At 45.1% G+C, this 230686-nt stretch carries 206 protein-coding genes and 3 tRNA genes (1 of these 209 cut by a window edge); 116 read left to right on the top strand and 93 right to left on the bottom strand.

Translation table 11 applies throughout. The features are described 5' to 3' along the window. Positions 1–243 precede the first annotated feature (243 nt). From GFS24_RS29025 to GFS24_RS26240, 3 genes are all read left to right on the top strand, one after another. Positions 244–588, top strand: a complete 345-nt coding sequence (locus tag GFS24_RS29025; protein WP_173003203.1) for a hypothetical protein — start codon at positions 244–246, stop codon at positions 586–588. After that, entirely contained in the window at positions 585–1640 is a 1056-nt protein-coding gene (locus tag GFS24_RS26235) for a WG repeat-containing protein (protein ID WP_173003204.1), read from the top strand. The genes GFS24_RS29025 and GFS24_RS26235 overlap by 4 nt, the downstream gene beginning before the upstream one ends. A gap of 165 nt (positions 1641–1805) precedes the next feature. Then, on the top strand, positions 1806–3719 hold the full coding sequence (locus GFS24_RS26240) for a family 10 glycosylhydrolase (RefSeq protein WP_253906601.1): 1914 nt from the start codon (positions 1806–1808) through the stop codon (positions 3717–3719). Between the two features lie 11 nt (positions 3720–3730). On the opposite strand, the gene GFS24_RS26245 is transcribed toward GFS24_RS26240, so the two are convergent. Both GFS24_RS26245 and GFS24_RS26250 read right to left on the bottom strand, forming a co-directional pair. After that, a complete protein-coding gene (locus tag GFS24_RS26245) occupies positions 3731–4288 on the bottom strand; it encodes a GIY-YIG nuclease family protein (RefSeq protein ID WP_153664973.1) in 558 nt (185 codons plus the stop codon). A 49-nt stretch (positions 4289–4337) separates the two neighbouring features. Continuing rightward, entirely contained in the window at positions 4338–6050 is a 1713-nt protein-coding gene (locus GFS24_RS26250) for a hypothetical protein (RefSeq protein ID WP_153664975.1), read from the bottom strand. Between the two features lie 422 nt (positions 6051–6472). On the opposite strand from GFS24_RS26250, the gene GFS24_RS29360 reads away from it, so the two are divergent. Further along, positions 6473–6598, top strand: coding sequence for a hypothetical protein (locus GFS24_RS29360; protein WP_256379103.1), 126 nt, complete (start codon positions 6473–6475; stop codon positions 6596–6598). A 37-nt stretch (positions 6599–6635) separates the two neighbouring features. Here GFS24_RS29360 and GFS24_RS26255 read toward each other — a convergent pair whose 3' ends face one another. Both GFS24_RS26255 and GFS24_RS26260 read right to left on the bottom strand, forming a co-directional pair. Then, positions 6636–7742 (bottom strand): AAA family ATPase, encoded by a 1107-nt coding sequence (locus tag GFS24_RS26255; protein ID WP_153664977.1) that lies wholly within the window; start codon positions 7740–7742, stop codon positions 6636–6638. After that, on the bottom strand, positions 7726–8436 hold the full coding sequence (locus tag GFS24_RS26260) for an RNA ligase family protein (RefSeq protein WP_153664979.1): 711 nt from the start codon (positions 8434–8436) through the stop codon (positions 7726–7728). The genes GFS24_RS26255 and GFS24_RS26260 overlap by 17 nt, the downstream gene beginning before the upstream one ends. 290 nt (positions 8437–8726) lie before the next feature. Here GFS24_RS26260 and GFS24_RS26265 point away from each other — a divergent pair, with 290 nt between their 5' ends. The 7 genes from GFS24_RS26265 to GFS24_RS26295 all read left to right on the top strand — a co-directional run bounded on the left by GFS24_RS26265 (position 8727) and on the right by GFS24_RS26295 (position 16867). Beyond that, complete coding sequence (locus GFS24_RS26265; protein ID WP_153664981.1) at positions 8727–9509, top strand: glycoside hydrolase family 16 protein; 783 nt, start codon at positions 8727–8729, stop codon at positions 9507–9509. Between the two features lie 16 nt (positions 9510–9525). Beyond that, positions 9526–9921: a hypothetical protein gene (locus GFS24_RS26270; protein ID WP_153664983.1), complete on the top strand. Its 396-nt coding sequence runs from the start codon at positions 9526–9528 to the stop codon at positions 9919–9921. Between the two features lie 139 nt (positions 9922–10060). After that, complete coding sequence (locus tag GFS24_RS26275; RefSeq protein ID WP_153664985.1) at positions 10061–10402, top strand: hypothetical protein; 342 nt, start codon at positions 10061–10063, stop codon at positions 10400–10402. 55 nt (positions 10403–10457) lie between these two features. Beyond that, the gene (locus tag GFS24_RS26280) at positions 10458–11540 is read left to right on the top strand and encodes an efflux RND transporter periplasmic adaptor subunit (protein WP_153664987.1); all 1083 of its coding nucleotides are present in this window, start codon (positions 10458–10460) and stop codon (positions 11538–11540) included. Between the two features lie 28 nt (positions 11541–11568). After that, positions 11569–14736 (top strand): efflux RND transporter permease subunit, encoded by a 3168-nt coding sequence (locus GFS24_RS26285; RefSeq protein WP_153664990.1) that lies wholly within the window; start codon positions 11569–11571, stop codon positions 14734–14736. Next, positions 14729–16156 (top strand): TolC family protein, encoded by a 1428-nt coding sequence (locus GFS24_RS26290; protein WP_153664992.1) that lies wholly within the window; start codon positions 14729–14731, stop codon positions 16154–16156. Before GFS24_RS26285 ends, GFS24_RS26290 begins: the two co-directional genes overlap by 8 nt. A gap of 81 nt (positions 16157–16237) precedes the next feature. After that, positions 16238–16867 (top strand): hypothetical protein, encoded by a 630-nt coding sequence (locus tag GFS24_RS26295; RefSeq protein WP_153664994.1) that lies wholly within the window; start codon positions 16238–16240, stop codon positions 16865–16867. On the opposite strand, the gene GFS24_RS26300 is transcribed toward GFS24_RS26295, so the two are convergent. Genes GFS24_RS26300 through GFS24_RS26310 form a run of 3 tightly spaced genes read right to left on the bottom strand, consistent with a single transcriptional unit; the run spans position 16862 to position 18326 of the window. Continuing rightward, positions 16862–17500, bottom strand: a complete 639-nt coding sequence (locus GFS24_RS26300; protein WP_253906603.1) for an alpha/beta fold hydrolase — start codon at positions 17498–17500, stop codon at positions 16862–16864. The two genes, GFS24_RS26295 and GFS24_RS26300, sit on opposite strands and share 6 nt — an antisense overlap. A 22-nt stretch (positions 17501–17522) precedes the next feature. Continuing rightward, positions 17523–17888 (bottom strand): SnoaL-like domain-containing protein, encoded by a 366-nt coding sequence (locus GFS24_RS26305; protein WP_153664996.1) that lies wholly within the window; start codon positions 17886–17888, stop codon positions 17523–17525. 27 nt (positions 17889–17915) lie between these two features. Beyond that, complete coding sequence (locus GFS24_RS26310; protein ID WP_153664998.1) at positions 17916–18326, bottom strand: SRPBCC domain-containing protein; 411 nt, start codon at positions 18324–18326, stop codon at positions 17916–17918. Positions 18327–18482: 156 nt separating this feature from the next. On the opposite strand from GFS24_RS26310, the gene GFS24_RS26315 reads away from it, so the two are divergent. After that, complete coding sequence (locus GFS24_RS26315) at positions 18483–19898, top strand: SMI1/KNR4 family protein (RefSeq protein ID WP_153665000.1); 1416 nt, start codon at positions 18483–18485, stop codon at positions 19896–19898. Further along, the gene (locus GFS24_RS26320; RefSeq protein WP_153665002.1) at positions 19899–20927 is read left to right on the top strand and encodes an acyltransferase family protein; all 1029 of its coding nucleotides are present in this window, start codon (positions 19899–19901) and stop codon (positions 20925–20927) included. Positions 20928–21008: 81 nt separating this feature from the next. On the opposite strand, the gene GFS24_RS26325 is transcribed toward GFS24_RS26320, so the two are convergent. The 11 genes from GFS24_RS26325 to GFS24_RS26375 form a co-directional block, all read right to left on the bottom strand. Then, a complete protein-coding gene (locus GFS24_RS26325) occupies positions 21009–22175 on the bottom strand; it encodes a restriction endonuclease (protein WP_153665004.1) in 1167 nt (388 codons plus the stop codon). A gap of 224 nt (positions 22176–22399) precedes the next feature. Further along, positions 22400–22471, bottom strand: a tRNA-Arg gene (locus GFS24_RS26330). Between the two features lie 55 nt (positions 22472–22526). Beyond that, complete coding sequence (locus tag GFS24_RS26335) at positions 22527–24308, bottom strand: long-chain fatty acid--CoA ligase (RefSeq protein ID WP_153665006.1); 1782 nt, start codon at positions 24306–24308, stop codon at positions 22527–22529. Positions 24309–24325: 17 nt separating this feature from the next. After that, a complete protein-coding gene (locus tag GFS24_RS26340; RefSeq protein WP_153665008.1) occupies positions 24326–24604 on the bottom strand; it encodes a 2TM domain-containing protein in 279 nt (92 codons plus the stop codon). A gap of 66 nt (positions 24605–24670) precedes the next feature. Further along, entirely contained in the window at positions 24671–25345 is a 675-nt protein-coding gene (locus GFS24_RS26345; protein WP_153665010.1) for a YceI family protein, read from the bottom strand. Positions 25346–25360: 15 nt separating this feature from the next. Then, positions 25361–27016: a phenylacetic acid degradation protein PaaN gene (gene paaN / locus GFS24_RS26350; protein ID WP_153665012.1), complete on the bottom strand. Its 1656-nt coding sequence runs from the start codon at positions 27014–27016 to the stop codon at positions 25361–25363. A gap of 98 nt (positions 27017–27114) precedes the next feature. Beyond that, the gene (locus GFS24_RS26355) at positions 27115–28203 is read right to left on the bottom strand and encodes a lipopolysaccharide assembly protein LapB (protein ID WP_153665014.1); all 1089 of its coding nucleotides are present in this window, start codon (positions 28201–28203) and stop codon (positions 27115–27117) included. 75 nt (positions 28204–28278) lie between these two features. Further along, positions 28279–29514 carry a DUF1015 domain-containing protein gene (locus GFS24_RS26360; RefSeq protein ID WP_153665016.1) on the bottom strand — a complete coding sequence of 412 codons (1236 nt, stop codon included), beginning with the start codon at positions 29512–29514 and terminating at the stop codon, positions 28279–28281. Between the two features lie 122 nt (positions 29515–29636). Beyond that, positions 29637–30707 (bottom strand): 3-phosphoserine/phosphohydroxythreonine transaminase, encoded by a 1071-nt coding sequence (gene serC / locus GFS24_RS26365; RefSeq protein ID WP_153665018.1) that lies wholly within the window; start codon positions 30705–30707, stop codon positions 29637–29639. 152 nt (positions 30708–30859) lie between these two features. Continuing rightward, positions 30860–31819 carry a zinc dependent phospholipase C family protein gene (locus tag GFS24_RS26370; protein WP_153665020.1) on the bottom strand — a complete coding sequence of 320 codons (960 nt, stop codon included), beginning with the start codon at positions 31817–31819 and terminating at the stop codon, positions 30860–30862. Positions 31820–31876: 57 nt separating this feature from the next. Continuing rightward, a complete protein-coding gene (locus GFS24_RS26375) occupies positions 31877–32527 on the bottom strand; it encodes a DUF502 domain-containing protein (RefSeq protein WP_153665022.1) in 651 nt (216 codons plus the stop codon). A 164-nt stretch (positions 32528–32691) separates the two neighbouring features. Here GFS24_RS26375 and GFS24_RS26380 point away from each other — a divergent pair, with 164 nt between their 5' ends. The 7 genes from GFS24_RS26380 (at position 32692) to GFS24_RS29385 (ending at position 43629) form a co-directional block, all read left to right on the top strand. Further along, positions 32692–33306: a TetR/AcrR family transcriptional regulator gene (locus GFS24_RS26380; protein WP_153665024.1), complete on the top strand. Its 615-nt coding sequence runs from the start codon at positions 32692–32694 to the stop codon at positions 33304–33306. 12 nt (positions 33307–33318) lie between these two features. Beyond that, positions 33319–34683 (top strand): TolC family protein, encoded by a 1365-nt coding sequence (locus GFS24_RS26385; protein WP_153665026.1) that lies wholly within the window; start codon positions 33319–33321, stop codon positions 34681–34683. Positions 34684–34719: 36 nt separating this feature from the next. Further along, positions 34720–35829, top strand: coding sequence for an efflux RND transporter periplasmic adaptor subunit (locus GFS24_RS26390; RefSeq protein WP_153665028.1), 1110 nt, complete (start codon positions 34720–34722; stop codon positions 35827–35829). 35 nt (positions 35830–35864) lie between these two features. Further along, complete coding sequence (locus GFS24_RS26395; RefSeq protein ID WP_153665030.1) at positions 35865–39419, top strand: efflux RND transporter permease subunit; 3555 nt, start codon at positions 35865–35867, stop codon at positions 39417–39419. Positions 39420–39542: 123 nt separating this feature from the next. Beyond that, a complete protein-coding gene (locus GFS24_RS26400; protein ID WP_173003206.1) occupies positions 39543–40637 on the top strand; it encodes an SGNH/GDSL hydrolase family protein in 1095 nt (364 codons plus the stop codon). Positions 40638–40677: 40 nt separating this feature from the next. Beyond that, the gene (locus GFS24_RS26405; protein ID WP_153665034.1) at positions 40678–41469 is read left to right on the top strand and encodes a TIGR00266 family protein; all 792 of its coding nucleotides are present in this window, start codon (positions 40678–40680) and stop codon (positions 41467–41469) included. Positions 41470–42210: 741 nt separating this feature from the next. Further along, entirely contained in the window at positions 42211–43629 is a 1419-nt protein-coding gene (locus GFS24_RS29385; RefSeq protein ID WP_305764204.1) for a 2'-5' RNA ligase family protein, read from the top strand. 73 nt (positions 43630–43702) lie between these two features. Here GFS24_RS29385 and GFS24_RS26420 read toward each other — a convergent pair whose 3' ends face one another. From GFS24_RS26420 to GFS24_RS26435, 4 genes are all read right to left on the bottom strand, one after another. Further along, positions 43703–44686: a FecR domain-containing protein gene (locus tag GFS24_RS26420; RefSeq protein WP_153665036.1), complete on the bottom strand. Its 984-nt coding sequence runs from the start codon at positions 44684–44686 to the stop codon at positions 43703–43705. 64 nt (positions 44687–44750) lie between these two features. Continuing rightward, positions 44751–45371 (bottom strand): RNA polymerase sigma factor, encoded by a 621-nt coding sequence (locus GFS24_RS26425; RefSeq protein ID WP_153665038.1) that lies wholly within the window; start codon positions 45369–45371, stop codon positions 44751–44753. Positions 45372–45401: 30 nt separating this feature from the next. Further along, a complete protein-coding gene (locus GFS24_RS26430; protein ID WP_173003207.1) occupies positions 45402–46163 on the bottom strand; it encodes a head GIN domain-containing protein in 762 nt (253 codons plus the stop codon). 144 nt (positions 46164–46307) lie between these two features. Next, complete coding sequence (locus tag GFS24_RS26435; RefSeq protein ID WP_153665042.1) at positions 46308–46625, bottom strand: carboxypeptidase-like regulatory domain-containing protein; 318 nt, start codon at positions 46623–46625, stop codon at positions 46308–46310. Positions 46626–47127: 502 nt separating this feature from the next. On the opposite strand from GFS24_RS26435, the gene GFS24_RS26440 reads away from it, so the two are divergent. Next, positions 47128–48975 carry a 2-oxoacid:acceptor oxidoreductase subunit alpha gene (locus tag GFS24_RS26440; RefSeq protein ID WP_153665044.1) on the top strand — a complete coding sequence of 616 codons (1848 nt, stop codon included), beginning with the start codon at positions 47128–47130 and terminating at the stop codon, positions 48973–48975. Positions 48976–49072: 97 nt separating this feature from the next. Next, positions 49073–49699 carry a DUF6134 family protein gene (locus tag GFS24_RS26445; protein WP_173003208.1) on the top strand — a complete coding sequence of 209 codons (627 nt, stop codon included), beginning with the start codon at positions 49073–49075 and terminating at the stop codon, positions 49697–49699. Positions 49700–49773: 74 nt separating this feature from the next. Here GFS24_RS26445 and GFS24_RS26450 read toward each other — a convergent pair whose 3' ends face one another. From GFS24_RS26450 to gldA, 7 genes are all read right to left on the bottom strand, one after another. Further along, positions 49774–50964, bottom strand: coding sequence for a Gfo/Idh/MocA family protein (locus GFS24_RS26450; protein ID WP_153665048.1), 1191 nt, complete (start codon positions 50962–50964; stop codon positions 49774–49776). Positions 50965–50980: 16 nt separating this feature from the next. Beyond that, positions 50981–52165, bottom strand: a complete 1185-nt coding sequence (locus GFS24_RS26455) for a nucleoside permease (RefSeq protein WP_371731318.1) — start codon at positions 52163–52165, stop codon at positions 50981–50983. 120 nt (positions 52166–52285) lie between these two features. Beyond that, the gene (nth, locus tag GFS24_RS26460; RefSeq protein ID WP_153665050.1) at positions 52286–52930 is read right to left on the bottom strand and encodes an endonuclease III; all 645 of its coding nucleotides are present in this window, start codon (positions 52928–52930) and stop codon (positions 52286–52288) included. Between the two features lie 18 nt (positions 52931–52948). Continuing rightward, a complete protein-coding gene (locus GFS24_RS26465) occupies positions 52949–53161 on the bottom strand; it encodes a hypothetical protein (protein ID WP_153665052.1) in 213 nt (70 codons plus the stop codon). Between the two features lie 172 nt (positions 53162–53333). Continuing rightward, complete coding sequence (locus GFS24_RS26470) at positions 53334–53654, bottom strand: septum formation initiator family protein (RefSeq protein ID WP_153665054.1); 321 nt, start codon at positions 53652–53654, stop codon at positions 53334–53336. A gap of 95 nt (positions 53655–53749) precedes the next feature. After that, the gene (gene eno / locus GFS24_RS26475) at positions 53750–55042 is read right to left on the bottom strand and encodes a phosphopyruvate hydratase (RefSeq protein ID WP_153665056.1); all 1293 of its coding nucleotides are present in this window, start codon (positions 55040–55042) and stop codon (positions 53750–53752) included. A 75-nt stretch (positions 55043–55117) separates the two neighbouring features. Further along, positions 55118–56020 carry a gliding motility-associated ABC transporter ATP-binding subunit GldA gene (gene gldA, locus GFS24_RS26480; RefSeq protein ID WP_153665058.1) on the bottom strand — a complete coding sequence of 301 codons (903 nt, stop codon included), beginning with the start codon at positions 56018–56020 and terminating at the stop codon, positions 55118–55120. Positions 56021–56347: 327 nt separating this feature from the next. Between gldA and GFS24_RS26485 the strand changes: the two genes are divergently transcribed. The 6 genes from GFS24_RS26485 (at position 56348) to GFS24_RS26510 (ending at position 62138) form a co-directional block, all read left to right on the top strand. Further along, positions 56348–56998: a hypothetical protein gene (locus tag GFS24_RS26485; protein WP_153665060.1), complete on the top strand. Its 651-nt coding sequence runs from the start codon at positions 56348–56350 to the stop codon at positions 56996–56998. A 2-nt stretch (positions 56999–57000) separates the two neighbouring features. Beyond that, positions 57001–57987 carry a PspA/IM30 family protein gene (locus GFS24_RS26490; protein WP_153665062.1) on the top strand — a complete coding sequence of 329 codons (987 nt, stop codon included), beginning with the start codon at positions 57001–57003 and terminating at the stop codon, positions 57985–57987. Positions 57988–58088: 101 nt separating this feature from the next. Beyond that, entirely contained in the window at positions 58089–59855 is a 1767-nt protein-coding gene (locus tag GFS24_RS26495; RefSeq protein WP_153665064.1) for an OmpA family protein, read from the top strand. Between the two features lie 58 nt (positions 59856–59913). Beyond that, positions 59914–60696 carry an ABC transporter permease gene (locus tag GFS24_RS26500; RefSeq protein WP_153665066.1) on the top strand — a complete coding sequence of 261 codons (783 nt, stop codon included), beginning with the start codon at positions 59914–59916 and terminating at the stop codon, positions 60694–60696. Then, positions 60696–61499 carry an ABC transporter ATP-binding protein gene (locus GFS24_RS26505; RefSeq protein WP_153665068.1) on the top strand — a complete coding sequence of 268 codons (804 nt, stop codon included), beginning with the start codon at positions 60696–60698 and terminating at the stop codon, positions 61497–61499. Before GFS24_RS26500 ends, GFS24_RS26505 begins: the two co-directional genes overlap by 1 nt. Positions 61500–61601: 102 nt before the next feature. Next, positions 61602–62138, top strand: a complete 537-nt coding sequence (locus GFS24_RS26510) for a hypothetical protein (protein WP_153665070.1) — start codon at positions 61602–61604, stop codon at positions 62136–62138. Here GFS24_RS26510 and GFS24_RS26515 read toward each other — a convergent pair. Continuing rightward, entirely contained in the window at positions 62135–62542 is a 408-nt protein-coding gene (locus GFS24_RS26515; protein ID WP_153665072.1) for a DUF4332 domain-containing protein, read from the bottom strand. The two genes, GFS24_RS26510 and GFS24_RS26515, sit on opposite strands and share 4 nt — an antisense overlap. A gap of 126 nt (positions 62543–62668) precedes the next feature. On the opposite strand from GFS24_RS26515, the gene GFS24_RS26520 reads away from it, so the two are divergent. The 3 genes from GFS24_RS26520 to GFS24_RS26535 all read left to right on the top strand — a co-directional run bounded on the left by GFS24_RS26520 (position 62669) and on the right by GFS24_RS26535 (position 66380). Further along, positions 62669–64357 (top strand): peptidoglycan DD-metalloendopeptidase family protein, encoded by a 1689-nt coding sequence (locus GFS24_RS26520; protein WP_153665074.1) that lies wholly within the window; start codon positions 62669–62671, stop codon positions 64355–64357. 7 nt (positions 64358–64364) lie between these two features. Next, on the top strand, positions 64365–65714 hold the full coding sequence (bcp, locus tag GFS24_RS29125) for a thioredoxin-dependent thiol peroxidase (RefSeq protein WP_216647555.1): 1350 nt from the start codon (positions 64365–64367) through the stop codon (positions 65712–65714). Positions 65715–65864: 150 nt separating this feature from the next. Further along, the gene (locus tag GFS24_RS26535; RefSeq protein WP_153665076.1) at positions 65865–66380 is read left to right on the top strand and encodes a hypothetical protein; all 516 of its coding nucleotides are present in this window, start codon (positions 65865–65867) and stop codon (positions 66378–66380) included. On the opposite strand, the gene GFS24_RS26540 is transcribed toward GFS24_RS26535, so the two are convergent. Further along, positions 66335–66814 carry a hypothetical protein gene (locus GFS24_RS26540; RefSeq protein WP_153665078.1) on the bottom strand — a complete coding sequence of 160 codons (480 nt, stop codon included), beginning with the start codon at positions 66812–66814 and terminating at the stop codon, positions 66335–66337. The two genes, GFS24_RS26535 and GFS24_RS26540, sit on opposite strands and share 46 nt — an antisense overlap. 121 nt (positions 66815–66935) lie before the next feature. Further along, entirely contained in the window at positions 66936–68480 is a 1545-nt protein-coding gene (locus tag GFS24_RS26545; RefSeq protein WP_153665080.1) for an SUMF1/EgtB/PvdO family nonheme iron enzyme, read from the bottom strand. A gap of 205 nt (positions 68481–68685) precedes the next feature. Between GFS24_RS26545 and porU the strand changes: the two genes are divergently transcribed. The 7 genes from porU to GFS24_RS26580 all read left to right on the top strand — a co-directional run bounded on the left by porU (position 68686) and on the right by GFS24_RS26580 (position 78412). Next, positions 68686–72015, top strand: coding sequence for a type IX secretion system sortase PorU (porU, locus tag GFS24_RS26550; protein WP_153665083.1), 3330 nt, complete (start codon positions 68686–68688; stop codon positions 72013–72015). A gap of 118 nt (positions 72016–72133) precedes the next feature. Then, entirely contained in the window at positions 72134–73300 is a 1167-nt protein-coding gene (porV, locus tag GFS24_RS26555) for a type IX secretion system outer membrane channel protein PorV (RefSeq protein ID WP_153665085.1), read from the top strand. A 110-nt stretch (positions 73301–73410) separates the two neighbouring features. Further along, complete coding sequence (gene ispF, locus GFS24_RS26560) at positions 73411–73893, top strand: 2-C-methyl-D-erythritol 2,4-cyclodiphosphate synthase (RefSeq protein WP_153665087.1); 483 nt, start codon at positions 73411–73413, stop codon at positions 73891–73893. Positions 73894–73910: 17 nt separating this feature from the next. Beyond that, a complete protein-coding gene (dut, locus tag GFS24_RS26565) occupies positions 73911–74354 on the top strand; it encodes a dUTP diphosphatase (RefSeq protein ID WP_153665089.1) in 444 nt (147 codons plus the stop codon). A gap of 2 nt (positions 74355–74356) precedes the next feature. After that, positions 74357–76111 (top strand): tetratricopeptide repeat protein, encoded by a 1755-nt coding sequence (locus GFS24_RS26570; RefSeq protein ID WP_153665091.1) that lies wholly within the window; start codon positions 74357–74359, stop codon positions 76109–76111. 22 nt (positions 76112–76133) lie between these two features. Next, positions 76134–76949 carry a DUF4292 domain-containing protein gene (locus GFS24_RS26575; RefSeq protein ID WP_153665093.1) on the top strand — a complete coding sequence of 272 codons (816 nt, stop codon included), beginning with the start codon at positions 76134–76136 and terminating at the stop codon, positions 76947–76949. A gap of 47 nt (positions 76950–76996) precedes the next feature. Further along, positions 76997–78412: a murein hydrolase activator EnvC gene (locus GFS24_RS26580; protein ID WP_153665095.1), complete on the top strand. Its 1416-nt coding sequence runs from the start codon at positions 76997–76999 to the stop codon at positions 78410–78412. 38 nt (positions 78413–78450) lie between these two features. Here the strand turns inward: GFS24_RS26580 and GFS24_RS26585 are convergent, their stop codons facing one another. From GFS24_RS26585 to bshA, 3 genes are all read right to left on the bottom strand, one after another. Continuing rightward, the gene (locus tag GFS24_RS26585; RefSeq protein WP_153665097.1) at positions 78451–79302 is read right to left on the bottom strand and encodes a nucleotidyl transferase AbiEii/AbiGii toxin family protein; all 852 of its coding nucleotides are present in this window, start codon (positions 79300–79302) and stop codon (positions 78451–78453) included. After that, positions 79299–79883, bottom strand: coding sequence for a hypothetical protein (locus GFS24_RS26590; RefSeq protein WP_216647557.1), 585 nt, complete (start codon positions 79881–79883; stop codon positions 79299–79301). Before GFS24_RS26590 ends, GFS24_RS26585 begins: the two co-directional genes overlap by 4 nt. A 193-nt stretch (positions 79884–80076) precedes the next feature. After that, a complete protein-coding gene (gene bshA, locus GFS24_RS26595) occupies positions 80077–81216 on the bottom strand; it encodes an N-acetyl-alpha-D-glucosaminyl L-malate synthase BshA (RefSeq protein ID WP_153665101.1) in 1140 nt (379 codons plus the stop codon). A 130-nt stretch (positions 81217–81346) separates the two neighbouring features. On the opposite strand from bshA, the gene GFS24_RS26600 reads away from it, so the two are divergent. Both GFS24_RS26600 and GFS24_RS26605 read left to right on the top strand, forming a co-directional pair. Next, positions 81347–82720 (top strand): M20/M25/M40 family metallo-hydrolase, encoded by a 1374-nt coding sequence (locus GFS24_RS26600; protein WP_153665103.1) that lies wholly within the window; start codon positions 81347–81349, stop codon positions 82718–82720. An 8-nt stretch (positions 82721–82728) separates the two neighbouring features. After that, on the top strand, positions 82729–83124 hold the full coding sequence (locus GFS24_RS26605) for a hypothetical protein (protein WP_153665105.1): 396 nt from the start codon (positions 82729–82731) through the stop codon (positions 83122–83124). A 74-nt stretch (positions 83125–83198) separates the two neighbouring features. Here GFS24_RS26605 and GFS24_RS26610 read toward each other — a convergent pair whose 3' ends face one another. Next, positions 83199–83909: an SAM-dependent methyltransferase gene (locus GFS24_RS26610; RefSeq protein WP_153665107.1), complete on the bottom strand. Its 711-nt coding sequence runs from the start codon at positions 83907–83909 to the stop codon at positions 83199–83201. After that, positions 83893–84672 carry an EI24 domain-containing protein gene (locus GFS24_RS26615; RefSeq protein WP_153665109.1) on the bottom strand — a complete coding sequence of 260 codons (780 nt, stop codon included), beginning with the start codon at positions 84670–84672 and terminating at the stop codon, positions 83893–83895. Before GFS24_RS26615 ends, GFS24_RS26610 begins: the two co-directional genes overlap by 17 nt. 92 nt (positions 84673–84764) lie before the next feature. Here GFS24_RS26615 and GFS24_RS26620 point away from each other — a divergent pair, with 92 nt between their 5' ends. Continuing rightward, the gene (locus tag GFS24_RS26620; protein ID WP_153665111.1) at positions 84765–85376 is read left to right on the top strand and encodes a DNA-3-methyladenine glycosylase; all 612 of its coding nucleotides are present in this window, start codon (positions 84765–84767) and stop codon (positions 85374–85376) included. Positions 85377–85424: 48 nt separating this feature from the next. Here GFS24_RS26620 and GFS24_RS26625 read toward each other — a convergent pair whose 3' ends face one another. From GFS24_RS26625 to GFS24_RS26635, 3 genes are all read right to left on the bottom strand, one after another. Next, complete coding sequence (locus GFS24_RS26625; protein WP_153665113.1) at positions 85425–86441, bottom strand: PorP/SprF family type IX secretion system membrane protein; 1017 nt, start codon at positions 86439–86441, stop codon at positions 85425–85427. A gap of 230 nt (positions 86442–86671) precedes the next feature. Beyond that, positions 86672–87325, bottom strand: a complete 654-nt coding sequence (gene upp, locus GFS24_RS26630; protein WP_153665115.1) for a uracil phosphoribosyltransferase — start codon at positions 87323–87325, stop codon at positions 86672–86674. Between the two features lie 289 nt (positions 87326–87614). Next, positions 87615–89441, bottom strand: a complete 1827-nt coding sequence (locus tag GFS24_RS26635; protein ID WP_153665117.1) for a von Willebrand factor type A domain-containing protein — start codon at positions 89439–89441, stop codon at positions 87615–87617. A gap of 82 nt (positions 89442–89523) precedes the next feature. Between GFS24_RS26635 and GFS24_RS26640 the strand changes: the two genes are divergently transcribed. Continuing rightward, positions 89524–90615: an anhydro-N-acetylmuramic acid kinase gene (locus GFS24_RS26640; protein WP_153665120.1), complete on the top strand. Its 1092-nt coding sequence runs from the start codon at positions 89524–89526 to the stop codon at positions 90613–90615. Here the strand turns inward: GFS24_RS26640 and ade are convergent. Further along, positions 90612–92246, bottom strand: coding sequence for an adenine deaminase (gene ade / locus GFS24_RS26645; RefSeq protein WP_216647561.1), 1635 nt, complete (start codon positions 92244–92246; stop codon positions 90612–90614). The two genes, GFS24_RS26640 and ade, sit on opposite strands and share 4 nt — an antisense overlap. 102 nt (positions 92247–92348) lie before the next feature. Here ade and GFS24_RS26650 point away from each other — a divergent pair, with 102 nt between their 5' ends. Further along, positions 92349–93074 carry a hypothetical protein gene (locus GFS24_RS26650; RefSeq protein WP_153665121.1) on the top strand — a complete coding sequence of 242 codons (726 nt, stop codon included), beginning with the start codon at positions 92349–92351 and terminating at the stop codon, positions 93072–93074. A gap of 48 nt (positions 93075–93122) precedes the next feature. Here the strand turns inward: GFS24_RS26650 and GFS24_RS26655 are convergent, their stop codons facing one another. Further along, positions 93123–94127: a YafY family protein gene (locus GFS24_RS26655; RefSeq protein WP_153665125.1), complete on the bottom strand. Its 1005-nt coding sequence runs from the start codon at positions 94125–94127 to the stop codon at positions 93123–93125. Positions 94128–94237: 110 nt separating this feature from the next. On the opposite strand from GFS24_RS26655, the gene GFS24_RS26660 reads away from it, so the two are divergent. Then, the gene (locus tag GFS24_RS26660; protein ID WP_153665127.1) at positions 94238–94828 is read left to right on the top strand and encodes a hypothetical protein; all 591 of its coding nucleotides are present in this window, start codon (positions 94238–94240) and stop codon (positions 94826–94828) included. Positions 94829–94991: 163 nt separating this feature from the next. Next, entirely contained in the window at positions 94992–95627 is a 636-nt protein-coding gene (locus tag GFS24_RS26665; RefSeq protein WP_153665130.1) for a peroxiredoxin, read from the top strand. 218 nt (positions 95628–95845) lie between these two features. Here the strand turns inward: GFS24_RS26665 and GFS24_RS26670 are convergent, their stop codons facing one another. The 4 genes from GFS24_RS26670 to rlmN form a co-directional block, all read right to left on the bottom strand. Beyond that, positions 95846–97414: a S41 family peptidase gene (locus tag GFS24_RS26670; protein WP_153665132.1), complete on the bottom strand. Its 1569-nt coding sequence runs from the start codon at positions 97412–97414 to the stop codon at positions 95846–95848. Positions 97415–97790: 376 nt separating this feature from the next. Beyond that, positions 97791–98513: an RluA family pseudouridine synthase gene (locus GFS24_RS26675; protein ID WP_153665134.1), complete on the bottom strand. Its 723-nt coding sequence runs from the start codon at positions 98511–98513 to the stop codon at positions 97791–97793. Positions 98514–98561: 48 nt separating this feature from the next. Further along, positions 98562–100244, bottom strand: a complete 1683-nt coding sequence (locus GFS24_RS29285; protein WP_153665137.1) for a pseudouridine synthase — start codon at positions 100242–100244, stop codon at positions 98562–98564. A gap of 42 nt (positions 100245–100286) precedes the next feature. Beyond that, positions 100287–101327, bottom strand: coding sequence for a 23S rRNA (adenine(2503)-C(2))-methyltransferase RlmN (gene rlmN / locus GFS24_RS26685; RefSeq protein ID WP_153665140.1), 1041 nt, complete (start codon positions 101325–101327; stop codon positions 100287–100289). 98 nt (positions 101328–101425) lie between these two features. Between rlmN and GFS24_RS26690 the strand changes: the two genes are divergently transcribed. Further along, complete coding sequence (locus tag GFS24_RS26690) at positions 101426–102625, top strand: acetyl-CoA C-acyltransferase (RefSeq protein WP_153665142.1); 1200 nt, start codon at positions 101426–101428, stop codon at positions 102623–102625. A gap of 1 nt (position 102626) precedes the next feature. Further along, the gene (locus GFS24_RS26695; RefSeq protein WP_153665144.1) at positions 102627–103529 is read left to right on the top strand and encodes a DMT family transporter; all 903 of its coding nucleotides are present in this window, start codon (positions 102627–102629) and stop codon (positions 103527–103529) included. Between the two features lie 41 nt (positions 103530–103570). Here the strand turns inward: GFS24_RS26695 and GFS24_RS26700 are convergent, their stop codons facing one another. Beyond that, positions 103571–104152: an RNA polymerase sigma factor gene (locus GFS24_RS26700; protein ID WP_074243196.1), complete on the bottom strand. Its 582-nt coding sequence runs from the start codon at positions 104150–104152 to the stop codon at positions 103571–103573. Between the two features lie 271 nt (positions 104153–104423). Between GFS24_RS26700 and uvrA (GFS24_RS26705) the strand changes: the two genes are divergently transcribed. The 7 genes from uvrA (GFS24_RS26705) (at position 104424) to GFS24_RS26735 (ending at position 112692) form a co-directional block, all read left to right on the top strand. Next, positions 104424–107228, top strand: coding sequence for an excinuclease ABC subunit UvrA (gene uvrA, locus GFS24_RS26705; protein ID WP_153665147.1), 2805 nt, complete (start codon positions 104424–104426; stop codon positions 107226–107228). A 159-nt stretch (positions 107229–107387) separates the two neighbouring features. After that, the gene (locus GFS24_RS26710; protein WP_153665149.1) at positions 107388–108383 is read left to right on the top strand and encodes a hypothetical protein; all 996 of its coding nucleotides are present in this window, start codon (positions 107388–107390) and stop codon (positions 108381–108383) included. Positions 108384–108395: 12 nt separating this feature from the next. Continuing rightward, complete coding sequence (locus GFS24_RS26715) at positions 108396–109709, top strand: Dyp-type peroxidase (RefSeq protein WP_153665151.1); 1314 nt, start codon at positions 108396–108398, stop codon at positions 109707–109709. Between the two features lie 11 nt (positions 109710–109720). Further along, positions 109721–110197, top strand: coding sequence for a hypothetical protein (locus GFS24_RS26720; RefSeq protein ID WP_153665153.1), 477 nt, complete (start codon positions 109721–109723; stop codon positions 110195–110197). After that, positions 110194–111564, top strand: coding sequence for a hypothetical protein (locus GFS24_RS26725; RefSeq protein ID WP_153665155.1), 1371 nt, complete (start codon positions 110194–110196; stop codon positions 111562–111564). The genes GFS24_RS26720 and GFS24_RS26725 overlap by 4 nt, the downstream gene beginning before the upstream one ends. 35 nt (positions 111565–111599) lie before the next feature. Next, the gene (locus GFS24_RS26730) at positions 111600–112256 is read left to right on the top strand and encodes a response regulator transcription factor (protein WP_153665157.1); all 657 of its coding nucleotides are present in this window, start codon (positions 111600–111602) and stop codon (positions 112254–112256) included. A gap of 34 nt (positions 112257–112290) precedes the next feature. Beyond that, a complete protein-coding gene (locus tag GFS24_RS26735; protein WP_153665159.1) occupies positions 112291–112692 on the top strand; it encodes a hypothetical protein in 402 nt (133 codons plus the stop codon). 34 nt (positions 112693–112726) lie between these two features. Here the strand turns inward: GFS24_RS26735 and GFS24_RS26740 are convergent, their stop codons facing one another. Continuing rightward, positions 112727–113953, bottom strand: coding sequence for a clostripain-related cysteine peptidase (locus GFS24_RS26740; RefSeq protein ID WP_153665161.1), 1227 nt, complete (start codon positions 113951–113953; stop codon positions 112727–112729). 23 nt (positions 113954–113976) lie between these two features. Here GFS24_RS26740 and GFS24_RS26745 point away from each other — a divergent pair, with 23 nt between their 5' ends. The 5 genes from GFS24_RS26745 to GFS24_RS26765 are packed head-to-tail and all read left to right on the top strand — an operon-like array spanning position 113977 to position 120229. Further along, positions 113977–116970, top strand: coding sequence for a triple tyrosine motif-containing protein (locus tag GFS24_RS26745; protein ID WP_153665163.1), 2994 nt, complete (start codon positions 113977–113979; stop codon positions 116968–116970). A gap of 19 nt (positions 116971–116989) precedes the next feature. Further along, positions 116990–117868, top strand: a complete 879-nt coding sequence (locus tag GFS24_RS26750) for an aminoglycoside 6-adenylyltransferase (RefSeq protein WP_153665165.1) — start codon at positions 116990–116992, stop codon at positions 117866–117868. Continuing rightward, entirely contained in the window at positions 117865–118386 is a 522-nt protein-coding gene (locus GFS24_RS26755; RefSeq protein ID WP_153665167.1) for an adenylate kinase, read from the top strand. The genes GFS24_RS26750 and GFS24_RS26755 overlap by 4 nt, the downstream gene beginning before the upstream one ends. A gap of 52 nt (positions 118387–118438) precedes the next feature. Beyond that, on the top strand, positions 118439–119158 hold the full coding sequence (locus GFS24_RS26760) for a DUF6345 domain-containing protein (protein WP_153665169.1): 720 nt from the start codon (positions 118439–118441) through the stop codon (positions 119156–119158). A 24-nt stretch (positions 119159–119182) separates the two neighbouring features. Further along, positions 119183–120229, top strand: coding sequence for a hypothetical protein (locus tag GFS24_RS26765; protein WP_153665171.1), 1047 nt, complete (start codon positions 119183–119185; stop codon positions 120227–120229). Positions 120230–120280: 51 nt separating this feature from the next. On the opposite strand, the gene GFS24_RS26770 is transcribed toward GFS24_RS26765, so the two are convergent. Further along, positions 120281–120730 carry a DUF4293 domain-containing protein gene (locus GFS24_RS26770; RefSeq protein WP_153665173.1) on the bottom strand — a complete coding sequence of 150 codons (450 nt, stop codon included), beginning with the start codon at positions 120728–120730 and terminating at the stop codon, positions 120281–120283. Positions 120731–120845: 115 nt separating this feature from the next. Here GFS24_RS26770 and GFS24_RS26775 point away from each other — a divergent pair, with 115 nt between their 5' ends. From GFS24_RS26775 to GFS24_RS26865, 19 genes are all read left to right on the top strand, one after another. Beyond that, the gene (locus tag GFS24_RS26775) at positions 120846–123155 is read left to right on the top strand and encodes an NADP-dependent malic enzyme (RefSeq protein WP_153665175.1); all 2310 of its coding nucleotides are present in this window, start codon (positions 120846–120848) and stop codon (positions 123153–123155) included. Positions 123156–123232: 77 nt separating this feature from the next. Continuing rightward, a complete protein-coding gene (locus tag GFS24_RS26780) occupies positions 123233–123553 on the top strand; it encodes a hypothetical protein (RefSeq protein WP_153665177.1) in 321 nt (106 codons plus the stop codon). Continuing rightward, on the top strand, positions 123531–124166 hold the full coding sequence (locus GFS24_RS26785) for a toxin (RefSeq protein ID WP_153665179.1): 636 nt from the start codon (positions 123531–123533) through the stop codon (positions 124164–124166). Before GFS24_RS26780 ends, GFS24_RS26785 begins: the two co-directional genes overlap by 23 nt. A 116-nt stretch (positions 124167–124282) precedes the next feature. Continuing rightward, complete coding sequence (locus GFS24_RS26790) at positions 124283–125314, top strand: hypothetical protein (RefSeq protein WP_153665182.1); 1032 nt, start codon at positions 124283–124285, stop codon at positions 125312–125314. A 30-nt stretch (positions 125315–125344) separates the two neighbouring features. Beyond that, on the top strand, positions 125345–126088 hold the full coding sequence (locus GFS24_RS26795; protein WP_153665184.1) for an ABC transporter permease: 744 nt from the start codon (positions 125345–125347) through the stop codon (positions 126086–126088). A gap of 21 nt (positions 126089–126109) precedes the next feature. Next, entirely contained in the window at positions 126110–126928 is an 819-nt protein-coding gene (locus tag GFS24_RS26800; protein WP_153665186.1) for an ABC transporter ATP-binding protein, read from the top strand. A gap of 84 nt (positions 126929–127012) precedes the next feature. Beyond that, entirely contained in the window at positions 127013–127885 is an 873-nt protein-coding gene (gene sucD / locus GFS24_RS26805) for a succinate--CoA ligase subunit alpha (protein WP_153665188.1), read from the top strand. A 71-nt stretch (positions 127886–127956) separates the two neighbouring features. Next, positions 127957–128937, top strand: a complete 981-nt coding sequence (locus GFS24_RS26810; protein ID WP_153665190.1) for an FAD-binding oxidoreductase — start codon at positions 127957–127959, stop codon at positions 128935–128937. A gap of 54 nt (positions 128938–128991) precedes the next feature. Then, positions 128992–130740 (top strand): aspartate--tRNA ligase, encoded by a 1749-nt coding sequence (gene aspS, locus GFS24_RS26815; RefSeq protein ID WP_153665192.1) that lies wholly within the window; start codon positions 128992–128994, stop codon positions 130738–130740. Positions 130741–130922: 182 nt separating this feature from the next. Continuing rightward, entirely contained in the window at positions 130923–131426 is a 504-nt protein-coding gene (locus tag GFS24_RS26820) for a glucosaminidase domain-containing protein (RefSeq protein WP_153665194.1), read from the top strand. Positions 131427–131474: 48 nt separating this feature from the next. Then, the gene (locus tag GFS24_RS26825; protein ID WP_153665196.1) at positions 131475–132800 is read left to right on the top strand and encodes a hypothetical protein; all 1326 of its coding nucleotides are present in this window, start codon (positions 131475–131477) and stop codon (positions 132798–132800) included. After that, positions 132775–133902 (top strand): GDSL-type esterase/lipase family protein, encoded by a 1128-nt coding sequence (locus GFS24_RS26830; RefSeq protein ID WP_153665198.1) that lies wholly within the window; start codon positions 132775–132777, stop codon positions 133900–133902. The genes GFS24_RS26825 and GFS24_RS26830 overlap by 26 nt, the downstream gene beginning before the upstream one ends. A gap of 5 nt (positions 133903–133907) precedes the next feature. Beyond that, positions 133908–135395: an MBOAT family protein gene (locus GFS24_RS26835; protein WP_153665200.1), complete on the top strand. Its 1488-nt coding sequence runs from the start codon at positions 133908–133910 to the stop codon at positions 135393–135395. 93 nt (positions 135396–135488) lie between these two features. Then, positions 135489–136751, top strand: a complete 1263-nt coding sequence (gene fabF / locus GFS24_RS26840) for a beta-ketoacyl-ACP synthase II (protein WP_153665203.1) — start codon at positions 135489–135491, stop codon at positions 136749–136751. A 395-nt stretch (positions 136752–137146) separates the two neighbouring features. Beyond that, positions 137147–138277 (top strand): ATP-binding protein, encoded by a 1131-nt coding sequence (locus GFS24_RS26845; protein ID WP_153665205.1) that lies wholly within the window; start codon positions 137147–137149, stop codon positions 138275–138277. Positions 138278–138411: 134 nt separating this feature from the next. Continuing rightward, positions 138412–141285, top strand: a complete 2874-nt coding sequence (gene uvrA, locus GFS24_RS26850) for an excinuclease ABC subunit UvrA (RefSeq protein ID WP_153665207.1) — start codon at positions 138412–138414, stop codon at positions 141283–141285. Between the two features lie 427 nt (positions 141286–141712). Next, positions 141713–142210 (top strand): DUF6452 family protein, encoded by a 498-nt coding sequence (locus GFS24_RS26855; protein WP_153665209.1) that lies wholly within the window; start codon positions 141713–141715, stop codon positions 142208–142210. Beyond that, positions 142182–142898: a DUF6048 family protein gene (locus tag GFS24_RS26860; RefSeq protein ID WP_153665211.1), complete on the top strand. Its 717-nt coding sequence runs from the start codon at positions 142182–142184 to the stop codon at positions 142896–142898. The genes GFS24_RS26855 and GFS24_RS26860 overlap by 29 nt, the downstream gene beginning before the upstream one ends. Positions 142899–143090: 192 nt before the next feature. Beyond that, positions 143091–144863, top strand: coding sequence for a hybrid sensor histidine kinase/response regulator (locus GFS24_RS26865; RefSeq protein ID WP_153665213.1), 1773 nt, complete (start codon positions 143091–143093; stop codon positions 144861–144863). A 120-nt stretch (positions 144864–144983) separates the two neighbouring features. Here GFS24_RS26865 and GFS24_RS26870 read toward each other — a convergent pair whose 3' ends face one another. From GFS24_RS26870 to GFS24_RS26880, 3 genes are all read right to left on the bottom strand, one after another. Next, positions 144984–146111, bottom strand: a complete 1128-nt coding sequence (locus GFS24_RS26870; RefSeq protein ID WP_153665215.1) for a terpene synthase family protein — start codon at positions 146109–146111, stop codon at positions 144984–144986. A gap of 391 nt (positions 146112–146502) precedes the next feature. Next, the gene (locus GFS24_RS29040; RefSeq protein WP_173003209.1) at positions 146503–147573 is read right to left on the bottom strand and encodes an SMI1/KNR4 family protein; all 1071 of its coding nucleotides are present in this window, start codon (positions 147571–147573) and stop codon (positions 146503–146505) included. 13 nt (positions 147574–147586) lie between these two features. Beyond that, complete coding sequence (locus GFS24_RS26880) at positions 147587–148039, bottom strand: GNAT family N-acetyltransferase (protein ID WP_153665217.1); 453 nt, start codon at positions 148037–148039, stop codon at positions 147587–147589. Between the two features lie 102 nt (positions 148040–148141). Here GFS24_RS26880 and GFS24_RS26885 point away from each other — a divergent pair, with 102 nt between their 5' ends. The 3 genes from GFS24_RS26885 to pbpC are packed head-to-tail and all read left to right on the top strand — an operon-like array spanning position 148142 to position 157653. Further along, a complete protein-coding gene (locus GFS24_RS26885) occupies positions 148142–149614 on the top strand; it encodes an ATP-binding cassette domain-containing protein (RefSeq protein WP_153665219.1) in 1473 nt (490 codons plus the stop codon). Positions 149615–149649: 35 nt separating this feature from the next. Beyond that, entirely contained in the window at positions 149650–155223 is a 5574-nt protein-coding gene (locus GFS24_RS26890; protein WP_253906605.1) for an alpha-2-macroglobulin, read from the top strand. 45 nt (positions 155224–155268) lie between these two features. Beyond that, the gene (gene pbpC, locus GFS24_RS26895) at positions 155269–157653 is read left to right on the top strand and encodes a penicillin-binding protein 1C (protein ID WP_153665221.1); all 2385 of its coding nucleotides are present in this window, start codon (positions 155269–155271) and stop codon (positions 157651–157653) included. 54 nt (positions 157654–157707) lie between these two features. Here the strand turns inward: pbpC and GFS24_RS26900 are convergent, their stop codons facing one another. Together GFS24_RS26900 and GFS24_RS26905 are read right to left on the bottom strand one after the other, a co-directional pair. Continuing rightward, positions 157708–158967, bottom strand: coding sequence for a replication-associated recombination protein A (locus GFS24_RS26900; protein ID WP_153665223.1), 1260 nt, complete (start codon positions 158965–158967; stop codon positions 157708–157710). A gap of 2 nt (positions 158968–158969) precedes the next feature. Next, positions 158970–159491 carry a hypothetical protein gene (locus GFS24_RS26905; RefSeq protein ID WP_153665225.1) on the bottom strand — a complete coding sequence of 174 codons (522 nt, stop codon included), beginning with the start codon at positions 159489–159491 and terminating at the stop codon, positions 158970–158972. A gap of 100 nt (positions 159492–159591) precedes the next feature. Between GFS24_RS26905 and GFS24_RS26910 the strand changes: the two genes are divergently transcribed. Together GFS24_RS26910 and GFS24_RS26915 are read left to right on the top strand one after the other, a co-directional pair. Continuing rightward, positions 159592–161646, top strand: a complete 2055-nt coding sequence (locus GFS24_RS26910) for a M13 family metallopeptidase (protein WP_216647562.1) — start codon at positions 159592–159594, stop codon at positions 161644–161646. A 139-nt stretch (positions 161647–161785) separates the two neighbouring features. Continuing rightward, positions 161786–163597, top strand: coding sequence for an alpha-L-fucosidase (locus GFS24_RS26915; protein WP_153665227.1), 1812 nt, complete (start codon positions 161786–161788; stop codon positions 163595–163597). Here GFS24_RS26915 and GFS24_RS26920 read toward each other — a convergent pair. Then, complete coding sequence (locus GFS24_RS26920) at positions 163575–164225, bottom strand: LysE family translocator (protein ID WP_153665229.1); 651 nt, start codon at positions 164223–164225, stop codon at positions 163575–163577. The two genes, GFS24_RS26915 and GFS24_RS26920, sit on opposite strands and share 23 nt — an antisense overlap. A 141-nt stretch (positions 164226–164366) precedes the next feature. On the opposite strand from GFS24_RS26920, the gene GFS24_RS26925 reads away from it, so the two are divergent. Together GFS24_RS26925 and GFS24_RS26930 are read left to right on the top strand one after the other, a co-directional pair. Then, positions 164367–164455 (top strand) — tRNA-Ser (locus tag GFS24_RS26925). Positions 164456–164496: 41 nt separating this feature from the next. Next, positions 164497–164570, top strand: a tRNA-Pro gene (locus GFS24_RS26930). Positions 164571–164644: 74 nt separating this feature from the next. Here GFS24_RS26930 and GFS24_RS26935 read toward each other — a convergent pair. The 8 genes from GFS24_RS26935 to GFS24_RS26970 form a co-directional block, all read right to left on the bottom strand. Further along, positions 164645–164947, bottom strand: coding sequence for a hypothetical protein (locus tag GFS24_RS26935; RefSeq protein WP_153665231.1), 303 nt, complete (start codon positions 164945–164947; stop codon positions 164645–164647). 3 nt (positions 164948–164950) lie between these two features. Further along, positions 164951–165250: a hypothetical protein gene (locus GFS24_RS26940; protein ID WP_153665233.1), complete on the bottom strand. Its 300-nt coding sequence runs from the start codon at positions 165248–165250 to the stop codon at positions 164951–164953. Between the two features lies 1 nt (position 165251). Continuing rightward, positions 165252–166313 (bottom strand): cell division protein ZipA C-terminal FtsZ-binding domain-containing protein, encoded by a 1062-nt coding sequence (locus GFS24_RS26945; RefSeq protein WP_153665235.1) that lies wholly within the window; start codon positions 166311–166313, stop codon positions 165252–165254. A 74-nt stretch (positions 166314–166387) separates the two neighbouring features. After that, positions 166388–167032, bottom strand: coding sequence for a DUF6629 family protein (locus GFS24_RS26950; RefSeq protein ID WP_153665237.1), 645 nt, complete (start codon positions 167030–167032; stop codon positions 166388–166390). A gap of 58 nt (positions 167033–167090) precedes the next feature. After that, complete coding sequence (locus GFS24_RS26955; RefSeq protein WP_153665239.1) at positions 167091–167516, bottom strand: SRPBCC domain-containing protein; 426 nt, start codon at positions 167514–167516, stop codon at positions 167091–167093. Positions 167517–167571: 55 nt separating this feature from the next. Beyond that, a complete protein-coding gene (locus GFS24_RS26960) occupies positions 167572–168333 on the bottom strand; it encodes a LytTR family DNA-binding domain-containing protein (protein WP_153665241.1) in 762 nt (253 codons plus the stop codon). Next, positions 168314–169333: a sensor histidine kinase gene (locus tag GFS24_RS26965; protein ID WP_153665243.1), complete on the bottom strand. Its 1020-nt coding sequence runs from the start codon at positions 169331–169333 to the stop codon at positions 168314–168316. Before GFS24_RS26965 ends, GFS24_RS26960 begins: the two co-directional genes overlap by 20 nt. A gap of 72 nt (positions 169334–169405) precedes the next feature. Continuing rightward, entirely contained in the window at positions 169406–169837 is a 432-nt protein-coding gene (locus GFS24_RS26970) for an organic hydroperoxide resistance protein (protein WP_153665245.1), read from the bottom strand. A 239-nt stretch (positions 169838–170076) separates the two neighbouring features. Here GFS24_RS26970 and GFS24_RS26975 point away from each other — a divergent pair, with 239 nt between their 5' ends. Next, entirely contained in the window at positions 170077–170844 is a 768-nt protein-coding gene (locus tag GFS24_RS26975) for a thioredoxin family protein (RefSeq protein WP_153665247.1), read from the top strand. Positions 170845–170885: 41 nt separating this feature from the next. Here GFS24_RS26975 and GFS24_RS26980 read toward each other — a convergent pair whose 3' ends face one another. The 7 genes from GFS24_RS26980 to GFS24_RS27010 form a co-directional block, all read right to left on the bottom strand. Then, positions 170886–171638 (bottom strand): CHAP domain-containing protein, encoded by a 753-nt coding sequence (locus GFS24_RS26980; protein ID WP_153665249.1) that lies wholly within the window; start codon positions 171636–171638, stop codon positions 170886–170888. A 96-nt stretch (positions 171639–171734) separates the two neighbouring features. Continuing rightward, complete coding sequence (locus tag GFS24_RS26985) at positions 171735–172628, bottom strand: PD40 domain-containing protein (protein ID WP_153665251.1); 894 nt, start codon at positions 172626–172628, stop codon at positions 171735–171737. 29 nt (positions 172629–172657) lie between these two features. After that, on the bottom strand, positions 172658–173602 hold the full coding sequence (locus tag GFS24_RS26990; RefSeq protein ID WP_153665253.1) for a cytochrome-c peroxidase: 945 nt from the start codon (positions 173600–173602) through the stop codon (positions 172658–172660). Between the two features lie 5 nt (positions 173603–173607). Continuing rightward, positions 173608–173964 (bottom strand): hypothetical protein, encoded by a 357-nt coding sequence (locus GFS24_RS26995; RefSeq protein ID WP_153665255.1) that lies wholly within the window; start codon positions 173962–173964, stop codon positions 173608–173610. A gap of 27 nt (positions 173965–173991) precedes the next feature. After that, entirely contained in the window at positions 173992–175176 is a 1185-nt protein-coding gene (locus tag GFS24_RS27000; RefSeq protein ID WP_153665257.1) for a DUF1624 domain-containing protein, read from the bottom strand. A gap of 4 nt (positions 175177–175180) precedes the next feature. Further along, on the bottom strand, positions 175181–175660 hold the full coding sequence (locus GFS24_RS27005) for a DUF1772 domain-containing protein (protein ID WP_153665259.1): 480 nt from the start codon (positions 175658–175660) through the stop codon (positions 175181–175183). Positions 175661–175673: 13 nt separating this feature from the next. Next, on the bottom strand, positions 175674–176213 hold the full coding sequence (locus GFS24_RS27010; protein WP_153665262.1) for a cupin domain-containing protein: 540 nt from the start codon (positions 176211–176213) through the stop codon (positions 175674–175676). 270 nt (positions 176214–176483) lie between these two features. Here GFS24_RS27010 and GFS24_RS27015 point away from each other — a divergent pair, with 270 nt between their 5' ends. Continuing rightward, positions 176484–177299, top strand: a complete 816-nt coding sequence (locus GFS24_RS27015; protein WP_153665264.1) for a LuxR C-terminal-related transcriptional regulator — start codon at positions 176484–176486, stop codon at positions 177297–177299. A 67-nt stretch (positions 177300–177366) separates the two neighbouring features. On the opposite strand, the gene GFS24_RS27020 is transcribed toward GFS24_RS27015, so the two are convergent. Continuing rightward, the gene (locus tag GFS24_RS27020) at positions 177367–179163 is read right to left on the bottom strand and encodes an ABC transporter ATP-binding protein (RefSeq protein ID WP_253906606.1); all 1797 of its coding nucleotides are present in this window, start codon (positions 179161–179163) and stop codon (positions 177367–177369) included. Then, entirely contained in the window at positions 179105–180859 is a 1755-nt protein-coding gene (locus GFS24_RS27025) for an ABC transporter ATP-binding protein (RefSeq protein WP_153665266.1), read from the bottom strand. Before GFS24_RS27025 ends, GFS24_RS27020 begins: the two co-directional genes overlap by 59 nt. 147 nt (positions 180860–181006) lie before the next feature. On the opposite strand from GFS24_RS27025, the gene GFS24_RS27030 reads away from it, so the two are divergent. The 3 genes from GFS24_RS27030 (at position 181007) to GFS24_RS27040 (ending at position 183780) form a co-directional block, all read left to right on the top strand. After that, positions 181007–181858, top strand: a complete 852-nt coding sequence (locus GFS24_RS27030; protein WP_153665268.1) for a helix-turn-helix domain-containing protein — start codon at positions 181007–181009, stop codon at positions 181856–181858. Between the two features lie 97 nt (positions 181859–181955). Further along, positions 181956–182723, top strand: a complete 768-nt coding sequence (locus tag GFS24_RS27035) for an alpha/beta hydrolase (protein ID WP_153665270.1) — start codon at positions 181956–181958, stop codon at positions 182721–182723. An 88-nt stretch (positions 182724–182811) separates the two neighbouring features. Then, positions 182812–183780 carry a DUF1080 domain-containing protein gene (locus GFS24_RS27040; protein WP_153665272.1) on the top strand — a complete coding sequence of 323 codons (969 nt, stop codon included), beginning with the start codon at positions 182812–182814 and terminating at the stop codon, positions 183778–183780. A 54-nt stretch (positions 183781–183834) separates the two neighbouring features. On the opposite strand, the gene GFS24_RS27045 is transcribed toward GFS24_RS27040, so the two are convergent. Further along, the gene (locus tag GFS24_RS27045) at positions 183835–185355 is read right to left on the bottom strand and encodes a SulP family inorganic anion transporter (RefSeq protein WP_153665274.1); all 1521 of its coding nucleotides are present in this window, start codon (positions 185353–185355) and stop codon (positions 183835–183837) included. Positions 185356–185394: 39 nt separating this feature from the next. Further along, positions 185395–186378, bottom strand: coding sequence for an NAD(P)-dependent oxidoreductase (locus GFS24_RS27050; protein WP_153665276.1), 984 nt, complete (start codon positions 186376–186378; stop codon positions 185395–185397). Positions 186379–186434: 56 nt separating this feature from the next. Here GFS24_RS27050 and GFS24_RS27055 point away from each other — a divergent pair, with 56 nt between their 5' ends. Beyond that, positions 186435–186980 (top strand): Crp/Fnr family transcriptional regulator, encoded by a 546-nt coding sequence (locus tag GFS24_RS27055; protein WP_153665279.1) that lies wholly within the window; start codon positions 186435–186437, stop codon positions 186978–186980. Here the strand turns inward: GFS24_RS27055 and GFS24_RS27060 are convergent. Both GFS24_RS27060 and GFS24_RS27065 read right to left on the bottom strand, forming a co-directional pair. After that, positions 186963–187319 (bottom strand): DUF488 domain-containing protein, encoded by a 357-nt coding sequence (locus tag GFS24_RS27060; protein ID WP_153665281.1) that lies wholly within the window; start codon positions 187317–187319, stop codon positions 186963–186965. The genes GFS24_RS27055 and GFS24_RS27060 overlap by 18 nt on opposite strands. Positions 187320–187325: 6 nt before the next feature. Continuing rightward, on the bottom strand, positions 187326–187946 hold the full coding sequence (locus GFS24_RS27065; protein ID WP_153665283.1) for an RNA polymerase sigma factor: 621 nt from the start codon (positions 187944–187946) through the stop codon (positions 187326–187328). Between the two features lie 98 nt (positions 187947–188044). Here GFS24_RS27065 and GFS24_RS27070 point away from each other — a divergent pair, with 98 nt between their 5' ends. The 7 genes from GFS24_RS27070 to GFS24_RS27100 all read left to right on the top strand — a co-directional run bounded on the left by GFS24_RS27070 (position 188045) and on the right by GFS24_RS27100 (position 197185). Continuing rightward, positions 188045–188407, top strand: a complete 363-nt coding sequence (locus GFS24_RS27070; protein ID WP_153665285.1) for a hypothetical protein — start codon at positions 188045–188047, stop codon at positions 188405–188407. A gap of 86 nt (positions 188408–188493) precedes the next feature. Continuing rightward, entirely contained in the window at positions 188494–189087 is a 594-nt protein-coding gene (locus GFS24_RS27075; protein ID WP_153665287.1) for an RNA polymerase sigma factor, read from the top strand. 70 nt (positions 189088–189157) lie between these two features. Beyond that, on the top strand, positions 189158–190270 hold the full coding sequence (locus tag GFS24_RS27080; RefSeq protein WP_153665289.1) for a FecR family protein: 1113 nt from the start codon (positions 189158–189160) through the stop codon (positions 190268–190270). A 242-nt stretch (positions 190271–190512) separates the two neighbouring features. Then, positions 190513–193806: a SusC/RagA family TonB-linked outer membrane protein gene (locus tag GFS24_RS27085; protein WP_173003210.1), complete on the top strand. Its 3294-nt coding sequence runs from the start codon at positions 190513–190515 to the stop codon at positions 193804–193806. Positions 193807–193824: 18 nt separating this feature from the next. Then, positions 193825–195216, top strand: coding sequence for a RagB/SusD family nutrient uptake outer membrane protein (locus GFS24_RS27090; RefSeq protein ID WP_153665293.1), 1392 nt, complete (start codon positions 193825–193827; stop codon positions 195214–195216). 10 nt (positions 195217–195226) lie between these two features. Then, entirely contained in the window at positions 195227–196342 is a 1116-nt protein-coding gene (locus GFS24_RS27095; RefSeq protein ID WP_153665295.1) for a TlpA disulfide reductase family protein, read from the top strand. Between the two features lie 153 nt (positions 196343–196495). Next, positions 196496–197185, top strand: coding sequence for a hypothetical protein (locus GFS24_RS27100; protein ID WP_253906607.1), 690 nt, complete (start codon positions 196496–196498; stop codon positions 197183–197185). A gap of 85 nt (positions 197186–197270) precedes the next feature. Here the strand turns inward: GFS24_RS27100 and GFS24_RS27105 are convergent, their stop codons facing one another. From GFS24_RS27105 to GFS24_RS27125, 5 genes are all read right to left on the bottom strand, one after another. After that, the gene (locus GFS24_RS27105; protein WP_253906609.1) at positions 197271–197855 is read right to left on the bottom strand and encodes an alkylphosphonate utilization protein; all 585 of its coding nucleotides are present in this window, start codon (positions 197853–197855) and stop codon (positions 197271–197273) included. Between the two features lie 50 nt (positions 197856–197905). Then, on the bottom strand, positions 197906–199306 hold the full coding sequence (locus GFS24_RS27110) for a c-type cytochrome (protein WP_153665299.1): 1401 nt from the start codon (positions 199304–199306) through the stop codon (positions 197906–197908). A 256-nt stretch (positions 199307–199562) separates the two neighbouring features. Next, positions 199563–200420 carry a hypothetical protein gene (locus GFS24_RS27115; RefSeq protein WP_153665302.1) on the bottom strand — a complete coding sequence of 286 codons (858 nt, stop codon included), beginning with the start codon at positions 200418–200420 and terminating at the stop codon, positions 199563–199565. Positions 200421–200496: 76 nt separating this feature from the next. Beyond that, entirely contained in the window at positions 200497–201222 is a 726-nt protein-coding gene (locus tag GFS24_RS27120; protein ID WP_153665304.1) for a GNAT family N-acetyltransferase, read from the bottom strand. A gap of 33 nt (positions 201223–201255) precedes the next feature. Beyond that, a complete protein-coding gene (locus GFS24_RS27125; protein WP_153665306.1) occupies positions 201256–202077 on the bottom strand; it encodes an FRG domain-containing protein in 822 nt (273 codons plus the stop codon). Here GFS24_RS27125 and GFS24_RS27130 point away from each other — a divergent pair. Next, entirely contained in the window at positions 202060–202857 is a 798-nt protein-coding gene (locus tag GFS24_RS27130) for a HipA family kinase (protein WP_153665309.1), read from the top strand. The two genes, GFS24_RS27125 and GFS24_RS27130, sit on opposite strands and share 18 nt — an antisense overlap. Continuing rightward, positions 202835–203218 (top strand): DUF3037 domain-containing protein, encoded by a 384-nt coding sequence (locus tag GFS24_RS27135; protein ID WP_153665311.1) that lies wholly within the window; start codon positions 202835–202837, stop codon positions 203216–203218. The genes GFS24_RS27130 and GFS24_RS27135 overlap by 23 nt, the downstream gene beginning before the upstream one ends. Here the strand turns inward: GFS24_RS27135 and GFS24_RS27140 are convergent. Beyond that, on the bottom strand, positions 203203–205452 hold the full coding sequence (locus tag GFS24_RS27140) for an excinuclease ABC subunit UvrA (protein ID WP_153665313.1): 2250 nt from the start codon (positions 205450–205452) through the stop codon (positions 203203–203205). The two genes, GFS24_RS27135 and GFS24_RS27140, sit on opposite strands and share 16 nt — an antisense overlap. Before the next feature lie 76 nt (positions 205453–205528). After that, entirely contained in the window at positions 205529–206392 is an 864-nt protein-coding gene (locus GFS24_RS27145; protein ID WP_153665315.1) for an alpha/beta hydrolase, read from the bottom strand. Positions 206393–206457: 65 nt separating this feature from the next. On the opposite strand from GFS24_RS27145, the gene GFS24_RS27150 reads away from it, so the two are divergent. The 5 genes from GFS24_RS27150 to GFS24_RS27170 all read left to right on the top strand — a co-directional run bounded on the left by GFS24_RS27150 (position 206458) and on the right by GFS24_RS27170 (position 210474). Continuing rightward, positions 206458–207261, top strand: a complete 804-nt coding sequence (locus tag GFS24_RS27150; protein WP_153665317.1) for a dienelactone hydrolase family protein — start codon at positions 206458–206460, stop codon at positions 207259–207261. A gap of 188 nt (positions 207262–207449) precedes the next feature. Next, complete coding sequence (locus GFS24_RS27155) at positions 207450–208469, top strand: serine hydrolase (RefSeq protein WP_173003211.1); 1020 nt, start codon at positions 207450–207452, stop codon at positions 208467–208469. Positions 208470–208483: 14 nt separating this feature from the next. Beyond that, on the top strand, positions 208484–208828 hold the full coding sequence (locus GFS24_RS27160) for a TfoX/Sxy family protein (RefSeq protein ID WP_153665321.1): 345 nt from the start codon (positions 208484–208486) through the stop codon (positions 208826–208828). A 3-nt stretch (positions 208829–208831) separates the two neighbouring features. Continuing rightward, positions 208832–209542, top strand: a complete 711-nt coding sequence (locus GFS24_RS27165; protein ID WP_153665323.1) for a hypothetical protein — start codon at positions 208832–208834, stop codon at positions 209540–209542. Then, on the top strand, positions 209536–210474 hold the full coding sequence (locus GFS24_RS27170) for an alpha/beta hydrolase (RefSeq protein WP_153665325.1): 939 nt from the start codon (positions 209536–209538) through the stop codon (positions 210472–210474). Before GFS24_RS27165 ends, GFS24_RS27170 begins: the two co-directional genes overlap by 7 nt. Before the next feature lie 293 nt (positions 210475–210767). Here GFS24_RS27170 and GFS24_RS27175 read toward each other — a convergent pair whose 3' ends face one another. The 4 genes from GFS24_RS27175 to GFS24_RS27190 all read right to left on the bottom strand — a co-directional run bounded on the left by GFS24_RS27175 (position 210768) and on the right by GFS24_RS27190 (position 213684). Continuing rightward, positions 210768–211799, bottom strand: coding sequence for a helix-turn-helix transcriptional regulator (locus GFS24_RS27175; RefSeq protein WP_173003212.1), 1032 nt, complete (start codon positions 211797–211799; stop codon positions 210768–210770). Between the two features lie 102 nt (positions 211800–211901). Next, positions 211902–212537, bottom strand: a complete 636-nt coding sequence (locus GFS24_RS27180; protein WP_153665329.1) for a hypothetical protein — start codon at positions 212535–212537, stop codon at positions 211902–211904. Beyond that, positions 212534–213181 carry a hypothetical protein gene (locus GFS24_RS27185; protein WP_153665331.1) on the bottom strand — a complete coding sequence of 216 codons (648 nt, stop codon included), beginning with the start codon at positions 213179–213181 and terminating at the stop codon, positions 212534–212536. Before GFS24_RS27185 ends, GFS24_RS27180 begins: the two co-directional genes overlap by 4 nt. Positions 213182–213192: 11 nt before the next feature. After that, on the bottom strand, positions 213193–213684 hold the full coding sequence (locus tag GFS24_RS27190; RefSeq protein WP_153665333.1) for an RNA polymerase sigma factor: 492 nt from the start codon (positions 213682–213684) through the stop codon (positions 213193–213195). Positions 213685–213765: 81 nt separating this feature from the next. On the opposite strand from GFS24_RS27190, the gene GFS24_RS27195 reads away from it, so the two are divergent. From GFS24_RS27195 to GFS24_RS27205, 3 genes are all read left to right on the top strand, one after another. After that, positions 213766–214341 (top strand): Crp/Fnr family transcriptional regulator, encoded by a 576-nt coding sequence (locus tag GFS24_RS27195; RefSeq protein WP_153665335.1) that lies wholly within the window; start codon positions 213766–213768, stop codon positions 214339–214341. Positions 214342–214404: 63 nt separating this feature from the next. After that, positions 214405–214842: a carboxymuconolactone decarboxylase family protein gene (locus GFS24_RS27200; protein WP_153665337.1), complete on the top strand. Its 438-nt coding sequence runs from the start codon at positions 214405–214407 to the stop codon at positions 214840–214842. A gap of 15 nt (positions 214843–214857) precedes the next feature. Beyond that, positions 214858–215754 (top strand): LysR family transcriptional regulator, encoded by an 897-nt coding sequence (locus GFS24_RS27205; protein ID WP_153665339.1) that lies wholly within the window; start codon positions 214858–214860, stop codon positions 215752–215754. Here GFS24_RS27205 and GFS24_RS27210 read toward each other — a convergent pair whose 3' ends face one another. Continuing rightward, positions 215755–216237, bottom strand: a complete 483-nt coding sequence (locus GFS24_RS27210; RefSeq protein WP_153665341.1) for a hypothetical protein — start codon at positions 216235–216237, stop codon at positions 215755–215757. Positions 216238–216378: 141 nt separating this feature from the next. On the opposite strand from GFS24_RS27210, the gene GFS24_RS27215 reads away from it, so the two are divergent. Genes GFS24_RS27215 through GFS24_RS27225 form a run of 3 tightly spaced genes read left to right on the top strand, consistent with a single transcriptional unit; the run spans position 216379 to position 218179 of the window. Then, the gene (locus GFS24_RS27215; protein WP_153665343.1) at positions 216379–216978 is read left to right on the top strand and encodes a helix-turn-helix domain-containing protein; all 600 of its coding nucleotides are present in this window, start codon (positions 216379–216381) and stop codon (positions 216976–216978) included. Next, positions 216965–217738: an SRPBCC domain-containing protein gene (locus GFS24_RS27220; protein ID WP_153665344.1), complete on the top strand. Its 774-nt coding sequence runs from the start codon at positions 216965–216967 to the stop codon at positions 217736–217738. The genes GFS24_RS27215 and GFS24_RS27220 overlap by 14 nt, the downstream gene beginning before the upstream one ends. Positions 217739–217744: 6 nt before the next feature. Then, positions 217745–218179: an SRPBCC domain-containing protein gene (locus GFS24_RS27225; RefSeq protein ID WP_153665346.1), complete on the top strand. Its 435-nt coding sequence runs from the start codon at positions 217745–217747 to the stop codon at positions 218177–218179. On the opposite strand, the gene GFS24_RS27230 is transcribed toward GFS24_RS27225, so the two are convergent. Continuing rightward, a complete protein-coding gene (locus GFS24_RS27230; RefSeq protein ID WP_153665348.1) occupies positions 218166–219983 on the bottom strand; it encodes an alkaline phosphatase in 1818 nt (605 codons plus the stop codon). The genes GFS24_RS27225 and GFS24_RS27230 overlap by 14 nt on opposite strands. Before the next feature lie 172 nt (positions 219984–220155). Continuing rightward, positions 220156–221589 carry a chromosomal replication initiator protein DnaA gene (dnaA, locus tag GFS24_RS27235; RefSeq protein ID WP_074242301.1) on the bottom strand — a complete coding sequence of 478 codons (1434 nt, stop codon included), beginning with the start codon at positions 221587–221589 and terminating at the stop codon, positions 220156–220158. A 541-nt stretch (positions 221590–222130) separates the two neighbouring features. On the opposite strand from dnaA, the gene GFS24_RS27240 reads away from it, so the two are divergent. The 4 genes from GFS24_RS27240 (at position 222131) to GFS24_RS27255 (ending at position 226544) form a co-directional block, all read left to right on the top strand. Beyond that, on the top strand, positions 222131–222523 hold the full coding sequence (locus GFS24_RS27240) for a DUF3127 domain-containing protein (RefSeq protein WP_153665350.1): 393 nt from the start codon (positions 222131–222133) through the stop codon (positions 222521–222523). Positions 222524–222632: 109 nt separating this feature from the next. Further along, a complete protein-coding gene (locus GFS24_RS27245; RefSeq protein ID WP_153665352.1) occupies positions 222633–224189 on the top strand; it encodes an NAD(P)/FAD-dependent oxidoreductase in 1557 nt (518 codons plus the stop codon). Between the two features lie 117 nt (positions 224190–224306). Then, on the top strand, positions 224307–225221 hold the full coding sequence (locus GFS24_RS27250; RefSeq protein ID WP_153665354.1) for an ABC transporter ATP-binding protein: 915 nt from the start codon (positions 224307–224309) through the stop codon (positions 225219–225221). Positions 225222–225233: 12 nt separating this feature from the next. Continuing rightward, positions 225234–226544 (top strand): ABC transporter permease, encoded by a 1311-nt coding sequence (locus GFS24_RS27255; protein ID WP_153665356.1) that lies wholly within the window; start codon positions 225234–225236, stop codon positions 226542–226544. Positions 226545–226661: 117 nt separating this feature from the next. Here GFS24_RS27255 and GFS24_RS27260 read toward each other — a convergent pair whose 3' ends face one another. Then, the gene (locus GFS24_RS27260; RefSeq protein ID WP_153665358.1) at positions 226662–227609 is read right to left on the bottom strand and encodes a nitronate monooxygenase family protein; all 948 of its coding nucleotides are present in this window, start codon (positions 227607–227609) and stop codon (positions 226662–226664) included. A gap of 107 nt (positions 227610–227716) precedes the next feature. Then, entirely contained in the window at positions 227717–228709 is a 993-nt protein-coding gene (locus tag GFS24_RS27265; protein WP_153665360.1) for a sugar phosphate nucleotidyltransferase, read from the bottom strand. Positions 228710–228927: 218 nt separating this feature from the next. Here GFS24_RS27265 and glyA point away from each other — a divergent pair, with 218 nt between their 5' ends. Further along, a complete protein-coding gene (gene glyA, locus GFS24_RS27270; RefSeq protein ID WP_153665362.1) occupies positions 228928–230208 on the top strand; it encodes a serine hydroxymethyltransferase in 1281 nt (426 codons plus the stop codon). 362 nt (positions 230209–230570) lie between these two features. Here the strand turns inward: glyA and GFS24_RS27275 are convergent, their stop codons facing one another. Continuing rightward, positions 230571–230686 carry the final stretch of a PDZ domain-containing protein gene (locus GFS24_RS27275; RefSeq protein ID WP_153665364.1) on the bottom strand. Its footprint extends 2245 nt past the window's final position, so 116 of the gene's 2361 nt are visible here — the last part of the coding sequence; its start codon lies off the right edge, out of view; its stop codon occupies positions 230571–230573.

Consider the following 230686-nt stretch of genomic DNA (forward strand, 5'->3'; position numbering starts at 1 on the left):
CGCGGAATGGTCCCTACTAAAAAACACTCCCCTAAAAAAAGCTCATCCAAAAAAAAGAAAAACCCTCCGCCCTTTCCTGCGCGGTATGGTCCCTACTAAAAAACACTCCCCAAAAAAAAACTCATCCAAAAAAAAGAAAAACCCTCCGCCCTTTCCTGCGCGGCATGGTCCCTACTAAAAAACACTCCCCGAAAAAAAGCTCATCCAAAAAAAAGAAAAACCCTCCGCCCTTTCCTGCGCGGCATGGTCCCTACTAAAAAACACTCCCCAAAAAAAACTCATCCAAAAAAAAGAAAAACCCTCCGCCCTTTCCTGCGCGGCATGATCCCTGCCAAAAACATCATAATAATCCCTATATTTATCCCACAATATCCCTATATGAAAATTAAACCTCTACAGAACAACGACCCGTGGTATGATAAAACAGGACTAGTAGTTTTCTTATTGATCGGCATGCCGATAATAGGCATCTATGGATTAGCCCGCTCTTCCACCATTTCTAAAGGCGGAAAGATCGGCCTTGTCATTTTCACCTTAATTGTATGGTCACTAATAGGTGCCGGAGCACGCATAGCACAATATCCATGAAAAAGCTCTTCGTATTCCTCCTGTTATTACTCACATCAGCCGCCTACTCCCAGCTCATGCCCTACAGGTTATATACAAAATGGGGTTATGCAGATATGACCGGCAAACTGGTAATCCCCGCAAAGTTTGATCAGGCCAACACGTACGATGAAAAATGCGCGCTTGTCATGCTGAAAGACAAATACGGCCTGATAGACAGTACCGGCAAACTGTTACTCCCGCTGAATGATGAGATCGAAATATATAGATGGCAGGAAAGAAAGTGGTATATACTGAAAACAGGTGGAAAATACGGCTTAGTCAATCCGGAAGGAAAGCTCATCCTGCCTGTGAAATATGATGAGGTGATCGTTGGGGGACAAGGCCCTTATGCCGGAGCAGCTACAGGAGATACTTATGTCAAGGTCACAAAAGATGGAAAGGTGCAGGAAGCCACAGCATCCGATTGGAAAAACCTTAAAAAGGTAACTATTGGAACAGTGGAAGGAGAGCCGTTTAATGATTTTGTTGAACCCTTCACGCTGAATAATAAAAAGGGATACCTGATACGTGGTAAAGGGGCCGGGTATGATTCCATCCCAGCCATCTATGATGCCTTCGATTTTTTCGATGGCGATTACAATGTAAGGATGGCAAAAAAAGATGGCCTGTGGGGCGTGATAGGCCCAAAGAATAACATCATATTCCCTTTCCTGTATGGAGTGATGGGGCGCTCTGCCAGCCCCAAATTTAATTTATATACCGGCATGCGATATGGCAAATACGGTATCCTGAAACCCAATGGTGATATCCTGATACCCTTTGAGTGGGACCGCCTGTCTTTTGCCAATGATGATTTCTGGTGTATGGCCTATAAAAACGGGAAAGTTGGAATTATCATCTTCGATGCCAGCGCGCCCATATTCATCGCCCCCAAATACAAAAGAGTAACAAGTGCCCCAGTGAAGATTTTAGAACACCAGGGTAAAAAGATCAGGTTCTTCTACGTAGGAACAGAACAAGGATATGGATTTGTGCGGGAAGATGGTGTAGAGTATTTCAAGGATAAGTAAGAAATATAGCTGTTATCAATGCATAATGTTATTTTTAAGTAATGAAGTTTTCTCCAAAACCATTGCTTTATGCTTAATAAAATATCAGTTTTCTGTGTCATCGTTCTCTGCTCCTGTTCTTCAACAAAACCCATTGTCCAAAAACAGCCTCCCGCCCTCACAGCCATGAAAGAATTCAGAGCCGCCTGGGTAGCCACCGTAGCCAACATTAACTGGCCCAGCAAACCCGGCCTCAGCACCGCAGCCCAACAAGCAGAAGCCTTACGCCTTATAGATTCCCTGAAAGACCTTCACTTCAATGCGATCATCCTGCAGGTACGCCCCCAGGCAGATGCTTTATATAAAAGCGATCTCGAACCCTGGTCCTATTACTTAACCGGCACACAGGGAAAAGCCCCGGACCCATATTATGATCCCCTGGATTTCTGGATAACAGCAGCACATGACCGTGGGATAGAATTACATGTATGGCTGAACCCTTACCGTGCTCATCACATATCAGGAGGCCCCGTAACAGAAAGTTCGGTAGTTACAAAAATGCCTAACCTGGTGATGAAACTGAAAGAAGGATATTGGTGGTTTGATCCTGCGCAGAAAGGAACACAGGATCATGGTGTAGCAGTAGTAATGGATTTAGTGAAAAGATATGATATAGACGGTGTGCAATTTGATGACTACTTCTATCCATATCCCTCTTATAACGGCAATGCAGATTTCCCGGACACCACCAGCTGGAAAGCATATCAAAAAGGTGGGGGGAAACTCTCCCGTGGAGATTGGCGTCGTGAAGCTGTGAACATTTTCATTGAACGTTTATACAAAGATATTAAAGCCGCAAAGCCCTACGTGAAATTTGGTATTAGTCCATTTGGCATGTATCGTCCCGGTTATCCATCAACCGTTCCTATCGGTTTTGATCAGTATGGAGAGTTGTATGCAGATGCAAAGCTCTGGTTGAACAAAGGCTGGATAGATTATTTCTCTCCTCAATTATACTGGACCATCAGATCTAACTATAGCTTTCCGCTGTTATTGCGCTGGTGGGAAGATGAAAATACATTACACCGTCACCTATGGCCTGGCATCAGTTTGGGCACAGATACCAGCGCCAGGAATACAGACGAAACGATCAACAAGATCATGATCACCAGGGGCATGATCCAACAAAGCCCCGGTGTGATACATTGGCATATTTCTTCTGTTACCCGTAGCCCAAACATGGCCAAAGCATTGGTCACCGGGCCATACAAACAAGATGCATTGGTCCCCTCAAGCCCCTGGCTGGATCATACACCACCAGCTATACCCAATGCAAAAACCGCTATAGAAGCAGATACGATGATGAGGGTCAGCTGGTCTCACCCTGATGAAAAGGATGTATTCAGATGGGTGATATATTATCAGTATGGCAGCAAATGGAATTACCAGGTATTCAATCGCAATGATCGTTCCGTGTTGTTGAAAACGATGGAAAGTGGAAAGTACATCAGCAACATTGCTGTTACCGCAGTTGACCGCACCGGTAATGAAAGCACACGCAAAGAAATTACACCGGTACTTACCACAGTAGCTATCATCCCCCGTTCCGGCTGGAATGCTGTAATACCTAAGCCATACAAATCACATAAACCGGTAAAGATCACCATCCACCACGAAGGTTCCCGTTTCGGCATAAATGATGATGCGCCGAAACATATCCGCAACGTACAGATCTGGGGTATGGGAAAAGACAGGAATTGGAGCGATATCCCTTACCATTTCCTGATTGCACCGGATGGTGCTATTTATGAAGGCAGGGATGTATTCACTGCCGGCGAAACCGCCACCGAATATGATCCTTCAGGTCACCTGCTGATCACCTGCATGGGTAATCTGGAAACAGACGAAGTGCCGGCGGCACAACTGCAATCCCTGGTCCGCCTGATCGCTTATGTGAGTAAGAAGTACCAGATCCCTTATGAAACAATTGCGTCTCACAAAGATTATTCTAAACAAACCGTTTGCCCCGGGAAGAATCTCTATGCTTACCTGGAAAATGGATATATCAGGAAGAGCGTGAAGGAGTTAGCGCTTAAATAATGCTGAAATAATTACTGTCTTCCAATAATTGGATGATATATATTTCTAAGTGCACTTTCAATTGAAGGAACAATCATGTCATAATTCTTCACATCTATAGGAATCCAGCTCACCTTAAATATCTCACCAAACAGGTTGGGCCTGGCTTTTAATTTCATGGCAAAAGTATGCTTTGTGCATTCCATGTGTATATGCTCATTAATACGACTACCTATATTTTTGGACTTACCTATGTAAAGCGGAATCCAATCATCAAACTTCTTGTGTTCACGTACTCTCTTATCTTTAATGCCTGGTACCCAGTAATGTTCCCAATCCTCCCATTTTATCCTAAATGAGGATACCCATTTTTCAGCGTCAAACAATGAATGTGAATTTTTAATTTCAAAGAAATAGACACCTTTTAATTTATTACTGGTAGGACGAATCCCGTTTGTATCGCCATTAAGTTCAAATTCCACACTATCAGTGAAACGAAGTTTTTTAGCAATCTCATTTATTCTTATCGCTTCTGCTGTAATAGTTTTATCTATATCAGCCAGTTCCTGTATACAGTATATTTCATCCATAAAACCTATTTTGTTGATGCTGAGACCAGTGAATGGTGTTTTCTGTTTTTTATTTGGCAAATAGCATCAATGAATAACCCATCTGTATCTGAGTAAAATTATTTGAATTGTTTAGCCGTTCATGTGTCCATCTAAAACGGAAGAACAACCTGGAGTCTTCGCCGGTCTTCATATATGCATCAAAGAACGGCTGGATCAATCCTTCCTTACTTGATAGTTTATATTCTTTATTCCATATCTCTGGCCTGATGTAATTACATCCTAGCGTAACTGCCCACCTGCTATCCGGGTTAAAGCTGAAGCTGGAAGTAAATTGAAGATAAGAACTATTGAGCGGTACAGATGTCTCCTTAACGGAATCTGTAGAAGTGGCTATTCTGGTCCTAAACCAATAAGCTCCGACGTTTAGTACGTTCCAATTTAACTTCAGTTGCGGAAAGCTGAACTTTATTATGTCCAGCTTTAACCCCAATGAGGCTAGTTGATACTGGTAAAGTTGAATCGGGTCAATCTGTTTATCTATAACGCTTGCGCTGTCAACAAACCGATTATTTTCTTCCAGCTTTGAGAATAATAATCTTGGTTCAATTGAACCGAATAAGTTTAAATAGGGAGACCGGAATTTTGGATTCCGTATAATAAAGGTGCCGATTTTTTGCCTGCCAGCGCCGGAGTTGTCCATATCCTTGCTAACATCGTCTCTTTTCTCTTTTGTAGTATCTCTCATATATAGATCATAAACGCTTTCTTTGGTATTCTTCCTGTACCCATTATCGTTTCTAATTTTTGGATCCACCCTTTTCAGATCAACTTTGGAAAGAATGCCTTCATTGCGCCGCCCGAACAATAATCTGTACTTTGTATTGAGATTGATCTTCCTGATAGCCTCAATCTGAATTAAACCATTCGGCTGTTCCTGGTCAAGACCTGCAAAATCAGTAAAAGCAGCTATGTTGAGGATTTTTGACCGTTTTTCTTTTTTAAGTTCTATGATCGGGGTGGTAGGGATGATAATATACCTGCTGTTTGCCGGACTATAATCCTCTTTATCATTTTCAAGTACGATGTCGTATATCAATAATTCAGACAATTTTATATACCTGACAAGCCCTTTTTCACCATTGCAATTATAACAGTATAGGTTTACGTCTGCTAATTTTTCCGGGTCAAACTTTCCGGAAATGCTAATTGGATATTGATTCTTAAATTCCAGAAACTGGGTAGGACTTTCTGAAGAAGCTTGAGCATTGTAAGGCTTTATAAGATGGGCTTTAATGTTTTTTATGGCTCCGTCTGCAATTTCAATATCCACCTTGCTAATTTGGTGTCCGGCCGTAAGTCCGCTTAATCTACCCTGGTAATAAACAGAACCGTTAGATCGCAAATAACTTCTGATATTATCTCTCCTTAAGATCAAGTATGCTGTTACAGGCTCATCATCTTTAAAATCAATCTTTGCTTGTATGGAAAAGAATACCTCAAGGCTTTTGTCTTCTAATGTTCCACGATCTGTTTCCTTCATAACCTTTCCCATCTGTTCCACAAACATTGCCTTAAATATATCTTTCGAAAATTCGGAAAATTGGTATTCCGGAGGATCATCCTTTGGAGAAGTGGTATCAGATTCCTTCGTTTCATCTATATCACTTACACCTTTTGCAGTAGGATCAATAGTACTGATCTTAAAGGTATAGCTTGTTTCATTTATTTTTATGAACGCATAGTTATATGCTTTCTTTTCGTAAATGAAACTACCGAGCATACGGTAGGAAGTACTTTGAGAGAAACAGGGGAACACTAATAGTAACAGGCATAATGCCATCGGGTAAGGGAGGAGGGATTTTAGGGACATATTTCAGACTTAGTTGATGAGGTATTGGGGTAACTGATTATTCTTTTATTCGCGTATAAGTATTTACTAAATATAGTATTAACCAGACACTCTGGGATCATTTGTTTTGAAGCGGTTAAAAGATAGTATTTATCCTTTTAAGATACATCCGACGTTAGCACTTGAGAAATCTGCATTAGTTAGTTATTCATATATAAAACTGAAATAAATTATTAAAAACTTCATTTCCATAATCCCCGGAGTTACTGCTCTGATCTGCTCCATTTCGTTTTCTTACAATTTTACCGCAAGCTGCACCGGTATTTTTGTGATATAATTTAAAACGATAAAACATGGAACAGTCAACAACCCTCGCATTTTCACTTGACGCTTACAAAGTGATAAAGAAAGTGATCAAATACACGCTTTATGCAGCGATCATTTATTTCGCAATCGAAGGATTTATAGCGTGGGAATAATTAAGTATCCCCGTAGAATTACCTCCACGGGGACTTATTAGTTAATGTGATACACCACATCATGCGCTTCCCATAATGCCGGCACCTCCATTTTGCGTATCAGCCTCTCCTGAACAGCCCTTGGTACTACCGCCTCCCTGCTGCTATTCTGATGATGCAGTTTAGCATAAGGTACTTCTACATATACGATCTGTACTTCCGCTTTATAAGTAAGGAAGAGATCGATCAGCTGGCTGCGCATTTGACGGGTGATATTAGTGGCATTCCATACAAAGCTTTTTTTGCTGCGCAGGTATTCCCTGGCTTTTTCCTTTGCAGCCTGTATGGCTTGTCCATTGCCTGTTTTGTCTGTAGCCTCCGTTTTCCGTTCCCGCCTGATCTCATCCAGCGAGATCACAGGCAGAGCAGGAAAATTTTTCCGGATATAGGTGTCCTTACCCGCACCCGGTAGTCCACTCATCAAAACTACTTTTGTTTCAGGATGATCAAAAGGTACATAGTCCGGATAAGCATCATCCTTTTGCAAATAATACATACGTGCATGGCCAGATGTAAAAGAGCGGGTAGTACCCCAGCATCCGTGTTCCTTACAAAACTCCACAAAACAATCTACCCGGTAAAGCAGGTCTTCTTTATCGTGGCAGGTCCTGCCCAGCACATCAGCCCTTGCCAGTAATGCCAGCCATTCTGTATTCACTTCCAGGCTGGCCATGATAATCGTTTTTAATGGATCACGTTTTTCCAGTAGCCACAACGGTAAACTATGATGTTTAACGAGACCAAAGATTTGTTCCCTTATAGAAAAAGGTGTGGGAATATCATGATAAAGGATCACCCGCGCTGTCTGCGCTCCTTTACGCGCATGCCCTTTGGAAGTGATCCTTCCATCCGCTTCTGTAACTGTTGTGCTACGTTTTTCCACATCATGCAGTAAAGCCGCAGCCCAGAGGATTTCCTGATCCTCTGGGGAAAGAGATTGATAAACAATATCCTGTTCCAGTTCGGCCAGCACCATTTGTGTATGTATGGCTACATTACCTTCTGCATGATGGATACTGTCCTGCGGTATTTCCTTCATTACCTTCACCCAATCGAATTGATCCTCCAGTTGTTCCCACGATTTATTATTACTGATGGTCCACATAATTACCTCCTTCGTAGTTTAAGCCTGCCCGTTTCCAGTTACGCGTCCAGTGTTCGTCTGTTTGCACATGTCCTTTTCTCACGTACTTAAATACATTCCGGGAGAAATCTTCCTGCGCATAGCTATCTGTATTGCGCGTAACAATACCTTCCATGATTGTTGGCCGTTCATTTCCCGCATCATGAGGATCGAAGCCGCCACGGCCTGCAACGATTGTCTTCACCTCATTTTCAAATGCCGTTCTTTCCATTGCCGGTGTAAAGACACTGATCTCCGGTACTACCGGTAATGCAAGCATCGCCGCATAGAATTTCGTTTCTTCCCAGCTCAGCCATCTTCCGTTTTCCCGTACTGCGAACACAAAAAAGCGATGCGGCAGTTGACGATATGTTATGGAATGGATAGCATAAAGATTCTCGAGGAAAATTTCCAGTGGCCCAAGGTCGTTTTTGATACTTTGCCAGAAGCGCCGGAGGCTTTCCGTCCATGGAGAAACTGCCTGAGCAGCATGAGAGCGTGCAAACACACCATACCTGGATAAACAATTGTTTTCTCCGTCCAGCTTTTCCGTATGCACCAGTTGTGGGATCTTTTTAAGATGATCCCAATAATCATGCTGGATCCGGTCGTCACTGGAAGTGCCTGGCGAGAAGGGGTAATGATATGTACGGCCGTATTTTTGTGAAATAGCCATGTAATTAATTTTATATCAACAATAAACTTCCACACAGCGGCAGGGCTGCCGCTGCAATAACCTGGTTTAATATGTTGATCCAATTACATGGCCCAAAGGTTTGCAGTTTTTTTGCGAATGGATGCAAAGATAAGTGAATAGTTTGATGTTATTTTAACCAAATCAATCCCGTAGCACTTGTGTAAGATCACCGTATCATTACCGTATCCATCCTATAGCCTCCCCTAACGGCGAATATCCTATCAAATTTAACAGGAAAATAAGCATCCGTTTATTATCATTGCACTCGTATGAACAAGCACAGCTACCTTTTATTACTCCTGCCACTGTTATTCGGAAACTGCAAAACTCAGCAAAAAACAAGCGGCAACAAACGCTGGAAACTGATCTGGGAAGACCAGTTCAACGGCACGGAACTCGATACCACCAAATGGACAAGAATATCCAAAAACAACGCCGACTGGGGCCGCCACATGACCACAGACCCGCAATGTTATGACATGAAGAACGGAACCCTGTTCCTGAAAGGCATCAATAACCCCGATACCCTCAAAGACCCGCGGCCTTTCTTAACAGGAGGCATCTACAGCAAAGGCAAATTCAACTTTAAATACGGGAAGATTGAGATCCACGCAAAACTGGAATGTGCACAGGGCGCCTGGCCTGCCATGTGGATGCTTCCGGAAAAAGGAAAGTGGCCTGACGGCGGAGAGATAGATATCATGGAACATCTGAATTACGACAGTATTATCTATCAAACCACGCATTCCCGGTACACGCATGAACTCAAGCAAAAGAACAACCCGCCCAGTTCTGCTAAAGCAGGATTGAACATTGCAGACTTCAATACTTTTGGCCTGGAATGGTATCCGGATAAACTGGTATTCACGCTCAACGGAAAAGAAACATTCACTTACCCCCGCGTAGCAAACGTAGACCCTTCCCAATGGCCATTCGATCAACCTTTTTATATCCTGATAGATCAGCAGCTGGGAGGAAGTTGGGTAGGAAAAGTAAACCCTGCAAATTTACCCGTTCAAATGATCGTGGATTGGGTGAAGGTGTACCAATAGTGCGTATATTTAGCATATGCACACCCTCATCCTTATACTTTCAATTACAGTATATCTTGACGGACATATCAGGCCAATCCCTACAACCCGTCTCACCATCTTTGTAAAAGAAGAGAATAAGATCCTGGCAAAAACTACCACTAATAGTAAAGGTGATTTCTCTTTAACATTCAACTCCGGAAGTGGAAAATCTTCTGATTTTTATTACACCGGGGAAGGCATGGATACCTTGCTGTTGGCCTCCATAAAACAATTCGAAAATGAAACGCCCAATATAACTTTTAGCATCCCTGCCAGGCGCAAAAAGAATGCTGCCGGAAAAGTGATCTGCCCTAAATGCGAGAAAGCAGATCATGTGAAGCAACTCAATACCACAAGGTATTATTGTGAGAAGGATAAGGTGAAATTTTAAAACCACCTTAAAAAACCATATATCAATAATACCACTATATTAAAATCTCCTTAAAAAACAAAAATTTAACCTTTTCTTACCGCAAATCAGGCCCTCTGATTTTCTTTCGCCTCAAAGTTTTACTATTTTTGGCACCCAAATGCGAGTTGTTATATTTTTGATATGTCTGGGTTACCTTCTGTTGGGAGGGTACAACTATATTCATATAGGCAGCCATCAAAATGCCATCACGCAGCAAAAATTCACCCTCAGAACCGTCATTAAGAAAGCCACCACAGAAAAAGAAGCCGAATACCTCATCATGGATGAAGAAGAAGATGAGGAAACCAATAATTCATTTGTCAGAAAATACATCGTGCTGGCCAGGGGCTATTTAACCCTCTCTGACCAGTCCAATTTAAGTGATCACTACAGCTGCCCGGGTGCCCCACCCAATTATTGCAGCCCCAGGTATATTACACAAGGAGCTTTAAGGATCTGATCTCCTCAGGTCCCTTAGTTTATTCATTTCAATCGCTCAATATCCATTTAATATCATGAAAAGAATTCTCGTGTTCGCGAGCTTGTCTGCGTTATTATACCAAACAGGCTGTGTATCAAAAGCAGAAGAAAAAGAAGAAGCTGGTAAGTATGTTGCTACCAGTCCTTTGAAGATAGATACTTCTTTTACCAAGGAGTATGTTTCACAGATCCGGTCTGTCCGGAACATTGAAATCAGGGCACAGGAAAAAGGCTTCCTGCAAAACATCTATGTAGATGAAGGGCAGTTCGTAAAAGCCGGTCAGCTGCTGTTTAGGATCATGCCGAAAATGTATGAAGCAGAACTGTTAAAAGCAGAAGCAGAAACCAAAGCCGCAGAGATCGAATTACAAAACGCTACTACGCTGGTAGACAAAAATGTGATCTCAAAGAATGAACAAGCCATGGCCCAGGCCAAACTGGATCAGGCAAAAGCAGAAATGGCACTGGCCAAACTGCATCTCTCTTTCACAGAGATCAGGGCTCCATTCGACGGAACCATCGACCGCATCCCATTGAAACTGGGAAGCCTCGTGGACGAAGGGGAGTTAATGACCAGCCTGTCAGATAACACCCAGATGTTCGCCTACTTTAATGTATCCGAACCCGAATACCTGGAATACCAAACCAATGCAAAAGGCCGCGCAAACAGCAAAGTAGGTCTGCTGCTGGCTAATAACCACCCGCTTCAGTATAAAGGGGATGTAGAAACCATTGAAGGTGAATTCGATAGCGAAACAGGAAATATTGCTTTCAGGGCAAGGTTCCCGAACCCTGATAAATTGTTGAAACATGGCGAAACAGGAAAGGTACTGATGACCGTTCCGCTGAGGGATGCATTGGTGATCCCGCAAAAAGCCACTTACGAGATCCAGGATAAGATGTATGTTTTTGTACTCGACAAGAACAACGTCGTGAGATCGCAACACATTTCCGTATTGGGCCAGATGCCTGATCTGTACGTGATTGAAAGTGGTCTCAAAGAAAGCGACAAGATACTGCTGGAAGGTGTGCAAAAGGTAAAAGATGATGACAAGATCGAATTCGAATACCAGGCTCCGAAGGAAGTGATCTCTCACTTGCGGTTGAGAACGGAATAGTGATTCATTTCCTAAAAAAGTAATTTCAATGTTTAATAAGTTTATACGCAGGCCCGTCCTGTCGATCGTAATATCACTCATCATTGTATTCATAGGGGTGCTGGCGATGACCAAATTGCCGGTCACGCAGTTTCCTTCCATTTCACCACCCAAGGTAAATATCACCGCAGAATATCCCGGAGCAAATGGTGAGCTGATGATCAAATCCGTGATCATTCCGCTGGAAAGGGCCATCAATGGGGTGCCCGGCATGAAATACATGGCCTCCGATGCAGGTAACGATGGTGAGGCCACCATCCAGGTGATCTTTAACCTCGGAACAGATCCAAACCAGGCATCACTGAACGTACAGAACAGGGTAGCATCCGTAGTGAACAAACTGCCGCCGCTGGTGGTAAGGGAAGGTGTGAAGATCACCCGCGAGGAATCCAACATGCTCATGTATGTGAACCTTTATGCGAAGGACACTACCATGGATGAAAAATTCCTGTTCAACTTTGCAGACATCAACGTATTGTCTGAATTGAAACGGGTAGATGGTGTTGGGGTGGCAGACATTCTGGGTAATCGGGAATACGCCATGCGTATCTGGCTGAAACCAGACCGGATGCTGGCTTACAAGATATCTTCAGAAGAAGTGATGAAAGCCCTCGATGAACAGAGTCTCGAAGCTTCACCTGGTAAAACGGGTGAAAGCTCCGGGAAACGCTCACAGGCATTTGAATATGTATTGAAATATCCCGGAAGGTTCACCACCAGAGAAGGATATGAAAACATTGTACTAAGGGCCAGCCCGAATGGTGAACTGCTTCGCCTGAAAGATGTGGCAGAGATAGAGTTCGGCAGTTCCATGTACGATCTCTATTCCAACCTGAACGGCAAACCCTCTGCAGCGATCGTATTAAAACAATCGTATGGAAGTAACGCCAGCCAGGTAATTAAAGACGTAAAAGCGAAACTGAAAGAGATCAAAGAAACATCTTTCCCCAAAGGATTGGATTACGAGATCAGTTACGACGTGTCCAAATTCCTGGATGCCTCTATAGAAAAGGTAATTCACACCCTCGTAGAAGCCTTTATCCTCGTAGGTTTGGTGGTATTCCTCTTCCTGGGCGACTGGCGTTCCACTTTGATCCCCGCCATCGCAGTACCCGTATCACTGATAGGAACATTTATGTTCATGCAGTTCTTCGGCATTACACTCAACCTGATCACTTTATTCGCACTTGTATTGGCGATCGGTATCGTGGTGGATAATGCGATCGTGGTGATTGAGGCCGTCCATGTGAAAATGGAAACGAAGCATCTTTCACCGCTAAAGGCTACGGAGGAAGCCATGCATGAGATCAGCGGAGCCATCATTGCCATCACGTTCGTAATGGCCGCGGTATTTATACCCGTTGCCTTTATGTCCGGGCCCGTGGGGATCTTCTACCGGCAGTTCTCCATCACCATGGCAACATCCATTATCCTCTCCGGTGTGGTAGCGTTAACACTAACGCCAGCGCTTTGCGCCATCATGCTGAAGAATAACCATGGTAAACCAAGAAAGAGATCACCCATCGATAAAGTGCTCGATGGTTTCAATAACTGGTTCGGCAAACTCACCGGAAGATACCAGAAAATACTCGGCGTGATTGTGAACAAACGCGTGATCACCTTTGCGATGCTCGTTGGTTTCTGTGCCGGTATCTGGTTCCTGAATAACAGCCTCCCTTCAGGGTTCATCCCTAATGAAGACCAGGGGATGTTCTACGCAGTGATCCAAACCCCTCCCGGTTCTTCACTGGAAAGAACGAACCAGGTCTCTGAAAGATTACAAAAGATAGCAGAAGAGGTAGAAGGTGTACAATCCGTTTCCTCCCTCGCAGGGTATGAGATCCTGACAGAAGGAACCGGCGCCAACACCGGTACCTGTTTGATCAACCTGAAAAGCTGGGAAGACAGGAAACATTCCGTACAGGAGATCATGGCAGAACTGGAAGAGAAATCCAAAGACATTACAGGAGCTACCATTGAATTCTTCCAGCCACCAGCCGTACCCGGTTATGGAGCTGCCGGTGGTTTCGAGTTACGTTTGCTGGATAAAGCAGGCACAGGTGATTTCAAACAAATGGAAACCGCGAGTAAGGACTTTGTAAAAGAACTGAACAAACGTCCTGAACTGGCATCCGTGTTCACCTTCTACAGCGCCAGCTTCCCGCAATACATGTTGCGGATCGATAACGATATCGCACAGCAAAAGGGCGTGACCATCGAAAATGCGATGACCACACTCTCTACGCTGATAGGAAGTAACTACGAAACCAACTTCATCAAATTCGGCCGCCAGTACAAAGTAATGGTACAGGCCTTACCACAATACAGAGCGTTGCCGGAGGATATCCTGAAATTGTATGTGAAGAATGATCATGATGAAATGGTGCCCTTCTCCGCTTTCATGAAAATGGAAAAGGTGTATGGTCTGTCAGAGATCACACGCCACAATATGTACAATACATCAGAGATCAGTGGTACCTCTGCACCTGGCTACAGTAGTGGTTCCGCCATCGCTGCCATCACAGAAGTAGCGAAAACCAAACTGCCAAGAGGGTACGGTATCGACTGGGCGGGTATCTCAAAAGATGAGGTGAGCCGTGGTAATGAAGCCGTGTATATCTTCCTGATCTGTCTCGGTTTCGTATACCTGATCCTGGCAGCCCAGTATGAAAGTTTCCTCTTGCCGTTCCCGGTAATCCTTTCCTTACCAGCTGGTATTTTCGGTGCCTTCTTCTTGCTGAAAGTATGCGGATTGGAGAATAACATTTATGCCCAGGTGGCTATGGTAATGCTGATCGGTCTGTTAGGTAAAAATGCCGTACTGATCGTAGAGTTTGCCGTACAACGCCATCGTGCAGGAGATTCCGTATTCAAAGCGGCCGTAGAAGGTTCCGTGATAAGGTTCCGTCCCATCCTGATGACGTCCTTCGCATTTATTGCCGGATTGATCCCATTGGTTTTTGCGGAAGGCCCTGGTAAGATCGGTAACCGTACGATAGGTTCTGCCGCTGCCGGCGGGATGTTGCTGGGAACTATTTTCGGGGTATTGATCATACCCGGATTGTATTACATATTCGGCAAAATTGCAGAAAGGCATACGCTTGTGAAGGATGAAGAAGAGAATCCATTAACCGAAGAAATAGATCACAATGTATAAACCAAGGATCCATCATTATATAGGCCTGATCTGTTTGGCTGTTGCAAGTTGTAAAGTTCCGGTGATTGCGCCGGTAACGGAGAACAGGTCAGTGCCCGATGCTTACGAAAGCAGTAAGGATACCACCAATATGTCAGCCATTCAGTGGCGGAGTTTCTTTACAGATAAGAACCTGATCAACCTGATCGATACTGCGTTGCATAACAACCAGGAGTTGATGATCACGCTGCAGGAAATTGAGATCGCAAAGAACGATATCCGTTTCAGGCAAGGTGCGCTAATGCCAAAAGTAGGAGCTAAAATAGGCCTTGGCGTAGAAAAAGTAGGAAGATATACCAGCCAGGGTGCAGGTGATGCTTCCACAGAAATTGAGCCGGGCAAAGAAATGCCAGACCCGCTGGGAGATTTCGCCATAGCAGCCTACGCCAACTGGGAAGTAGACATCTGGAAAAAACTGCGCAACGCTAAGAAAGCAGCCATCACCAGGCATCTGTCAACAGTAGAAGGTAAAAACTTCGTGCTCACTAACCTGATCGCCGAAGTAGCTAATTCCTATTACGAATTACTGGCCCTCGATAATCAGCTGGCCATCGTAAAGCAAAACATCGAACTACAGGTAAATGCGCTAGACATCGTAAAGATCCAGAAAGAAGCAGCAAGGGCAACAGAACTCGCCGTGCAGAAATTTGAGGCAGAAGTATTGAAGTCCCAAAGCATGGAGTTTGAGATCCAGCAAAGGATAAAGGAAACAGAGAATAAGATCAACTTCTTATTAGGCCGCTATCCACAGGAAATAACCAGAGATAAAAGCAGCTTCTTAGGTTTACTACCTGCTGCCGTAAACTCCGGAATTCCTTCGCAGTTATTAGCCAATCGCCCCGATATCAAACGGGCTGAACTGGACTTAACCGCTGCGAAACTGGATGTAAAAGTGGCCCGTGCTGAATTCTATCCTTCTTTTGGGATTTCTGCTGGTGTAGGATTCCAGGCCTTCAAGCCATCCTACTTAGTAAAATTCCCTGAGTCGCTGTTGTATTCTCTGGCCGGAGATCTTGCCGCGCCAATTATTAACCGCAAGGCCATCAAAGCAGAGTTTTTCAATGCCAACGCAAGACAATTGCAGGCGATGTACAACTACGAGCGTACCATTTTAAATGCATACCTCGAGGTATCCACACAACTGTCTAAGATCAGCAACCTGGAAAAGAGTTATGATCGTAAATCAAAACAGGTGGATGCGCTCACACGGTCAATCGACATTTCCAATGATCTGTTCAAGAATGCAAGAGCAGATTATCTCGAAGTATTGATGACACAAAGGGATGCATTAGAATCTAAGCTGGAGTTGATAGAAACGAAGCAGCAGCAGTTTAACGCTGTGATCAATATTTACAGAGGATTAGGAGGAGGTTGGAAGTAAGCAACCCCAAATTAAAAAGAGCCGGCCCATTATGATGGCCGGCTTTTTTAATTGCCTGTAAACAGTTATTTTTAGTTACCTATGCGCACCATCCTGATCATCATCTTATCCTGTATCACTTTTTCCGTTCATGGAGAAGACTCCATATACGTCAAAGCCCATTTTATCTACGGCTCCGTACCAAAAAAAGAATATAGTCATGTTGAACGGGAATGGTTTGGCGGCCTGAAAGGAGGGCACGTAGGGCTTGAAGTAGCAAAGGACAGTATCCTCAACTTTGGCCCCAAAGGGAGTTTCCACTGGGTAGACAAAGGAGACAACCGCCACAGCACATTTATGATCACTTCCATAAGACACTTCTGGGGATTATTTGGCACTCCCGGCCCCGATGTACAAAAGTTAACCATCAACATTCCTATTTCCGCATCACAGAAACGGATGCTGGACAGTCTTACTAAATCTTATCTTGCCAATACACCGTATGATTATGCCTTCCTGGGTATGCGTTGTGCCTCAGCATCTTCAGAGATCCTCGCCAGGATCGGGGTACTCGATAAAGAATTGAAAGGGAAAGGATCAAAAGTAGAAGTCTTTTATCCTGAAATACTCCGCACAGAACTGATCATCCGCGCCAGGAGGAATAACTGGCAGATGAATTATGAGAAAGGAACAGACAGGCGCAAATGGGAAAAGGACACAGAAAACCTATAATTTTTTCTCAATCCATTTCTTCGTCTCATCCACCAATAACGACATCACATCTTTTTTACCCGCTTTAAAAGAGTGATCTGCACCATCAAACTTTACCAGCGTAGCTTTCTTCAAAGACCCCGTAACTGCTTCGATCAATTCCCATGTAGCCAATGTATCCTTAGCGCCCTGCAGAAAGAGCATGGGTATCTTCAATTCTTTCAAATGATCCGCACGTTCGATAGAAGGTTTACCAGAAGGATGAAGCGGAAATCCATAAAAGATAATACCGCTAACAGCGCTATCCGGATTCGCCGCCAGGTACTGCGAACTCATCCTTCCACCAAAAGATTTGCCTGAAACAAATAACGGCAGTTTGGGATTTAATTCACGTGCTTTCTTAATCGCAGCTGCTATTGTCGCATGAGCAACTGCCGGCGTATCAGGTCTTCCCTTTTTGTTTTCCGCAAAAGGAAAGTTGAACCGCAGGGTAGCGATGCCCACTTTCGCAAGAGCATCGGCAAGTGTTTCCATAAATGAATGGTCCATACCTGCCCCTGCTCCATGCGCCAGTGTCATTATACATACTGGTTTCGCAGGTGTGATATGTATAGCTGAGACTTTACCTATAGAAGGAGAAACATCTATTTTCATAGTAGCGAATATACACCACTTCTTAATAAAAGAACTGCTCCAATACGATCTGCCCGTCTTTCACTTCATACAACATGATCTCTTTGATAAATATCCTTCCATGCGGCTGCACCGTAATATCTTTCTCTCTTGCCACTGTAAAGTGATTCCCGGTAACAAGTGGCTCAGATGTATAAAGGCTGTGCACCTCCGTGATCCGGCCCACAAAATCTTCTCCTTTCTTACGGACAGCAGCCTTGCCTTCCGCATTTCCAAAATAGGGAGAACCGGTTGGATCAATGCTCTTCACGTTCTCCGCAAAGAATTCATCCTGAATTTCAAACCATTTTTCTTGTTGAGCGAGTTCATTAAACCGTGCTGCAACTTCTTGTGTGCTAAGTACCTTCATTGTTTTATTTTTTTAGGTTAATGGATTTTAAGATGGTTCTCCTGTTCCTGTTTCACAGAAGGATTTCAAACTTTTCATAAATCGGCCCCAGTCGTAATTACAACCTGCAAAGGTATCTGTAACCGCTCTCCAGCCTCCGTGTGTAAACCGCAGAAGGGTATTCCCGTTTTTTTCTTCCAGTTCAAAAGAGATGCTGGTACCGATCCATTCCTCGATGGAATTGATACATTCCCATGCGGCCCTTTTGTTGGGGGTAAGTTCCGTTACTTTCATCTCATTCCGGAATTGTCCAAAGATGAAGATGTTCATAAACCCGATCTCCGGTTGGGCAGTTGTGTTTTTGCACCACCAGGAGGAAAGCCCTTCCTGTGTGGTCACTGCCTGGTAAACTTTTTCGGGGGATGTTTTAATAACTACATTATGTCTGATTGCTTCCATGATCTTTATTTTATACATCAAAATTACTGGCGAATTAGGACTTGGAAAGGGTGGAATTTGGCCTTTATAATGGGGTGATTTGGCCAATACTTAACTTTAGGCGGAGAAAAAGAACGCACATTTTTATTATATTTCGGGATTCAAAGTCCATAACCCATGATCGGAAACACACTAGACACTATAAAAGACCTGCTTGCAAATGAATACCCGGAACTGAATGCATCTCTCAATCCTCCTGCTACAGAGGCAGACATCAGCCGCCTGGAAACCACAACCGGCCTCACTCTACCAGACGAGTTAAAACAGCTGTACCGCCTGCACAATGGAGAATCCGGTAATGCAGGACTGTTTTTCGGATTGCCATTTATCAGTATTGAGGAGGCATTGGCAGAATGGAAAGTCTGGGAAAGCCTCGCCAGTTCGACTGCTTCTATGGATAGCAATATCATCTCCGTTCCTGCTAATCATATTAAAGAGCAATATATCAACACCCGTTACATCCCCATCAGTAAAGATTACGGTGGTAACAACATCGGCATAGACCTGGATCCCGGCCCAGATGGCGTCAGCGGACAGGTCATCAATTTCGGAAGGGATGAAGACACACGGTTTGTGATTGCATCCAGCCTCGCCGGGTTCATGGATTTCATCCTGCATCATGTAAAAAATGGCAACTACAGATTCGAAATAAACGGAGATGAGGAAGATGAAGAGCCTCGTAGCTTTTTGATGAAAGAACCTGCCAATAGCCATTTCCTCGATGCTTTAAAAGGCCTTCAGTTACCTTTCGGTAGCAGTAAACCAGATGAAGCAAATTACGAAAATTACGATGCCTGGTTTGCCTCACTCGATACCACCTGGCAGGAGATTATCGGTCCCGGTCAAAGCTTTGCCAAACTGGCGGATATCAGGACTATTAACCTGATCAAAAAGAACATCACCCATGTACAACCCCTGGCACGTTTTACCGGCCTCCGGGAACTGTTGCTGACCGCCAACCCGATAGTGGATATTTCACCGCTCTCCACGTTGTCGTCACTGAATAAACTCTTTCTCGCGAAAACCAATATCACTGATATTTCACCGCTCGCGCAGCTCAAAGAACTGAAACAGCTATCGATATACGACACGCCCATAGCTTCATTGGAGGTGCTGCAGCAACTGCCTAAACTCAAAGTACTGAACATAGAAAAAACGGCGGTGACAGATATAGGACAGGTGATTGCCCTAACTCAGCTTACCGAACTGGATCTCACAGGAAAACAATTCCCCTCCTACACAGAACTGCGCAACCTGAAACAACTGGTGAAACTGAACCTCAGTAACACGAATGTACCAGACATTGCTTTTCTATCTAATCTTACAAAACTATCCGACCTGCAACTATGCGGAACGCCAGTCACAGATCTTTCCCCTCTGCTGCAAATGAATAAGCTGGCTTACCTCACACTGAGCATACAGGATTTTAAACAGATCGTAGACAAGTTGCGTCCCGGCATAGGAATTACCATCTGCGGAGAGGTGACTGAAGAAGAACAGGCATTGTTACTGAGCTATGCAAAAAAATCATAAATGAAAGAACCAAAGAAACGCGATCTGTTTCCAGATATTATAAAAGGCATCGCCATTATCCTTGTAGTGATCGGACACTCCATTCAATATGGAAGCGGAGAACATTACTTCCAGAGCGAATCGTTCTTTCAGAACCCCCTTTTTAAGATCATCTACAGTTTCCACATGCCGCTTTTCATGCTCATCAGCGGTTATTTCTTTTACTTCTCCTGCAACAAATACTCTTTTCGCGAAGGAGTGATCAGTAGATTTACCAAAGTGTTACTACCTGTAATAGTATGGGCTGCCTTGTATTTTATTATCAAGATGTTGTTGAATGGAGAGTATTTAGGCATCAAGGCAACTGTGATCCAATATATAAAGATCTGCATCACCTCTATCTGGTTCTTATGGGCTGTATTCTTTTGCTCCCTGGCGGTTTTGGTAGTAAAGCACTTTTTTAAAGATAATATCTACGTATATCTATTGCTGTTCCTGCTCACGTTTGTTGTGCCAGACTTCTTCATTATATTCCTGTACAAGTTCATGTATCCCTTCTTTGTGCTCGGCTATCTGTATAACAAGTACAAAACAAAAATAACATGGGGGAAACAGGGTTATTGGCTGGTAGGCTTCTTACTATTGTATATCGTGCTGATGAGGTTCTATGTCTATGATAGTTTCATATACAATGGTCAGTATATGCATTACAACAAGGATATTCCTTATCAACTCTACACAGATATTTACAGGCTGGTAGTGGGGCTCGTTGGTAGTGTGCTGGTCATCCTTATTTTACAGTACATCTTTAAGAACAGGCAGAACAGTAAGGTGGCTGTCCTGCTGGGGACACTTGGTGTTTATTCATTAGGCATTTATATTATCACGGGCTATATACAACCTCTCTTACTAAAAGTTCCTTTCCTGGAGGGGTTTAGTTATCTGAATGTCTTCCTGGTTTCATTGGTAGTGCTGGTGGTTTCGTATGGGCTTACTTATTTACTGAGGAAGGTGCCGGTAACGAATAAGTTGTTGTTGGGAGGGAGGTAATAAGGAGCGTCTTTTAATTGAATGTAGCCCCCGCAGGGTAGTTGTCGAACTTAGGAAGATGTACTGGCAGTGAGATGTTTTTTAACCTTCTCCTGGAAAGAGGTTGAATTTTTCCTGAATAGGATCGCCATTACTATTGTCTTCAAACAAAATAGCTTTATTTGCTATTGCCCAATTTCTTGCAATGGGAAACATAATATTCTTGTTGAGGTTTCTTGTGTTTCTGAAGAAAGCAGCTCCATTGATTCTGGAACAATTTTCCTTGACATCACTGCTGTTGCCGACTTCAATTGTGGCGTTGTTCAATTTATAAAAGCCATAGCTATCTGAAGGAATATAATAGTATTTATTTCCATCAAGTCCAATTATCTCAACGAAATCAAATGTGGCAGCAGCGGTCTTTGTATAACTGGGACTAAAGATTTTTTGAGTTTTGTCTTTGTCAAAATAATCCCATCCGGAGAGTTTGTTGGTTTTGTTAACGGAAGTAATTATTTCCAGCAATCTATTCATATCAACCAGGTCGATTGAAATATTCGCTCTCTTTACATCATTTTTTTCCAGCCATCCCATTGCCGTTTTGGAGAATTTCTGCGCTGTTGATACAAGTATACCTTTGCTGGCGTTTGTTCCATACATAGAAGCGAAGAAATGTTTAACGACGTTAACTCCTTCAGTAGTTAGAGGAGAAGCCCTTCTTTTTACCTGAACCAAAGTAGGTTCCTCAGACATGAGGAGAATTAGATCAATCCCATCGTCGTTTGTCTGTCCTATATAATTTACTTCACAATCATAGAAGTCCCCGAGGATCGATCCGATGAATTGTTCGAACTTGTAGGGAGACATGCTGTATAAACTTTCTTTCTTCGATTCAATTTCCTTTGCGAGGTGCGACAATGAAACTGATTTTGCGCTGGGGAGAGCTTGTGTGAATGGTAATACATAGTCCTGGCTACCTGCATGATCTTGCATATGACGTTTCCAGAAACCACATTCCTTACATTCATACAGCTGCTGTACCCACAATACCATACAATCTTCCGTCATATCTGAGCCGATCTGTTTGGATCTGAAAGACCCTCCGCAACAGGGGCATTTGGCGGACAAGCAGCGGCGATGCAGTTCCAAATGCCGGTCTCCCTCCATGATAATATGATAACGACGGAAATCCTGGAAGATAGAATTCTCCTTAACCCGGATGGCATCATTATAGAAACTTTTTTTAAGGAGGTTCGTAATCTTGCTCATATTGAAGGATAGTTTAGATGGGGATTCCTTTTCTAAATTACCAATATTGAATGGGAATTAAAAGGTCACACGAAATTAATTCTATGCAATTATGTCGCAGTTGAAGGCAAGGCTTTAGCTTAAATACATTGGGAAATACAGAGAGTCTTTGAGTCCGGATGGTGAAATTGGAAAAATAAAAAAAGGCTTCAAGTTCAATACCTGAAGCCTTTTTCTCAATCTCGTAGCCCGGACAAGAATCGAACTTGTATCTAAAGTTTAGGAAACTTCTATTCTATCCATTGAACTACCGGGCCATAATCCCTCATCGGGAGCGCAAAAATAAGCGTTTTTACCAAATTTCCTTAAATATTATGCATAGATCCTTTCAATCTCATCCCTATACTTCTCCAGGATCACTTTCCGCTTCAACTTCAATGTAGGCGTCATTTCCCCTCCATCCACCGTCCACTCATGCGGCATCAGCTCAAATTTCTTCACCTGCTCAATATGGTTAAAGAACTGGTTATATTTCTCCACCGCCTGCTTAAATAGCTCCCGGACCTGCGGATTCTTCAACCCCTCCTCATGACTCTTAAACGGCACTTTCTGCTTCCTTGCCCAGTCCTCCAGGTTATGAAAATTAGGCACGATAAGCGCCCCCGTAAATTTCCTGTCAGCCCCCACCACCATGATCTGCTCAATAAAAGGGCTCTCCTTGAACTTATTCTCAATAGGCTGGGGGGCTACAAATTTGCCACCTGAGGTCTTGAACAGCTCTTTTTTCCGGTCAGTGATCTTCAAAAACTTATTCTGCACAAGGACTCCGATATCTCCTGTATGGAACCATCCATTCTGGATAGCATCCGCAGTCAGATCCGGCCGTTTGTAATAACCGATGGTGACGTTGGGTCCTTTGCAAAGGATCTCCCCGTCATCCGCCATTTTCACTTCCACATTGCTGATAACGGGTCCAACGGTCCCGAACATGCGGTCTTCTACATTAGCGCGGTTCACACTGATAACAGGAGAAGTCTCCGTAAGGCCATAACCCTCCAGAATGGAGATCTGCGCAGCCGTAAATATTTTAAGTAAACGTACCTGGCAAGCCGCGGCACCCGTAACGATACATTCTATATTACCCCCCAACGCCTCACGCCACTTGCTGAAAATGAGCTTGTTGGCAATAGAAAGTTTGAAGTTATACCAGGCCCCCAGGTTTTTATTGATCTCATATTGTTTCCCAAGCTCCACGGCCCAGAAGAACAGGGCGCGTTTCACACCTTTCAGCTCAAGCCCTTTGGCCATGATCTTCTCATACACCTTTTCCAATAAACGCGGCACCGTGGTAAAGATGCTTGGCTTCACTTCTCGCAGATTATCAGAGATCGCCTCCATGCTTTCTGCGTAGTATACGGATACCCCAGCCTGCAGATAGAGGTAAGTAACCATCCTTTCGAAGATGTGATTTAATGGCAGGAAACTCAATGCCCGGGCTTGTTCATTCACTGGGAGATAAGGCATGCAGGCACTCACATTGCTCATGATGTTCTCATGGCTAAGCATCACCCCTTTCGGTGTGCCGGTAGTCCCTGAAGTATAAATAATGGTGGCTAAATTAGAAGGGCTGATGCTCTCCATGATAGAAGAAATACGAGCATCATCTGAAGGCGTAGCCAGCGCTACAATGTCCGTCCAGTGCTTAACACCGTGGATGCGTTCAAAAGAAAATATCTCCCGGAGAGCAGGAAGTTTATCACGGATGGCTTGTATTTTCTCATACATATCCGCATCCTGCACAAAGAGGAAACGGGCTTCCGCATCGTTCAGTACATATTCCAGTTCGGGAATGCTGATGGTGGGATAGATGGGAACCAGCACAGCGCCTATCTGCTGACAGGCCAGATCAGTGAGTATCCATTCCGGCCGGTTGGCACTGATAATGGAAACTTTATCCTGCTTTTCTACAACAAATTCTTTATCGCCGATACCCAGTTGCAAAAGACCCGAACTAAAACGACGGGCCAGATCTGCTACTTCAGCCGTACTATATTGTTTCCATTCACCGTTTACTTTCGCGGCAAGCATGTCCTGCTTGGAATAGTGCTCCATCTGATATGGGATCACATCAAATAATCGGGTGGGTTGGTGCATGATGATGAGTTGAGGTACTAGCCTTTCTGTTGTTTCTGCTGTAATTTTTCGTATTCACTGGTGGCGTCGCCGAAAGTATCTCTGTGATAGGCGTTATAATAAGCGAAAGCGAGCCCTAATCCCCAGCCGATCATTGGCCATACCGGCCATGGCAGGCCATTATGATCATCAGTGATCAGCCAGATGATCCAGAGGAAACCATTGATGATCAGGTAGGTCATCAGGTGGGTGCGGAACCCCGCCCTGGCTTTTGCGATGCGCCAGAGGCGTTGATCTTTTTGTTCGTTCGTTTCCATAAGAAGAAATGTTGTTAATTAAATATAACCAAAAATCAGGGCAGATACAAATCTGCCCTGACCTTCTTATTTAGTAACAATCTCAAAATGGATATTGACAATTGAATTGATAAGTTTATCCTGCAGGGATTTGTCAGCCCGGTAGGTCATTCCCCATTGCGTACGGTCGATATTGAAATTAGCTTCCGCTTTCACTTCCCCTTTTTGTATAATTATCTTGGCCGGGAAAGTGATGTTTTTGGTCACGTCTTTCATCGTCAGGTTACCCTTGATCATATGCGTGGCATCTTTCAGCAGCACCCCTTTATCATCTTTGGCGGGATGATAAGGACTCACCTCCGTGATCTCAAATTTTGCCGTGGGGAATTTTGCCGCATCAAAGAAGTTCTCTCCTCTCAGTTCATCTTCCAGTTTCCGTTTATTGTCCGGCGTGGCGGCCAGGTCCATATTCGTAAGACTGTTAATATTGATCGTAAACTGACCACCGGTTAAGGTACTGTCTTTGGCAAATAACTGCCCTTCCGTAAAACGGAAAGAACCTTTATGTTCGCCGGTAGGTTTGGTGCCTACCCAGTACAATATGCTGGCAGTGGTGTCCAGGTGATGAGCATGGCCATCCTCCTGTTGTTTCACAGACTGCGCTTCCGTAACCTCCGCTTTATCTGCTTTCGGCGCCTGCTGACAGGCAACCGTACTCAACGAAAGAAATGAAAGAATAAGAAGACGAGCATTGATGTGCATATTATTGCGATTTGTTTAGTCCACATAAGTTCTGTTCCCTACCCACACAAATCTCTTCACAATGAATTCCGGATTCGTGAAACTGGCGTTCCCTGCTGGGTTTCCGCCTGTTACATGGAAATCAGAAAAGGCAGCATGCTGATTCACCCAGATGAATCCCGTAAAGTTGAAAGACACCGGCGTGAACGCACTGTTCATAGCATCCGAGATCTTTTCTTTCACCGTTTCATCCGTTGTATAAGCACCACAGGTAATGGCACCATGCGAAACAGCCATCTGGCGGGCCAGTTCAATAGAATGATCAGTATCCTTCGTTTTCACCAGTAATACCACCGGGCCAAATAATTCCTGCTCAAAAATGCCCGTGTCAGCAGAGCTTACTTCCAGTACAGTAGGAGAGAAAGTTCTGGCAGAAGAGAATTCCTCATTGGCAACAGGAGCGCCACCGAGTATTACTTTACCGCCAATGTGTTGCGCATCTTTCACACGTTGCACAGTGGCATCATTCTGAACAGCACCAAGCGTACCCGCTCCCATTTTAGGATTGTTCACCAGTGCCGTGATAGCATCTTTGAATTTAGTAGCCACTTCATTAAAGCTCAACTTTCCGTTAGGCGTATTCACACCGGATTCAGGAATGAAGAAGTTTTGCGGAGCAGTACACATCTGGCCGGAATAAAGACTAACAGAGAAAGCCAGGTTATTCAGTACCGCGTCTATATCTTTTACAGAATCCAGTATTACAGAATTCACGCCAGCTTTTTCAGTAAATACAGTTTTGTTCCTGAGTGATTCCACATAATTGCCAAAGCTGCTGCCGCCGGTATAATCGATAAGGGACACATCCGGATGTTCACACAATTCTTTGGTGATCAGGTGTTCGCTGCTATCTGCTGCAAGCTGGCAGGTATAAGGATCTTGTCCATTTTCTTCCAGCACTTGTTGAATGGCCGCTACTACAATAGCAATCGGTAACACTGCTTTAGGATGTGGTTTTACGATAACAGCATTACCAGTGATCAGGTCAGCATACATGCCGGGAAGGGAATTCCAAACCGGGAAAGTACTGCAACCGATCACCAGGCCAAGGCCTCTGGGAATAGCTTTAAAGGTCTTCTCCAGTTTGATGCTGATCTTGCCCATGGGTTTTTCCCAGGTCTGATGTTCAGGGAAATGCTGCAATTGCTGATATCCCATCGCAATCGCTTCCAATGCACGATCGTTTGCATGCGGGCCACTGGCCTGGAAGCTCATCATAAAGCTCTGGCCGGTAGTATGCATCGTAGCATGTGCAATCGTAAAGAAATGGTCCTTGATCTTTTCCAGTGTTTCCGTGAGGATGCTGGCCCTGTCTGCAACCGACAATTGTGCCCAGCGTTTGCCGGCACGTTTACCTGCTTTTACCAGTTCATCAACAGCAATAACAGGATAAGTAATGCCAAGTGATTCTCTCGTATAAGGAGATACTTCTTCACCGGCCCATCCTTCTGTTATTTTTTGTTTTAACTGGGAAAAGGGTTTGTTCAGCATATCTTTAAATGCGGCTTCTCCTTGTGGAGGAGCTTCTTCTCCATATGCCTTGGGGTGTTCAGGATACTGTGCGTAAAAGGTTCTTTCGTGGTTGGCTTTTACAGCATTGTCAATAATGTTTTGGTGTTTTGCGATCAGCATAATCCTATGGTTTAGATTCGTGTTGTACTATTGAAAACGGCACACTATGCTGGTACTCCGCTAAAAGCAGCGTTCATTCACGGGATGGCCATCAGTTTTTATTTGATGGTAGCCAGTCTGCCGGTATTGTAAAATTCTTCGTCTCTCAGCTTCAATGGATGATTCCGCTGATAGGCAGAAAAGGAATCATATTCTGCCTTGTGGAGGTTGGTCCATGCTTTATATTCTGCCTGGTTGGATACGGGGCCGAAAAGCCATTGGTTATACGCCTCGAACATTCCCTCCTTTAATAACCTGCGTTGAAAATCAAACAGTGCGTAAGGATACTTTACGCCTTGAAAATTATACCAGTCCAGTAAAAACCTTGTACGTAACATGATCAGCGATTCCGGCTCAATACCTGTAGCAATCACACTCACCTGTTTCGCCATGATACTTTTATAGCTGTCCATAAAAGCGGTCTCCGGTTCTTTACTGCCTCTTTTACTTTTCTTATCTGATGTTTCCATCGGCACACTGTCAAAGATAGCCGGGTCATCAAATAATTTTTTATAACACTCCAGCACAATTTCTCTTACTTCCGCCGTACGGGTGGTAAAGCTTTCCAGGTTGATGAAAGTTTCTCCGTAAAGAATAGCCCAGATGGGTTCTTTCGTCCAGAGGTAACTGCGCGAAGCATGATAATAATTACCGGGGAAATTAGGATCTGTTTCGATGCCCTTTACCCATTGGCGCAGTGCGCCGTCGAAATTCTTCATGTTTTGCAGGAGGTCGCCATAGTCGTTATACAGCTCTCCGCTTTTAGGGAATTTCTTCAGGCCCCGCTGATATAATTTCTCTGCACCTTTCCAGTCCTGCTTAGCCTGGTAAATATTACCCGCTATCTGGAAGAGGTGAATGTCTGCATCTTTCTTATCTACCAGGGGAGATACAACCGTATACGCCCTGTTGTAATCACCTTTGAGATAATAGGCAAAAGCAAGGTCCTGCTTCAATTGGATATCATCCGGAGCGGATTGGATAGCCTGGTTGAGCACCAGGATAGCATTGGCATAATCGCCGCTCCGCAAAAAGTTGCGGGCAGTAGTTTGCAGTTCACTGTTATCCTGTGCGGTGGCCCACTGAAATGTAAGCATCCCCGCCAGCACAAGGGTCCATCTTTTAGCAGCCTTTTGCCATTCCATCATGCAATGCGTTTTATGTAAATGTAAGGAAAAAGCGTTGACCCCGGAGCAAGGCGGGGCCAACGTTTCAGATCATCATCAGATCAAATGTGTTAACAGCCCGTCCCGCAGCTTGGGCTCAAACCACGTGGATTTGGGAGGCATTACATTACCACTGTCTGCAATATCAAAAAGTTGCTGGATCGTTACCGGGTAAAGGGCAAAAGCTACCTTCATCTCGCCACTGTCCACTCTCTTCACCAATTCCCCAAGCCCGCGGATCCCGCCAACAAAGTCAATTCTCTTATCCGTCCGTGGATCCCGGATACCCAGATGTTTGTCCAGGATATTGTTCTGAAGGATGGTCACGTCCAGGATGCCGATGGGGTCTACGGTATAAGTTCCTTCCCTGGCCACCAGGTGGTACCAGGTTTTATCCAGGTACATGCTGAATTCATGCAGCATGGAAGGTTTTTGCACATGGTGACCAACAGCTTCCACCACAAAGTCAAATTCCAGGCGGGAGAGGAGGTCCTCTTTGCTATGCCCGTTCAGGTCTTTTACCAGGCGGTTGTAATCCAGGATGGCTAATTCGCTGGCCGGGAAAATAGTGGTCAGGAAATAGTTCAGGTTAGCGTCGCTGTGAATGTCTTCACCGGAGGCTTTTTGTACCAGGGCAGCTGAAGCTGCGCGGTGGTGGCCATCTGCGATGTAAGTAGCCGGTACTTTTTCAGCAAAAAGACGGGTGATCTCGTCTCCCACAGAAGCCTCATTTACTACCCAGATGGTATGGCTGATACCATCCTCTGCCGTGAAATCATACACGGGAGCCTGATTTTTCTGCCAGTGGTCTATCAGGGTATTCAGTTCCGGCACATCATTATAGGCCAGGAACACATTCCCCGTCTGGGCTTTGGTGGTCGTAATATGGTTGATCCGGTCCAGTTCTTTTTCCGGACGGGTGAATTCATGCTTTTTGATGATGCCATTATTATAATCATCAATGGAGGAAACACATACCAGGCCTGTTTGTGAACGGCCGTCCATCACCAGTTTATAGATATAATAACATGGCTGATCTTCATGGAATAAAGTGCCGGATGCCTGCAATTGGCCAAGGTTTTCTGCCGCTTTTGCATATACCGCCTCACTGTGAACGTCTGTTCCTTCCGGCAGGTCTATTTCAGATTTGGAAACATGATAGAAGGAATTAGGGTTCCCTGCAGCTGCTTCCGCCGCTTCTTTAGAGTTTAAAACATCGTAAGGCCTTGCGGCTACTTCTTTTGCCAATGCCGGTTGTGGACGTAATGCCCGGAAAGGTTTGATAATTGCCATGATCGAAAATTTTCTGTTAAGAGCGGTAAAAATAAGAAAAGCAGGGTAGGAATCAGAGGGGTATAAAAAAAGACTGCCACAATCACTGCGGCAGTCTTCATATATAATATTTTCTCATACAGTTATGCTTTCTTCAGTGAGAAGAATTTCATGGCTTCCACCATGGCTTCTACACTTTCAAGCGGCAGTGCATTGTAAAGGGATGCGCGGAATCCGCCGGACAAGCGATGTCCTTTGATACCAACGATGTCTTCTTTTTTGGCAAACTTGAGGAATTCCTCTTCCAGCTCTGGTTTATCGATGGTAAAGGTCACATTCATTTTGCTGCGGTCTTCCTTGGCAACATTACCACGGAACAGCGGATTGTGATCTATCTCATCATATAATAATGCAGCTTTCTTGTTATTGATCTTCTCAATAGCAGCCACACCGCCCTGGCCTTTCAGCCATCTGAGCGTAAGCATGGAAATATATACGGCAAACACCGGAGGGGTGTTAAGCATAGAGCCGTTTTCAATATGCAATTTATAATCAAGGATACTGGGAACTTTGCGGGTAACCTTGCCCAGCATGCTCTTGCGAACTGCTACCATGGTTGCACCTGCAGCGCCCATATTCTTTTGCACACCGGCATATATCAATGCATAGCGGTTAAAGTCCATCTGGCGGCTAAGGATATCACTGCTCATATCCGCTACCAGTGGCACATCCGTTTCCGGAGTGGTATGCCATTGCGTACCATAAATGGTATTGTTGGTAGTGATATGCAGATATTTAGCTTGCGCCGGGATCGTATACTGCTTGGGTATGTGATTATAATTACTGTCTTTGGAGCTGGCGATGACATCTACATAACCAAACTGTTTGGCTTCTTTGATAGCTTTATTAGACCACACACCGGTGTCAATGTAAGCAGCAGTTTCTCCACTTTCCAGCAAATTCATAGGAACTTGCAGGAACTGGGTCGTCGCGCCTCCGTGTAAGAACAGCACTTCGTAGTCATCCTCAAGCTGCATAAGCTCTTTGGCAAGACTGCGCGCCTCTTCCATCACGGCTACAAATGGCTCCGTGCGATGTCCTATTTCCAGGATTGACATCCCGCTACCGTCAAAGTCGATCAGCGATTTGCTGGCTTTGTACAGCACTTCGTTTGGTAATACAGAAGGACCTGCATTAAAGTTGTGCACCTTCATGTTGCGATCTAGATTGAATACGTTTTCTTGTTCCACTTGTCTATGGTTTTTCGAAGGAATTGGTAAAAAATCGCGGTTAACTCAAAACCGGAGGATGGGTAGGAAAGGTTAAAAAGATAGAGGATCAAAGATAATATTTCTTTTGTTAATTCTTAATGCTCCCTGTCAAATATTTTACCATGCCGCCAAAGACTGTCCAGCCTTTGTATAGCCAGCTTATCAGGTTGTATTATTGTTAATAAATTCAGCGGAGGCTGGCCCGCATCAACCCATGCTGTATACCAGCAGGCAGCGATCGCTGCAACCGAACCCCGCATCCTGCGTTCCACCATATCTCCCAATACATGCTGATATGCTTTCGTATAGGCGGCTGAGTAATTACGCACCAGCACCCCCTTCCGCAACTCATAAGCATATCGCTGATCTGCCGGGAAACGCAGGCTCAGCTTCTTTTCCAGCCGTAATACCGTATCTGCTGCCAGCGCACTTTCTGTAACTACCTGCCAGATAAAACTCCTCATATTCTTAATGTAACCTGCCCGCCCCGTCCAGTAGTCAAACCCCTCATCCCCCAGCAGTTCCGGAATGCGGGATTCCCATAACCCATGAATGCCATGCTGGCCGGTCAATTGACCGTTATGATTAGAACAGGCATGTAAGGGCACATGCGCATCTCCCATATAATGCCCCAGTTCTGAAGCCAGTCGCAGGATACGGGTTCCGTCACCAGCCTGAAAAGCTGCCGTTAACTGTGCCATCATTTTCTCCAGGTGCCAGGGCAAAATGCCATACCGCTGTAAAGTATCAGCCGTAAATTTTACCAGGGCATCAGACCAGGAACGCGGAATGGCAGCAAAAAGCGGCTGGCCATAATGATCTGCATCCAAATAATGACGGGCTCCTTCGGCAGCCAGCATATATCGCCGTTTATCCGGAGCCGTGGCTTGTTGCGTGATGTATTCAATATGTGGTTTGAAAAAGACCATCATTTCCGGAGGAAGGGAAAAAACAGCCAGGCGGTTAATTCGCTCATGGGCAAAGAAGCCCCATGCCTTTGCAATTTGGGCTGGAGCCAGCAAACAGGCCACCAGCAAAAGGGACAATGGATTCATACCATTGAATGTCCGAAGAAAAAAGCAAATAAATAGGGAACCGATAAATTGTTGGAATTACTTCACCTCATCTGCCTTGGGAGCAACATGTGTGATTTCAGTAATGTGTGTCACCCCTCCTGAAACCGCAAATTTCATCGCCTCACCCGCAGAGATGTTGGTCAGCGGCCGCACTTTCCCCTCTTTCACAATAAATACCTTACCCGTAATAGCATAAGCATGTGGTACATAAACAGCCATATACCCCTCTAACCCAAGACTGTTCACGTTTTCCTGTGTAATAAAACCCATTTCCCATACATCATCCCCATATACATTCACCAGCACCGGATGGTCAAATTTCTTTTTCTCTCCCACAAAAGCATCAAAAACATCCTTCACAGAAGAATAGATGTATTTAATAAAAGGAGTACGTTCCAGGATATGATCAAACATGTCTATCAGCCTGCCCACAATAAAAGAGGAACTGATATAACCCATGAAAATGATCAGGATGAACACGATGGCAAATCCTACCCCCTTGTATTTCAATATGTTAAGCGGATGATCCAGCGGCAGCAGGTCACGCGGCAGTATATTGTCTATGGTAACAAACCCCCAGTACAACGTAAAAGCCGTGATCCCTATCGGGGCCAGGATCAGTAAACCCTGGAAAAAATACCGCAAGATCCGGGACAATAATAGGCTGAATCTCAATTTTGGAGACATGTGATATGGTATTGAAAGAGCAAAGGTACAGCATCCCACCCATCAAAATCCCCAAAACCCGGGGAAAAGCTAATAGGTAAAAAATATCTACTGGAAACTTTGGTAGTTTAAAAAGTTTCCATAGTTTTGTCCGTGTATTTAAGAAATTCAGTGTTTTATAACCAATGGAAGTACAAGAGCGAATATTAGATACTGCATTCAACCTTTTCAGGCAATACGGCACCCGCTCCATTACCATGGACGAAATTGCCCAGAAAATGGGGATCTCCAAGAAAACGCTGTATGCGCACTTTGCGGATAAGAGCGATCTGGTAGTGAATGTGATGAGCCGGCACCTGAAACTAATGGAAGATCAGTGCCTGGCAGGTAAAGAACAGTCCAACGATGCCATCGAAGAACTGTTCCTCGTGATGAAAATGCTGGATGAGAAATTACGCAACATGAACCCGGTAGCCATGATGGACCTTCAAAAGTTCCATGCAAAAGCCTACCAGATCTTTGAAAAACATAAAGATGTATTCATGTTGCAAATGATCCGGGAAAACCTGGAAAGAGGCATTCGGGAAGAATTATATCGCCCGGACCTGGATCTGGATATCCTCAGCCGTTTCCGTACAGCCGCAGCCATGTTCTGCTTTCAGCCGGATATGTTTTCGATGAACGGTTACGACATGACACGTGTACAAAGAGTCCTGCTGGAAAATTTCCTTTTTGGGGTAGTCACACTCAAAGGATATAAGCAGATCGAGAAATATAAATCCAAAGATTACCCGAAATAAACACAGAGAACTATGCAGTTTAAATGGAAGCTCATCGCTTTAACAGGTATGATGATGCAATTATTAACCTACGCTAATGCCCAGCAGCCAGCTGTTTCGCCCTTAGAAACAGTGAGGTTCACTGTCAAAGAAGCGGTAGACTATGCGTTGGTGAATCAGTACGCCGTTCGGAATGCCAAACTGGATGAATTGATAACACTTGCCAAGAACAAAGAGGTAAGTGGGTTGGCTCTTCCTCAGGTTTCCGGTACAGCTACTTTTCAGGACAATCCGATCATCCAGAAACAATTGATCGATGCATCTAACTTTGATCCCTCTGTACCCAAAGGTACACTGGTCGCTTTTTCCTTTGGGCTGAAATATAATGCCCTGGGTAATGTGGATGTCAATCAGGTATTATTCGATCCCAGTGTATTAGTAGCCCTTCAGGCCCGCAAAACATTGGAAGAACTGGCCCGGAAAGGAGTACAGAAATCCGAGGTTGATGTGAAAACAGCGGTTTATAAAGCTTACTTCAACGTGTTAGCAGCAGACAAAGCCAATAAGATCCTGCAGGAAAGCTTGCTCCGCATGGAGAAAACACTGAACGAAACAAGAGAGACCTATAAGAACGGTCTGGTAGAAAAGCTGGATGTTGACAGGCTGGTTGTACAATACAATAACCTTAAATCTGAAGAACTTCGTCTCCGTAATACCCGTGATGTTGGTATTGCATCTCTTAAATTCCAGATGGGCATGCCTATGGCGCAACAACTGGAATTAAAAGATACACTCAGTAATGAAGCCCTTACGGCAGATATTCAGGAGCAGGGCCAGTTCAATTATAATAACCGGATCGAATATCAATTATTAGAAACGCAAAAGAGGGCCAACGAGTACAATCTGAAGAGATACCGCATGCAGGGGCTGCCATCACTGAACGCATTTGGGCAAGGTGGCGTTTCCAGGCAAAGTAATACTTTCAACTACTTCCAGCAACAACTTTGGTATGGTTATGTTTCCTGGGGACTGACACTGAAAGTGCCTATTTTTAGCGGACTGCAAAGAAGGCGGAAAGTAGATCAGGCTTTTATTGAAGTACAGAAGTCTACACTGTCCATGGAAAATACCCGCAATTCAATAGACCTGGATCAAACGCAGTCATCCACTAACCTTCGTAATAATATTACGTTGCTGCAAAGCCAGGAAGATAATATGAAACTGGCCAATGAAGTATATAACACAACGAACATCAAATATAAAGAAGGTGTTGGTTCCAGCCTTGAAGTGATCACAGCGGAAACCGCTTTGCTCACCGCACAGAACAACTACTTTAGCGCATTGTTCAATGTGATCGTTTCCAGGATTGATTACCTGAAAGCATACGGAAAACTTTAATCATTCAACTACAATCTGCCTTAAATCTATAATACCATGACTAAAAGATATTTTGTACTCCCCCTGATCACTGTGATCCTGGCTGCTTGTGGTGGCGGTGGTGGTAACAAAACCGAAGAACTGCAAAAGCTGAAACAAGAGAAATCAGCATTAGATGCAAAGATCACTGCCCTCGAAAAAGAACTGAAAGCAGGCGATTCATCTGTGAAGATGAAAACCGTTACCATTGCGGCTATCAGCGATACTACCTTTGAACATTACATAGATATCCAGGGTAGCGTTGATGCAAAGGAAAACGTGAACGCATCCGCACAGGTACCTGGCGTTATCAGAGCTATCTTCGTGAGAGAAGGCCAGGCTGTTTCAAAAGGCCAGGCACTCGCACAGGTAGATGATCTGGTGCTCCGTTCCGGCATTGCAGAATTGCAAACCCAAATTGATCTCGCCGAAATAATGTATCAGAAACAGGCAAACCTCTGGAAACAACAGATCGGTTCCGAAGTGCAATACCTGAATGCGAAAGCGGCAAAGGATAACCTGGAAAGAAAAATGAGTACCCTTAAAGATCAGCTCGCGCAAACCCGTATTACCGCTCCTATTAATGGTACAGTGGATCAGGTGATCGCAAAAGTGGGAGATAATATAGCCCCCGGTACGCCTTCTTTCCGTATAGTGAACAGCAATAACCTGCGGGTAATAGCCAACATAGCTGAATCATTTGCAGGGAAAGTAAAAACAGGCGACGAAGTACTGCTCACCTTCCCGGATATCAATAAAGAACAACGTACCCGCATCGGTTTTGCAAGCAAAACAATTGATCCGGTAAGCCGTACCATTAGAGTGGAAATTCCTTTGAACGGCTCCGCTGATCTTCATCCCAACATGATCGCACAACTGCGCATCATTGATTACAAGGCAAAAGATGCCATCGTTGTACCAGTAAGCGTGATCCAATATTCCATGGGTAAACCTTATGTACTCACCGTAAAAGGCAGCGGGGATAAATTGCAGGCAGTACGTAACAATATAGAGATCGGCCGTACTTATAACGACAGAGCAGAGATCAAATCAGGTTTGCAGATTGGGGACAGGATCATTACTTCCGGCTTCCAGGGCGTTAACGACAATGACCTGGTGAAACTCTAATTGTGTAGTGCTATCCACCTAAAAAAAATTACCCGATGAAGGACTTAGAAAAAGAATTTAAACCCACCAGTTGGGCCATTGATAATAAAGTGAGCATTTATGTGGTCACCATTATCATCGCGCTGTGGGGTATATCAGCCTATAATAGTCTGCCCAAGGAACAGTTTCCCGAGGTAGTATTCCCGCAGTTCTATATCAGCACCCTTTACCCCGGTACTTCTCCGGAGGATATGGAAACGCTCGTGACCAAACCACTGGAGAAAAAGCTGAAAGCGATCTCCGGTGTAAAGAAGATATCGAGCTCTTCCGTACAGGATTATTCTGCCATCAATATTGAATTTGATGCAGGAGAAGATATTGAAGCAGCACGGCAGGAGGTGAGGGAAAAGGTAGACGAAGCCAAGCCAGACCTGCCTACGGATCTTGCCACAGTTGGGCAGGAGCCACAGATCATCAAAATAGATGTGAGCCAGATCCCTATCATGAACGTGAATATGAGTGGTGACTTTGATCTGCAGACCCTTAAAAAGTATGCGGATGAAATGCAGGATCGCATCGAATCACTCAATGAGATCACGCGTGTAGATATTGTAGGCGCATTGGACAGGGAGATCCAGATCAACCTGGATAAATTTAAAATGGACGCTGCCAGAGTGAGCTTTGAAGATGTAATGGGCGCAGTAAGTACGGAGAATAAAACCATTTCCGGAGGTGTTGTTTCCATGGACGGGCAAAAACGTTCATTGAGTGTGAAAGGGGAATATAAAGATCCCACTAAGATCCAGAACATTATTATCCGTAGCCAATCGGGCTCAGTGGTGTATCTCCGCGATATCGCAGAAGTAAAAGATGCATTTGAAGAACAGGAAAGTTATGCCCGCCTCAATGGCAAGAGCGTAATTACCCTGAACGTGATCAAGCGTAGCGGCCAGAACCTGATCAATGCATCAGACAAGATCACCGCTATCGTAAAAGAGATGGAGTCCGGCTACCTGCCGAAAGGTTTGCAGGTAACTATCACCGCAGATCAGTCAGATGCTACCCGCGTAACATTGCATGACCTGATCAACACCATTATTATTGGTTTCGCGCTGGTAACGATCGTACTCATGTTCTTCATGGGAGCTGTAAATGCACTCTTCGTAGCATTATCTGTACCTATCTCCATGTTCATTGCCTTTGTCGTCATGTCTTTCGCAGGCTTTACGCTCAACATGATGGTGCTGTTCTCCTTCCTGCTGGCGTTGGGAATTGTGGTGGATGATGCCATCGTGGTGATTGAGAACGTACACCGGATCTTCAATGAACGAAAGGACCTTGGCATTGTACATGCCGCCAAAATAGCCGCGGGTGAAGTGTTCCTGCCGGTATTCTCCGGTACGCTCACTGTATTGGCACCATTTGTTCCCCTGTTATTCTGGCCGGGTATCATTGGTAAGTTCATGTTCTTCCTGCCTATCACCCTCATCATTACATTGGTCGCATCCCTCGTGGTGGCTTATATCATCAATCCGGTATTTGCGGTAGATTTTATGGATCGTCATGAAGGAGAGGCTCAGCCTAAACCGAAATTCAATAAGAAATTCACTATACTCTCCATTTCATTCGCTGTAGCAGCATTGATGGGTTACAGCGGAAGTATGGGTGCCGGTAACCTGATCGTTTTCCTTTACCTGCTCATCGTGCTGGAACGTTTCTGGCTGGGAGGGGTAGCACGCAAATTCCAGCATAATCTCTGGCCGCGCGTGCAGGACAGCTACCGCCGCTTATTGCAATGGTGCATTATCGGATGGCGCCCCGTTTGGATCCTTGTGGCTACCTTTGGCCTGCTGGTGTTCAGTATAATCCTCACTGGTATCCGCAATCCCAAAGTGGTGTTCTTCCCGCAATCTGATCCTAACTTTATTTATGCTTATATAGAGTTGCCGATCGGTACAGATCAGATCGTAACAGATTCCATCACCAATGTTATAGAACAACGCATTACTAAAGTAGTAGGGCCTAATAACCCGCTGGTGAAATCTATTATCTCCAACGTAGCAGTGGGAGCTGGTGACCCAAGCCAGATGGATCTCAGTGTAAGCTCTAATAAAGGTAAGGTGACAGTAGCCTTCGTGGAATTTGCTAAACGTAACGGCTTGTCTACCGTAGACTACCTGGATAAGATCCGGGGTGTTGTGAAAGGTATTCCCGGAGCGGATATCACCGTAGAACAGGAACAAGGTGGCCCGCCAACAGGTAAACCTATCAACATTGAGATCACCGGTGATGATTTCGAACAACTGGCATCAACTTCAGATCGTTTGAAACGTTACCTCGATAGCTTGCAGGTAGGTGGTGTGGAAGAGTTGAAAAGCGATTTCCAAAGTAATAAACCAGAGATAATTGTTTCTATCGACCGTGAAAGAGCGAACAGGGAAGGTATCTCTACTTACCAGATCGGTGGCTTATTGCGTACCGCCCTCTTTGGTACAGAAGTTTCCAAGTTCCGTGACCCGGATGATGATTATCCGATCATGGTACGTCTCAAAGAAGATCAGCGTAACAATATCAACACCCTCATGAACCTGAACCTTACCTACCGTGATATGAACATGGGTGGTCAGATCCGCCAGGTACCATTGAGCGCAGTAGCTGATATCCGTTATTCCAATACATATGCCGGTATCAAACACATAGACGAGAAAAGGGTGGTAACACTGTATTCAAATATCCTCACTGGTTTCAATGCCAATGAAGTGGTAGCATCGATCAATAGTGCTGTACTGGATTTCAACCCGCCGGATGGCATCACTGTGAAAATGACAGGTGAACAGGAAGATCAGCTGGAAACTATGAACTTCCTCATGAAGGCCATGTTTACCGCATTCGGTATCATCCTCATGATCATGGTAACACAGTTCAACTCTGTTGGCCGTCCAATGATCATCCTCTCGGAAATTGTATTCAGTATCATCGGTGTGTTCTTAGGTTTTGCCATATTCGGTATGGATATCTCTATCGTAATGACAGGTGTTGGTATCATGGCCCTCGCTGGTATCGTGGTCCGGAATGGTATCGTACTCGTAGAGTTCATCGACTTACTGGTACAGCAAGGTGTGCCCGTTTCAGAAGCTGTAGTAGAAGGTGGAAGAACACGGATGACACCGGTTATCCTCACTGCCATCGCAGCGATCTTAGGTCTGATCCCACTGGCAGTTGGTCTGAATATCGACTTCTGGACCTTGTTCAATGAAGGTAAAGCACACTTGTTCTTTGGAGGTGATAACGTTGCCTTCTGGGGCCCGCTGGCCTGGACAATGGTGTTCGGCCTCATCTTCGCCACCTTCCTCACGTTGATCCTCGCGCCTGTAATGTATTACATGAACAAGCGCAGCATCGACATCCTGGATCATTATGGTTGGCCACGTGGTTTGAAATACGTACCGTTCTTCGTGCTGTTCCTGAAAATGTTCTCCAAAAGAGAAACCATCAGAAGGCTGCACAACCTGGAGTACGAATCTCCACGTCCTTACAATTTCTTCAACGGCCATGCCGACGAAAAAGATAAAGAGCAGGCTAAATCCGCCAAAGGAGTAGTAATGCATTAAGAGACTGTTTTTCTTTTAGTAATAATCAGAGCAAACAGTGTAACAGTTGTAGGTTAACAAATGCCGTCCCGATTCATCGGGACGGCTTTTTTTTAAGGATTTTTTCTATTACATTTCGAAATGATGAAAAAGACATACCTCCTCCTCGTCCTTTCACTTTGCGCCATCAGCGCAACTTATGCACAGGACAGTGCCCGTTATACGGATGCCACCAGTTTTATGCTCATTGGCAAAGGCTTGCCTACCAATAAACCTTATGTAAGGCTGGATACCGTACAGACGGAGAAATTTCCACAGGCCGTTAAATACCTGAGTACAAATAGCGCGGGTGTAGCTGTACTGTTCGAAACCAACTCCAAATTCATTAAAGTGAAATGGAGCGTAAGCCACACACCATATCATTCCAATATGACACCCATTGTGCATAGCGGTCTGGACCTGTACGGAAAGAAAGATGGCAAATGGGTTTGGGCTGGTGTGGGCCGTCCCGTAAATAAATTAGATGCAGAATCAGTGATCGTTAACAACATGGATTCCTCTTTAAAGCAATTCATGCTCTATGCACCTACTTATAATGCATTGACCGCTCTTGAAATTGGTGTTGCACCTGAAGCAACAATAAGGATACCTTCCAAACCAGGCATTGACACCACTACAAGGATCGTGATGTATGGCTCCAGCATTATGCAGGGCGCATCTGCATCCAGACCCGGTATGGCATATCCTGCTATCATTGCACGTCATACTGGCTGGGATGTGGTGAACCTGGGTTTCAGCGGAGCCGGCAAGATGGAATTTGCTGTGGCAGAAGTGCTCGCTACCATGAAAGCATCCATTTTTGTGCTGGACTGCATGCCCAATCCTACATTGGATGAAATAAAAGAACGTGGTTATCCATTCATCAAACACCTGTTGACCAAACGGCCGGAAGTGCCGGTATTACTGGTGGAATCAGCTATCTATGAAAGCGGGAACTTTGATCAGCGCATTGCAGATGTAGTAAGAAAAAAGAATGCATTACTCACAGAGATCTATACGAAACTGAAACAGGAAGGATTTAAACAGTTGCATTATTTATCCGCTAAAGGCCTCATCGGAGAAGATCACGAAGGCGCCACAGACGGGGTGCATCTCAACGATATCGGTTTCCAGCGGCAGGCGAAAAAAGTACAGTCCGCTGTACAATCCCTTGTGAAAAAATCAGGCGGAAGCAAGTAAGCAATTTCGTAACTTGCTCCTCATAAAAGCACAATAACCTATGCTTAAAAATCATGAGATCGACTACCGCATTCACGGCGAGGAGATGCAGATAGTAGAAATAGAACTGGACCCTCAGGAAAGCTGCGTGGCAGAAAGCGGCAGCTTTATGATGATGAACCAGGAAATAAAAATGGAAACATTGTTTGGTGACGGCTCCGGCCAGCAGCAAGGGTTTCTGGGCAAACTGATGTCTGCCGGCAAACGCCTGATCACAGGAGAAAGTTTGTTCATCACCGCTTTTACCAATATGGGGCAGGGCAAGAAAAGCGTAAGCTTTGCAGCGCCTTATCCCGGTAAGATCATTCCGATGGACCTGAAATTACTCGGTGGAAAAGTGATCTGTCAGAAAGATGCATTCTTATGCGCAGCCCGGGGAGTGAACGTGGGAATTGAATTCCAGCGTAAACTGGGCACCGGTATCTTTGGTGGTGAAGGTTTCATCATGCAGAAACTGGAAGGAGATGGCCTCGCGTTTGTGCATGCAGGTGGTCTGGTGATTGAAAGGGAATTGCAACCCGGCGAAGTGTTGAAAGTGGATACAGGTTGTGTAGTAGCTTACACACAGCAAGTGGATTTTGATGTTGAATTTGTTCGCGGTATTAAAAATATGGTGTTCGGAGGAGAAGGTTTATTCTTTGCCATATTAAGAGGCCCCGGTAAAGTTTGGCTGCAAAGTTTACCCATTAGCCGGTTGGCCAGCAGGGTATTAGCCTATGGAGGTGGTGCAAGGAAAGAAGAAGGCAGTATCCTGGGTGGATTAGGGAATTTGTTAGATGGCGATGGTCGTTAATAAAGAAAACTTTGATAACCAATAATTTAAAGCTGCCCGCGGGGAATATGTAAGTATTCTCCGCGGTCTGGTTTCTGACCGGAACAAAAAAAAGCGCTCCATTTATCCAGTTTTTGCAAATTATTAACGAACAGAATGGTAGTATTGTCTTAATATTGCCCGGAGGCTTAACCAAATACACCAGATTTTTTAGTATATTAGGGTTCTAAACGGCGGCTGGCACTGTGTGGGTGCTACAACAGTAAAAAAACTGGCGCATGTTTTGATCGATTATCCTGGTGCTATGAATAAGAAGTATGAATAAGAGATTTACTTACTCATGTAAAGTTCAGGTGAATCCAAGGCAAGTTAAATTTTTACCCAGGTCTAAATAATGGTAGCCCTGAAAGCATTCCACAAGCACATTGTGAATGGCATGCAAAAGGTTCGGAAAGAATGTCCGGTTAACCAACTACCTTAAATTCCTGTCGAGATGGCTGAAAGGAATAATTTTGAAAAATTCCGCTAATAAAATTGTAATGCAAGCGGCGCTCAATTATCTTTGCTATTCCGAGAAATGTAATAGAGAAAACACAGTATTCAAACGGAAGCCGGTATTTATTGAAAAAGAATAGACAAACCCGACGTTATGTAATGCGGGAATACCACCGGCCACCTTGTAATAAAAAACCTAAACAAGTAGGTGAATTTCATTTTTATGAAATCATTGAAAATTGCTTCAAACACGCTTAATTAAGTAAGATGAATTTTGAGAGAAACGAACGCCCCCGAAAGTATTCTCCTGGTTACAACAAAGATCCACAAGAACCCAACCAAGACCAGGAAGGCGGTGATTCCAAAAAACCCGAATTTGGCAAAGACGGAGACAGACCTTATACTCCTCGTAGTGAAGGCGGTTACACACCACGCGAACCTCGTGAAGGCGGCGGTTATCCTCCTCGCAGAGAAGGTGGCTATACTCCTCGCGGAGAAGGTGGTTACACCCCTCGTCCTCCAAGTCCCCCTCCATCCGGTGATGGAGCCAACTTTAACCGTGAAGGAACCTTTAATCGTGAAGGCGGCGGCTACACACCTCGTAATGAAGGTGGTGGCGGTGGCTATCGCGACCGTGATGGTGGCGGTTACAATCGCGACCAGGGCGGCGGAGGCTACAACCGTGAAGGTGGTGGCGGAGGCTATAATCGCGAAGGCGGCGGCGGTTACGATCGCGGCGGCAGCGGTGGTGGTTACGACCGCGGTGGCGGTGGTGGCGGCTATAACCGTGGCGGTGGCGGCGGTGGCTATGATCGCGGCGGAAGCGGCGGTGGTGGTTACGATCGCGGCGGTGGCGGCGGTGGTTACAACCGTGGCGGTGGTGGCGGTGGCTACGATCGCGGCGGAAGTGGCGGCGGCGGTTACGATCGCGGCGGTGGTGGCGGTGGCTACAACCGTGGCGGTGGCGGCGGTGGTTATGATCGCGGTGGCGGCGGCGGTGGTTACAATCGCGGCGGTGGCGGCGGTGGTTTCAACCGTGGCGGTGGCGGCGGTGGTGGTTTCAATCGCGGCGGTGGTTATCAAGGCCGTAGCTCAGGAGGTCCAAGGAACTTTAACAAACCTCCACGTCCTGACAATAAAATATACTTTATCGCACTTCTCCCCACAGCTGAAGTAGGTAAAGAAATTATAAAGATCAAACAGGACTATGCTGAACAGTATGGCCCGATGTACGCACTGAAAGTATTACCGCATATCACATTGCAGGTGCCTTTCACCGCAGATCCAAGTCTGGAAAGATCCTTCTGCGAAGAACTGACGGAATTTGCCAAAACACAAGCGCCTTTCGAAGTAACACTCAATGGCTTTGGTACCTTCCCGAATAAACAAAACCGCGTACTCTTCATCAACGTAGAGAAAAGCGAAACCATGAGCGCCATGCACCGTCAACTGATCAACTTCCTGCGTAAGGAATTTGGTTTCAGTACTATGCTTGCCCGCACAGGCTTCACACCTCACGTTACGGTAGCCTTCAAAGATCTTGAAGACGCACAGTTCGAAAAGTCCTGGCCGGAATATGAGAACAAAGAATATACCGCTTCCTTTAAAGTGAATAACCTTTACTTCCTGCGCCACAACGGCAAATCATGGGAAGTGCTGCAGAAATGCAAGCTCGGAGGAGTTTAAGAAGGAACTAGTAAAATATAAAAAACCGGATCGCTGTAAAGTGATCCGGTTTTTTTTGATGGTACAATAAATTTTATCGGCTTACCCTATACACACCTTTCGATTCTTCTTTGATCGTGATATGCATTGTTTCAGACAGTACTTCCAGCACACGTGGCAGAGAAGGATCATCATTACCCGTTAAAGAGTATTTGATGTTCAGCAAACTGGGATCTGTTACAATAAATTTCACGTCGAAATATTCTTCCAGGGTATTGAGTGTCTGAAACAGGGGCACGTTATCGAAGATCAGCCGATTCTCTTTCCATGCCATAAAATTAGGATCGGAATTTTGTATTTGTTTAGGCTCCTTGTCAGGCTGTAAAATAGCAGTATGCCCAGCTGTAAGTACCAGTGCATCCTTAGGGCCCTGTTTGCCGGAGAATGCTACTTTACCTGTTACCACATTCAGCTGAATGGTTTTGTGTTCGTAAGCTTTTATCACGAAGGTGGTACCTAATACTTGTGTCTGTGAAGCGCCTGCTGTAACAATAAATGGATTGGCGGCATCAGGTGTTACATCAAAGAAAGCTTCTCCTTCCAGTTTCACAAGCCGGTTGCTGGAAGCAAACCCTTTGTCGTAGCTGATCTGGCTGTTCCTGTTCAGGAATACCTTACTGCCATCCGGAAGTGTTACTTCTTTTTTACCCGCATCTGCTGTAATGGTGGTAGTACCACGCTGGTTGGCGAGAATGAAAGCAAGCCCTGCTGCGGTGACGATGATCATGGCTGCTGCAGCCAGTTTCCACCAGTTATTGCGTTTGATGTTCACCACTTTAAGAGGGGCAGGTGCATCCATGGTTTGGCTGAAACGTTGCCAGTTCATTTCAAGATCTGGCTCCGGGGCATCGTTAAATGCATCGGCGGTCAGGTCCCAGGTTTGTTTCATGGCGGTATAGTATTGCCGGTTGGCAACATCTTCCTGCAACCAGGCTTGTAGCTGCGACTGCTCTGTTGTAGAGATGTCACCGGCTATTTCCCGGGCAATCAGTGCGTCTATGTGATCGTTGTTGATCATGCTCTTATTCAATTACGAATTGCGAATGTTGTTTGCTGCTGTAGGTTGATAAAAAATAGCGTGTTCACTCCAGGTATTCTTTCAGTGAAACGCGCAGCTTTTTTAGTGCTGTCATCATCTGGTTCTCCACCGTTTTGATGGATATCTGTAATGTTTCGGCAATTTCTTTATAGCTCATTTCCTCGTAACGGCTCAGTACAAAGATCTCCCTGCACTTTTCAGGCAGCAGGTCAATCGCTTGCTGGATCCGCAACTTCGTTTCCTTCAGATGGATCACCGGCGCCTGCACATGCAATTCTTCCTGTGTTGGACCAATCTCCTGGTGAACGCCACCGCGTCTTTTGTTCTTATCTATGTGATCAAGTGCCATATTCACCGCTGCACGATGCAGGTACGCTTTAAAATAAACATCTCTTAACTGATCCCGGCGATTCCATATTTTAATAAATACTTCCTGCGCCAGATCTTCCGCCGTGGCCATATCAGGCACCAGGCGGTAAATGGCTTTGCAGACCAATGGGAAATAGGTCTTGAAGAGCGCCTCCATGAACTGGCGCTCGTCTTCCTGCAAAAGGTTTTGTAACCGGGCATTTTCGGGCATGGTGCAAAAATAACCATTACTCTGATTAACAGCGTGGCCATTCATGCCTAATGCGACGGGTGACAGTATTCCAATAGCTTCCATGTAAAAATGTGTTCCTATAACTGGTAACTCCTATAATTTACTAACCCTTCCTGATCCGGACACGGTAACGTTCAAACTGGCTGGTGATCCTTTATATTTTACATTTCCACTACCACTGATGTGGCCCCATAATTTGTCTGTTGCCCAGATCCGCTGCTCGCCGGAACCATTGGTTTCAACATGAGCATTATTGGCTTGCAGTTTTTCTCCTTTCACATCTCCGCTGCCATTGATCTCAGCATCATAATCTTTCGTCAAGCCTTCCAGGTCAATATTACCGGAGCCGTTCACGATCACCCTTACTTCATTGGCATCTACTTTCAGATTTGCATCATTACTGCCGTTCACTTCATAAGTGAGGAGCGGGGTTCTGATCGTATCCGTACCAGTAAGGGAACCAGAACCGGAAAAGATGATCCTGCGGTATTTTTCACTTTGCACATATACATGGATCGGCCGGATGCCCTTCAGATTCACACCGTTACGGATCTTAATACGGAGATTGGTGCCGCTTACAGATGTTTCTATCACCCTCATTACATTATCTTCTGCTTCAATGCGGAGTGGCAGAGGAGCACCTTGTTTTACATGTACTTCAAGAGACCCGTCAATAGTCAGGTCTTCAAACCTGTCCACCGGTCTTTCTTCTGTGATCACACGGCCGGAACCATGGATATTTTCACGGGAGCAGCCGGAAAGGATCAGGCCAAAAATTGCCAGGAGGCAGAGTAAAAGGCTCACACTGAGCCCGCTGTAAGTGATCAGGTATTCCTGTTTGCCTGTCAGTTTCATATTGGTATTCATGTTAGGGGCAAGTCACAATGATGACTTCCCTATTATAACGGCCAATGGAAACCCTACCCCTAGACAGGCACAAAAAAATAAGCCGGCCTTACGTTACGTAAGACCGGCTTGATTAACCCCTATGAAAACCAATTATTGTGCTAATTTGATTTCGCCGAGATCGGTAGCTTTACCGTCTTCTACTTTCACATCAGTGATAGTTGCGTCCTTGAATGGTTCTTTCGCGTCAACTATTACAGTGTAAGTACCGGCTTTTGCACTCGTAAAGGAGAATGCACCCTGTGCTACTGCTGTTTTCAATGTATCTGTTCCGGAAATTGCCCATGCTTCAGTTGCTCCTTCAGCAGGTACAACTTTACCGGCAATAGAACCGCCTTCAAATGAAGTAAAGGCGAATGCGCCGAATGTTACGGCCGCGAGTGCTAACAGGCTTAATTTAGTCCTTTTCATAGCATACAAATTTTAAAAGGTTTAATAATAAAGAAATGGTTCAAGTAGACTTCTCTCGATAGTGTTCTCTTTTTAGATGAGTGTATGTATTTGAATCGGTTACAGTAAGAATTTTGCAATTACCATGCCACAACCCGCTGAAAAATTCATTTAACATTTCTTTAAAAGTCCTTTAACATACAGGGTTTGCGGGCACTACTCGTTTAAGTAATTTCGTGTGTGCATTCCTGTTACTATGCTCAAAGGCACGCTGGTAAAGCTTAGCGCCCGCAGGACTTTTTCCCGCGGAGCATTAATCTACACAAATATATTGCCAAACATAACAGCAGTAAGGCTTCCAGACCCCTCAAAGCTATACCCCTTGTAGCTTTCAGGATATTTTATGAAAAGTCTACAGGGTTTGTGTACTTTTGTTGAAGGGATAGTAAGAGATAATTAACAGCCGATTCCCTAAATTTACGGTCTCAAAGACTCATATATCTAATAATAAAGAATACTTCAAATGTCCAATAAAGCGATTCAACAGGTTGAAGATGTAGTGATAAAGTTTGCAGGTGATAGTGGGGATGGGATGCAACTAACTGGAACTCAGTTCTCTAACAATACTGCCCTTATCGGGAACGATCTTAGTACTTTCCCGGATTTCCCGGCAGAAATACGTGCTCCGCAAGGTACCCTGCCCGGCGTGAGCGGTTTCCAGCTTCATTTTTCCTCTAACCGTATATTTACCCCCGGAGATACCTGCGATGTACTGGTGGCCATGAATGCCGCCGCACTGAAGGCCAATCTGAAGGGACTCAAAAAAGGCGGTATCATCATCGCCAATACAGACGGCTTCGATTCCAAGAACCTCCGCCTGGCCAATTTCCCCGAAGGGATCAACCCCCTGGAAGATGGTTCCCTCGTCAACTACCAGGTACATACCATGGATGTCACCAAAATGACCCGTGAGGCATTGAAGGACATCAACATGGGTATGAAAGAGAAAGACCGCGCCAAGAACATGTTCGTGCTCGGATTCCTCTACTGGCTCTATGACCGCGACATGGAAAGCACCACTAACTTCCTCACAGAGAAGTTTGGCAAAAAGCCCGAGATCCTGGAAAGTAATCTCCGCTCTTTACAGGCCGGATACAACTTTGCAGATACCGTAGAAGCTTTCTCCACCCGTTATAAAGTGGAAAAGGCCAAAATGGACCCTGGTACTTACAGGAGCATCACCGGCAACACTGCTTTATCTTATGGATTGATAGCAGCTTCCCAGAAAGCGAACCTGCCTATTTTCCTGGGTACTTATCCCATTACTCCTGCTTCAGACATCCTGCATGAACTGAGCCGTTATAAGAATTTCGGTATCCGTACCTTCCAGGCGGAAGATGAAATTGCCGGTATCACTTCTGCCATTGGCGCTTCTTATGGTGGCCACATGGGAGTGACTACAACTTCTGGTCCCGGTATGGCATTGAAAGGAGAGGCCATGGGCCTGGCAGTAATGCTGGAAATTCCGTTGCTGATCATTGATATTCAACGTGGTGGCCCCTCTACCGGTTTGCCTACCAAAACAGAACAATCAGATCTGCTGCAAGCCTATTACGGCCGTAACGGAGAATGCCCCATGCCCATCATTTCCGCGTCCACCCCATCAGATTGTTTTGATGGTATTTACGAAGCTTTCCGCATAGCGGTAAATCATATGACACCCGTGATCTTCCTGAGCGACGGATACATTGCCAATGGTGCAGAGCCCTGGAAGTTCCCGAAAAGTGAAGATCTGACACCGATCACCGTGAAGTTCAAAAAAGGCCTCGAAGAAGGAGAAGATCAGTTCTTCCCTTACCAGAGAGATGAAAATCTTGTACGCCCCTGGGCTGTACCCGGTACCCCTGGTCTGGAACACCGGATCGGAGGATTGGAAAAACAGAACATCACCGGTAACGTAAGTTACGATCCGGAAAATCACCAGCTGATGGTGAAGATCCGCCAGGAAAAAGTAGATAAGATAGCAGATCACATCCCTTTACAGAAGATAGAAGTAGGGCCTGAAAAAGGAAAAGTACTTGTACTGGGATGGGGTTCTACTTTCGGTACTATTAAAAGTGCTGTAATAGAACTGGTGGCAGAAGGTTATGAAGTAGCGCATGCACATCTCCGTCACATGCGTCCTTTCCCCAAAAATCTCGAAGAAATATTGCATAGCTATGAACATGTATTGATCCCCGAGATCAATAATGGCCAGCTCATAAAGATCATCCGCGATCAATTCCTGATCCCTGCCCAGGGTTATAATAAGATCATGGGTGTACCTATCACCAAAGGTGAGTTGGTGGCAAGGATCCGCGAAATGCTCTAGCATTCACAATGAATCAGTTACGAAACGCGTTATAGAGATGACGAGTTTCGTAACTTATTTTCGTATATTGCTATACGTAATATTCTGATCCAAGGCCATGTACAAGACCCACAAGCAATACAGGCTAAAAAGGATTTGTCTTGTATTGATATGCGGGATAATTCCTTACCTGGCAGCCCTCAAGGCCGCGGGACAGTCCTATACATATGAAATAAGGTACGCCAATAATACCATTGGCCTGCTGGATGTAAAACAGGAAACCAGCGGCGCCGTTCGCAAGATCCATATCAAAAGCCGTATCTCGATGAAGCTGCTCTCCCGCATGGAGACAGACATATCTGTTGAGTATCATAATACGGTACTCATCAAAGCACAGGCCTCCCGCGCCAGCAAAGGGGCAGACAGCAAAGAAACTTCTACAGAAAAAACAGAGAAAGGATATAATGTGGTCCGTAAAGGAGTGCCCGGCACATTGTCTACCGCACAGATCACTTTTTCCGTGAGTGAATTATATTTTGGAGAACCGCCAAAGGATCTGAAGGAGATCTATTCAGAAACACATGGTGTGTTCCTGAAGATAAAACAATTGGCAGATAAGCGGTATGAAGTAAGTACGCCGGACGACAGGAGTATTTATTATCGGTATGAAAAGGGAAAATTAATGGAAGTGGAAGTGAATCATCAATTCGGTAAAGCTTACTTCCGTTTGATACAAGCAAAATAAAAACCGGCGCAAGCCAAAGACCCACGCCGGCAAATCCGCAGATCCGGTAAATCCGTACCCCCCGGCAAAATAAATTATACGATCTTCTCAATGATCTGCCCCGTCTTCTTATCCTTCAGGATCAGCTTCGCCGTCCCAAAGTGTGTCATCTCTTCTTTGATCAGGTAATATTGTTCATCATAATCCGTCAACGTTTTCTGTTTCTGCACACCTTCCTGCCCACGCCATACATCCAGTTTCACCGGTTCCCATAATTTCGATTTTGCAGACCTGTAAGCCGCGTCCAAAACAGCGTTCACCACATACCCATCATAAAAGGTTTCCCGCGGCGCACGGCCACTTTCCACTGCATTGAACATATCCGCGAACATATGATTGTACCCCAGTTCATTCAGCTCATCACCCACAGGGAACAACCAGCCCGTATTACTTTCCGCTTTCTCTGCTACATAATCACCTCCTTTACCGGTAGTGAACATATCAAACCCCGTACGCAGAAAACTATTCAGCCAGATCGTACCTTCAGAGCCCATCACTTCATCACGGAGATCAAGACCGCCACGGAAGGTCCAGCTCACTTCAAACTGACCGATAGCGCCATTCTCATATTTCACGAGGCCAATAGCATGATCTTCTGCATCAATAGGTTTCACTTGTGTATCCGCCCAGCACATCACTTCAATAGGTTTGATATCCTTACCGATAAAGTTGCGTGAAATTTCCACGCAATGGCAACCCAGGTCAAGGATACAGCCACCGCCTGCCTGCTCAATATCCCAGAACCATTCACTATGCGGGCCAGGATGTGTTTCGCGGGATTTAGCCCAGAGGATCCTTCCAAGCGCTCCTTCCTGTACACTTTTTAAAGCCTTCAGGAATTTAGGTGTGTAACACAGGTCTTCCAGGTAACCGTTAAAGATGCCTGCTTTTTCTACCGCTTCCATCATGCGTTTGGCTTCTTCTGCATTACGCCCTAATGGTTTGGTGCACATCACCGCTTTCTTCGCTTTGCAACAAGCGAGTACAGCAGCTTCATGTAAGTTGTTGGGTAGGGAGATGCAAACCATATCCACTTCAGGATGATTGATCGCTTCTTCCATGTCCGTCGTCCAGTGGGTACATTTATAATCCACTGCAAATTTCTTAGCGCTTTCTTCGCGGCGGGAGTAGATACTCACGATCGTGTCCCGGCTTCTCTGTCCAATTAAAGAATCCGCATAGAATCTTCCGATGAAGCCGGATCCAAGCATTGCAATTTTCGCCATAATTAATTTTTATATGTTAGACTGGTTTTTTATCATGGAAAGCCAACGCGAAATAGATGATCACTGCGGCAGCAATATACACCGGTACCATCCAGATATTTTGCCATTCACGCACACCATTCACTACATAATAATCCGCTACGATCCCTGAGAACCACGTACCGATCACCATCCCCAAACCATAAGTAGCAAAAGTGAATAATCCCTGCGCAGCACTTTTGATCTTTTCGCCTGCCCTGTTCTCTGTATACATATAGCCGGTAACAAAAAAGAAATCATAACATACACCATGTAAAATGATGCCCGTATATAACATCCACAAATTGGATTCGCTATCGCCATAAGCAAAGAGGATATAACGCAATACCCATGCCGCCATACCTACCAGCAACATTTTCTTCACGCCAATACGGCGAAGCAGAAAAGGAATGGCGAGAATAAAGATCGCTTCGGAAGCTTGTCCGTAGATCATTTTACCTGCGGCATTTTCCATGCCTGCTTCGTGCAGGTAGAGATTGGTGAAACCGTAATAAAAGCTCAGCGGGATGCAGATCAGCACAGCAGAGATAAAGAATACGAGGTAAGATTTGTTCTTGAACAACACCAATGCTTCCACCCCCAATACCTGTGAGGCAGATACATCCTCTTTGGCTTTGGGTGGCACATTCGGCAGCATAAAACTAAACAGGCCCAACAGGAGAGAAGCGCCGCCTGCGATATAAAAAGTATTCGTTGTTTTTTCAATCACCATATAACCGATCAGCAGGCCGGCAACGATCCATCCTACCGTACCAAACATCCGTACCAGCGGAAATTCTTTGCCGGGATCACTCATCTGGTGAAAGGCCACGCTATTGCTGAGTGCAATGGTGGGCATGTACAACAGGGAATAGAATAATACAACGCCGATGAAAAGATAGATATTAGTAGTGAGCGTCATGGCGTATAACGCTATCGCCCCTACGATATGGAGCACGCCCATGATCTTTTGTGCGGAAAAATACCGGTCGGCCACCATCCCTACTAAAAAAGGAGAGATCATGGTGGCAATAGCCAATGCCGTATATGCGTAACTGGCCTCGCTGCCGCTGGATTTAAGGTTTTCAACCATGTATGTGCCTACAGTCACATACCATGCTCCCCATATAAAGTATTGGAGGAACATCATAAAGGATAGTTGCAATCTGGTGTTGTTATTCACGTGGAGGGTTTTAGGTCTCTCCAAGATAAATAAAAATCAATGCAAAATCAATTTCTGATAGCGCCTGCAAGCAGGCCTTAAAGCATAAAATCAATTTCTAACGGTGCTTGTAAACAGGCCTCAACCCGAAATCAACTGCTTATAATACTTACAAATAGGCCTTAACCCACACTCCCCGCATTTAGGACTCCTGGCCAGGCAAACATACCGCCCATGCAGGATCAGCCAGTGATGTGCAATATGCACTTTGGAAGTAGGAATATATTTAAGCAACTGCTGCTCAGTTTGTAGAGGTGTTTTAGCATTAGTCGTCAACCCTAATCTCGCGGATACACGAAAAACGTGCGTATCCACTGCCATATTAGGTTGATGATGCACAACCGAAGTGATCACATTCGCCGTTTTGCGGCCTACGCCCGGTAATTTTACCAGTTCAGCTACCGTTTCAGGTATTTCCCCGTTAAAATCTTCCATCACCATTTGGGCCATGCCAATAAGGTGTTTCGTTTTGTTATTGGGATAGCTGATACTTTTGATCAGCGGGAAAAGATCATCAAAAGTGGCCTTGCTCAGGGCCGGAATATCAGGGTATTGTGCAAAGATGTGCGGGGTCGTCATATTCACCCGTTTATCCGTGCATTGGGCAGACAAGATCACTGCTACCAGTAATTGGTAGGTATTGTCGTACAACAATTCAGTTTCCGCATCCGGGGCATGTTTCTCAAAATAGTCGATCACATATTGAAATCGTTCTTTCTTCGTCATGCCTGCAAAATACAAAAACTATACCTCGCGTTCTTGCGCGTACTCAAAAATAGCAATGAGTGTAGACTGACGGGGAGCGAGCTTTACAGTATCTAAAGCCTGTAAGGTCAAAAGGTGCAATTTCTTTTCTTCACGTAATAGATCTGGATTCACTTGCATAGGTGCAGTATGCCCTTCCGGGTCGGTTACAACAAAGTTAGGAGTAATAAAAGGGAGTGTAAAATTGCTCATGCGATGATTTGTTAGTTTAATGGAATTTTCACAAATACAGAAGGCTGTATAAGATTAACAGTTACATAACGGAGAATGGCGGGTTAGTATTGTTAATTTATAACTTTTTTTAAGAAAATGCAACTTTTTAACAAAGTGTTAAGGGGAGGAAAGGGGCTTGGGAACCAGTAAATTAATCGATTTTGGGCTTGGGGTTGGTGATAATGAACAGATCCTCATCATCTTTTTTCATCCGGTATTGCTCCCGGGCAAATTTTTCCAGTTTCTCGGGGCTGGACAATAATTCGTACTGATCCTGCCGCGCCCGGTCTATTTCCTGCTTGTAAAAAGCCTTCTGACCTTCCAGCTTGTTTTCCTCAGCAGATAAAGAGTATTGGGTGAAAGCGCTGTTCCGGTCCACAAAAAGGAGCCAGGCCACAAAAAGCACCACGCCGATCACAAACTTGTTGCGGAGGAAAGACGGTATTTTTTGGAAACGCTTTTTCAGATCCATATTCACAAAGGCTGATTTGGTATCCGGGTACTGGAAGACCAGTACCCGGAAAAATTTGTATTGACCACTAAAAATAGGCTCAGTGATACTAAAAACTACTTCTTACCAAATTTAATTGAATTTTTTGGATAATAAGCACTGCTATCCAGCAGTTCTTCGATCCTCAGCAACTGGTTGTATTTAGCCATACGGTCAGTACGACTGGCAGAACCGGTTTTGATCTGACCGCAGTTCAGGGCAACCGCCAGGTCAGCGATAGTAGTATCTTCTGTTTCTCCGGAACGGTGGCTCATGATAGAAGTATAACCCGCTTTTTGTGCCATAGAAACTGCATTGATGGTTTCAGTGATGGTGCCAATTTGGTTCACTTTCACCAGGATGCTGTTCGCAATCTGCTGATCAATACCTTGTTTCAGACGTTTTACGTTGGTAACGAACAGATCATCACCCACCAGCTGTACGCTGTTGCCGATAGATTCAGTCAGTTTTTTCCAGCCATTCCAGTCATCTTCCGCCATACCATCTTCAATAGACAGGATAGGGTATTTCTTGGACCACTCAGTCCAGTAAGCTACCAGTTCATCACTGCTGATGATCTTTTGGGAACTCTTATAGAACTTGTAAGTGTTGTCTTTATCGTTGTACATCTCACTGCTGGCTGCATCCAGTGCAATACCAATTTGTGAACCTGCTTTGTAACCAGCTGCTTCGATAGCCATCAAAACTGTTTCGATCGCTTCTTCGTTGCTTTGGATCTCAGGAGCAAAACCACCTTCATCACCCACGTTAGTGCTGTAACCTTTCTTTTTCAGAACAGCTTTCAGGTGGTGGAAGATTTCCACGCCCCAGCGAAGTCCTTCAGAGAAAGTATCCGCACCCACTGGCACGATCATAAACTCCTGGAAGTCAATTTTGTTATCCGCATGCGCACCACCATTGATGATGTTCATCAGAGGAATAGGAAGGGTAGTTGCGTTTACGCCACCCAGGTAACGATACAATGGTAAACCAAATGCATCTGCTGCTGCTTTAGCTACTGCCATACTCACCGCCAAAGTTGCATTGGCGCCCAGTTTGGCTTTATTTTCAGTACCATCCAGTTCAATGAGCAATTTGTCAACACCCGCCTGGTCGCTGATATCCCAGCCGATCAGTTCATCAGCGATCACTTCATTTACGTTCGTAACAGCTTTGATCACACCCTTGCCTAAATACACAGCTTTATCATTATCGCGAAGTTCAACGGCTTCGTGTTTACCGGTAGAAGCACCGGATGGAACGGCCGCACGGCCTACATGGCCATCTTCTGTTGTTACGTCAACCTCTACTGTAGGGTTTCCACGGCTATCTAAAATCTGTCTGGCGTGGATCTCTGAAATGATACTCATGGGTAAAATTTTTATTGTTTTATTCTTAAAAAATACCAACTCACGGTAAATGGCGTCTCTCATTTACACGGGCCACTAATTTGTCAGCTCCTTGAACACATCCTCCAGGCTCTGCGAATTGCTTTGCAAAGAAAGGATGTTCCGGTTATTAATCAAAGAGAATTGAAGCAGGTTTTTGCGGACGGTTTCCGCATCTGTCGTATAAAGTCGCCAAATATGACCCTCAGCGGCCACTGCGCGCGAAACGCCGGGTAATAATTCCAGTTCTTCCTGGGAAACAGATTCTCCAAAAGTAACCTGAATATAACTGTGCGCCCCCTGCTGTAAAGTGCTGATAGCCCCATCTGCAATGATGCTGCCCTTATTAATAATGATCACCCTGCTGCACATCGCTTCCACTTCCTGCATAATATGGGTAGATAACATCACCGTTTTATTCTCCCCCAGATTCTTGATCAAACTCCTGATCTCCGCCAGCTGATTGGGATCCAGCCCGGAAGTAGGTTCATCCAGGATCAGTATTTCCGGATCATGCAATAATGCCTGAGCCAGGCCTACCCGTTGTTTGTAACCTTTACTAAGGGCTCCTATCTTTTTATGCTTTTCCGGTGTAAGTCCCGTCAGGCCTATCATTTCAGTGATCCGGGCACCAGAACCAGCACCCAGCTTATGCATGCCCGCCATAAATTCCAGGAATTCCCGGATGTACATATCAGGGTAGAGGGGATTGGCTTCCGGAAGGTAACCCACACGCTTCCTCACTTCCATGGGCGTTTTCACTACATCAAATCCGCAAACGCTTGCCTGTCCTGCACTGGGAGGAAGGTAACCGGTGATGATCTTCATGGTAGTGGATTTGCCGGCGCCATTGGGTCCCAGAAAGCCCACAATTTCACCTTTCTGCAACTCAAAAGAGATGCTGTCCACTGCTTTCTGCTGGCCATACAGCTTGCTAAGTTCTTTTACGACGATGGACATGGATAGTTTTTGCGTTGGCTAAAGTAAGCAGAAAAATATAGTTAACCACTAATTCCAGTGCCTCCGGGATGCAAATTTTCAAATGCGCAGGCTTGCAGGATAATGGCCATATAGGTAAAAGCCCCTGCAGTTAACGGATTTCAATTTTAAACGCCCGTTTCACGCAGCCCCAAAAATTGCCATATGTGGAAAATGCTGTAATTTTACGTCTTCAATAATTACTGCAATGTAGACCTTACATCATCTTCTTTTTTACGCTTGGTTGTATATCCATTTACAACTGTACAAGCAACCCCTTTGTAATCTTTCACCCTTACAAATCTATCAATGACAAGCTTTCTCAGGAAGGCATTGGGCATTTTCGTGGAATTTGAACCCAATGACCTTCAACAAACGGGCAGGCCCGCAGGGGATACCCTTGCCCAAAAATTCCCGCTTAGCAGCGTTAAGCCAACTATCTCGGCAGAAGAGCTCGATAAATTCGAGTTACACTTCTCCCGGTTATTTGAAAGCAGCAATCTGCCCGGACCCGATTATTTCGAGTTCTGGCGCATGATGGAAACACTGGAAGCACACGTGCCAGACGAAAAAGCACGTATAGGGGCGGTTTTTGCCACCCTCAGCATCCAGGGCCTCACAAAAGATAAGCTGCTGCAAACCGCTGCCCAGTACAAAGGCATCGTGGAAAAGGACCGCGATGAATTCGACAAAGCTGCAGATGATAAAGCGAAACAAGAGATCCAGGGCAGGGTGCAACAGATCGCCGGCCTGGAAAAAAAGATCGCCGAAAATTCGCAGCAGATCCAACAGCTCACGGAAGAGATCACCACCGCTCAGATCAGTATGAAAGAACTGAAAAGCCAGGTATCCGAACAAGAGCAAAAGCTGGCAAACAGGCGACAGGGTTACGATGTAGCCTGCCAGGCCATGGTCACTAAAATCCAGTCAGACATTCAAACCATTCAAACAATCCTTTAAACATGGACACTCAATTTTTCCCTGCTGAATCAGGCCAGAAACTGAAATCCTACTGGAATCGCCCCGGCGGCAAATTCGGTATCGTTATCGGAATCGGCTTATTGGTCCTGATCGGTTACTATGTGATCCCTATCCTCACAAATGTGATATGGAACACACTCAACTTCGGCATCGCATTAGTGAGCCTTGGTTTATTTCTTTACGCAGTCACGCACAGAAAATTGCGACTGAGTTTATTCTATCTCTACGAATGGCTGATGAAAAAGCTCGTAGGCGTAGTCATAGAACTGGACCCCTTCCTCATTGCTGAAGATTATATCGGCGACATGGAAGAACAGCGCGAAAAACTCTACAAGCAATCCATCGACGTGGATGCACAAAAAGAGAAGATCGACATGAAGATCGACGAAAAAGAAAAGGACATGGCACAACTGATGAGTCGCGCCAAAGCTGCACAGAGCAATAACATGCTGCCTGAACTGGGAAATGCTACGCGCCACATCGCAAGGATCAAAGAATATATCGTGCAACTAACTCCTATCCGCGATAACCTGGCACGCATTGGTGACTATCTCACCAAAGTGCACAAGAACAGCGGATACATGATTGAAGATGCACGCAACGAACTGGAACTGAAAAAAGATCTCTACAAATCAGTCTCTTCCGGTAACAAAGCCCTGAGCTCTGCCCTGAAGATCTTTAACGGTGATCCCGAAAAGAAACTGATGGTAGAACAATCCATGGAGTTCCTGAAGGAAGATATTGCTACCAAGTTGAGCAGTATGAAAAAAGCCATCAGCTACTCTACAGACTTCATGCGCTCCATCGATCTGGATAACGCAACATATGAACTGCAAGGCCTCACAATGCTGGAATCTTTTAATCCAGACACAGAATTTAAACTGGACCTGAAAAAATGGGCACCGGATAATTCCCCACGCAAACCTGGTGAACTGCCAAAGGATAATTATAACGATCTGCTGAGCTGATAAAAAATCAGAAGAAATACAGGTGATAGCCATACGTGTGTCCGCTTGTATAACGTATACGAACAAACGAAATTATTTCTAAACCTATAAACATTTAAATCATGGCCTTAAAAGTAAAACCAGGCGGTAAAGTACTGGGAATCGTATTACTCCTCGGAGCTATTTATGCTGGTAAAGTATTATGGTGGGACAAGCGCCCGCAAGACGCAAAAGCTGCTGCCGAGATCGGTAAAGTAGCCTTGCCCGATGCCCCCGAAGCATCTTTAAGCGGTAATGCCGCAAAACTGGAACTCCCCACAGCAGAGGAGTCCGCAAACGGCGGCACCAAAGTTGTGTGGAAGATCATGGCCTGGAACTCCCAGTTCCCATTGATGTACGCCAACGGTAGTGCAAAAACCACCAAAGGCTCACTCATCGATAAAGCCAACATGCAGGTCGAAGTGGTTCGTCAGGACGACTGTAACAAAACGATCGCAGACGTGGTGAAGTTCGCACAGGATTATAAATCTAATCCTAACACCCCCGGTGTGTTCGCTTCCTTCATGGGAGACGGTATGCCCATGTTCTTTGCCGCACTGGCAAAAGAACTGGAGCCACTCGGACCAGAATATCAACCTATTGCTTTCTACGCCATGGGTAAGAGTTATGGTGAGGACAAACTGATGGGCCCTGCAGAATGGAAGATAGATCCCAAGAACGCACTCGGCAAAACCGTGTCCTGCGTAATGAGGGACGGGGACATGAACATCCTCGTGAAATGGGCTGGTGATAACGGTCTGCGCGTAAACCCGGATGAAACCACTTACGATCGCAACGCTATCAACATCATCGCTGCCAACGACTTCCTGGACGCCGCCAATAAATACATTGCCGGTTACAGCGAAAGCCGCAAGCTGGTAGTAAATGGCAAGAAGATTGCAAAAGATACTACAGTAGGAGTAGACGGTGTAGCCACCTGGACGCCCGGCGACGTAAACATTGCCCAGAAGAAAGGTGGCCTGATCAACATCGCCACTACAAAAGAGTACGCATCTCAAATGCCCAATATCACCATCACCATCAAGAAGTTCGCCAATGACCACCGCACGGACATTGAGAACCTGATCATGGCGCTGGCACAGGCCGGCGACCAGGTACGTTCCTTCACAGACGCCAAATCCTTTGCTGCAGACATTTCTGCCAAAGTATACAACGAACAGGATGGCGCATACTGGTTGAAATACTACAACGGTATCGAAGAAAAAGATGCGCAAGGTATCAACCTGCACATGGGTGGTTCCATGGCATTCAATCTTGCAGACGCTGCCAACATGTTCGGCCTCGGAGATGATAAGCTGGACCGTTACAAGATCGTATACGGCACCTTCGGCGACATCCTCGTAAAGATGTATCCTGAACTGGTCCCTTCTTACCCTGTGTACAACAAGGTAGTAGATAAATCCTTCCTGGCTTCCGTGGTAAGCAATCACCCGGAACTCCTGACAGGTAAGGTTATCCAGCAGCAATACGCTGCCGAGATCACCAAAGAGGTATCATCCAGATCCGTACAGGTACAGTTTGAAACAGGTAGCGCTGTCATCAGATCAGAATCTTACGCCACACTGGATGAGATCCTGAAAAGCGCCGTAGTAGCGGAAGGACTGAAACTCGGTATCTATGGTCACACAGACAACGTAGGCAACGAAGCCGCTAACCAGCAGCTCTCCAACCAACGTGCAGAGTCCGTGAAAGCTTACCTCTTAGGTAAAGGACTCTCAACTGCCCGTTTGGAATCCAAAGGTTTTGGTGCATCAAAACCGCTGGCAGACAATGGTACAGCTGTAGGCCGCGCACAAAACCGCCGTGTTCAGATCGTATTGGGTAACTAATTTTTATCTCGGAGGATGGCACTGCTAAAGTGCCATCCTTTCGTAATCATAAAAAGGTATGGATAAGATTAAAGCATTTTTTGAACCGCTTCGTATACTGGACAAACGAGCCATGATGTTGCTGATCATTGCAGAAGTGATCATCGCCCTGGTACTTTGGCAGTTAACCGGCGGCGGCCTGATACCCACACCCGCAAAGGTGTTCGAGGCTATCGGCACCATTTTCACGTACCCTGATTTTATAGATAACCTCTTCGCCAGCTTAACACTCACTATCAAGGGAATGTTCTTTTCCATAGTGATTGCGCTGTTCATCAGTTATCTGTCCATCGTGCCGGTATTTGAACCAATTGCCCGTTTCATCGTGAAGTGCCGTTACCTCACATTAACCGGTTTGATCTTTCTGTTCACCCTGCTAACCAGCAATGGTGGCCAGTTAAAGCTGAGCCTGCTGATGTTTGGTATCATACCATTCTTCGTCACTTCGTTGTTATCCGTGTTCGGAAATATCAACAAGCAGGAGTTCGAATTATGCACCACATTGCGGATGAACAAATGGCAGACATTATGGGAAGTGATCATTGTAGGAAGGCTCGATCAGGTGTTTGAAGTAATGCGCCAGAACTTTGCTATCGCATGGCTGATGATCACATCTGTAGAGGGTTTGAGCATGAGCCAGGGCGGCCTGGGTGTGATGCTCATCAAAGCAAACAAATACGTGCAGTTAGACATCGTATTCGCCACCCTCGTGATCATTTTTGCATTGGGTATCTTTTTTGATTTCATACTGGGCCTTTTCCGGCACTGGTTATTTCCTTACACTAAATTAGAAACCCGCTAATGAACGCATATTCAAAAAATAAGGTATTATTAAGTGCAGAAAACATCCACTTGCAATACGGAGAGAAAAAGATCTTACGCGATATCAACTTTAGCATAAAAGATATTCACCGTGAAGGCCTGCAACAAGGCCAGGTAGTGGCTTTAATAGGAAGAAGCGGCATAGGTAAAACACAGCTGTTCAAAACCCTCTCTGGTTTAGTCAAACCAACAGAAGGTGTAGTGAAAATAGATGAAGACCAGCATGAAGTAAAAGCAGGCCAGGTGGGCATCGTACCACAGAACTACATTCTTTTCAATCACCGCACCATTTTCCAGAATCTGAAAATAGGTTTAGACAATGGAGAAACAAAACTCACAGAAGAAGAAAAGAAGCGCATCATCGATGATTACGCCATTACCTTCGATCTCACGGATCATCTGAAAAAGTATCCTGCACAGCTCAGTGGTGGCCAACGCCAGCGCGTAAGCATCATCCAACAGGTACTAACCGGAAACAAATTCATCTTATTAGACGAACCCTTCTCCGGCTTAGATATCCTAATGGTAGACAGAGTAATAAAACTACTCCTAAAGGTTTCCACCCTCAACGAACAAAACACCCTGATCATCGTAAGCCACGACATAGAAAACGCCACCGCCGTATCAGACACCGTCTGGGTCCTGGGAAACGAAGAAGGTAAACCCGGCGCCACCATAAAAAAAGAATACGACCTGTGCGAGATGGGTCTGGCCTGGAGGCCCGAGATCCGCACAGATCGTAAGTTTGTCGAGTTAATCGACGAAATCAAGAAACAGTTGTAGGTCTAAAAAATATAAGGAACGATCACAGTTGACCTATCCGCTGTGATCGTTTTATTTTAATTCTTTGTTGATCAGCTTTTTCTTCTCTATTCATCCCCCGTTGTGTCACTCCCTTGTACGGTTTGTTCTTTATTCAGCCGGTTTGATTTTTCTTTTTTTAACACCCTGACCTCAGCCAAAAAGAAACGCCATCATCAAAAAACACCTCCAAAAGAAAAGAAACCTCTCTGCAAAAAAGTATCTCCTATAAAAAAATATAAAATACCGCCCTTTGTTGCGCGGCAAGGTTCCCGCCAAAAACAACAACCTCAAAAAATATCCTTACAAAAAAAGAAACTTCTCTACAAAAAAGAATCCCCCACAAAAGAATATAAAACACCGCCCTCTGCTGCGCGGCAAGGTTCCCGCCAAAAACAACAACCTCAAAAAATATCCTTACAAAAAAAGAAACTTCTCTACAAAAAAGAATCCCCCACAAAAGAATATAAAACACCGCCCTTTGCTGCGCGGCAAGGTTCCCGCCAAAAACAACAACCTCAAAAAAACATCCTTTACAAAAAAAGAAACCTCTTTGTAAAAAAAGACCCCCCTTCAAAAAAATATAGAAAACCGCCCTTTGCAGCGCGGCAAACGCTCTAATAAGTAACAACCGGCTCCAAATCCTTCGCCATTTCAATCATCGAACTCAACTCATTCAAAGTCGGAACCCTCCCACTCAAATTCTTCAACCCATTCACCTCAGTAACCTTCGCATGCAAATTCTCCGGTACTCTGTTCCGAAGCTCCTTCACAGTATCAACACCCGCCGCCTCCAAAAGTTCAGCAAACTGATCCCCAATCCCATTGATCCTCATCAGATCCGCATGATTCACCCAGGTAAGGATCAAAGACTCCGGAATCCCGGTAGTCTCCGTAAGTTTAAGCCTGCCAGTCCGGGTAGCCCCATCTTCCAATAACTTAGCCACAGTATTAATCCCAATACCTAACAGCTTGCTGGCATAATTCGGGCCAATGCCCTGTATCTCATGAATCGGATAACTCATCTTTAAACGAAATTTAGAAGATCGGAAATTAAGGAAAACCCGGAACCTTTGCTTTAAAAATATGTTAATTCACTGGTTAGCACCGTATTTTTAACGCTAAAGACACATAACTATTACATTTGTAGGATGAAAAGAACGATCGCATTCTTGCTCTTGCTGCCGCAACTCCTGCAGGCACAAGGGTTGGCGGAAAAGCAATATCCAAAGGGATACTTCAGGAATCCGCTAAACATACCAATAGAACTGGCCGGTAATTTCGGAGAACTCCGCCCCAACCACTTCCACTCGGGCATGGACCTCAAAACACAACAACGGGAAAACCTCCCCGTACACGCAGCAGCAGATGGGTATGTAAGCCGGATAGGCGTATCCCACCTGGGCTTCGGAAACGTATTATATATTACTCACCCCAACGGCTATACTACCGTATACGCTCACTTAAACAAATTCTACCCCTTAGTGGATGAATACGTGAAAAGGAAACAATACGAGCAGGAAAGCTGGGCATCAGATATTGTACTGCCCCAAGGACTCTTCCCCGTAAAAAAGGGAGATTTCGTAGCCTGGAGCGGAAACACAGGAGGCTCTGCAGGCCCGCATCTGCATTTCGAGATCAGAGATACCCAAACAGAAAAGCCCCTGAACCCCATGCTTTTCGGTTTCAGCATTCCAGACACCCGCGCCCCGGAAATTTCCCGGTTAGTGATCTACGATAGGAATAAAAGTCTCTACGAACAATCCCCCATAGTTGTTCCCGTAAAGAACACAAAAACCGGCTACGTAGCCACCCGCCCCATAGTGAAAGTGGCCACAGACAAAGTAAGCCTGGGCCTCAGCGCGCTGGACAGGCAAAGCAATTCCATGAATCCAAACGGAATCTACGAAGCCATGCTTATCAAAAACGGCCAGGTAGACTGCGGTTTCCAGCTGGATAATATCAGTTACGACGAAACCCGCTACCTCAATGCGCACATCGATTATAAGATGAAGAAGGCCGGTGGCCCTTACGTTCAACTGCTGTTTGCACTCCCCGGCAACCACCTGGATATTTACCAGGACGTATCCGGAAACGGCACCATCGATCTGTCCGATAAACAACCCCACCCCGTAACCATCCGGGTAACAGATGCTTACGGAAATGCCACCAATGTACAGATCACCTTGCAACAGGAAGGAAGTTCATCCCCCGAGCCCGTTTGTGCAAACAAGATGTTCGCAGATTCACGGAATATATTTGAAAATAATCAGGTAGAATTTTATCTTGAGGAAGGATCTTTATATGATCAGATCTGTTTCAGGTATCTCGAAATTCCTAACGCCACGGCCTATTCCAGCACTTACCGCCTGCATACGGCGCTGGTGCCGGTTCATTACAGCTTTGGATTGAGGATCAAACCAAACCGCCCGGTTCCTGCGGTATTGCAAAATAAAATGATAATCGTGCGCAAAGGTTTGGGAGAAAGCGTTTCAGCCACTACCTTTGAGGACGGATGGTATAAAGGCACGTTCCGCGATCTGGGAGATTTTTATCTGACTACAGACACAGAAGCGCCAAGGATCGCTCCCCTGGGCAGTATCAAACAGGGCGCGAACCTCTCCAAAGCAGGGAAGATCTCGTTTTCAATGAACGACGCAAGCGGGATCAAATCCTACCGTGCAGAGCTGGATGGTAAGTGGATAATGTTTTCGCGCCGTAGTAATGTATTATCGTATACCTTCGATGAACATTGTCTACCCGGAAATCATACAGTGACCTTGACGGTAACGGATATAGCCAACAACGAATCGACTTACACATTGACCTTTAAACGATAATAACAACATGACACATCTTAAAGAAGGGGATATAGCACCTTCATTCACAGCCATTGATCAGCATGGGCAAACAGTATCGCTTGCTGATTTTAAAGGAAAGAAAGTGATCCTGTACTTCTATCCGCACGATATGACCCCAGGCTGCACAACCCAGGCCTGTAATCTGCGGGATCACCACAGCCGTCTATTAAGCAAAGGCTATATAGTACTGGGTGTGAGCGAAGATGACGAACAAAGCCACAAGAAATTCGCAGACGAATACGATCTGCCTTTCCCGCTGTTAGTGGACGAAAGCCACAACATCCTCAACGACTACGGCGTTTGGGGAGAAAAGACTTTCATGGGCCGCACCTTCGACGGTACCCACCGCACCACTTTCCTGATAGATGAGGACGGCGAGATCGCACACATCATCCACAAACCAAACAACGGCGACCACGCTGCAGAAATAATCGAACTCTGGGAAGGAGATGGTTCCGAATTCAAAACCGAACCCGCTGAAGAAGAAGCCGCCACACCAGCTTCAGATGAGCACGTGATCAGCTCTGTAGAAAAAGCCGTTCGCGCTTTCACCCCTAAACCGCATCCGGTTCCAAAGGTAGAAGCAGAAGAACCAGCTACAGCAGAAGCTGCCGCCCCTGCGCCCAAGCCCAAAGCTAAACGCGTAGCCAAACCAAAAGCAAAACCTGCAGTAGCAGAAGTAGCCGCTCCGGCACCAGCCGGTGCTCCTAAAGCAAAAGCTAAAACCGCCGCTAAACCAGCAGCGAAGAAAGCCGCCGCTAAGCCAGCACCAAAAGCCGCCGCTCCAAAAGCAAAAGCTAAAACTGCCGCCAAAGCAGTAGCTCCTAAAGCAAAAGCAAAAGCAGCAGCACCTAAAAAAGCAGTAGCTAAAAAAGCCGCAGCCAAAGCAGCACCTAAAAAGGCAGCACCTAAAAAAGCAGCAGCTAAGAAGGTTGCACCAAAAGCAAAAGCTAAAGTAGCACCAAAGAAAGCAGCTCCTAAAAAAGCAGCAGCTAAAAAGGTAGCACCAAAAGCAAAAGCCAAAGTAGCGCCAAAGAAAGCCGCTCCTAAAAAAGCAGCAGCTAAAAAGGTAGCACCAAAAGCAAAAGCCAAAGTAGCACCAAAGAAAGCCGCTCCTAAAAAAGCAGCAGCTAAAAAGGCAGCACCCAAAAAAGCAGTAGCAAAAGGCAAAGCGAAAGCAGCCCCTAAAGCAAAAGCGAAGGTTGCACCTAAGAAAGCAGCAGCAAAAGCCAAGGTAGCGCCTAAAAAGGCCATTGCAAAAGCAAAAGCAGCCCCCAAGGCAAAAGCCAAAGCCGCTCCTAAAAAAGCAGCCGCCAAAAAGGGAAAAAAGAAATAATCCTGAATCTCTTTATAATAGAAAAGGCCGTATCAATTGATACGGCCTTTTTTTGTGGCCATTGAACAGGTCACTCCTATATCCCAGATACGTTTGACATAGGCTCAAGATTCGATGAGAAATGCAAGATAAAAGCCTTATCTTAGTACAATGGCACTAACAAACGATAACGTCATCCTCCGGAAGGCCACAGGTACCTTCGCAAAGCAGATCGTCTTCCGTCAGCGGTTCGGTAAAACCGTGATGTGCAACCGCCCCTGCAAATACCCACCCAAAACCCCCACCCAGATAGCGAACCAGGAACGCTTTTCAAGAGCCAACGATTTCGCCAAAGCCGCCGTTAAGGACCCGGAAAAGAAGGCGTACTATCAATCCATAAAGAAACCCAACCAAACCGCCTTCAACGCAGCTTTTCAGGATGCTTATAATAAACCGGAAGTAGAAGTAAGTGTAAAAGAAAAGACAATCACCATCAAAGTGACTGGCAAACACCGTGTAGAGAAAGTGAAAGTAGGCAACAGCTTCGCCGTATTGAAAAACAACGAATGGGAACATAAACTCGTGGAAACCCCCTTCATCGTCCAGGTATATGATATAGCCGGGAACATTTGCACAATAGATTACGGGAAACTGCGGGCAACACGGCTTGTAAGATTCCCGTCATAGATTATTATTTGTGCATATCTCCCCTTATACTTCTTTAAATATTTAGTGTAAATAAGGAAAAAGGTATCATCATCAAATACAACATGGCTTTTAATCTCCAGTGTAACAAAATTATTAAATCCTTCGCGCCACGCTTCCCTCCACAGGTTTAAAGTACAGCTGTCACTCCCCGTTTCTTTTTTTATGAAAGCAACCAGGTCAGGATCGCAATCTATGTATGTGCCTTCCTCCGTGGCCCTACGATTAACTTTTATATACCAATCCCCTTTCCGAACACCATCCTGATAGCTAAGCTTATAAAAGACCCCGTCATTTTCATACCGGGCAATAACAACACCCGTAAAAGGCTTCCCGGTCTTTTTCAGCCACGTGATGCCATCCTTGTAAAATACTTCGCTCTCCGCAACATAGGTAGCAGATGTAACCGGTGCCACGGTTGGATGGCAGGAAACAAAAAGGACACATAACAAAAGCAAAGATCGCATGGGGCAGAAGGTATAAAAAAAAGGCCACCTCACAGAGGCAGCCCTTCCAAAAAATATACACACTAATGAATTATCTCTTCTGACGTTGCTTCTTAAAAGTATTACCCGTCTTAAACTTATTCCCCTCAGGGCTACCCACCCTATCCATCGCACAACGGAAACCTACAGTATTAGTAGCCATATCCTCCTGCATGAAACGACGTGCACCAGGAGACAACCAATAAGCCCTGTCATTCCAGCTACCACCTTTGATCACCCGTGATTTATCATTCACGAGAGAAGTGATACCATAACCATATTCAACAAGAGAAAGAGAGTCACCATCTAAGTAGTTGATCACATCACCCTTCTGATAGTTCAAACGGCTGGCACTTTCTTCATCCGTTACATCCCTCATCTTCAGCATACCCAGGCTATCCTTTTCAAACTCCTTCTCACCATTTTGATAAACAGTCTGGAATTTGTTACCCCGGAAGTAGTTAAAGTCGTCACCATCAATCGTCGTCAATGGTCTGTAAACGTCATTCACCCACTCCGCTACGTTGCCGGACATATTATAGATACCGAAAGTATTAGGGAAGTAAGAAAGAACAGGAGCAGGAATGGACGCCTTATCGTTCAATCCACCGGCCATACCCATGTTATCACCAGATCCACGTTTGAAGTTCGCCAGGAACTGACCTTGCCAGTTACCGCGGCGGATATCTCTGAGGCCGCTGTTGTTAGTACCCCAGGAGTAGATCTGTTTGTTCATGATCAGCTCTTCCCCACGTTTTCCTTCTTTCTTGGAAGGATTCGGGTTCTGGCCGATATATCCGAGTGCTGCATATTCCCACTCTGCTTCAGTTGGCAGGCGGTAAGCTGGCAGCATGATACCATCTTCAAATTGTGCACCACGGGGTGAACCATCTGCATTAGCGAACTGCTTCTTGGCAGATTTCGTCATTTTACCCGGAGTACCTTCATACAGACCAGCCATGTAAGCCTTACTGTCGAACGTATTATCATCCGCCTGGTTCATGATATCTGCTTTGGAGAGGAGACCTGCATCCATCAGCAGTTTTTCATTCACACGGTTGGAGCGCCATTTGGCATAGTCCGTAGCTTGTTTCCAGCTAACACCTACAACCGGGTAGTTATTATAAGCAGGGTGGCGGAAATAATACTCCACCAGCGGCTCATTATAAGCTAACTCACTACGCCATACCAGGGAATCCGGTAAAGCATTGCGGTAAACGTCAGGGAAAGATTCGAAGTACATACGGTTTAACCAGTACAGGTACTCACGATAGTTGATGTTGGAAACTTCATTCTCATCAATGTAGAAGGAAGAAACCGTGATCCGGCGGGGGATGTTGTTCCAGTCACCCATTACGTCCTGCTCAGTGGCGCCCATAGCGAATGTACCGCCCTGAACAAACACTAAACCAGGGCCAGTGAACTGGTCCTTTGCTTTAGCAACGGAAAAACCACCCATTTTAGGGTCGTTATAAGCCCACCCGGTGGCGGAAGATGATTCTTTTTTCTTTCCAAAAAGACCACCATTCTTACAGGCCGACATCGACATTAAAACGCCGGTGCCGATGATCAAGGATAAGGAGGTTAATCTGCGCATGCGAAAACAGCTTTTATCTATTCAATTTAGGTATTCAAATATAGTAAACGCAAATGTAATCTTTTTTATTTTATGGCAAAAAAAATTAATCTATAACATTATGCGTTTAACCGATTATCCGTAGAACGAATGTCCTAATCTGCTGGTTGTGAAATATCCCAAGATACATTAGGTTTGTGATAAATATAAAACGCTGCCATATTTTATGTTCTGCCGCCGCTCCGTTCTTTGTGCTTTTATTTGCCTGCTTTGCTTGCAGGGAAAGGTTTTCGCTCAAAGGACCTATGCTCCACGCTCTGTACTGGCAGATGGCAACTGGTATAAATTGTCTGTAAAAGAGCCCGGTGTATATAAGATAGACCTCCCTTTACTCAATGCCATGGGCATTTCTACTACTAATCTCGCTTCCTCCCAGATCCGCTTGTTTGGCAACGGTGGCAGCATGCTCCCGGAAGATAATGCCCTGCCCCGGCCGGATGATCTGCTCCAAAACGCGCTTTCCGTGGTTGATGGAGGTGATGGCTTATTAAACGGTAACGATTATGTTTTATTTTACGCGCCCGGCCCCCATTCCTGGCAAAATAACCAGCACATACAGCATTTGTATGCAGATTCCGTCTGCTATTTCCTGAACATCGCGCCTGGCGGGCTTCGCATCATAACAGACAATGCCAGGCCGATCCCAAATATGCAAATAAATTCTTTTGATTTTCGGGCTTTTTATGAAAAAGAATTAGTGAATCTCCTCTCCAGCGGCAAAAGCTGGCTGGGAGAAGAATTTAACAGCGCTGTTGCTGAAAGGAATGTTACTATCCCATTGCCTGCCAGTGGTTTAACAGACATAAACGTACATTTTCGCGGCGCCGCCAGAACTACCGGCAGTTCCCGTTTTGAAGTGTATATGAATAATGTACAGCTTGGCAATCTGTCTGTTACGCCGGTTTCAGGGAATATCTTCGACACATATGCCAGTATTGCTGATGGAACTTTCACCGCCAGCGGCCCCGCCAACTTTAATATTAAGTACATAGGAAATGCCAGCGCAAAAGGCTGGTTGGATTATCTCGAAATATTTGGAAGAAGTGCACTCACCCTTCCAACCGAAGGTTCCCTCAATTTTCGCGATACCCGCAGTATCGGAAGGATAGGAGAGTTCCAGATCAATCAGGCCAATGCACAAACACAGGTTTGGGACATCACAGATCCCATCAAACCCATTTCCATCACTACCACGCTAAATGGCAACACTTTACGTTTTACAAGAGATGCCACTACCCTGAAGGAATACATCGCTTTTTCCAATACCACTGCAAAACCAACGTTTATTGGTCCCGTACCGAATCAAAACCTCCACGGCCAGGGGCCCGCAGACATGCTGATCATTACGGCGAACAGCTTACGCAGCGAAGCAGAACGGCTTGCAGTTTACCACCAGGCCACCGTGATCACCGTAGAAAATATCTATAACGAATTCAGTGCCGGCATCGCAGATCCCACTGCCATCAGGGATTTCATCAAAATGCAGTACGACCGCCACGGCATAAAATACCTCTTGCTTTTCGGCCGCGCATCATTTGATTATAAGAACAGAATACCGAACAACACCAATATCGTCCCCACCTGGCAAAGCGTTTCATCCTTTCACGGGATCAATTCCTACATGTCAGACGACTACTTCGGATTCCTGGACAATACAGATGATATCGCCGGAAATCCTTTACTGGACGTAGCTATAGGACGCTTACCTGTAAAAAACACAACAGAAGCAAAAGACATCGTAGATAAGATCATCAATTACCATGATCCCAAAACCTTCGGCCCATGGCGCAACGAAATGACCTTCGTAGCAGATGATGAAGACGATAACCTCCATTTGGAAGACGCCGAAAAAGTAAGCAGTATTCTAACACAGGAGCAACCACAATACAACATCAGCAAGATCTATTTAGACGCTTTTCCGCAAGTATCGGATGCCGGTGGAAGTCGCTACCCTGCTGCAAATGAAGCCGTTAACAATAAAATGTTCAATGGCACACTGGTCTGGAATTACACCGGCCACGGAAGTTTCTCCCGCCTCGCAGAAGAAGCGATATTAGAAGAAACCTCCCCGAACAACTGGAACAACGCCACCAAATTACCTTTGATGGTAACCGCCACCTGTGATTTTGCGCCCTTCGACAATCCTAACTTCAATTCATTGGGAGAGCAGTTATTAAATAGAAAAGAAGGTGGTGCCATAGCCCTCATGACCACCACCCGCGCAGTTTTCGCTTTCTCCAACCTGGTGATGAACTCCAACTATTTCCGCCTGGCCTTCCAACCCGGCGCCGGAGGAAAAATGCCCACACTGGGAGAAGGCGCCATGATGGCCAAAAACGAAACCTACGCCAACTTCGGCGACATCATTAATAACAGGAAATTCCAACTCCTCGGCGATCCCGCACTCACACTGGCTTTCCCGAAATGGCGCGTCTATACAGATTCCATCAACGGCCAATCTGTAAGCAGCACAGACACCCTCAAAGCATTAGGAAAATACACCTTCCAGGGAAGTGTAAGAGATGCCGGAGGCCTCATCAGAACAGGATACAACGGAACTATATCTGTAACCGTTTTCGATAAACCAGCCGGCAGAAGCACCCGGGCCAATGATCCCACCAGTCGCGCTGTAGTTTATGAAGAACAGGACCGCATCCTTTACAAAGGCAACCAGAATGTAAGGAACGGCCGGTTCAGCTTTACTTTCGTGGTCCCAAAAGACATTGCCCAAACCAGTGGCAGCGGAAAGATCAGTTATTATACAAGTAACGAAACAGAAGACGGTGGCGGATTTTACAGCCAGATAGCCGTAAACGGAACCGCCACAAACGCCCCCGCAGATAATAAAGGCCCTGAAATAAAAGCCTGGATAGACAATCCATCCTTCATAAATGGTGGCATTACCAGCGAAAACCCTTTGCTGTTGCTGCATTTACAGGATGAAAACGGTATCAATGCCACAGGGAATGGCATCGGCCATGATATCATCGCCATATTAGACGATAGCACCCGTTATTATGTGATGAACGACTTCTACGAAGCCATCCCCGGAGATTTCAGGGAAGGAAATGTGCGATTCCCGCTGGCAGGGCTACCCCCCGGTAAACATACCCTCATCATCCGCGCCTGGGATACATATAATAATTCTTCAACCATTAACATTACCTTTACCGTTGTGCCGAAATCCACGCTGGCAGTGGAAAGTGTAAGCAATTACCCCAATCCTTTCCGCCAGCAGACTCGGTTTGTGTTTTCTCACAACCAACAAGACGCTGATCTTGATGTGGTTATCCGTATATTTGCTGCCACTGGTCAGATCGTTAGCACTATCAGAAGCACAATAAATGGACAAACTGCCCGTTATGATGGCGTTCCATGGAACGGAACTGCAGACTCGGGAGTAAAAGTAACCCCTGGCATCTACTTTTATCAAATCGCAGTGAAGAATAGATCGGGTAATGAAAAAGTGTTTGGTGGAAAGCTAATTAAGTTATAATTTACACATTATTAAAACACTATATTTGATGTGTAGATATAATGCGTTTCATTCCCTTTACTTGGATAATATAAATTAGACATTATTTTTACATTTAGCTAACTAAACTAAGTATTGCATGTTTTCTAGGATAACAACTGCTGTGGTTTGCATTTCTTCCCTATTCCTTTGTCACAGTGCTGCTGCACAAATTGACCCGGGAGAGACGGACGGGAGAGTAAATGCCATCAATACGGCCGTTCCTTTTTTGCGCATTTCCCCCGATGCGAGAAGCGGTGCAATGGGTGATGTGGGAATAGCCCTGTCACCAGACGCCAATTCTGTTTACTGGAATCTTTCCAAACTTCCATTTGCTCCTAAAAAGGCCGCTGTGGCCGTTACATATACCCCCTGGCTGAAAGAGCTGGTAAGTGATGTATTCCTCGCCCACCTGAGTGGTTACACCCAGCTGGACGAATACTCATCCATCGGCGGTTCTTTACGGTATTTTTCTCTGGGAGATATTGAATTCAGAGACTTAGGTGGTGCCAATCAGGGAAATTTCCGCCCACGGGAATTTGCAGTAGACGCAGGGTACGCCCGTCGTTTAAGCAATCACTTTTCTTTGGCCGTAGCCCTTCGCTATATCCATTCCAGCCTGGCTTCCGGCCTCACGCCTGAAAATCAGCCCATCCGTCCGGGACGTGCAGTATCAGCAGATCTCTCCGGATTTTATACCAAAGATTTTGAGAAAGACGATGGTTTAAAGAACACCTTCAATTTCGGTTTCGCCATCACCAATATCGGTACAAAGATCTCCTACACGCAATCTGCACAAAAGGATTTCCTCCCTACCAACCTGGGCCTCGGTACTTCTTACACCTTCGGCCTGGATGAATATAACAAGATCAGCCTGGCATTAGACATCAACAAACTGCTGGTGCCAAGTCCTAAAACAGACAGTACCTATCCTGATAAAGGTGTACTGGAAGGAATGTTTTCTTCTTTTGGAGATGCCCCCGGCGGTTTTAAAGAAGAATTACATGAGCTGATGTATTCCCTGGGTATGGAATACTGGTACAACAACCAGTTTGCCGTAAGAGCAGGATATTATAATGAACATCAAACCAAAGGCAACCGTAAATACTTTACCGCCGGCCTTGGTGTGAAATACGATATTTTTGGCCTTAATTTTTCTTACCTCGTGCCCTCTGGTACCGGGATTCAGAGAAATCCGCTGTCTAACACGCTCCGCTTCACACTCACATTCGACCTGTCGAGAGATGATAAGGATGATGCACAATAGATCAGTATCTTTGCCATAACTGAATATAGATTTTAATAAATCCTCCGTTGCTAAGGAGGATTTATTATTTTAGCCTGTTCCCGCTGAGAAGGGAACGCAACTTTTACATTATGACCAAATTAAGGATTGGATTAGGGGTGGATTTTCACCAATTAGTACCTGAACGTGATTTCTGGCTGGGCGGCATCTTAGTGCCACACCACAAAGGAGCACTGGGCCACAGCGATGCAGACGTTTTATTACACGCTATCTGCGATGCACTGCTCGGAGCAGCCAGCCTGGGAGACATCGGCGTACATTTTCCCGACACAGATCAGGCCTACAAAAACATCGACAGTAAAATACTGCTCAGCCGCTGCCGCGAACTGATCGCAGAAAAAGGATATTTTGTAGTGAATGTAGACGCCTCTTTGTGTTTGCAGGCACCCAAGATCAAACCCTACGTTCCGCAAATGCAGGAAGTGATCGCACAGCTGCTGGGTGTTACCACAGAAGAAATATCCATCAAAGCCACTACTACCGAGAAATTAGGTTTCGTTGGCCGGGAAGAAGGTGTGGTGGCTTATGCTACCGTACTGCTGGAAAAACAATAACCGTTAACTTTGTTCAAATGCATAAGATACAAGTAAAGATCATCAATCGTTCGGAGAATCCACTGCCAACCTACGCTACGGCTGATGCAGCGGGAATGGACCTGCGCGCAAACCTGGAAGCTCCCCTCACCATGCAACCGCTGGAACGTACACTCGTTCCCACCGGCCTGTTTATGGAACTGCCTTCAGGATACGAAGCACAGATCCGCCCACGCAGCGGACTCGCTATCAAACAAGGACTTACACTGCTGAATACTCCCGGCACGATTGATGCAGACTATAGAGGAGAGATCAAGATCATTATGATCAATCTCTCCAATGAACCACAAACCATCCAGCACGGAGACCGCATTGCACAAATGGTGATCGCACCCTTTTTGCAGGCTACACTGGAAGAAGTAAAAGAATTAACTGATACCGAAAGAGGAACAGGTGGTTTCGGCCATACCGGAAAATCCTGATAATGCGTGGAATTGTAATTGCTATAACTGTTGCAGCCGGCCTTTTAGCCGCGGCCTGTGGAAGTCAGAAAAAAGTGACTATTACAGTGAATACTGCTGTGCAGCAACAACTGCAACAGGAAGTACTGGCACAGCGGGCAGATAGTTTGTTCTTTGCTGCCCAGCGTTCCAAAATGCTCGGTGATTACAAAACAGCCATTACCCAATACTCAGACTACATCCGCTACAACCGTAATAACGCTACCGTATATTATGAACTGAGCCGCCTCTTCACAGAAGTACGCAATCCACAATATGCATTAGGTTTTGCACGCAAAGCAGCCACCATGGATACCACCAATAAATGGTTCCAGATGGCCCTCGCAGATGCATTCACCATGAATGAAATGTTCGACAGCGCCGCAATTGTATATGATCAACTCGTGCGCCAAAGTCCGCAGGACGAAGATCTGCTGTATAATAAAGGCATGTCCCTTTCCAAAGCAAAACGTTACTCTGAAGCATTACAGGTGTTCGACACACTGGAAAGTAAAGTAGGCGTAGTGGAAGAACTCGCCTATCAGAAACAACGCATCTTCCAGAAACTGGATATGGTAGATAACGCTGCCGCAGAGATCCGTAAACTGATCAACCAGCAACCTGGCGAACTGCGCTACTGGGTAATGCTCGCAGATACTTACGAAGCCAGCGAACGTATCCCCGAAGCCAAAGCCGTATATGATACCATCCTCAAACAGGACCCGTATCATCCACGTGCATTAATTGCCATGGCTAATTATGAAAAGAAGAACGGCAACGAACCACAATACCGTGCACATCTTATCAAAGCATTCAGCAACCCGGAATATAGTATAGACGAAAAAGTATCCTTCGTATATCCTTACCTGCAAATGCTGGAAACAGATACCACCAAAAGAGATGAAGGCATCCTGCTCACCCGCCTGATCGTGGAATCACATCCCAACGATCCCAAAGCATATGCCCTGAGAGCAGACATGTTCTCACAAGCAGAGCAGCCGGACAGCGCACTCGTGAATTACCAGAAATCCATTCAGCTGGATTCTACCCGCTTCAGCGTTTGGTACCAGTTGATGTGGCTGTATTCCCGCCAGGATCGTTCAGATTCTCTGCTGCGTGTAAGCCAGCACGTTATTAACCAGTTCCCGAAAGAATTCATGGGATATTACTTCAACGGACTGGCCAACTATTTCAAACAACGATACGAAACCTCCATCGCATCACTCAATACCGCTCTGTCCATTGGCGGAGAAAAAAGATTTGTGGCAGATGTATATGCCTTATTAGGAGATGCTTATCACGCCACAGGCCTGCATAGCCGCAGTGACAGCAGTTATGATGTTGTGCTCACCATGCGGCCGAGAGACCATATCGTGATGAACAACTACAGTTTCTATTTGTCCATGCGCGGAGAACGGCTGGATAAAGCAGAACAACTGAGCCGCCGTTCATTGGAACTGAAGCCGGACAGTCCTACCTACATGGATACTTACGCCTGGATCTTATTCAGGCTCGGTAAATACCAGCTGGCAAAAGAATGGCTGGAAAAAGCCCTGCAAAATCCGGACGCACAGCAGGACCCGGATGTGCTGGAACATTACGGAGATATCCTTTTTAACCTGAACGAAAAAGATAAAGCCGTACAATACTGGCAGCTGGCCAAAGCAAAAGGCGCGAATTCCATAAGCCTCGCCAGGAAAATAGCAGAGAAGCGTTACATCAAAAGTATGGATCGTTGAGATCGAAAAACTATACACGTAAATGAAGCAGAAAGCAGTACTACAGATTGTTGCATGTTTGATCAGCCTGGCATTGTTTTCCTGCCGGTCTACCAAAATAACACGCGCCACCTTCCCGTCGGACACCACCGCCAGAAGTACTGATTCCATCAGCAAGGAAAAAGAACTCGCCCTGGCAAGGAACATCCTGGAAAAGATCAAAGCCAACCGCATCCAATACAAAACATTTTCTGCCGAGCTGAAAATGGATTATGAAGATGACAAAGGCAAGAAAATGAACAACCTTGGCGTGAACATCCGGATGCAATACGATTCTGTGATCTGGATCCGCGTGGCCGGCCCCCTCAACGTAGAAGGCGCCCGCATCCTCATTACAAAGGATAGTATCAAGGTCGTAAATAAACTGGAAGGCACCGTGCTCTTACACAGCGCCAGCGAAGGCAAGGAGTTACTCAAACTCAACATGGATTTCGCCACCCTCCAGGACCTGATCATCGGTAACGCAGTTTTCCTCTCAGACTCCATTTCCAACATCATCACTACGCAATCGGTTATATCATTTGCCTCCACACAACCCGGTCTTACCAGTCTCTTCAATATTTTTGCAGACGACTACATCCTGCAGCAATGCAAGATCACCGAGCCCGGTGCCGCCCGTACAGGAGAACTCACCTATGGTGATTATAAAGTAGTAGATGGCAGGAAGGTAGCCTTCCAGCGAAAGATCTATGTGGAAGATAAGAGTGTGGTGAAGGTAGCGCTGGACTTTAAGAAGATGGTCTTCGACCAGCCGGAGAGCTTTCCATTTCCCATCTCACCACGATACATCCGGCAATAAAACAATTTCGTAGTATATTTATCGTTATAAACATCACTATCAACAATATGATGCAATTGAAAAAGTTTATCCCTGTTTTAATGTTGGCCCTGGCCCTCATGCCAGCTATGCTGCAAGCGCAAAGCAACCAACCTACGCGGGAAGAACTGGAGCGGAGGAAAAGGGAGTTGCAGAAAGAGATGGACGATGCCCAAAAATTGCTGAGCGAAACAAAAAAGACCAGCAAGGAAAGTTTGGCGCAATTACGTGCATTGCGTAATAAGATAGACGTGCGTACCCGTTTGATCCGTAATATCAATGAAGAAATAAACTTCATCAACGGAGATATCAACTCCGCACTGCGGGATGTAAAAACCCTGGAAAAAGACCTGGACACCCTCAAACAACAATATGCCCAGCTGATAGTAGCCGCCTACAAAAACCGCAGCTCCTACGCCATGCTGAACTTCGTTTTCTCAGCAGACAGCTTCAACGATGCCCTCAAACGTTATCAATATCTCAAACAATACCGCGATTTCCGCAGACGCCAGGCAGATAACATCTTGGAAACACAGGAGCAGCTGAAAACAAAAGTGAAGAACCTGGAAGATCAGCGCGTAAAACGTTCCTCCACCCTGCAAACAGAAGAAGAGCAACGCCTCACGCTGGAAAAGGACAGGAAGGAAAAGGACGAAGTAGTATCCAAACTCAAAGGCCGCGAAAAAGAACTGCTGGACGATATCAACGAAAGAAAGAAAGCCCAGAAAAAAGTACAGGACGCTATCCGTCTCGTGATCAGGAAAGAAATTGAAGATGCCCGCCGCAAAGCAGAAGCAGAAGAACTCGCTCGCAAAAAAGCAGCAGACGCAGATAGGAAAAGGAGAGAAGATGAACGCAAACGCGCTATCGCAGCAGCCAATGAAGCCGCTAAAAATAACGCCGCCAATAATAATCCAACTGTAGCTACACCACCGCCTCCGCCTCCGGTAGAAAGACCTGCAGTGGCAGAAGCAAAACCTTCCCGTGTATTGAATGTGCTGGAAGCCTCTCCGGAAGCTGCCGCATTATCAGATAACTTCGTCGCCAATAAAGGCAAACTCCCCTGGCCTGTAGAATCCGGTCTCATCATCGGCTACTTCGGCAAACAGAAAAATGCCGATATGGAAAGGATCACCGAAGAAAACGACGGCATGATCTTCGGTACCCGCAAAGGAGGCTCCGTAAAAGCAGTATTTGATGGAGAAGTAAGAAAAGTATTCTCTATCCCCGGCGCCGGTTTCGTAGTGATGATCCTGCATGGTCAGTATTACACTAACTACGTAGGGCTATCAAACCCCAGTGTAAAAATGGGTCAGAAAGTAAAAACCGGCCAGTCAATAGGCACCGCGCGCAACAATGATGATGATTCGATGGGAGTGATAGAAGTGCAGGTGTTTAAAGGCGGGGCCTTGCAGAATGCGAATCAGTGGTTTAAACAAAGATAAAATAGAGAAGGGAAGCAGTTATTGCTTCCCTTCTTCTTTTATATAACTTTCAAATGAGTAACGAGTTCATGGAAGTATGCAGGTCCCCAGATATCCAATACCCTGGGGTCTGGTATAAAACGTCTGATATCTGCTTTCACAATATCGAAGTTAACCGAATCAATCTTCGCCTTTAATAGCTCCCTTAATTCATCTTCTGTTATCGTTTCTTTTTCCCAGCTCCCGCTATCTTTTGCTCTTAGCAAGAAGTGATGCAGATGTAAAGGCTCTCCTTTTTTAATATACCACTCCATATCAAACCAGTCACGCCCTTTTACATTGTTCCCCCATTTGCGGAATAACAAAGCATGCATTTTGCCAGCAAAAAGATCGGGTATCGTAAAGCATTTTACAGAAAATGAGAAGGGCCTGTGCAGTAACCGCTCTTCAGTTTTAAAGCCTAATGGCGGTACAGTATCAACTTCAAGTTTGATTTTGATGTTGGCCTTTTGATTCAGCCATTTTGGTCCTATAATATCTTCCAGTATTAACTCCTTCCATATCGTTTCAGATTTAAGAAAGGCCGATTCAATATTATTCTTGATCTTTTTTTCTTTTTCTTTTACCGAAACCTGCAGGCCTAATGATTCAAACTCAATAAGTATGGCATGTAGATATTTGTCCAACGAAAACTCCGGATCAGCCTTTAAAAGAGAAAAATCCAGATCTTCCGAAAAACGATCAAGGCCATGAAAGATCCGTAAAGCCGTACCGCCATAAAATGCAGCCTTTTCAAAGAAGCCTGCACGCTGTAACCCTGCAAGAGCAATCTCCTGCATGATTTCGCGTAAAGCAGGCCTGGCATCTTCCTCTTTTTTCAGTTGGTAAGCATTCAACCATTCTTTTATCATAAGTCGTTGATTGTTTTAATTACATACAGCAGGCTTTCTTTCTTTGGAGCATGCGGAAGCCACTCCTGCATAATATTGGTATCCATTTCCTTTAGACCATCCTCATCCATTCTGAGATTTTCCACCAGATGGCTAAAGGCACTGGTTTTACTTCTTAGTATTATGCTTTTTGTGGTAACGATCTTATCGAACAATGCCTTTTCCGGAGTAGCCATAAGCATATATTGCCCATCAGATACTGCCAGCCGGCGGATACCTAAAGAGTAATAAGGCGATGGCAGGTGGGTAAAACTAAACACGCCTACTGATGTAATATATTCCCTGGAAGTTTTGGTGGTCACAGAAGATATTTCATACACACGTTCCGGAATCAATCCATAAAAAGACAAAGCAGTGTCTATAGAAACATAACTTGGGTCACATAAATGATTAGCTATAAGAAAGGATGCCGGCTGACCTGCATTTAATGCAGGCCCGGTAATATACAAACCCTTCTTAACAGGAGTAAGAAACCCCTTTTCCACCAAAGTGTTGATCTTATCGTTAGGCCTTTTATAACCCTCCAATATTGACAACAACATTTCGTGGGTTATAAGCTGACTTGCATAATTCCGTATAGCTTCCCTTATATCCATACCACAAATGTACAATTTTTAGTAGATAATCGGTTATTTTCCGATTATCTATTCTAAATTTTACATAATCAGGCAAAAACAAAAAAAGCCAGATAATCGAATATTTCCGATTATCTGGCTCAAAAAATACAATTCATTGTTACTTCTCTACCAACGCCTGCTGCAACACACTCTCATACAAAGCCTCATACTGCGGAATGATATTATCAATATGAAACCGCGAAGCCTGCTTCAATGCACCAGCACGCAAATGTGCCAGTAACGCCGGATCCTTCAAAATATTAATAGCATGCGCCGCCATGGTATTCACATCGCCCACCGCACTGCTATAACCAGTTTCCCCTTCAATATTGATCTCCGGTAAACCACCCGCATTAGAAGACAACACCGGCACCTGTGATGCCATCGCCTCCAATGCAGCCAAACCAAAGCTCTCATATTCAGAAGGAAGAATGAACAGGTCACTGATAGACATCACATCTTCCAGTTGTTCCTGTTTACCAACAAAACGAACATCATCGCAAATACCCAGCTCACGACACATGCATTCGATCATGGGCCTGTCCGGACCATCACCAACCAGCAATAGTTTAGCCGGCATCGCATCCCTCACCTGCTTAAAGACCTTCACTACATCCGGTACCCGCTTCACTTTACGGAAGTTGGAAACATGGAGTAAGATCTTTTCGCCGTTAGGTGCAATCGCCTGGCGGAAATGTGGTAATTCCTTACGGGCAAAACGGGCAATGTCAACGAAGTTATAGATCACCGCAATATCCTTTTCAATAGGGAAGAACTTAAAGGTTTCGTCCCGGAGATTATTAGATACCGCCGTAATAGCGTTGGATTCGTTGATAGAGAAGGTCACTACAGGAGCATAGGTTTTATCCTTGCCCACCAGTGTAATGTCCGTACCATGCAGCGTGGTGATGAATGGTATATGGATGCCCTGTTTTGCTACGATCTGCTGCGCCATATACGCAGTAGAAGCGTGAGGAATTGCGTAATGTACATGTAACAGGTCCAGCTTCTGATTCAGGATCACATCCACCATCGTACTGCTCAGAGCACTTTCATAAGGTGGAAAATCAAAAAGCGGATAAGTAGGAACCTGTACTTCGTGGTAATAAATATTGGCATGAAACCCATTCAAACGCACGGGTTGCTGGTATGTGATAAAATGTACCATATGCCCCTTGTCTGCGAGTGCTTTTCCTAATTCGGTTGCCAACACACCGCTACCCCCATAAGTAGGGTAGCAAACGATTCCTATGCGCATCCCTGATGTGGATTTTGTGAGTTGCAAAGGTAAGTAAATTAAATTCACAGCAGAATGAGCTCTGTCATGCCAGCTTCATTTGGGGTTGAGTGGCGAATTAGTTAGTTTTATCGGAAATCTGGATCGCTATATGAAAAAGCCAATTTTAGCCTTGTTTGCCTGTTGCATAGCGCAGCTTTCCTGGGCACAACAGGATGACTCACTCACCATCCGCCGCTTCTCTGATGAAGTGCTCACGAATGGTACTGCTTATGAAAACCTCCGTGTATTGACCAAAACCATCGGCGGCCGGCTGGCCGGTTCACCACAAATGGTAAAAGCGGAAAAGTGGGGCGAAGCCGCACTGAAGGCTGCCGGAGCAGATAAAGTCTACTTCCAGGAATGCAAAGTGCCACATTGGGTAAGAGGAGAAAAAGAGCAGGCAAGGATCATCAGCATGCGCCGGGATTTTGTGCCGCCGTTAAATATCCTGGCCTTAGGGAACTCCGTAGGCACCGGAACAAAAGGAGTGACTGCCCCCGTAATTGAGGTAAGGTCATTTGAAGAACTGGAGGAGAAAAAAGACCAGATCAAAGGAAAGATCGTCTTTTACAACTATCCATTTAACAAAAAATTCATCAAAACTTTTTATGCATATGGTGATGCCGTTCGCTTCCGGGGCCAGGGTCCAAGCCGTGCATCCAAATATGGGGCATTGGCAGTGATCGTACGTTCCATGAGCCACAGCACAGATAATAATCCGCATACAGGCAGTACCCGTTATAATGATTCTTTCCCTAAAATAGCCGCCGTGGCTATTGGTCTGAAAGATGCAGAAGTTCTCAGCAAAAGGATCACCAACGATCCCAGCATGAAAGTATTCCTGCGCACCACCTGCCAGACGCTACCGGACACAATCGGCCACAACGTAATAGGAGAACTGCGCGGCAGCGAATTCCCAGATGAATACATCACCGTTGGCGGTCACCTGGATTCCTGGGATGTCTGCGAAGGCGCACATGATGATGGTACCGGTTGTGTACAATCCATAGAAATATTAAGGTCATTCAAAGCAGCAGGCATCCGTCCCAAAAGGACCATCAGGGTAGTGCTGTTTGCCAATGAAGAGAACGGTTTGCGTGGCGGCGCCAAATATGCGGAAGAAGCAAAAGCGAAGAATGAGAAACACATCTTTGCCCTCGAAAGTGATGCCGGTGGCTTTACACCAAGAGGTTTCACCACTTCCATGGAGCCGGAAAAACTCCGCAAGATCCAAAGCTGGGCTGGTTTATTCCTGCCTTACGGTTTGTATGATTTCTCGGAACCAGGCGGCGGTGCAGATATCACCCCCATTCATAATCAACTGGGCACGCCCATGGCTGAACTTTCTCCCGACTCTCAACGTTATTTTGATATTCATCACGCCGTTTCCGATACCTTTGAGGCAGTGAATAAAAGAGAATTAGATCTGGGAGCAGTAGGAATGGGTGCACTGGTATATCTCATCGACAAATACGGATTATAAAGATCATTATGAAAAAATTTCTATTCATCACGGTAACGATCATCCTGGTAGTATTGGCCGCCATCTTCTTCTATCGCTATTACTTTGTTTTTGGCCGTGGAACCAAGTCCGGAGAGCTGAACTTCTTTGTACAGAAAGGATACGTCTGGAAAACTTATGAAGGCAAACTCATCCAGACCGGCTTTAAACCACAGAGCCTGGGTGGCGTACAGTCCAACGAATTCCAGTTTTCTGTAGTGAGTGAAAGAGTAGCGCAGCAACTCATGGGCGCAAGTGGTAAATTACTCGAACTACATTATAAGGAATACCTGGGAGCACTGCCATGGAGAGGATACAGTGAGTTTATTGTTGATAGTGTGATCTCCGTCACAGATCCAAACACCATGAAGAAAGTACCATTCTAAAATAAAGGGGCCGTATCAACAGATACGGCCCCTTCTTATATTTAAGTAATTAAAAATAAAAACCAACTCGCAGCCTACTGCGCATACAGCAAAAATATCGCCGGCCGTTTATGAAAATCAACCCCTTCCTGTTTCTTCCACTGCCCCACAGTTTGCGTACGGATATGTTCCGTAGGCCCCGTCAGGTCCACTGCCACACAGAAAAGCGTTTCATCTTTACAATTCGCTAATACATCCCTGATAATAGGATTATTCCGGTAAGGCGCTTCAATAAATAACTGTGTCTGTTTTTCCCGCGCAGAAACACTTTCCAGTTCTTTAATAGCCGCAGCACGCTCCATCGGTTTTATAGGAAGATACCCCAGGAACCGGAAGTTCTGCCCGTTCATACCAGAAGCCATCAAAGCCAGCAGCATAGAATTAGGCCCAACCAGTGGGATAACTGTAGCGCCTACACTATGTGCCACCTGCACGATCAGCTGACCAGGATCAGCAATAGCGGGACACCCCGCTTCACTGATCACCCCAATAGAACGCCCTTCCTGTAAGAGTTTCCGGGCAAGGGAAAGATCAGGTGCCTGGTTTTCATTCATCAGGTGCAGCTGTAAAGAGTCAATATCGATCGTTCTGTCCAGCGCTTTCATAAAGCGGCGGGCAGTACGTTCATTCTCTACAAAGAAGATCTTCAATTCCTGAATGGTAGTAGTAATATAAGCTGGTAACGTAAACAACGCATCTGCACTGAGTACGGTTGGAATGAGGTATACTTTACCTGGTTGGGGCATCTGGTAGTTTTTGTTGTTGTAAATGAATAGTAGCGGCAATCACAGCATAACAGGGAGCTAATACCCAGCCAAGGATGGGTACGAACATCATCAGGTAAAAGACCAGTCCGTTCCCGATGGCCATGCCTTTGTGCTGGCCAATGTAACGGATACTCTGCCCCATCGTCCATTGGCGGCGCTCAAAGCTATAATCCATCATGGAGAAACCGAAATAATAACATTCCACGATCAGTGCTATCAATGGTGTCAGCCATCCCAGGATAGGAATGAAAGCCAGTATAGCAATGACCAGCATGAAGATCGTCTGGTATAAAAGGTTCCGGAAAGATAAACGGACACCACGGACTACATCCTGCAGCAATTGCCGAAAGCTGAAAGGGAAATCTTTCTTCTGAATGATTGATTCCGTTTTTTCCGAGAGGTACGCAAAAATGGGAGACCCCACGATCAGGAAAAGATATTTGAAGAAAGAAAAATACAGGATCAGGAAAACCATCCGCACCGCAAATCCCACCAGCAGGAAGAGGAAATTGACCCATCCGTTCTGCAATTCTTCGATCCAGGTTTTAAGTGTCAGCAGGTTCAATACATAATCAATGAACACGCCGGAATAATCCCACACAAAATAGATCCCGGTTACAAACAGGATGCAGTAAATAATTCCGGGAATAATGATCCATTTCCACAAGCGGTGCTGTGTAATGAACTGATGCGCCTTGCCGTATGATTGCACAGCGCCAAGTACTTCTCTTAATGAAAACAACGGCCTATTTTTAGTATGACAGTAAATTAGGTACGCAGGAGTAAACTTGGAACAACGAATGTAACGCATCTAAATTAATAATATTTTGCAGTATGGATAAACTGAATGCTTCATTTTATGAAGACAATAACGTTTTAAGAGTAGCCAAACGTTTACTTGGCAAGTTGCTGGTGACAAATATTGATGGCGTCCGCACCTCCGGCAGGATCGTTGAAACCGAGGCCTATCAAGGGGCTACAGACAGAGCCTCCCATGCTTTTAACAACCGCCGAACTGCCAGAACGGAGGTGGCATATGCACCCGGCGGGGTAGCATATGTTTATTTATGTTATGGGATCCATCACCTGTTCAATGTGGTCACTAATCTGAAAGATGTGCCGCATGTGGTCCTGGTCCGTGCGCTGGAACCTGTAGAAGGCATCGATCACATGATGGCGCGATGCGGAAAGATAAAGCTGGATACCACCTTAACCGGAGGGCCAGGAAGTATGTCCAAAGCATTAGGTATCACCACCGCACTCACAGGAGAAAGTTTATTGGGAAATAAATTATGGATCGAAGACGCGCCCGATCTTCCGAAATCCGCTATTGAAATTGGTACGCGGGTAGGAGTGGCCTATGCCATGGAAGATGCCTATCTGCCTTATCGCTATTCTGTTAAAGGAAATAAATGGGTGAGCAAAGGCAAGGGCTTAAAAAAGTAACGGCCGGAAAAGATCCGGCCGCCAGCTTTAAAAGAGATGTATAATTTATTAGAACTTCGGACAAAGTGTTCCGTTCTTTTTGTTGTCATTTTTAGTGCGCACATAGATCACGGAAATTTCCGTACCCCCGCGATAGTTAGAAGCCGGTTTCAAAGTAGAAACGTTCAGGTCATAGCTCAGCCCCACTTTGAAGCTGTTAAATTCCAACCCGATGTAAGGATTGATGGCATCTTTCAACCGGAACCATGCACCTAAATAAAAAATGGTAGGAGCATCTTCCATATCATTCAGCATAAAGCCATAAGCCGCACCAGCAGTAGTTTCCACCGCCTGGTTCTGACGCATGTAATGTGCGCTGAAGTGGATGCGGTTACTACCATTCACAGGGAAAGAACCACCACCATGGATCGTATAACGATAACTAAGACGGTTATTATCCTGGTCCAGGAATGTTTCAGTGGGTTGTGTAAAATGGTAATAAGATGCGCCGAAATAAATATTGGAGGACTCTCCCACAAGGCCACTGTACAGCAAACCTACGTTATAGTCCATGTAAGAGATAGAAGGATTGGTGATGGTTTCTCCGCTGGGCAAAGAAGGATCATAACCATTATCGTTGATCTGTTGTTCGAAAATTAATTTACTCTGATCCACTCTTTTCTGCGAGAAAGCAGCCTGAATACCAATACCCAGTGTGTGATTCCCTTCCACATCCAAACCTTTATGATAGGCCGTACTCACCGCTACATAATTGGAATTCAACGCACCCGCGCCGGTTTTATCATAAAGTGCAAGGATACCCACACCCCATGTATCTGTATAAGAAATAGTATTTTTTAAAATGCCGAAATCCGCTGCAAGCGTACCTGTAATGTAAGGGGACGCAATGCTGCGCCATTGAGAACGGTAATTGCCTGAGAGACGGAGATCGCCTGAAAAATAACCGGTGAATGCTGGGTTCAATGTAAGTGGAGACGCGAAAAATTGCGTGAAATGCGGGTCCTGCGCTTTGGCAGAACTAACGGCATAAAAAGCTATGGTTAATAGGAGTACAAATTTCTTCATTTCGTCAACGGTTAAAATATATAGGGACACTATACGATGTGAAGGTAAAGAACAAATTTCATATTTCAAATTAAATCTATATAACGTTTATTCATCGTTATAACTAATTTAAAATCTGTGCTTAAGGGAAAAATGCCGGGCTGCGCTGATTCGGTCGATTATGATATAACGTCACTTGCCGGAGATTATTGGCACTGCCGTTAATTAAAACGAATAAATAATCTGATTTGTTACTGTTGCAGCTTGGTTCCGAAGGCAAGATCCCCCGCATCGCCCAGTCCCGGAACAATGTATCCTTTAGCAGTAAGTTCATCGTCAATGTCCCCGGCCCAGATGCTGATATTCGCATCTGCATTGCGTTGCACGTATTCTATGCCGATCGTGCAGGCAATGGCCGTAACAATATGAATATGACTGGGTTTGCCGAAACTCATCAGGTGATCGATAGTTTTTACGAGGGAAGCCCCTGTTGCCAGCATTGGATCTGAGAGGATCAGTACCTTTTCGTCCAGGGGAGGGCAGGATACGTATTCCAGGCTGATCTCAAAGGAACCGTCCCGGTTATGTTTGCGGTAGGCGGAAATATAAGCGTGGTCTGCTTTGTCGAAGTAATTCACCAATCCCTGGTGCATGGCTAATCCGGCACGGAGGATGGTACCCAGTACAGGCTGGTGTTTGATAACACCACAGTTGGCGGTACCCAGCGGGGTTTCCACCTCCTTGTCAGTGTACATGAGTGTTTTGCTGATCTCGTAGGCGGCCACTTCACCCAACCTTTCCAGGTTGCGCCTGAAGCGCATTCTGTCTGCCTGCACCACTTCATCCCTGATCTCGCTCATCCAGTCGCCTACCAGCGAATTGGTATCACTCAGATTTATTATCATAATCCAGCCCTTTTTTACCGGGCCAAAATAGCACTTTTTCTTTTACTATGGATGATTTAAGGGCCTCAATACCCACCTCAAAGCAAAAAGCACCTTTCCCCAAAGAAAAAGATGTTTTTTTGCTTAAATAAAATCCGCCCTTTGCTGCAAATAAAAACTCTTCCTCCCAAAAAACACCCCGCTAAAAAAGAAGAAAAAATCCGCCCTTTGCTGCAAATAAAAACTCCTCCCCAAAAACACCCTCTTTAAAAAAGAAGAAAAAATCCGCCCTTTGCTGCGCGGCAAACGCTCACTTCGTAACAGCCACCGCTTCCTGCAACAACTGCGCCTTCTTCAACAACTGAATATACTCCGCCCTATACCCCTCAGGATCATCCCCCTTAGCCCCATTGGCCAACTTCAACGCAGACTCATAAGAAGCCGTTCCCTTATAAGGACTACTCCGCAACAACATCCCAAACTGCGCCACAGAAGCCGCCAGCCTGAAATCCTCCGGACAATTCTCTATACTTTTAGCCCCTATCCGCAACACTTTCTCCATCAATTTGCTCTTATCTCCATCCGGTTCTTTATATCTCATTTTAACCGTCAGCAATTCAATACTGGAATTATTATGCACCACCGGATTAGGATTCTGATATTTCAAAGGGTCCACAGAACCCTCTCTGCCCCCCACTGGCACCAATTCATACAACGCCGTCACCGTATGCCCTGACCCCATATCCCCCGCATCTTTCTTATCATCATTAAAATCCTCATCATTCAGCAAACGATTCTCATACCCCACTAAACGATACGACTGCACGAACTTCGGATTAAACTCCACCTGCAACTTCACATCCTTCGCAATCGTGAAGAGCGTACCGCCGAACTCAGTAACAAATGTCCGGCGGGCCTCTTCGAAGTTGTCTATATAAGCATAGTTCCCGTTTCCCTTATCCGCAAGGGTTTCAAGTTTATTGTCTTTATAATTACCCATCCCAAATCCCAGCACAGACAGCGAAATTCCTCTCTGACGCTCCCGTTCAATGAGATCTTGCAGATCGTCTTCACTGGAAATACCCACATTAAAGTCTCCATCCGTAGCCAGTATCACCCTATTGTTGCCTTTTTTAACAAAATTATCCGCCACCGTTTTATACGCCAGTTTAATTCCATCGCCACCAGCTGTAGATCCTCCCGCAGAAAGGTTTTCCAGCGCATCGATGATCTTGTTCTTCTCTTTCCCGGAAGTAGAAGGTAACACCAAACCTGCCGCACCAGCATATACTACAATGGCTACCCGGTCTTCTTCCCTTAACTGCTGCACCAGTGCTTTAAAAGCCTGTTTCACCAACGGCAGCCTGTTGGCCGGAGACATAGAACCGGAAACATCCAGCAGAAAAACAAGATTGGAAGGAGGAAGTTTATCAGTAGGGATCTTCTTCCCCTGCAGGCCAATGCGCACCAGCTGATGCTCCTTATTCCAGGGACAAATAGCAAGGTCCGCATAAATGGCCACAGGATCACTGTTCACAGGTGTAGGGTAACTATAATCGAAATAATTGATCATCTCTTCAATGCGCACAGCATTGGGCTGAAGAAGCTGTCCGCTGTTGAGGTTGGTCCTTACAAGCGAATAACTGGCCCTGTCTACATCCGCAGAAAACGTGCTCAGCGGATTTTTGGAAGTACGGAGGAACCCATTCTCCCGGATACCTTTGAATTCATTGGTATTCTCCTGTTCAAAACGGGGGGCATAGTTATAATACGCACTCGGTGCAGCGGCAGCGATACTTTTATCACTTATTTTGCCATAGCCCATCACCACCGTTTCCTGTAACGTCTGCACCTTTGCTTTTAACTTGATAACATACACGGAATCCTTTGCATTGAACTTTTTCTCCAGTGTTTCATATCCTATATACTGCGCCATAAGGGTAAAAGCCCCCGGAGGCCGGGTAAAAGTAAAGCGGCCATTGGCCTTAGTCACCATCTTGGGTTGGCCTTTTATTGATATGATAACACCATCCAGCGGTGCATTATTATCCTTATCTGTTACAATTCCATGGGATTGCTGCCCCATGGCAGTAACGGAAATGATAACACAGAGGATCAGAAAGCAATACTTTTTCATAATAATGAGGTTTGATTCCGGGATATATGATGCAAGTGGGGGTAGGTATTCCATAAATTTTATCTTTGCAAAAATTTGGAGCATGGTTTACAACGTTATCGGGTTAATGTCAGGCAGTTCGCTGGACGGGTTGGATATAGCATTTGTGGAACTGACGGAGGTTCGCGGCCAGTGGTCGTACACCATCCATGTGGCAGAATGCCTGGCTTACAGTCCCCAATGGGTGGCTGATCTGAAAGGAGCCGTAACGCTAAATGCCAGGGATTATCAACTGCTGCACAGCGCCTATGGCCATTATACAGGTCAGCAGATCAATGATTTCATCCAAAGGAACAGCCTGGAACACCGGGTACATTTCATAGCCTCTCACGGTCATACCACTTTCCACATGCCGGAATTACGCATGACGGCCCAATTAGGAGATGGCGCCGCCATTGCAGCAGAAACCGGATTACCCGTGATCAGTGATCTCAGAGCCATGGACGTGGCTTTAGGAGGTCAGGGCGCCCCAATTGTTCCCATCGGTGAAAAATTATTATTCCCAGGATACGATTACTGGCTTAACCTGGGAGGCATTGCCAACCTCTCCGCCAAGAACGGGGAAACCTTCCATGCCTTTGATGTATGTCCTGCCAACCGGGTATTGGATGCCCTGGCAGCAGCATTAGGTAAAACATACGATGAGAATGGAACACTGGCAGCAGGAGGGGTAATAGATAAAACTTTATTGGATGCGCTGAACAGCCAACCTTATTATAGCCAGGCTTTCCCTAAATCCCTCGCCAATGATTTTGGCACAGACGTACTCCTGCCTTTGATCGCAAAACATACTTTATCCGTTCAGGGCAAACTCCGTACTTATGTAGCACACATTGCCACACAGATAAAACAATCACTGGAGGCTGTGTCAAAAGATGGAACGAATGAAAAGAAATTGCTGGTAACAGGTGGTGGTGCTTTCAACCAGTTCCTGATCAGTTGCATCCAGGAGGAATTAACGCCACTGGGTGTTTCCGTGATCGTACCGGATGAGCAGACTGCTGCATTTAAAGAAGCCCTGGTCATGGCACTGATCGGAGCTTTGCGCTGGCAACAGAAAACCAATGTATTAAGCTCTGTTACCGGTGCATCGCGTGATAGCGTGAATGGTACTTTATGGTTAGGAGAAAGTTAGGCCATCACCTCCGTGAAGGAAAAAGTATCACCGTTAAATAATCCCTTATCACTTAATTTCAAATGTGGGATCACCAGCAGGGCCATGAAAGATAAGGTCATGAAAGGTGCGTCCAGTGTACTGCCCAGCGCTTTGGCAGCAGCATCCAGTTCACTGTAACGTTGGGCAGTGATATATCCGTCTTCTGCACTCATCAATCCTGCTACCGGCAAAGCCAATACCTGTGTGGTTTCATCAGCCGTTACACAAACCCCGCCTTCACAACGGATCAGTTCATTTACAGCTGTTGCGATGCTTTTATCATCTACTCCCACTACAATGATATTATGGCTGTCATGCGCCACAGTAGAAGCGATGGCGCCTTTTTTCAATCCGAAGTTTTTGATGAAACCTGTGGCAACCGGCGCATCATAATAACGATTGATCACCGCTATTTTCAAAATGTCCTGCGCTGTATCGCTTACCAGTTCACCGTTTTGCGGTGTTAGCACAGCATGGATGCAATTGGTGATCAACTGTCCTTCCAGTGCCTCAATCACTTGTACTGTAGTGGTTTTTTGAGAAAAAACGCAAAAATCTGCAGCTGTTTTAGGTAAGCAACTGAATTGATTTACGCGTGCGATAGGAACTGCAGGGATCAGGGTTTTGCCACCTTTCGCTACAGCCACTCCGTCAATAAATGTTTCCAGTATATTAAATGCCTCGAGGTTGTCAACAATAATGAAATCCGCCGGATCATTGATCTGTAGCAGCCCTACAGGCATCGCATAATGTTTCACCGGATTGATACAGGCTGCCTGGAGAATGTTGAACAGATCGTAACCCTTTGCCAGCGAACGTTTCACCAGTACATTGATATGCCCGTCCACCAGATTGTCCGGATGTTTATCATCACTGCAGAACATCACAGATTGCGGATGGGATTGTATCAAAGAGGAAAGGGCTTCATAATTCCGGGCAGCGCTGCCTTCCCTGATGAGGATATGCATGCCGTATTGCAGTTTATCCAGCGCTTCTTCCAAAGTAAAACACTCATGATCTGTGCTGATACCCGCCGCAATATATTGTGCAGCTTCTTCTCCCCGAAGCCCCGGAGCATGGCCATCTACAGGTTTGCCATGTTTTTTGGCAGCAGCTATTTTTGCCATTACCTCAGGGTCTTTATACAGCACACCCGGGTAATTCATCATTTCAGAGAGATAGTAAATATCCGGGCGTTGCAGCAGCTGGTCTACATCTTCCGCATTCACTGCTGCCCCTGCTGTTTCAAATATAGTGGCCGGAACACAGGATGGCGCCCCGAAGCAAAACTTGAAAGGCACCAGTTTTGCATTGTCCAGCATGTATTCCACTCCTTTCACACCCAGCACATTGGCAATTTCATGAGGGTCTGAAATAGTGGCTACTGTACCATGCGGAACCGCCAGCCGCGCAAATTCAGAAGGAACAAGCATAGAACTTTCCACATGTACATGCGCATCAATAAAACCGGGTAATATATATTGCTCCGGAACTGCTGTGGTGGCAGGAGTAATGTCCCTGATAACACCATCCTCAATAGTAATGATCGCTGGAAATGTTCTTCTGCCGGGAATATCCACCAAATGGCCGGCTACCTGCATTTGCTTCATGGGCGTAAAACTCGGCAAAAACCGTTAAATAATCCTTAAATAGAGTTTGCTATTTTGATTAATAAGATACATTTGTAAGCTATAAATCTAAAATCCTCTATTATGAAACATTTACGGATGTTAACCCTGTCTATGCTCCTGGTAGGCGCTGCGGTTGGCACAACAAAAGCACAGACATTAGACGAAGTCGTGAGCAAATATATTACCGCAATGGGCGGCGAAGCAAAACTGAAAGCCCTCAATTCACAGATCGCAGAAGGCAGCATGTCTATCCAGGGAATGGATTTCCCCCTGAAAGTGATCAACCTGAATAAAAAAGCCATGCGCATAGAGTTCGAAGCCATGGGTACTAAGAATGTACAGGTGATCACCGAAAAAGGCGGATGGATGTTCCTTCCCGTTCAGCAACAGACAGCTCCTGTAGATTCAGACCCGGCCGACCTCGCAGATTCACAACGTGATCTGGACCTTACCGGTGAACTGGTAGATTACAAAGCAAAAGGACACACTGCAGAACTGATCGGTAAAGAAACCATCGAAGGAAAGGAATTGTACAAGATCAAACTGACCCGTAAAGATGCGTCTATCTCCAATTATTTTGTTGATCCCGCTACCTGGTATGTTGCTAAAAGGACCAGCATGAAATCCATACAAGGGCAGGAGATTGAAATAGTAGAAAACTTCTCCGACTTTAAGAAATCAGCAGGAGGATATGTATATCCTGCTATGACGGAACAGTTGCCAATGGGGATGAAGATCAGCTATACTAAAGTAGAAACCAATCCTGCTATAGATGAAAAAACATTCGAAAAACCAACTGCTCAATAAGCCGTTGTAAGGATAATGAAAAAGCCGCCTCGTAAGAAGCGGCTTTTTTTATTGATATCGTTCCAGCATTTTCTTTGCTTCCGCTTGTAAAGTATCCGCTAAATGTTTCGGCTCCAGCACTTTAACCCTGGCCCCATTACTCAGCAGCAGGATCATCAGTTCCTGGTTCACCACCAGTTTTAACCCTACGCGGCATTCTTTCTCATCATCCTGGAGGATCACCTGGGAAGGATGAATAGGTTGTGTTTTCACATACTTACCCTGGTGTGGCGTGTAGGATAATACAATGTCTTCCGGTTCTCCTTCCGTAACGGTAATGCCTATGGCATGCTGGAAGTAACTGGCATCGTCAAAATTCTTCTCGTCAAAATGTTTATCCGTAGGCCAGAACTTCACAATACGGTCCAGCGAAAAAGTAAGCACCGTACCGCCTTTGGCCTTCTGGCTTTTGCCGATCAGGTAAAAGCGATGGTTGTATTCCCTTAAGTGATAAGGTTCTACCCAATGTTCTTTAGGTTCCGTACGGTCAAAGCTTTGATAAGCAATGCGGATCACTTCCAGGTTTTTGATGGCATCCACAATTTCAGGGATATGCTCTGCTCCCTGGTATTGGCTGCCACGGCTAAATTTGATCAGTCCCCTGTTTTCCAGTTGTTTCCGGTTCATTTTCAGGCTGGCTGCAATCTTCAGGATCGCATCTTCAAAACGCTGGATCACCGGCAGGCTGCGGAATTGCTCCAATATGCCGATGGCTACTTCCAGCCCCTGGAGGTCCGCTTCGTCAATAGGGCTATTGCTGATAGAGAAATTTTCATCCTCATATTGATACACTTTGGAACTGCGGTTATATACAATGGGCGCGAAATAATTAAGTTCCGCATCGTTGCGCATATCCTCAATATCCTTCTGGATGGTACGCACAGCAATGCTGTTATCCATTTTGTCAGACACAAAAGTAACCAGGTCATCCAGCGTGGGTTTGGGGAGCCGTTTATTTCGTAAACGTTCATCTATCCAACGATATCGGGAAAGGGCATCTTTATTCTTAGGCATTCATACGGGTTTTTTCGGAGGTAAAAGTATAACAATTTCAGTACGCACATCCCTTGCGTATGGCCCTAATATTTTTGTATCGTTATCAAACCAGTCAAAAACGATCATTCATGAAAAAGGTATCCTTACACACTACCCAGATCCAGGAAGCAACCGCCATAAAAGTGGGCCAGATCATCCTTGACGACTCCCATTACCTCACCTGCTGGGGTTACCTGGAAACCGAAACCGGCTGGCGCAAATGCGATTTTGTGACCAGTTACGACGTCCTGAATACTATGATCAGGGCCATTGAGGACAAAAGCGAAGCTGTTCAGATGGCCATTGTACAAAAGCTGGAAACCATGCAACAGGTACCAGAGATCATTGATTTTGAGGCACAACTGGGAGAACCCGTGTTGTTCGATAACCTGCTCTTTCACCTGGCCCGCCCTGAGTTTGCACAGGAAGGAGAGTGGATGGAATATGCCAATGACAGCTGCTATTTTATCCGGAAAGCAGAACCCTGTTCCAAAGCCGAAGCCTATAACCGGAGTGTGGACAAATGTATGGACGCCCTCGTAAAGAACTATGAACTCTATCTCGGCTACCTGGAACTGGAATTTGATGAGCCTGCAGCACGCCAACAGGCTGATCTTGAGGACGATATGAAATATAGCCTGGCCTATTACGCCTGGAAACAGGGTGGAAATGCCCATTAAGGTTTTTTAGCCCCCAAACCGGCCGCATCCATTATGCAATTGTTAACTTTTCCCTTAAAACCACCCTTAAAACCCAACACCACAAAGATTCTAAGAAAAAAATCCTTAAAGTCTATAATATTTGTAGGAAATTAGTATTTTTGAATCTATTAAAAGGTGTATCATGAGTTTAAGGTTAGGGGACATTGCTCCCAATTTTAAGGCGAAATCGACAGTAGGAGAGATAGATCTGTACGAATACCTGGGCGATAGCTGGGGCGTATTATTCTCACATCCGGCGGACTTTACACCTGTTTGTACAACAGAACTCGGTAAAACTGCCTTATTGAATGGCGAATTTGCCAAACGTAACGTAAAAGTGCTGGCCCTCAGCGTGGATCCCTTGGATAAACACAAGAACTGGATCAGCGATATCAACGAAACACAAGGTTGCGAAGTGGCTTTCCCCATCATCGCAGATGAAGATAGGACTGTATCAAACCTGTATGATATGATCCACCCGAACGCCTCAGAAACGTTCACCGTGCGTTCATTATTCATCATAGGCCCGGATAAGAAAGTGAAACTGATGATCACTTACCCTGCTTCTACCGGAAGGAATTTCGTGGAAGTATTACGGGTGATCGATTCACTGCAATTAACCGCTAACTATAGCGTGGCCACACCGGCAGACTGGAAAGAAGGAGAAGATGTGATCGTTATACCCGCCGTGAAAACGGAAGATATTCCGGCTAAATTCCCGAAAGGCCACAAGATCATCAAGCCTTATCTCAGAACAACACCGCAGCCTAACAAATAAGGTCGCGGTCGTTTATAAAATATTAAAGGAAGAAAAAGACCGGCAACACAAATGATTGCCGGGATATTATTCCAAAACGTTTTTTTTAATGGTTGGTTTTTGATTTTACGAAACGGGGATTTTTCCCCGTTTTTATTTTTTATACCAACTCCCAGCGCATAAAAAAATGCCGCAAACCATAAGGTCTGCAGCATTGCATATAGGTTAGATGTGTGATCTTATTTCAACCTGATGCGTTCTTCCACCATCCCGTTAAAACCTTCAGCACCCACATTTTCCAGCGAAACAGAACTGGCATTCATTACCCTGCCATTGATGCTCATCAGTCTATCTTCACTGGTACGGCCACCAGCACTTGTATTGATAAATGCCAGGGCCTTAGACAATCCATCTTCTACCGGATCGCCAAAGTCGCGTTGAATATCATCTGTTGAGGAAATATCTACAGTAAAGCCTGCATAGTATTCTCCCTGGTCTTTCGCATTTACACTGGTGAACTGGCTCATATACACCGTGAATTTGTCAATGCCAATACCAAAGAAACCAACCGGCTTGCCGTAAGTACTCGCAGAGCCCACCAGCTTCACCGTCATATTATTCGGATATGCCCTGAGGCTGTTGATCGTTAATTCACTGGCAGAAGCTGTATTGCCGCTTACAATGAACACCACGTTTTTAATCGTTCCCAGGTTACCTTTCTTACTGAACTTATAAGTATTACCCGCAGTGGAATAATCCACGTCAGCATAAGTAAGCAGTTTGCCACCATTACCCGTTCTCTGTTTCCCGCTGGCATCCAGCAAAGGAATAGCAGCCAGGATAGGGGCTTTGCCTGTTTGCAGAAGTGTGTTGAATGTTTCTTTATACATCACCTGGCCGGTAAGACTGGCAGGGGCGATCAGGTTAGCGAGGTATTCAAAAGTAGCTACATAACCGCCGCCATTATAGCGGAGATCTACTACCAGGTTATTTACGCCGGCAGCAGAAAATGCCTGGAATGCTTTATCCAGGCCAGGTTGCACATTCGCCAATTGGGAAAAGCGTGCCAGGTTCAGGTAACCTGTTACGTTAGCGCCGCTGGCTGATAATACTTTATAGATAACAGGATCGTTGGTATAAGCGCCGCTGGTAAGGTTGGCCGTGAAACTGGTAGCACTTTCCGGTGCTGCTTTTTGCAGGGTAAGGCTCATGCTGCCACCTGCATTCAGGATGCCATTGATGGTATTAACATCTGTGCTTACAGGGGAACCGTTCATGTTCACGATCCTGCATCCTCTTGTGATGCCCGCGTTTGCAGCAGAAGAACCTTTTTCAACAAAACGTACAAATACATATCTGTTAACACCGCTGGTGGCCACAACAAGCCCTAAACCAAAGTCATTTCCCTGACCATCCAGATCAACAGTTCCTTTGATCCCCTGTGCTGCATTGCCTGTTTCAACAAAAGAATATTTAGGACGGCTGGGGCTTGAGGTATTGTACTCGTATGGCTTTGTGGTAGCAGGATTGATCTTATATTGGGAGATCTTGAACAGCTCGTTCTGAAGGCTGGTCATATCATCCGAACCGGCATAACCACGGGGATTGAAAGTAGCATAATCCGGCAGGGCGTCATACCAGAGATAAGTTTCCTTTGCGTATAGATATAATGAATCAAGACTCAATTGAAGGCGTGTACCTGTTGCAACGGGAGGAGGCGTTGGGGTGTCGTCTTTTGTACCTTTTTTACAGGCTGATGAAGCAGCCACCACAATCACAAGGAGAGCGGCAATCCGGAGCTTTCTCATATATTTTAAACGGTTTACTTTGAAAAGTTACGTTAATTCAACCAAAATTATCGTGAAGTCTAGATGAGTGCCTTAAAAGAAACGATGAACCTACCGTAGTATTGTTTAGACTGCCTTCGTTTTCAATAGTTTAACACCGGTTATATTTACGTAAAATCAGGCAGGGCGGTTGCTTTAACACCCTCCCCATGAAATGCATAACGCTCTCCTGAAAACCTTAACGCTCTCCCCTGAAAACCATAACACCACTAAGCAAGAAAACACCCCTGCAGCAAAACCATAACACCCCAAAGAAAAAAAACACCGCCCTCTGCTGCGCGGCATGCTCCCTGCCCATCAGGCATAAAAAAAGCGCTGCAGAACAGCGCTTAAAATATCATTTCTTATGTTTTCGTAACTGTTGCAAAACCGCCTGCATATCCTTTGGCAGCGGCGCCTCCAGGGTCACCAACTCCCCCTTCTCATTCGTGAACTTCAGCTGAAAAGCATGCAATGCAAGCCGGTTCAGCAAAGGTCTTTCCTCCTCCGTATGTTTCCCCAGTTTGAACTTCTTTTTAATGTCAGACAGCAGTACAGGTTTCTTACTGCCATATAGTTCATCAACAACAATAGGATGCCCCAGGTGTTTCATATGTACCCTGATCTGGTGAGTACGGCCAGTATGGATCCGCATCTTCACCAGGCTAAACAACCCGAAAGCTTCCTGCACTTCATAATCTGTAAGGGAAGGCCGGCCTTTAGCATTGGTCACCATCTTGCCCTTTTGCACCGGGTGATCCATAATAGGCGCATTCACACTGCCCTTAGGTTCCACGAATTCTCCATTCACCAGCCCGAGATAATACTTCTCTACATCCCTTGATTCAAAAAGCTGGGACATATACTTATGCGCCGCTTCATGTTTGGCAAAAACAATGAGCCCGCTGGTATCTCTGTCCAGCCGGTGCACCGTAAAGATCTGACCGTAATGTTTTTTAAGGAGGGTAGAAACAGCTTCCAGTTCGTTATCGTGCCTGTCCGGAATACTTAACAGGCCGGAGGGTTTATTGATGGCTACTAAATCTTCATTCTCGAATATAACCAGGGAATCTATGCGCATGAGAGGAAAGATCATGAACGGGGAACTGCTGTTCCCCGTTCTATGGTTTTATTTAAAGTGTTTGAGTAAGATCACTTCTTTTTCAGAAAGGAAACGCCATTTGCCGCGGTTCACATTCTTCTTGGTTAAACCGGCATACATCACCCTGTCCAGCTTCTCCACCTGGTAACCCAGGTGTTCAAAGATGCGGCGTACAATACGGTTCTTACCACTGTGGATCTCAATACCGATCTGCTTCTTATCCTTCGTATCCACAAAGGCGAGTGCATCTACAAGTGCCAGGCCATCTTCCAGCGTAACGCCTGCAATGATCTGATCAAAGTCTGCTTTGGTAAGTGGTTTATCCAGTTCTACGTGATAGATCTTTTTGATATTGTGTTTAGGATGTGCCAGCTTTTGCGCAAGCTCTCCATCATTTGTCAGCAATAACAAACCAGAAGTATTACGGTCAAGACGGCCCACAGGGAACAGTCTTTCTTCCGCAGCTTCTGTTACCAGTTCCATAACCGTCTGGCGTCCTTCCGGATCATCCGTGGTGGTGATATAACCTTTCGGTTTGTTCAGCAACACGTACACGAGGTTCTTTTGTATGAAGATGCGTTTGTCCTTCAGCGTTACCACATCCTTCGGCGTTACCTTGAATGCAGGTTCTTCTATCTTTTCGCCATTCACCGTTACGTGACCATCTTTGATGAAGTCAACTGCTTTACGGCGGCTGCAGATACCGCAGTGGGAGATGTATTTATTCAGCGGCATTTCATTGCTGCTTTCTTCTCCTTCTGCGTTACTCTCTATCGCTACACGTTTCCGCGTGCTTTTGGCTTTGGCTTCTTTTTCGTCCATTTCGGGAGCGGCTTTGCGGCTTTCCCTTTTGGGACTGCCTTCACCATCACCGAAACTTCTTTTTGGCCGGTCCGCCCCTTCTTCTCTGCTGAAACTTTTTTTTGGACCGTCACTGTCTTTGCTGAATCGGCCTTTCGGCTTATCATCACCAAAACTTCTTTTCGGACGATCTTCACCATCTCTGCTGAAGCTTCTTTTCGGCTTGTCATCGCCAGCGCCAAAGCGCGGCTTGTCACCAAAACGTCCTTTCGGTTTATCGTCACCAAAGCTTCTTTTCGGACGGTCTTCACCGTCTTTGCTGAAACTTCTTTTCGGTCTGTCGTCGTCTTTGCTGAAACGTCCGGTTGGCTTGTCACCAAAGCTTCTCTTCGGTTTGTCATCACCAGCGCCAAAGCGCGGCTTGTCACCAAAACGTCCTTTTGGTTTATCATCACCAAAGCTTCTCTTCGGACGGTCTTCACCATCTTTGCTGAAACTTCTTTTTGGTCTGTCATCGCCAGCCCCAAAACGTGGTTTATCGCCAAAACTTCTTTTCGGTTTATCGTCACCAAAGCGCGGCTTGTCACCAAAACTCCGCTTCGGTTTATCATCATCTTTGCTGAAACGTCCTTTCGGTTTATCGTTCCCAAATCTATCAGTACTGCTGCTGCTGTCTTTGCGGAAACGTCCTTTATCAGGGCCGCCAAAACTTCTTTTAGGCGCATCACCATCTTTGCTGAAAGTCCTTTTCGGTCTGTCATCATCAGATTTTCTGGCCCCGTTTTCCCGGAAACTTTTAAAGGAACCCTTTTCATCGCGTCCTCCACGATCAGAAGAAGAAGAAGGTTTGCTGCGTGAATTTTCTTTGAAAGGTGTGAACCCTTTTTTGGCGGGTCTGCTTTTTTTCATGCTGTATAATTATAGTTGCTGCATTCCTGCAGTAAAATGTTGCTATGCTTTGTTAGCGAGTTGTCCGCATGCGGCGTCAATATCTTTCCCGCGGCTTCTGCGCAAACGCGCATTCACCCTGTGTTTGCTGAGATACTCCATAAATGCTTCCGTCGCTTCCTCCGTAGGTTTCTGGAATTTTACACCATCCACCTGGTTGTATTCGATGATGTTGATCAGGTCCACCGGCACCTGGCGGTAAATTTTGATCAGCTCTTCCGCATCTTTCACGCTGTCATTGAAATCCTTGAAAAGGATATATTCAAAAGAGATCTCGTTACCGGTAGCTTTATAGAAATAGTTCAATTCTTCCACCAACACCTTCAGGGTATTGGTTTCATTGATGGGCATGATCTCTGTACGTTTCCTGTCATTCGCTGCGTGAAGGGACAATGCCAGGTTAAAACGAACCTGATCGTCTCCCAGCTGGTGGATCATTTTGGCCACACCTGCCGTAGAAACCGTGATCCGCTTAGGGCTCATGGCCAGGCCATCAGGAGAAGTGATCCTTTCAATGGAATGGAGTACGTTCTTATAATTCAGTAAAGGCTCGCCCATACCCATGAAAACGATATTGCTCAGCTTTTTACCGGAAGATTCAATGGCTTGTTTGTTGATGAGGGCCACCTGGTCGAATATTTCATCAAAATCCAGGTTCCTTTTACGGTCCATAAACCCGGTAGCACAGAATTTGCAGCTTAAACTGCAACCTACCTGTGAAGATACGCAGGCCGTCTGGCGGGTAGAGGTGGGGATCAGCACACCTTCCACGAAATGGCCATCATGCAGTTTGAACCTGCTTTTAATGGTACCATCTGCACTTTGCTGTGTAGCGTCTACTTTAATAGCGGGGAAAGTGAAGTTTTCTTCCAGGGAAGCACGCAGCGGCTTGCTCAGGTTGGACATAGATTCAAAGTCCCGCGCCTGTTTCAGCCACAGCCATTCGTACACTTGTTTGGCCCGAAAGGGCTTTTCGCCCATGGTCGCAAATACCTCTTGTATCTGTGGCAGGCTCAAATGCCTAATGTTCTGCTTCCTCATCATCGGGCAAAGGTACGTCCATATTTCGGATTTGGGATTGGCGGGTTGAAGGTAATCCCGATTAGTTGCGATAAATTCGCAACTTTAACACTAACCATTACATGCAAGCAGCTTATATAGTAGATGCCGTAAGAACTCCCATCGCCCGCTATGGTGGCGCATTGAGCACTATCCGCCCAGACGATATGCTGGCCCTGATGCTCCGTTCTCTCATGACCAGGAACCCCTCCGTGGACCCCTCCGCCATAGAAGACGTAATAGCCGGCGCCGCCAACCAGGCCGGAGAAGATAATCGCGATGTGGCCCGGATGGCTGTATTATTGGCCGGCTTACCCGTATCTGTGGCCGGAAACACCGTAAACCGCCTCTGTGCCTCAGGACTGCAGGCCATTATGGATGCTTCCCGCGCTATAATGTGCGGTGAGGGCGACATTTACCTGGCAGGAGGAGTAGAAAGCATGACCCGCGCACCTTTGGTGATGCCAAAACCGGATGCTGCCTTCAGCCGCAAGACGGAAATGTACGATTCCACCATCGGCTGGCGCTTTACCAATAAAAAACTCGCAGATCTCTATTATCCCTTTTCCATGGGCGAAACAGCGGAAAATGTAGCCAGGGAATGGAAGATCAGCCGGGAAGATCAGGATATGTTTGCCTTTGAAAGTCAGCGGAAATACAAAGAGGCTCACCTGGCCGGCCGTTGGAACGATGAGATCATCCCCGTAGAGATCACCCCTAACAAGGAAGACAAAGTGATCTTCTCGAAAGATGAGCCTCCACGTGAAACATTCCTCGAAAAACTGGCAGCGCTGAGACCAGCATTCCAAAAAGACGGAACCGTAACAGCAGGTAACTCTGCCGGCATCAATGATGGCGCCTCTGCAGTGATGATCGTTTCAGAAAGTGCCTTGAAACGTTTCAATCTGCAACCCATCGCCATGATAAAATCCATGGCTGTGGCTGGTGTAGACCCTTCCATTATGGGTATCGGACCAGTTCCTTCCTCCAATAAAGCATTGATCCGTGCTGGGTTAAAAGCCAGCGATCTGGATATCATCGAATTAAATGAAGCATTTGCTTCCCAGTCATTAGCCTGTATCCGGGAACTGGGGCTGGATCCGCAAAAGATCAATTTCAATGGCGGATCTATTGCCATTGGTCATCCGCTGGGTTGCAGCGGCGCGCGCATCACCACAACCCTCATGCATGAAATGAAACGCCGTGCCGGTGCAAAATACGGACTGGCCACCATGTGTGTGGGAGTAGGTCAGGGCGCAGCGATCGTTTTTGAAAAGATGTAAATTGAAAAAGTCCAACTATGTTATAGGGTTCACCCTGGCCATTATAGGAGCTTTCCTGTTTTCGGCCAAGGCTATCTATGTGAAGCTCGTTTACCGTACGGAAGCCATAGACGCCATTTCCATGCTGGCGCTCAGGATGATCTTCGCCCTGCCTTTTTATATTATCACCGCATGGGTATTGTCCAGAAGAGAAGGAAATGTAAAACTCACCCTCCGTCAGTGGGGCTTTATAGCCCTGTTGGGATTCCTGGGATATTATCTCAGCAGTTTATTGGATTTCATGGGCCTGGCTTACATTTCAGCCGGCCTCGAACGGCTTATTCTTTTCCTCTACCCAACATTTGCTTTGCTCATTGGCGTCTTTGCATTTAAGAAAAAGATCACTAAACAACAATGGCTGGCCCTGGTTTTGGCATACATCGGTATGGTCGTAGCTTTTGCCGGAGATATTCAACATCAGACGGGTGGTGGTATTGTGATGGGAAGCTTGCTGGTATTGGGTTGCGCAGTTACTTATGCTTTATACATTGTGGGCGGGGGAGAGATCATTCCAAAAGTGGGCTCCATGAAGTTCACGGCATATGCCCTGATATTTGCTGCCGTAGGGGTTTTTACCCAATATCTGGTGACACATGGTACAGAAATAAGACATTTTTCCGGTCATACTTACTGGCTCTGTTTCCAGATGGCCATCGTTTCTACCGTATTACCCACCTTCATGATGAGTGAAGGCATCCGCAGGATCGGTTCCGGCAATACAGCTATCATTACCAGTATCGGACCGGTGTCTACTATTTTACAGGCGTATATTTTTCTGGATGAACCCGTAACCTGGCTGCAATTGGCCGGTACGGCATTAGTGTTGGCAGGAGTCCTGATGATCAGCAAAAAAAACGAGCGGTAGACATTACATCCCACCGCCCGTTCATGGCAAGCAAAAAAAGGTTACAAACAAATCTGCTTCTCCGTCATCATCTTCCGGAGATTGATCAGGCCATAACGCATACGGCCCAATGCAGTATTTATGCTCACTTGCGTGAGGTCAGCAATCTCTTTAAAACTCAGTTCCGCATAGTGGCGAAGGATGATCACTTCCCGTTGTTCTTCCGGTAACAGGTCAAGCATACGCCTAACGCTGTCATGGCTTTGACGGGTCATCATCACTTCTTCCGCACTGGGCTCACTAAATCCAAGTACATTAAAAATGTCCTTGTCGTCACTGGTTTTTATCAGCGGTGTTCGTTTGATTTTTCTGAAGTGGTCCACACAAAGGTTATGTGCAATGCGCATAGCCCACGGTAAGAACTTACCTTTCTCCGTATAACGATCGCCACGAATAGTATCGATGATCTTTATGAAGGTATCCTGAAAGATATCCTCGGCTAAAAAAGCATCTTTAACGAGCAATACGATGGAGGTGTAAAGTTTGTCTTTATGACGGTATACCAGTTCTTCCAGGGCTGTAGAATGCCCCTTCTTAAACAGTGTGATCAGTTGTTCGTCATTCAATTTGTACATTACTTGCATAAACATCTACCAATAGCGGTTAGTAAATAATACGGACTTTTAAGCCAGTAGGTTGTTTGATAGAGTAGAGTTTATGCTATAATGTGCTGTTTTTAGTTATGAATGAGTGGCCGGGTTGTTAGGTATAAGTATACCGGTTATTGCAAATATAAAGGAATAGTTCAATAAAACAACCTGCCACAAATAAATTGGTATTAAAGATGTACGTAGGGCGGGGGCTTATAGATTTGGGTGTCCGTTTCACCTCCCGAATCCTTAAATTTGTAATTCTATGTGCGCAAAAGTTAAAACGAAGGAAGTAACCATTGAACGTGAACCAGTTAGCGCTCCGGACAGTATCTTTATCAAAGGAGCCCGGGTGCATAATCTTAAGAATGTCAGCGTTTCAATACCCAGAAATAAACTGGTAGTGGTAACCGGGGTCAGCGGCTCCGGAAAATCCAGCCTCACCATGGACACCCTTTATGCGGAAGGCCAGCGCCGGTATGCAGAAAGTCTCAGTTCCTACGCCCGCCAGTTCCTCATGCGGATGAACAAACCGGATGTAGATTACATAAAAGGCATCTGCCCTGCCATCGCCATCGAACAAAAGGTAATTACCCGTACCCCCCGCTCTACCGTAGGTTCCATGACGGAACTCTATGATTATCTGCGGCTGCTGTTTTCCCGCGCGGGCAAAACCTATTCCCCCATTTCCGGGGAACTGGTGAAAAAACACGAGGTGCAGGATGTGGTGGATTATATTTCCAAACTCAAAACAGGCAGTAAAGTACAGATCCTCGTCCCCTTCCGCCAGCACGCCAACCGCAAACCGCTGGAAGAACTGAACATCCTCATGCAAAAAGGTTTTTCCCGCTTGTATGTAGGGGGAGAGCTGGTAAGGATTGAAGAACTGCAGGAACAGAAGAATCCTAAAATACCCGCCACCGCATATGTGTTGATAGACCGTATCGTGGTAAAGGATTTTGAGGAAGACGATAAACACCGCATCGCGGATTCCATCCAAACCGCTTTCTATGAAGGCGAAGGAGATTGCCACCTGGAAGTGGACGGAAAAATGAAACAACATTTCTCCAACCGTTTTGAACTGGATGGCCTGAAGTTTGAAGAGCCCGTTCCTAACTTATTCTCTTTCAACAATCCATTTGGTGCATGCCCAAGCTGTGAAGGCTTCGGACAAGTATTAGGAATAGACGCAGATCTAGTAATGCCCGATAAACGCCTTAGCGTTTTTGAAGGTGCCATCGCCCCATGGCGGGGAGAAAAAATGGGCGAATACAAAGAAGCCCTGGTGAAAGTAGCCCGCAAGTTCAACTTCCCGGTACACAAACCCATTTCAGACCTCACGGATGAACAGGTGCAATTACTGTGGGATGGTAACGAACATTTCTCCGGTCTGCATGAGTTCTTTAAAATGGTAGAGCAAAACCTCTACAAAGTACAATACCGTGTAATGCAGGCCCGCTATCGTGGCCGCACAGTTTGCCCTACCTGCAAAGGTGCCCGCTTACGCAAAGAAGCGCTCTATGTAAAAGTAGGAGATGCCAGCATTGCAGACCTGGTAGACTTACCCGTAGAAAAATTAAAGATCTGGTTCGATAAACTGGAACTGAATGAATACCAGACACAGGTATCCAAACGGATCCTGATAGAAGTAAATCACCGCATAAAAACCTTGCTGGACGTTGGTCTTGGCTACCTCACACTAAACCGTGTAGCGAATACACTGAGTGGTGGAGAAAGCCAGCGTATTCAATTGACCCGTACTTTAGGCAGTAACCTCACCAACTCATTATACATCCTGGATGAGCCGAGTATTGGCTTACATGCAAGAGATACACACCGCCTCATTAAAGTGCTCCACGAACTGCGCGATCTCGGTAACACCGTGGTGGTAGTAGAACATGATGAGCAACTGATGGAACAGGCAGATTATATTATAGACATGGGTCCGCTGGCCAGTCATCTTGGTGGCGAAGTAATTTTCGAAGGTACTTATCCTGAGATCTTAAAAGACGGGAAAAGCCTCACCGGCAAATACCTCAGCGGTCACTACAGGATTGAACCGCCGGCACACATCCGTAAATGGAAACGTTCCATTACGCTGGAAGGATGCCGTCAGCACAACCTGAAGAACATTGATGTGCAATTCCCGCTGGGTGTGCTTTGTGTGATCAGTGGTGTGTCCGGTTCCGGCAAAACCACATTGGTAAAACAGATCCTCTACCCTGCGCTCATGAAGCTTAAAGGAGAGTTCACCGATCGCGTGGGAAATCACCGCATCATGAAAGGAGACCTGGAGGCCGTGACCCAGATAGAAATGATAGATCAAAATCCTATCGGAAAATCATCCCGTTCCAATCCTGTTACTTACATCAAAGCATACGACGAGATCCGTGATCTCTTCTCCAAACAACCGCTGAGTAAGATGCGCGGCTTCCAGCCTAAACATTTTTCTTTCAACGTAGATGGCGGAAGATGTGATACCTGCAAAGGAGAAGGAGAAGTGATCGTAGAAATGCAGTTCCTGGCAGACGTTCACCTTACCTGCGAAACCTGCGGTGGCAAACGGTTTAAAGATGAAGTGCTGGAAGTACATTACAAAGGGAAAAGCATTTATGATATTTTAGAATTGGGTGTAGACGAAGCCATTGAATTCTTCAAAGAAGAAAAAGATGTAGTGACCAGGATCCGTCCGTTAAGTGATGTGGGGCTTGGTTATGTGAAGCTGGGCCAATCATCAGACACATTGAGCGGTGGGGAAGCACAACGTGTAAAACTGGCTTCTTTCCTGGGTAAAGGAAAAGCACAGGGACACATCTTATTCATCTTCGATGAACCCACTACTGGTTTGCATTTTCATGATATCAAAAAGTTGCTGAACTCATTCAATGCATTGATTGAACAGGGGCACTCTGTGTTAGTGATAGAACACAACCTGGATGTGATCCGCTCTGCGGATTGGGCCATAGATCTTGGACCGGAAGGTGGTGAAGGAGGAGGCAGTTTGTTATATGCAGGTGTGCCGGAAGGATTGAAGAAAGTGAAAGAGAGTTACACAGGAAAGTTTTTATAAAAACCGAATTGGAATAACAGCCCGCAATTAGCAATAATTGCGGGCTTTTTTATTTTAAAGAACAAAAACGGGAAAAACCCCGTACCCCGGCAGTTCAAAATATTGAAATTTTACATCGAGAAGAATCAGGAATTCATCCTCACCCCAAAATCTTTACTTATGAATACTTATCTCGAAACGGGTATCGCCGTTATTCTGATCATTGTAGTTTTCAGTATCGTAGCCTATGTAATACAAGAACTCATCGCAGTTAATCTCCAGTTTCGTGGCAGGATGTTAAAGAAGGCCATTAACCAGTTGCTGGTATCTGGCAGCGTATTTGCAAATGAATTTTTTAAGCACCCGCAAATAGAGTTACTGGAAAAAAGGAACGGCGCTACAAAGGATCCCTCCTATATCCCTTCTGCAAACTTCGCGATGACAGTGATAGACCTGGTCAAGAATGGTACAGCCGCCGATCCCGAACTCCAAAAGCTATTCTCATCCTGGCAGGCCATTGCCGGTGAAGATGTAATAGCAATGAAAGCGCTGATAGAAAAATGGTATGACGAATATATGGACAGGGTCGGCGGCTGGTACAAAAAGGAGTATCGCTGGATCACAAGGATTTTGGCGATTGGTATTGCACTGGCGTTTAACTTTAATCTCATCCGTATCACACAGATCGTGCACCATGATACCGCTTTGAAAGCAACGCTGGTAGCGGCAGCAGATAAAATGGCAGATACTCCTGATTACTTAGCACAATATTATACGCAAAAGATCAACAGTGATATGAAAGCCGTTGATGACGATTTTGCCACTAAGATCAGTAGTGCACCGGCAGATTCTGCTAAGCTGGTGCAAAAGCGGGACGCTGTTAAAGATTCTCTTCTCATAAACTATAACGCAAAACAATACCAAATGGCCAGGGGGCTGGTAGACAGTCTGCCTACAGGTAAACTGATGCTCGGCTGGAAGAATTGGCCATGGCTGGAGCAGGAAATAAAAACCGGTAAGCCTGCATACATCGGTAACTGGAATTTGTTCCTGCTCATAATAGGATTGTTTTTAGGAGCAGCTGCAATTTCCATGGGAGCACCTTTCTGGTTCGCATTACTTGTGAAACTCGTAAACATCCGCAGAGCCGGTTTAAAACCCCCTGTTTCAAAATAAAAATTATATACAATGATTATCAATAACACCACCCCACTTCCCAAAGTCCCGGCTGACCCCGCATTGCAGCAACTATTCAAAGACATGCAGGGGAATATCCTGAAGTCGCACGCCAGGCCCAATGTATGTTTATTGTTTGTTCAGTTTAAAGGTGCCCCGGTAACAGTAAAGCAATGGATCCGCACAAAAGTTGCACCACTTGTTGTTTCTATGACCACGCAACTGGAAGACATTGAAATGCACAGGCAGGAGATAGAAAAGGATTTTTGTTCGTTTTCACTAACAGCTAAGGGATACGATTTTTTACTGTCCACCATACTTCCTGAAGATGAAAGTTTCCGGGAGGGCCTTGGTAAAGATACTATCCCTGCAGATCCGCCTAAAAGTAATTGGGAGGAAAAATATCAGAAAGAGATCCATGCTGTGTTTATCCTGGCACATGGATTCCCTGAGCAATTATCGCTGCTGAGGGAGAATGTAATAGCAATGCTGAGTGAAAACGCCATCCTGGTGGCCGAAGAAACTGGTCAGGCATTGAAAGATGCAAACAGCATTGACATAGAACACTTCGGTTATGCAGATGGAAGAAGCCAGCCAAGATACTTTGAAGATGATATGAAAAAAGAAGGTACAGATGTGAATTGGAATGCCTTTGCTTCCCTGGACCTCGTACTTACAAAAGACCCGCTTGGAAAGGCATTTAAACAGGATGATACACCTGCCAGTGATGATACCGGTACTCACAGTTACGGAAGCTACCTGGTCTTTAGAAAATTGGAACAGGATGTAAGCGGCTGGAATGATGCTGTGTTGAAACATTCATTGGATACTGGTCAGAGTCAGGATCTGGTGGGCGCCATGGCAGTAGGTCGCTTCAAAGATGGAACGCCAGTGCTGAATCATAATGCCCCGCAGGGAAGTCCCTCAATCGAAAATGATTTTAACTACACGGCAGATCCCCAGGGCAAAGGCTGTCCCTTTCATGCACATATCAGAAAATCCAACCCAAGAGGAGATACACAGCAATTCGGTGTTCCCCTGGAAAACGAAAAGACCCGGCGTATCACGCGAAGAGGGATCCCTTATACAACAGGTGAAAAGAAAGGGCTCCTGTTCATGTGTTACCAGCAGAGCATAATAGAACAATTTGATTTTATGCAGAATAATTGGGTGGATAATCCCGGGTTTCTCAAGGGGAATACAGGAGTGGATGCAGTGATAGGACAAACAATTGATTTGAAAGGAGGTTTGCTTGGGCAACATGTACATCTCAAAGGCGGTGAATATTTCTTTACACCTTCTATCAGTTTTTTACGAACACTTTAAAAACCAACTATATGGCAAAAGCTAAAAAAGCAGTAGCGGTAAAAAAAGCACCGCCTGTAAAAAGAACCCCTGCAACGAACAATGCCAAAGTGACCATTGAAGTTGTGATACGCAATGAAACCGTTTCTCCCATAACGAATGTAATGAGAGGGGGAGGAATGCAAATGTTCGATGCTCCTTTTGATGCCCCTCCCCCTAATTTCGAATTTGCTTTCAACACTACGGGGGTTACGATCCTTAATTTCCTGGTAGGAGAACACGATGTGGATCTGAAAGGTGAAAGTAGATTTTTTGCACCGGTATTAGATCCTAATCCCTCCCCAAGGATCAGGGTGGTCGTGTTCGCACGAAAAGATCATCCTGATGGGATCGGGTCATTGACACTTAAGTATAAGGGAAAAGATATCCCCGATTCTCCCCTAACACTCACATTTAAGAATGATGGATTGGGTGGATTTAATGAACGTGTAAAACTGATAAAACCATGAAAAAGATCTTTACAATCCTCCTGGCGTTATTAGTAACTGGGGTATCTTACGGACAATACCTTACCCAGGACGCGGCTGGGAAAAGTTCAATACCACTTCCATTGAAAGGCCTCGGTATTGGAATTGACATAGGGAAAACAGAAGCCACATTCGGACTGAATAATTATGAAAGAGTGTTTAAAGAAGATAAGCCGTGGGTATTGGGAATAAACCTTTCTACAAAGAATGTGGAAGGGCTCTCGAATCTGTTCACTGCCGGAAAATTTATACCTGATGCTAAGATGCAGGGATTCATAGGGTTTTCTGTTTCCAATAATAAGAAATTGAACAACGCTTTCAGGAACTCGGAATTTTTTGCAGCCAGTAAATATGAAAACAACTTACAACGAGAACTCTTTGAAGACCTGAAAGCAAAGACGCTCCGTGCAGCAGCCAGTTATTTGATACAGATCAAAGATCCTACGGCTGCCCACAAAGTAATGAATGATCTGAAAAAGCAGGTTGCCTTGCAGCAGCAACCAGAAGATCTTAATCTCTTAGTGGAAAATTATAGCCTGCCAGATGTCAACCTGACGCCATTCCTAACGCCATTTAAGCAAAAGTACGCTAGCTTACAGGAAGAGTATTTAGTAGCCTTTAATGCTGCTTTGGAAGATACAGAGGGCTTGTTAGATAATACCTGGGAAGAATTCCTGAAAAATGCTCCTAATCCCACACGATATACTTTTTTCCTTATCGGTGGGATCAATGGCCGGAGTTTTCCTTACTATAAAGGCTTAAATACTACAGAGCTGGAAGATTCCTTTGAGGATGTCTTATTCAAAGGAGGAAACCTGGGCCTGGGTGTAAACGTGCAGGTCAGGAACTTCTGGCTGGGAGCGACTTACAGCTACCTCAGCGGTGATAATTTCAGCAGCCTGAGCAGTAGGGAGTTCAATCTGAAAACGGTCGCATCTTCAGGATCAGGGTCGCTTACCGGTGAGAAAAAGTTTACCGCGTACACAGGGAAATATGCGAAAGTAGAAACGAATGAGTTGAACATTGACCTGGTAGGAGATTTTAGAATAACAGACTCATCCCGCGTGATCGCAAGTCTCTATTCCCGCAGCAGCCTGGCCAGCCGGGACACAGCTTACCTGAAAAACTATACCAATATAGGCGTTGGCCTTTATTTCACAGGCCTGAAAGGTAAATTCCTGGGTGGATTATACTTAGAGCTTCCGGATGTCAGTAACAATGCTGAAAAAGCAAAACCATTGGCAGAAAGAAGTATTCAGTCACCCTTCAAAAGGCTCACCTTTGGCATCGTAACAAAGTTCAATCTTTCTTCCATATTTGATTTTTCGAACAAGGCGGTTAGGGAATAAGATGTTATATTGTATTTAATTCAAGTAGCCCCCATATGCATATCTCCATTGGTATTGTTGATGATCACAGCATCCTGCTAAAATCTCTGGTTGATCTTATCAATGGATTTGAGCATTGTAAAGTAACCCGGATGGCCCTCAACGGCAAAGAATTATTGATCCAGCTGAAAGAAGATCCCTCGTCCTTACCAGACATCATGCTGGTAGATGTTATCATGCCGGGGTTAAATGGCGTAGAAACGGTGAAAGAATTGAGCCTGTTATACCCCGCCATCAAACTCATCGCTTTTTCTACAAAGGAAGATGACGACACGGTGATCAGTATGATCCGGAATGGTTGCTGCGCCTACCTCGTAAAAGGCATCGACGCAGAAGAACTGGAGAAGGCTATTCTGGAAGTGCATGAAAAAGGACATTATAACGGGGATGCCTATAACCTTAATTATCGCCGTATCATGGCACGTATAAAAGAAAAAGAGCGGGTAAAGCTCTCTCCAAATGAAGCAATCTTTCTCCAACTGGCTTGTAGTGATCTAACATATAAAGATATCGCTTCAAAGATGCACCTCGCAGAACGCACGATAGATGGTTACAGAGAATCACTATTCGGAAAACTGAATGTTCAAAGCCGTGTAGGAATGGTTCTGGAAGCTATCAGATTAGAGTTAGTGAATATTAAAGACCTCAAATAATAATTTCATTTTTTAATCCCTAAAAATTACACAAATGTCCGATCAAGAACAACAAGAACAAGTAGTACCACTAGCACCATTAGCATTGCCTGCTCACTACTGTGAATTTATTCTGGACGAAGAGCTTATGAACCTCGGTGCCAGGTTGTTATCGCTTAAAATTGTAAGAAGCACTATTATCCCCAATGGGCCTGCAATGATCCAGATGAAATTTTCTATGCCGACAAAAAAGAAGGTATTGGCCAATACGGCAGATCCCGATGCAAGGGGTGTCCATGAGTTTACTACCCGGCAACACATTCCGAACGCTCTGGGTATTGAAACCCATATGAAAGCGGTGGGTGACGAATCCGTGGAGGTTGAATATGAGCATGATAGTGGAGGTAAGATCCCTAATACACCGGCGCCTTTTGCGGCGAATCCGGTTCATCAGTAACTAAAAAAAAGCTCATCATTTGATGAGCTTTTTTTTAGGCAGTTGGAAAATATTTTTCCGCAAACTGCCCCCAGGTATTTGTTTTTGTAAATGTTGACGCAAAGGGAGATGCTCTATGCATGTGACGGACATAAACGGGGGGAACTCCCAATGAGCGGGCGATGGCGATACTCAAAAAACCAACTGCGATCCCATGGTAAGAAAATGGTACCGGAATGGTAACTTCCTTGCCAATGAAGCATTCTATAACAAGCGTTTTACTACTTAAAAGCACAAAGATCTCGTTGATAATTGTATGCAGTTCTTTGAACTCTCTCTGTAATAGAAAGAGGAAATTACCCAGATCTACTGTTCCTGGGGCAAATGAGGCGGCGATCCTGATGCGAAGGAATCCTGCAATATCAGTGGCTGGAATAATTAGTAATTGGGCGGCAAGTTCGTCCATAAGCCGAAATAAAACACCATAATTCTGCAGATGAATAGCAGAGAATGCAGATCGTGAAAGCGAATTGACAATATCCCTAATGGGCGAATTATAACTACTGAGTGTTGTAATAGCTGTTCTTGCAAAATCCTCTGATGTTACAGCAGGATTGGTGAATAATATTCTGAATAATTCCTTATAATCATATCCCTCAAAACTCCCAATATTTTCAGGCGCAACCAGGTAATCTGTCTGAGCGATAGATAATTCATATCCGGTTTCAATGGTCTGCATGTAACAATTTATCATCAACAATACTGAAATTTTGAAAGGCGATGAAAATGTGGAAGCATCTATTATAGCACGGCTTAGATGATCTGCACCAAGATGGCCTGTAGATGGACCGGCCTCAGATCGCTCTGCCGCTATATTGGGAAATAAAGAATAGGATGAGCCATGTCCCCATAAGAATAAAAAGTAACGTTCAGCAGGATTATGCGCAATAATGTATTCCCGGAAGAAAGTGGTTAAATGCCAGTGAAAGCGCATATTAAAATCAGGGAGAGGAAAAGGAATAGGTTCCCATTTACTTTGTCCGCCATCTGGTATCAGTTGATAAACTATTGTAAAGGCTTCTTTCGGATCAGCACCTGCTGAAAGAGGCTGGGCAGGCAATCCTAATAGCCTGAGAATTTCTTGAGAGGTCTCCAGGCAAAGGATAACACGGTTGTCTGCTGTGATAAGCTGTGATGCGATTTCTTCAAGCATGTTTTTGGCAAACGCCCAGTCCACGCTTACAGTAGCCAAATGAATAATTGTGTTTTGAATTTTTTCCATAACTTGGGGTTATAAGCTGAATAATGCTACGTTGTTTCCTCAATACATTGCTCTTCCTTTGCCTGGGATACGCTTCACTGTGGGGGCAGCAAAAACAATTTCATTCCTTCCATAATTATACGCAAAAGGACGGCCTTAGCAGTTATAATATTACGAAGATCCGGCAGGATAAATTTGGCTTTTTCTGGATAGCCACACAAGACGGACTGAACTGTTTCGACGGCAGAAAATTCCGCGTTTTCAACAAAGTAGCCCAGCCACTTCTCGCCATCAAAGGCAATAATGTAACGGACCTTGTTGAAGATACACTACATAATCGCCTCTACCTGGCCGCCTTTTCAGGTGGATTGAGTTGCATCAATACCCTTACACAAACAACTTTGCAGGATCGTGCCCTGCAACAAGCCAATGTGTTCCTCTCCAAAAAATGGATCCGTTGCCTGGCGCTGTCAGGTAACACTTTATGGATAGGTTTATACGAAGGTATTTGTTCCCTTGATCTGCAAACAGGGGAATTTTCCCCTCCCGATAAATTAGCCTGGAAAGGCATTCCCACCGACACCTTGCGGGTAAAACGGATCACCACATGCGGCAACCGTGTTGTCATTTGCTGTGATGGATACGGCCTGATCGTGCTCGATCCTAAAAGCGGTAAACCCGTTAACACACTGCCCGCATCCATGCTAAATTTCTATGACGATCCTGTTGCGCTGGAATTCTGGAATGGAGAACCAGGAAAAGGAGATACGCTTTATCTCGCCACTAACTGGGGGCTTCGTCTAATGCACTTTAAAGGCCTGCAGCCAACAATTGAAAACCCCATAGGGAATAGCATCACAGATAAAGAAACCGTATTTGCCTGCACGCCTGATGCAGCAGGGAATTTATGGATAACAAATAAACAAGGCTTATACCGTTTAACAAAAGGCAAAGGAAGTTATACACTCATTCAGGATGTCAACAATACAGAGAATACCTGGGGAAGCATCATCTATGTATTGTTTAATGACAAGAGGAATAACATCTGGGCCGGTTCGGAAGAAGGATTGTCTTACGTATCCTGTCATATAAACCCCTTTGAAAAATACTATCGTTCTTCCATCAGCCCAACAAGGATCCAGCATGCTTTTGCCCTTTATATGGAAGGAAAGGATTCCCTCTTATGTGGTGCCTCCAATGGTCTCTACCAGGTTAATCTTGCAGAGCGTTCCATCCAACGGATCGATTCAAACAGTGCCTACTACCTGATTGGCGCACTACCAGACAATCAGATCCTTATTTCCAATAACCAGGGAATATTCATCCGCAATCAGGAAGGCCTGGTACCTGCTTCTACTGTTTATCCTGCCCTGAAACCCCTTCAGCATATACAGATGAATACCTTGTGCAGCTATTCGGATTCCCTGGTTGTGTTGAGTAGCCTTTTTAATAACGGATTATATGTCTGGAATTGCAAGTCAGGACAAATACGTTCCTTTAGCCGCAGGCAGAAGAACCTCTTATTGGATGATGAAACAGTCACCAGCCTTTTCATGGATAAACAAAAGAACCTGTTCGTTATATCCACCAGCACTATATTCAGGTTTAATCCCGTTACCGGAGAGAATAAGGTCTATCATATACCAGATAAAGGCGTGCTGATGGATATGTGCGAAACATCCCACCATTACTGGCTGGCCATTTACGGTGCAGGGCTGGTAAGGGTAAACAAGGATTTTACAGGCCTCCGTATATTCTCTGAGAAAGAAGGCCTGTGCAATAACGGTGTGAATAAAGTATTTGCATATAAAGATAACATGATCCTGGTCACCTCTAATAATGGCTTGTCTACCTTAGACATACCATCTCTTCGTTTCAGGAATTATGCGCAGTCGGACGGTCTCCATTCCAATGCATTTGAGCAATCCAGCGGTTTTCAAACAGGTAATTTCATTTATGCAGGAGGCATTAATGGCTTTACGCGGATCAATCCGGCCGGTTTCACAAACGATACAATCCCTCCTCAAATAAGGATCTCCGGCATTCAGATCCATACACCAGGCAGCACAAAGGACACTACACATCTGCAAATGCAATCTTTAAAGATCCCATCAGATGTATTGCAAACTTCCATATTCTTTTCCGCACTTCATTTTTCTAACCCCGATAAAATTAGCTTTGCCTATAAGATCGATGAACTGCAGAAAGACTGGATAGATATAGGCCATCAGAATAACATCAATCTCATCGGACTGGCGCCAGGCACTTATTCATTATTTGTAAAAGCGATGAATGAAGACGGCGCGATGAGTTCATTATCAGTGCCACTAAAACTGATCTATCTTCCCAAATGGTACCAGACCCTCTTATTTAAGATCAGTATATTACTCATAGCCGGAGGGATTTTATTAGGCTTCTTCCAATACCGCATCTTCCAGCTTCGCCAGCAACAGCAAATAAGAAAAGACATAGCAAGTGATCTGCATGATGATATTGGCAGCACCCTGAATACCGTTAAGATCTATGCCCATTTAGCCAAAAGCGGAGATCAGGTAAACTTACTGCAGCAGATGGAAGAATCTGTTTCTCAGGCCATCACCGGTCTCCGCGACCTGCTGTGGGTATTAGATGAAAAGGATGATTCTGTTGCCGGTCTGCTGGAACGGATCAAAAAGATGACCTCACCTGTTACAATTGCCCATCAGATTGCATTACACTGCAGCACAAATGAAGCAATAGGAGGACGCATCTTATCCAAAAAAGAAAAACGCAACCTATTGCTGATAGCAAAAGAAGCAGTAAACAATGCCATCAAATACGCAGACTGCACCATGCTGGAAATAAGGTTCATGGAAGTGAATAACAAACTCACCCTGCAGATCCGCGATAACGGAAAAGGTTTCGATCTGAACGACAGGTCCGATACCGGATACGGCCTCAGAAATATGCAGGACCGCGCCACCCAGATCGGTTATCAACTGAAATTAAACACAGCACCAGGAAACGGAGTGGAAGTATGGGTGATGAAGAACAGATGAAAATTAATAACTTAGCCCCATGAGGCAAGAAACGGAAATCCTGCACGAAGTAACCACCTGGGCACAAAACAACGAAGCCATCCGGGCAATGCTCCTTACCAGCTCCCGCGCAAATGGGAAAGCAGATCTTCTATCAGACTACGACATAGAATTCGTCATAAACGATCTGCCCCAATTCCTCACAGACGACAGCTGGTTGAAAACCTTCGGCAACATTATCAGCGTAGTTGTAGAAAACGAAGACGCCTTCGATGGTGAAAACGCCATGCGCATGGTCTACTATGAAGATTATATTAAGATCGATTTCAAACTCTACGCTATAGATAAATTCACAGAACAGGTGAATAAACAGGAGTTACAGGAAGATTGGGATGTAGGATATAAAATATTGCTGGATAAGGATGGTCTCACTATAGGAATGAAACCGTTCACCGGCAAAACTGTCACAATAGCAAAACCAACAGAAGAAGAATTCCTTTTCATCATAAACGATGCCTGGTTCTGCATGCCCTACATTGCCAAAAGCCTCTGGCGGGATCAGCTATTCTATGCCAAGCAGGTAGGAGACAGCATCATGCGCTTCGAAGATTTCCAAAAGATCATTGAATGGTACATTGGCATGCAGCATGATTGGAAGATCAACACCAATAAATCCGGCCGGCTGTTCAAACAATACCTGGACCCTGCACTCTGGAAAAGAATAGAAGCTACCTTTGCCGGAGCAGATATAGAGGAGAATTGGAAAGCACTGTTTGCATATGCAGACCTCACGAGGGAAATGGGCATAGCCATAGCAGAAAAACTGCAATACACCTACCCGCAGGCACTGGATGAAAAAATAACCGCCTACCTCTGGAAGATAAAACACCTCGATAGAAATGCAACAGACATAAAATGAAAATACTCATCTTCGGCGCTTCAGGTGCAGGCTCCACCACACAAGGCAAAGACCTCTCTGCTGTACTGAACATCCCCTACTTTGATACGGACCACTACTTCTGGGAAGTACAATTCACGGAAAAACGAGACCCCGCCATCAGAAATAAAATGCTAAAAGCAGACCTCGCCAAACAAGAAAGTTTTATCGTAGGTGGTTCACTGGTTAGCTGGGGAGATGAATGGACAAGCATTTTCGATTTCGCTGTTTTTCTCTATCTCCCACCTGCTATCAGATTAGAACGGTTAAAAAAGAGAGAATTAGAAAGATACGGTGATAGCATTCACACAGACCCCGAAAGAAAAAAACTCCACGAAGAATTCATGGACTGGGCCGCCAGCTATGATACAGACACCCCCAGGAGAAGTCTCGCTGTTCATGAAGCCTGGATGAAAAAACTCACCTGCCCTATACTGGCCATTAAAGAGGATCTGTCTGTAGCAGAGAGAAGAGAAAAGATTCAGGTATTAATACGCTAGCCCCAACCTTCGCAAAGGCCTAATTTCACATCAGACCTCAAACCCCCAAAATATGAAAAAGAAACTCCTGCAAAGGACGGCATTGCTATTGGCCGTTATGTTCTGCATTATTTCTACAAGAGCCGGTGATGAAGAAGGCGGTTACGTTGGCCAGCAAGGCCAGGGCCACCCCACCGTTGTATATAATTTCCTGAAACATTTCTCCTACGATGATTATTACTGGGACAGGAATTGGTGTTACAGCACCAGCAACAATTCATTTGTAGACAACATGGATATCGTTGTATTTGCCGGCCACGGCAATCAATGGCTGGTTGGCTGCGAAGATGGCTCCACGGCCTATTTCAGCAGTTGCGGCAACAACTCCAATAAAGGCTGGGGCAATGTAGACATGGAATTTATTGCTTTCGAAAGCTGTGAAGTAGTTCCCCGTCCCTGCGATCGCGCAGATGGTGATTGGTGGAGCCGCTGGACGCAAGCTGGTGGAGCCATGGATGGCGTACACCAGGTAATAGGATTTGGCACAGATTCTTACCAGTCAACAGACCAGGATGTAACAGATTATTTCGGTGACCGTGTACGCAGAGGATACGGCGTTTGGCAAAGCTGGTTTGATGCCATCAATGCAGAAGCCAGAAGTGATGAACACGGTTCTGCTGTAATGTATCCTCCCTGCGAAGGAGATACTTATTATAACTTTGCTCCAGACCCTCCCGCAGATCATACCTGGTTGCGGATCTGGTACCAAACCGGCGGTTGCCTGAATAAATAATCTTAACCCTGTCAAAACAAAAAAATGAAACCACAAATAACGATATTACTATTATCACTCGCCATCGCATCCTGCCAGCCAAGGCAGAAACCGAAAGAGGAAGCAGCAGGAGATAGCAGGATAGAATACAGCAAAGACCTGCGCCCGCTGGATTACGAAAAACAATCCTTTAAAACATATGCACTGGCAGGCAAGAACAGCACCACACCGGATGTAGCAAAAGCACGCCTGAATGAAACACTGGCGGCCCTGGGTACAAAACTCTACTTTGAAGCAGATACCGCAAAAGACGATGAATCAAAATACATCAGCTTCCGCAGAGCAGATGATCCTTCCGGTGTTTTTGAAATGAATAAGGTAACAGGACGTATCGTGTTCAACAGCGGCCTGAAAGAATATAGCGCAGACGCAGCAACAGAAGGACTGCCTTCAGACAAAGAAGCAATCGAACTCACCAAACGCAGCCTGGCCACACTGAAGCTGGATCTCAATGAAAAGGAATTATCAAAACCTATCGTAAGCGGCCTGGAAATGTCTGTTAAAAAAGACCAGGAAAAACCACAGATCTACAAGAAGATGGTAACAGTACGTTACAACAGGATACTGGATGGTATTCCGGTAGAAGGCGCCACACGTTTGATCTTCACATACGGAAAAAAAGCGGAGCTAACCACCCTCATCGCAGACTGGGGTAAATTTGAACCCAAGGATGTACTGCAGGAACAAGTCGTAAAAGCAGACGACATGCATCAGCAAATTGAAGAAGTCATCATAAGTGAAGCAAAAGAGGCAAGGAAGATCCGGGTAGTGCAAAGAGATGTGGTATTGTACGATGATGGAGCCGGTACTATTGAACCAGCTGTTTACGTAAAAACAATTATGCAGTACACCCGCAAAAGCCCTGAAGGCAAAGAAGAATCATACGAAGTGCCCTACGACTTCTACCGCCCGCTGATAAGAGGAACAAGAGCCTCCTTCCCACACGTGAAAGATCAGCAATTACGAATGAAACCAAAAGAACTAAAAGCAGAACCCAAAGACTCCGCAAGAAGAAATACAAACGACGAATAATAAAAAAAGCGGGCATGAGCGCCCGCTTTTTTTTACAATAAAAGAATATAATTATCTCAATCTGTCGAGAGATTTGATCAGCTTTTCATCCTTATAAATTCCCCTTGCAGCCAGGTACAGCGCTACCAGCGTAACCACCGGTAAAAATGCCGCCGGCAGGTAAGATGCAGAAATAATAGTAGCCCCATCAGCCATCAGCTTATCAGCTGTTTGCCCCACTTTTACATACTGCAAAATAATAGCCCCTATTGCCAGCAGGATATTGAACACTGTCAGCCGGAATTGCAGTTTCCTGTTCTTATAGAGGAAGATCGTGATCAGGGAGAGCAGAACGCTCACCATCACGATAATAAATATCAGATAACTGGAAAGCGCATTGAAATAAACCTCACTGGCTGTTACGCCCTTCATCAATTTAGCTTTCCACAGGTTAAAATAACCCATACCGGCGCCGGAAATAGCTGCCAGCAATAAAAAGAGGCTCTGGATGCGTTGTATCATGATATTTGCGAATGTTTAACGCCGTAAAAGTAAATAATTATTGCGAACCTACACGAACGTAATAGATACCGTTCCTCTTATAGTTCGTATATTGCAGCCCCAATAACAATCTTAAATGGCTAGAAAACTCAATAAGCAGGATGCCCTGGATTATCATGCCATGGGCCGTCCTGGTAAGATAGAAGTAGTCCCAACGAAAGACACAAAAACCCAGTGGGACCTTTCCCTGGCCTACTCGCCCGGTGTGGCGGAGCCATGTAAGGAAATTGCCCGCGATGTGGAAAATGTATATAAATATACCGCGAAAGGTAACCTCGTAGCGGTGATCAGTAATGGTACAGCTGTTCTGGGCCTGGGCAATATTGGCCCGGAAGCAGGAAAACCCGTCATGGAAGGGAAAGGCGTACTCTTCAAGATCTTTGCAGACATCGATGTGTTTGATATTGAATTGAATACAACAGATGTGGATGAATTTGTGCGGGTGGTAAAAGCAATGGAACCCACTTTCGGGGGTATCAACCTCGAGGATATTAAAAGCCCCGAATGTTTTGCCATCGAAGAAAGGCTGCGTCAGGAACTGAAGATCCCCGTGATGCACGATGACCAGCATGGTACCGCTATCATTTCCAGCGCCGCTTTATTGAATGCACTGGAACTGGTGAAGAAGAAAATAGAGAAAGTAAAATTCGTGATCAATGGCGCCGGCGCTGCTGCCATGGCCTGTGTACGTTTATATGTTTCCCTCGGTGCAAAACCAGAGAACTTTATCATGTTTGATAAAGATGGTGTACTGAATAAACAACGCACAGATCTGGACGACATGAAGCTCGTATTCGCCACCAGCTCCAAAGCCACCAATCTCACAGAAGCCCTGAAAGGCGCCGATGTATTTGTTGGTTTATCCGTGGGTAATGTGGTAACAGCTGATATGGTGAAAAGCATGGCCAAAAACCCTGTAGTGTTTGCCATGGCCAATCCGGACCCCGAGATCTCATACGATACTGCCATAGAAGCCCGCAAAGATGTGATCATGGCCACCGGCCGTTCAGATTATCCCAACCAGGTGAACAATGTATTGGGTTTCCCCTACATTTTCCGTGGTGCACTGGATGTACGGGCCACCAAGATCAATGAGGAAATGAAACTGGCCGCAGTGCATGCACTGGCTGATCTCGCCAAATCTCCCGTGCCCGATATCGTGAACCTCGCTTACAATGAACGTAACCTCGTTTTCGGTCCCAATTATATTATTCCCAAACCTTTGGATCCGCGTTTGCTCAGTACGGTAGCCCCCGCAGTAGCAAAAGCAGCCATGGATAGCGGTGTGGCACATGCCCCCATCACAGATTGGGATGCTTACAAAGAAGTACTGAACAACCGCCTCGGTTTAGATAATCAGCTGTTCAGGGTGATTGGTTCCAAAGCCCGTAAAGATCCACGCCGTGTGGTATTTGCGGAGGCAGACAATATCAAGATCCTCAAAGCTGCACAGGTAGTAAATGATGAAGGTATCGCCATCCCCATTCTGCTCGGAAGTGAAAAGAAGATCCGCAGCCTGATGGACGAAAGCGGCATTGAAATAGATGATGTAGTGATCATTGATCCAAAGAGTGATGAAATGGCCGATAAGCGCCACCACTTTGGAGAACTGTTCTTCGAAAAGCGCAAGCGTAAAGGCTTTAATCTTTACGAAGCCAAGAAGATCATGCGGGAACGTAACTATTTCGGTTGTATGATGGTGGAAACAGGAGAAGCCGATGCGCTCATTTCCGGCCTCACCCGTAAATACCCGGATACCATCAAACCTGCATTACAGGTGATTGGTATGGAAGAAGGAGCAAAACGTGTAGCCGGCATGTATATCATCAACACAAAACGCGGCCCCCTGTTCCTCGCGGATACAACCGTAAACCTCAATCCCACTGCGGAAGAGCTGGCAGATATCACTTTACTGGTGGCCAAAGAATTACGCCTGTTCAATATCACGCCAAGGATAGCCATGGTTTCCTACTCTAACTTTGGCTCCAGTGCCACACCGGAAGCCCAGTTAATGAGCCAGGCCCGCGACATCGTGAAAAAGAAAGACCCCACCTTAACAGTGGATGGTGAGATCCAGGCTGCTATGGCATTCAACAAAGAGATCTTAAAAGATAACTATCCTTTCTCCGAACTGATAGACCAGGACGTAAATACACTCATCTTCCCCAACCTGGCCGCAGGTAACGTAGCCTACAACCTGCTCCAGGAAGTAGCCGGCTTCGATTCCATCGGCCCTATCCTGCTGGGGATGAAGAAACCCGTGCACATCCTGCAATTGGGTTCCACTGTAAGGCAGATCGTGAACGTGGTACTGATCGCTGTAGTGGATGCACAAACGAAATGCCGCAACGCAGAAGAAGTAAAGAACGGAAAGAAAAGAAAATAAGAACGAAAGGGGGGATATAGCAGTATATCCCCCCTGCCATTTAGGCCTATACCGTAAAATATTCGTAAATTAGTTACATGAAGAAGCGAGTACGTTATTTACGTAGGCTTAAAACCGCCAATGCCCCCCATCATACTGATGAATGGTCAGTAATGGAAGGATCTGAAGCATTCGAAGCCCTTATCGGGGAAGCCGGTAGGAGGGCTGCAACTAATGCTGTGAATGAAAACAGGGCATTAGGTATTCCGGTTACCTTTACGAAAGATGGCTGGGTAGTCAGGAGAATGCCGGATGGCCATATCGAAAGGATTAAACCCATAGAAGGGGCCACTGGCCCAATACGCGAAAGGAAACTCAGGAAAGGAATGATACTGCATGTCAAAAAAGCAACCCGCTAAAAGAATGCGTGTATTTGCCGGTCCTAACGGATCTGGTAAGAGCACACTTATAAAAGAGGTTCAGCAAATAATAAGGACCGGTGTTTATATTAATGCTGACGACATTGAAAAGTCCGCCAGAGAGAAAAAGTTTGTTAACCTGGGAGATTACGGCCTGGAATCCACATCAGAGGCATTTAATGCATACCTGGAATCCTCTACACTATTTGCCAAGGCAAAACAGGAAGGTTTTCGAATGGATCTTTCACTTTCCAATAATGTTATCAGAGTAGGAGAAGACACTAATTCATATGAAGCGGCACTTATAGCGGACTATTTACGTAACCTGCTTATAATCAAAGGAGAAACCTTTTCCTTTGAAACCGTAATGTCTCATTCCTCAAAGCTGGATACCTTTATTAAGGCGCATAATGCCGGCTTTAAAAATTACCTCTATTTTATTGCAACTGATTCTGCTGAGATCAGCGCAAAGAGGGTAGAGGAAAGAGTTGAAAAAGGTGGCCATAATGTAGACACTCAAAAAATTATTGAAAGATATACAAAGTCACTTGAGTTATTAAGTGATATGATACCATATTGCCACCGTTGTTATATATCAGCTGGTATCCAGTGAAACTGGATACCAGCTGATATTAGAAATAGAAGATAATGAGAAGGTCTTTATCCATAATGACGAAATTCCTACATGGGTGGAAACATATGTACTCAATAAAATAGGCGTTTAGAATCATGCAATCCATCTCCCGCAAAAAAATATTCTTCCCGCTCAACCCGGCCTTCAGGAATTACCTGCGGCTCTATGAAAGGGAAGTGCCTTTGCCCATCTCTTACGAGGAGCTGAAATATTATGATAGCGGCATTCCTGTATATGATAAGTTAGGCAAGGACACCCTCTGGGAATCCGTGTTCTACCCGCAGAGCATGACCCCTTCCATCCATGCAGGGCTCAAACGCATTTACTCCATCCTCAAAGCAGGAGGAAACCAGGCCGCGGAAGAACACCTCCACATAGAACGGATCGACTATTGCACCTTCGGCAATTCCCACCCCTTCCGCATCAAGATCGTCAATAACTTCAACGAGGTATACGACTATTTCTATATTAAGATCGCCGATGCCTCCCGCCTTTACGGACTGGAACTGGAACATATTTTGTCCCCTTTCTGGATGAACTTCCTCGTAGATGGTAATACTTTGGTAGAAGAGCACATTGCCGGTGTACCCGGAGATCAGTTTGCCATAGATTACATGAACCGCCCGGAATTCAATCCCAAAAGGATCGCCAAAGAATTCGTGAAGTTCAATGAACGCTGCTTCGTGAGGTTACTGGGAGATATGCGTTCCTATAATTTCATCTTCGACATCACCCCCGATTTTGATGATGTGCAATTCCGGATCCGCGCTATCGACTTCGACCAGCAATTCTATGAAGGAAAGAAAACCCTCTATATGCCACAGTTCTTCAAAGAGAACAGGGTATTTGTGGAACTGGCCATGAAACACCTCAACGCAGAAGTGGTGAAACAATACCAGCAGGAGGAACGTTCCCTCATTGCCCGCCGTATAAAAGTACAACGGCACAGGATCAAAGACCTCCGGGATGTGATCATGACAGACAGGGTTTCGTTCCCTGAAAAGATAACCCGGCTGGGAGAAGAACTGGCACAACATTATCATGATCCCGTATTTGCCAAAAGCAAAACCATGGGGGAGATCATTGAAAGAAGCCTGAAACGTTTGCTGGTAGATAGCCTGCGATAAGTATGTTAAATCCGTTATCTTTGAAAAGTTATGGAGTTTAAATTGTTTTACCATTTTGGCAGGTTCCTGCTGATGCTCAAAGGGATGTTCTCCCGCCCGGAGAACATGCGGATGTACTGGAAAGAATTGATGCATCAATGTGTAGAGATCGGCGTAGGGTCGGTAGGGATAGTATTCATTATCTCTCTCTTCCTGGGTGCGGTAACCACCGTGCAAACGGCTTATCAGCTCACCAGTGGCCTCATTCCTAAATCCACTATCGCACAGATCGTAAGGGATACCATGATCATAGAACTGGCGCCCACCATGGTTTGTATCGTACTGGGAGGGGTGGTAGGTTCCAAGATCGCATCTGAGCTGGGAAATATGCGTATCTCCGAACAGATAGATGCACAGGAGATCATGGGCATCAATACAAAAGCATACCTGATTGCTCCCAAGATCCTGGCATCGCTGATCACTATCCCCGCGCTGGTGATCATTGCAGCTTTCCTGGGTATCTGGGGTGGTATGCAAGCTGGTCAATTGAGTGGCATTATCTCTCATGAAGAATTTATGCAGGGCCTCCGTGCCTCGTTTGATGGATACAATGTGTTCTTTGCCCTGAGTAAATCTTACACCTATGCTTTCATTATTTCCAGCATCCCGGCTTATTATGGATATAATGTTACCGGCGGTGCATTGGAAATAGGCCGCGCCAGTACTACCTCTGTAGTAGTGAGCTGTATCCTGATCCTGTTTGCCGATTACATCCTGGCAGCCATCCTCCTTTAATTCAAACTGAGAAGAAGAGATATGATAGAAGTGATCAATATTCGCAAAAGCTTCGGAGATAAAACAATCCTTCAGGACGTTTCCGTTAATATGGAACCGGGAAAAACCAACCTGATCATTGGTGCCAGCGGCAGCGGAAAAACAGTATTGATGAAATGTATGGTGGGCCTCATCGAAGTGGACAGTGGAAAGATCAAGTACGACGGCCAGGATTTCACCGCCATGGACGATAAAGAAAAGAAACCCATCCGCCAGGAAATAGGCATGCTGTTCCAGGGCTCTGCCCTCTTTGACAGTATGACCGTGGAACAAAATGTAATGTTCCCGCTGGACATGTTCTCCAAAGAAAAATATAAAACCAGGATGAAAAGGGTACAGGAATGCCTGGACCGGGTAAACCTGAAAGATGCCAATAAAAAATTCCCCGCCGAGATCAGTGGCGGGATGAAAAAACGGGTTGGTATTGCACGCGCTATCGTACTAAACCCTAAATACCTCTTTGTGGATGAGCCAAACTCCGGTCTCGATCCGCAAACTTCCCTCGTAATAGACAAGCTCATCAAGGAACTCACCGTGGAATATAATATCACCACCGTGGTGAATACCCATGATATGAACACCGTAATGGAAAGTGGTGACCATATTATATATATGCACGAAGGCCTTAAACAGTGGGAAGGCAGCAATGAAGATATTATCTTCGCGGACGACCAGAAACTGAACGATTTCATCTTTGCCTCCGAATTCTTCCAGGATATCAAGGAGATGCGTAAAATGGAAATGTTCAGGGACAAGGGTTGGCGGGCTAAAAAGGATGGAGACAGTCCCTCTAAGACTTAATCCTTTTGTTTTTAACCTTTATCCGTTATTTTTGCCCCACCTTAAATCAAAGGATCAATAAAACAATTAAATAAATCAAGCGCGATGAGTGTTTTAGTTAATAAGGATAGTAAAGTGATTGTGCAGGGATTTACCGGTACTGAAGGTACTTTCCATGCCACTCAAATGATTGAGTACGGTACCAATGTTGTAGGTGGCGTAACGCCCGGTAAAGGGGGTAAATCCCATCTGGACCGTCCGGTATTCAATACAGTGGCGGATGCCGTAAAAGAAACCGGAGCAAACGTATCTATCATTTTCGTACCCCCGGCATTTGCTGCGGATGCTATCATGGAAGCTGCCGATGCAGGTGTTGCACTGGTAGTTTGTATCAGCGAAGGCATTCCCGTACAGGACATGGTAAAAGCTAAAAATTACCTCGTAAACCATAAAACCCGCCTGATCGGACCAAACTGCCCGGGCGTTATTTCCGCTGACCAGGCAAAAGTGGGTATCATGCCCGGTTTTATCTTCAAAAAAGGCCGTATCGGTATCGTATCCAAATCCGGTACCCTCACTTATGAAGCTGCTGATCAGGTAGTGAAAGCCGGTCTCGGTGTTTCTACTGCTATCGGTATCGGTGGAGACCCCATCATTGGTACACCTACCAAAGAAGCGGTAGAACTGCTGATGAACGATCCGGAAACAGATGCCATCATCATGATCGGTGAGATCGGTGGTAGCATGGAAGCAGAAGCTGCGCAGTGGATCAAAGAAAATCCCCGCAAACCAGTTGTTGGTTTCATCGCTGGTCAGACTGCCCCTCCAGGTCGTCGTATGGGCCACGCTGGTGCCATCGTTGGTGGTGCTGATGATACTGCTGCTGCAAAAATGAAGATCATGCGCGAATGTGGTATACACGTAGTAGACAGCCCTGCGGATATTGGAAAGAAAATGGCAGAAGTACTGAAGAAATAAGGTGCTCCTTAAAATAGTGATCCCCGTTACCATTGGTGACGGGGATTTTTTATGTACTACTTTTGCAAAACGTGAATTACGATTACATCATTATAGGACAAGGCATTGCCGGCACAATGCTCAGCTGGTTTCTAAAGAAAGCAGGCCAGGAAGTATTGGTATATGATGATGCCCAATCCAATAGTTCCTCTAAAGTAGCCGCAGGCATCATCAATCCCGTTTCCGGCAGGAAGTTTGAAACCGCCTGGCTCTACGATACCATTTTCCCCTTTGCGGAAAAAACCTACCATGAAATGGAGGAAGCCCTGGGCATTGTGTGTTTCCACGAAAGACTCATCCATAATATCTGGTCTTCCCAACAAATGGAGGACGCATTTAACGAAAGCTTAAAAACGAACCCCTGGTTGCTGGAACCAGCATTCGTAAAAGGAGCCAACATCCAGCTAAACGCCCTGCTGCCCGCATGGCGCAAAAAACTCAACGTAAAAGAAGAGCGCTTCGATGCAACCCAAATAACGATCACATCAACCCATATCGAATACCAAAACATCAAAGCCAAAGCCGTCATCTTCTGCGAAGGTGCCCAAAGCCCCGCCAATCCTTATTGGAGAAAACTCAAATTCCTCCCCAATAAAGGAGAAGCATTAATAATACACGCTCCGGAACTTCAAACTAACAACATTATAAAGAAAGGAAACATCACCATCGTGCCCATGGGAGAGGATCTCTACTGGGCCGGCGCCACTTTTTCCTGGGATTATACAGATGCCCTGCCTACCGAATCAGCTAAAGAATCAATAGCACAATCTCTAAAAAACATCCCCCACAAAATAATTGACCACATCGCCGCCATCCGTCCCTCCGGACCAGACAGAAGACCATTGGTTGGCATGCATCCCCATCAGCCGGGAATAGGAATTTTCAACGGCATGGGCTCCAAAGGTTGCTCCCTGGCCCCCTGGACGGCTGATCAATTCGTAAAACATCTGCTGGAAGCCACGCCACTAAAGCCTGAAATTGATATTAAACGGTATTTTAATGCTTTACGGTAGATTTTCAGGTCTTCATATCTTATCTTTGACCTCCTTTATTAAAAGAATAGTATAATGTACAGATCGCACACATGTGGTGAATTGCGCATAGAACATGTAAGCCAGCCGGTAAAGCTGGCTGGATGGGTGCAAACCGTTCGCAAGTTTGGAAGTATTACGTTCGTAGACTTACGTGACCGTTACGGTATTACGCAATTGTTGTTTCCCGAAGCACTGAATCCGCAGCTGCAAAGCCAGCCCCTGGGCCGTGAGTTTGTGTTGCAGGTAAGCGGCACCGTTACAGAACGTTCCAGCAAAAATAACAATATCCCCACCGGCGAAATCGAGATCTCCGTATCAGATTTTCAGGTGCTCAACAGTTCCAAAACCCCGCCCTTCACCATTCAGGATGATACAGACGGAGGAGACGAACTGCGCATGAAATACCGCTACCTCGATCTCAGAAGGAACCTCATAAAACAAAACCTCACCCTCCGCTACCGCGTGAACCGCTCCGTAAGGAACTTCCTGGATAGCCGTGGTTTCATGGATATAGAAACTCCTTATCTCATTAAATCCACGCCGGAAGGTGCAAGGGATTTTGTGGTGCCAAGTCGTATGAACGATAACCAGTTCTACGCCCTGCCCCAATCCCCGCAAACTTTCAAGCAATTGCTCATGGTAAGCGGTTACGACCGTTACTACCAGATCGTAAAATGCTTCCGGGATGAAGACCTGCGTGCAGACCGTCAGCCGGAATTCACACAGATCGACTGTGAAATGAGCTTCGTAGACCAGGAAGACATCCTGAAGAACTTCGAAGAAATGACCAAACACGTTTTCCAGGAAATCAAAGGGATCACATTTAACGAACCCTTCCCCCGCATGACCTGGGAAGATGCGATGAAATATTACGGCAACGATAAACCGGATATCCGTTTCGAAATGAAACTGGTAGACCTCGGCGAAACCGCTCGTGGTAATGGTTTCAAAGTATTTGACGAAGCAGAACTGGTAGTAGGTATTAATGCCGGCGGTTGCAGTGAATACACCCGCAAACAACTGGATGAATTGACTGATTGGGTAAAACGCCCGCAGATCGGCATGACTGGCCTTATCTATATAAGATATAATGCAGACGGTACCCTGAAAAGTTCCGTAGATAAATTCTTTAACGAACAGGCCTTACAACTGTTTGCTGATCAGTGCAAAGCCAAACCCGGCGACCTGATCCTCATCCTGGCTGGTAAAGAAGAACGTACCCGCAAAGCCATGAGCGAATTGCGCCTGGAAATGGGTGAGCGCTTAGGTTTCAGGGATAAAGACGTATACAAACCGCTGTGGGTGATAGATTTTCCGCTATTTGAATATGCAGAAGAAGACAACCGCTGGGTTGCCCGTCACCATCCGTTCACAGCGCCAAAACCAGAACACATTCACCTGATGGACGATCTCAGCCAATACGCCAAGATCAAAGCCAACGCTTACGATATCGTATTAAATGGTACAGAGATCGGCGGAGGTTCTATCCGGATCTTCCAGAGAGACTTGCAGGAAAAAATGTTCGCCGCATTGGGTATGACCAAAGAAGAGGCCAACCACAAATTCGGTTTCCTCCTCGGTGCTTTTGAATATGGTGCTCCTCCGCATGGTGGTATCGCCTTCGGATTCGACCGTTTTTGCTCTCTTTTAGGTGGCAGTGAAACCATCCGTGACTTCATCGCCTTCCCGAAAAACAACTCCGGAAGAGATGTAATGCTCGATGCGCCAAGTGAAATAGACCAGGTGCAACTCGATGAACTGAAATTGTCTTTGCTTAAATAAAGCGAAGGATATCAAATACTTACGCGCTGTGATGAACGATCATCACAGCGTTTTTTCATTAGATCGTTTATTAAATTATGACGGATTAACATATCAAAAACAACCCATGTATCCGAAATGACTTAATTTTACACCCGAGATGATGAAATCCCTGTGCCGATCGATCCACTTAAAAAATACGCATGCTTTTAAAACAAATGATGCTATCCGGCCTCCTCGCTTCAAGCCTGGTGTCCGTAGCACAAAAGGCCCCCAAAAAGTACATGAAGTTGTATGAACCCGTGGCAGTTAACCTGATGAAAGAAACCGGTATTCCGGCCAGTGTAATTTTAGGCGTTGCCATGTTGGAGTCCGGAGCGGGCACCAGCAGAAATGCCAAACTCCTGCGCAACCATTTTGGGATCGTAGGAAAGAACAACCTTGCAAAAAGAGGAGAAACGTATCGTTCTAAGTATAAAGAATATCAAACAGACACCGCCTCTTATCGGCATTTTGTGAAACTGATCCTGAAGCGCAAATGGTATCCCGGCATGAAAGGCAATGAAGATTATAACGTTTGGATCGCTAAACTGAACTCCTCCGGTTATTCCACCGCAGAGCATGTTTGGGTGAACCGGGTAACGGCCATGATTAAACGTTATAAATTATATGAGCTGGATGATGAATTAAATCTTGCAAAACAATAGCTTTGCAGGAGTTACGTTACTAGAACGTATACACGCAGCTGTTAAAATATGTCATCCGGAAATAAACATCCCTATCCTTTCATGATCGTCCTGGGCACGCTTTGTTGCCTCGGGGTATTATCATTGTTCAATAACGCTTTATCCTTTGGCAGTCATACTACCCGCCCATTGGATATCCTGGCAGATCTAAAAAAGGAGGATGCAGCACCACCGGAGGAATCAATAACAGCTTCCGCAAAAAAAACAGCCACCGTAGCCCCACTGCCAGTAGACTATGCCACCTACCCGGGTATCATAGAATATGGCGACCAGAACTCCGGCATGCGTTCTTTCATGCACGCCCTCAAAGCCCTCAGGGCAGGGCAGCGCAAGAAAGTACGCATCGCTTATTTCGGAGATTCCATGATCGAGGGAGACCTCATCACCCAGGACCTCAGAGATAGCCTGCAGGCATTTTTTGGCGGAGATGGCGTGGGTTTCGTTCCCGCTACTTCCGTGGTTTCCGGTTTCCGCACTTCCATCCGGCACAGCTTTTCCCCCAACTGGATGGATTACCATTTTAAGAATGTTCCGCCAAAAGGTACAGAGCTGGGCATCTCCGGTCACGTATTTTTACCCGCTGCACAAAGCTGGATAAGATACGAACCGGCAAAGAAACATCCGTTTGAAGAAGTAAGCCTGTTATATGGTTCAGGAGGAGGAGAGGTGATGATCAACAACAAATCCCTCCGCCTGGATGGCAAGAACAACCTCAACGAAAAATCATTCATCTCAGATTCTTCCGTCAATTCCCTCACCCTGAAATTCAATACCACCACGCTGTTTTACGGCGCCTGCTTTGAAAGTCAGAAAGGCGTGTTCCTGGATAATTATTCCTTCCGTGGCATCAGCGGTATCGAATTAGGAAAACTGAGTAAAAATATGTGGACGCAGATGCAGTCTGTTCGTCCGTATGATCTGATAGTACTGCATTACGGCGCCAACGTACTTTTCCTGCCGGAAAATACTAAGTTCGACTGGTACGAAAGACCCATGGTAAAAGTAGTAGATTCCCTTCGCCGCCTATTCCCGCAAACTTCTTTCCTGATCGTAGGTACAGCAGATAAAGCGTACAAGAAAAAAGGAAAGTATGTAACGGCTCCCGGCGTAAAAGCACTGATGAAGATCCAGCACAACTTTGCAGAATCAAGAGGTATGGCTTACTGGAACCTCTATTCCGCGATGGGCGGGGAAGGCGCCATGACCCGTTGGGTAGAAGGAGATACCACATATGCCAACAAAGATTACACTCACTTCAACTTCCGTGGCGCGTCTAAAGTAGGCGGGCTGTTGTATAAAGCGATCATGGATGAATATAAGCAGGAGCAGCTTTAAACTATTAATACTTTTCATAGGAATGATCAGCAGCGCAAAAGCGCAGCAGAAATTCCTATTTAACGATACCTGCCTGTACCCGTTCTTTGAATACCTGAAAACCAACGAAGCCGCAAACATTCTGCACTTGGGAGATTCCCATGTGCAAGCAGGTTTCCTCCCAAACACAGTGGCCAATAAACTGAAACAAAAATTCGGCGATGGCGGAACAGGCTGGGTATTTCCTTACAACCTCGCCAGTACCAATGGTCCCGATGGTTACAAATGGAGTAGTAATACAAGATGGAGTGCAGACAGAATAGTGGATCGTAATATCTCAGCATGGCCCGGCCCCGGAGGTATAGTCATCACAGGAAGCGGAACCCTCACTTACACAGGAAAGAACATCGGCGAAGCAGAAATATTTTTTAGTGAAGGAACAGCCGAAGCAAGTGATGGAGAATTCACACAGGAAGTCACAGATTTCGGGCAGGTTGCCAGGCTCATATTTCACAACCCGCAATCCACCTTCAGTATAAAACTTCCCAGGGTACAATTCTACGGAGCTATTATCTACAGTGGCAATCCGGGAATTTTATACAGCAGTATCGGCATCAACGGAGCACAGTTCATGCATTATAATCAGGATGCACAAACCATCCCCACACAGATGCAGATCCTGAAACCACAACTGGTAATTATTTCCCTCGGCACTAATGAAGCCTTTGGCGGAATAACCGCAACACAGCTAAGACAGGAAATGGATAAAACAGTAAACGCCATAAAAGAAACTGCACCAGAAGCTAGTATACTTTTCACCACCCCACCCAGCGGGATGATGAAGAAAAGACAGGTGCCTTACAAGAAAAAAGGTAAAACAAGATACCGCGTATCATATGTCAGGAACCCACAGGTAGCAGTGATCAGAGCAGAGATGATCCAGTTCTGCAAAGACAATAATATCGCATACTGGGATTTTCACGAAGCCATGAAAGCAGACAAAAGCTTTGTCCGTGGCTGGAACCCGGACCATGTACATTTTAACGCATTCGGATATACCCGGCAAGGCAGCTTATTGTATGATGCCATCATAGCCAGCTGGGAAAAATGGCAACAAAAATAGAACCTATGTCTTTTTTAGAGAACCTGAAGGCCCAGGTACTTTACAATCCGGAAGAACCCATCCTGTTCAACAGCGCATTCTTCCTTTTCTTTTTCGCAGCTTTCCTGTTAGCCTATCAGCTGGTAAGAAAGAACGAAAGAGGCCGTGTATGGGTATTCACCTTATTCTCTTTATACTTTTTCTATAAAGCCTGCGGCGGATACGTAGGCCTGGTCATACTTTCAGCTATTGTAGATTTCTATCTCAGCAACCGCATCCACGCAGATCCGGATCAACGCAACCGCAAAACATTACTCTGGTTCAGCATCCTGATCAACATCGGCATGTTGTTCTATTTCAAATACACCGACTTTTTCATCAACATTATTAATGGTGTCAGCAATGGCCACATCAGCCCCCTGAACCTCTTACTCCCCATCGGTATTTCATTTTACACCTTCGAAAATCTCAGCTATACCATAGATGTTTACAGAAAGGAGATCAAACCCGTGGACAATTTCATGGACTATCTCTTCTTCCTGTCTTTCTTCCCCAAACTGATGATGGGCCCCATTGTACGGGCAGCAGATTTCATCCCCCAGATCAAACAACCGTACAATATTAAACAGGAAGACATCGGCAAAGGCATGTTCCTCATCCTCGGTGGTCTCTTCAAAAAAGTAGTGATCTCAGATCTCATCTACCAGAACTACGTACAATATATATTTGATGATCCTTCCCGCCATACCGGGATAGAATGTCTCTTTGGCGTGTATGCATATGCACTGGTGATCTATTGTGATTTCTCCGGTTATTCAGATATGGCCATCGGCATCGCCCGCTGGATGGGATTCAAGATCCCCCCTAATTTCGACAAACCTTATAAGAGCAGCTCTATCACTGAATTCTGGCGCAGGTGGCATATCTCATTATCATCCTGGCTGCGGGATTACATCTATATTCCATTGGGTGGTAACCGCAAAGGCACCATCCGTCAATATATCAATCTGATGCTCACCATGCTGATCGGTGGTTTCTGGCATGGCGCCAGCTGGAACTTTATTTTCTGGGGAGGAGTACACGGTGGCGCATTAGGTTTAGACAAACTCTGGGGCCAATGGAACAAAAAGATCAAAGAATTCAAATCCACCCCGCTAAGGGCCAGGCTCTGGAAAATAGGAGGCATCCTCTTCACATTCCACCTCGTTTGTTTCTGCTGGATCTTCTTTAAAGCAGATACATTCAGCAGTGCCTGGGACCTCATCCACCAGATCACCACTAACTTTCAGGGCCATTTATTCTTCCAGTTGGTAGAAGGTTACCCACAGGTATTCCTGCTGATGGGCATTGGTTATGTCCTGCATTTCCTACCCGATGTGGCTGAACAAAAACTGGAATTCAGGCTTGGAAAGCTGCCAGTATGGGGGAGTGTAGCCGTTTTGGTCCTCTTTATCTGGTTCCTGGCGCAAGTAAAATCCCTGGAACCCATGATCCCCATCTATTTGCAATTTTAATGTGCATATGAAATTATTCTCATGCGTATGCTTAATCCTGATAATAAGTAACTAACTTTGCGTCCTTAACTTTTGTCATTCAAAGTAAATCTTATGCGTACTGTTACACTGAGGAGAGTCGTGATCACCGGAATGGGAGCTATCACACCGATCGGTAATGATGTAAATACGTTCTGGAATAACATGAAAGCCGGAATGAGTGGCTCGGGCCCTATCACTAAGTTCGACCCCACAGAATTCAAGACTAAATTTGCCAATGAGTTAAAGGGATTGGATATTGAAGCCTTCATTGAAAAGAAGGAAGCACGCAAGATGGATACCTTTACGCAATACGCCATGGTGGTTGCGCAGGAAGCTATTCAAAACTGCGGAGTAGACCTGAATGCTGTAGACCGTACCAAGTTTGGTGTGATCTGGGCTTCCGGTAACGGCGGTATGCAAACCTTCGAAGACCAGATCATCGAGTTTGCGCAAGCCAACTTCATCCCAAAGTTCAGCCCCTTCTTTATTCCCCGCCTTATTTCTGATATCGCTGCTGGTCAGATCGCTATTAAATATGGTCTGATGGGTATTAATTATTGTACCGTATCTGCTTGTGCTTCTTCCAACAGTGCATTGGTAGATGCCTTCAATTATATTCGTCTGGGTAAAGCCAATATGATCATAGCCGGTGGTTCTGAAGGACCCATTACCCGTGCTGGTATTGCAGGTTTCAATGCCCTCAAGGCATTGTCCACCCGGAATGAAGATCCCATGCATGCTTCCCGTCCTTTTGATGCAGACCGTGATGGTTTTGTAATGGGCGAAGGCGCAGGAGCCCTTGTTCTCGAAGATTATGAGCATGCCATGAAACGCGGTGCCACTATCTATGGAGAAATGGTAGGTGGTGCTATGAGTTGTGATGCCTATCACCTCACTGCTACACATCCTGAAGGCCTTGGTGCACAACTCGGAATGAAAGAAGCCCTGGAAGATGCAGGACTTTCTATCACAGATGTAGATTACATCAACGCCCACGCTACTTCCACCCCATTAGGTGATGTAAGTGAACTGAAAGCGATCAAAGCTGTATTCGGAGAGCACGCAAAAAACATCAACATCAGTGCTACCAAATCCATGACAGGTCACCTGTTGGGAGCAGCCGGAGCTATTGAAGCGATTGCCTGCGTAAAAGCGATCCAGGACGATATCGTTCCACCAACTATCAACACCACTTCATTAGGAGAAGGTATTCCTGATGATCTGAACCTCACACTCGGCCAGGCGCAAAAACGCGTGATCAATGTAGCGCTCAGCAACACTTTCGGTTTCGGTGGCCACAACGCCATCGCCGCTTTCGCAAAATTCAAAGGCTAATAGCTTTTTTTAAATATTGAACCGGGCCGGATACTTTCCTGCCCGGTTTTTTTATGCCGTTTTATCAGGGCCGTTTTTCAGTGGCAATAGTTTTTTATATAGTCAACAGTTGTTCTCTTTTCATCCCTCGTTGCGTCGCACGTTTCAGCAGCTGTTTTTTAATTTAGCTAATGCTACTTAGAGAATAACTCTCAATTTCAGCCGAATTGGGTATAATTGGGTAATTTTATGGGTATTTTACCAATAAATAATTGATAATCATTAAATTATGCATTTTCCTATAGTTTGTGATCAGAGAAAAACATAATGAAAATGGATTGTAATCCAATAATATCATAATAATAATGGATTGTAATCCAGAAATATTATATAATTTAGGGATTGTAATTCAGAATATGATAAAAAGAACCTTCCAAACCAGCATCCAAAAAAGACTGTTTAAAGGCAAAGCCGTCCTATTATTTGGCCCACGTCAGGCTGGAAAATCTACACTTGTAGAAACCTTGCTGGAAGCCCAGGATGAAGAATGGCTTTACATGAATGGAGATGATGCAGATGTACGGGAGATATTGACCAATACTTCAGCAGCAAAACTCAGAGCTATTATCGGAAATAAAAAGATCGTTTTTATAGATGAAGCACAGCGCGTTCCAAACATCGGGCTTACACTCAAGCTGATCACAGACCAGATAAAAGAAGTGCAGGTAATTGCTACCGGATCATCAGCTTTTGAACTATCCAGTCAGGTGAATGAGCCACTAACAGGTCGGAAATACGAGTTCATGTTATACCCGCTTAGCTTTTCTGAAATGGTACAACACCACGGATTGTTGGAAGAAAAACGATTGATCGAACATCGTATGGTGTATGGTTACTATCCTGAGATCGTTACGAAACAAGGAGAGGAAGAAGAACTGTTGAAACTCCTTGCGAGCAGTTACTTGTACAAAGATTTATTGATGTTGGAGCAGATCAAAAAACCTCTTTTATTGGAAAAGTTGCTAAAAGCCCTGGCACTACAGGTAGGAAGCGAAATCAGCTACCAGGAAATTGCTCAGACAATAGGAAGCGATCAAAAAACGGTTGATAAATATATTGATCTGTTAGAAAAAACATTTGTTGTATTCCGTCTCCCTGCGCTTAACCGTAATGTCCGCAATGAAATAAAGAAGGGAAAGAAGATCTACTTCTACGATTGCGGCATTCGTAACGCCATCATCAACAATTTCAAACCTATCAATACGAGAACAGATGTAGGAGCTTTGTGGGAGAACTTTTTGATTTCGGAGAGAGTGAAGTACCTGCGCTATCATGGTATTGATGCAGACCAATATTTCTGGCGGACGACTCAACAGCAGGAAATTGATCTGGTGGAAGATTATGATGAAAAGCTGAAAGCGTACGAGTTTAAATGGAGTAAAACGGAAAAGGTGCGTTTCCCACAGACCTTTACCACAAATTACCCTGATGCAACAACTCAGATTATTTCTCCTGACAATGTGGAGGATTTTATCGGTATGAAGTAGAAATATATTCATAAAATCATCATGTATGTAAGCCGCTGATCCTCAATCTCTCCCAATCCCTTCATCCTTCTTTATTTTTCATTCATTCCCGAAATGCGTAGTTTAGTATTTTGAATTTCGTGTTCGGGAACTATATGGCAAAGCAAAAGCAAAAAACGGCAGACAAACCCGCTCCAGTGGCTAATAACGATGAAATGATCGAGGTATACGGCGCAAGGGAGCATAATCTCAAGAACCTGGATATCAAGATCCCCAAGAACAGTCTGGTGGTGATCACAGGTATCAGCGGCAGCGGCAAATCTTCCCTGGCATTTGATACCATCTATGCAGAAGGACAGCGCCGCTACATGGAAAGCTTCTCCGCATACGCCCGCCAGTTCATTGGTGATATGGAAAGACCAGATGTAGACAAGATCACCGGTCTCTCTCCCGTTATTTCCATCGAGCAGAAAACAACAAATAAAAATCCCCGCTCCACAGTAGGGACCATCACAGAGATCTATGATTTCCTCCGTTTGCTCTACGCACGCGTGGGCGAAGCATTCTCCTATAATACCGGCAAACGCATGACGCGTTTCTCCGAAGAAGAGATCATGGCACACATCTTCTCTCAGTATCCAAAAAAGAAACTCGTCATCTTGGCCCCCATTATCCGCGGCCGTAAAGGACATTACCGGGAATTATTTGAACAGCTCCGCAAACAGGGCTACCTCAAAGTTCGCGTAGACGGGGAAATACTGGAACTGAAAGAACGCATGCAGGTAGATCGTTACAAGATCCACGACATAGAACTCGTAGTAGACCGCATCCAGGTTCAGGACGATGCACGCGTCCGCATCAGCCAGAGTGTACAAAAAGCACTGGCACTCGGCAAAGGCCTCATGTTCATCATGGAACATGAATCCAATAAAGTAAAACAATACAGCCGCCAATTGATGTGTGAGGAAACAGGAATCTCTTACGAAGAACCTTCTCCCAACACCTTTTCCTTCAATTCCCCTTATGGTGCATGCCCCCGCTGTAAAGGTCTCGGTACCATCTACCAGATCAATATGGACGAAGTGTTACCAGACCGCAGTAAATCCATCAACGATGGCGGCCTTGCCCCATTAGGAGAAGCACGGGATACATTTACATTCAAACAGGTACAGCAACTCGCTAAAAAATATAAGTTCGCCCTCACCACGCCCATAGAAAAGATCCCGGAAAAAGCATTGAACGTTTTGCTCTTCGGAGATGAGAACGGAAAGCTGGAAGTGGATATGGGCTTTGAAGAGAACGGCACAGAAACACTGTCAACAGAATATGAAGGTGTCGTGAATATGGTGCGCCGTTATTTCAATGACACTTCTTCAGATGCCGTACGCAATTGGGCAGAAGGTTTCATGCAACTGAGTACCTGTCCGGAATGTGAAGGTACCCGCCTGAAAAAGGAAAGCCTCATGTTCAAAGTAGACGGTAAGAACATTGCAGAACTCGGCGCCCTCAACCTCAGCAATCTGGCAGAATGGTTTGCCCAACTGGAAAAACGCCTCAACAATAAACAGAACGTCATTGCAAAAGACGTACTGAAAGAAATCCGCGAACGCCTGGGATTCTTGCTGGATGTAGGTTTAACCTATCTCACGCTCAGTCGCCCAACTCGTTCCCTCAGTGGGGGAGAATCACAACGTATCCGCCTGGCCACACAGATCGGTTCTCAATTGATGGGTATTACGTATATCCTCGATGAGCCCAGTATCGGTTTGCACCAGCGGGATAACATGCGTCTCATAGATGCTATGCGTAATCTGAAGGCCATGGGCAACACGGTGATAGTAGTAGAGCATGATAAAGATATTATGCTGCATGCAGATCATCTCGTGGATATTGGCCCTGGTGCAGGGATCCATGGTGGTGAAATTGTAGCGCAGGGCACACCCGCAGAAATATTAAAACTCAACACTGCTACTGCAGGTTACCTGAATGGCATCCGCGAAATTCCCATCCCCAAAGAACGCCGCAAAGGAAATGGAAAATTCCTGGAGCTGAAAGGTGCTACCGGCAATAACCTGAAGAACGTTAGCATTAAATTGCCTTTAGGTACTTTCATTTGTGTGACCGGTGTTTCCGGAAGTGGAAAATCCACGCTCATCAATGAAACATTATATCCCATTCTTTCCAAACATGCCTACGATTCCAAAATGGTACCGATGCCCTACAAAAGCATCAAAGGCCTTGAGGAACTGGATAAAGTGATAGAGATAGATCAAAGCCCTATCGGCCGCACGCCCAGAAGCAATCCGGCCACTTACTGCGGCTTCTTTACAGAGATCCGTCAGTTGTTCACCGCCATCCCGGAAGCAAAGATCAGAGGTTACAATGCCGGCCGCTTTTCCTTCAACGTAAAAGGAGGCCGCTGCGATGTTTGCGAAGGAGCAGGTGTACGTGTGATAGAAATGAACTTCCTCCCCGATGTATATGTACATTGCGAAAAATGCAACGGCCGCAGATACAACAGGGAAACTTTAGAGATCCGCTACAAAGGCAAATCCATTTCCGATGTATTGGATATGACAGTGGAAGAAGCGGTAGACTTCTTCCAGGCTGTGCCCTATCTTTACCGCAGAATTAAAACCCTGCAGGATGTTGGTTTAGGATATATCACCCTGGGCCAGTCTGCCGTAACCCTTTCCGGAGGAGAAGCGCAAAGGGTAAAAGTGGCCACCGAGCTGTCTAAAAAAGATACCGGCAAAACTATTTATATCTTAGATGAGCCCACTACGGGATTACACTTCCAGGATATCCAGTTGCTGCTGAATGTGTTAAATAAACTGGTAGACCGTGGTAACACGGTACTGGTGATAGAGCATAACCTGGATGTAGTGAAAGTAGCGGATTATGTAATTGATCTCGGACCGGAAGGAGGAGAAGGAGGTGGTACTATTCTTGCTACAGGAACGCCCGAAGAAGTGAGTAAATGTAAAGAAAGCCACACGGCAAGGTTTTTAATAAAGGAATTGAAATAGGCAAGCCCAATAACCAAAGGCAAAAATCCCGGAAACCGGCAAAGCCCAATCAATAAAGCTTCCAATGCAAAAAATCCCTCACCCGGATTTTTGCCAAAGGAACTAAAACCGGCAAAGCCCAGTCAATAAAGCTCCCAACGAAAAAAATCCCTCACCCGGATTTTTGCCAAAAGGAGTTAAAACCGGCAAAGCCCAGTCAATAAAACATCCAATGCAAAAAATCCCCCTTCGGATTTTTGCCAAAGGAACTAAAACCGGCAAAGCCCAGTCAATAAAGCTCCCAATGCAAAAAATCCCTCACCCGGATTTTTGCCAAAGGAACTAAAACCGGCAAAGCCCAGTCAATAAAGCTCCCAATGAAAAAAATCCCCCCTTCGGATTTTTGCCAAAAGGAACTAAAACAAGCAAATTGCCCACAAAGAGATTTATGAAATACATTTTGCTGATAGCCTGCATCCTCACCCTCTTCATCGCTTGCAACGATGATACCAAAGTGTGCGATGTAGATGTACGCACAGAAACGCGGGTGCGTTTCCGAACTAAACCACGCGGCCTTCAGGAAAGAGATACCACCCTGCCGGAAGTTACCCTGTTTGCCGTAGGCAAAGACAGCATCTACCGAAGCCAGAGAGGCCTCACTGGTATGCAGTTCTCCTTAGACCGTTTGAGTGACAGTGCCCGTTTCTACTTCCGGACAGATGATTCCGTCAGGACAGGACCAGCAGACACATTAATAGTATCAGACGTCCTCGTTTTTTACTATAAACGGCAACCCAAATTTGTATCCGCAGGATGCGGGATAATCCTCACCTATGCCATTGATTCTGTGAAATATACCACCGGTAATTCGCCTATCAAGACGCTGCTGGTCAATCAACATATTGTAACAACAGGAAATGAAACGAATATTACACTCACTTTTTAGTACCCTGCTGGTATTACTGGCCGTTAATGCTGTTGCACAAGAACCCAAAAAGAAAAAGGATTCAGTGCCGGTGATAACAATTCCCGTACCTGCCGGAGTTCGTGTGGGCGTAGATATTTCCCGTTTCGCCCTTAAATATTTTCAACCGTATCGTACAGACGTTACAGTGAACCTCGATGCCCGGTATAACGACAGGATCTACATCGCTTCAGACCTCAGTTTTAATAGTGTATACCACCTGGACCAGAATTATAAATATATCAGCAACGGCATGTCCGGCACCATTGGTATCAATTATAACCTGCTCAAAAAAACCGTACCCAAAGAGAATTTCATTATCTATGGCGGGTTGCGGTACGGACTGGCCGTGTTCACGTATAAAGTCCCGGAATACCGTATCTATAATTTATATTGGGGAAATATCCGGGGCAGCGTACCGGAAACCACCAAGATGGCACACTGGATAGAAATGACCGTGGGCATGAAAGTAGAAGTGCTGAAAAATTTCTATCTTGGCTGGAGCCTGCACGAACGTATCCTCGTGAATGGTGCATTGGCTAACCAGGATTTTCCACCCCTGGTGATCCCTGGCTTTGGAAAAGGATACAAGAAAAGCGCATTTGATTTTCAATATAGTGTTTCCTACCTGTTCCCTTTATGGAAGGTAAAACAGGCCGTGAAACTCTAAAAGGATGTAGATTTTTAGCTTAAGCCCTTTCAGCGGCATTTATTTAGATACTGTATTAACCCTTGCGATGGATTTCTATCTCTTATAGGAGACTGAGATCGGTGGCATGATTAATTTATCTAAAGTGCATCCGGAAAGGATAAATAATGTATTTTAGAATTACCTACAACTGAGCCCCCTGACTGTTTAGCTATGAACCTTATCCTTCCGATATTGCCCATAACGCTTACCCGCCTGTTTCCGAGCAGGGTGAGAGACTTTTTTTCCGCTTTGCAGAAATCAGGTTCAGAAAATGTAACAGACGAAGATGAAAAAAGGCGCATCATCCTGGTGAATACCATCAGCCTGGCCATTTGCGTATTGCTGATCGTTATCACTCCTTTTTTCTATGCAGTAACAGACACACCCGAGATCATCATATATCCGGTCATGCTCGATTTTGCCGTCACGTTTTCCGTGATCCCGTTAAATCGAATGAAGAAACACCTGGCCGCCAGTATTACTATCTATGTGATCCAATGTGCCTCCATTATGTATTTCGGCCTGTTGTTTAGTAATGTAGTGGCATTGGAGGCCATGATCATCTTCCTGATCTCTATTATCTACCTGATTTTCAAAGAGAACAAGTACAGGAGGATATGCCTGGCCATTGCTATTTCCACCCTGGTGATCATGGAGATCTTTTCCTATTTCAAGCTCTTCCCGGCTATCCGTTTTAGCTACGATACCACTTTTGTATTGCATAGCCTGGTGATCAGCGGCATCCTGGTACTGATCATCATTGTGAGCAGACCTTATATCAGGAGTAATGATACCAACCAGGCCCTGAAGCTGGCCAATCACTTTAAGAAAATATTTGTACACCAGGTAACACATGAAATGAGAACACCCCTCAATGCCATTTATGGGGTAGCGCAGTTATTAAAACGGCAGATCATGTTGAATGATCAGTTCAAAAGCCTGGAAATATTAGTAGATCAGCAACTGGATGCCATCAATAATACACGGAGCATTATTAATAATGTGCTGGATATGGCACAGATAGAATCCGGTGTGATCAGTAAATCAGAGAAAGAACATTTTCTGCTCAAACCCTTCTTTTACAAAATAACAGAAGTGAATAAAGTGATGGGCAGGTCAAGGAATATCCGTCTCCGGCTGAGCATAGAACAAATGCCGGACGTGTTATACGATGATATCCTGAACCTTCACCAGATCACCACCAACCTGCTGGCCAATGCCCTCAAATATGCAGATCGCAATTCACTGGTAGAGTTGAAGATCACGGGAATGGGTAACAAATGGAGCCTGCAGGTGATCAATCAGGGCCCTGTGATCACGCCGGAAAAACAGGAACTGATCTTCAATCCCTTCGTTACCGATAAAAGCAAATACATAGAGGGTACAGGATTGGGATTATACATTGTAAGTGGAAAAGTAAAATCCATGGGAGGCGCTATTTCCATAAGCAGCGATGCAGTCGGTACCATCTTCACCGTGCAGCTCCCGCTCTTTGAAGGAAATATGGAATTGATAAAAGAAGAAAAAGATGAGGACGAAATGTGGGCCGATCTTGGCCATATCAATGTATTACTGGCAGAGGATAATGAATTGAGTGCTCAACTGCTTTCCCGTATGCTGGCACAGATCGGTTGTAATACAACCTGGGTAAAGAATGGCCTTGAACTCATTCAGCAGGTGGGAAAACATATCCCCGATATCATCATCATGGATTTCCATATGGAAGTGATGGACGGAGAACAAACTTTATATCATCTCAAACAGATCCCCGCGTATAAAAATATTCCAGTAATAATCTCCACCGGTGATGCATATGCAGAAACGCGCGATGCCTTTTTAAAAGCAGGCGCCGATGCTTTTATTGAAAAACCTATCAACTATAGTTCTTTAATAAAAGTCCTGAAAATGCATCTGCATCATAACAGCCAAGAGTTACTGGAATAAAGAGGAATGTCGGCTTACTAACTGCAGCTTACTTAGCCCATAGCCCACTTACTGCTAGCTCACTTGCTTATACCCATAGCCCGCTTATTGCTAACTCACTTGCTATTCCCTCAATCCCCCTTAACCGACCTTCTCAGCAGTTTGCAATTGCGTTTCTTCCCAGATAGAATCCATCCTTTTGAAACGTTTAGTATAAACCTGCCACATCCAGCTAGCCTGTACACTTCTATCCAGGTCAGATAAATGAATACGCAGTTTGCTCACCATTACAGGATCACTCGCAGAAAGCTGTTCACATTTTTTCTCGATCTGTGCAGCCAGGTCCATAAAATCCATCAGCAGGTCCCGCACAATAGCAGCAGAGCTGTAGATCACATCCTGCAAAGACATCTCCGGATTATTCAGCGCAATAGACATCAGCAGGTTCGAGTCTGAATCATTGTCAATCACTTCCTTCTCAAAAGAGAAGAGGTCATTCATCAAACATCCAATTAAAGCCGCTGCTTTGTGCAGTCTTTTCATCCTTTGCACCACTTTGATCTTGGATAACCACTGCCAGTCCAGGAACACGCCCGTGCTGTATTCCACCAGCATCACAATATGCGGCATACCGGAAGTATGGTTCCGCATGTCAATGTACTTGTCTACCGTAGGAATAAAACCTAACCCTTCCACATTACAATCCTTGTGCGTTACTGCAATATGATAAGAGTAAAGTTTCAGGAACTGCGCAAACCATTCGGCCGGGGCCGTTTGCTGAATGTCCTTCAGGATCTCCGCATTGGCCAGTTCCAATGGATGGGCATTGTCTACCGTTTCCAGTGTTTCGTCAATGCAGGCCATCCGGTAAATGAGATGTTTGGCATTGAGCTGTTGCCGGGATGTTAAATTGCGGAAGATCTCGCGGCCCATGGTGTCGTTAAGATAGTAGTCGATGGCATTGTTCTTTACCATGGCAGCCATTCTTTCAAAAGTGGCCGTCGGAAAAACGTACAGTACACAACTGATGTAATGTTTGGCATTTTCCATCCAGATGCCGTAATGTTCCCCAAACTGCCGGGCCAGTTGGGTCAGTTCAGCACTCTGAGGATGTGGATTGTACCTTTTGCAGTAAGTGTCCAGTCTGAAATCTCCGTAGTTAAAGAGATCCTGAAGGGAAAAGGTAGAAGTTTTGAGCAATTGTGCGTACTCGTTTTGCACTCTTGCCAATGTGTCTTGTGTGGTTGCTTTCACATGATGATTGAACATAACTTTTGAATTTGATATGAGGAAATCGAAGGTTAACGGCTTGTTAACCAGTTAAAAGTTACGTAATTGGGCATCAATGTTTAAGCCGGCAGGAGCTGGATTATGGAAGGAAGATTAGATAAGTGTTAGTTTAAATATAAAAGTGATTTCGTATAGAGGAGTTACATAAAACAGGGCAGGTGATTTTTTTATAAACTTTCTTGAAAGAGATAAGAAAGATATGTCTTACATAGGCTCGACATAGGCTCAGTGTTTGACCAGGGTTTGATAAAAAAAGAGGGTACATCTGATGATGCACCCTCTTTTGTATATGTTTGATTTAATAACCTCAATGATAAAGATCTCTGATCGGGCCCTTCTTAATAAAGGCTATCCTTGCATTTTCAGGATCTTAATAACGTCCACGTCCTTCACCACCACCACGGTCAAATCCACCGCCACCGGTATCTCCGCCACCGCGGTCATATCCGCCACCGCCGCCGCTTCCGCCGCCACGATCGTAACCACCTCCGCCGCCAGTGCTGCCACCACCACGATCATAACCACCACCGCCACTGCCGCCACGGTCATAACCACCGCCACCGCTTCCACCGCGATCATATCCGCCACCACTGCCGCCACGGTCTCCACCACGGAAACCGCCACCGCCACTACCGCCGCGATCTCCACCACGGAAACCACCGCCGCCTCCGCCACCGCGGAAACCACCACCACCTCCGCCGCCGCGGAATCCTCCGCCACCACGGCCACCACCAAAGGTACGCGGCGCTTTTTTCTCAATGCCCCAAAGGTAACCATCACGGGATCTGATCACACTCCGCACGTTCGGTCCAAATTTGCCCCAGGCAAAACCTGAACCAATGGGTTTGTTGCGAAGATCCCCGATATAATAATTATAAGGCAACTGCGCAGCAAACGCCGCCAGTTCCTCGTCATTGGAATATTTAGCTTCGTCACGGGTGATCAATCCATCCTCTCTGTTCCAGATATCATTCACCACGATCTCATGCACAATATCTATGCTGGATTTCCGCATATCCATACCATATTCATGGAGGTGCTGCAGGAATTCACCCAGGTTTTCAGATTGTTTCACGATCACGGCAGGGTCTGTACATACATAGAACACACTACCCCAGTTCCCGTCTTTGTCAACGTCCAGTATCCAGTAATTACCATATCCGTCTCCCGCAACACGCACAGGATTTGGGATCAGGTTCGTCATTTCAAAGTCTTTCGTACCATCAAAAGTGATGGCGTCCAATCCATAAAAAAGAAACCCGCTGCTGAATTGCAACAGTTCCCTGATATCGTCTGGTATATGCCTCGTACGGAGGTGTTTAGCAATGGTATCGATTTCTTTATCAGATAATCCCGGCATTAATTCAACACTATACTCTTCTTTCTTATAGGTGTGATACTTTACGTCCAGCATTAATTTTAGCTGTTCAATTGGCGTCATGTTGACTGGTATTTTATTGTTGTGATCTAACCATTTCTATATGAGGAATGTTGTCCTCCAGATACATTTCACTACTTTGGGCGAACCCCAGTGACTCGTAAAATTTTTGCAAATACATTTGGGCCCCGATCTTAATAGGCCCCTTCCCCCAATTCTCTTCCACCGCTTTAATGGACTTTTCCATCAGTAACCTCCCTGTTCCCGTACCACGGGCAAATTGTGCCGTGATCACCCGGCCTATGGAAGCCATGTCAAACTTGATCCCTGGCTCAAACAACCTCGTGTAGGCAGCCAATCCCTGATCCGTAAAGCCCAGCAAATGTAACGCTTTCTGATCCGCATTGTCCATATCCTGGTAAGGACAATTTTGTTCCACGATAAAAACCTCGTTCCGCAGCCGCAAAACCTGGTATAATTCCTCCAGGCTGAGGGCGTTAAAGGCCTTAAGATACCACCTGATCTCCATGTCCGTCCTATTTTTTACAGCAATCGTAAAAATTTAACGGTTGCCGGTTTGATTTGTGAAAGATGATCCCGACATTGTTGCCCGGAAACCAATAAAAGCAGCATGCTTCCATTTCTGTCACTGGAGCACGTTACCGTGCGTAACCTGGACAAAACACTCTTCCAGAACCTTACCTGGCATATTCGTACCGGTGAGCACTGGGCTATTACAGGTAATAGCGGCTCTGGTAAAACCAGTCTCTTGCACACAATTCTGGGCAAAAATAACGTCCTGAACGGCACTATTCGTCATTATTTTTACGAAAGATACCGTGAAACGCATGAAGTGAGCGATCCTTACTTCAATTTTCGCCGCTTAATAGCCATGGTAGGGCATCATCACAACTTCCGCAATTTATCGCATACCACCGAATTTTATTATCAGCAGCGATTCAACAGCATGGACTCCTCCGATGCCCCCACCGTGGCAGAGTATCTGGAAGGAGGGGCAGAAGACCCCTTGCTGGAACCCCTGAACATTAAAGGCTTATTAAATAAAGAACTTATCAAACTCTCCAATGGAGAAACCCGCCGGGTAATGATAGCACATGCCCTGCTTCAAAAACCCGCCCTGCTGCTGCTGGACAATCCGTTTATAGGATTGGATGTGCAGTCCCGCCAGGCATTCCACCGGATCGTGGACCATGTGATCGCCTCCGGAACAACCGTAGTGCTTGTCACCACACCCACCGAAATTCCTGAAAGCATCACACATGTAATGCACCTGGAAGAAGGGCGTATAGCCGGAACGTTTAGTAGGGATTCATATTTGGCACAGCGTAACATTGTACAGGAAGCCCCGGTGCTGAAGATTGACCCTCAATTGTTGGCTAGGCTCACCGCTGATGCGTTACCCGCATCATTCCAACATATTGTACAAATGGAAAACGTCCATGTAAAATACGGAGAAAACACGATTCTTGACGGAATAAACTGGACGATCCGCCCAAATGAGAAATGGGCCCTGCTCGGACCCAATGGTTCCGGAAAATCTACCCTCCTCAGCCTCATTAACGCAGATAACCCCCAATCATACGCAAACAAGATTGCTTTATTCGACCGGAAAAGGGGTAGCGGAGAAAGTATCTGGGATATTAAAAGGAAGATCGGCTTCGTTTCCCCGGAACTGCACCAGTACTTTTTATCGGATGCCACCTGCCTCCAGGTAACCGGCTCCGGTTTTTTTGATACCATTGGTTACCTTCGCTCCTGCACACCGGAACAATTAGAGAAAGCAAAAGGCTGGATGCAGGTATTGGAAATAGACGGATATGCGGCCACCTCCTTTAAACAGGTACCCGAAAGTGTACAACGTTTAGTATTGCTGGCACGCGCATTGGTAAAAAATCCACCGCTCCTGATCTTTGATGAACCCTGCCAGGGATTGGACGCACATCAGAAAAAACATTTTAAGCAAGTGATAGAAGCCTTGTGTGAGCACATTCCCGTAACGCTGATCTATGTAACGCATTACGAGGAAGAACTACCCGGCAGTGTGAATTGTTTTTTGAGAATACGCAATGGGAAAATGATTTAATTCCGATACCTTTAGTCCATTCAAAAACCTACACTATGTACCCGAACACCCGGCATGTAACCCTTGCCTGCCTTCTGTTGTGTGCCGCGATGGCCGCTGTTATTACAGGTTGCAGCACACAGGCAAAAGAAATGAATCCCGCGTTTGCTAAATACATCGAAGCATTCACCACCGGTATTATTTCCAAGCAAAGCGCCATCCGCATTCAATTAGCGGGGGATGTAAACGTAACGCATACACAGAATGAACCTTTGGAAGAAGAGATCTTTTCTTTCTCTCCCTCCATTAAAGGAAAGGCATATTGGGTAGACGCCACCACCGTGGAATTCAGGCCGGATCAAAATCTCACGCCGGGTAAAACCTACAAAGCCACCTTCAAACTGGGCAAGGTGATGACCGTTCCCAGTGACCTGAAGAACTTTGAATTTGAATTCCAGGTCATAAAACCTTCTTTTGATGTAGAAATGTTCGGACTAAGATCTGCCAATAACAGTGCAGAAAAAATGACCTACTCCGGTGTAGTGCGCACAGCAGATCTGGAAGAAGTACAGGCCATTGAAAAACTGATCACCGTAAAATATGACGGAGCGCCTACCAGCATTGCCTGGCAGCACGACGTAGCCAACCGTTCTTATAAATTCACCATCAGCAATATTGTCCGTAAATCCACTGCTGCAAAAATGGAGATCGCCTGGAACGGCAAACCCATCAACTCAGATGTAGCGGATAGCAAAACCATAGAGATACCTGCCATCGGGGATTTCAAAGTGCTGGACATTAAAGCCATGTACGATCCGGAAGAATATGTAGTGGTACAATTCTCCAGTCCCATTAATATGGGCCAGAGCCTGGATGGTCTGATCGGTATCGGCGGTGTCAGCGATCTGCGCTATACCGTAGAAGGCAGTGAAGTGAAGGTATTTGCACCGGAAAGATTAGAAGGAAATTACACCGTAGTGGTGAATGAAGGTATACTCAGTGTTTTTGATGAAAAGTTAAATAAAGGATTCACCGGAAGTGTGAACTTTGAAAACCGCCTGCCAAGTGTAACCATTCCCGGAAAAGGAGTGATCATGCCACAAAGCGGCAAACTGGTCATGCCTTTCGATGCCGTTGGTTTGAAAGCAGTGGATGTAGTAGTGATCAGGATCTATGAAAATAATATTCCGCAATACCTGCAAAGGAACAGTCTGGACGGGCAGGATGAATTACGTCGTGTAGCCCGCCCCGTTGCAGAGAAAACCATTTACCTGGATCAGGATAAATCCCTGAACCTCCACAAGCGCAATCGCTTCAACCTGGATCTGGAACAACTGGTCAAAGCAGAGCCTGGTGCCATTTACCGTGTAACCATTGGTTTCAGGAAAGAATATGCGCTGTACTCCTGTAAAGGGCTTACCGCAAAAAGTGAAGGCGATGATGAGGAGGAGAGCGAAGAAGATTATGAATATTACGGAGAACAATTAGATGAAGATGATTCCTTCTGGCGCCGCTACGACAGTTATTATCCATACGGATACAAATGGTCCGAAAGAGATAACCCCTGCCACAATTCCTACTACAACAAAGAAAAATGGGCTTCCCGCAATATCATTTCCTCCAACATCGGCCTCATTGCCAAACGGGGTAATGATAACAGCATGGTGGTAGCCGTAACAAATATCATAGATGCCAAACCATTGTCTGGTGTAGAACTCGAACTGCTGGATTACCAGCAACAAGTGATCTTTAGCACCAAAAGCGACGGAGATGGTTTTGCAAAATTCGAACTGAAACGTAAACCTTATCTCTTAATAGCCAAACGGGATAATGAACGCGGTTACCTGAAACTGGACGACGGAAGTTCCCTGCCACTGGGCCGTTTTGATGTAAAAGGAGAAGAAGTACAACAGGGCATGAAAGGTTTCCTCTATGGAGAACGTGGCGTATGGCGCCCCGGCGATTCCATTTACCTCACCTTCATGCTGGAAGATAAAGAAGGAAAACTGCCACCCAATCACCCTGTGATATTGGAACTGTACAACCCGAAAGGTCAATTGTACAAACGCATCAACCAACACGAATCACTCAACGGTTTCTATAATTTCAATACACTCACAGATCCTGATGCTCCCACCGGTAGCTGGCAGGCAAAAGTGAAAGTAGGTGGTGCCGTGTTCAGCAGGAATGTACGGATAGAAACAGTGAAGCCCAATCGCCTGAAAGTGAAGCTGGACTTCGGCCCTAAACAAGCCCTGATCAAAGATGAAAGCCCGAAAGGAACACTCTCCGCAGCATGGCTCTTTGGCGCAACTGCCCAAAGCCTCAAAGCAAAAGTAGATGTATCCCTCACTTCATCATCCACCGCATTCCCCAAATTCGATGATTATCACTTTGATGATCCTACAGAAAAATTCAGCACAGAGAATAAAACCATTTTTGAAGGCGCTTTAAATGAAGATGGTGTAGCCAGTGTTGCGGCTAATATTCCAGTCGGTGAACGTGCCCCTGGAGCATTGAAAGCAAACTTCGAAATAAAAGTATTTGAACCCGGTGGAGATTTCAGTATTGATCATTTCTCCATGCCTTACCATGTATTTGATTCTTATGTTGGTGTAAGCGCACCGGAAGGAGATCGCCTTACAGGTATGCTGGTAACAGATAAACCTCACCAGGTGAATATCGTAAATGTGGATGCAAATGGTACACTCATCAGCGGAACCCGCCAGGTAGAAGTGGAATTATACAAGATCAGGTGGCGTTGGTGGTGGGATGAAAATTCCAATGAGATCAGCAACTTCACAGAAGATAATTATAACCAACTGTTACAAAAGAAAACAGTTACCGTTGTAAATGGTAAAGGCTCCTGGCCCTTCATTATCCGTTACCCGGATTGGGGCCGTTACCTCATTCGTGTAAAAGACCTGGAAAGCGGTCACATCACCGGACAATCTGTATATGTAGATTGGCCCAACTATGCGGAACGCCTGCAAAAGGAAAATCCCGCAGAAGCGGCTATGCTCGTATTCACTTCCAATAAAACAAAATACACCGTAGGAGAAGAAGTAGTGCTCACCATCCCCAGCAGCGAAGGCGGCAGAGGATTGATCAGTATTGAGTCCGGCAGTAAAGTAATTAAAACAGACTGGGTAGGAACAGAGAAAGGCCAAACCGTTTACAAGTTCAAAGCCGAAAAAGAAATGGCACCGAATATATACGTGAACGTTAGTCTCCTGCAACCCCATGCCCAAACAGCCAACGACCTTCCCATCAGGATGTATGGCACTGTGCCCATCCTGGTAGAAGATCCCAACACCATCCTCAAACCTGTCATCAATATCCCCGCTACTTTACGCCCTGAAGCAGATGCAGCGATTACGGTTTCTGAAGCCAGCGGCAAAGCGATGACTTACACCATCGCCATCGTAGATGAAGGATTATTGGACCTCACCCGTTTCAAAACACCAGATCCGCACAGCGTATTCTATGCACGGGAAGCATTAGGTGTAAAAACATGGGACCTCTTTGATTATGTGATAGGAGCCTGGGGAGCTGATCTGGAACGTATCCTGAGCATTGGTGGTGACGAAGGATTGAACAAAGGAGCCAGCGCCGCTAAAGCCAATCGCTTCAAACCAGTTGTGAAATTCATGGGACCTTTCGCTTTAAAGAAAGGAGATAAACAAACACACAACTTCAAATTACCACCTTATATAGGATCAGTAAAAGCAATGGTAGTAGCAGGACAGGAAGGTGCTTACGGTTTTGCAGACAAAGCCGTAGCCGTGAAGAAACCATTAATGATACTCGCCACAGTACCCAGGGTATTGGGTCCCGGGGAAACCATCCAATTACCGGTAACGGTATTTGGCCTGGAACCACATGTAAAACAGGCCAATGTAACCCTCGCTTCCAATGCATTTTTTGAAGTAGTAGGAGAAAGCACCAAACAGGTAAGTTTCCCCAAACCAGGAGAGCAGCTGGTATACTTTGATGTAAAGATCCGCTCACAAATTGGTATCGGTAAATTCAAGATTGTAGCCACCAGCGGAAAAGAAAGAGCAGAAGAAAATGTAGAACTGGATGTACGCAATCCAAATCCATATGTAACAAATGTGCTGGAACAACAGCTGGATCCGGGTGCTTCCTGGAATACTGCTTTCTCTCCTGTAGGAATGGCTGGTACCAACACAGGTACATTGGAAGTATCTACACTCCCCGCCATGAACTTAGGAAAACGATTGGATTACCTGATCCAATATCCACACGGATGCGTGGAACAAACTACCTCTTCCGTATTCCCGCAGTTGTCACTGGCGAACGTAATGGATGTGAGCGACAGGCAAGCTGCCACACTGGATGCTAATATCAAAGCAGGTATCAATCGCCTGAAAGGATTCCAGCTAACAGATGGTGGCCTTGGTTACTGGCCCGGCGCCAGCACTTCTGATGAATGGGGCACCAGTTACGCCGGACATTTTATGCTGGAAGCACAAGAGAAAGGATATGCACTACCGCCGGGATTCCTGGATCAGTGGAAGAAATACCAACGTAATAAAGCTGTGAGCTGGTCGCCCAGCAGTTATAATTTCTACGGTGGAGATATTGTACAGGCCTATCGTTTATACTTACTCGCACTGGCAAAAATACCAGAGCTGGGAGCGATGAACAGGTTGAAGGAATTCCAGTATCTGTCTGTTGCCGCTAAATGGAGACTGGCCGCAGCTTACAAACTGGCAGGTCAGGCAGAAGCAGCCGCAGCATTGATAAAAGGACTGAGCGTGAACGTTCAGCCATACACACAACTGAGTGGTACATTTGGTTCTGATCTCAGAGATAAAGCCATGATCCTGGAAACGCTCACTCTCATGGGACAGCGGGCACAGGCAAATGATATGTTACGCCAGGTAGCACAGCAATTAGGCAAAGATTCCTGGTACAGCACACAAACCACCGCCTATGCATTGATCGCCATTTCCAAATATTGCGGTGTAAATAAATCAGGCGGTAAAATGACATACACCTATCGCTTGAATGCAGCCAATGGTAACATCACGAGTGAGTCTTATGTTTCCCAGGTACCTGTCACTTTCAATGGTGCAAATGGAAATGTAACCTTGCAGAATAAAGGAACCAATGTACTCTACGCGCGCCTCATCTTAAGAGGTCAGCCGGAATCAGGCTCAAACCCTTATGCAGATAATAATCCGGAAGTGCTCAACATGAAAGTGGTGTACGCCAGTCGCACTGGGCAATTGGTAAATACGGATAACCTGAAACAGGGAACAGACTTTGTAGCAACCGTTACCATGAGCAATCCCGGTAAACGTGGTTACTATGAGAACATGGCATTAACACAAGTATTCCCTTCCGGTTGGGAGATCATCAATACCCGCCTGATGGGTACTGACAGCTCCATGCGTTCTTCTCCTTTCACTTACCGTGATGTGCGGGACGATAGAGTATATACTTATTTCAACCTGGAAGAAAGCAAAACAGTTACCTACCAGGTATTGCTGAATGCAGCTTACCTCGGCAGATATTATCTCCCCGCTGCTTCTGTGGAAGCAATGTATGATAATACCATCCATGCATTTGCACCCGGCAAATGGGTAGAGGTAACAAAATAAAATAATAGGCGGCAGCGGAGCACGCTGCCGCCTTTCTATATTAATATGTGGCAACGGATCAAACACTGGGCGATCAAAAGAAAATTACGGCTGAGCATCATCGCGGTGTTATTGGTGTTGTATTATTTCATCCTTCCTAAAAAACTCTTTACCGCACCTACCTCTTTTGTGATCGAGGACAGTAAAGGAGAACTCATGAATGCCACCATCGCAGCAGATGGCCAGTGGCGTTTTCCCGCAGATAAACTGGTACCCGATAAATTTGCCAAATGCATCGTGGCATATGAGGATAAACGTTTTTATTATCACTGGGGGATAGACCCCATAGCCACCAGCCGCGCTATCAAACAAAACATCACAGGCGGAAAAGTAGTTAGCGGAGCCAGCACTATCACCATGCAGGTGATCCGTTTATCACGTAACAAACCCCGCACATTCTGGCAGAAATTAGTAGAAACCGTTCTTGCCACCCGTCTTGAATTTGCTTATTCTAAAAAAGAAATACTGGGCCTCTATGCAGGCAATGCCCCCTACGGCGGAAACGTAGTAGGACTGGAAGCAGCCTCCTGGCGTTATTTTGGCCGCAAACCAGATCAGCTGTCATGGGCAGAAACCGCCACCTTAGCCGTTTTGCCGAACAGCCCTGCATTGATCCATCCCGGTCGTAACCGCCAGGTATTGATGGATAAGCGGAATGCTTTGCTGGCGAGGCTCTGGCATAATGGAACAATAGATAGCACCACTTGTGCATTAGCTTCCGTAGAACCTTTGCCAGATAAACCACACACCCTTCCGCAACTCGCTCCGCATTTATTGAATCGTTTCCGTTTGGATTATAAAACCGGTTCCACCCGGGTGAAAACCTCTCTGGATGGAGATCTGCAAAGAAATGTAAGTGACATCCTCTATCGTCATCACCTGCAACTGAAAGCAAATGGTATCAATAATGCTGCCGCATTAGTACTGGATGTGGAAACAGGTCATGCACTTTCCTATGTAGGAAATGTATACAATCCGGATAACCCCGAACTGGAAAGTTATGTAGATATCATCCAGGCACCACGTAGTCCGGGTAGTACCCTGAAACCCTTACTCTATGCCGGTTTGCTCAGTGATGGTTTGATGTTGCCCAATACTTTATTGCCTGATGTGCCCACGCAGATTGCAGGATACACCCCCATGAATTTCGACAGGGAATATGATGGTGCCGTACCTGCTTCAAAAGCATTATCCCGTTCATTGAATATCCCTGCCGTTCGCATGTTGCAACAATACCGCGCAGATCGTTTCCTGGTGTTATTGAAAAACCTTGGTATCTCCACCATGAATAAATCCGCAGGGCATTACGGCCTCTCTATGATCTTAGGTGGGGGAGAAACAACGTTATGGGAATTAAGTGGTGTGTATGCGAGTCTTGCACGTACTCTGCTGCACCTGGAACAGTACGATGGAAAATACGACGCCGATGATTATCATGCACCCGGTTACCGCACAGACGAAACTATCAGATCAAAACATACACCCACCAAACATGGTATCATAGATGCCGGTGCCATCTGGTACACCTTCCAGGCCATGGAAGAAGTAATGCGCCCCGGCGAAGAATTTGTCTGGGAACATTTCTCCTCCTCCAAACGAATAGCCTGGAAAACAGGTACCAGCTTTGGTTTCAGAGACGGTTGGGCCATTGGTATTACACCACAACATGTAGTAGCCGTATGGGTAGGGAATGCAGATGGGGAAGGAAGACCAGGCCTCACAGGAGTATCCACTGCTGCGCCGATCATGTTTGATATATTTCGTGTGCTCAACACCGTGAGTGCCTTTGATGCACCCGTTGGTAAATTACAGAAGATCGTTGTTTGCCACCTGAGTGGTCACAGAGCAGGAGAGTTCTGTACAGAAAAAGACACACTGGCTGTTCCCGCTGCCGGACTTCGCTCTGCTGTTTGCCCCTATCACCAATTGATCCACCTGGATGCAACCGGCCAGTACCGCGTAACAGCAGATTGTGAATCCCCACAATTGATGCAACATAAACCATGGTTTGTATTACCGCCTGCTATGGAACATTTTTATAAAAGCAGTCATAGTTACATTCCCCTGCCACCTTACAAACCCGGTTGCAATATGGCAGAACAGGGAAGATCAATGGAACTGATCTATCCACGCCCGCAGGCAAGAATTTTTGTACCAATAGAAATTGACGGAACCTTAGGGCAGACGATTTTTAAAGCTACACATCGCAACCAGAATGCACATATCTTCTGGCATATCGATAATGAATTTGTGGGAACAACGAGTGATTTTCACCAGATGCAGCTGAGGCCGAAACCGGGAAAACATACACTTACATTGGTAGATGATGATGGAGAGCAGATCCAGCAGGAGTTTGAGATCTTAGATAAAGAACGAAAAGAAGTAAAATAGGAAAGACGCCATCCGGCTACGCTGGTAATAATTTTAAACGATAACACCGCAGCCTTAATACCCATATTTCTCCTTCCACAATGCCTTCAAATACTTCCGCAATTCATCCTCCCGCGCATTCTTTCCCGGATCATAAAACCTCATCCCGCTCAACAGGTCCGGCAGATATTCCTGCTGTGAAAAATTATTCTCAAAACTATGTGCGTATTGGTACCCCTTCCCATATCCCTGCTGCTTCATCAATTTCGTTGGTGCATTGCGGATATGCAAAGGAACAGGCAGATCACCTGTTTGTGAAACTGCCGCCTGTGCTGCCCCGATCGCAGCATAAGAAGCATTACTTTTTGGAGAAGAAGCCAGGTAAGTAGCACATTGCGAAAGGATGATCCGACCCTCAGGATTCCCGATCAGGTTCACTGCCGTAAAACAACTTGTAGCTAACAACAACGCATTCGGATTGGCATTCCCGATATCTTCGGATGCCAGTATCACCATCCTGCGCGCAATGAACTTTACATCTTCCCCGCCTTCCAGCATCCGCGCCAGCCAATATACTGCTGCATTCGGATCACTGCCACGGATAGATTTAATGAAGGCAGAAATGATATCATAATGCTGTTCACCTGCTTTATCATAAATGGCTACCCGTTGCTGGGCAATGTCCATCACTTTTTCATTCGTAATAACAATAGGATTTTCGTCCTGCAAAGTATCAGCTACCAGTTCAAAAAGGTTCAGCAGTTTCCGTGCATCGCCACCGGCAATATTAAAAAGCGCTTCCGTTTCCTGCAGATCAAATGTTTTGGAAGCCAGCCATTCATCCTTCTGCATAGCCTGTGCCAGTAATTGTTTCAGCTCAGGTTCTCCCAACGGCCTTAACACATACACCTGGCACCGGGAGAGCAATGCCGCATTCACTTCAAAAGAAGGATTTTCCGTAGTAGCACCGATCAATGTGATGATCCCTTTTTCTACGGCACCCAGCAATGCATCCTGCTGTGATTTATTGAAACGGTGGATCTCATCAATGAACAGCACCGCATGCTGATGTTTAGCCAGGTCTATCACTTCCCTGATATCTTTTACCCCGGAAGAAATAGCACTGAGTGTATAAAAAGGTACCTGCAGTGTATGTGCAATGATATTGGCGATGGTGGTTTTACCAACGCCGGGAGGCCCCCAAAGGATCATGGAAGGTACTTTGCCTTGTTCAATGGCCTTTTGAAGGATGCTGCCTTTCCCGGTAAGATGTTCCTGGCCTACCAGGTCATCCAGGGATGCAGGTCTCAAACGTTCTGCCAGTGGTGCTCGCATGGTTATATATCTAATGTTATATCTTCTCTTTCTTCGTGCTCCTTCTTCCATTTTTTGAGGAAGATCAGAGACAATACTGCATTCCCCGCAATTGCCAGGCCATGAATACCTACCAAAACAGCAGCAACCTTTTTGATGGCGGATAACATACCCGGAGGTGGTTTTTCTCCACCCTGGAAACTGTTGGCGTCCATCATTTTGTTGAAATCTGCCTCCGAAATCGCAGAAACAGCTGCTGCACTGATAAATATATAGAGGCTATACAGGAAGCAGAGCACACTGAGTATGATAATAAAAGTATAGAAATTACTGCTGATCGTTACTTCCGGATCCTTCACCGCCTTTTGCAGATGCAGGCAAAGGATATTATGACAAAATACCACACCAATGGTGAGCATCGAGACTAACACTGCGGACATATTGGGCACCATCAGCAACGACATAAATACGAGCAGCAAAAAGAAGCCCACCACAAACAGGTTGCCATAGGTCAGAAAACGGAAAAAGCCGAATGAAAAGGACATAACGATTAACATTTTATCTCTGCAAACCTACGAATTATCTCCCCGATGATCCGTAAATGCCAAATCTTCAATAAATTTAAGCTTCTAAACCTGATCTTTTATGCATATAAACCATTCCACCGGGAGTTGGATGATAGCTGGTATGATCGCTGCCGCCTGTGCCACAGGCTGTAATACTGCAGCGCCATCCACTACCGCTGCTAAAATTCCCGCATTTGATACCACTTCCCTGGACCGTACAGTGAAGCCCTGTGACGACTTCGACGGTTTCTCCAACGGAAACTGGAAGAAAACGAATGTTATTCCCGGCACCGAGAGCCGCTGGGGCGCTTTTAATATCCTCGATAAGGAGAATAAAGAAGTGAGAATTAAGGGGATCATTGCAGATATTTCCAGCCGGAAAGATCTGGCCAAAGGTACCGAAGAGCAGCAGATAGCAGATTATTATACCTCTTTTATGGATACCGTTACCATCGAAAAGAGAGGTATCACCCCCCTGAAACCTTACCTTGATAAGATTGACGGAATAAAGTCCCTGGCAGATTATGCAAAAGTGACGGGCGATTTACAACAAGTGGGCGTAAGCACCTGGGCCGGTTTTGGCGTAGATGCAGATGCAAGGGATAGTAAAGTGAACGTAGTATATGGTGGCCAGGACGGATTGAGCCTGGGAGAAAGAAGTTATTATGAAAGAAATGACTCCAGCACCAAAAATGTACGCGATGAGTTTGTAGGGCACATCAACAAGATGTTCTCAATGGCAGGTTTCCCGGATAAAGACCCGGGTCAGACCATCCTGGCTTTCGAAACCGCACTGGCCAAACTGCAACTCACCAATGTGGAATTGCGCGATCCCGTTAAAACATATAACAAAGTAGGTTATAACGAACTCGCCAAACTGGCACCGGATTTCGACTGGGATGCTTTCACAAAAGAGCAAGGCATCACCACTGATTCCGTTGTACTGCAAAACAAGGAATACATCACCAACGGCAACAAACTGGTAAAGGCTACACCGCTGGAAACACTGAAAACATATACCCGTTTCCATCTGCTCAGTACTTTCGCCGGTTTCTTACCAAAAAGTTTTGACGATGAGGACTTCCGCTTTTTCGCCACCGTTATGACCGGCCGTAAAGCACAACGCCCTCGTTTAGACAGAGCGAACCGTTCTACAGATAACACACTGGGCATGCCTTTGGGTAAGTTGTTCGTAAAACAATACTTCCCTGAATCCAGCAAGCAGAAAGTATCTGAAATGATCGAGAACGTACGTAAAGTATATGGCGAAAGAATAGATAAACTCACCTGGATGAGCCCTGCCACCAAAGAGATGGCACATAAAAAACTCGCTGCCTTTACATACAAGATCGGTTATCCTGATACCTGGAAAGATTATTCCTCCATCGATATCCAAAAAGATAAACTGCTGGAGAATACAGTAAGTGCTGCTTTATACCGTACTGAGGAACGTAATAAGAAGATCGGCAAACCGGTGGACAGAAAAGAATGGCTGATGACACCGCAAACCGTAAATGCTTACTACAACCCATTGAATAATGAAGTAGTATTCCCCGCAGGTATCCTGCAACCGCCATTCTTCAACCCCGATGCAGATGATGCTATCAACTATGGTGGTATCATTGCCGTGATCGGCCACGAATTCACCCATGGTTTTGACGATCAGGGTTCTCAGTTCGATGCAGAAGGAAACCTGAAAAACTGGTGGACGGAAGAAGACCGCAAAAACTTCGATTCTTTGTCTAAGAAGTATATCAACTATTTCAGCACCCTGGAAGCCCTGCCGGGTTTCAATATAAATGGTGCATTAACAATAGGAGAGAACATTGCAGACCTTGGCGGATTAACACTCGCCTATTATGCATTGGTAAAATCCCTGGAAGGAAAACCAGAACCAGCTCCAATAGAGGGCTATACCTGGAAACAACGTTTCTTCCTGGGCTGGGCACAGGTTTGGCATGCAAACATCACAGATGCTGCATTGCGCAATCAGATCCAGACAGATCCGCATAGTCCTGCTCATTTCAGGATCAACGGCCCCTTACCGCATCTGGAAGAATTCTCCAGCGCATGGGGTTGTGGCCCGGATAGTAAAATGACACTGTCCGCCGATAAACGGGTAGTGATCTGGTAAATATTCAGCCGGTGCAGATAACAATCTGCACCGGTTTTTTCTTTTATGTGGAATCTCTGATCAAATAGTATTAGCAACCGGCAATTAACAGTTAACCTCATTCAGCAGCTTTTTTGATCTTGTACAAAATTTCCACCGTATGAACCTTCCACATTATCGAAAGGCCGCCTTTCTGGCGGGTAGCCTGTTCATCAGCAGTTTAACCGTACACGCCCAGCAACCAGATCAGCTTTGGGGAAAAAATGCCGAAGCCGGAAAAAGTGAAAAAGCAAAATGGTTCACAGAAGCAAAGTTCGGACTGTTCCTGCACTGGGGCCCTTACGCTCATTTTGCCGGAGACATCAGGGGAAAACGTTATTACGGTATCACAGAATGGATCATGCAGAGAGACAAAACCCCTGCAGCTGAATACGCCAAACTGGCCTCCGGTTTCAATCCCACCCAATTCAATGCAGAAGAATGGGTGGACATTGCCAAAGCAGCCGGTGTAAAATACATCGTCCTCACCTCCAAACACCACGACGGTTTTGCCATGTTCGATTCCAAAGTATCAGATTTTGATATTGTGGATGCAACGCCTTACAAAAAAGATCCCATCAAAGCCCTGGCGGCCGCATGTAAAAAAGCAGGCATCAAACTGGGTTTCTATTATTCACAATACCAGGACTGGCACGAACCAAACGGTGGCGGCAACACCTGGGATTTTGATCCTAAAACAAAAGACTACAGTTCCTACTACAAAAATAAATCCCTGCCGCAGATCACTGAACTACTCAGCAATTACGGAGAGTTAGGTATCATCTGGTTTGATACACCCGGCAACATGAGCAAAGAAGAGTCCGCCGCCTTCCTCGAAAAAGTACACCAGCTGCAACCCAATTGTTTGGTAAGCAGTCGCGTTGGAAATGGCCTGGGAGATTTCAAAGACTTTGGCGATGGAGAAGTACCTGCCGGCATTGTTAAAGGAGCCTGGGAAGCTATTTTCACCCACAACGACAGCTGGGGATACTCCGCCTTCGACCAGAATTTCAAAACGCCCAAAGAGATGATCCGCTTACTGGCGGAGGTAGCATCCAAAGGAGGCAACCTGATGATGAACGTAGGCCCCATGGGAAATGGAAAGTTCCCTGCCATGTCAGAACAATATTTCCGTGCTACAGGTGCCTGGTTAAAAAGGAATGGAGAAGGAATTTACCAAACCACCTATGCCCCCATCCCCGCACAACCCTGGGGCGTAATGACACACAAACCCGGTAAATTATACCTGCATGTATTTGCCCGCCCGCACAATGGAAAACTCCTGGTGCCCGGTTTCACAGGCACAGCAAAAAAGGCAGCCATGTTAGCGAACGGCCAGGCTGTCACCTTCCAGCAAAAAGGAAAAGACATTTGGTTGAATTTACCCACCACATTACCAGATGAACGCAACACCGTAATAGCCATTGAATATACAGGCGAACTAAAAGAACAAACAGCAGCGCCATTAACAGTAAGCGCACAATTCGAACGCACAGAATTATTAGCACAGGCTGCCATACTCAAAGGCAATGCACAAACAAAAAGCCTCACCCATAGCTATTACTTCGGAGACTGGAAACATGCCAATTGCATCGTAAACCAAAAAGATCCCGCAGATGTAGCCAGTTATCAATTACGGATCACAGATCCCGGAGATTATAAAGTGATGTTGCAATATGCAGCAGACACTGCCAGCGAAGGCCGCGAAGGTCTCTTAGAGTTAACGCCCGTTGGAAAAGCAAAACAGACCTACCCCTTCCAGGTATTACTAACAGGCAAACACGATACCCACAAGCCACTGTTATTCATCGATCAGGCGGTAGCCGTGGTCCATGTACCAGAACCAGGGGAATGGACATTACAAGTGCAGCCCGTAAAAGCAGGCAATGAATTATTCCGCTTGCAGAAGATTATTTTGGAGCCCGTGAATTAGAAGGTTGCATCATCAAAGTAAGCAACCCAAGGAAAATGTAAATAATGCCCGAGATATAGGCTTCCAGTTTGAGATAATAAGTATTGCCCTTAAGGTACTTACCCATGCGACCAGCCAGCAGTGCATAGAAGCCGTCCGTCATAAAGGCCAGCAAAGTAAATAAGAGACCAAAGAACAATACCTGCCCCGTCACATTACCAGTGGCGGGGTTTATAAATTGTGGGAGGAAGGCGAAGAAGAATAGTGCACATTTTGGGTTGAGGACGTTTACTACCATACCCTGCCAGAAAATAGCCTGCATACTTTGCTGCACTTTCAGTTGTTTTTGCTCTTCCGTTTTCTGCTTCCCGAATATTTTCTTCAGTCCCAGGTAAATAAGGTATCCTGCACCCGCATATTTCAAAAGGGCAAAAGCCATAGCAGAGGCCATGAGTATAGCCGAAACTCCCAGGGATGCTGCAAATGCATGCACCAAAGTACCCGCCTGGATACCGCAAACGGAGATCAATCCGGCTTTTGTACCCTGTTCCGTACTGCGGGTAATGATATAAAGAACAGCAGGACCCGGAATGATCAGCAGGATCAGGGCTGCAGTGATGAAAGCGAGGATGGTGGAGACTTCAGGCATATAGTAGTATTGCTATTTAAATATACCGAAAATTGCTGTTTTGAGCAGATCTGATCATCATTATTACAACCTCGTTATATTTTTTCAACTTCCTTTTGGTAAATTGTAAATAATTCCTATTTTTGCAACCCCGCAACAGAGGGAGAGATGCCTGAGTGGCCGAAAGGAACGGTTTGCTAAACCGTCGTACGGGTTAAACTGTACCGAGGGTTCGAATCCCTCTCTCTCCGCAGAACGGGAATAGTTTTATCGGCTATGAACGTTAAAAGTTCGGGAAGTGGCGCAGGCCGGTAGCGCACCTGGTTTGGGACCAGGGGGTCGCAGGTTCGAATCCTGTCTTCCCGACATACAAGTTGCAAAAAGCCTTCAGGAAACTGGAGGCTTTTTTGTTTTATACCATGTTGGGAAAGCATATTAGCCTATTGAAGCAAATTCTCCTTAAACGAATTAATATTAAAAAGCCCCAACTTCTGCCCTCCATACAGATCATAAACATCACACCCAAACTTCGACCTTAACACTTTTAACACAGGCTTTAATTGCTCCCAAGTTGATTCAGTGGCATTATTCATCGGAATGCATATCCCAATAGCATCACCATTATTAATCCCCAGCCCAGGCATGGGCACTAATTCAAAATCCAGATCGCTACTAAAAATAGAGGCATGGATCTTTTTATAATCCAGCCTTTTAGTCGTTTCTGCGATAATATTAAAAGCCATATGCTATGATTTAACGATCGTTATGGACAATGCATCAGGTCTGGGATACCTGCTTTTAAGTGTACGCTCAATTAGATGGCAGGCAGCATCGTCTATCTCCTGACCACGAGCATCTATCTTTATCACATGTATTGGATTGGGTGGTAAATGATGATCGTAGTGCAGCAGCCGGCCCAGTATAAATCTTATGGTCCTGTTAACTTTATCCGCTGAGGAAAGATCATGATTATAAATAAAATAGAATTCATTTTCGGATGATTTTGCAGCTTCCGGCGTTACATGCCCCCAGTTTAATATTTCCATGTTAGTAGATTCTTAAAGCCTTTTCTGACCCTGGCACAATTCCTTTAGATTTCATTTTGTCGATCAGGTTAGCCAACCGCTCTTTCTCTTTTGCTTCATCAAATGGTTGCCCCGATTCATTTAAAAGAGTTCCACCCAGTTTTTTCTGACAATACTTTGCCGCTTCAAGCATAACAACAAAAATATTTTGGGGATCAGCGCTTCTGGGAATTAAAAAACTAAAACGTAGATCACCAGGATTCATTTCTCCATTCCGAATATTTTCCGGCAGAAAGTATCCCGGCTCTGTATCAGTCCAAACACTGAAATGTTGATCATCCCCATAATCAGTGTTATTATTCCAATGGAACAGATCCCCATCTCCCCATTTTAAACCAGTGCAGATCAAAGCATCCCAGGCAGCAAGCCCGTTAAACGACTTTTCGCTTTGTAGTATAATAGTAGCTTCCTGGCCAAACACTTTAGTTTCTAACTCCGAAATTTTTTTGCTTTTTTCGATGGCGTTGCTCATCGGCTCTGCCGGTTCAAGTGAAATTTTGGAAGGGTAGTTCTTTATATTTTTGTTTAACAGGGTGATATACTCCTGTAATTTTTCATGTGCAGAATCATTCAGGTGGATCAGATCAATAGCAATTTGAATCTTGTCATAAGTTGCAGATGATTCGCTTGCCGTCACAAAAGTCCAGCGCCCTTCTGTTGCTGAATGACCATAGACCGTAAATCCAGATTCCTTGCCAAATAGTTGCAATAGTTCTGCCGTCCTAAAAACCGAATCAGTCAAAAGATTGACATTTATGATCCATTCAATTTCAGGGTCAGCTTTGTATTCAACTATTTTAGGTGCATGTTTTGGGAAGGATAATTTACTGGTATCTAAGATAGAGGATGCATCTTCAGAAGGTTTATCAAGGTTCAATGACTTTATCCTGTCATCACTTTGCCCTTGTGTTGATATGAAGTAGTCGGCTTTAGGAGCAGCGCTGTTTTTAGATCGGGTAAAGAAATAGGCAATAATAAGGCCCGATAGGATTAACCCGGCAACGATGTATATCATCTTATTCATAAGGCATGGGAATGTTTGACCATATCAAATATATCGATATTTTACTCATCCCCCATCAGGATCCATATACACCTTCACAACTTTTTCCTCATTTCTATAATAGCCAGCAGCACGATCATACTAATAACAGCCGCAAAATAACACCATACCGATATCAGGTACTCGCCGTAGAAAATCGCGGAGATAATGAATGCGATCAGAATGATGATGCCTATCAGCCGCATCTTTTTATTGCTGGAAGCAAGGGGGGAAATAATAGTAGAAATACCATAAACAATACCACTATACCATCCACGTGCATAAGGATACTTAAACTCGTATTTGATATGATGACCAGAAACAACGGCAGTCACGTCATAAGTGAACAAACAATAAGAAAGGTAAATAGCGAATAGGATACCTATCCCCAGCGTAACGCGTAATATCTTTTTACGAACAGGATCCTTCTCAATCAGCAGGATACTTAAAGGCACAAAAACAGGCCATATCACTTGTGCAAACAGGAGAAAGGTATGGATGGAGAATTGCTGCCATGGCATATATGCCGGGTTGGAGAATGTCAGCCAGAGTATGCCCTCGTCAAATTGTTGAATGGAGAAGAGCAGGGGTATACATGCCAGTATTTTTTGTGGGATGGATTGAGCTTTATACAAGGATACAACACCAATTCCCAGCAGGATAGTTCCAGCGGAAAAACTGGCTTCAGCAGAAAAACACATGATCCTCCTTCTTTAATCTCCAACAGCATTATCAAAGATCATTTACCGGGAATACCGGCTATAACAAGGTAAGCTTAATATCCCGTAAGTATTGTTTAAAGCTTTCCAGAACAGCCATGCAGAAAAGCTCCTGATCTTTCTCCGGCAGCCCATTTGCCGGATCAAAGGTTTCCGTAATGTTAGTCCCGGTGCCTGTCTCACTGAAAACATTCGTCGTTTTCCTGCCATCAGTAAGTGTATAGCTGATCATGGAAGGATACATCACCTCATCATAAGCCCCCTTAAAATCAAGACCATCACTTCCATCTTTTGCTTGCATCACAAAAAGGAAACTACCACCGGGCCGCAAGTCATTTTCCACCCTGGAAGTATGCCAGTCTTCAGAAGGCTGGTTCCATTTAATGATGTGCTGTGGCTCCGTCCAGTATTTCCATACTTCGGCTACAGGAGCATTGATGAAGATTTTTACTGTTATCTTTCCCATACAGTAAATTTACCAGGATAGATACATCTGAAGAGGGGGATTTTACGACAAAATGTTACCTGCTTTCCAGCCAGCTCAAAAAACCACTCGTCTTTTCCTTCCCGATCAACAACTTCTCAGGACTCGGAATCACCAGTTTCACCAGTAACTTCCGGGCAAAATAATGTTCCACTTCCTTGATCGCAGTAAAGTTGATCAGGTATTGCCGGTTGAGCCGGAAGAATTGTTTGGGAGATAACATGCCCTGCACCTGGTCCAGCGAATGGGTAAGAGGATATTCCTCCTGCTGAAAGGTCATGATCATCGGCGCATCATACTTGATATGAATAAAGGCGATCTGTTCTGTTTGTATTGTAGTGTATTTATTGTTCTTAAAAACCAGGAAACTTTTCTTCCCTTCATCCAGCCCGATCTTTTTTAACAACCCATCCAGATCCGGTTGCGCATTTTGCTGGAAGAAGTTCTTAAAATTATCCACCTTATCAAAAGCATCCTGCAGGTCTTCTTTGGAGAATGGTTTCAGCAGATAATCGATCCCGTTAGCTTTGATGGCATCCATGGCATATTCACCATATGCTGTACAAAACACGATCGGGCAATTAATTTTAACCGACTTGAATATCTCAAAGCTCAGTCCATCAGAAAGCTGGATGTCCATAAAGATCAGGTCCGGCATTTCGTTTTGGGTGAGGTAACTAACGGTACTTTCAATGCTCTGTAACTGTGCCAGTATCTTAGCATCAGGCCTTATCTTAGAAATGAGTGCTGCCAGTGACTTTGCTGCTTTAATCTCGTCTTCAACGATGATGATGTTCATAGATGATGGGGAGTTTGATGGTGAATAATGTTTCACTGGCGTGAATTTCTATTTTCCTATCTAAAAGATGAATATAACGTTGGTTGATATTTTCAAGCCCCATTCCCATAGAAGCTTCCGGCGTTCTTTTTAAGAAAAGTTTGTTTTCAACTATGATGAAATCCTTTTCTGAATATACGCGTATCTGCAAAGGGTGCTCCAGGGATACAACATTATGTTTGATACAATTTTCAACCAGAAGCTGCAAAGTAAAAGGTGGTATTAACGATGGATGATGCTGATCATCAATATCGATAGAAAGATCAATGCCCTCTTCAAAACGTGCTTTCAACAGGAACACATAAGCCTTCAGTATTTCCAGTTCTTCAGAAAGTTTGATCAGGTCCTGTTTCCGGCTTTCCAGCGTGAATCGGTAAAAATCAGAAAGTTTTAAAATGAATTCCACCGTATGGGCATCACCACTTTCTACCATGTATTTGAGCGTATTCAAGCTATTGAATAAAAAATGCGGATTTACCTGCTGTTTGAGCAGTTCATATTGCGCGCCCAGGTTATCTGCTTTTGTACGTTCCAGCTCAATACCTACCTGCTGATTCTGATAACTCTGGTACAACAGGTGAAGGAACATATAAAACGTAAGGTTCACAAGGATACCCCTTATTTCTATCATCAGCATCACCGGCCCGAAATTCAAATGAGATAACAGGAACTGCTGAACTAAAGCCAGGATAAACATCACCACGATACCAACCGCCAGGCTTTTGATCAATCGCATGGTAGAGAACCCACTCGCAACATCCTTTGAAGAATAAGCCGGCACCATAAGGATATTATAGTACCATACGAAGAGAGCAAATAGAAACGTGATGACAGCATTAACAATGGCCTCGTAAGGATTAAAATGATGTTCCGCAATTTTGGGAACAGAGGTAAGCACACCCAGCAAAAGCGAACTTAGCCATATTATCCTCGTGGAAATCCTAAACGGTTTCTTATTCATATCCTGCTAAATTATTGCATACAGAGGAGAATGTCAGACCTGCCTGATAAACATAGGCAGGCCAGATATATATCAGATCAGATTGATCGCTACATTGATATTACCCCTTGTTGCTTTAGAATAAGGACATGTCTGATGCGCAGCATCCACCAATCCCTGGGCTACTGCACGATCCAAACTCGGCAGGCTAACATTCAAACGGGCCTGCAGGAAATAACCACCATTAGCACTACCCAGGTCTACTTCTGTATCAACCGCCAGGTCTTCCGGAAGGGTAACCCTTGCTTTGGCTGCCGCAATCTTCATTGCGCCAATGAAACAGGCAGACCATCCGGCCGCAAATAACTGCTCAGGGTTAGTACCTGTACCTCCTGTACCAGGAGAGGAGAGTTTAATATCCAGAATGCCATCAGAACTGCGGGAAGCGCCATCACGGCCACCTGTAGTATGTGTTTTGCCTGTGTAAACTACTTTTTCGATTTGTGTGATGTTATTGTTTTCCATTTTTTTAATTGTTTCCTCAAAAGTAGTCCTGTTCCAGCCAGCCACCAACCACCAAATATCTCAAGTGGACAAAGTTGCCCCTGAACCAGTCATTTCAGAACCTGGGGAATTTCAGATTAAACAGGCGAAAACTACCGCCGGGCTTCTGCCAGCCTCAGCCTCCATTTTGCCGGACTCAGGGGATAGTCCTTTTAAATCATTCACCACCCGGGTAATTTTGTCAAAAAATAACAATGGATATGAAATCACTGATGCTTGCCGGTAGCTTAGCCGGCGTATTAATTATATCAGCTGCATTCATGAGTCTGCAGGAAAAACAGGTCATTAAAAAAATACAAACAATGGAAAACAGTAAAGGTTTTGCAGTAGTGGAGCTTTTTACCTCAGAAGGATGTTCCAGCTGTCCACCGGCTGATGAACTGATCGAAAAGATCGAAAGGGATAATAAGAACCAGCAGATCTACATTATGGCCTTCCATGTTGATTATTGGGACCACCAGGGCTGGAAAGATAAGTTCAGCAACCGGATGTTCTCAGAAAGACAACGCCAGTATGCGGATTGGCTGGGGCTCCGTACCATTTATACACCACAGATCGTGATAAATGGAACAACCGAACATGTTGGTTCAGATCAAGGTCCTATTGTAAGAGCCATTTCCAGTGGTTTGGATCAGCAGGTAGAAAACACATTAATATTAGAGGGCAAGGTAGAAGAGAGTAAACTGAAAGTAGAGTATAAAGGAATCAAAGAAGAGAAAGGAGCAGAACTGGTATTGGCCCTGGTGCAGAAATCAGCACACAGCAATGTAAAGGCCGGTGAAAATTCAGGCAGGAACTTATCTCATGTGCAGATAGTGCGCGAATTACATCGTGTTGATCTGAACAGCGGGAAAAGCATCATCATGAATTTACCCAATGATTTTAATGAGAAAGGCTGGGAGTTGATCGGCTTTGTACAACAGAAAAAAGATGGGCATATTACTGCAGCGGCGAGGTTTGGTTTTTAAGAACGAAGGGCAGCATTATTACAATGCTGCCCTTTTTATAATTATTCATAAATAATAAACCCCTTCTCGATCGCATTGATCTTCCTGAACTTTAACCGGAACACCCCAATTCCATTACTACTACCGGAAGGATTACTATTACCTTCTATCGTTTCAATAAATCCATCACTCACCGCGGTAACTATGCCTGTATGCCCTAATCCGCCACCATGGTCTTTAATGAAGATGCTACCCGGTTTGATCAGCATCGGATCATTGATGGCTTGAGCCTTGGTGATCTTTGTCGCTTGTGTTTTGTTCCAGTGTGCCAGACAACCTGCCGTTTTAACAACAGGGTTCACTATACTGAGTGTACCTGCGGCCTCATTAAAACACCAGTATATAAATGCTGCACACCAGAAACTGCCAAGTGGCGTATTGGTACTCCGCAGGTAGGCATCCACTTCTGCACCTCTGTTACTGCCAGGTGGTTTTTCCATCACACCGATCTGGCTTTCAGCTACTTCAATCGCTTTAGCCAATAAACCGGTAGGCGCAACGTTTTGTACAGGCGCTACATTATCAAACAATATCTCCCAGGTAATGGAGCCAATCTTACCATCCGTGATAAGCGGATTACCAAATCTGTCACGGTGTAAGGCCTGGAATTGTTTAACCGCGGCCGTGGTTTTAGGACCAAAGGTACCTGTGGCTTCAAAATCGCCGATGCCTAATGCCAATAAACGTTGCTGAATAGCTTTTACAATAGTGCGGTCTGTTTCACCGGCTTTAATGATCCTTTTGGGGAATTCCATAAATTTCTGATTTTGGGGGTTGGGAAATGAACACTTTTGGGGTAATAAGTTCGGGAATTAACTAGTCCTGCCTGATGATCAAAGATAATAGATAATTTATAAATTAACCCATTTCAGCAACGTCTCCGTCCTCATCCACTTCACATCCCGCCGGCTGCTAAAAAAGAAATACCTGAAATCCGGCGAAAAATAAGAACAGTATTCATAAGTACTCGTGTTAAACGGCAAACCCATCGACCGTACTTCGGCCCATTGCCCATTTTTGTCTTTCCTGGCCAGGTAGAGATCCCCTTCCCCAAGTCCCTCTTTACGATCCACAGAAGTATAGATCATAAAATCTTCCTGTTGGGATAAACATGGATCGTGATCAGAATAAGCCGTATTTATTTTAGGCCCAAGATTTTGAGGCTGACCATATTTCCCGTCTGCAAGTTTGCTGACATAAAGATCCTCAAGGCCATATCCCCCTATCCTGGAGGAAGCAAAATACAGATCACCGCCGGGGGAGAAGGAAACGTAATATTCTGTACTGTCCGTATTCACAGACGATAAGTTTTCCGGCGTTGCCCATTTACCATCAGCTAAAGGTTTGATAAACCATATATCAAAATCCCGCAGCGTATCCGAAGCATTCTTTGGCAGATCAGATATGAAGTAAAGATAACCATCAGGTCCAAAGGCCGGGTCTGCCATAGAATAAGCGGTATCGTTGAATGCAGCTTTGATAGCTTTCGTCCATTGCGTACCATCGTGACGGGATACATAAATAGCCCATTTCCTGTTCTGTGACCGGGTGAAATAAAAGGATTTGCCATCGGGAGAAAAGGCCGCATTAAAATCAATGGAATCCGCTCCGGAACAAACGATCCCTGGTAAAAAAGAAACGATGGAATCTGCAGGGGGAGGTGTTGGATAAGGAATAGAAGTATCGCGGCTACTTTTACAGTGGATGAACAACAGGGTTATGACCAAAGTATAGAATGCTTTCATGTAAACAAATATAACAAAGAGCCCCCGGTTTACCGAAGGCTCTTTGCAAATCGCTTATCCGTTAATGAAACAAGGAATGTCAGCAGGTCTTTCTTCTCAGCTTCAGTGAGTCCCAATGGCTTAGCCAGTATAGTATCCCTGTCAATGCCCTTCGTAACAACTTTATCAGGCTCATTATAAAAATCGATCACCTCGCGAAGTGTCTTAAACATCCCGTTATGCATATAGGGAGCAGTGATCGCTACATTACGTAGACCGGCAGTTTTAAATTTACCGGTTTCCTTTTTATCCCCTGATATAACAGCCCGTCCGCTGTCATTCAGTTCCAAACCATTGAACAAACCAATGTTGCGGAATTCATTGGCTGTAAGATCAGCACCAAAATGACATTTAACACATTTCCCTTTCTCATTGAAGATCGCAAAACCTCTTTTCACGGAATCACTTACCGCATGTTCATCACCGGAGAACTTCCAATTATCAAAAGGACTGTCACTGGTTTCCAGCGTACGTTCAAAAGCTGCAAGTGCTGCTGCCAGGTTTGTACTGTCCGGTGCAGTGTTAAATATCTTCCTGAAATACAGCTTATATTTTTCATTCGCATTCAACCGCTGAATGGCTGTTGCGATGGGAAGGTCCATCTCATCCGGATTTACAATAGGAGCCAGTGCCTGTTCCTCCAGGCTTTTGGCTCGCCCATCCCAGAAGAATGTACGTTGTGAGGTAATGTTCATGGCAGAGGGTGTGTTCCGCACACCTTTTCTACCTTGGACACCCAGGCTTACAGCAGAAGTATCTGCAAAAGCAAATGCCGGTTTATGGCAACTGGCGCAACTGATGGTCCTGTCCCTTGAAAGAATGGGATCAGAGAATAACAGTTCGCCTAATTCTGCCTTGTTAGCAGGCTCCTTACTATAGAAGGAAACCTGCGTAACAAAGAGAACAACGATAGCTAAGAAAACAAACAGTTTCATACACACTATTTTACTTTGCCCATCACCAATCTGATCATTCTTTCCCGCCTTTTGTCGCAACTGTCTGCAATGGGTTTAAACCGAAGAGAATCTACATTACTGAAGAACTCGATCTTGTACACACCCTTCATACCATCACAGCCATTATCTACGAAGGTGAATGTATCATCCTTGTATGTATACGTGCCGGACACAAATGGCTTCTTGTTGATGTATCCTTCAAAATTACTGTCGGACTTAAAGAGCAGGCCCATTACTGTTCCTTTATCAGAGGGTTTGGTTTCCCATCTGCCTGTAAGTTTATCTTCGGGGTGAAAAACAGCGAACATCATCGCTACAATGGAGACCATTAAAACTTTCATAATTATTGATTTAAAATTGAAAAAGAATTATACATACCTTAACCACCACTGCCCTTTGTGCATCCGTTTGAATTGGCCAAACCATTTGCAAGGGAGATATAACAGCAGGATCACAAATACCCAGATGGCATACACCACCGCGAGATCAAAACCAAAATCATATGGCCTGAACAAAAATGGCGAACTGGCTGTGATGGCTTCATGCCAGGTGTGCCCGGTGGCAAAGAACAACACGCCGGTAATAACATGGATCAGGAAAAAATGAAGTACATAATAAAAGAACGCCACCCGCCCAAATACAGCCAGCCGATCTGCTACCCAACCCTTCTTGTTTTCCAACGCGGCTAACAATAGCAAAACAGGACCAAGCGTCATACAACCATATTGCAGTGATACCGGGTATTTCGTCACGTTTAGAAATGACATCACCGTAAACAACCCATTCTTTTGTTGTGACCAGGGCGACGGATCTCCATAAAGATTAATGAAGCGCAGCAAGAAGAAAAGGAGGATAAAAGCGATGCCTGCGGATACCAGTATCTTTCTCCGCCGCAGGGGATCAACATCCTTTTTATAGACAGCGCCAAATGCGTATCCCAGTAACATAGTACCTGTCCATGGCAGAACGGCATAGACCAGCAAAACAGATCTGTTGCTCACTATAAAAGCGTCCGTATGTGTTGTGAACAGGAATTTCAACAGTAGATTCTCCTGTGCCAATGGGAAATAATCCAGGATATTATGCCCGAAGAAAAGCATACATCCTATTATAAGTATCACCTTATAGGAAGTCCTGATCAATAGTCCAAGTAATACCATGCTCCATCCTGTAGCCCAGATCACCTGTAATACAAACATGGGATAGCTGGGCTGGAAAGTGAGGCTGAAGGAAACGATCAATAATTCAACTACCACCAGCCACAATCCGCGGGTGATCAAAAATTCCCCTTGTTCACGTTTCGTTTTCCCCTGTCCGATGATGTGGATAGATATACCGGCAAGGAAAATAAAAGTAGCAGCACAATAATGGCTGATCCAGCGCGTAAAGAATAATAGGGGAGTGGTAGTAGCGAGATTAGTTGGCTCATCTGTCAATGCTGGTAAGTGTAAAAGATGGCGGACGTGACCTAATGCCATGATCAGCATCACTGCTCCGCGCAGTACATCGATAGCAGTAAAACGTTGCTGCTGTTGGGTTAATGCGATATTCATACAATCATTTTTTTCTCAGCCATACGGATAACACCACCAGGAAAAAGGCGCCCATCATCAGTAATAGCCGTACGTTAAAAGCCTTTATTACTTTCATTTTGATGTCCTGTACATCAGATGGAAGATTGCTCAGGTCCCAGCCTTGTATCAGCCGGTTGAGCGGATGATTTACATTTAAAGTAAAAGCGATATCACCTATCACTACAAAAAATGCAGATAACATCAACCAGAAGGACACCGTCCGCCATTCTTTAAATAGCAGGATCGTGCTGGTCATAACAGCGAATAAAAGAAGCGGTCCGAATATGGGCATCCTGGCACCCATAAAACCGTCTATCTGCTGCCAGTATTCTGCAAAGCTGTGGTCGCTTAATTTTACCAGGGCGGGATTTCCTCCCATGGCAGTAAAGAAGCCAATGCCTCCGGAAAGCCCGGATAAAAAAGTAGTGATGGCAAGGCTCAACTCAATCCATTTAGTACTCATTGGGGTTGTTTTTTTATTTACAATATTTTAAGATCAAGGCTTTGTCAACGCCTTTTTTCTTCGCTTTCACCGCTAAGTAGGAAAAGAATGGTTTTAATAAAGAAAAGAAACCAGATAAATAAGTATTTCCCATTTCCATGATCAAAGCAGCTGCTATCAGGCTTTTAGGCATTCCTTTCTTATCTGTTAATCCATCTGTTGCTAATCCATAAGCAATGCGCAATGCATACTCCATCCCTTCATGACCTGGCGTGAACTTTACAGTGAAAGCGATCTCCTCTTTCCCCGGATTGAAAAAGTTATGTACTTCTCCAATGGGCACTACATAATGTTCACCGGGTTTCAGAAAGAGCTTTTCATGACGCAGCTGTAATCCTAATACACCTTTTACGGCTGTAAATGTTTCTGTGAACCCCGTATGGTGATGCGGGGGATTTCCACCGCCAGGCATGAGTGTTAATTCTGCCAGTGAATATTGATGACCTGTTTCCGCGGATGTTTCAAGGAACGTGACCGTATCCTTGTAGATGGGGTTAATAATTGTTCGTTGCATATCTCTTTTTGATTTATTACGATGTTGGGGTCCCTGAAGTATTTAACCTGTGGGCAGGCAGCACCTTCCTTTATGCGCTGCCTGCTGACACAGGTTCCTATCCTTCCTGACACAAAATTACCCGCAACGCAGCCCCTGTACAATGGTATATTAATACTATCCCCGTATCCCCAGATTTGGGGATTGCCGGGGAAAAACAATGGGAATAGATTTGTTATTGCCGGATTAACCTACTGACCGGCCAGCCGATAACTATTTTAATTGTACCCCATGCACACTCCACTTGCAATTGCCAGAAAGGTGAATAATATGGTCGCATACACCATTCCCGGTCTTCTTCAACGGGAGGACATTCATGATGAGATCATGCATACCCTCTCTAATATCCAAAAGATCTTCCCCCGCTGGGTGATCTGCACTTGCCGATTCATGCACACTGGCTTTTTCTATATCAGCGATAATGCACAGGAAGCTCTCGGTTTTGACGCAGAGATCTTAACCAATGCATTGAATATGGAAGTCTATTTTAGCCGGCTCCATCCTGCAGATCTGGAAGATTACAGTAAAGGCCTTCAACGGATGGGCAGCCTGTATCATGAAACCGATCCGGAGGAACGGCATAAACTTCGCTTCATCTTCAATTACAGGATGCAGCATCCGGATGGCAGGTATATGCACATCCATGATGAAAAAGCCATGCTCCCTGTTAAAGATGATCTAAACCTCTATTACATGCTGCTCCGCGATATCAGCCAGGAAGTACCTTTCTCTGGTATCAGGATGACCGGTTATACAGATAACGGGAACAAAAAAGTAATGGAGTTTAACGCGTCCGCAGAAACTGCCAGCCAGCTTTCTCCAAGGGAGAATGAACTACTCCCCCTCATGAAACAAGGCCTTTCTACTAAAGAGATCGCTTATACATTAGGCATCAGCCACAACACTGTGAGGAATATGCGGCAAAAGCTGTTTCAAAAATTCCAGGTGAACAATGCCATTGAACTGCTGAATAAGATAGACACACCCATGCAAAGCATGTCTGCTATCATGGGCGAGCGGGAATGGGGATTGTCTTCTGCGGTGTAGTGTAATAAAAGTATCATACCCAAAACTACTTTGGGTAGAAGATCCGGTCAATAGTAGATTAATACCATCAGCTCTCCCTTTTCTCATGCAGCAGCATATTCACCGCATGATCAAGAGACCCCGCCCGTTGCACTTCTCCTGCATTCACAAAGTAGATCTCATCCGCATTCTCAATTGTATTGAGCCGGTGCGCAATGATCACACGTGTAGTTTCCGGTGGCAGGTTCTTTAAAATGCTTTCCAGTAACTGTTCTGTAACCGTATCAATGTTAGCAGTAGCTTCATCCAGTATCAGCAGTTCCGGTTTCCTTAGTATTGCGCGGATAAAAACGATCAGTTGTTTCTGCCCGAGACTAATAGCATCACCACTCGCCAGCACAGGAGTTTCCAAACCATTCTCAAACCGGGATAAGAGGCTTTCCAGGTTGGCTTCCTGCAATACTGCTGTTAGTTGTTCATTGGAAAGTGCTTTATATTGCTCATTGCCATACAGGATATTATCCCGGATGGTGCCACTGAACAGGAAGGGCTCCTGTAGAATGAAACCTATCCTGGCACTGCGTTCTGAAGGTTCGTACGTTCTAAGGTCTTTTCCGTTAAGCAGTATGGTGCCCTTTGTGGGATCATATAACCTGGCCATTAAAGAAGCCGTAGTAGTTTTGCCGCCACCGGTGGGCCCTACCAATGCATAGGTCTTACCACGTTCCAGTTGAAAGTTGACATGATGCAACACCGCTTTCCCATCCGGGTAAGCAAAATATACATCCTGGAAAGCCAGTACGGAACCATTTCCGTTAACGGAAGTGGTAGCCGGCAATGTTTCCAGGTTGGATTCCATGGAAAGGATCTCTGCTATCCTGTCCCAACCCGCTAACGCTACCTGGAAGTTGGCCCACAAAGCTGCCAGCTGACGAATAGGATTATAAAAGTTGGTCACATAAGCGAGGAAACTGATCAATAACCCCACTGTAAAATCCCCGCTGGCTATCATATAAATACCATATACCAGTACGATCATCTGTCCGATCTGTGCAGAGAAACCAAACACCGGCGTAAAGATATTGCTGGATACACCAGCTCCAATGGCAGCCTTGTAATTCTTAGCATTCGTTTCTTCAAAACGTTCCCTGAAATAATCCCGGCGATTGAAGGCAATGATCACTTTAAAATTATTCAGGCTTTCTTGTATCTCGGAACTCAGCTCACCCGTACTTTTCATATTGGCCGCATTCTTGCGTCTTACCCAGGGAGAGATGAGTCGTGTGAAAAGTAATAATAGTAATGCCGGTAAAAGAGAAGCAGCGCCTAAACGGAAATTGATAGACAATAGGAAGATGCCGGCGCCTATCATCATAAAGATACTGCTGGAAAATTGTATCAGCGACTGAGAGAAGAACTGGTTCACCTTTTCTGTATCATTATTGATACGGGAAATAAGATCACCTGCCTTGTTCTGGTTAAAGAAAGCTACCGGCAGTTCCTGCAACTTACCAAACACAGCATTGCGCAAATTGTACAGCATACGTTGTCCAATACTACCCATCAGCCTTCCCTGCAAATAGTTGGCACCAAATGCGATGAGGTACATCACGAACAATATACCACAGATCATCAGCACACCGGAGTATTGCTTAGATTGAATGTAATGGTCAATAGCATATCCTGCCAACACAGGACCAGTAAGGTTCAAACCTGCACTCACCATCACGGCCAGGAAGGCCTGCAGCAGGTTTTTCTGCTCTGCCCCCAGGAACTGGTACAGCTTTTTCAATGCAACCCAGGTGCTTGGTTTTTTAGTAGATGGTTTATTCAGGTTGTAATTCATAATGACTCGTACTGCGTTGTGATTGATAGATCTGTACATATTCAGGGCAGGTTTGCATCAGTTCAGGATGCGTGCCTTTAGCCACCAATTCTCCTTCCATGAGCAGTATGATCTGATCATACTGTTCCACATCGGCGATCTTTTGTGTAACAGAAAGTAACGTGATATCCGGGTAGTTGCGTGCTACATTCTCCAGGATTTGCTGTTCTGTATTTTTATCTACCCTGGCTGTGAAATCGTCCAGTAATAATATTTTCGGTTGAATGGCCAATGCTCTCGCCAGCATGATCCGCTGCTTCTGGCCACCGGATAAACTGGACCCGCGTTCTGAAACGATGGTATTTAATTTATCAGGAAGAGAGGCTACAAAATCTTTCAGTGCCGCTGTCTCAATAGCCTTATCCATGGCAGCATCTGTAACCATTTCATTAAAGGCAATATTCTCCCGCAGGCTGATATTGAAAATGATGCTGTCCTGGAATACCAGCCCTACCTGCTGATGCAGTGCCTCTTTCTGGTATTCATTGATATCCCTGTCATCATAAGTGATCGTACCCGCATTCGGTTTTACCAGGTTGGTCAGCAGATAGAGCAATTGTGTTTTACCAGCAGCGGTAGGCCCAATGATAGCTGTCCGTGATCCGGCTTTAATGGAAAAGGAAACATCCTTTAGTACGAACTTTTGCCCGTATTGCAGTGTGATGTTGTTGAGTGCTATATCTCCGTTGAGAAGTTCGGTAACGGTTCCTGGTTCAACAGGATCCGGTGTAGACAATATACCTTGTATGCGTGAATAAGATGCGCCTGCCTGTGCGATCACATTGCTCATGAAACCTATCAGGATAATAGGAAAAATGAGCATGGACAAATAACCGTTAAATGCTGCCAGGTCACCAAGGCTCATACTGCCGGTAATAACAAAATGACCACCCAGCGCCAGGATGGATAAAGTAGCCATGCTGGCTGAAAACCAGATCACCGGTATCAGTAAGGAAAATAACCGCATGATAGAAAGCCCTATATTCCGCGCATCTTTATTAGCCGCTACAAATTTATCATACTCCGGTTGCTGCGCATTCAACACTCTTATCAGTGCGGCACCCAATATACTTTCTGTGATCACTTTGTTCAGCCAGTCTATCACTTCGCGGGCCTTCATATACAACCCCCTTACTCTTTTCAGGATCAGGTAAAAAGTAGTGCCGATCATGGGGATGATCATTAGTACCACCAGTGCCAGCGGCCAATCTATAGTAAACAGGAGCACACTGGCTCCTATAATAATAAACACAGAAGAAGCGATGGACACAATGGCCATGGACACAAACATCTTGATAGAATCTATGTCGGACGTGAAGTTCGTGAGCAAACGGGAAGGGTTGGTTTCCTGTATGTACGCATAACTTTGCCGGGATATCCGTTCACTCAACCGGGTCCGCAGATCCCTGGCCACCCGCTCTGAAGCATAAGTTTGCACCAGGCTTTGCAGGTAGGCGAAGATGAAAACGAAGATCCCCGTCAGCGAGAATTGTATGATGATAGTCCTCAGCGTCAACTGCCCTTTTTCTATGGCATCGATGCCATGGGAGATGATCTTGGGAATGATCAGATTCAGGCCATTGCTGAGTATCGCCAGTACTACAAGGAGGATGATCAATCCCTTGTATGGCTTCACAAGCCCCATTAATCCGGGTGGCTTGCTACGGGCATGGTCTTTTCCGGTTGCTTTTTTCATGAAAGAGTGGTCTGGAGGAGAAAAATGGCTCTAAAGTTCGGCAATTTCTGCGAAAATGTTGAGTTTCAAGGTTATCAAATGATGTACAGGATTGGTAAAATGACCAGTACCGTTAGTAAAACACAATATTCCTATCTTTAGTCCCTCATGAAACTAGCCATCACAGACCAAAAAACCGGGGGTGATCTCCTGCTGCTTGCAGGTGAACAGGATTTTGACCGTCTTTTTTATACCAGGGACCAGTATAAGAAGTATTTCACCATAGCCTGGAATTGCGGCGAAAAACAAACCGTAACAATAGACGGCGAAATACATGATTTCCTGCCGCATACGATCATGCCGCTCATGTTCAATCAGTCTTTCTATTTTGAAAAGGCCGCCGATATTGTGGCCTGGCAGTTCAATCGGGAATTCTACTGCATTGTGGACCATGATGCGGAAGTGAGTTGCGTGGGATTTTTATTTGGATTTGGTAACCCTATGTTTGTTCATTTGGATGAACAGGCACAGGAGAAAATGCAATTACTGCTGAGCATTTTTAAAGAAGAGTTAAAAACGAAGGACAATATCCAAAAGGAGATGGTCCTCGTGTTACTAAAACGACTGATCATCGTAATAACAAAATTAGCGAGATCAGAACACATTCCGGACACGCAACTGCATGACGATCGGCTTGACCTGTTCCGCAAGTTTAATTTAATGGTAGAAGGTAGCTTCCGCACGGAACATTCCGTTAATTATTATGCGCAGTGTTTAAATAAATCCCCCAAAACATTAGCGAACGTTTTTGCACTCTATAACCAGAAAACGCCCCTGCAGGTGATCCAGGGCAGGATCATTATAGAGGCCAAACGATTGTTATATCATACAAAGAAATCGGTAAAGCAGATCACCTATGAGCTGGGCTTTGAAGACCCTGCCTATTTTAGCAACTTCTTCAAGAAACACACCTCCTTATCCCCAGGCGAATTCAGGGTTAAAGACTCAGTAGGGAAATAATTACAATACTCCGGGAAGTATCCACATTTTTCAAACCCCTTATCCATCGCACCTTTGTACTGTTGATGCAGCATAAAAACATCAACATACAAACAAGATGAAAAACAAACTTTTCGCTACCCTGACTATCTTATTCGCTGTTCTTGGCTCAGCTATCGTTACTCAAGCCCAGACCGTAAAAAATGTTGTATTGGTACATGGCGCGTTTGCAGACGGCTCCGGATACAAACCCCTTTATAACATCCTCACCAAAAAAGGCTACAACGTAACCGTGGTACAGAACCCCTTAAGCTCACTGGAAGATGATGTGGCCGCAACAAAAGTGGCATTGGATAAACAGGATGGCCCTGTTATACTGGTAGGCCACTCATGGGGCGGCACGGTAATTACGGAAGCCGGCAACCATCCAAAAGTAGCTGGCCTGGTTTATATCGCCGCTTTTCAGCCTGACCAGGGAGAAACAACCGTACAATGGTTACAAACAGCCCCTCCGGCTCCTGAAAATGGGGTATTGCCTCCGGATGATAAAGGGATCGTTTATTACGACAAAGCAAAGTACCATGCAGGCTTTTGTGCAGACCTGAGTAAGGAAGAAGCTGATTTTATGTATGCCTCCCAGGGCGCTTTTTATGCTAAAGGTTTTATAACCCCCATCACCAAAGCCGCCTGGAAAGATAAACCCAGCTATGCAGTAGTGGCTACAGATGATAAAAGCATCGCTCCGGAGATTCAGCGGAACATGTACAAACGCTCCAATACAAAGGTGACCGAGGTAAAAGGCAGCCACGTAGTATTCATCTCCCAGCCAGCCGCAGTGGCCAAAGTAGTAATAGAAGCAGCTAACAATGTATTGAAGGCTAAATAGCCAAATTCAATGCCCGATTCTTCCGCAAAAATATTATCTTGTTGCTCCTTTCCGAAGGACAAAAACGATAAAAAATAAAGAGACACATATGCGTAAAGAAATCCTTGTATTGGGCATGAGTTGCTTAACTCTCCTGGGTTCAGCCGGATCAGCACTCGCAGCAGCGAGTGCTTTATCTGTTACAGCACCTGCAGATTCCAAAGACCTGATCGGACGTTGGGATCTTACAATAGATGAGAATGGAAAGCCAGCCCCTTCCTGGCTGGAAGTGAAATTATCCGGCAACCGTACTTTGGTAGGATACTTTGTAGGAGTTTCCGGCAGTGCCCGCCCTGTAGCCAAAGTAAACTTCGATAACGGCAAATTCAGCTTTGCTATCCCGCCACAATGGGAAGGTGGAAACCAGGATTTTGTGATCGAAGGTGCATTAACAGCTGGCGGCATGGAAGGAACCATCACTACCAGCGAAGGAAAAAAGTACAACTGGAAAGGTGTGAAAGCCCCTTATTTAAAAAGGACCGCAGCACCAGTTTGGGGTAAGGCGATCAGCTTATTCAATGGGAAAGATCTTACCGGCTGGAAAGCATTAGGTAAAAATCAGTGGGAAGTAAGAAGCGGTGTATTGACCAGCCCTCATTCAGGCGCTAACTTAATATCAGAGCAAACCTTCACCGATTTTAAACTCCATGTGGAATTCAGGTATCAGAAAGGCAGCAATAGCGGTGTTTATTTAAGAGGCCGTCATGAAGTGCAGATAGAAGACAGTCCAAAAGATGCACATCCATCCAGCGTATTGTTCAGTGGTGTATATGGATTCCTGGCACCCAGTGAAATTGCAGCCCTTGGCCCGGATACATGGCAGTCTTACGACATCACCCTGATCGGCCGCATGGTAACACTGGTAGTGAATGGTAAAACGGTGATCAGCAACCAGGAGATCCCTGGTATTACCGGTGGCGCATTAGATAGTAATGAAGGAGCACCAGGCCCCATTTACATTCAGGGGGATCATGGTCCGATTGAGTTTAAAAAGATAGTGATCACACCAGCTAAATAAGGTTTCCTAAATGAAGTGCCCCCAAGAGCCAGACGCTTTTGGGGGCATTTCTATTTATTCTATCGCTACCTTATAATGCGGATCTTCCAGGATGTTTACTTCTATGACAGACTCCGCATTTTTCAATAAAGTCCTGCAATCATCACTCAGGTGACGTAAATGTAATTTTTTACCTTCTCTGGCATATCTTTCCGTGAGTTTATTCAATGCTTCTATGCCAGACATATCAGCCACCCTGCTGTCTTTAAAATCAATGATCACTTCTTTAGGATCGCCGGTTACATCAAATTTCTCATGGAATGCAGTTACAGAACCAAAGAATAGCGGACCATAGATCTCATAATGTTTAACACCGTTTGCATCCACGTATTTCTTTGCCCGTATGCGTTTGGCACTTTCCCATGCAAAAACCAGAGCAGAAATGATCACACCGATTAATACGGCAAGCGCCAGGTTATGTAGGTATATGGTGATGAGTGCTACCAGCATTCCAACAAAAATATCCTGCTTAGGCATTTTATTGATGATCCTGAAACTGGCCCATTCAAACGTGCCGATCGCTACCATGATCATCACGCCTGTAAGGGCAGCAATAGGTACCAGCTCAATAACAGGGGCTCCGAATAATATGATCAGCAGGATGGTCAGCGCAGCAATGATGCCAGACAATCTGGCCCTTGCGCCCGCTGAAAGATTCACCAGCGTTTGAGCAATCATCGGGCACCCACCCATTCCGAAGAAAAAGCCATTAAAGATATTTGCACTGCCCTGTGCAATACATTCCCTGTTACTGTTTCCCCTGGTACCGGTGATCTCATCAACAAGGTTCACGGTTAATAAACCCTCCGTTAAACCAACACCGGCCATAATTAATGCATAAGGAAATATGATCTGCAGAGTTGCCAGGTTCAATGGAACAGCAGGAATATGAAAAGGAGGAAAGCCTCCGCTTACAGAGGCAATATCCTTTACCGTTTTGGTATCAATATTAAAAACAAACACCAGGGCAAAGATGACAATAATAGCTACTAATGAAGGTGGAACAGCTTTCGTGATACGTGGAAGAATGATCACAATGGCAATTGTGAGGAGTACTAACCCTGCCATGATGTATAAGGAATTCCCTGAAAGCCACCCTGACCCTGTTTTAAATTGCTCCAGCTGCGCCATAAAAATGATCACCGCCAGGCCATTTACGAATCCATACATAACCGGCTGAGGAACCAGCCGTATGAACTTCCCCAGTTTAAATAATCCAATGATGATTTGTATAAGGCCTGCCAATGCTACCGCTGCAAATACGAATTCTATACCATTGGATTTCATGAGTGCGATCAAAACAACCACGGTAGCGCCCGCGCCTCCTGATATCAGACCCGGCCTGCCACCAAAAACGGAGGCAACCAGCCCCATCATAAATGCAGCATATAATCCAACAAGTGGTGGGAGACCAGCAAGGATAGCAAAAGAAAGTGATTCCGGCATCATGGTCATGGCTACCGTCAATCCTGCAAGGATCTCGTTTTTGTAATTTACCTTTTGGCTGAAGTCGAATAAATTAAAGTAAGCCTTCATAATGCGGCCGAAGGTAATGCTTTTTGCTTGCCGCTGTTGTTACCTCACAGGATAAGGCCCTTCAGGAAAACCTTCAGCATGATATCCCTTTGCCCCGATGAGCTTTGCCATAGGGCTTCTCACACCTTCGCCGGATTGCAACCGTTGCAGGATATACCGGAAATCATACCGCGGCGCCCAGCCAAGTTCCTGCCGCGCGTTTTCATTTACATACACCCTGTCTATACCTGGGAACATCTGCCAGCCAAGCCAGGCATACACTTTCAAATAATCAGGAAATAAGCGTGCTAATACGGATGGAGCATCTGTTCGCAATGCAGTTAGGTCTCCAGGTAAAAATGGGGTAGTAGCACTGATGATATATTTCCCAAACCCGATCTGCTCTGCACGCTCCGCAGCTGCTAAATGTGCACTCACGGCATCTTCAATATCCACACGACGGGAGAGGTATTCATTGACTTTAAGGTTAGCATCCGCATAGGTTTCCCTTACATCTTTATGATCATCTTCTTCCGGAAAGAATCGTGATGTTCTGAGCACAATACAGGCAAGGCCGTGATTCCTGAAAAACAACTGGCAGAGATCTTCCGCCGCTGCTTTTGTTACACCATAAATATTTTTAGGAACAGGAGTAACCGCTTCTGTTATCCATGCCGCCGGAGATCCAAGAGGCGGCACCAGTGCATCACCAAAAACACTTGTAGTGCTGGTGAAGATAAAACGCTTCACACCCGCTGCAAGGGATTCCTCTAACAGGTTCAATGTGCCGGTGATATTTGTATCTATAAAGTCCTGCCTGCTATGTGTAGCCACATGTGGTTTGTGCAAAGTAGCTGCATGAAATACTGTTTGCACGCCCTCCATGCAACGTTTCACAAAATCACGGTTTACAATGGATCCTACATGTGTGGTGAAAGGAGAAGGAAGAATATCTAACCCCACCACTTCGTACTGTAAATTTTTCAATGTGCGGGCCAGCGCTTCGCCAAGATGCCCTGCGCTTCCGGTAACTAAAACTTTCATAAAGCAAAATTAACCCCGTTTCAGGGGATTTTTAGGACATTTGTCCCATTTAGGACATGATCAGAAAAAATCTGCAATTACTTCAGTTAATGGAAACGCTGGAAGGCAAGACCATCCAGCGAAATATCAGTGTGGGGCAGCGGCTCATTCACCAGGGGGAGTCATTGACCAATGTTTACATCATCAGATCAGGCATTGCCAAATGTTTTATTACAGAAGATAACGGAAAGGATTATATCTTGGAATTTTTGGGAGAAGGAGAAGTACTGGGTGAAATTGAAGCCATCAGGAAACAACAAACCCTCTGTTCTGTGGAAGCCGTAACACCGCTGGTGGTATATATCATGAGCAATGCGCAGTTCCTGGATCTTCTACGTACCATGCCGGATTTCAACATTGTCATACTAGAACTCCTTGCTACCCGTGTAGCCAATTCCTCCATCAAAAGCGCCCGGCAGCAATTGTATACTTTATCTGAAATATTGCCCCAGTTGCTGACCATGCTGGATGCGCAAAAGATCACTTTCACCAAACAGGATTTGGCGGAATACGTGGGCATTTCTGTGAGAAGTTTGAACAGATTATTAAAAGAGCCCGGTTAAGTATTTCTGTAAAACGATCGCATGATTATGTTCAAGGTCCTTCGTGGCAAAGATCAGGGTGATCTTCTTTTTATCTTTATGCTGTTTGATAAAATCCCCCACTGCTGCATTCTTTTTTAATTCTGCTAAGTATTTCTTCTCAAATTCCGGCCACAATGCCTCGCTATGCCTGAACCATGTCCTTAATGGGGAGGAAGGCGCCAGGTCTTTCGCCCATTCATCAACAGCTGCTTTTTCTTTTGTAAAACCACGGGGCCATAATCTGTCTATCAATATCCTGAAACCATCTTCTTTCGACGGTTCATCATAAACACGTTTTATTTTTATGACAGGTTTCATGAGTGTTTATTTAAGGTGTAAAGCAGTCATTACATTGTTTACCATCCGGTCGCAACGACTGAGATGGAAATGATAAATGTTTCCTTTTATGTAGTCCTTGAGGCTTTCCCGCAACATGGTTTTAGCTCTGTTCAGGCGTACTTTCACATTCGTTTCTTCAATGGTCAGCACTTCAGCCGTTTCCCTTACAGACATCTCTTCCATCTCCCGCAGCATAAACACGAGACGGTATTTCTCGGGCAGTTGACTCACCGCATTTTCCAGCAGGCCGCTCAGTTCCTTGTTAACCAATACATGGGCCGGTGTTATCATGTTAATGTGATTTTCGGGTAATTCTGCCGTTTCGTTAAGGCGCTTCTTTTTCAACTTAAGACATTCATTCACCATGATCCGGGTTAGCCATGTGGTAAATGCAGCCCTCTTTTCGAATTGCGCCAGATGCTCATAAGCATTGATATAAGCGCTTTGCATAGCATCTTCCGTTTCGGCATCATGATTCAGAATGGCCATGCCCGTACGGAACAGCCGTTGATTATAACGACGAATGATTTGTTCAAAGAGTCCCTTTTCCCCGGTTAATATCCGTTGGATGAGGATCTCGTCTGGTTGCGAAATGATCTTTTCCATTATTATACCTGTTAGATATCACCCTGTTGGGAAAGGTTACAAAGTTTGTAACCTTTTTTTAAAAACGGAATCCAATCAGTACAACAAAACTAATTTTTATGGCTACACTACAGCAGTTACAGAACACATTAAAACTCACTTTCGGGATCGTCCCTATCGTTGCAGGGCTGGACAAATATACCAATCTGCTCACAAATTGGGTAGATTACCTGGGAGGTATAAAAGACATATTACCCCTGGACGCATTGGTTTTTATGAAGATAGTAGGGGTGATAGAGATCGTGGCAGGTATCATTGTACTCATCCGTCCGCTGATAGGAGCTTATATAGTGATGGCATGGCTGATCTGCATTGCCTTGCAGTTAATAGCCTCAGGACATTATTTTGATGTGGCGGTACGTGACCTGGTAATGGCCGTAGGAGCATTTACGCTGGCCCAGCTTACAAGAATAAACAAATAGACTTGCTGATCTTCCCGAAAGGGAAGATCAGTTGCCTTGCACCCTACTGTATATTTTACTACTTTTAGCCCCGGGGAAATCAAGGCATGCAAGAACAAACAGACATAGAGCGGGAATGGCTGGTAAAACTCTCCAGGGGTGAAGAATCTGTTTTCCGGGAACTTTTCGACCGGTATCACCCATTCGTATATTCTTTCGCATTACGCATGACGGAATCAGACCCGATTGCCAAAGATGTAGTACAGGACGTGTTTGTGAAGATCTGGATCAACCGGGAATCCCTCCACACCATTGATAACCTGCCCGCTTACCTCAACCGCATGACCCGCAACCTCGTATTGAACGGGATGAAAAGAAAAGCCCACGAGGAAAGCCTGATCCGGGATCTGTTCCCCGCCGGCAACGAACGCAACACCACAGAAGATGCCGCCCTGGCGAAAGAGTTGGAAACCCTCCTGCACAACGCCATCAACCAACTTCCGGGCCAGCAGCAAAAAGTCTACAGGCTTAGCCGCATCAAAGGCCTCAAACATGAAGACATTGCAGAACAACTGCATATCTCCAGGGAAACCGTCAAAAAACACATGATGGCTGCGGTTCGCGGCGTAAAGGATTATCTGCAGGAACACGGTGGCACCGTTAGTTTCCTGGCTATTTGCCTCTTAAAGATGTATCGTTAAACTTTTTTTTCCTGCCCACTACCCCTCTCGCGCTTTCTGTTTGTCAATAGATCAAACAGGCCTTAATAATATGCAAAACGAAAGATGGGACTATCTGCTCGGACGTTTTTATGATAAATCCTGCACGCCGGAAGAACGGGAAGAATTAATGGAGGCCTTAAGGAATGCCATTCCCGGAGAACCGGATGATTCCCTGCTGGATGACCTGATGGCTAAACATAGCGTAGATACTAAGCTGGAAACAAAAAACGCAGAAGAGATCTACGCACTGATCAAACCCAAAACCACTATTAAAAGATATCTGCGCTGGTGGGCTGCGGCCGCTGCTGCTGTTTTGATAATAGGTGGCTATTTCCTGTTGCCGGAAAAACAATCTGCCCAAATGGCAAAAATAGACGTAGCCCCCGGCACCAATAAAGCCATCCTCACACTGGGAGACGGTTCCCAGGTAACCCTGGACAGTACCGGCCGCCAGGTATTGTTGCAGGGGAAAACCGCTATCAGCCAACAGGGTGGGGAATTGGTATACGATGCAAAAGAAGCAGAGGAACCAGTATATAATACACTCACCACTCCTAAAGGCGGTCAGTTTAAGATCACCCTGCCGGACAATTCAACCGTTTGGCTGAACGCAGCTTCCTCCATCCGCTTCCCTACTGTATTTAAAGGAAATGAAAGGATCGTGGAAGTAACCGGAGAGGCTTATTTCGAAGTAAGCCATAATGCTGAAAAGCCGTTCAATGTAAAACTTCGCGAAGGCACAGAGATAAAAGTACTCGGCACACATTTCAACGTGAATGCATACACCGATGAGGAAAGCATCCAAACCAGCCTGCTGGAGGGGAAAGTAGAAGTAGCGCAGGGAACAGAAAAAGTAACGCTGAAACCAGGCCAGCAGGCAAACGGCATCAAGGTGAAAGACATGAGCCCGATGGAGAAAACACAAGTGATAGCCTGGAAAAACGGCGTCTTCCATTTTGAACAAAAAGACTTACAGGAAGTAATGCGCGAACTGTCGCGCTGGTACAATGTAGACGTAATATATAAAGGAGTGATACCACGCAGGGTATTTGGGGGAGAATTATCCCGGAGCCTGTACCTCTCTGATATTGTAGAAGTAATGCGGGTAATGAAAGTAGACGTAAAGATAGAAGAAGGGAACAAGCTGATCGTAACACCGTAAACAACCAAAAGGAATTTTCCAGAAAAAGAACCGCCCCGGGTGCAACCGGAGCGGAATGTCGTCTGGTCAATAGAATAGAAAAAGTCTCGGGTAAGACTACTTATTAATCAACCATTCAACAGTACGAAAGTATGCAAATTAATGTGCTTTGTAAAGGCCATCCTATGCCATGGCGTATAGGACCAGAATCAACCATGGAAACGAGTGATAGCCATAGTTTCCTGACTAAAACATTGCGAATAATGCGTCTGACCGCTTTCCTTCTCATCGTTTTCTGCTTGCAGGTGTCCGCCAACAAAGGCGAGGCACAGACTGTTACCCTGTCGGGCCGCGACGTGCCATTGGCACAGGTTTTTGCGGAGATTAAAAAACAAACCGGTTACCTGGTGTTTTATGATATGGATGCAGTGAAAGCAGTTGCGCCTATTTCAGTGTCTGCTAAGAACCTTCCCCTGAAAGCCTTTCTCATAGAGGCTTTGAAAGAAAGCCGACTGGCATGGGCTATTAAAAATGGCAATGTGATCATCAGCCAGATGGACCAGCCCACAGCAGTGGCCCCGGTTCCGGTAGAAGTTACCGGAATGGTGATGGGAACAGATGGTATTTATTTGCCGGGTGCCGTTATTAAAGTAAAAGGAACGAATAATGGAACCGCCAGCGATGCCAATGGTAAATTTACCATCACTGCCAATGTAGGAGAAACACTCGTGATCACTTTCATTGGGTTTCAAACGAAAGAAGTGATCATCCCGGCCTCCAGGACTTTGCGGATCGTACTGGAACAGTATGTGAGCAAACTGGACGAAGCTGTAGTACAAGCTTATGGTACCACCTCTCAAAGAGTAAATACAGGGAACATTTTTAAAGTATCCGGCAAAGAATTGAATGAAGCACCCGTATCTGATGTGCTGTCAGCAATGGCTGGCCGGGTTCCTGGTATGGTGATCACACAAAACACCGGCGTTGCGGGTTCTGCTTTCAAAGTAAATATCCGTGGCCGTACACAGATAGATCAAACCAATGGCGCTTCAGATGAACCATTGTTTATTATTGATGGTGTACCCATGTCTACCGGTAATAATAAAGTGAGCATGGTGAGTTCTGCCATTAGTGGCAGCAGCGCTACTTTGGGCCTGAGTCCTTTTTACAGCGTAAACATGGCCGACATAGAAAGTATTGAAGTACTGAAAGATGCCGATGCCACCGCCATTTATGGAAGCCGTGGTGCAAATGGTGTGATCATGATCACTACCAGGAGAGCTAAAGCAGGTGCTACCCGTTTTAATCTCAGAGCAGAAACCGGTGGCAGCCGTGTGAAATTACCTGACCTCTTGAGTACAAAGGATTATGTGGCCATGCGGAATGAAGCATTCAGGAATGATAACAAGGCAATGACCACTGCCAATGCATATGATCTGTTGCTCTGGGATACCACGCGTGATAATAATCTCGCCAAACAATTGATCGGTGGTACAGCTAGTATGACAAATATCCAGGCATCATTATCCGGAGGAAACAATCTTGTGCAGTTCCTTGTAGGCGGAGGATATTTCAAAGAAACAGATGTATATCCGGGAACATTCCCCAACTCAAAGGCTTCCGCTAATTTCAATATCACTTCCCGCTCTGCAGACCAGAAGTTTACCGCTATTTTCAGTGGTAATTTCACTTCTGCTCTTAATACTTCTACTTCCACAGACCTGTCCGGTAAACTGAACCTTCCGCCGAATTTTCAGATTTATGATTCACTGGGTGGTTTCTTGTGGAATGAAAAAGGAGTTGCCTCAGATAACCCGCTTGCCTATACTTTAAATAAGTATTCAGCAAAAACAGATAACCTGAATGCAAGTGTCAACCTGTCCTATAATATCCTGAAAGGATTATACATCAGAAGTAATATTGGTTATAACCAGGTATCAGTGGAGGAATTGGCCATCACGCCTAAAACGTCGCTGAATCCTAATACAGCAGACCCTACCGGCTCTGCCAGGTTCGGCAACAATAATTTCAAAAGCTGGATCGTAGAGCCGCAGATCGATTATAACACATACATCGGTAAAGGATCATTGAATGTATTGGGTGGCGCAACCTATCAAAGCCAACGTAATAATGGATATAGCTTCGGGATCAGAGGTTATACAAGTGATGAATTCCTTGGATCACTCGTAGGTATTCCGGCTACCGGGTTCATCAACCCCGCCACTATCCTCAATGAATATAAATACCAGGCATTCTTTGGCCGGGTTACGTATAATTACAACAATAAGTACCTCGTAAATTTTTCCGGAAGAAGAGATGGTTCCAGCCGTTTTGGACCTGATTTCCGCTTCTCCAACTTTGGTGCGGTAGGTGCTGCATGGCTCTTCACCAATGAAGAATTCATGAAAGCATATCCTGCCATCAGCTTTGGTAAATTGAGAGGTAGCTATGGCATAACAGGAAATGACAAGATCGGTGAATATAAATATATCGATTCTTATACCTCTAATGCTTTCTATCCTACTTACAAAGATTCTGCGGCCCTTACACCCACCAGTCTGTTTAAACCAGACCTGCACTGGGAAAAGAATTTAAAGCTGGAAGTTGCGCTGGAATTAGGTTTCCTGCAGGATCGTATCCTCTTCACCGCAGCATGGTACCGTAACCATTCCAGTGATCCGCTGGTAGATTATCCTTTGCCTCTCACTACCGGTTTCAGCAGTATCACAGCTAACCTTCAAGGTGTGTTATTGGAAAACAGCGGTTGGGAATTTACACTGAATACCACTAACATTAAAAGCAAAGATTTCAACTGGACCACCAACTTTAACCTCTCAGTTCCGAAGAATAAATTACTGCGCTTCCCCAATCTGAGCCAGACGAGTTATGCGTCCAGATTTATTATCGGACAACCACTCAACCTCGTTTTCATTGGTAAAAACCTCGGTGTAGATCCTCAAACAGGATTATATAACGTAGAAGATGAAGACAAGAACGGTACCTTCTCGGCAACGGCGGCAGGCGATCTGCAACCACTCTTTAATACAGACCCGAAATTTTTCGGAGGTATGCAGAATAACTTTAGTTATAAAGGTTTTCAGCTGGGAGTTTTCCTGCAATTCAGCAGCCAGATGGGTAGGAATTGGCTGGCTTCTCTCGCTTCTGCTGGTTTCACCCCTATACCTGTTGGAGGTTTGCAGAATGTGCCCTACATAGCGCTGAATCGCTGGCAAAAACCGGGTGACGTAACACCTTACCAGAAATTTACAACGAACAATTCAATCCCTGCGAATAGTTTATCCGGATGGTCTGCTGCGGGTTCCTCCGATGTGACCTATTCAGACAATTCCTATTTGAGAGTAAAGACAGTATCCCTATCCTACGATCTTCCCAACAATTGGTTGAAAAAGATCAAAATGAACAGTGTGCGGGTATATGCGCATGCGCAGAACCTGTTCACTTTCGCTAAGACCAAGGATAGCGATCCGGAAACCACCTTCATGTTCAAGCTGCCGCCATTACGTACTATCACTGCCGGTATACAAGTGAATATCTAAATTGATCAATTGAAAGAAATGAAACGATATAAAATATTAATTGCAGGAACGCTTATGCTAATGGTTGCTGCGGCCTGTAACAAATTTGTGGAGGTACCTTTACCCATCACCCAACTGAACACAGCTGCTGTATTTGCAGATGACCAGAAGGCGAACACTGCTATACGTGGTATTTATGCCAGTACACAGTACTCTTTGGGAACAGGACCTTTTTCCGGAGGTCTGACCACCAATCTTGGCGTAGCATCTGATGAATTCGTGAAACTTACCTATGGAGCAGATGAACAACAATTCTTCGAATTCAAACTGGCCAATACTAACGGAGTTGTTAGTGGTACGCTATGGGGCCCGATGTACAACATCATTTACCAGGCAAATGTTTTACTGGAGAATGTAGAAAAGTCTCCGGGAGTTACCCCCAGAACAAAAGATCAATTATTGGGGGAAGGCCGCTTCCTCAGAGCATTGAACTATTTCTACCTGGTGAATTGTTTTGACTCCGTACCCTTGTTGCTTACATCGGATTATCGGGTCAATGCATTAGCACCAAGGTCGTCACCTGAAAAAGTATGGGCGCAGATAGAAGAAGATCTTTTATTTGCACAGGAAAAAACAGGCGAAGCTTATATGAAGGAGGGTGTTAGGATCCGAGCCAACAAATGGACGGCCACCGCTTTGCTGGCAAGAATGTATCTATACAGAAAGAACTGGGCAGAAGCAGAAAAACAAGCCAGCGCAGTAATCAACACAGGCGCATATAAACTGGATTCCCTGAATGGTATCTCCTTACTCGCTTCTCCCGAAGCGATCTGGCAGATTGCCGGTGCTGGTGCAAACCTCTATACTTATGAGGCCAGTAAGTTAGCCAGTAACGCTACGCCCACTACCAATATGCCATTCCGTTTAAGCCCCTCACTGCTGGCCGCTTTTGAACCTGGTGATCAACGTAGGGTCAAATGGACAAGGACCGGAACTGATGGATTTCCCGGATGTTTTAAATACAAAATATACAGCAACACACAGGTAGGTGCAAAAGCAGAAGGTAGTTTCATGTTCCGCCTCGCAGAACAATATCTCATCCGCGCAGAAGCCAGAGCACAACAGGACAAACTCACAGATGCCATTGCAGATGTCGATTCCATCCGTTACCGTGCCGGTTTGCCATTGATCAAAAACACCAACCCGGGTATCAGTAAAGCAGATCTGCTGCAAGCCATCTACAAAGAGCGCTTTACAGAGTTGTTTGGTGAACTGGGCCATCGCTGGTTTGACATCAAACGTACCGGACAGGCAGATGCTATCTATAGCGCACACAAAACAGGCTGGAATGCCACCAACCTGATACTGCCCATCCCACTCTCCGAAAGACAAAGGAATCCAAATCTCAGTCAAAACCCCGGTTACGAATAAACACTGAAAAATGAAGCACATCCTCATCATATTACTCCTGTTACCACTGCTGAGCCTTGGCCAGGAAAAGGAATACCACCTGAAAGGGCATATGCGTAACTGGAAAGGACAAGACTCCATTGCAGTTATTTATATAAAGAATAATGCGCTGGTGATTGATACGATCATTGCTACAGATGGCCGTTTCGAAATAAAAGGGAAATTGGAACAGCCGGTAAGTACAGGCCTTCGTTCCATGAAGCCCATGAAAAGGAACGAGATCGCCGATAATATAAGATTCTATCTTGAACCCGGCGTCCTGCTCCTTGAAGGAACAGATTCCCTGCGCTACAGTCAGCTAAAAACGCACGAGGTAAATGCAGATCACAAAAAACTCGAAAGCGCCACAAAACCTTTCCTGGATCGTTTAATGGAATTACGGAGAACAGCGATGGCCACTCCAAAGGAAAAACAGCAAACACCTGCATTCAAAGAGTTGGAAGCAGAATATAAGGCGCTGCAGGATTCCATGAAACAAACACAGATCCGTTTCGTAAAAGCAAATCCAAAGTCATTCATCTCTTTGGAAGCCATCACGCAACTGGCAGGAGCAACCATGAATTATTCCGTAACCGCTCCCTTGTTTGAATCACTGGACCCTTCACTGAAGCAACTGCCTTTAGGAAAAGACCTCGATGCCAAACTAACAATAGCGAAGAAAACGAAGATCGGCACTGTAATGCCTTCCTTTACTTCACTGGATACCGCCCGTAATGAACTGCATTTAAATGATGTGGTAAGTAAAGGCAAAGTAACATTGGTAGATTTCTGGGCCAGCTGGTGTGCTCCCTGCCGTGCAGAAAATCCAAACGTTGTAAAAGCTTTCAACTCCTTCCACCCGAAAGGTTTTGAGATCATCAGTGTATCACTGGATGATAATGCACAACGCTGGAAAGACGCGATCGTAAAAGACGGTATGCCATGGTATCATGTATCCGGCCTAAAGAAATGGCAGGAGCCGGTAGCGGTATTTTTCGGCATCAGCGCAGTGCCGGATAATTTCCTGCTGGATGCAAAGGGAAGGGTAGTAGCACGAGGCCTCAAAGGAGAAGCTTTATATAAGAAGATAGAAGAGATGACCCGCTAAGTTATATTTAATATGGAAACCGCTGGTCCCCCGGGGCCGGCGGTTTTTTTATGTAGGAAAGTATTCATCCCCCCAATGTTGTACATTACGCTATCGTTAATCTGATAAATGGGCCGGGTATTTCTTATCATATTGGTTTTTATTCTCCTCACCATGCTATCCCAGATAGGTGGGCTGGTATATCTGTTAGCCATTTGCATCCCGGTGAAACGCATTTCCCAATTTTTCATTTTCCTGGTATTGTATGCCATTACCAGTTATGGTATAGTTCCCATGATTGCCAGAGAAACAGGCCGCGTGCAGGTAAGATCTACTTTCATTTCCACCATCCTCAACAGAAACTATGTACGTCCTGATTTGAAAGCGGTAATTGTAGATATGGAAAACGTAAATTGTTTAGATGCCAATTTCCCTTTCATCAACGGCTTCCCCTTATTCCCTCATTTGAGTCATAATGATGGATATAAGCTGGACATCGCTTTCCGGTATATTGATAAACGCACGAACAAAGAAACAGATCAGATACCTTCCTGGAATGGTTACGGCATTTATGAGGAACCATTGCCGCATGAAGTGAATATGCCGGCAGAATGTGAAAGGAAGGGAAGATGGCAGTATAGTCTCCTTCACTACATCACACCACAAAGCAGCAGAGAGAATTATAAATTGGACCTCGCAGGAACGAAAGCACTCATCCTAAAACTGGTTGCAAATCCTTCCGTAAAAAAGATCTTCCTGGAACCGCATCTAAAAAGCAGAATGGCAATAGAGAGCGACAAGATCCGTTATCAGGGATGCAAAGCCGTGCGGCATGATGATCACATTCATGTTGAAATTCAGTAATGATTATTGCCCCCTTATAAAATGTAATAAATTAAAAGCGGCTGTTTCAATTGTTATGAAGCAGCCGCTTTTATTTAATAAAATATTATCCCTGTTTCCTCACATACTTCGTAAGAATAACGATTAACTGCCCCTCTATCTTTCCTTCGATCTGTTCTGTATTTTCTTCCACTAATTTGATATTCTTCACCACAGTACCCATCTTAGCATTGAGCGTAGAACCCTTTACATCCAGGGATTTCGTGAGCACAACCGTATCACCTGTTTGCAACTGGTTACCATTAGCATCTTTATGCAGATCAACCGTTCCGTCATTATCCTGATCCCCGGTGGCTTTAGCCCATTCCAGATTTTCATCTGTGAGGTACAACATATCCAGGTTCTCCATGGCCCAGCTTTCATGCTGAAGGCGGTTCAGCATCCGCCAGGACATAACCTGTACCCCGGGTACTTCATTCCACATAGATTCCGCTAAACACTTCCAGTGATCACTGTCCAGATCTTCTTTCTTGTCTATTTGCGCGAGGCATTTAGCACAGATCAGGATACTGTTATCAGGAGTGCTGCGGGATTGTGGTGGTACTTCATATGTTTTTAAAGCCGTTTCGCTTTGGCAGAGCTCACATTTGTTACCACTTCTTTCCTTAAGTTGATCATCCAGTTTCATCATATTGCTTTATAAAATGTGCGCTAAGGTAACATTTTTTTGCGGGAGGGTTTTTATTTGGAAGTGTCGCAACTACAGAGGCTATCCAGTCTGGACAATACATACGTTGTATCAGATATAATTGTCTCCCCTTCCTCTTTTGGTTTGCTGGCAGGTACCGATTGTTGAATTGTTTTAATGAATTGCAACACTTCTTTCTTAGTAGCTGGCTTCATATCCATTGTCAAAGATTGCTTCCTGGATGTGGTGAATTTTTTAACGCCAAAGGATAGTTTTTGAGGATCTGTGCCCTTGCTGGCAATAACATATGCTGTGATGCCTTCCGGCAGTAACATATCATATCCTGATTCATTGAATCCATAAGTTTTACCATCACTATACAGCCCTCCTTGCAGATAGATCTTATAATAAGGAATAACAAGAGAAAGAGATACCGATTCATCCAGCTGACCAGTTATATGAACATCCAGCTCGCTTAGTACACAATTGGCAGATTTAAGGATGAGCTGATCAATATTATACCATCCAAAAGTTTGGATCGATGCCTCATAGAAAGGCTGTTTTTTTATTTCAGGAAAACCAGCAACTTCAAATACTGTTGAATTTTCACGCATAGGTGTAGCAGTAGGGCGATTCCGGCAATCATCACATTCAGAAGTAGCCAGGTGAGGCGGCACCACATCCCATTTCTTTTTCCCTTCACGGTCTATATAATGATAGATGGCTTCCAGTTCTTTATCCGTCAGTGTCGGAAAAGGATTCATCGCCAGTTTATTGAAAGACTTGAAGATGCAGCAGGCGTAACTATCACCGGATGCCACAACAGCCGCATTATTTCTCGTATAGCGATATACTGCCGCAGTATCATGTTTCCAGCGTTGCATCGTTCCATATAATGCAGGGCCTATTGTCTTACGATCAATAGCGTGGCAGGGCGTACAACTGGACATAAATATTTTTTGCCCCACTGCTATGTCAACCGTATTAGGCTTCATAGGTATAGGCTGCGGGGATACCCAGTTAATACCATCCCCTTCTTCCTTCCCGTTGAATAACATCATGTTATCCATCTTATCATCAGTAGGTATCTTTATCTGAACGGGTTTGAGTATGTCCACTTTTGCACTTCGGGAAGGGTTGATATAGATCATGCCACCACTTCTCAATGGTTGTCCGTTGCTTTCAGTATGAAGTGCTGCCAGCAACATATCCTCAATCGTAACAGCCTCTTTTATTTCCAGTTTTACCTGCGTTTCGCCCTCTGCCTTTAGTGCATTGGCTGGAATAATAAGCAAAGTACCGCCCGCCAGTTGCAGCGTGGTATCTTCTAACGTGTTGATCTGCACGAATTGAGAAGGAAGGTCTGATGGACCAAAAATAGAAGGAACAGGAGCAGAAGTATTACAGCTTCCAAAAAGTAGCAGGATAATACAGGCGCGTAAAAAATGATTCATGGTAATAGGTGTTATTCATAATGACAAGATGAAGATATAACACTATTCCATAAACGGGAATGATACCCATCAGGTGCAGATAATGATATAGATCATGATATTTTTGATCATGGAACGATCCTTTGAGATCATTGGTAAAATATTGGGATTTTCAGTTTAACCCTCCTGCTAAGAAATGAATTAAGCCCTACCTGATATTCCTTGACATAGGCTCGACATAGTAAATGCAAAGCTCTACAATAGCTCTAAGGTTGTTTTACCTTTCTATCCGCGCATATTCCTGTACCCTCCTGTTCAGTGTAAAACTGAAATCTTCCGTGCCCACCAGCAGGTTACCTGCAGGATCAGTAAAGAACAGGATATTATCCCCGGCTTTCACAAAATACAGGGTATAGGTATCGTTGGGGGAAGGGTTCACTTTATAGATGATCCTGCCGTCTTTTCCGGCCTTAACTTCCCACGTGCCCCTGGCCATGGTTTCTTTTTTATACTTCATGCCGCCTTTGAGGTAATAAGTGGGTTTGCCGTTATCGTCTGTATAAAAGATGAAGTACCATTTTAGTTTGTAACACGTTTCAAGCCTTCCCATGCCTACCGCATCAGATAAAGGGTTACAAGGTGTTCTGCCTTCATACACTGTTGCATTTTTGAGCGGCGTTTGTTTGGTGGGATAGTTGAACAGGTCCATCGGTTGGCTCCTGATATTATTTAAAGCATAGCTGAAACCACCGTTCCCTGAGAGCAACTGGTCCTTTGCATCCGCAAAATGCACCAGGTTGGTATTGATCTCAAGTACATTCGCTTTTTTACCATTGTTCAGCAGGTAATAATGAATACCCTCTTTTTTGGACGAACCACCCTTAATGGCGATCCTCTTTTCATCCATAAATCCATTGGTATTGGGCTTGCAAATACCGTACTGGCATTCAAGATCATAATCCGTAAAACGGAGCACCAGTTTCCACCGGATAAAATCAATGGAATCCGTTAAAGAGATGCCCAGGAATTCCCGGATGCTGCGATCAGCTGGGGTACTGCCAATGTAAGTACGTTCTTTGGCGGCTGCAGAGGAGCCCAGCAGTATCAGTATGCAAAGTGTGTAAATGGTCTTCATATCCCTTTTTTTACTAAACATCCTGTTATTAAGCGTTGTACACAAATGATTTACACCATGTGCAGAATTTCCTTGATCAAAGGGCTATCGTACCTTTTACCCTGTATCCGCATACTTTAAAACCAGCTTTCAGCAAAGTAGCCTGAGAGTGATGGTTGTTGATATTACACCGGGCAGCAGGTATTCTTCCCAGGAGATAAGCTTCTTTTTTTAATTCCTGTACGATGAAGCTGCCAAATCCCTGTTGGCGATATGGTTCTTTTACATGCATGTAAATATCTATATAGGGCATGTTGTAACTCCATACAAAACCTCCGCTGGCCACAATCTCTCCATTCTTTTCCAGCACGTGGCTGCTATCATCTTCCCCCATCTCATCCGTATCTTTCGTTTTACGAAAGATCACATCAGGTAAAGAAAGCGTACTCGTATAATGGTCTTCAAATAAAATGGCCTCTGCATGGATGTTAGTGCCATAAGCATACAACATGGCCAATAACAAGGGGTCATTGGTTTGGCTTTCAATTAAAGCAGCACCGCAGGCTGTATGGAATTTGGGGAAGATAAGATGTGCGAATTTCCTGAAAGGCGGAATGATATAGAATTCAAAGATCGCCACCTGGTCCTTTCCCCAAATGGAGCCATAACCGATCTCCATATCGTTTATCGTAAACTGATAAGTATCCGCCCAGCCAAAATCATGAAACTTGTTACAAACGAATTGAAAATTACTTTCATGCAGGAACAGCACACGGAGTGGCTGAATGGTTTCGAGGCTGCATTTGGTTACTTTAAATTCCATATATAAATATACGGACTAGTAACAAAAGCCTCTTTATTTAATAGAATTGGCCACCTGGTATTTCCAATTGAGGTGTTTGCATAATCCTTCGAGACCAGGATAAATAGTCCTGCTGTTTGTTCCAAGCCTGGACAGTCTTTTAATAAGCAGTGGCTTTAATGCATGTGGAATTATCACCTTGGTGATGAGATCTTTCATATCCACATCCTTTTCTAAAGGAATAAATTCCTGTTCGTCCTTACAATAATAGTGGGCAGTAAACCATCCATCCTGGGCAATAACCAATTCATTATTCAGGATGGGCTTATAGATACGGGTTTTGTTGTTCTTAAATGGAGATTTCCTTTGATCAACATCTAAACTTCTGTCAGTATCTATTATATAAACACAGGCGTCATTTATACCACAAGGCTGGCATGCAAACCATAAAGCAGTGAGGGGATTGCTTGTCCAGTCAAGAAGCCTGGTCAATAACCCTTTATGTTGGGCCAGTACAAGCCATTCCCATTTTGTATCTATTTTGCAATTCAGAAGTAATTTGGAACGGCGATGAAGATCTTTCAGCATCTCTTTTTCCATCCGGGTAGTGTTTTCTTTAGGATCTTTACGGGCAATAGAAGGAAGTAACGGCCAGTCGCACATTTGCCCTCTAAACAGGACGATCTCATTTTTCTTATCAACAATTGTTTCCACCAGTGAGAGGTAGTGAACTAAAGAAGTAATGGTAATTATTGTCATAACTATGGCTTGGAGGGTTGTTAAAATAATAGAGTGTTTTTGGTCATCTATAGGGTGAATCGCCCCGGCATGGATTTTTTCATTAATTTCACCCCCCAAATGACCCATCAGCCACATACACCCAGAACCGTTAATGTGACCCGTTACGTCACACCGCTCCGCGAAGGTGGTTCACTGCCTGCTATTGCAGAAGCTGATGATGGCTTTTTGTATGTACTCAAATTCCGCGGCGCAGGCCAGGGAATTAAAGCCCTCATTGCTGAATTGATCGGAGGAGAGATAGCCCGCCTGCTGGGCCTCAAAGTACCAGAACTTGTTTTCGCCAACTTGGATGCTGCATTTGGCCGCACAGAACCGGATGAAGAGATTCAGGACCTGAACAAAGCAAGCGTAGGGCTTAATTTAGCATTACATTATCTCTCCGGTGCTATCACATTTGATCCAACTGCATCCACTGTAGATGCCGCATTGGCTTCAAAGATCGTATGGCTGGATTGTTTTCTCATGAATGTAGACCGCACACCCAGGAATACAAATATGCTGATGTGGAACAGGGAACTGTGGCTGATAGATCACGGCGCTGCTTTATATTTTCATCACTCCTGGTCTAACTGGGAAGAACAGTCCAAACGCCCTTTTGTGCAGGTGAAAGATCATGTGTTGTTACCATGGGCTACAGAATTGGAAACAGCAGATGCAGCTTGTAAAGCTATTTTAACGGAAGAACGCATCAACGAAATAGTAGCATTAATTCCGGACGAATGGCTGGCTGCCAATGAAATGGTAGCTTCCGTAGCAGAAGGCCGAAACGTATACGCACAGTTCCTGCAATCCCGTATTGCATCCTCCGAAATATTTGTAAAAGAAGCACAACATGCAAGAACAGCACTTATTTGAGTACGCCGTTATCAGGATCGTACCGAGAGTGGAAAGAGAAGAGTTCCTCAATGTCGGTGTGATCCTTTTCTGCAAGAAGTTAAACTTTTTGCAGGCGATGTTTGCTTTGAATGAAGATAGGCTCCGCGCGTTTTGCAGCCAGATAGATATAACCGAAGTGAAAGAATATATACAAGCCTTTGAAAATATCAGCAAAGGCGGAAAGGATGCAGGGCCCATTGGTAAATTAGACCCCGCTTCCCGTTTCCGCTGGCTCACTGCCACACGCAGCACTATTATTCAATCGTCTAAAATCCATCCCGGATTCTGTAAAGATCCGCTGGAAACGCTTACTCGTTTACATACTCAGTTGGTACTCTGAGAAAGGCGAAGATATTTCCCTGTCAGTGAACCGGAAGCCTGCAAAAGGTCCACGGGTGTTCCTTCAAAAATGATCTTACCTCCCTTGTGACCACCTTCCGGTCCAATGTCTATGATCCAGTCTGCATTACGGATCACATCCAGGTTATGCTCTATCACGATCACCGTGTTACCGCTATCCACCAGCCTGTTCATGATCATCAGCAAATGTTCAATGTCAGACATATGCAGCCCCGTAGTGGGTTCATCCATCACATACAAACTTCCTTTCTTATGCAGTTCACTGGCCAGTTTCAACCGTTGACATTCCCCACCGGATAAAGTACTGAGTGGCTGCCCCAGTGTTAAGTAATCAAGTCCTACATCATGAATGGCCTGTAATCGTGCCTGAAGATCTTTCTTCTGAAAGTAAGTAAGTGTTTCTTCGATCGTCATTTCCAATACTTCACTGATAGATTTCCCGTTCAGTTTATATTGCAGTACTTCTTCCTGAAAACGTTTACCACCACACACCTCACAGGGTGTAGTGATCGTTTCCATAAAAGCAAGGTCCGTTACGATCACACCAAGCCCATTACAATTTTTGCAGGCCCCTTTGGAATTATAACTGAATAGGGAAGGACTCACTTTATTAGCCGTACCAAACAATTGACGGATCGTATCCATGATCCCTGTATAAGTACCTGCATTGGAACGCACATTTGCACTCACTGCAGATTGATCTATCACAATGGCTTCCGGATGTTGTTGAAGGAACAGCTCATTGATGAGTGTACTTTTTCCCGATCCCGCCACACCAGTTACCACAGTCAATATGCCTGAAGGAATATCCACCGCCACATCTTTCAGATTATGCAATGAACTCTTTGAGATGGGGATCTTTCCTTTCGGAGAACGGAACGTTGATTTGATAGGCAATGCGTGTTTAAGATATCGCCCGGTTAAAGTATCCGCCTGCAAAAGGCCTTCATAATTTCCTTCATATACAATATGCCCTCCATGGGAGCCTGCTTCCGGCCCTACATCCACAATATGATCTGCAATTTTGATCACATCAGGATCATGTTCTACTACGATCACTGTATTGCCTTTATCCCGCAACTGTTGTAAGAGATCATTGAGCCGGTGTACATCCCGGGGATGTAAACCCACACTCGGTTCATCAAAGATGTATAACATATCAGTAAGACTGCTGCTCAGATGCCTTACCATTTTAACCCGTTGAGATTCTCCACCGGAAAGTGTTGTTGTTTCCCTATCGAGGCTTACATAATCAAGCCCTATATCCACCAACGCCTGTAATCTTTCCTGTAATCCTATTACAATGGGAGTAACGCTGGGATCACTGATAGCAGCAATCACTTTGATCAGTTCATCCACCTGCATCGCCGTTATGTCTGCAATATTATAACCATCAATGGTACAGGCTAAGATCGTTGGATTATACCGTGAGCCATCACAGGCTGTACAGGCAACCGTGGTCATAAAGGGTTCTACTCTTTTACGGGTGGTATCCGCCATGGCGCCATCTTTTTTGATGTACAGCCGGTCGAATTTATCGATCAGCCCTTCATACGTCATCGATATTTCGCCGAGATCCACCTTCGCCGGTTCGCCATAGAGCAGCTTTTGCCATTCTTCCGGTGTGTAATCATTCAGAGGTTTGTCGTTGTCGAAGTAACCGGAAAGCGCATATACTTTCCAGTACCAGGTGCCCACTGAAAAAGCGGGAAAGGTGATGGCGCCTTCGTTGAGGGATTTTGTTTTGTCCAGGAAGAGTTTGAGGTTCAGTCCTATTTTTCTGCCAATCCCCTGGCATTCCGGACACATGCCGCCGGGGTCATTAAAAGAGAAAATGTGCGCGGGACCTGTAGCTGGTTGTCCCGTTCTGGAAAACAATACCCGCAGTAAAGGATTGATGTCAGTAATGGTTCCCAGGGTGGAACGGGAATTGCCGCCCAGTCTTTTTTGATCCACTACAATGGCTGTAGAGAGATGTTTAATATCATCTACCGCAGGCCGGCTGTACTTGGGAAGAAAAGTACGAATGAAGGCCGTGAAGGTTTCATACAGTTGCCGCTGCGCTTCATTGGCAATGGTATCAAAAACGATGGAGGATTTACCGGAGCCTGAAACACCGGTGAAAATAGTGATCTGTTGCTTAGGAATGCGCAGAGACACATTTTTCAGGTTGTTTTCCCTGGCGCCTTCAATGATGATGTGGTTTGAATGCATAGGTCAAAGTTGCGGAAAGATGCAGCCTGCCCGGCTATCCGAAACGGATTTTAAACCCTGCGAAAAGGATTAAAAGCTAACGGCTGTAAGTCTCGATCCAGTTCCTGAATTCCCCTTCGATCAGTATCAGGTTGGCCGGGACGTTGATGCCCAGATCGTGTCCTGCCCCTGTAATGGTCACAAGTTTATGGTTGTAATTGAGCTGGGTTAAGTGATTGTTCAGTAATTCCGCCTGGCTGTAAGGAACAGTGAGGTCTGCCGTTCCATGGAACATTAAGGTGGGAATGTTCTTTGCTTGTTTAAGCGGACTGGCAGCAGTAAATTTTGCATCCACCGGCTGGCCGGCTACATAGGTGGCCCCTGCCAAAGCATTCACTGCAGGGCCAAGACCAATGCTGGCAGCGTAATTCAGCATCACAGGATCTGTAAGGTCCGTAGGGCCGCACATAGAAACAATGCCACTGATCTTTCCGCCTCCATCATATTTATAGCCATACAGCAATGCCATATGCGCTCCTGCACTTACACCGGCAATGATCAGTTTTGTATTACGGATATTCCATTCACCCGATTTGTTTAAACAATAAGTAACCGCCTTGTTCACATCCTCCATTAATTGCTCATAATGAATTGTAGCATTCACATACCGGTAACTCATGGAAACACTCGCGAAACCCCTTGCCAGCAGCAGGTCCTGGAATCCTCGCATATCTTCTTTGTTTCCGCCGATCCAGGCGCCGCCATGGATCAGGATCACAAATGGTGTAGCAGTTGTTCTGTCTTTTGGGAGATAAACATCCATCTTGTTGCGGGTATCAGCACCATAGGAGATGTCCAGCATTTTAGCTTCCTGTGTTGCAGGAGGAGCAGGGGTTTCACTTTTTGTACAGGCGGCGGCTACAAACAACCATCCGGCCAGGAGGAGGGTGATATGCTTCATAGATATAAATGTAGAAAAATCATGCCAACTGTCGTAAATTTATTGTACCGCAAAATCCATCAAATATGAAGCACCTGCTCTTTCTGCTGCTGGTTATCACTACCGCAGCCTGTAACAACAGTACCAAACAACCCGCTACGGAGGAACCAAAATTTAAAGAGGAAAATGTCACCTATACGGGAGACAGTGTACAAATGAAAGGTTTCCTGGTATATGAGGAAGGTAAAGATTCCATCCGTCCGGCAGTACTGGTAGTACATGAATGGGATGGACTGAATGATTATGCCAGATACAGGGCAAGAGAATTGGCCAAACTGGGTTACGTAGCATTCGCAGTAGATGTGTATGGAAACGGGAAAACCACCACGAACCCGGACAGCGCTTTAGCTTACTCACTACCCTTTTATGAAAATCCGCAAATGACGCAGCGGCGTATAGATGCAGCCATTGCTAAAATTAAAACATATCCGCAGGTAGATACGAATAACATTGCCGCAGTAGGATATTGTTTTGGTGGTGGTATGTTGTTGAACAGTGTTCGCCTGGGTACACCATTAAAAGCAATTGTGAGTTTTCACGGAAGCCTGGTAGGTACTCCCGCCAATAAAGATCTTTTAACATCAACCATACTTGTTTGCCACGGAGGAGATGATCCTTTTGTAACACCGGAAGAAGTAGCGAAATTCAAAAAACAAATGGACTCTATCGGCGCACGGTACACATTCAAAGTGTACGACGGCGCACGCCATGGCTTTACAAACCCCGCACATAACAACCAGGAAGAACCGGTATTGTATAATGCAAAGGCAGACAGCGCATCCTGGATGGATATGAAAGCATTCTTTCAGCAAACGCTGGCTTCAAAGTAATAACGAATAAATAACAGGGGTGTGAAGATAATTTCACAACTTTTGCCCTGTTGATTAGATTACTGAAATAGCAGTTAACCTTTCTGGTAATGATTTCGTCATCACCGTTCTGAGGGCGAAATTCTATTATGTAGATGTCAATACCTTCTTCCTTTTGGGAGAAGGTATTTTTTTGTAATTTTGAAGAAATGTACAAACTTTTCTCCCTCTTTATTCTCCCGCTGCTTATTTCCATTTCCGTAAAATGCCAGCACCTGGCTGCGTTTGCAGATAGTATCAAAACAGCGTATCATATCCCTGCATTGGGTTATGCCGTTGTATCGGCGGACAGTGTATATGAAATAAATATCTCCGGCGCAAAACTGCAGGACAGGTTCCGGATAGGATCAAACACAAAAGCCATTACCGGTTTCATCGCTGCATTACTCGTGAAGGAAGGGAAGATCAAATGGGATACGAAAGTGAGTGCGCTGTTATCCAAAATGCATCCCGCTTACCGGAATATAACCCTGCAACAATTACTCAGTTTCCGGACTCCGCTGGTACCGTATACTTACACAAATGAAGAACCAGCTAAATTTGCCGGTAATGAAGATGAACAACGCTTTCAGTTTGCCACCTGGCTGTTACAGCAGCCCCCCGTTCAACCTAAAGGAGAATTAAGTTATACCAATGCCGGTTATGTGGTGGCAGGCATCATGCTGGAAAAAGCTTCCGGTAAAACCTACAAGCAACTTGTGAATGACCTGGGGAATAAACTGGGGTTACACTTTGCTTTTGGAAACCCCAATGAGACAGACAGCACACAACCCTGGGGCCATGATGCCCAACTCATTCCTGAGCCACCGCAACATAATTATAAACTGGAATGGTTGCTGGCCGCAGGGAATATAAATATCAGCCTGCCGGATTATGTAACGTTCATACAACTGCAACTGAAAGGTTTGAAGGGGGAAACGAATATCCTGCCAGCGAAAGAATTCCATTTCCTCCTGCATGGCCTGCCCACTTTTTCCATCGGCTGGTTTTGGGAAAAGAAGGAAACCGGAGAGATGGTGATCACTAACACCGGCAACCCGGGAACTTTTATCACCCAGGTATACATCCAAAACAACAAAGCCTTTATCTTCTTCACTAATTGCCAGACAAAAGACACTTATACAGCCCTCGATCTCTTGTTTGAAGCGGCAAAAAAACGATATTTATAAAAAATCGTCACCTTATGTCTTTCAACGAAAAAATGGCCGACCGGGTACGCGAAATGATCGCCGCCGCGGAATCAAACGTGGAAGAAAAGAGGATGTTCAGTGGCCTCTGCTTCATGGTGAATGATAAGATGTGCGTAGCCGTTAGAGCAGATAGCATCATGGTAAGATTGGACCCTGTTATGTTTGAAGAAATAGTAGGGAAAGAAGGTGTTGGCCCCATGGTACATCACGGCCGTGAGATGAAAGGATATTTTTTTGTGGACGAAGAAGTGTTAAAAACAAAAAAACAATTAGCTTACTGGTTGGATTTAGCGCTGGATTATAATAAGTTTGCAAAGTCTTCAAAAAAGAAGAAATAACCTATGAAATATTTTATGCTCCTGGCAGGCATTTGTTTAGCAGCCTGCAATAATTCACCTGCTCCTGCAGCAACGGATAGTAGTATTATTGCAGCACCTGCAGATACAGCTAAAGAAGAAATGAAAATAGAGGAAGAAGGAAAGCCTATAGATTCTGCTACAAGGGTCGTTTTTCATGAACTTAGAGTTCTGCTGTTGCATACCTCACTTTTTCAGACAGAAGATAAAGAGTTGGATAACGTGCCAGGCGCAGATACGATCTTTTATATCGCAGACGCTGGTTATACGCTGGACAGGGTGTTGCAGATCTATATAAAATCAGAGCAGCTGACAAACATCAAAGTAGAAGAGCAGTTGCAAACCAGCATGATGATCTCTACAGAAGAAGGGTTATATGAATTGTCTGATTGGAAACACGGTCATTCAGCATGGGAGGAATTATATATGCAGGAAGACAGTTCTTATATGGCGAAAGAATATAGCCGGGAGGACCAAAGCATTTTTCCTGAAGTTACATTAGAAGAAGTGAAAGCTGCAGTGAAAGCCCAGGGCGGAGAAGAATGGCTGAATCTCATAAAAGATGTTAAATCTGTGAAAGACAATCCGTTGGAAGTATTTGGAGATACTTACCTCTTTCGGGTTTCCGGCAAACGTAAAACAGATGGTAAAATGATCAGCAAAATAATTGTCATCACTACAACACTCGGATGTTAAAAAAGATATTAAAACGGATAGGATGGGCATTGCTCACGTTGTTCTTGCTGGCAAACTTATTCGCCAGTTTTCACGCGTATAAGTTCACCCATTATTCAGATACCAAATCACCCAAAACAGATCCCCGCAAATTATCCTTTGCCGGTAAACTGAAAACAGTTTGTTTTGGCGTAGATAATCCACGCCCGATTAATATCAGAAAACCCGCACAGCCCTACGAAACTATTCATCTGCAAAGCTATGAACGTTTAGAATGCTGGTATATTAAAACCCCTCAGCCCAAAGGCACCGTGATCCTCTTCCATGGCTACAGCGGAGAGAAATCTTCTATGCTGGATAAATCAGATGAATTCCTGAGTATGGGTTACAATACCCTGCTGGTAGATTTCATGGGCTCCGGTGGCTCTGAAGGAAATCAAACTACTATTGGTTATAAAGAAGCAAAAGATGTAAAGGCAGCATATGATCACCTGCAAACAATTGGAGAGCAAAACATTTACCTGTTTGGTACTTCACAGGGAGCGGTGGCTGTATTGAAAGCTCTGCATGATTATCCCATCACGCCAAAAGCTATCATTATCGAATGCCCTTTCGCTACATTGTACCAGGCTGCTGCCGCTCGTTTTAAAGCAGTGGGCGTACCTGTTTTTCCCCTCACCAGTTTCCTTGTATTCTGGGGTGGCGTAGAAAATGGTTTCTGGGGATTTGCGCATAAACCAGTTGAATATGCGAAATCAGTAAAAGTGCCTGCACTCTTATTCTACGGAGAAAAAGATGAACGCGTGAACAGGCAGGAAATAGACGACGTGTACAAAAATCTGGGAGGTAAAAAGCAACTGGTGACTTTCAAAGAAGCAGGGCATGTGAATTACCTGAAAAAATACCGCAATGAATGGCATACAGCCACCAGTCAATTTTTACAAGAAAACTAAATTGGAGCGTACCGGGCATATCCATATCCCGTCCAAAATTGTCTTTCACTAAAAAGAAAAGAAACCGAGAAGACGACGAAAATCAATAACGGGGAAAATCGGTTTTGCCCCTTTTACGGTAGCAAAACCGAGTTCTTGTAAAAAGCTAAATTGGAGAGAGCTTACTAATTACTAGTTAAAATGGAGGTAAGAGTTAAATCGGAATAATATCTTTGCTTGTACCAGCGAAGTACACGGCTTTTTTGGACCGAGTCCGGTCAAATTCAAAATATTTTGGAGGAAAGGCAAAAAAATTACGCCGTTTGGGGGTAATCGGGGAGGTTCATGCGAAATTTAGCCGGGGTGATGTTATATCGCTTCTTGAACATCTTGCTCAAATGTTCTCCATCTGCAAAACCCGTCATGTGCGCAATCTGGTTCACAGACAGCCTGGGATCTTTCAATGCTTCTTCCACATGCAGGAACTTCTGATCAAGGATATACTCGCCAGGACTGCGTTTCATGATATCCTTGAACCAGATCCGGAAAGTAGTTTCATTTACAAAAACCAGCCGGGCAATTTCCGGAACAGGTTTGGGGTTACTATAGGCCGTGTCGATATACTGCACGGCAATCGAGATGGCTTCATGGTACTGCCGGGTTTTGGAAATGGGCAGGTTCTCCCTTTGGCTGAGCCGGAGGTAATAACCGATCAGCAGAAGGTTCATATAAGCTTCGTATAACTTCTTCAGTGGCTCTCCCTGTAATTTGGAGGTACGAAGCAGTTCAATGATATGATAGTCATTGGCATTCAGGTCGATGGGCTCTATCCGCTGCCCCTGCATTTCACTTTCTCTCTTTTTATCATAAACCGCCTGGAACTGAGGGTGTTCCGACTTGAACTTATCCAGGTAAGTGTTTGAAAAAGAGAAATACACGGCCTTGTAGTGTTTCGGCGCAAAGGTGGCTTCATTCTTTATATCCGGCGGCACAAAATAAACGCCCAGCTTGCCTTCTTCCAAAACCAGGGGAATGGGCACAATACCTTGCAGGATGCAGGGGATGGTGTTGTCCAGCCCGGCGTATAAAGCAATGAGGGGCAATTTGGTAACGGGGTAAAGAAAGGTCTGTTTGGTGATCACAAAGTCCAGCCAGCCCGCTACCCAGTTCAGTTCTGAGGATTGACCAGCTATTTTGTCCGCAATTTCCTGGGTCACGTAATACCCAAACTCCCCAGCCGTCACTTCTACCGCGGCTTCTTTCACTTCATGGTCTGGTGTTCTTAATTCCGCCGGCAGGGTGTGAGAAATGGTAAACTTCGCTCCCGGAGGAGTGGCGAATTTCATAATGGCGGCGCTTTCTGGGGATTGGCCAGGTTCAAATTGTTGGTCCATTAGTTAGGTAGAACGAGATTTTTGTAAAAAGCGTACTGAATAACTTGCTCTAATTTACTGATTTTTTTCCTGCAACCCATCTGCTGGGCTAAAACCCATCAATTCCAGTAAATACTTCCGCCCGGCCCTGTTCACGAAACCTTCCACCCATTTAATATGCAGGTTGGTGTATCTGACCTTATAATACAGCCAAAGGCTCACTGGTAGCAGCAATCCAGCCATGCCCAACTGCAAACCCGGCATATCTGTATTCCAGCCTATAAAGGAACCACCTATCATTACATATACACTGCACAACGGCCAGGTCAGGAACCGGATCCTGGTGAACCGGATGATAACTGACTGCAATAATGCCGCAGTCTGCAACAGGCCCGTCCTCTTCTGTGGCCCATGCAGCTGCTCCCAATATTCCTGCTGCTGAAGGATATTCAGCTGCCAAATTACCCCAGCCATGCAGATCGCATTAAGCAGCACCAGCAAACCAGCCAAAACAACCAGCACCAGGTTAGAAAGATGCGCTAGCGCAAAATGTACCGTTACGATATTTGAAAAGATCAGCACCAGCAATTGTTTTACACGGGAACGCTTCAAAGCCCTTAATACTGTTTTCGCCTGGTCATATTCAATCACATCCAGGCAGCGTTCCTGCACGCGCAATAATTTATCAAACAGGATCATTGTGTTACTCATAAAATATCTTTTTTAAATTCCTCAATCTCTTGCATGAATTTGGTGGCCTTGTCGAAGGATTTGCCGCCATCTTCCCAGATCAAAGCCTTCACCCATTTTGAACCCGCATTCTTCACAGAAATATTCCTGTATAACCAGATGGTTATAAAGATGAAAAGGAGTGTGATCAGCGACTGGATGATCCAATACGACCAGCCAGCCTGCATCAGCAGCGGTACTTTAATATAAAAGATGGTCCACAAAGGCAGTTGCAGGAAAATGATCCTGAATGACCGGATCACAGAAATATGTAACCAGGTAAGCTGCTGCTGTGTGATTGAAATAGCATTACTCACATCAATGCCCCTGATCACACGGATCTGCCTGGCATATTCTATCATCGCGTAAGTATTGATGATCACCAGTAATATAGCCGAGATGGCAAAAAATGGTTCCCGCCAGGCGTAATACAGCAGGAATAGCAGGAATGCATTCCAGGGAATACCCAATATGATGGCGAAGAGTTTGAACCTGATCAGTGCAATGAAGGAACGACGCACTTTTTGCCCTTCTATTTTCTCCAGCACTTTTATATTCAGCTCAAGTGATTGTGCCAGCTTTGCATCATAGGCCTGCCATATATCTTCCAGTTCGTCTGCTTTCATAATAGCATGGATTATTGATTTGAAAATCTTACACGCAGTTTCTCCTTCATCCGGCTGATCTTTGTTCCAACATTGGATTCTGATATCCCCAGGATCTCTGCGATCTCTTTATGATTCTTTTTTTCTAAATACAGGAGGATCAAAGCCCTGTCCAGTTCATTAAACTCATTAATGAATGCCTGCATCTGCCGGATATTTTCTTCCAGTTCGCTTCCTTCTTCTTTTATCGATAATACCTGCTCAGAGAGTTCTACTGTTTTACCGGCAGTTTGTTCCTTCCTGTAAAAAGAGATGGCTGTGTTCAGTGCAATCCGGTACATCCAGGTGGAGAACTTGTAATCTTCCTGGAAAGTGTGCCCCGAGCGCCAGAGCTGGTAAATAATTTCCTGCGCAAGGTCTTCCCTGTCGTATTGATTACGGCAGTAAGAATTGCATATCTTGTAAATGATCCGCTTATTCTCCTGGATTAAGGCTAAGAATGCTGTTTTATCCGGCTGTTTCATTTCAATCTATTATTCGCGGAGTTAGGCGAAAAATCACAATCGTAGAAAAATAATTATGTTTGCATTGAAAATCAATGAAATATGATTTCAGTTTTAGTAGATCATATCCGCAGATATGTATCCTTGGATGAGCGGGAAGTTGCCCTGTTAGCAGAATATATAGAAGTGGTGGACGTAAAGAAAAAGGCCTTTCTGCTGAAAGAAGGAGAAGTCTGCAAGGCGAATTATTTTGTGATCAAAGGCTGCTGCCGTTCTTATTTCACGACGGAAAAGGATACGGAACATGTTCACCTGTTTGCTATTGAAAACTGGTGGATCACAGATTATGGCAGCCTGGAAAGGAAAACACCTTCCATGTATTATATCCAAACGCTGGAACCCTGCACGCTGGGTGTACTAAACAGAGATAAACAGGATGAATTGTTTGCGGCCATCCCGCAACTGGAACGGTATTTCAGATGTGTACTGGAAACTGCTCTCGCTGCTGCACACATGCGCATCAAATATATCTACTCCCAAACGGGCCATGAGCGCTATAATCACTTTAGCACATTATTCCCGGAATTCGTACAACGCATCCCGCAATATATGCTGGCTTCTTACCTGGGCTTCACGCCTGAATTCTTAAGCAAGATCAGGGCCGGCAAAATTTCTTAAACTAGTTCAATTTTTTCAATGGGGCAGATGCCGGAACTTTGTGATAAATAAAAACAAAGCAAAATGTCAAAGAGAATCCGCATTAAAGAAGTAGAACCTGCTATCTATAAAGCCCTGATGGCGCTGGAAACTTATATGGCCACCACCAGGATCGAAAAGCTGCATAAAGACCTGATCAAGGTCCGCGCATCACAGATCAACGGCTGTACTTATTGCATGGATATGCATACCCGTGAAGCACGCCATCATGGAGAAACAGAACAACGGCTCTATGTGCTCAGCAACTGGCGGGAAACAGATCTGTTTTCAGAAGAAGAACAAGCCATCCTGGCCATGACGGAAGAAGTGACCTTACTTCCAAAAGGTGTGTCCGACGCAACATATGAACGTGCTGCAAAATTATTCGATGAACAATATCTTGCACAGCTGATCATAGCTATCATTACCATCAATGCATGGAACAGGATCGGAGTGAGCACACACATGATCCCAGGTGAATAAGTCTTACTTTTGGGTATGCTTAATTTCGAATGGTATCGTACGTTTAAAGCTATTTACCAATCCGGTACATTAACAGGTGCAGCGCAGGAGTTGCTGATCTCACAGCCCAATGTGAGTCAGCATCTTTCCTCCCTGGAAGCGTACATCGGCAAACAGTTGTTTGAAAGGCAGCCAAGAAAAATGGTGCCAACTGCGTATGGAAAACTTTTCTATACACAGATCATAGAATCCGTAGAAAGATTGGAAGGAGTGGAAACAGATTTCCGGCACATCGCTATTTCAAAAGAGATCGCTATGACCTGCCTGGGGGCGCCGAGAGAATTCTTTGAAGCAGTGATGGCAGACAGGCTTGGTAAAACGGATGTAAACCTGCATGTAGAATTTGGTACCACGAAAGAACTAATGAAGCGACTCCTGAAAGGAGATATCTCTTTTTTGATTGCCACACAGAAACAGGAAGAACCTAATATTGTTTATGAACCCTGCCTGGATGAAACATTCCTGCTGATAGGCAGCCCCGGAATGGATATCAAACCCTTTTCCCAACTAATAAAAGCAGGAGCATTACACAAAGCTGAAGAATGGCTCTGTGATCAGAACTGGTTTGCTCATAACAGTGATCTGATGATCATCCGCCGCTACTGGTTGAATAATTTCGGCAAACGCCCACCTGTAAAACCTCGTTTCATTATCCCGGATTTTGATTCCGTACTCAGGGCTATACAACATGGCAATGGTGTTACCGTAATACCTGATTACCTCGTTAAAACACAATTGAAAAATAACCAGCTGCAGGAACTCTGGCCGGGTAACAAGAAAGCAGTGAATACACTATACCTCGCGTACGATAAAACCAAAGCTCCCGCAGAACAGGTAGAGATGATGCGGATACTGTTGAATATGAAAAAGTGATCAGGGCCTGCGGTACCAGTAATGTGTGATCAGCACAATCGGTAAACCCACACAGAGCATATGAATGCCCCAGCCCACTACAGCACCTTCCCAACTAAATTTCAGTTGAGGTGTGCGCGTAAAACGTAATACTACGAAGTTCATCATGAGCCAGACAAAAAGCCCATAGGCACAACCCACTAACCACCTGTTTTGCTGTAATAATCTCACACGCGGATAAGCTGTAAAAAAGATCGCACCCCAGATGTAAGCCACCACAAAATGGAGGAAAACGCCTAACGCAATGATGCCACCATCACCACTATAAGCATCTTTACCCAATAAGGCGCTGGAAATGTATCTGAATACTTTGTCCGGCGTAACGCCAGATCTGAGAAATGAACTGATCACCGCGGCTGCGCCATCCAGCAGGCCCACGGTTAATCCGATGAATACAGTAGCCAGCACTGGCCGCTGTACCCCGGATATGGATGATTGCTCCATAAATAAGGGTGTTGTTGGTTGAGAAAATTTAGATTTTGGCCGATGTGTGGATGACATATACAATATAACGAATATTACAATCTTTCCTTAAGAAAGAAAATATTTCCTTGACAAATTAATTTTTCGGTGTAGTTTTGGAATATGAAAGCGCAACCGTCTTCCAATCTCATCCAGGATACGCATGTGGCTGCTGCCATGATGAATCCTTTGCGGATCCGTATCCTGGAACATCTCCGGGAACCAAATTCCGCAGCAGGGCTTGCCCGTGTGCTGGATATGCCCCGGCAGCAGTTGAATTATCACCTGCGGGAACTGGAAAGGAATGAGCTGGTAGAACTGGTGGAAGAAAGAAGAAAAGGTAATATGACGGAACGCATCGTAAGAGCCACTTCCAAGTCTTACATGGTGGTATTGAATACAGCCAGGATAGATCCGAAAGAGGTGCAGGATAAATTCTCCGCGGCTTACCTCTTAGCTGCTGCCACACAACTGATCCAGGAAGTAGCTGTATTACAAACAGGTGCGCAAAAAGCAAAAAAGAAATTACCCACGTTTACCTTGCAAACAGCCGTTAAGTTTGCCAGCCCGGAACAATTACATGCTTTCACGGAAGAACTGGCTAAAACAGTGGCAAAGCTGGCTGTAAAGTATCAGAACGAACAGGATACTAACGCACGGTCTTATCAGTTCCATTTATTTTCTCATCCAACACTTAAAAAACAACCACATGAAAAAAGGTAGGAGTACGGAAATGAGCCGTGAAATTGAAGCACCGGTTGAAAGAGTTTGGAAAGCATTAACGGAAGGAGAAGAATTGCAACGCTGGTTTCCACTGGAAGCAGTAGTATCCTCTGCGGATGTTAAACTGACCTGGGGTGGCGGCATCGACTGGAACATGGAAATAGAAGAACAAAAAGAAAATGAATACCTGCGCTGGGGATATGATAAAGACCACCATCATCTCGTTGGCCAGCAAGCACGCCGCCTGGCAGTAGAGTTTTTTCTCGAAGCAAAGAAAGGCAGCACTATGTTACGTATCGTGCACGCTGGTTTTGGTGAAGAAGAAAGCTGGGATGATCTCTATGATGGCGTAAGGCGCGGATGGCAAACAGAATCGCTGAGCCTGAAACATTACCTGGAAAACCATGCCGGCAAAAACAGGGTAGTGGCGCTGGCAGAGATCACTTCGAAAAAAACAGAACAGGAATTATGGGACATCCTTTTTAAAAATAGCATAACCATCCAGGATGATCAATATACTTACAACACACCCATTGGTGATAGCTATACAGGAACGTTATTATATTCCAATCCTCCGCAAGACCTCTGTGGCACCCTGTTACATTTGAACAATGCCATGCTGCGCATCAGTGTTGAAAGATTTTACCCCGGAGCCGATAATACCATCTGGGTATGGATCGGAGCATATGATGTGCCAGCACAAAAAATAGAAGAGATAAAGCAGCAATGGCAGGAAAAATTACAACAACTCATAAATTAAAAAACCATGGCAAACATTGAACACATGCAGTACATCAAGGTGCCTGCAGCAAAAGTGTATGAAACCCTCACTACAGAAAAAGGATTAGGCGCCACCTGGACCACAAAACTCATTGTAAAACCAGAGATCGGTTTTATCAATGAATTTGATTTCAATGATAACTACGCTACCAAAATGAAGGTGGTAGAACTGGTGGAGAATAAGAAAGTAGTATGGGAATGTGTGGAAGCTGCTACAGATCCTGAATGGGTAGGTACTACTATCTCCTTTGAGTTAAGTGAAAAGAATGGCAATACGGCTATCCTGTTTGGTCATCTCAACTGGAAAGAAGTAACAGATGGTTATCGTTTCTGTAATTACAACTGGGCTATGTTCTTATTCAGCCTGAAGAGTTATTGTGAAACCGGCACCGGCACACCTTATCAGCTCAGGACTTTTTAGCAGGATGATACAATTTTATCACCCGCATGATCTTATCAAAGATGGCTGTATTCTCATACACTCCCCTGAAATCCATTGAATGGGGGCCATAAGCAAACACGGGAACCATGATGCCGCTGTGATCTCCGGTACTGAATGCACCATCTACATAACCTCTTTCAATATTGCCATCCAGTAAACTGAGCCCGCCTGTTTCATGATCTGCTGTAATGATCACCAGTGTTTCACCATTGGTATCAGCAAATTGAAGGGCGGCACCGATAGCTTTATCAAAGTCCAGCATTTCACTGGTGAGATAAGGAACAGAATTGCTATGTCCGCCGAGATCTATCTGCGCGCCTTCTTCCATGATGAAGAAACCATTTTTATTGTAGGATAATGTTTGCAGGGATTTTTGCAGCGCACGGTTGAGGAAATTCCCGCGGCCCTGGTAAATAGTGCGTTTGGAACTATCATTCAGTGCAATGAACTGCTGGCCGGTAGCACTTTCTAGATCTGTGTGAAAACTGTAACCTCTGTTCTTCAGTTGTTCGGTGATCGGGGAAAAGTGTTGTGCACCTGCGCCGATCAGAATGCTAACAGGGCTTTTCAGCATACCTAATGCAATGCTGTCCATTTGATAACGTTCTTTGTTGTGGCCAAAGAATGCACCGGGCGTAGCATCTGTGATATCACCAGAACTGATGATGGCACTTTTCATACCTAAAGGAGCAATGAGATCAGGGATAGTGGTTAAAGCAACGCCGGTGGCATCTACACCTACATGCCGGTTATTGGTTTTTTTTCCGGAAGCCATGGCAGTAGCGCCTGCTGCGGAATCTGTAATGTAACTATCTTCAGAAGTGGTTTTTGAAAACCCGATATTGAGCAGTTGTAATAAGTTTAGCTGTCCAAAGTTGCCGGTGTATCCTGCATAGATCTGTGCGAGGCCCATGCCATCTCCTATCAGCAGGATCACATTTTTCACGGGTGATCTTTTGTCATTGTTGCGGTAAGTGGGTTTATACAGCTGATAGGCTTCTGTGCCTTTGTATTCTGCACTGCTCCGTTTTTCCAGGTAATCTGCGAGGGAATCCACTTTATCTGTGTTCAGGTAATCCACACCCAGGTTCATCATGGTCTTCCAGGTGTTGATATTATCCGGTGTGGCCCAGAAACGGAATTTCTTTCCCAGGGCATGCACCTTTTTGATCACTGCTTCAATAGGTTGTTTTTCTTCTTTTACAATACTGCCTTTGCCATTCCATTGCGTATAACTCCTGAAGTTATCACTGATCATATGTATCCGGCGAAGTTGTGCAGGGGTATAGTTTACGGTGGGTATGCCATCAAATAAAATGTAGGAGGGATATTGTTCCCATAAAGCGGCATCTGGCCGGGAGCCGCTGATCACGATCTTCACCTGTGGATGGGAAGTAATGGCGGGAAAAGCGCTGAGTATTTCAACCAGAGCCTTCATGGTAGGTACTCCTGTTGTTTTAAAATCTATCAGTAGCTGTAGTTCTGCTTTGGTAGCAAAAATACCTTTGCGCATTTCGATCATTTTCTGCAGTGGTTGCAGGTATAATGCTTTGAGCGTGCGGCTGCTGTCTATGTCTTTCTGGTTGTGCGCTACATATAATTCTCCATTCCGTTCCCAAACATCCGCCTCCATGGAGCCAAAATTCCGCGCAAATGCCATGGCGAATGGTTTGGGTTGTTCATAGTCGTTATGAGAATGCGCATTGGAAGTGGTGTATTGTTGTGCGAGGGCAGGAGTAAGCAGGCCCAGCAGACAAACCAGTGTATAAATGTTACGAAGCATGGTTAAAAGTAAAAAACTCCCGGTAAAGCCGGGAGTTTGCTGTGAGATATTTTAGTTAAGGATTATTGCCGGTTGTATCTGCATTGCATTAAACGGTTGCAATCCGGCCTAAAAAAAGCATACCGGACAATTGCCCGGTATGCTCTAAGAACTTTGCATGTTGTTGCAGGGGTTACATAGCGGCCAATTGCACTTTCTGTTGCAATTCGATCACGCTGTCTCGGAAGCTGTTATCAGTATCCATCAGGTCTTTTACAGTTTGGCAGGAATGTATCACTGTTGTGTGATCGCGGCCGCCAAAATGTTCGCCAATGGTTTTTAATGAATTCTTGGTAAAACTCTTGGCCAGGTACATGGTGATCTGGCGGGCCTGTACGATTTCGCGCTTGCGGGTTTTTTGCAGCAGCTTATCATAAGGAACGTCGAAGTACTCGCAGACCATTTTCTGGATGCTTTCGATGGTGATCTCTTTGGAAGAGGTTTTTACGAAAGACTTCAATACGCGTTTGGCCAGTTCCAGGTCTATATCTTTCCTGTTGAGGGAAGATTGTGCCAGGAGGGAGATCAAAGCGCCTTCCAGTTCACGTACATTGCTTTGTATATTATAGGCTACATACTTCACTACTTCTTTCGGCATTTCCAAACCATCGTTCCGCATCTTCATCTCCAGGATCTCCATTCTTGTTTCAAAGTCCGGGATCTGCATATCTGCACTCAGGCCCCAGCGGAAACGGCTCAGTAATCTCTCTTGCAAACCATCCAGGTCTTTTGGTGGTTTATCTGAGGTGAGGATCAGTTGTTTACCGCTTTGGTGAATGTGATTGAAGATAGCAAAGAAGGCATCCTGCGATTTCTCTGCGCGGGCAAAGAACTGGATATCATCTACGATCAGTACATCTATCAGCTGATAGAAATGGATAAAGTCGTTAATGATGTTATTCTTGGAATGATCAATGAACTGGTTGATGAACTTTTCTGCACTTACATACAGCACCGCTTTATTAGGGCTTTGCCTTTTCACTTCATTACCGATGGCCTGGGCAAGATGGGTTTTACCCAAACCAACACCGCCATATATAACAAGTGGATTGAAGGAAGTACCACCGGGTTTATCAGATACGGTTTTACCGGCTCTGCGTGCCACGCGGTTACAGTCTCCTTCAATGAAGGACTCAAAGGTATAATTATGATTTAGCTGGGAATCTATCTGCACGCGTTTGATACCCGGGATAACGAAGGGGTTCTTCACCGGATTTTGTATCGTTAACGGGAAATCAACTTCACTGTCTTTTTGGTGTTTGGTAAACTGCGTAGGCATATTCACCGTTTTAGGATGTTGGTGTGGTGTACCGTTTTCTACTACAATCCTATATTCCAGTCGCGCCTCCTTGCCAAGTTCCCGTTTGATGGTTTTACCCAATAAACCTACATAGTGCTCTTCCAGGTATTCATAAAAGAACTGGCTGGGGACCTGTATGGTTAAAACGTTGTTCTCGAGTTGTACGGCTTTGATTGGTTCAAACCACGTTTTGAATGGTTGCCATTCCACGATATCCCTGATTATATTCAGACACTTCTCCCAAACTTGTTCGCAAGTTTTGTTCATTTAGATAAAAAAAATTAATCGTGTTTATAATTTGGGTGTTTCTCGAATATAAACTCTTCAATACGGGCGGTTGAAGAATTTTTGACAGGATGACGAATATCTGTAGAAAATGTTGAAAAAAAAAATAAATCTGCCCTTGTTTTATTTATAACAATTACAGAATGTTCGTCTCTGTTTATTCGATATTTTTTTGGCTAAAACACCCGTTTAGCCTACAATTCCGCTACTAAGAAAAGTGTTAAACCGTACAAGCATGATTAACAAGTAATTTGTATTTCTGTTTGCTGGATTGTATGAAAACATCAGCATAACAGGTAAAATAACATTGCTTACGTCCAGTGCCAGGAATGTATCCCAATGGGTACTCAGTAGCGGTGGTGGATCTTACTTTTTTGGTAACAGTATCTATGTGTATTCTCAAATTCCATGCAAATTTAAGATATGGGTCGCAAAGATATAGAATAACTTGTGTAAAAGTAATTCAGTACCGCTATATTGAAAAACTTATCTTTGGCGCAATTGACATTTTAAATTTGTTTTTATGAGTTTTGAAATAACCGGAAAGCTGGTTGTGAAGTACAATACAGTACAGCGCAGTGAATCATTCAAGACAAGGGAGTTCGTGATTGAGAAATCTGATGACATTAACGGCAGGGTGATCACCAATTATATCAAGTTTCAGTCTGTGCAGGATCGTACCAGCATCATAGACCGTCACAATGAAGGTGAAATGGTTAAAGTTTATTTTAATATAAAGGGCACACGCTGGGAGAAAGACGGTAAAGTGAATTATATCACTAACCTGGATGCATGGCGCATGGAAAGTATGATGCAGGCACAACCGGGTGCTGATAATCAGCCTAATTACAATACCAGCCAGGAAGCTCCTTCCGGTGCAGGTGCTGTTGACAGTGGAGATGACTTACCGTTCTAAGCAAACGGTATATATTATATTATAAAGGGGTTGCCGTATACCACGGCAGCCCCTTTACTATTTATAGCCTATCTTTGTGCCTGTTTTAGGATAAATACCTAACCGCAATATGGTACAACAACTTTCTCTGAAGCTCCTCCCACAGGATGCCGACAATACACACACTGTTTCCAAACAAGCTGCCGCCGCCCTGGGCCTCAAGCCTGGCGCTATCACTGGTTATAATCTTATCAAACGCTCTATAGACGCACGTTCCAAACAAGTATATTATGTACTCACGCTGGAAGTGTATATAGATGAACCCTTCCACCAGCGAACTTCTCCTGTATTTAATTATAATAGCCTACTGCCCAACGCTCAAAGAGTGATTGTAATAGGAGCCGGCCCCGCCGGTTTGTTCGCTGCATTACGATTAATAGAACTGGGCCTCAAACCCATTGTACTGGAAAGAGGCAAAGATGTGCGTGCCCGCAGAAGGGACCTTGCTGCTTTAAATAAAACAGGCATCGTGAATCCGGACTCCAATTATTGTTTCGGAGAAGGTGGCGCCGGCACTTACTCAGATGGAAAGTTGTATACCCGTTCCAACAAAAGGGGGAATATCAACAGGATCCTCCACATCTTTCAACAGTTTGGGGCGCAGGAAGATATTCTCACAGATGCACATCCTCATATCGGCACCAACAAACTCCCGCATATTATTACTTCCATGCGGGAACAGATCACAGCCAGCGGAGGAGAAGTACACTTTGAACAAAAGGTAACCGGCCTGCAACTCAATGATGGTGCTATTACAGGTGTAAAAACTTCTAATGGAGAAACATGGAGTGCCAGGCATGTCATATTGGCCACTGGCCATTCTGCGCGTGACATATTCCAGATCCTGCATGATCAGAAAATTTTAATAGAAGCGAAACCCTTTGCCCTCGGTGTTCGTGTGGAACATCCTCAAACACTTATTGACAGTGCGCAGTATCATTGCCCGCTTCGTGGTGATTTTCTGCCACCGGCCAGTTATAGTCTTGTTGAACAAGTTGCCGGTCGCGGTGTATTTTCTTTCTGTATGTGTCCCGGTGGCATAATTGCCCCTGCTGCTACATCTCCGGGAGAGTTAGTGGTGAATGGATGGTCTCCCTCCAAACGTAATAATCCTTATGCTAACTCAGGCATGGTGGTAACAGTAGATGAATCAGACTTTGCACCCTTTGCCGCAAATGGCCCTTTAGCTGCTATGTATTACCAGCAGTCTGTAGAACAGGATGCTTATAAAGCCGGCGGCGGAAAGTTTGTTGCCCCCGCACAACGCATGACGGATTTTGTAAAAGGTAAAGTATCTTCCACTTTGCCGGAGAATTCTTATATTCCGGGAGTGAACAGTGTTGACCTGAGAGATGTATTACCCGCAGCTGTGCATACGCGGCTGGGCGAAGCATTTAAAGCCTTCGGTAAAAAGATCAGAGGGTATTATACAGAAGATGCGATACTGGTGGCTACAGAATCACGGACCTCTTCTCCTGTGCGCATTCCAAGAGATGCTGCTTCATTGATGCATCCTCAGGTAACAGGATTATATCCCTGTGGTGAAGGTGCCGGTTATGCCGGTGGAATTGTTTCTGCAGCAATGGACGGAGAAAGAGTGGCAGAAGCCATTGCGCTGCAAGCCTAAATGGAGGTTTTGTCCATCGAATCATCCCGTTGGTGTATTATTAAGAAATTCTTATATAAATTCCTTGGCCCCCACGTGCTTATGATGTAAATTCAACAACGTTAATTACTCCTCCTTATGAACTTATTGGAAATCGAGCATCTAAAGAAGTACTACGCCACTCACAAAGCCGTAGACGATATCAGCTTCTCCATACCCAAAGGCAGCATCTTTGGATTATTGGGACCCAACGGCGCTGGTAAAACCACATTGTTACGCATGATCACCGGTATCTTTTATCCGGATTCAGGCAACATTACTTTTGATGGCAAACCCTTTAACCCCGGTACGGATATCAGGTACATCGGGTACATGCCGGAAGAAAGAGGTTTGTATAAAAAGATGAAAGTAGGAGAGCAAGTGTTATACCTTGCCCAACTGAAAGGACTTAGTAAAAAAGAAGCGCAGGAAAAGGTGGGATACTGGTTTGAAAAACTTCAGATCACATCCTGGCATAATAAGAAGGTAGAAGAGCTGAGCAAAGGTATGCAACAAAAGGTACAGTTCATCTCTACCATCATGCATCATCCCAAACTGCTCATCCTGGACGAACCTTTCTCAGGGCTTGATCCCATTAACTCCCAACTGATCCAGGACGAAATATTCGAGATGGCCCGCAATGGTACTACCATCATATTTTCCACCCACCGCATGGAACAGGTGGAAGAGATCTGTGATCATATTGTACTGGTGAATAAAGGCCATAAAATACTGGATGGTTCCGTGAAGCAGATCAAACAGGATTTCAAGCAACATCTCTTCCGGGTTGGACTGGATCAGCAACCGAATCCTGCCCAGATGGCTACACATCACTTCACTATCATCAAACAGCAGGAGAAAGGCTACACGGTGAAGTTGAATGAATATAGTAAGACGAATGATATCTTATCTCATTTCATTCATCATGATATCCAGGTGAATTCATTCGAAGAGATCCTGCCTACCATCAATGAAGTATTCATCTCACAAGTAAAGCTCACAGAAGCGAATTAATAATCCTACTATATGAACAAGATCTGGATCATTATAAAAAGAGAATATCTCACAAGGGTGCGTAAAAAATCCTTTGTGATCACAACTATCCTTGTACCCTTCCTGTTTCTGGGCATGATCCTCCTGCCAGTCCTGATGATGCAGTCGGATGATAATGAGAAGGTGGCCGTGGTGGATGACAGTAAGTTCTTCACTGGAAAGATGGCAGACGATGGTGGTGTGCATTATAAGTTTGTAAATGCAAAAATAGACACGCTAAAAAATAATTACGCAGACTTCGGTTATACGGGTGTATTGCATATCCCGGCTATGGACATCAACCGCCCCGGTAATTTTAATTACTACAGCAAAGGGCAGATGAATGTGATGATGAAGAGTAATATGGAGCGTAAGTTGAAGAACGTGATAGAAGACCTCCGTATGGAAGAGGCCGGTATTGATAAAGCAAAACTGGAAAATATCCGTACACAGGTAGATATTGTGAACCTTACGGGTAAAGATGAAAAGAAAGGAAGTGCAGGCCTGGCTTTAGCCGTAGGATATGGTTCCGGTTTCCTGATCTATATGATCCTGTTGATCTTTGGGATGGGTGTGATGCGTGGTGTGATGGAAGAAAAAACGAACCGTGTGGCGGAAGTAATGATCTCCAGCGTAAAGCCTTTTCAGCTGATGATGGGCAAGATCGTGGGGATTGCAGGAGTAGGACTTACCCAATTCCTGATATGGATCGTATTGATCGTTGGCCTGAATTTACTGCTGCCTTTGTTCATTGACCCTGCATCGTTGCAATCGGCTTCTGCACAGGGAGGCGCCATGGGAGGCGGACAATCCAGTGCTGCTATGGTAGAAATGATGGAGAAGATCAATTTTGTGAAAGATAATGTGAGCTGGTCTATGGTGATCTTCTGTTTCCTTTTCTACTTCCTTGGAGGATACCTTTTTTATGCTGCTTTATTTGCAGCGGTGGGTAGCCTTGTGAATGAAGATCCTAACGATGCGCAGTCCCTGGTTTTTCCGGTTACTTTACCGGTGATCATTTCCATCTTTATGATGTTTGCTGCGGTGCGTAAGCCCAATGGCCTGATAGCCATATGGGGGAGTATGATCCCTTTTACTTCTCCGGTGGTAATGATGGCGCGGATTCCTTATGGGGTTCCCGGGACGGTACCATACTGGCAATTGATATTATCTATGTTGTTACTGATAGGTGGGATTGTTGGTACTACCTGGGTGGCGGCTAAGATCTATCGTACGGGGATTTTGCTCTATGGCAAAAAAATAACATTAAAAGAAGTAGGGAAGTGGCTGGTACGAAAGAACTAATTTTTATATAATGGAAAAGCCGGAGCGTTTGCTCCGGCTTTTTTTATGATTTTTAGGTAACCAGCTGTTGTTATTTATTGGGCCGCCGTTGTGTCACTCACTTGTACAGTTTGTTTTCTATTCAGCTATTCGTTTCCTCACTAAATTAAACTCCTCCCATATTTCATGCAGCACATCTGCTGCTGGTTTAATATCTTTTATCAAAGCAGCTACCTGCCCTATCTCTAATTCTCCTTCTTCCAGCAAACCTTCGAACATACCTTTTTTTGCTCTGCCGCGGCCAAGTAATGAGGTGAGCTCTTCAGGAGAGGCGCCTTCCATTTCAGCTTTCCGTACGGCTTCAAAGAATGCATTCTTTAACAAGCGTACGGGTGCTAATTTTTTCAGTGATAAGAGTGTATCTCCTTCACCGGATTTCACTACGGCTTCCTTGAAATGCAGATGGGAAGAGGCTTCTGGCGTGGCTACAAATCTGCTGCCTACTTGTACTCCTGATGCTCCTAAGGCAAAAGCTGCAGCCATGGCCCTTCCGGAGCCGATACCGCCTGCTGCTATCACAGGAATGGTTACTTCATCTGCTACTGCGGGGATCAATATCATGGAGGTAGTTTCTTCTCTGCCGTTGTGGCCTCCGGCTTCAAAACCTTCTGCTACTACAGCATCTACTCCTGCTTCCTGGCTCTTCAGTGCAAACTTAGAACTGGAAACCACATGCACTACTTTGATGCCATGTTCTTTGAGCGTGGATGTCCAGGTTTTAGGATTGCCGGCGGAAGTGAAAACAATCTTCACTCCTTCTTCTATAATGATCTGAATGTGTTTGTCAATGTCCGGGTAAAGGAGTGGTACGTTTACGCCGAAAGGCTGTTTCGTGGCCTGTTTGCACTTTTGGATATGTTCTCTCAGTACATCAGGATACATACTGCCGGAGCCTATTAATCCAAGTCCCCCGGCGTTGGATACTGTACTGGCTAAACGCCAGCCACTGGCCCATATCATTCCGGCCTGGATGATAGGATACTGGATATTGAAAAGTCTGGTTACGCTATTGCTAAATTCAGCCATGCGGCAATTTAAAAATTTACCCCCTCCAAACAAAAAAATACCTCATTACCAATAGAAGCCCCCTGCTAAAAAAGAAAGAAAAACCGCCCTCTCCGGCGCGGCAAACGCTATCCCAGATCAATCTCCGTATTGTCTCCAATATTGAGGCTCTGACTCAACCCACGGATATTAGCATCACTGCCAATCAAGGAAGATTTCAGTACCACTTCATAAAGATTACTGAAGGAGCCGATGATAGAATCTTTCACAATGGAATAGCTGATCACGGTATTATCTCCGATGGCAACATTGGGCCCGATAATACTATTCTTAATATTACAGCCTTCCCCAATACTTACAGGAGGAATGATGATGGTATTCTCATAAGGCAATACCGGGTTGGTAGCCAGTTTGTATTTCTTAAGGAGGATGGCGTTGGTTTCCAGCAGGGTTTCTTTCCTTCCGCAATCAAACCAGTTGTTCACTTTGAAAGCATTGAACTGCACGCCATGCTGGATCATGCATTCCAGGGCATCCGTGAGCTGGAACTCATCATGAGAGCGCAGCTGCTTTTGCACATTATCTTCCAGGCACTGGTACATCTGTTCGGTTTCACGGATCTTGTACATGCCCACCAATGCGAGATTGGATTTAGGGATCTGGGGTTTTTCTATTACCCTGCTGATAGTGCCGGACTCATGTAATTCCGCTACACCAAAGTTGCGGGGATCGTCTACTTTTTTTACACCCAGCAGGGAATGCGGGGCATTGATCACTTCTTTGAAATCACACTCTACGATGGTATCTCCCAATACGATCAGGATCTCATCATTCTTTACCACTTCCCTGGTGAGGAGGATAGCGTGGCCTGTACCTTCCCGGGAATTTTGCTGTACAAAATGGGTGGTAAGGTCCGGGTATTTCTTCTCTACATAATGCTGGATCTTTTCGCCGAGGTAGCCTACTACGAACACAAATTCACGGATCCCTGCTTCTACCAGCTGATCAACGATGATGCTGAGAATGGTTCTGCCAGCCAAAGGTATCAATGCCTTGGGTTGCGTATAAGTATGTGGTCGCAGCTTGGTGCCGGCACCTGCTACTGGAATTATCGCCTTCATGTATTGGATTTAGAAATGGTTCACTGCTCAGATAAACCTTGTCACATTACTATTCGCGGGCAAATTACGTAATCAATTATTAATAATGAATTAGGTTTTACGATTATCCTATTTGTATTAGGAATAAAATAAATATAACCCAACACTTCTTTTCTTCAATTCCTAATTCTTATTTAATGAGAAGATGTTTAATTTTGCGTCTTAAATTTTCCTTCACCATGCAAAGAGACCAGCAGATATTTGATATCATTGGCCAGGAACTGGAAAGGCAGCGCCATGGCATTGAACTGATAGCTTCGGAGAACTTTACCAGCTTGCAGGTTATGCAGGCCATGGGTAACGTTATGACCAATAAATACGCGGAAGGTTATCCCGGGCGCCGTTATTACGGTGGCTGCGAGATAGTGGACCTCAGCGAACAACTGGCCATTGACCGGGCTAAACAGATCTTTGGCGTTGATTATGTGAATGTTCAGCCGCACTCCGGCGCACAAGCCAATGCCGCTGTATTACTGGCAATCCTCCAGGCGGGAGACAAGATCCTGGGTCTTGATCTGAGCATGGGTGGTCACCTTACACACGGTTCTGCCGTAAACTTCTCCGGTAAATTGTACCAGCCCTTCTTTTATGGCGTGAACAAGGAAACCGGCCTGGTAGAATACGACAAAATGGAAGAGGTGGCTTTACAGGAAAAGCCGAAAGTGATCATTTGTGGTGCTTCTGCATACAGCCGCGATTGGGATTATGCCCGTATCCGTGCTATTGCTGATAAAATAGGTGCTTTTGTGATGGCAGATATCGCACATCCTGCGGGTCTGATCGCTAAAGGGTTACTGAATTCTCCTTTTGCACATTGCCATTTTGTGACCACTACTACCCACAAAACCCTCCGTGGTCCTCGTGGTGGTATGATCATGATGGGCAAGGACTTTGAAAATCCATTCGGCCTGAAAACACCAAAAGGTGAAGTTCGCCTGATGAGCAACCTGCTGGATATGGCGGTTTTCCCCGGTATCCAGGGTGGTCCGCTGGAACACGTGATTGCAGCAAAGGCAGTGTCCTTCTTCGAAATATTATCTGATGAATATGATGTGTATGCCCGCCAGATGGTACGTAACGCTCAGGCTTTGTCTCGCGCGTACCTGGAGAAAGGCTACCAGATCGTTTCAGGTGGTACAGATAACCACTTGTTACTGATAGATCTCCGCAACAAGAACATCTCCGGTAAAAAAGCAGAGCAGGTGCTCGTACAGGCTGATCTTACCGTGAACAAGAACATGGTGCCTTTTGATGATAAATCACCTTTCGTTACTTCCGGTATCCGTGTTGGTGTACCTGCTGTTACTACCCGTGGTTTGAAAGAAGAGCACATGCCACTGATCGTGAATTGGATGGACAAACTGCTGATGGATGCAGACAATAATGATACGATCCTGAAAGTACGTGGTGAGGTAAATGAGTTTATGAAACAATTCCCGCTGTATCCTGAAATGGGTTAAGCGTTTGATATTTGATAATAAAAAAGAAGGCTGCTCTCACAAGGGCAGCCTTCTTTTTATTTAGTAATACTAAATAAATGACCCCTTTGCGATCCTATAGGAATATCAAAGAGCAGTCAAACACTGACCCTATGTCAAGGGTTTACAAATACTAAAAAGAGCGGTTGCCTGGATAGGGGCAATCGCTCTTTCTTTTGATGGTATATAATAACGGTATTATTGCCTTATATTTATCGTTAAAGTAAATTATATGTTTCAAAATATCGGCATGACCGAATTACTAATCATCTTATTATTTTTCCTCGGAATACTCCTGGTTGTTATTGGTTTTCGGGCGATCCTGAAGATGAGGAAATGATCCGCTATTTCTTTACCGTTAGTTCAAACGGCTGCTGATTGCGGAACACTTCTACTTTCACTTCCTGCTTCCAGGCATGTTGCTGATAAAGCCGGATATATTCCAGGGCATTTTTCACTT

Origin of the sequence: Chitinophaga sp. SYP-B3965 (assembly GCF_009647655.1) — a bacterium.
GTDB lineage: Bacteria > Bacteroidota > Bacteroidia > Chitinophagales > Chitinophagaceae > Chitinophaga.

Coding starts and splice junctions, on each gene's coding strand:
- GFS24_RS26280 (WP_153664987.1), top strand. CDS start 10,458: ATGAAAAGAATTCTCGTGTTCGCGAGCTTGTCTGCGTTATTATACCAA.
- GFS24_RS26655 (WP_153665125.1), bottom strand. CDS start 94,127: ATGCCTAAGAATAAAGATGCCCTTTCCCGATATCGTTGGATAGATGAA.
- GFS24_RS26650 (WP_153665121.1), top strand. CDS start 92,349: ATGAAACATTTACGGATGTTAACCCTGTCTATGCTCCTGGTAGGCGCT.
- GFS24_RS29025 (WP_173003203.1), top strand. CDS start 244: ATGGTCCCTACTAAAAAACACTCCCCAAAAAAAACTCATCCAAAAAAA.
- GFS24_RS29040 (WP_173003209.1), bottom strand. CDS start 147,573: ATGACGCCAATTGAACAGCTAAAATTAATGCTGGACGTAAAGTATCAC.
- uvrA (WP_153665147.1), top strand. CDS start 104,424: ATGTGCGCAAAAGTTAAAACGAAGGAAGTAACCATTGAACGTGAACCA.
- GFS24_RS26700 (WP_074243196.1), bottom strand. CDS start 104,152: ATGCAAGTAATGTACAAATTGAATGACGAACAACTGATCACACTGTTT.
- GFS24_RS27165 (WP_153665323.1), top strand. CDS start 208,832: ATGAAATATTTTATGCTCCTGGCAGGCATTTGTTTAGCAGCCTGCAAT.
- GFS24_RS26670 (WP_153665132.1), bottom strand. CDS start 97,414: ATGAGAAAGCTCCGGATTGCCGCTCTCCTTGTGATTGTGGTGGCTGCT.
- GFS24_RS26440 (WP_153665044.1), top strand. CDS start 47,128: ATGTCCAATAAAGCGATTCAACAGGTTGAAGATGTAGTGATAAAGTTT.
- GFS24_RS27140 (WP_153665313.1), bottom strand. CDS start 205,452: ATGCATTCAAACCACATCATCATTGAAGGCGCCAGGGAAAACAACCTG.
- GFS24_RS26290 (WP_153664992.1), top strand. CDS start 14,729: ATGTATAAACCAAGGATCCATCATTATATAGGCCTGATCTGTTTGGCT.
- GFS24_RS26260 (WP_153664979.1), bottom strand. CDS start 8,436: ATGGCTATTTCACAAAAATACGGCCGTACATATCATTACCCCTTCTCG.
- paaN (WP_153665012.1), bottom strand. CDS start 27,016: ATGCTGATCGCAAAACACCAAAACATTATTGACAATGCTGTAAAAGCC.
- GFS24_RS26795 (WP_153665184.1), top strand. CDS start 125,345: ATGGAGTTTAAATTGTTTTACCATTTTGGCAGGTTCCTGCTGATGCTC.
- GFS24_RS26745 (WP_153665163.1), top strand. CDS start 113,977: ATGCTACGTTGTTTCCTCAATACATTGCTCTTCCTTTGCCTGGGATAC.
- GFS24_RS26400 (WP_173003206.1), top strand. CDS start 39,543: ATGAAAAAGACATACCTCCTCCTCGTCCTTTCACTTTGCGCCATCAGC.
- GFS24_RS26515 (WP_153665072.1), bottom strand. CDS start 62,542: ATGAGTTATCCGATTCATGAGATACAGGGCATTGGCCCGAATTATGCC.
- GFS24_RS26750 (WP_153665165.1), top strand. CDS start 116,990: ATGAGGCAAGAAACGGAAATCCTGCACGAAGTAACCACCTGGGCACAA.
- GFS24_RS26710 (WP_153665149.1), top strand. CDS start 107,388: ATGAATACTTATCTCGAAACGGGTATCGCCGTTATTCTGATCATTGTA.
- GFS24_RS27175 (WP_173003212.1), bottom strand. CDS start 211,799: ATGAAATTCGCCACTCCTCCGGGAGCGAAGTTTACCATTTCTCACACC.
- GFS24_RS26245 (WP_153664973.1), bottom strand. CDS start 4,288: ATGGATGAAATATACTGTATACAGGAACTGGCTGATATAGATAAAACT.
- GFS24_RS26860 (WP_153665211.1), top strand. CDS start 142,182: ATGAAACGAATATTACACTCACTTTTTAGTACCCTGCTGGTATTACTG.
- GFS24_RS26885 (WP_153665219.1), top strand. CDS start 148,142: ATGCTTCCATTTCTGTCACTGGAGCACGTTACCGTGCGTAACCTGGAC.
- GFS24_RS26310 (WP_153664998.1), bottom strand. CDS start 18,326: ATGGAAGCAATCAGACATAATGTAGTTATTAAAACATCCCCCGAAAAA.
- GFS24_RS26835 (WP_153665200.1), top strand. CDS start 133,908: ATGTCTTTTTTAGAGAACCTGAAGGCCCAGGTACTTTACAATCCGGAA.
- GFS24_RS26780 (WP_153665177.1), top strand. CDS start 123,233: ATGAAGAAGCGAGTACGTTATTTACGTAGGCTTAAAACCGCCAATGCC.
- porV (WP_153665085.1), top strand. CDS start 72,134: ATGTTTTCTAGGATAACAACTGCTGTGGTTTGCATTTCTTCCCTATTC.
- GFS24_RS27035 (WP_153665270.1), top strand. CDS start 181,956: ATGAAAAACAAACTTTTCGCTACCCTGACTATCTTATTCGCTGTTCTT.
- GFS24_RS26590 (WP_216647557.1), bottom strand. CDS start 79,883: ATGTTGTTGTCAATATTGGAGGGTTATAAAAGGCCTAACGATAAGATC.
- GFS24_RS26690 (WP_153665142.1), top strand. CDS start 101,426: ATGCAAGCAGCTTATATAGTAGATGCCGTAAGAACTCCCATCGCCCGC.
- GFS24_RS27260 (WP_153665358.1), bottom strand. CDS start 227,609: ATGGCTGAATTTAGCAATAGCGTAACCAGACTTTTCAATATCCAGTAT.
- GFS24_RS27025 (WP_153665266.1), bottom strand. CDS start 180,859: ATGAAAAAAGCAACCGGAAAAGACCATGCCCGTAGCAAGCCACCCGGA.
- GFS24_RS26610 (WP_153665107.1), bottom strand. CDS start 83,909: ATGCCCCAACCAGGTAAAGTATACCTCATTCCAACCGTACTCAGTGCA.
- GFS24_RS26600 (WP_153665103.1), top strand. CDS start 81,347: ATGAAAAAGCCAATTTTAGCCTTGTTTGCCTGTTGCATAGCGCAGCTT.
- GFS24_RS26665 (WP_153665130.1), top strand. CDS start 94,992: ATGAGTTTAAGGTTAGGGGACATTGCTCCCAATTTTAAGGCGAAATCG.
- GFS24_RS29360 (WP_256379103.1), top strand. CDS start 6,473: ATGGAACAGTCAACAACCCTCGCATTTTCACTTGACGCTTACAAAGTG.
- GFS24_RS27170 (WP_153665325.1), top strand. CDS start 209,536: ATGTTAAAAAAGATATTAAAACGGATAGGATGGGCATTGCTCACGTTG.
- GFS24_RS26275 (WP_153664985.1), top strand. CDS start 10,061: ATGCGAGTTGTTATATTTTTGATATGTCTGGGTTACCTTCTGTTGGGA.
- GFS24_RS26960 (WP_153665241.1), bottom strand. CDS start 168,333: ATGAACATCATCATCGTTGAAGACGAGATTAAAGCAGCAAAGTCACTG.
- GFS24_RS26790 (WP_153665182.1), top strand. CDS start 124,283: ATGCAATCCATCTCCCGCAAAAAAATATTCTTCCCGCTCAACCCGGCC.
- GFS24_RS26320 (WP_153665002.1), top strand. CDS start 19,899: ATGAAAGAACCAAAGAAACGCGATCTGTTTCCAGATATTATAAAAGGC.
- pbpC (WP_153665221.1), top strand. CDS start 155,269: ATGTGGCAACGGATCAAACACTGGGCGATCAAAAGAAAATTACGGCTG.
- GFS24_RS26450 (WP_153665048.1), bottom strand. CDS start 50,964: ATGGCGAAAATTGCAATGCTTGGATCCGGCTTCATCGGAAGATTCTAT.
- GFS24_RS26385 (WP_153665026.1), top strand. CDS start 33,319: ATGCAGTTTAAATGGAAGCTCATCGCTTTAACAGGTATGATGATGCAA.
- GFS24_RS27265 (WP_153665360.1), bottom strand. CDS start 228,709: ATGAAGGCGATAATTCCAGTAGCAGGTGCCGGCACCAAGCTGCGACCA.
- GFS24_RS26300 (WP_253906603.1), bottom strand. CDS start 17,500: ATGAAAATAGATGTTTCTCCTTCTATAGGTAAAGTCTCAGCTATACAT.
- GFS24_RS26640 (WP_153665120.1), top strand. CDS start 89,524: ATGGTTTACAACGTTATCGGGTTAATGTCAGGCAGTTCGCTGGACGGG.
- GFS24_RS26945 (WP_153665235.1), bottom strand. CDS start 166,313: ATGAATAAGATGATATACATCGTTGCCGGGTTAATCCTATCGGGCCTT.
- GFS24_RS26995 (WP_153665255.1), bottom strand. CDS start 173,964: ATGAAAGTTTTAATGGTCTCCATTGTAGCGATGATGTTCGCTGTTTTT.
- GFS24_RS27105 (WP_253906609.1), bottom strand. CDS start 197,855: ATGATGAAACTGGATGATCAACTTAAGGAAAGAAGTGGTAACAAATGT.
- GFS24_RS26535 (WP_153665076.1), top strand. CDS start 65,865: ATGGCACTAACAAACGATAACGTCATCCTCCGGAAGGCCACAGGTACC.
- GFS24_RS26830 (WP_153665198.1), top strand. CDS start 132,775: ATGAATATAAGCAGGAGCAGCTTTAAACTATTAATACTTTTCATAGGA.
- GFS24_RS26430 (WP_173003207.1), bottom strand. CDS start 46,163: ATGAAACTGACAGGCAAACAGGAATACCTGATCACTTACAGCGGGCTC.
- GFS24_RS26325 (WP_153665004.1), bottom strand. CDS start 22,175: ATGAGCAAGATTACGAACCTCCTTAAAAAAAGTTTCTATAATGATGCC.
- GFS24_RS26900 (WP_153665223.1), bottom strand. CDS start 158,967: ATGCGAGCACCACTGGCAGAACGTTTGAGACCTGCATCCCTGGATGAC.
- GFS24_RS26435 (WP_153665042.1), bottom strand. CDS start 46,625: ATGAAAAGGACTAAATTAAGCCTGTTAGCACTCGCGGCCGTAACATTC.
- GFS24_RS26905 (WP_153665225.1), bottom strand. CDS start 159,491: ATGTCCTTTTCATTCGGCTTTTTCCGTTTTCTGACCTATGGCAACCTG.
- bcp (WP_216647555.1), top strand. CDS start 64,365: ATGACACATCTTAAAGAAGGGGATATAGCACCTTCATTCACAGCCATT.
- GFS24_RS27145 (WP_153665315.1), bottom strand. CDS start 206,392: ATGAAGCATATCACCCTCCTCCTGGCCGGATGGTTGTTTGTAGCCGCC.
- GFS24_RS26405 (WP_153665034.1), top strand. CDS start 40,678: ATGCTTAAAAATCATGAGATCGACTACCGCATTCACGGCGAGGAGATG.
- GFS24_RS26240 (WP_253906601.1), top strand. CDS start 1,806: ATGAAAGAATTCAGAGCCGCCTGGGTAGCCACCGTAGCCAACATTAAC.
- GFS24_RS26235 (WP_173003204.1), top strand. CDS start 585: ATGAAAAAGCTCTTCGTATTCCTCCTGTTATTACTCACATCAGCCGCC.
- GFS24_RS26255 (WP_153664977.1), bottom strand. CDS start 7,742: ATGTGGACCATCAGTAATAATAAATCGTGGGAACAACTGGAGGATCAA.
- GFS24_RS26820 (WP_153665194.1), top strand. CDS start 130,923: ATGCTTTTAAAACAAATGATGCTATCCGGCCTCCTCGCTTCAAGCCTG.
- GFS24_RS26910 (WP_216647562.1), top strand. CDS start 159,592: ATGCATATAAACCATTCCACCGGGAGTTGGATGATAGCTGGTATGATC.
- GFS24_RS27125 (WP_153665306.1), bottom strand. CDS start 202,077: ATGTGGCTGATGGGTCATTTGGGGGGTGAAATTAATGAAAAAATCCAT.
- GFS24_RS26800 (WP_153665186.1), top strand. CDS start 126,110: ATGATAGAAGTGATCAATATTCGCAAAAGCTTCGGAGATAAAACAATC.
- GFS24_RS27080 (WP_153665289.1), top strand. CDS start 189,158: ATGCAAAACGAAAGATGGGACTATCTGCTCGGACGTTTTTATGATAAA.
- GFS24_RS27195 (WP_153665335.1), top strand. CDS start 213,766: ATGATTTCAGTTTTAGTAGATCATATCCGCAGATATGTATCCTTGGAT.
- GFS24_RS26270 (WP_153664983.1), top strand. CDS start 9,526: ATGCACACCCTCATCCTTATACTTTCAATTACAGTATATCTTGACGGA.
- GFS24_RS27215 (WP_153665343.1), top strand. CDS start 216,379: ATGAAAGCGCAACCGTCTTCCAATCTCATCCAGGATACGCATGTGGCT.
- GFS24_RS27050 (WP_153665276.1), bottom strand. CDS start 186,378: ATGAAAGTTTTAGTTACCGGAAGCGCAGGGCATCTTGGCGAAGCGCTG.
- GFS24_RS26915 (WP_153665227.1), top strand. CDS start 161,786: ATGAACCTTCCACATTATCGAAAGGCCGCCTTTCTGGCGGGTAGCCTG.
- GFS24_RS26855 (WP_153665209.1), top strand. CDS start 141,713: ATGAAATACATTTTGCTGATAGCCTGCATCCTCACCCTCTTCATCGCT.
- GFS24_RS26785 (WP_153665179.1), top strand. CDS start 123,531: ATGTCAAAAAAGCAACCCGCTAAAAGAATGCGTGTATTTGCCGGTCCT.
- bshA (WP_153665101.1), bottom strand. CDS start 81,216: ATGCGCATAGGAATCGTTTGCTACCCTACTTATGGGGGTAGCGGTGTG.
- GFS24_RS26375 (WP_153665022.1), bottom strand. CDS start 32,527: ATGTCTCCAAAATTGAGATTCAGCCTATTATTGTCCCGGATCTTGCGG.
- GFS24_RS26970 (WP_153665245.1), bottom strand. CDS start 169,837: ATGGAAAACAATAACATCACACAAATCGAAAAAGTAGTTTACACAGGC.
- GFS24_RS26360 (WP_153665016.1), bottom strand. CDS start 29,514: ATGGCAATTATCAAACCTTTCCGGGCATTACGTCCACAACCGGCATTG.
- GFS24_RS26990 (WP_153665253.1), bottom strand. CDS start 173,602: ATGAAACTGTTTGTTTTCTTAGCTATCGTTGTTCTCTTTGTTACGCAG.
- GFS24_RS26965 (WP_153665243.1), bottom strand. CDS start 169,333: ATGAATAAGAAACCGTTTAGGATTTCCACGAGGATAATATGGCTAAGT.
- GFS24_RS26340 (WP_153665008.1), bottom strand. CDS start 24,604: ATGGAAACGAACGAACAAAAAGATCAACGCCTCTGGCGCATCGCAAAA.
- glyA (WP_153665362.1), top strand. CDS start 228,928: ATGCAAAGAGACCAGCAGATATTTGATATCATTGGCCAGGAACTGGAA.
- GFS24_RS26975 (WP_153665247.1), top strand. CDS start 170,077: ATGAAATCACTGATGCTTGCCGGTAGCTTAGCCGGCGTATTAATTATA.
- aspS (WP_153665192.1), top strand. CDS start 128,992: ATGTACAGATCGCACACATGTGGTGAATTGCGCATAGAACATGTAAGC.
- ispF (WP_153665087.1), top strand. CDS start 73,411: ATGACCAAATTAAGGATTGGATTAGGGGTGGATTTTCACCAATTAGTA.
- GFS24_RS27130 (WP_153665309.1), top strand. CDS start 202,060: ATGACCCATCAGCCACATACACCCAGAACCGTTAATGTGACCCGTTAC.
- upp (WP_153665115.1), bottom strand. CDS start 87,325: ATGATAATAAATCTGAGTGATACCAATTCGCTGGTAGGCGACTGGATG.
- GFS24_RS27205 (WP_153665339.1), top strand. CDS start 214,858: ATGCTTAATTTCGAATGGTATCGTACGTTTAAAGCTATTTACCAATCC.
- GFS24_RS26865 (WP_153665213.1), top strand. CDS start 143,091: ATGAACCTTATCCTTCCGATATTGCCCATAACGCTTACCCGCCTGTTT.
- GFS24_RS26575 (WP_153665093.1), top strand. CDS start 76,134: ATGAAGCAGAAAGCAGTACTACAGATTGTTGCATGTTTGATCAGCCTG.
- GFS24_RS26955 (WP_153665239.1), bottom strand. CDS start 167,516: ATGGGAAAGATAACAGTAAAAATCTTCATCAATGCTCCTGTAGCCGAA.
- GFS24_RS26740 (WP_153665161.1), bottom strand. CDS start 113,953: ATGGAAAAAATTCAAAACACAATTATTCATTTGGCTACTGTAAGCGTG.
- GFS24_RS26775 (WP_153665175.1), top strand. CDS start 120,846: ATGGCTAGAAAACTCAATAAGCAGGATGCCCTGGATTATCATGCCATG.
- GFS24_RS26495 (WP_153665064.1), top strand. CDS start 58,089: ATGGCCTTAAAAGTAAAACCAGGCGGTAAAGTACTGGGAATCGTATTA.
- GFS24_RS27150 (WP_153665317.1), top strand. CDS start 206,458: ATGAAGCACCTGCTCTTTCTGCTGCTGGTTATCACTACCGCAGCCTGT.
- GFS24_RS26635 (WP_153665117.1), bottom strand. CDS start 89,441: ATGAAAAAGTATTGCTTTCTGATCCTCTGTGTTATCATTTCCGTTACT.
- GFS24_RS26890 (WP_253906605.1), top strand. CDS start 149,650: ATGTACCCGAACACCCGGCATGTAACCCTTGCCTGCCTTCTGTTGTGT.
- GFS24_RS27250 (WP_153665354.1), top strand. CDS start 224,307: ATGAACTTATTGGAAATCGAGCATCTAAAGAAGTACTACGCCACTCAC.
- GFS24_RS26675 (WP_153665134.1), bottom strand. CDS start 98,513: ATGCGCATAGATTCCCTGGTTATATTCGAGAATGAAGATTTAGTAGCC.
- GFS24_RS27100 (WP_253906607.1), top strand. CDS start 196,496: ATGCTATCCCAGATAGGTGGGCTGGTATATCTGTTAGCCATTTGCATC.
- GFS24_RS26505 (WP_153665068.1), top strand. CDS start 60,696: ATGAACGCATATTCAAAAAATAAGGTATTATTAAGTGCAGAAAACATC.
- GFS24_RS26345 (WP_153665010.1), bottom strand. CDS start 25,345: ATGCACATCAATGCTCGTCTTCTTATTCTTTCATTTCTTTCGTTGAGT.
- GFS24_RS26335 (WP_153665006.1), bottom strand. CDS start 24,308: ATGCACCAACCCACCCGATTATTTGATGTGATCCCATATCAGATGGAG.
- GFS24_RS27015 (WP_153665264.1), top strand. CDS start 176,484: ATGCACACTCCACTTGCAATTGCCAGAAAGGTGAATAATATGGTCGCA.
- GFS24_RS26265 (WP_153664981.1), top strand. CDS start 8,727: ATGAACAAGCACAGCTACCTTTTATTACTCCTGCCACTGTTATTCGGA.
- GFS24_RS26390 (WP_153665028.1), top strand. CDS start 34,720: ATGACTAAAAGATATTTTGTACTCCCCCTGATCACTGTGATCCTGGCT.
- GFS24_RS26380 (WP_153665024.1), top strand. CDS start 32,692: ATGGAAGTACAAGAGCGAATATTAGATACTGCATTCAACCTTTTCAGG.
- uvrA (WP_153665207.1), top strand. CDS start 138,412: ATGGCAAAGCAAAAGCAAAAAACGGCAGACAAACCCGCTCCAGTGGCT.
- GFS24_RS27185 (WP_153665331.1), bottom strand. CDS start 213,181: ATGAAAGCAGACGAACTGGAAGATATATGGCAGGCCTATGATGCAAAG.
- GFS24_RS26585 (WP_153665097.1), bottom strand. CDS start 79,302: ATGATAAAAGAATGGTTGAATGCTTACCAACTGAAAAAAGAGGAAGAT.
- GFS24_RS27060 (WP_153665281.1), bottom strand. CDS start 187,319: ATGAAACCTGTCATAAAAATAAAACGTGTTTATGATGAACCGTCGAAA.
- GFS24_RS26470 (WP_153665054.1), bottom strand. CDS start 53,654: ATGGATCTGAAAAAGCGTTTCCAAAAAATACCGTCTTTCCTCCGCAAC.
- GFS24_RS27230 (WP_153665348.1), bottom strand. CDS start 219,983: ATGCTTCGTAACATTTATACACTGGTTTGTCTGCTGGGCCTGCTTACT.
- GFS24_RS26500 (WP_153665066.1), top strand. CDS start 59,914: ATGGATAAGATTAAAGCATTTTTTGAACCGCTTCGTATACTGGACAAA.
- GFS24_RS27135 (WP_153665311.1), top strand. CDS start 202,835: ATGCAAGAACAGCACTTATTTGAGTACGCCGTTATCAGGATCGTACCG.
- GFS24_RS27255 (WP_153665356.1), top strand. CDS start 225,234: ATGAACAAGATCTGGATCATTATAAAAAGAGAATATCTCACAAGGGTG.
- GFS24_RS26770 (WP_153665173.1), bottom strand. CDS start 120,730: ATGATACAACGCATCCAGAGCCTCTTTTTATTGCTGGCAGCTATTTCC.
- GFS24_RS26660 (WP_153665127.1), top strand. CDS start 94,238: ATGAAAAAGGTATCCTTACACACTACCCAGATCCAGGAAGCAACCGCC.
- GFS24_RS26620 (WP_153665111.1), top strand. CDS start 84,765: ATGGATAAACTGAATGCTTCATTTTATGAAGACAATAACGTTTTAAGA.
- GFS24_RS26250 (WP_153664975.1), bottom strand. CDS start 6,050: ATGCTCGGTAGTTTCATTTACGAAAAGAAAGCATATAACTATGCGTTC.
- GFS24_RS26985 (WP_153665251.1), bottom strand. CDS start 172,628: ATGAAAGCATTCTATACTTTGGTCATAACCCTGTTGTTCATCCACTGT.
- GFS24_RS27075 (WP_153665287.1), top strand. CDS start 188,494: ATGCAAGAACAAACAGACATAGAGCGGGAATGGCTGGTAAAACTCTCC.
- GFS24_RS26605 (WP_153665105.1), top strand. CDS start 82,729: ATGAAAAAATTTCTATTCATCACGGTAACGATCATCCTGGTAGTATTG.
- GFS24_RS26950 (WP_153665237.1), bottom strand. CDS start 167,032: ATGTGTTTTTCTGCTGAAGCCAGTTTTTCCGCTGGAACTATCCTGCTG.
- eno (WP_153665056.1), bottom strand. CDS start 55,042: ATGAGTATCATTTCAGAGATCCACGCCAGACAGATTTTAGATAGCCGT.
- dnaA (WP_074242301.1), bottom strand. CDS start 221,589: ATGAACAAAACTTGCGAACAAGTTTGGGAGAAGTGTCTGAATATAATC.
- GFS24_RS27065 (WP_153665283.1), bottom strand. CDS start 187,946: ATGGAAAAGATCATTTCGCAACCAGACGAGATCCTCATCCAACGGATA.
- porU (WP_153665083.1), top strand. CDS start 68,686: ATGTTCTGCCGCCGCTCCGTTCTTTGTGCTTTTATTTGCCTGCTTTGC.
- GFS24_RS26370 (WP_153665020.1), bottom strand. CDS start 31,819: ATGAATCCATTGTCCCTTTTGCTGGTGGCCTGTTTGCTGGCTCCAGCC.
- GFS24_RS26755 (WP_153665167.1), top strand. CDS start 117,865: ATGAAAATACTCATCTTCGGCGCTTCAGGTGCAGGCTCCACCACACAA.
- GFS24_RS26730 (WP_153665157.1), top strand. CDS start 111,600: ATGCATATCTCCATTGGTATTGTTGATGATCACAGCATCCTGCTAAAA.
- GFS24_RS27010 (WP_153665262.1), bottom strand. CDS start 176,213: ATGCAACGAACAATTATTAACCCCATCTACAAGGATACGGTCACGTTC.
- GFS24_RS26760 (WP_153665169.1), top strand. CDS start 118,439: ATGAAAAAGAAACTCCTGCAAAGGACGGCATTGCTATTGGCCGTTATG.
- GFS24_RS26315 (WP_153665000.1), top strand. CDS start 18,483: ATGATCGGAAACACACTAGACACTATAAAAGACCTGCTTGCAAATGAA.
- GFS24_RS26845 (WP_153665205.1), top strand. CDS start 137,147: ATGATAAAAAGAACCTTCCAAACCAGCATCCAAAAAAGACTGTTTAAA.
- GFS24_RS26825 (WP_153665196.1), top strand. CDS start 131,475: ATGTCATCCGGAAATAAACATCCCTATCCTTTCATGATCGTCCTGGGC.
- GFS24_RS26935 (WP_153665231.1), bottom strand. CDS start 164,947: ATGGCTTTTAATATTATCGCAGAAACGACTAAAAGGCTGGATTATAAA.
- GFS24_RS27095 (WP_153665295.1), top strand. CDS start 195,227: ATGAAGCACATCCTCATCATATTACTCCTGTTACCACTGCTGAGCCTT.
- GFS24_RS27155 (WP_173003211.1), top strand. CDS start 207,450: ATGTACAAACTTTTCTCCCTCTTTATTCTCCCGCTGCTTATTTCCATT.
- nth (WP_153665050.1), bottom strand. CDS start 52,930: ATGACGAAGAAAGAACGATTTCAATATGTGATCGACTATTTTGAGAAA.
- serC (WP_153665018.1), bottom strand. CDS start 30,707: ATGAAGGTGCACAACTTTAATGCAGGTCCTTCTGTATTACCAAACGAA.
- dut (WP_153665089.1), top strand. CDS start 73,911: ATGCATAAGATACAAGTAAAGATCATCAATCGTTCGGAGAATCCACTG.
- GFS24_RS26580 (WP_153665095.1), top strand. CDS start 76,997: ATGATGCAATTGAAAAAGTTTATCCCTGTTTTAATGTTGGCCCTGGCC.
- GFS24_RS26355 (WP_153665014.1), bottom strand. CDS start 28,203: ATGATGGAATGGCAAAAGGCTGCTAAAAGATGGACCCTTGTGCTGGCG.
- GFS24_RS27245 (WP_153665352.1), top strand. CDS start 222,633: ATGGTACAACAACTTTCTCTGAAGCTCCTCCCACAGGATGCCGACAAT.
- GFS24_RS27055 (WP_153665279.1), top strand. CDS start 186,435: ATGATCAGAAAAAATCTGCAATTACTTCAGTTAATGGAAACGCTGGAA.
- GFS24_RS27210 (WP_153665341.1), bottom strand. CDS start 216,237: ATGGAGCAATCATCCATATCCGGGGTACAGCGGCCAGTGCTGGCTACT.
- ade (WP_216647561.1), bottom strand. CDS start 92,246: ATGAAGCAAATGCAGGTAGCCGGCCATTTGGTGGATATTCCCGGCAGA.
- GFS24_RS26425 (WP_153665038.1), bottom strand. CDS start 45,371: ATGGAAGCTATTGGAATACTGTCACCCGTCGCATTAGGCATGAATGGC.
- GFS24_RS29285 (WP_153665137.1), bottom strand. CDS start 100,244: ATGAAAAAAAGCAGACCCGCCAAAAAAGGGTTCACACCTTTCAAAGAA.
- GFS24_RS27040 (WP_153665272.1), top strand. CDS start 182,812: ATGCGTAAAGAAATCCTTGTATTGGGCATGAGTTGCTTAACTCTCCTG.
- GFS24_RS27160 (WP_153665321.1), top strand. CDS start 208,484: ATGTCTTTCAACGAAAAAATGGCCGACCGGGTACGCGAAATGATCGCC.
- GFS24_RS27085 (WP_173003210.1), top strand. CDS start 190,513: ATGCGTCTGACCGCTTTCCTTCTCATCGTTTTCTGCTTGCAGGTGTCC.
- GFS24_RS27180 (WP_153665329.1), bottom strand. CDS start 212,537: ATGAGTAACACAATGATCCTGTTTGATAAATTATTGCGCGTGCAGGAA.
- GFS24_RS27110 (WP_153665299.1), bottom strand. CDS start 199,306: ATGAATCATTTTTTACGCGCCTGTATTATCCTGCTACTTTTTGGAAGC.
- GFS24_RS26285 (WP_153664990.1), top strand. CDS start 11,569: ATGTTTAATAAGTTTATACGCAGGCCCGTCCTGTCGATCGTAATATCA.
- GFS24_RS27020 (WP_253906606.1), bottom strand. CDS start 179,163: ATGTACAGATCTATCAATCACAACGCAGTACGAGTCATTATGAATTAC.
- GFS24_RS26520 (WP_153665074.1), top strand. CDS start 62,669: ATGAAAAGAACGATCGCATTCTTGCTCTTGCTGCCGCAACTCCTGCAG.
- GFS24_RS26735 (WP_153665159.1), top strand. CDS start 112,291: ATGTCCGATCAAGAACAACAAGAACAAGTAGTACCACTAGCACCATTA.
- GFS24_RS26765 (WP_153665171.1), top strand. CDS start 119,183: ATGAAACCACAAATAACGATATTACTATTATCACTCGCCATCGCATCC.
- GFS24_RS26445 (WP_173003208.1), top strand. CDS start 49,073: ATGTACAAGACCCACAAGCAATACAGGCTAAAAAGGATTTGTCTTGTA.
- GFS24_RS27030 (WP_153665268.1), top strand. CDS start 181,007: ATGAAACTAGCCATCACAGACCAAAAAACCGGGGGTGATCTCCTGCTG.
- GFS24_RS26490 (WP_153665062.1), top strand. CDS start 57,001: ATGGACACTCAATTTTTCCCTGCTGAATCAGGCCAGAAACTGAAATCC.
- GFS24_RS26485 (WP_153665060.1), top strand. CDS start 56,348: ATGACAAGCTTTCTCAGGAAGGCATTGGGCATTTTCGTGGAATTTGAA.
- GFS24_RS27000 (WP_153665257.1), bottom strand. CDS start 175,176: ATGAATATCGCATTAACCCAACAGCAGCAACGTTTTACTGCTATCGAT.
- GFS24_RS26570 (WP_153665091.1), top strand. CDS start 74,357: ATGCGTGGAATTGTAATTGCTATAACTGTTGCAGCCGGCCTTTTAGCC.
- GFS24_RS26420 (WP_153665036.1), bottom strand. CDS start 44,686: ATGATCAACAACGATCACATAGACGCACTGATTGCCCGGGAAATAGCC.
- GFS24_RS26625 (WP_153665113.1), bottom strand. CDS start 86,441: ATGAAGAAATTTGTACTCCTATTAACCATAGCTTTTTATGCCGTTAGT.
- GFS24_RS26725 (WP_153665155.1), top strand. CDS start 110,194: ATGAAAAAGATCTTTACAATCCTCCTGGCGTTATTAGTAACTGGGGTA.
- GFS24_RS26395 (WP_153665030.1), top strand. CDS start 35,865: ATGAAGGACTTAGAAAAAGAATTTAAACCCACCAGTTGGGCCATTGAT.
- GFS24_RS26465 (WP_153665052.1), bottom strand. CDS start 53,161: ATGAGCAATTTTACACTCCCTTTTATTACTCCTAACTTTGTTGTAACC.
- GFS24_RS27120 (WP_153665304.1), bottom strand. CDS start 201,222: ATGGAATTTAAAGTAACCAAATGCAGCCTCGAAACCATTCAGCCACTC.
- GFS24_RS26305 (WP_153664996.1), bottom strand. CDS start 17,888: ATGAAGGTACTTAGCACACAAGAAGTTGCAGCACGGTTTAATGAACTC.
- GFS24_RS26545 (WP_153665080.1), bottom strand. CDS start 68,480: ATGCGCAGATTAACCTCCTTATCCTTGATCATCGGCACCGGCGTTTTA.
- GFS24_RS26720 (WP_153665153.1), top strand. CDS start 109,721: ATGGCAAAAGCTAAAAAAGCAGTAGCGGTAAAAAAAGCACCGCCTGTA.
- fabF (WP_153665203.1), top strand. CDS start 135,489: ATGCGTACTGTTACACTGAGGAGAGTCGTGATCACCGGAATGGGAGCT.
- GFS24_RS27090 (WP_153665293.1), top strand. CDS start 193,825: ATGAAACGATATAAAATATTAATTGCAGGAACGCTTATGCTAATGGTT.
- GFS24_RS26940 (WP_153665233.1), bottom strand. CDS start 165,250: ATGGAAATATTAAACTGGGGGCATGTAACGCCGGAAGCTGCAAAATCA.
- GFS24_RS27190 (WP_153665333.1), bottom strand. CDS start 213,684: ATGAAACAGCCGGATAAAACAGCATTCTTAGCCTTAATCCAGGAGAAT.
- GFS24_RS27005 (WP_153665259.1), bottom strand. CDS start 175,660: ATGAGTACTAAATGGATTGAGTTGAGCCTTGCCATCACTACTTTTTTA.
- GFS24_RS29385 (WP_305764204.1), top strand. CDS start 42,211: ATGAATTTTGAGAGAAACGAACGCCCCCGAAAGTATTCTCCTGGTTAC.
- GFS24_RS26880 (WP_153665217.1), bottom strand. CDS start 148,039: ATGGAGATCAGGTGGTATCTTAAGGCCTTTAACGCCCTCAGCCTGGAG.
- GFS24_RS27225 (WP_153665346.1), top strand. CDS start 217,745: ATGGCAAACATTGAACACATGCAGTACATCAAGGTGCCTGCAGCAAAA.
- gldA (WP_153665058.1), bottom strand. CDS start 56,020: ATGTCCATCGTCGTAAAAGAACTTAGCAAGCTGTATGGCCAGCAGAAA.
- GFS24_RS27240 (WP_153665350.1), top strand. CDS start 222,131: ATGAGTTTTGAAATAACCGGAAAGCTGGTTGTGAAGTACAATACAGTA.
- GFS24_RS27200 (WP_153665337.1), top strand. CDS start 214,405: ATGTCAAAGAGAATCCGCATTAAAGAAGTAGAACCTGCTATCTATAAA.
- GFS24_RS27115 (WP_153665302.1), bottom strand. CDS start 200,420: ATGAAGACCATTTACACACTTTGCATACTGATACTGCTGGGCTCCTCT.
- GFS24_RS27220 (WP_153665344.1), top strand. CDS start 216,965: ATGAAAAAAGGTAGGAGTACGGAAATGAGCCGTGAAATTGAAGCACCG.
- GFS24_RS26870 (WP_153665215.1), bottom strand. CDS start 146,111: ATGTTCAATCATCATGTGAAAGCAACCACACAAGACACATTGGCAAGA.
- GFS24_RS26980 (WP_153665249.1), bottom strand. CDS start 171,638: ATGGAATTCCCCAAAAGGATCATTAAAGCCGGTGAAACAGACCGCACT.
- GFS24_RS26920 (WP_153665229.1), bottom strand. CDS start 164,225: ATGCCTGAAGTCTCCACCATCCTCGCTTTCATCACTGCAGCCCTGATC.
- GFS24_RS27070 (WP_153665285.1), top strand. CDS start 188,045: ATGGCTACACTACAGCAGTTACAGAACACATTAAAACTCACTTTCGGG.
- GFS24_RS27045 (WP_153665274.1), bottom strand. CDS start 185,355: ATGAAGGCTTACTTTAATTTATTCGACTTCAGCCAAAAGGTAAATTAC.
- GFS24_RS26715 (WP_153665151.1), top strand. CDS start 108,396: ATGATTATCAATAACACCACCCCACTTCCCAAAGTCCCGGCTGACCCC.
- GFS24_RS26295 (WP_153664994.1), top strand. CDS start 16,238: ATGCGCACCATCCTGATCATCATCTTATCCTGTATCACTTTTTCCGTT.
- rlmN (WP_153665140.1), bottom strand. CDS start 101,327: ATGATGAGGAAGCAGAACATTAGGCATTTGAGCCTGCCACAGATACAA.
- sucD (WP_153665188.1), top strand. CDS start 127,013: ATGAGTGTTTTAGTTAATAAGGATAGTAAAGTGATTGTGCAGGGATTT.